Origin of the sequence: Brevibacillus ruminantium, from assembly GCF_023746555.1 — a bacterium.
Taxonomy (GTDB): domain Bacteria; phylum Bacillota; class Bacilli; order Brevibacillales; family Brevibacillaceae; genus Brevibacillus; species Brevibacillus ruminantium.
The window spans coordinates 2,833,162-3,063,847 of record NZ_CP098755.1 but is presented as its reverse complement, the minus strand read 5'-3'; the positions used below and the strand labels follow the sequence as shown (position 1 = coordinate 3,063,847).

General features: G+C 49.8%; 225 protein-coding genes, 3 tRNA genes and 3 riboswitches (2 of these 231 running past the window's edge). Of the genes, 183 read left to right on the top strand and 45 right to left on the bottom strand.

The genetic code is table 11. From position 1 onward, the window contains the following. From trpA to NDK47_RS15000, 16 genes are all read left to right on the top strand, one after another. Positions 1-115, top strand: partial view of a tryptophan synthase subunit alpha gene (gene trpA / locus NDK47_RS15075; RefSeq protein WP_251870582.1) — the 3' end only. 704 nt of this gene lie to the left of the window's left edge; only the last 115 of its 819 coding nucleotides appear in the window; the start codon falls outside the window, past its left edge; its stop codon occupies positions 113-115. A 27-nt stretch (positions 116-142) separates the two neighbouring features. Continuing rightward, on the top strand, positions 143-1,237 hold the full coding sequence (gene hisC, locus NDK47_RS15070; RefSeq protein ID WP_251870581.1) for a histidinol-phosphate transaminase: 1,095 nt from the start codon (positions 143-145) through the stop codon (positions 1,235-1,237). A 69-nt stretch (positions 1,238-1,306) separates the two neighbouring features. After that, the gene (locus tag NDK47_RS15065; RefSeq protein ID WP_251870580.1) at positions 1,307-2,407 is read left to right on the top strand and encodes a prephenate dehydrogenase; all 1,101 of its coding nucleotides are present in this window, start codon (positions 1,307-1,309) and stop codon (positions 2,405-2,407) included. 108 nt (positions 2,408-2,515) lie between these two features. After that, entirely contained in the window at positions 2,516-3,802 is a 1,287-nt protein-coding gene (gene aroA / locus NDK47_RS15060; RefSeq protein ID WP_251870579.1) for a 3-phosphoshikimate 1-carboxyvinyltransferase, read from the top strand. Positions 3,803-4,149: 347 nt separating this feature from the next. Then, positions 4,150-5,271, top strand: a complete 1,122-nt coding sequence (locus NDK47_RS15055; protein WP_251870578.1) for an amidohydrolase family protein — start codon at positions 4,150-4,152, stop codon at positions 5,269-5,271. Positions 5,272-5,416: 145 nt separating this feature from the next. Next, entirely contained in the window at positions 5,417-6,007 is a 591-nt protein-coding gene (locus NDK47_RS15050) for an RNA polymerase sigma factor (protein ID WP_251870577.1), read from the top strand. Further along, entirely contained in the window at positions 6,004-6,651 is a 648-nt protein-coding gene (locus tag NDK47_RS15045) for a zf-HC2 domain-containing protein (protein WP_251870576.1), read from the top strand. The genes NDK47_RS15050 and NDK47_RS15045 overlap by 4 nt, the downstream gene beginning before the upstream one ends. Before the next feature lie 115 nt (positions 6,652-6,766). Then, positions 6,767-7,705 carry a tetratricopeptide repeat protein gene (locus tag NDK47_RS15040; RefSeq protein WP_251870575.1) on the top strand — a complete coding sequence of 313 codons (939 nt, stop codon included), beginning with the start codon at positions 6,767-6,769 and terminating at the stop codon, positions 7,703-7,705. Positions 7,706-7,809: 104 nt separating this feature from the next. Then, positions 7,810-8,928 (top strand): hypothetical protein, encoded by a 1,119-nt coding sequence (locus NDK47_RS15035; protein ID WP_251870574.1) that lies wholly within the window; start codon positions 7,810-7,812, stop codon positions 8,926-8,928. 9 nt (positions 8,929-8,937) lie between these two features. Next, positions 8,938-9,153 (top strand): IDEAL domain-containing protein, encoded by a 216-nt coding sequence (locus NDK47_RS15030; protein WP_251870573.1) that lies wholly within the window; start codon positions 8,938-8,940, stop codon positions 9,151-9,153. 84 nt (positions 9,154-9,237) lie between these two features. Further along, positions 9,238-9,645, top strand: a complete 408-nt coding sequence (locus NDK47_RS15025) for a DUF2487 family protein (RefSeq protein ID WP_251870572.1) — start codon at positions 9,238-9,240, stop codon at positions 9,643-9,645. 229 nt (positions 9,646-9,874) lie between these two features. After that, positions 9,875-10,393: a QcrA and Rieske domain-containing protein gene (locus NDK47_RS15020; protein ID WP_251870571.1), complete on the top strand. Its 519-nt coding sequence runs from the start codon at positions 9,875-9,877 to the stop codon at positions 10,391-10,393. Between the two features lies 1 nt (position 10,394). Further along, a complete protein-coding gene (gene qcrB, locus NDK47_RS15015) occupies positions 10,395-11,066 on the top strand; it encodes a menaquinol-cytochrome c reductase cytochrome b subunit (RefSeq protein WP_198826369.1) in 672 nt (223 codons plus the stop codon). 29 nt (positions 11,067-11,095) lie between these two features. Continuing rightward, on the top strand, positions 11,096-11,884 hold the full coding sequence (locus NDK47_RS15010) for a menaquinol-cytochrome c reductase cytochrome b/c subunit (RefSeq protein ID WP_251870570.1): 789 nt from the start codon (positions 11,096-11,098) through the stop codon (positions 11,882-11,884). A 74-nt stretch (positions 11,885-11,958) separates the two neighbouring features. Next, on the top strand, positions 11,959-12,564 hold the full coding sequence (locus NDK47_RS15005) for a DUF1405 domain-containing protein (RefSeq protein ID WP_251870569.1): 606 nt from the start codon (positions 11,959-11,961) through the stop codon (positions 12,562-12,564). Between the two features lie 49 nt (positions 12,565-12,613). Continuing rightward, positions 12,614-13,429 carry a sporulation protein YpjB gene (locus tag NDK47_RS15000; protein WP_251870568.1) on the top strand — a complete coding sequence of 272 codons (816 nt, stop codon included), beginning with the start codon at positions 12,614-12,616 and terminating at the stop codon, positions 13,427-13,429. Positions 13,430-13,513: 84 nt separating this feature from the next. On the opposite strand, the gene NDK47_RS14995 is transcribed toward NDK47_RS15000, so the two are convergent. Further along, positions 13,514-14,371, bottom strand: a complete 858-nt coding sequence (locus NDK47_RS14995; protein WP_251870567.1) for a YitT family protein — start codon at positions 14,369-14,371, stop codon at positions 13,514-13,516. 209 nt (positions 14,372-14,580) lie between these two features. Between NDK47_RS14995 and NDK47_RS14990 the strand changes: the two genes are divergently transcribed. The 30 genes from NDK47_RS14990 (at position 14,581) to pepF (ending at position 48,354) form a co-directional block, all read left to right on the top strand. Next, a complete protein-coding gene (locus tag NDK47_RS14990) occupies positions 14,581-14,928 on the top strand; it encodes a nucleotide pyrophosphohydrolase (protein WP_251870566.1) in 348 nt (115 codons plus the stop codon). Continuing rightward, positions 14,921-15,673 carry a 4-hydroxy-tetrahydrodipicolinate reductase gene (gene dapB / locus NDK47_RS14985; protein WP_251870565.1) on the top strand — a complete coding sequence of 251 codons (753 nt, stop codon included), beginning with the start codon at positions 14,921-14,923 and terminating at the stop codon, positions 15,671-15,673. The genes NDK47_RS14990 and dapB overlap by 8 nt, the downstream gene beginning before the upstream one ends. A gap of 57 nt (positions 15,674-15,730) precedes the next feature. Beyond that, on the top strand, positions 15,731-16,132 hold the full coding sequence (locus NDK47_RS14980; protein WP_251870564.1) for a methylglyoxal synthase: 402 nt from the start codon (positions 15,731-15,733) through the stop codon (positions 16,130-16,132). Positions 16,133-16,138: 6 nt separating this feature from the next. Continuing rightward, the gene (gene bshB1 / locus NDK47_RS14975) at positions 16,139-16,834 is read left to right on the top strand and encodes a bacillithiol biosynthesis deacetylase BshB1 (RefSeq protein WP_251870563.1); all 696 of its coding nucleotides are present in this window, start codon (positions 16,139-16,141) and stop codon (positions 16,832-16,834) included. An 18-nt stretch (positions 16,835-16,852) separates the two neighbouring features. After that, entirely contained in the window at positions 16,853-17,974 is a 1,122-nt protein-coding gene (gene bshA, locus NDK47_RS14970; RefSeq protein ID WP_251870562.1) for an N-acetyl-alpha-D-glucosaminyl L-malate synthase BshA, read from the top strand. A gap of 138 nt (positions 17,975-18,112) precedes the next feature. Beyond that, entirely contained in the window at positions 18,113-19,336 is a 1,224-nt protein-coding gene (locus tag NDK47_RS14965) for a CCA tRNA nucleotidyltransferase (RefSeq protein WP_251870561.1), read from the top strand. Beyond that, complete coding sequence (locus NDK47_RS14960) at positions 19,326-20,309, top strand: biotin--[acetyl-CoA-carboxylase] ligase (protein WP_251870560.1); 984 nt, start codon at positions 19,326-19,328, stop codon at positions 20,307-20,309. Before NDK47_RS14965 ends, NDK47_RS14960 begins: the two co-directional genes overlap by 11 nt. 286 nt (positions 20,310-20,595) lie before the next feature. Next, positions 20,596-21,459 (top strand): 3-methyl-2-oxobutanoate hydroxymethyltransferase, encoded by an 864-nt coding sequence (gene panB / locus NDK47_RS14955; RefSeq protein ID WP_251870559.1) that lies wholly within the window; start codon positions 20,596-20,598, stop codon positions 21,457-21,459. Then, positions 21,456-22,316 (top strand): pantoate--beta-alanine ligase, encoded by an 861-nt coding sequence (gene panC, locus NDK47_RS14950; RefSeq protein WP_251870558.1) that lies wholly within the window; start codon positions 21,456-21,458, stop codon positions 22,314-22,316. Before panB ends, panC begins: the two co-directional genes overlap by 4 nt. 25 nt (positions 22,317-22,341) lie before the next feature. After that, the gene (gene panD, locus NDK47_RS14945; protein ID WP_251870557.1) at positions 22,342-22,725 is read left to right on the top strand and encodes an aspartate 1-decarboxylase; all 384 of its coding nucleotides are present in this window, start codon (positions 22,342-22,344) and stop codon (positions 22,723-22,725) included. A gap of 75 nt (positions 22,726-22,800) precedes the next feature. Beyond that, the gene (locus NDK47_RS14940) at positions 22,801-24,354 is read left to right on the top strand and encodes a tetratricopeptide repeat protein (protein WP_251870556.1); all 1,554 of its coding nucleotides are present in this window, start codon (positions 22,801-22,803) and stop codon (positions 24,352-24,354) included. A 90-nt stretch (positions 24,355-24,444) separates the two neighbouring features. Then, complete coding sequence (dinG, locus tag NDK47_RS14935; RefSeq protein WP_251870555.1) at positions 24,445-27,375, top strand: ATP-dependent DNA helicase DinG; 2,931 nt, start codon at positions 24,445-24,447, stop codon at positions 27,373-27,375. Between the two features lie 41 nt (positions 27,376-27,416). After that, entirely contained in the window at positions 27,417-28,316 is a 900-nt protein-coding gene (locus NDK47_RS14930) for a ComEC/Rec2 family competence protein (RefSeq protein WP_251870554.1), read from the top strand. Positions 28,317-28,333: 17 nt separating this feature from the next. Continuing rightward, a complete protein-coding gene (locus NDK47_RS14925; protein ID WP_251870553.1) occupies positions 28,334-28,957 on the top strand; it encodes a redox-sensing transcriptional repressor Rex in 624 nt (207 codons plus the stop codon). A gap of 19 nt (positions 28,958-28,976) precedes the next feature. After that, a complete protein-coding gene (locus tag NDK47_RS14920) occupies positions 28,977-30,278 on the top strand; it encodes an amidohydrolase (RefSeq protein WP_251870552.1) in 1,302 nt (433 codons plus the stop codon). Between the two features lie 378 nt (positions 30,279-30,656). Further along, a complete protein-coding gene (locus NDK47_RS14915; RefSeq protein ID WP_251870551.1) occupies positions 30,657-31,349 on the top strand; it encodes a hypothetical protein in 693 nt (230 codons plus the stop codon). A gap of 27 nt (positions 31,350-31,376) precedes the next feature. Then, positions 31,377-31,853 carry a cell wall elongation regulator TseB-like domain-containing protein gene (locus NDK47_RS14910; protein WP_251870550.1) on the top strand — a complete coding sequence of 159 codons (477 nt, stop codon included), beginning with the start codon at positions 31,377-31,379 and terminating at the stop codon, positions 31,851-31,853. Between the two features lie 142 nt (positions 31,854-31,995). After that, positions 31,996-32,523 (top strand): hypothetical protein, encoded by a 528-nt coding sequence (locus NDK47_RS14905; protein ID WP_251870549.1) that lies wholly within the window; start codon positions 31,996-31,998, stop codon positions 32,521-32,523. After that, positions 32,516-34,027 carry an AAA family ATPase gene (locus NDK47_RS14900; RefSeq protein ID WP_251870548.1) on the top strand — a complete coding sequence of 504 codons (1,512 nt, stop codon included), beginning with the start codon at positions 32,516-32,518 and terminating at the stop codon, positions 34,025-34,027. Before NDK47_RS14905 ends, NDK47_RS14900 begins: the two co-directional genes overlap by 8 nt. Positions 34,028-34,292: 265 nt before the next feature. Continuing rightward, positions 34,293-37,124, top strand: coding sequence for a WIAG-tail domain (locus tag NDK47_RS14895; RefSeq protein WP_251870547.1), 2,832 nt, complete (start codon positions 34,293-34,295; stop codon positions 37,122-37,124). Between the two features lie 209 nt (positions 37,125-37,333). After that, positions 37,334-38,623, top strand: a complete 1,290-nt coding sequence (gene asnS, locus NDK47_RS14890) for an asparagine--tRNA ligase (protein ID WP_251870546.1) — start codon at positions 37,334-37,336, stop codon at positions 38,621-38,623. 146 nt (positions 38,624-38,769) lie between these two features. Continuing rightward, complete coding sequence (locus NDK47_RS14885; protein ID WP_251870545.1) at positions 38,770-39,465, top strand: DnaD domain protein; 696 nt, start codon at positions 38,770-38,772, stop codon at positions 39,463-39,465. Positions 39,466-39,608: 143 nt separating this feature from the next. Further along, complete coding sequence (locus NDK47_RS14880) at positions 39,609-39,941, top strand: hypothetical protein (RefSeq protein WP_251870544.1); 333 nt, start codon at positions 39,609-39,611, stop codon at positions 39,939-39,941. Next, positions 39,922-41,106 carry a glycosyltransferase family 4 protein gene (locus NDK47_RS14875; RefSeq protein WP_251870543.1) on the top strand — a complete coding sequence of 395 codons (1,185 nt, stop codon included), beginning with the start codon at positions 39,922-39,924 and terminating at the stop codon, positions 41,104-41,106. The genes NDK47_RS14880 and NDK47_RS14875 overlap by 20 nt, the downstream gene beginning before the upstream one ends. Before the next feature lie 118 nt (positions 41,107-41,224). Beyond that, positions 41,225-42,271, top strand: coding sequence for a glucose-1-phosphate thymidylyltransferase (locus tag NDK47_RS14870; RefSeq protein ID WP_251870542.1), 1,047 nt, complete (start codon positions 41,225-41,227; stop codon positions 42,269-42,271). After that, positions 42,268-43,077: a glycosyltransferase family 2 protein gene (locus NDK47_RS14865; protein WP_251876180.1), complete on the top strand. Its 810-nt coding sequence runs from the start codon at positions 42,268-42,270 to the stop codon at positions 43,075-43,077. Before NDK47_RS14870 ends, NDK47_RS14865 begins: the two co-directional genes overlap by 4 nt. Next, complete coding sequence (locus NDK47_RS14860; protein ID WP_251870541.1) at positions 43,074-44,027, top strand: NAD-dependent epimerase/dehydratase family protein; 954 nt, start codon at positions 43,074-43,076, stop codon at positions 44,025-44,027. The genes NDK47_RS14865 and NDK47_RS14860 overlap by 4 nt, the downstream gene beginning before the upstream one ends. 22 nt (positions 44,028-44,049) lie before the next feature. Further along, positions 44,050-45,126 (top strand): glycosyltransferase, encoded by a 1,077-nt coding sequence (locus tag NDK47_RS14855; protein WP_251870540.1) that lies wholly within the window; start codon positions 44,050-44,052, stop codon positions 45,124-45,126. 9 nt (positions 45,127-45,135) lie between these two features. Beyond that, a complete protein-coding gene (locus tag NDK47_RS14850) occupies positions 45,136-46,422 on the top strand; it encodes a UDP-glucose dehydrogenase family protein (protein WP_251870539.1) in 1,287 nt (428 codons plus the stop codon). Positions 46,423-46,542: 120 nt separating this feature from the next. Beyond that, positions 46,543-48,354 carry an oligoendopeptidase F gene (gene pepF / locus NDK47_RS14845; protein ID WP_251870538.1) on the top strand — a complete coding sequence of 604 codons (1,812 nt, stop codon included), beginning with the start codon at positions 46,543-46,545 and terminating at the stop codon, positions 48,352-48,354. Between the two features lie 111 nt (positions 48,355-48,465). Here pepF and NDK47_RS14840 read toward each other — a convergent pair whose 3' ends face one another. Further along, complete coding sequence (locus NDK47_RS14840) at positions 48,466-49,056, bottom strand: TetR/AcrR family transcriptional regulator (RefSeq protein WP_251870537.1); 591 nt, start codon at positions 49,054-49,056, stop codon at positions 48,466-48,468. A 284-nt stretch (positions 49,057-49,340) separates the two neighbouring features. On the opposite strand from NDK47_RS14840, the gene NDK47_RS14835 reads away from it, so the two are divergent. From NDK47_RS14835 to NDK47_RS14815, 5 genes are all read left to right on the top strand, one after another. Further along, complete coding sequence (locus NDK47_RS14835) at positions 49,341-50,564, top strand: efflux RND transporter periplasmic adaptor subunit (RefSeq protein WP_251870536.1); 1,224 nt, start codon at positions 49,341-49,343, stop codon at positions 50,562-50,564. 2 nt (positions 50,565-50,566) lie between these two features. Next, entirely contained in the window at positions 50,567-53,650 is a 3,084-nt protein-coding gene (locus NDK47_RS14830; RefSeq protein WP_251870535.1) for an efflux RND transporter permease subunit, read from the top strand. Between the two features lie 233 nt (positions 53,651-53,883). Then, the gene (locus NDK47_RS14825) at positions 53,884-54,672 is read left to right on the top strand and encodes an SDR family oxidoreductase (protein WP_251870534.1); all 789 of its coding nucleotides are present in this window, start codon (positions 53,884-53,886) and stop codon (positions 54,670-54,672) included. 84 nt (positions 54,673-54,756) lie between these two features. Further along, on the top strand, positions 54,757-55,230 hold the full coding sequence (locus NDK47_RS14820; RefSeq protein WP_251870533.1) for a hypothetical protein: 474 nt from the start codon (positions 54,757-54,759) through the stop codon (positions 55,228-55,230). Positions 55,231-55,389: 159 nt separating this feature from the next. Continuing rightward, positions 55,390-57,048: an AMP-binding protein gene (locus NDK47_RS14815; protein ID WP_251870532.1), complete on the top strand. Its 1,659-nt coding sequence runs from the start codon at positions 55,390-55,392 to the stop codon at positions 57,046-57,048. A 128-nt stretch (positions 57,049-57,176) separates the two neighbouring features. On the opposite strand, the gene leuD is transcribed toward NDK47_RS14815, so the two are convergent. Both leuD and leuC read right to left on the bottom strand, forming a co-directional pair. After that, on the bottom strand, positions 57,177-57,767 hold the full coding sequence (leuD, locus tag NDK47_RS14810) for a 3-isopropylmalate dehydratase small subunit (protein ID WP_251870531.1): 591 nt from the start codon (positions 57,765-57,767) through the stop codon (positions 57,177-57,179). Continuing rightward, positions 57,764-59,194: a 3-isopropylmalate dehydratase large subunit gene (leuC, locus tag NDK47_RS14805; RefSeq protein WP_251870530.1), complete on the bottom strand. Its 1,431-nt coding sequence runs from the start codon at positions 59,192-59,194 to the stop codon at positions 57,764-57,766. The genes leuD and leuC overlap by 4 nt, the downstream gene beginning before the upstream one ends. Before the next feature lie 113 nt (positions 59,195-59,307). Here leuC and NDK47_RS14800 point away from each other — a divergent pair, with 113 nt between their 5' ends. The 5 genes from NDK47_RS14800 to NDK47_RS14780 all read left to right on the top strand — a co-directional run bounded on the left by NDK47_RS14800 (position 59,308) and on the right by NDK47_RS14780 (position 63,344). Then, entirely contained in the window at positions 59,308-60,195 is an 888-nt protein-coding gene (locus tag NDK47_RS14800) for a LysR family transcriptional regulator (RefSeq protein ID WP_251870529.1), read from the top strand. Between the two features lie 57 nt (positions 60,196-60,252). Further along, positions 60,253-60,600, top strand: coding sequence for a thioredoxin family protein (locus NDK47_RS14795; protein ID WP_251870528.1), 348 nt, complete (start codon positions 60,253-60,255; stop codon positions 60,598-60,600). A gap of 44 nt (positions 60,601-60,644) precedes the next feature. Then, the gene (locus tag NDK47_RS14790; protein ID WP_251870527.1) at positions 60,645-61,574 is read left to right on the top strand and encodes an RluA family pseudouridine synthase; all 930 of its coding nucleotides are present in this window, start codon (positions 60,645-60,647) and stop codon (positions 61,572-61,574) included. A gap of 37 nt (positions 61,575-61,611) precedes the next feature. After that, positions 61,612-62,721 (top strand): YheC/YheD family endospore coat-associated protein, encoded by a 1,110-nt coding sequence (locus tag NDK47_RS14785; RefSeq protein WP_251870526.1) that lies wholly within the window; start codon positions 61,612-61,614, stop codon positions 62,719-62,721. Positions 62,722-62,894: 173 nt separating this feature from the next. Further along, the gene (locus NDK47_RS14780; protein ID WP_251870525.1) at positions 62,895-63,344 is read left to right on the top strand and encodes a hypothetical protein; all 450 of its coding nucleotides are present in this window, start codon (positions 62,895-62,897) and stop codon (positions 63,342-63,344) included. Positions 63,345-63,453: 109 nt separating this feature from the next. Here NDK47_RS14780 and NDK47_RS14775 read toward each other — a convergent pair whose 3' ends face one another. Together NDK47_RS14775 and trhO are read right to left on the bottom strand one after the other, a co-directional pair. Then, on the bottom strand, positions 63,454-64,899 hold the full coding sequence (locus NDK47_RS14775; RefSeq protein ID WP_251870524.1) for an amidase family protein: 1,446 nt from the start codon (positions 64,897-64,899) through the stop codon (positions 63,454-63,456). A 236-nt stretch (positions 64,900-65,135) separates the two neighbouring features. Continuing rightward, positions 65,136-66,077 (bottom strand): oxygen-dependent tRNA uridine(34) hydroxylase TrhO, encoded by a 942-nt coding sequence (trhO, locus tag NDK47_RS14770; protein WP_251870523.1) that lies wholly within the window; start codon positions 66,075-66,077, stop codon positions 65,136-65,138. A 219-nt stretch (positions 66,078-66,296) separates the two neighbouring features. Between trhO and NDK47_RS14765 the strand changes: the two genes are divergently transcribed. After that, positions 66,297-66,911, top strand: coding sequence for a hypothetical protein (locus tag NDK47_RS14765; RefSeq protein WP_251870522.1), 615 nt, complete (start codon positions 66,297-66,299; stop codon positions 66,909-66,911). A 119-nt stretch (positions 66,912-67,030) separates the two neighbouring features. Here the strand turns inward: NDK47_RS14765 and NDK47_RS14760 are convergent, their stop codons facing one another. From NDK47_RS14760 to NDK47_RS14745, 4 genes are read right to left on the bottom strand one after another with little or no spacing between them, the layout of a single operon-like run. Next, a complete protein-coding gene (locus NDK47_RS14760) occupies positions 67,031-67,717 on the bottom strand; it encodes an iron-containing redox enzyme family protein (RefSeq protein WP_251870521.1) in 687 nt (228 codons plus the stop codon). 9 nt (positions 67,718-67,726) lie between these two features. Next, on the bottom strand, positions 67,727-68,731 hold the full coding sequence (locus NDK47_RS14755; RefSeq protein WP_251870520.1) for a hypothetical protein: 1,005 nt from the start codon (positions 68,729-68,731) through the stop codon (positions 67,727-67,729). Continuing rightward, positions 68,728-69,801, bottom strand: a complete 1,074-nt coding sequence (locus NDK47_RS14750) for a DUF3419 family protein (protein ID WP_251870519.1) — start codon at positions 69,799-69,801, stop codon at positions 68,728-68,730. The genes NDK47_RS14755 and NDK47_RS14750 overlap by 4 nt, the downstream gene beginning before the upstream one ends. Then, positions 69,794-70,543, bottom strand: coding sequence for a hypothetical protein (locus NDK47_RS14745; RefSeq protein WP_251870518.1), 750 nt, complete (start codon positions 70,541-70,543; stop codon positions 69,794-69,796). Before NDK47_RS14745 ends, NDK47_RS14750 begins: the two co-directional genes overlap by 8 nt. A 312-nt stretch (positions 70,544-70,855) precedes the next feature. On the opposite strand from NDK47_RS14745, the gene NDK47_RS14740 reads away from it, so the two are divergent. The 3 genes from NDK47_RS14740 (at position 70,856) to dut (ending at position 74,786) form a co-directional block, all read left to right on the top strand. After that, complete coding sequence (locus NDK47_RS14740; protein ID WP_251870517.1) at positions 70,856-73,105, top strand: ribonucleoside-diphosphate reductase subunit alpha; 2,250 nt, start codon at positions 70,856-70,858, stop codon at positions 73,103-73,105. Positions 73,106-73,174: 69 nt separating this feature from the next. After that, a complete protein-coding gene (locus NDK47_RS14735; RefSeq protein WP_251870516.1) occupies positions 73,175-74,206 on the top strand; it encodes a ribonucleotide-diphosphate reductase subunit beta in 1,032 nt (343 codons plus the stop codon). 43 nt (positions 74,207-74,249) lie between these two features. Next, a complete protein-coding gene (gene dut / locus NDK47_RS14730; protein ID WP_251870515.1) occupies positions 74,250-74,786 on the top strand; it encodes a dUTP diphosphatase in 537 nt (178 codons plus the stop codon). Between the two features lie 100 nt (positions 74,787-74,886). On the opposite strand, the gene NDK47_RS14725 is transcribed toward dut, so the two are convergent. Beyond that, a complete protein-coding gene (locus NDK47_RS14725) occupies positions 74,887-75,189 on the bottom strand; it encodes a DUF3846 domain-containing protein (RefSeq protein WP_251870514.1) in 303 nt (100 codons plus the stop codon). Positions 75,190-75,447: 258 nt separating this feature from the next. Between NDK47_RS14725 and NDK47_RS14720 the strand changes: the two genes are divergently transcribed. The 5 genes from NDK47_RS14720 to NDK47_RS14700 all read left to right on the top strand — a co-directional run bounded on the left by NDK47_RS14720 (position 75,448) and on the right by NDK47_RS14700 (position 81,325). Continuing rightward, complete coding sequence (locus NDK47_RS14720; RefSeq protein WP_251870513.1) at positions 75,448-76,509, top strand: sulfate ABC transporter substrate-binding protein; 1,062 nt, start codon at positions 75,448-75,450, stop codon at positions 76,507-76,509. A gap of 38 nt (positions 76,510-76,547) precedes the next feature. Next, the gene (cysT, locus tag NDK47_RS14715) at positions 76,548-77,384 is read left to right on the top strand and encodes a sulfate ABC transporter permease subunit CysT (RefSeq protein ID WP_251870512.1); all 837 of its coding nucleotides are present in this window, start codon (positions 76,548-76,550) and stop codon (positions 77,382-77,384) included. A gap of 77 nt (positions 77,385-77,461) precedes the next feature. Next, on the top strand, positions 77,462-78,262 hold the full coding sequence (cysW, locus tag NDK47_RS14710; protein WP_407653444.1) for a sulfate ABC transporter permease subunit CysW: 801 nt from the start codon (positions 77,462-77,464) through the stop codon (positions 78,260-78,262). Then, on the top strand, positions 78,259-79,335 hold the full coding sequence (locus tag NDK47_RS14705; RefSeq protein WP_251870510.1) for a sulfate/molybdate ABC transporter ATP-binding protein: 1,077 nt from the start codon (positions 78,259-78,261) through the stop codon (positions 79,333-79,335). The genes cysW and NDK47_RS14705 overlap by 4 nt, the downstream gene beginning before the upstream one ends. 376 nt (positions 79,336-79,711) lie before the next feature. Then, entirely contained in the window at positions 79,712-81,325 is a 1,614-nt protein-coding gene (locus NDK47_RS14700) for an ABC-F family ATP-binding cassette domain-containing protein (protein WP_251870509.1), read from the top strand. Positions 81,326-81,401: 76 nt separating this feature from the next. Here NDK47_RS14700 and NDK47_RS14695 read toward each other — a convergent pair whose 3' ends face one another. Continuing rightward, positions 81,402-83,030 carry a PucR family transcriptional regulator gene (locus tag NDK47_RS14695; protein ID WP_251870508.1) on the bottom strand — a complete coding sequence of 543 codons (1,629 nt, stop codon included), beginning with the start codon at positions 83,028-83,030 and terminating at the stop codon, positions 81,402-81,404. A gap of 161 nt (positions 83,031-83,191) precedes the next feature. Between NDK47_RS14695 and NDK47_RS14690 the strand changes: the two genes are divergently transcribed. The 26 genes from NDK47_RS14690 (at position 83,192) to NDK47_RS14565 (ending at position 111,548) form a co-directional block, all read left to right on the top strand. Beyond that, a complete protein-coding gene (locus tag NDK47_RS14690) occupies positions 83,192-83,392 on the top strand; it encodes a DUF3311 domain-containing protein (RefSeq protein ID WP_251870507.1) in 201 nt (66 codons plus the stop codon). Then, positions 83,389-84,885: a sodium:solute symporter family protein gene (locus NDK47_RS14685; RefSeq protein ID WP_251870506.1), complete on the top strand. Its 1,497-nt coding sequence runs from the start codon at positions 83,389-83,391 to the stop codon at positions 84,883-84,885. Before NDK47_RS14690 ends, NDK47_RS14685 begins: the two co-directional genes overlap by 4 nt. An 18-nt stretch (positions 84,886-84,903) precedes the next feature. Further along, entirely contained in the window at positions 84,904-86,517 is a 1,614-nt protein-coding gene (locus NDK47_RS14680; RefSeq protein WP_251870505.1) for an amidohydrolase, read from the top strand. 19 nt (positions 86,518-86,536) lie between these two features. Then, a complete protein-coding gene (locus NDK47_RS14675) occupies positions 86,537-87,793 on the top strand; it encodes a M20 family metallo-hydrolase (RefSeq protein ID WP_251870504.1) in 1,257 nt (418 codons plus the stop codon). Positions 87,794-87,967: 174 nt separating this feature from the next. Continuing rightward, entirely contained in the window at positions 87,968-88,825 is an 858-nt protein-coding gene (locus NDK47_RS14670) for a carbon-nitrogen hydrolase family protein (RefSeq protein ID WP_251870503.1), read from the top strand. 17 nt (positions 88,826-88,842) lie between these two features. Further along, positions 88,843-89,535 (top strand): GNAT family N-acetyltransferase, encoded by a 693-nt coding sequence (locus tag NDK47_RS14665; RefSeq protein WP_251870502.1) that lies wholly within the window; start codon positions 88,843-88,845, stop codon positions 89,533-89,535. 29 nt (positions 89,536-89,564) lie between these two features. Further along, a complete protein-coding gene (locus tag NDK47_RS14660) occupies positions 89,565-90,236 on the top strand; it encodes a GNAT family N-acetyltransferase (RefSeq protein ID WP_251870501.1) in 672 nt (223 codons plus the stop codon). 124 nt (positions 90,237-90,360) lie between these two features. Further along, positions 90,361-91,308, top strand: coding sequence for a peptide-methionine (S)-S-oxide reductase MsrA (msrA, locus tag NDK47_RS14655; RefSeq protein ID WP_251870500.1), 948 nt, complete (start codon positions 90,361-90,363; stop codon positions 91,306-91,308). A 101-nt stretch (positions 91,309-91,409) separates the two neighbouring features. Further along, complete coding sequence (locus tag NDK47_RS14650) at positions 91,410-91,661, top strand: hypothetical protein (RefSeq protein WP_251870499.1); 252 nt, start codon at positions 91,410-91,412, stop codon at positions 91,659-91,661. Further along, positions 91,658-92,971, top strand: coding sequence for a sigma-54 interaction domain-containing protein (locus NDK47_RS14645; protein WP_251870498.1), 1,314 nt, complete (start codon positions 91,658-91,660; stop codon positions 92,969-92,971). Before NDK47_RS14650 ends, NDK47_RS14645 begins: the two co-directional genes overlap by 4 nt. Positions 92,972-93,130: 159 nt before the next feature. Next, a complete protein-coding gene (locus NDK47_RS14640; protein WP_251870497.1) occupies positions 93,131-94,207 on the top strand; it encodes a tartrate dehydrogenase in 1,077 nt (358 codons plus the stop codon). Between the two features lie 3 nt (positions 94,208-94,210). Beyond that, entirely contained in the window at positions 94,211-95,656 is a 1,446-nt protein-coding gene (locus tag NDK47_RS14635) for an aldehyde dehydrogenase family protein (protein ID WP_407653301.1), read from the top strand. A gap of 13 nt (positions 95,657-95,669) precedes the next feature. Continuing rightward, on the top strand, positions 95,670-96,428 hold the full coding sequence (locus NDK47_RS14630; RefSeq protein ID WP_251870496.1) for an SDR family NAD(P)-dependent oxidoreductase: 759 nt from the start codon (positions 95,670-95,672) through the stop codon (positions 96,426-96,428). A gap of 20 nt (positions 96,429-96,448) precedes the next feature. After that, the gene (locus tag NDK47_RS14625; protein WP_251870495.1) at positions 96,449-97,318 is read left to right on the top strand and encodes an energy-coupling factor transporter ATPase; all 870 of its coding nucleotides are present in this window, start codon (positions 96,449-96,451) and stop codon (positions 97,316-97,318) included. Beyond that, complete coding sequence (locus NDK47_RS14620; protein ID WP_251870494.1) at positions 97,315-98,175, top strand: energy-coupling factor transporter ATPase; 861 nt, start codon at positions 97,315-97,317, stop codon at positions 98,173-98,175. Before NDK47_RS14625 ends, NDK47_RS14620 begins: the two co-directional genes overlap by 4 nt. A 15-nt stretch (positions 98,176-98,190) precedes the next feature. After that, positions 98,191-99,027, top strand: a complete 837-nt coding sequence (locus NDK47_RS14615) for an energy-coupling factor transporter transmembrane component T family protein (protein ID WP_251870493.1) — start codon at positions 98,191-98,193, stop codon at positions 99,025-99,027. Between the two features lie 61 nt (positions 99,028-99,088). Further along, the gene (locus NDK47_RS14610) at positions 99,089-99,646 is read left to right on the top strand and encodes an ECF transporter S component (protein WP_251870492.1); all 558 of its coding nucleotides are present in this window, start codon (positions 99,089-99,091) and stop codon (positions 99,644-99,646) included. Beyond that, complete coding sequence (locus tag NDK47_RS14605) at positions 99,647-100,606, top strand: P1 family peptidase (protein WP_251870491.1); 960 nt, start codon at positions 99,647-99,649, stop codon at positions 100,604-100,606. A gap of 19 nt (positions 100,607-100,625) precedes the next feature. Beyond that, positions 100,626-101,846, top strand: a complete 1,221-nt coding sequence (locus tag NDK47_RS14600; protein WP_251870490.1) for a M20 family metallopeptidase — start codon at positions 100,626-100,628, stop codon at positions 101,844-101,846. A 165-nt stretch (positions 101,847-102,011) separates the two neighbouring features. Further along, positions 102,012-103,793 carry a M3 family oligoendopeptidase gene (locus NDK47_RS14595; protein ID WP_322112060.1) on the top strand — a complete coding sequence of 594 codons (1,782 nt, stop codon included), beginning with the start codon at positions 102,012-102,014 and terminating at the stop codon, positions 103,791-103,793. Positions 103,794-103,910: 117 nt separating this feature from the next. Further along, complete coding sequence (locus NDK47_RS14590) at positions 103,911-104,150, top strand: hypothetical protein (protein WP_251870489.1); 240 nt, start codon at positions 103,911-103,913, stop codon at positions 104,148-104,150. Between the two features lie 326 nt (positions 104,151-104,476). Next, the gene (locus NDK47_RS14585; RefSeq protein WP_251870488.1) at positions 104,477-106,696 is read left to right on the top strand and encodes a hypothetical protein; all 2,220 of its coding nucleotides are present in this window, start codon (positions 104,477-104,479) and stop codon (positions 106,694-106,696) included. Positions 106,697-106,725: 29 nt separating this feature from the next. Beyond that, positions 106,726-107,886, top strand: a complete 1,161-nt coding sequence (locus NDK47_RS14580) for a HEAT repeat domain-containing protein (RefSeq protein ID WP_251870487.1) — start codon at positions 106,726-106,728, stop codon at positions 107,884-107,886. 16 nt (positions 107,887-107,902) lie between these two features. Beyond that, entirely contained in the window at positions 107,903-109,321 is a 1,419-nt protein-coding gene (locus NDK47_RS14575; protein ID WP_251870486.1) for a glycosyltransferase family 2 protein, read from the top strand. Positions 109,322-109,339: 18 nt separating this feature from the next. Then, positions 109,340-110,164, top strand: a complete 825-nt coding sequence (locus NDK47_RS14570) for a response regulator (protein ID WP_251870485.1) — start codon at positions 109,340-109,342, stop codon at positions 110,162-110,164. A 25-nt stretch (positions 110,165-110,189) separates the two neighbouring features. Further along, positions 110,190-111,548: a nucleotide sugar dehydrogenase gene (locus NDK47_RS14565; protein ID WP_251870484.1), complete on the top strand. Its 1,359-nt coding sequence runs from the start codon at positions 110,190-110,192 to the stop codon at positions 111,546-111,548. Positions 111,549-111,582: 34 nt separating this feature from the next. Here the strand turns inward: NDK47_RS14565 and NDK47_RS14560 are convergent, their stop codons facing one another. Next, the gene (locus NDK47_RS14560) at positions 111,583-111,960 is read right to left on the bottom strand and encodes a hypothetical protein (RefSeq protein ID WP_251870483.1); all 378 of its coding nucleotides are present in this window, start codon (positions 111,958-111,960) and stop codon (positions 111,583-111,585) included. A 96-nt stretch (positions 111,961-112,056) separates the two neighbouring features. Between NDK47_RS14560 and NDK47_RS14555 the strand changes: the two genes are divergently transcribed. Next, entirely contained in the window at positions 112,057-113,988 is a 1,932-nt protein-coding gene (locus NDK47_RS14555) for a heavy metal translocating P-type ATPase (RefSeq protein WP_251870482.1), read from the top strand. Positions 113,989-114,051: 63 nt separating this feature from the next. Here NDK47_RS14555 and NDK47_RS14550 read toward each other — a convergent pair whose 3' ends face one another. Beyond that, positions 114,052-114,966, bottom strand: a complete 915-nt coding sequence (locus NDK47_RS14550; RefSeq protein ID WP_251870481.1) for a C40 family peptidase — start codon at positions 114,964-114,966, stop codon at positions 114,052-114,054. Between the two features lie 179 nt (positions 114,967-115,145). Between NDK47_RS14550 and NDK47_RS14545 the strand changes: the two genes are divergently transcribed. From NDK47_RS14545 to NDK47_RS14535, 3 genes are all read left to right on the top strand, one after another. Then, positions 115,146-115,222 (top strand) — tRNA-Asp (locus NDK47_RS14545). 84 nt (positions 115,223-115,306) lie between these two features. Continuing rightward, positions 115,307-115,382: transfer RNA gene (locus NDK47_RS14540), tRNA-Thr, on the top strand. Positions 115,383-115,397: 15 nt separating this feature from the next. Continuing rightward, positions 115,398-115,484: transfer RNA gene (locus NDK47_RS14535), tRNA-Leu, on the top strand. Positions 115,485-115,667: 183 nt separating this feature from the next. Here the strand turns inward: NDK47_RS14535 and NDK47_RS14530 are convergent. Continuing rightward, positions 115,668-115,985, bottom strand: a complete 318-nt coding sequence (locus NDK47_RS14530) for a hypothetical protein (protein WP_251870480.1) — start codon at positions 115,983-115,985, stop codon at positions 115,668-115,670. A 177-nt stretch (positions 115,986-116,162) separates the two neighbouring features. Here NDK47_RS14530 and NDK47_RS14525 point away from each other — a divergent pair, with 177 nt between their 5' ends. After that, on the top strand, positions 116,163-116,681 hold the full coding sequence (locus NDK47_RS14525) for a GrpB family protein (protein ID WP_251870479.1): 519 nt from the start codon (positions 116,163-116,165) through the stop codon (positions 116,679-116,681). Between the two features lie 65 nt (positions 116,682-116,746). On the opposite strand, the gene NDK47_RS14520 is transcribed toward NDK47_RS14525, so the two are convergent. Beyond that, positions 116,747-117,628, bottom strand: a complete 882-nt coding sequence (locus tag NDK47_RS14520; RefSeq protein WP_251870478.1) for a LysR family transcriptional regulator — start codon at positions 117,626-117,628, stop codon at positions 116,747-116,749. 122 nt (positions 117,629-117,750) lie between these two features. Between NDK47_RS14520 and NDK47_RS14515 the strand changes: the two genes are divergently transcribed. The 12 genes from NDK47_RS14515 to NDK47_RS14460 all read left to right on the top strand — a co-directional run bounded on the left by NDK47_RS14515 (position 117,751) and on the right by NDK47_RS14460 (position 127,865). Beyond that, a complete protein-coding gene (locus NDK47_RS14515; RefSeq protein ID WP_251870477.1) occupies positions 117,751-118,170 on the top strand; it encodes an SgcJ/EcaC family oxidoreductase in 420 nt (139 codons plus the stop codon). A gap of 271 nt (positions 118,171-118,441) precedes the next feature. Further along, entirely contained in the window at positions 118,442-119,068 is a 627-nt protein-coding gene (locus NDK47_RS14510) for a DsbA family oxidoreductase (protein WP_251870476.1), read from the top strand. A 393-nt stretch (positions 119,069-119,461) separates the two neighbouring features. Next, a complete protein-coding gene (locus NDK47_RS14505) occupies positions 119,462-119,977 on the top strand; it encodes a TetR/AcrR family transcriptional regulator (RefSeq protein ID WP_322112059.1) in 516 nt (171 codons plus the stop codon). Further along, on the top strand, positions 119,974-120,402 hold the full coding sequence (locus NDK47_RS14500) for a DUF5367 family protein (protein WP_251870474.1): 429 nt from the start codon (positions 119,974-119,976) through the stop codon (positions 120,400-120,402). Before NDK47_RS14505 ends, NDK47_RS14500 begins: the two co-directional genes overlap by 4 nt. 57 nt (positions 120,403-120,459) lie before the next feature. Next, positions 120,460-121,314 carry an aminoglycoside 6-adenylyltransferase gene (gene ant(6), locus NDK47_RS14495; protein WP_251870473.1) on the top strand — a complete coding sequence of 285 codons (855 nt, stop codon included), beginning with the start codon at positions 120,460-120,462 and terminating at the stop codon, positions 121,312-121,314. Between the two features lie 85 nt (positions 121,315-121,399). Next, complete coding sequence (locus NDK47_RS14490) at positions 121,400-121,918, top strand: hypothetical protein (RefSeq protein WP_251870472.1); 519 nt, start codon at positions 121,400-121,402, stop codon at positions 121,916-121,918. 85 nt (positions 121,919-122,003) lie between these two features. Further along, positions 122,004-122,630 (top strand): fumarylacetoacetate hydrolase family protein, encoded by a 627-nt coding sequence (locus NDK47_RS14485; RefSeq protein ID WP_251870471.1) that lies wholly within the window; start codon positions 122,004-122,006, stop codon positions 122,628-122,630. A 260-nt stretch (positions 122,631-122,890) separates the two neighbouring features. Beyond that, positions 122,891-123,805 carry a C40 family peptidase gene (locus NDK47_RS14480; RefSeq protein WP_251870470.1) on the top strand — a complete coding sequence of 305 codons (915 nt, stop codon included), beginning with the start codon at positions 122,891-122,893 and terminating at the stop codon, positions 123,803-123,805. A 176-nt stretch (positions 123,806-123,981) separates the two neighbouring features. Then, positions 123,982-124,518: a TlpA family protein disulfide reductase gene (locus NDK47_RS14475; protein ID WP_251870469.1), complete on the top strand. Its 537-nt coding sequence runs from the start codon at positions 123,982-123,984 to the stop codon at positions 124,516-124,518. Continuing rightward, positions 124,518-125,240: a hypothetical protein gene (locus NDK47_RS14470; RefSeq protein ID WP_251870468.1), complete on the top strand. Its 723-nt coding sequence runs from the start codon at positions 124,518-124,520 to the stop codon at positions 125,238-125,240. Before NDK47_RS14475 ends, NDK47_RS14470 begins: the two co-directional genes overlap by 1 nt. Before the next feature lie 97 nt (positions 125,241-125,337). Continuing rightward, positions 125,338-126,918, top strand: a complete 1,581-nt coding sequence (locus NDK47_RS14465; RefSeq protein ID WP_251870467.1) for an acetate--CoA ligase — start codon at positions 125,338-125,340, stop codon at positions 126,916-126,918. 137 nt (positions 126,919-127,055) lie between these two features. Further along, entirely contained in the window at positions 127,056-127,865 is an 810-nt protein-coding gene (locus tag NDK47_RS14460) for a transglycosylase domain-containing protein (protein WP_251870466.1), read from the top strand. 148 nt (positions 127,866-128,013) lie between these two features. Here NDK47_RS14460 and xerS read toward each other — a convergent pair whose 3' ends face one another. Continuing rightward, complete coding sequence (gene xerS / locus NDK47_RS14455; RefSeq protein WP_251870465.1) at positions 128,014-129,126, bottom strand: tyrosine recombinase XerS; 1,113 nt, start codon at positions 129,124-129,126, stop codon at positions 128,014-128,016. A 237-nt stretch (positions 129,127-129,363) separates the two neighbouring features. On the opposite strand from xerS, the gene NDK47_RS14450 reads away from it, so the two are divergent. From NDK47_RS14450 to NDK47_RS14435, 4 genes are all read left to right on the top strand, one after another. Continuing rightward, positions 129,364-130,251, top strand: a complete 888-nt coding sequence (locus NDK47_RS14450; protein WP_251870464.1) for a hypothetical protein — start codon at positions 129,364-129,366, stop codon at positions 130,249-130,251. A 118-nt stretch (positions 130,252-130,369) separates the two neighbouring features. After that, positions 130,370-130,744, top strand: coding sequence for a (2Fe-2S) ferredoxin domain-containing protein (locus NDK47_RS14445; RefSeq protein WP_251870463.1), 375 nt, complete (start codon positions 130,370-130,372; stop codon positions 130,742-130,744). A 443-nt stretch (positions 130,745-131,187) separates the two neighbouring features. Next, positions 131,188-132,381: a glycine C-acetyltransferase gene (locus NDK47_RS14440; RefSeq protein WP_251870462.1), complete on the top strand. Its 1,194-nt coding sequence runs from the start codon at positions 131,188-131,190 to the stop codon at positions 132,379-132,381. Then, positions 132,378-133,340 (top strand): L-threonine 3-dehydrogenase, encoded by a 963-nt coding sequence (locus NDK47_RS14435; RefSeq protein ID WP_251870461.1) that lies wholly within the window; start codon positions 132,378-132,380, stop codon positions 133,338-133,340. The genes NDK47_RS14440 and NDK47_RS14435 overlap by 4 nt, the downstream gene beginning before the upstream one ends. Before the next feature lie 64 nt (positions 133,341-133,404). On the opposite strand, the gene NDK47_RS14430 is transcribed toward NDK47_RS14435, so the two are convergent. Then, on the bottom strand, positions 133,405-135,003 hold the full coding sequence (locus NDK47_RS14430; RefSeq protein ID WP_251870460.1) for an S-layer homology domain-containing protein: 1,599 nt from the start codon (positions 135,001-135,003) through the stop codon (positions 133,405-133,407). A 223-nt stretch (positions 135,004-135,226) separates the two neighbouring features. Here NDK47_RS14430 and NDK47_RS14425 point away from each other — a divergent pair, with 223 nt between their 5' ends. Further along, a complete protein-coding gene (locus NDK47_RS14425) occupies positions 135,227-136,216 on the top strand; it encodes a YpdA family putative bacillithiol disulfide reductase (protein WP_251876174.1) in 990 nt (329 codons plus the stop codon). Between the two features lie 91 nt (positions 136,217-136,307). On the opposite strand, the gene NDK47_RS14420 is transcribed toward NDK47_RS14425, so the two are convergent. Then, positions 136,308-136,646 (bottom strand): histidine triad nucleotide-binding protein, encoded by a 339-nt coding sequence (locus NDK47_RS14420; RefSeq protein WP_251870459.1) that lies wholly within the window; start codon positions 136,644-136,646, stop codon positions 136,308-136,310. Positions 136,647-137,036: 390 nt separating this feature from the next. Here NDK47_RS14420 and fdhF point away from each other — a divergent pair, with 390 nt between their 5' ends. The 3 genes from fdhF to NDK47_RS14405 are packed head-to-tail and all read left to right on the top strand — an operon-like array spanning position 137,037 to position 140,884. Then, on the top strand, positions 137,037-139,994 hold the full coding sequence (fdhF, locus tag NDK47_RS14415) for a formate dehydrogenase subunit alpha (protein WP_251870458.1): 2,958 nt from the start codon (positions 137,037-137,039) through the stop codon (positions 139,992-139,994). Then, positions 139,994-140,473 (top strand): helical membrane plugin domain-containing protein, encoded by a 480-nt coding sequence (locus NDK47_RS14410; RefSeq protein ID WP_251870457.1) that lies wholly within the window; start codon positions 139,994-139,996, stop codon positions 140,471-140,473. The genes fdhF and NDK47_RS14410 overlap by 1 nt, the downstream gene beginning before the upstream one ends. Before the next feature lie 33 nt (positions 140,474-140,506). Beyond that, entirely contained in the window at positions 140,507-140,884 is a 378-nt protein-coding gene (locus NDK47_RS14405) for a Na-translocating system protein MpsC family protein (RefSeq protein WP_251870456.1), read from the top strand. A 56-nt stretch (positions 140,885-140,940) separates the two neighbouring features. On the opposite strand, the gene NDK47_RS14400 is transcribed toward NDK47_RS14405, so the two are convergent. Further along, on the bottom strand, positions 140,941-141,186 hold the full coding sequence (locus NDK47_RS14400; RefSeq protein ID WP_251876172.1) for an acyl-CoA thioester hydrolase/BAAT C-terminal domain-containing protein: 246 nt from the start codon (positions 141,184-141,186) through the stop codon (positions 140,941-140,943). Positions 141,187-141,390: 204 nt separating this feature from the next. On the opposite strand from NDK47_RS14400, the gene NDK47_RS14395 reads away from it, so the two are divergent. From NDK47_RS14395 to cobU, 26 genes are all read left to right on the top strand, one after another. Then, positions 141,391-141,969 carry a TVP38/TMEM64 family protein gene (locus NDK47_RS14395; protein WP_251870455.1) on the top strand — a complete coding sequence of 193 codons (579 nt, stop codon included), beginning with the start codon at positions 141,391-141,393 and terminating at the stop codon, positions 141,967-141,969. Positions 141,970-142,041: 72 nt separating this feature from the next. Beyond that, entirely contained in the window at positions 142,042-142,440 is a 399-nt protein-coding gene (locus NDK47_RS14390) for an FAS1-like dehydratase domain-containing protein (protein ID WP_251870454.1), read from the top strand. Positions 142,441-142,458: 18 nt separating this feature from the next. Then, positions 142,459-142,842, top strand: coding sequence for a MaoC/PaaZ C-terminal domain-containing protein (locus NDK47_RS14385; protein ID WP_251870453.1), 384 nt, complete (start codon positions 142,459-142,461; stop codon positions 142,840-142,842). A gap of 396 nt (positions 142,843-143,238) precedes the next feature. Then, positions 143,239-143,709, top strand: coding sequence for an SRPBCC family protein (locus NDK47_RS14380; RefSeq protein ID WP_251876170.1), 471 nt, complete (start codon positions 143,239-143,241; stop codon positions 143,707-143,709). Positions 143,710-143,735: 26 nt separating this feature from the next. Next, a complete protein-coding gene (locus NDK47_RS14375) occupies positions 143,736-144,263 on the top strand; it encodes a (2Fe-2S)-binding protein (protein ID WP_251870452.1) in 528 nt (175 codons plus the stop codon). Next, positions 144,264-146,612 (top strand): xanthine dehydrogenase family protein molybdopterin-binding subunit, encoded by a 2,349-nt coding sequence (locus tag NDK47_RS14370; protein ID WP_251870451.1) that lies wholly within the window; start codon positions 144,264-144,266, stop codon positions 146,610-146,612. It begins immediately after the preceding gene. Then, the gene (locus tag NDK47_RS14365; RefSeq protein WP_251870450.1) at positions 146,609-147,481 is read left to right on the top strand and encodes an FAD binding domain-containing protein; all 873 of its coding nucleotides are present in this window, start codon (positions 146,609-146,611) and stop codon (positions 147,479-147,481) included. The genes NDK47_RS14370 and NDK47_RS14365 overlap by 4 nt, the downstream gene beginning before the upstream one ends. Next, positions 147,478-147,759, top strand: a complete 282-nt coding sequence (locus tag NDK47_RS14360) for an AAA family ATPase (protein ID WP_251870449.1) — start codon at positions 147,478-147,480, stop codon at positions 147,757-147,759. The genes NDK47_RS14365 and NDK47_RS14360 overlap by 4 nt, the downstream gene beginning before the upstream one ends. After that, a complete protein-coding gene (locus NDK47_RS14355) occupies positions 147,759-147,944 on the top strand; it encodes a hypothetical protein (RefSeq protein WP_251870448.1) in 186 nt (61 codons plus the stop codon). The genes NDK47_RS14360 and NDK47_RS14355 overlap by 1 nt, the downstream gene beginning before the upstream one ends. Before the next feature lie 221 nt (positions 147,945-148,165). Further along, positions 148,166-148,654 (top strand): VWA domain-containing protein, encoded by a 489-nt coding sequence (locus NDK47_RS14350; RefSeq protein ID WP_251870447.1) that lies wholly within the window; start codon positions 148,166-148,168, stop codon positions 148,652-148,654. 4 nt (positions 148,655-148,658) lie between these two features. Continuing rightward, positions 148,659-149,876 (top strand): XdhC family protein, encoded by a 1,218-nt coding sequence (locus NDK47_RS14345; protein WP_251870446.1) that lies wholly within the window; start codon positions 148,659-148,661, stop codon positions 149,874-149,876. A 17-nt stretch (positions 149,877-149,893) separates the two neighbouring features. Next, positions 149,894-150,589, top strand: coding sequence for a nucleotidyltransferase family protein (locus tag NDK47_RS14340; RefSeq protein WP_251870445.1), 696 nt, complete (start codon positions 149,894-149,896; stop codon positions 150,587-150,589). Between the two features lie 36 nt (positions 150,590-150,625). Further along, the gene (locus NDK47_RS14335) at positions 150,626-151,513 is read left to right on the top strand and encodes a 5-oxoprolinase subunit B family protein (protein WP_251870444.1); all 888 of its coding nucleotides are present in this window, start codon (positions 150,626-150,628) and stop codon (positions 151,511-151,513) included. Beyond that, positions 151,506-152,480, top strand: coding sequence for a 5-oxoprolinase subunit C family protein (locus NDK47_RS14330; protein ID WP_251870443.1), 975 nt, complete (start codon positions 151,506-151,508; stop codon positions 152,478-152,480). The genes NDK47_RS14335 and NDK47_RS14330 overlap by 8 nt, the downstream gene beginning before the upstream one ends. Before the next feature lie 24 nt (positions 152,481-152,504). After that, complete coding sequence (locus tag NDK47_RS14325) at positions 152,505-152,759, top strand: acetyl-CoA carboxylase (protein WP_251870442.1); 255 nt, start codon at positions 152,505-152,507, stop codon at positions 152,757-152,759. 60 nt (positions 152,760-152,819) lie between these two features. Beyond that, positions 152,820-153,587, top strand: a complete 768-nt coding sequence (locus tag NDK47_RS14320) for a LamB/YcsF family protein (RefSeq protein WP_251870441.1) — start codon at positions 152,820-152,822, stop codon at positions 153,585-153,587. Between the two features lie 191 nt (positions 153,588-153,778). Beyond that, on the top strand, positions 153,779-155,515 hold the full coding sequence (locus NDK47_RS14315) for a sigma 54-interacting transcriptional regulator (RefSeq protein ID WP_251870440.1): 1,737 nt from the start codon (positions 153,779-153,781) through the stop codon (positions 155,513-155,515). A gap of 14 nt (positions 155,516-155,529) precedes the next feature. Continuing rightward, the gene (locus tag NDK47_RS14310; RefSeq protein WP_251870439.1) at positions 155,530-155,802 is read left to right on the top strand and encodes a carboxyltransferase domain-containing protein; all 273 of its coding nucleotides are present in this window, start codon (positions 155,530-155,532) and stop codon (positions 155,800-155,802) included. Further along, a complete protein-coding gene (locus NDK47_RS14305) occupies positions 155,769-155,903 on the top strand; it encodes a hypothetical protein (protein ID WP_322112103.1) in 135 nt (44 codons plus the stop codon). The genes NDK47_RS14310 and NDK47_RS14305 overlap by 34 nt, the downstream gene beginning before the upstream one ends. Positions 155,904-156,027: 124 nt before the next feature. Next, positions 156,028-156,435 (top strand): response regulator, encoded by a 408-nt coding sequence (locus tag NDK47_RS14300; RefSeq protein WP_251870438.1) that lies wholly within the window; start codon positions 156,028-156,030, stop codon positions 156,433-156,435. Positions 156,436-156,568: 133 nt separating this feature from the next. Further along, positions 156,569-157,930: an ethanolamine ammonia-lyase subunit EutB gene (locus tag NDK47_RS14295; RefSeq protein ID WP_251870437.1), complete on the top strand. Its 1,362-nt coding sequence runs from the start codon at positions 156,569-156,571 to the stop codon at positions 157,928-157,930. Between the two features lie 15 nt (positions 157,931-157,945). Beyond that, the gene (eutC, locus tag NDK47_RS14290; protein ID WP_251870436.1) at positions 157,946-158,827 is read left to right on the top strand and encodes an ethanolamine ammonia-lyase subunit EutC; all 882 of its coding nucleotides are present in this window, start codon (positions 157,946-157,948) and stop codon (positions 158,825-158,827) included. A 214-nt stretch (positions 158,828-159,041) separates the two neighbouring features. Then, positions 159,042-160,043: an ABC transporter substrate-binding protein gene (locus NDK47_RS14285; protein ID WP_251870435.1), complete on the top strand. Its 1,002-nt coding sequence runs from the start codon at positions 159,042-159,044 to the stop codon at positions 160,041-160,043. A gap of 1 nt (position 160,044) precedes the next feature. After that, the gene (locus tag NDK47_RS14280; RefSeq protein WP_251870434.1) at positions 160,045-161,082 is read left to right on the top strand and encodes a FecCD family ABC transporter permease; all 1,038 of its coding nucleotides are present in this window, start codon (positions 160,045-160,047) and stop codon (positions 161,080-161,082) included. A 5-nt stretch (positions 161,083-161,087) separates the two neighbouring features. Continuing rightward, positions 161,088-161,867, top strand: coding sequence for an ABC transporter ATP-binding protein (locus NDK47_RS14275; protein WP_251870433.1), 780 nt, complete (start codon positions 161,088-161,090; stop codon positions 161,865-161,867). A gap of 44 nt (positions 161,868-161,911) precedes the next feature. Then, complete coding sequence (cobU, locus tag NDK47_RS14270) at positions 161,912-162,484, top strand: bifunctional adenosylcobinamide kinase/adenosylcobinamide-phosphate guanylyltransferase (protein WP_251870432.1); 573 nt, start codon at positions 161,912-161,914, stop codon at positions 162,482-162,484. 43 nt (positions 162,485-162,527) lie between these two features. Here the strand turns inward: cobU and NDK47_RS14265 are convergent, their stop codons facing one another. Next, the gene (locus NDK47_RS14265) at positions 162,528-162,686 is read right to left on the bottom strand and encodes a cold-inducible protein YdjO-related protein (protein ID WP_251876167.1); all 159 of its coding nucleotides are present in this window, start codon (positions 162,684-162,686) and stop codon (positions 162,528-162,530) included. Between the two features lie 184 nt (positions 162,687-162,870). Between NDK47_RS14265 and NDK47_RS14260 the strand changes: the two genes are divergently transcribed. From NDK47_RS14260 to NDK47_RS27840, 3 genes are all read left to right on the top strand, one after another. After that, the gene (locus NDK47_RS14260) at positions 162,871-163,008 is read left to right on the top strand and encodes a hypothetical protein (RefSeq protein ID WP_251870431.1); all 138 of its coding nucleotides are present in this window, start codon (positions 162,871-162,873) and stop codon (positions 163,006-163,008) included. Between the two features lie 197 nt (positions 163,009-163,205). Next, a complete protein-coding gene (locus tag NDK47_RS14255; RefSeq protein ID WP_251870430.1) occupies positions 163,206-163,367 on the top strand; it encodes a hypothetical protein in 162 nt (53 codons plus the stop codon). Continuing rightward, positions 163,337-163,465 (top strand): hypothetical protein, encoded by a 129-nt coding sequence (locus NDK47_RS27840; RefSeq protein WP_407653443.1) that lies wholly within the window; start codon positions 163,337-163,339, stop codon positions 163,463-163,465. Before NDK47_RS14255 ends, NDK47_RS27840 begins: the two co-directional genes overlap by 31 nt. 833 nt (positions 163,466-164,298) lie before the next feature. Here the strand turns inward: NDK47_RS27840 and NDK47_RS14250 are convergent. Continuing rightward, on the bottom strand, positions 164,299-164,652 hold the full coding sequence (locus NDK47_RS14250) for a glycosyltransferase (RefSeq protein WP_251870429.1): 354 nt from the start codon (positions 164,650-164,652) through the stop codon (positions 164,299-164,301). Between the two features lie 44 nt (positions 164,653-164,696). Next, complete coding sequence (locus NDK47_RS14245; RefSeq protein WP_251870428.1) at positions 164,697-166,451, bottom strand: phospho-sugar mutase; 1,755 nt, start codon at positions 166,449-166,451, stop codon at positions 164,697-164,699. A gap of 247 nt (positions 166,452-166,698) precedes the next feature. On the opposite strand from NDK47_RS14245, the gene NDK47_RS14240 reads away from it, so the two are divergent. The 4 genes from NDK47_RS14240 (at position 166,699) to NDK47_RS14225 (ending at position 171,538) form a co-directional block, all read left to right on the top strand. Continuing rightward, positions 166,699-168,075, top strand: coding sequence for a sugar phosphate nucleotidyltransferase (locus tag NDK47_RS14240; RefSeq protein WP_251870427.1), 1,377 nt, complete (start codon positions 166,699-166,701; stop codon positions 168,073-168,075). 197 nt (positions 168,076-168,272) lie between these two features. Continuing rightward, complete coding sequence (locus tag NDK47_RS14235; RefSeq protein WP_251870426.1) at positions 168,273-170,009, top strand: amidohydrolase; 1,737 nt, start codon at positions 168,273-168,275, stop codon at positions 170,007-170,009. A 171-nt stretch (positions 170,010-170,180) separates the two neighbouring features. Further along, entirely contained in the window at positions 170,181-170,795 is a 615-nt protein-coding gene (locus tag NDK47_RS14230) for a superoxide dismutase (RefSeq protein ID WP_251870425.1), read from the top strand. A gap of 92 nt (positions 170,796-170,887) precedes the next feature. Continuing rightward, positions 170,888-171,538, top strand: a complete 651-nt coding sequence (locus NDK47_RS14225; protein WP_251870424.1) for a helix-turn-helix transcriptional regulator — start codon at positions 170,888-170,890, stop codon at positions 171,536-171,538. 183 nt (positions 171,539-171,721) lie between these two features. Here the strand turns inward: NDK47_RS14225 and NDK47_RS14220 are convergent, their stop codons facing one another. The 3 genes from NDK47_RS14220 to NDK47_RS14210 form a co-directional block, all read right to left on the bottom strand. After that, the gene (locus NDK47_RS14220) at positions 171,722-172,951 is read right to left on the bottom strand and encodes an MFS transporter (RefSeq protein WP_251870423.1); all 1,230 of its coding nucleotides are present in this window, start codon (positions 172,949-172,951) and stop codon (positions 171,722-171,724) included. Positions 172,952-173,293: 342 nt separating this feature from the next. Next, positions 173,294-173,986, bottom strand: coding sequence for a response regulator transcription factor (locus NDK47_RS14215; RefSeq protein ID WP_251870422.1), 693 nt, complete (start codon positions 173,984-173,986; stop codon positions 173,294-173,296). Between the two features lie 12 nt (positions 173,987-173,998). Beyond that, positions 173,999-175,183: a sensor histidine kinase gene (locus tag NDK47_RS14210; protein WP_251870421.1), complete on the bottom strand. Its 1,185-nt coding sequence runs from the start codon at positions 175,181-175,183 to the stop codon at positions 173,999-174,001. A 434-nt stretch (positions 175,184-175,617) separates the two neighbouring features. Between NDK47_RS14210 and NDK47_RS14205 the strand changes: the two genes are divergently transcribed. Next, complete coding sequence (locus NDK47_RS14205) at positions 175,618-178,746, top strand: efflux RND transporter permease subunit (RefSeq protein ID WP_251870420.1); 3,129 nt, start codon at positions 175,618-175,620, stop codon at positions 178,744-178,746. A gap of 28 nt (positions 178,747-178,774) precedes the next feature. Continuing rightward, entirely contained in the window at positions 178,775-180,013 is a 1,239-nt protein-coding gene (locus tag NDK47_RS14200; protein ID WP_251870419.1) for an efflux RND transporter periplasmic adaptor subunit, read from the top strand. An 87-nt stretch (positions 180,014-180,100) separates the two neighbouring features. On the opposite strand, the gene NDK47_RS14195 is transcribed toward NDK47_RS14200, so the two are convergent. The 5 genes from NDK47_RS14195 to NDK47_RS14175 form a co-directional block, all read right to left on the bottom strand. Further along, the gene (locus NDK47_RS14195; protein WP_251876165.1) at positions 180,101-181,300 is read right to left on the bottom strand and encodes a chromate transporter; all 1,200 of its coding nucleotides are present in this window, start codon (positions 181,298-181,300) and stop codon (positions 180,101-180,103) included. 89 nt (positions 181,301-181,389) lie between these two features. Further along, the gene (locus NDK47_RS14190; protein ID WP_251870418.1) at positions 181,390-182,601 is read right to left on the bottom strand and encodes a multidrug effflux MFS transporter; all 1,212 of its coding nucleotides are present in this window, start codon (positions 182,599-182,601) and stop codon (positions 181,390-181,392) included. A gap of 65 nt (positions 182,602-182,666) precedes the next feature. Continuing rightward, the gene (locus NDK47_RS14185; protein ID WP_251870417.1) at positions 182,667-183,284 is read right to left on the bottom strand and encodes an NAD(P)H-dependent oxidoreductase; all 618 of its coding nucleotides are present in this window, start codon (positions 183,282-183,284) and stop codon (positions 182,667-182,669) included. A 12-nt stretch (positions 183,285-183,296) separates the two neighbouring features. Next, the gene (locus NDK47_RS14180) at positions 183,297-183,758 is read right to left on the bottom strand and encodes a hypothetical protein (protein ID WP_251870416.1); all 462 of its coding nucleotides are present in this window, start codon (positions 183,756-183,758) and stop codon (positions 183,297-183,299) included. 65 nt (positions 183,759-183,823) lie between these two features. Then, complete coding sequence (locus tag NDK47_RS14175) at positions 183,824-184,390, bottom strand: TetR/AcrR family transcriptional regulator (protein ID WP_251870415.1); 567 nt, start codon at positions 184,388-184,390, stop codon at positions 183,824-183,826. A 193-nt stretch (positions 184,391-184,583) separates the two neighbouring features. Here NDK47_RS14175 and NDK47_RS14170 point away from each other — a divergent pair, with 193 nt between their 5' ends. After that, positions 184,584-185,291 (top strand): hypothetical protein, encoded by a 708-nt coding sequence (locus NDK47_RS14170; protein ID WP_251870414.1) that lies wholly within the window; start codon positions 184,584-184,586, stop codon positions 185,289-185,291. Positions 185,292-185,404: 113 nt separating this feature from the next. On the opposite strand, the gene NDK47_RS14165 is transcribed toward NDK47_RS14170, so the two are convergent. The 3 genes from NDK47_RS14165 to mqnC all read right to left on the bottom strand — a co-directional run bounded on the left by NDK47_RS14165 (position 185,405) and on the right by mqnC (position 188,145). Beyond that, positions 185,405-186,493, bottom strand: coding sequence for a nitric oxide synthase oxygenase (locus NDK47_RS14165; RefSeq protein ID WP_256481589.1), 1,089 nt, complete (start codon positions 186,491-186,493; stop codon positions 185,405-185,407). A gap of 205 nt (positions 186,494-186,698) precedes the next feature. Then, entirely contained in the window at positions 186,699-186,998 is a 300-nt protein-coding gene (locus NDK47_RS14160) for a hypothetical protein (protein ID WP_251870413.1), read from the bottom strand. Positions 186,999-187,011: 13 nt separating this feature from the next. After that, positions 187,012-188,145 (bottom strand): cyclic dehypoxanthinyl futalosine synthase, encoded by a 1,134-nt coding sequence (gene mqnC, locus NDK47_RS14155; protein WP_251870412.1) that lies wholly within the window; start codon positions 188,143-188,145, stop codon positions 187,012-187,014. A gap of 252 nt (positions 188,146-188,397) precedes the next feature. On the opposite strand from mqnC, the gene NDK47_RS14150 reads away from it, so the two are divergent. From NDK47_RS14150 to NDK47_RS14115, 8 genes are all read left to right on the top strand, one after another. Next, complete coding sequence (locus tag NDK47_RS14150) at positions 188,398-189,264, top strand: YitT family protein (RefSeq protein ID WP_407653442.1); 867 nt, start codon at positions 188,398-188,400, stop codon at positions 189,262-189,264. A gap of 56 nt (positions 189,265-189,320) precedes the next feature. Beyond that, positions 189,321-189,971: a GntR family transcriptional regulator gene (locus tag NDK47_RS14145; RefSeq protein ID WP_251870411.1), complete on the top strand. Its 651-nt coding sequence runs from the start codon at positions 189,321-189,323 to the stop codon at positions 189,969-189,971. A 176-nt stretch (positions 189,972-190,147) separates the two neighbouring features. Next, a complete protein-coding gene (locus NDK47_RS14140; RefSeq protein WP_251870410.1) occupies positions 190,148-191,491 on the top strand; it encodes a serine hydroxymethyltransferase in 1,344 nt (447 codons plus the stop codon). Positions 191,492-191,825: 334 nt separating this feature from the next. Continuing rightward, positions 191,826-193,442 (top strand): ABC transporter substrate-binding protein, encoded by a 1,617-nt coding sequence (locus NDK47_RS14135; protein ID WP_251870409.1) that lies wholly within the window; start codon positions 191,826-191,828, stop codon positions 193,440-193,442. Between the two features lie 40 nt (positions 193,443-193,482). Beyond that, entirely contained in the window at positions 193,483-194,445 is a 963-nt protein-coding gene (locus tag NDK47_RS14130; protein WP_251870408.1) for an ABC transporter permease, read from the top strand. Further along, positions 194,442-195,290, top strand: a complete 849-nt coding sequence (locus NDK47_RS14125; protein ID WP_407653298.1) for an ABC transporter permease — start codon at positions 194,442-194,444, stop codon at positions 195,288-195,290. Before NDK47_RS14130 ends, NDK47_RS14125 begins: the two co-directional genes overlap by 4 nt. An 18-nt stretch (positions 195,291-195,308) precedes the next feature. Continuing rightward, on the top strand, positions 195,309-196,232 hold the full coding sequence (locus tag NDK47_RS14120) for an ABC transporter ATP-binding protein (RefSeq protein WP_251870407.1): 924 nt from the start codon (positions 195,309-195,311) through the stop codon (positions 196,230-196,232). Then, a complete protein-coding gene (locus NDK47_RS14115; protein ID WP_251870406.1) occupies positions 196,222-196,827 on the top strand; it encodes an ABC transporter ATP-binding protein in 606 nt (201 codons plus the stop codon). Before NDK47_RS14120 ends, NDK47_RS14115 begins: the two co-directional genes overlap by 11 nt. Here the strand turns inward: NDK47_RS14115 and nikR are convergent. Further along, positions 196,820-197,233 carry a nickel-responsive transcriptional regulator NikR gene (gene nikR / locus NDK47_RS14110; RefSeq protein ID WP_251870405.1) on the bottom strand — a complete coding sequence of 138 codons (414 nt, stop codon included), beginning with the start codon at positions 197,231-197,233 and terminating at the stop codon, positions 196,820-196,822. The genes NDK47_RS14115 and nikR overlap by 8 nt on opposite strands. Positions 197,234-197,468: 235 nt before the next feature. Between nikR and NDK47_RS14105 the strand changes: the two genes are divergently transcribed. Then, positions 197,469-198,566 carry a threonine aldolase family protein gene (locus NDK47_RS14105; RefSeq protein ID WP_251870404.1) on the top strand — a complete coding sequence of 366 codons (1,098 nt, stop codon included), beginning with the start codon at positions 197,469-197,471 and terminating at the stop codon, positions 198,564-198,566. A gap of 194 nt (positions 198,567-198,760) precedes the next feature. On the opposite strand, the gene NDK47_RS14100 is transcribed toward NDK47_RS14105, so the two are convergent. The 3 genes from NDK47_RS14100 to NDK47_RS14090 are packed head-to-tail and all read right to left on the bottom strand — an operon-like array spanning position 198,761 to position 203,395. After that, positions 198,761-198,931 carry a hypothetical protein gene (locus NDK47_RS14100; protein ID WP_251870403.1) on the bottom strand — a complete coding sequence of 57 codons (171 nt, stop codon included), beginning with the start codon at positions 198,929-198,931 and terminating at the stop codon, positions 198,761-198,763. A gap of 10 nt (positions 198,932-198,941) precedes the next feature. Beyond that, positions 198,942-201,794 (bottom strand): DEAD/DEAH box helicase, encoded by a 2,853-nt coding sequence (locus NDK47_RS14095; protein ID WP_251870402.1) that lies wholly within the window; start codon positions 201,792-201,794, stop codon positions 198,942-198,944. Then, a complete protein-coding gene (locus NDK47_RS14090) occupies positions 201,791-203,395 on the bottom strand; it encodes an SWIM zinc finger family protein (RefSeq protein ID WP_251870401.1) in 1,605 nt (534 codons plus the stop codon). Before NDK47_RS14090 ends, NDK47_RS14095 begins: the two co-directional genes overlap by 4 nt. A gap of 182 nt (positions 203,396-203,577) precedes the next feature. On the opposite strand from NDK47_RS14090, the gene infC reads away from it, so the two are divergent. Further along, positions 203,578-204,063, top strand: a complete 486-nt coding sequence (gene infC, locus NDK47_RS14085; protein ID WP_251870400.1) for a translation initiation factor IF-3 — start codon at positions 203,578-203,580, stop codon at positions 204,061-204,063. Between the two features lie 212 nt (positions 204,064-204,275). Beyond that, positions 204,276-206,600 carry an S-layer homology domain-containing protein gene (locus NDK47_RS14080; protein WP_251870399.1) on the top strand — a complete coding sequence of 775 codons (2,325 nt, stop codon included), beginning with the start codon at positions 204,276-204,278 and terminating at the stop codon, positions 206,598-206,600. 68 nt (positions 206,601-206,668) lie between these two features. On the opposite strand, the gene NDK47_RS14075 is transcribed toward NDK47_RS14080, so the two are convergent. Further along, entirely contained in the window at positions 206,669-206,983 is a 315-nt protein-coding gene (locus tag NDK47_RS14075) for a DoxX family protein (RefSeq protein ID WP_407653440.1), read from the bottom strand. 397 nt (positions 206,984-207,380) lie between these two features. On the opposite strand from NDK47_RS14075, the gene NDK47_RS14070 reads away from it, so the two are divergent. From NDK47_RS14070 to NDK47_RS14050, 5 genes are all read left to right on the top strand, one after another. After that, positions 207,381-208,295 carry an aldo/keto reductase gene (locus NDK47_RS14070; RefSeq protein ID WP_251870397.1) on the top strand — a complete coding sequence of 305 codons (915 nt, stop codon included), beginning with the start codon at positions 207,381-207,383 and terminating at the stop codon, positions 208,293-208,295. Positions 208,296-208,310: 15 nt separating this feature from the next. Then, positions 208,311-208,511, top strand: a complete 201-nt coding sequence (locus NDK47_RS14065) for a hypothetical protein (protein ID WP_251870396.1) — start codon at positions 208,311-208,313, stop codon at positions 208,509-208,511. A 215-nt stretch (positions 208,512-208,726) separates the two neighbouring features. Beyond that, positions 208,727-209,197 (top strand): IS200/IS605 family transposase, encoded by a 471-nt coding sequence (gene tnpA, locus NDK47_RS14060; RefSeq protein ID WP_251870395.1) that lies wholly within the window; start codon positions 208,727-208,729, stop codon positions 209,195-209,197. 341 nt (positions 209,198-209,538) lie between these two features. Continuing rightward, positions 209,539-209,737: riboswitch (cobalamin riboswitch) on the top strand. 157 nt (positions 209,738-209,894) lie between these two features. Further along, the gene (metE, locus tag NDK47_RS14055) at positions 209,895-212,189 is read left to right on the top strand and encodes a 5-methyltetrahydropteroyltriglutamate--homocysteine S-methyltransferase (protein ID WP_251870394.1); all 2,295 of its coding nucleotides are present in this window, start codon (positions 209,895-209,897) and stop codon (positions 212,187-212,189) included. Positions 212,190-212,511: 322 nt separating this feature from the next. Then, a complete protein-coding gene (locus NDK47_RS14050) occupies positions 212,512-212,871 on the top strand; it encodes a Lin0512 family protein (protein ID WP_251876157.1) in 360 nt (119 codons plus the stop codon). Between the two features lie 80 nt (positions 212,872-212,951). On the opposite strand, the gene NDK47_RS14045 is transcribed toward NDK47_RS14050, so the two are convergent. Next, entirely contained in the window at positions 212,952-213,158 is a 207-nt protein-coding gene (locus tag NDK47_RS14045) for a CDGSH iron-sulfur domain-containing protein (protein ID WP_251870393.1), read from the bottom strand. Between the two features lie 140 nt (positions 213,159-213,298). Between NDK47_RS14045 and NDK47_RS14040 the strand changes: the two genes are divergently transcribed. Continuing rightward, positions 213,299-213,775, top strand: coding sequence for a hypothetical protein (locus NDK47_RS14040; RefSeq protein ID WP_251870392.1), 477 nt, complete (start codon positions 213,299-213,301; stop codon positions 213,773-213,775). 82 nt (positions 213,776-213,857) lie between these two features. Then, a protein-coding gene (locus NDK47_RS14035; protein ID WP_251870391.1) for an IS3 family transposase occupies positions 213,858-215,206 on the top strand; the annotation gives its coding sequence in 2 pieces (ribosomal slippage) (positions 213,858-214,302 and positions 214,302-215,206; 1,350 coding nt in all). 10 nt (positions 215,207-215,216) lie between these two features. Here NDK47_RS14035 and NDK47_RS14030 read toward each other — a convergent pair. Both NDK47_RS14030 and NDK47_RS14025 read right to left on the bottom strand, forming a co-directional pair. Further along, positions 215,217-216,641, bottom strand: a complete 1,425-nt coding sequence (locus NDK47_RS14030; protein WP_251870390.1) for a sensor histidine kinase — start codon at positions 216,639-216,641, stop codon at positions 215,217-215,219. 24 nt (positions 216,642-216,665) lie between these two features. Beyond that, on the bottom strand, positions 216,666-217,352 hold the full coding sequence (locus NDK47_RS14025) for a response regulator transcription factor (RefSeq protein ID WP_251870389.1): 687 nt from the start codon (positions 217,350-217,352) through the stop codon (positions 216,666-216,668). 157 nt (positions 217,353-217,509) lie between these two features. Between NDK47_RS14025 and NDK47_RS14020 the strand changes: the two genes are divergently transcribed. From NDK47_RS14020 to NDK47_RS13990, 7 genes are all read left to right on the top strand, one after another. After that, on the top strand, positions 217,510-218,376 hold the full coding sequence (locus NDK47_RS14020) for a C40 family peptidase (protein WP_251870388.1): 867 nt from the start codon (positions 217,510-217,512) through the stop codon (positions 218,374-218,376). Positions 218,377-218,579: 203 nt separating this feature from the next. Further along, entirely contained in the window at positions 218,580-218,894 is a 315-nt protein-coding gene (locus tag NDK47_RS14015; RefSeq protein WP_251870387.1) for a DUF485 domain-containing protein, read from the top strand. A 2-nt stretch (positions 218,895-218,896) separates the two neighbouring features. After that, positions 218,897-220,432 carry a solute symporter family protein gene (locus NDK47_RS14010; RefSeq protein WP_251870386.1) on the top strand — a complete coding sequence of 512 codons (1,536 nt, stop codon included), beginning with the start codon at positions 218,897-218,899 and terminating at the stop codon, positions 220,430-220,432. Positions 220,433-220,577: 145 nt separating this feature from the next. After that, positions 220,578-221,492 carry a YIEGIA family protein gene (locus NDK47_RS14005; RefSeq protein WP_251870385.1) on the top strand — a complete coding sequence of 305 codons (915 nt, stop codon included), beginning with the start codon at positions 220,578-220,580 and terminating at the stop codon, positions 221,490-221,492. Continuing rightward, a complete protein-coding gene (locus tag NDK47_RS14000; protein ID WP_251870384.1) occupies positions 221,492-221,680 on the top strand; it encodes a capping complex subunit for YIEGIA in 189 nt (62 codons plus the stop codon). The genes NDK47_RS14005 and NDK47_RS14000 overlap by 1 nt, the downstream gene beginning before the upstream one ends. A gap of 192 nt (positions 221,681-221,872) precedes the next feature. Next, a complete protein-coding gene (locus NDK47_RS13995) occupies positions 221,873-222,133 on the top strand; it encodes a metal-sensitive transcriptional regulator (protein ID WP_251870383.1) in 261 nt (86 codons plus the stop codon). A 396-nt stretch (positions 222,134-222,529) separates the two neighbouring features. Beyond that, on the top strand, positions 222,530-223,813 hold the full coding sequence (locus tag NDK47_RS13990) for an MFS transporter (RefSeq protein ID WP_251870382.1): 1,284 nt from the start codon (positions 222,530-222,532) through the stop codon (positions 223,811-223,813). 496 nt (positions 223,814-224,309) lie between these two features. On the opposite strand, the gene ytaF is transcribed toward NDK47_RS13990, so the two are convergent. Next, on the bottom strand, positions 224,310-224,942 hold the full coding sequence (gene ytaF / locus NDK47_RS13985) for a sporulation membrane protein YtaF (protein WP_251870381.1): 633 nt from the start codon (positions 224,940-224,942) through the stop codon (positions 224,310-224,312). Between the two features lie 133 nt (positions 224,943-225,075). Between ytaF and NDK47_RS13980 the strand changes: the two genes are divergently transcribed. Both NDK47_RS13980 and NDK47_RS13975 read left to right on the top strand, forming a co-directional pair. Continuing rightward, positions 225,076-225,747, top strand: coding sequence for a DUF1232 domain-containing protein (locus NDK47_RS13980; protein ID WP_251870380.1), 672 nt, complete (start codon positions 225,076-225,078; stop codon positions 225,745-225,747). A 157-nt stretch (positions 225,748-225,904) separates the two neighbouring features. Beyond that, a complete protein-coding gene (locus NDK47_RS13975; RefSeq protein ID WP_251870379.1) occupies positions 225,905-226,420 on the top strand; it encodes a GNAT family N-acetyltransferase in 516 nt (171 codons plus the stop codon). A gap of 43 nt (positions 226,421-226,463) precedes the next feature. Here the strand turns inward: NDK47_RS13975 and NDK47_RS13970 are convergent, their stop codons facing one another. Continuing rightward, the gene (locus tag NDK47_RS13970; protein WP_251870378.1) at positions 226,464-227,102 is read right to left on the bottom strand and encodes an O-methyltransferase; all 639 of its coding nucleotides are present in this window, start codon (positions 227,100-227,102) and stop codon (positions 226,464-226,466) included. Then, complete coding sequence (locus tag NDK47_RS13965; protein ID WP_251870377.1) at positions 227,086-227,475, bottom strand: hypothetical protein; 390 nt, start codon at positions 227,473-227,475, stop codon at positions 227,086-227,088. Before NDK47_RS13965 ends, NDK47_RS13970 begins: the two co-directional genes overlap by 17 nt. A 230-nt stretch (positions 227,476-227,705) precedes the next feature. Between NDK47_RS13965 and NDK47_RS13960 the strand changes: the two genes are divergently transcribed. From NDK47_RS13960 to NDK47_RS13945, 4 genes are all read left to right on the top strand, one after another. Beyond that, positions 227,706-228,275 (top strand): TetR/AcrR family transcriptional regulator, encoded by a 570-nt coding sequence (locus NDK47_RS13960; RefSeq protein WP_251870376.1) that lies wholly within the window; start codon positions 227,706-227,708, stop codon positions 228,273-228,275. A gap of 69 nt (positions 228,276-228,344) precedes the next feature. Then, on the top strand, positions 228,345-228,752 hold the full coding sequence (locus NDK47_RS13955; protein ID WP_251876155.1) for a DUF5360 family protein: 408 nt from the start codon (positions 228,345-228,347) through the stop codon (positions 228,750-228,752). A 113-nt stretch (positions 228,753-228,865) separates the two neighbouring features. Beyond that, a riboswitch (glycine riboswitch) is annotated at positions 228,866-228,974 on the top strand. A gap of 2 nt (positions 228,975-228,976) precedes the next feature. Further along, a riboswitch (glycine riboswitch) is annotated at positions 228,977-229,052 on the top strand. 144 nt (positions 229,053-229,196) lie between these two features. Further along, entirely contained in the window at positions 229,197-230,063 is an 867-nt protein-coding gene (purU, locus tag NDK47_RS13950) for a formyltetrahydrofolate deformylase (protein ID WP_251870375.1), read from the top strand. Between the two features lie 207 nt (positions 230,064-230,270). Continuing rightward, a protein-coding gene (locus NDK47_RS13945; RefSeq protein WP_251870374.1) for a hypothetical protein crosses the window boundary here: on the top strand, positions 230,271-230,686 show its 5' portion. 115 nt of this gene lie beyond the right edge of the window; only the first 416 of its 531 coding nucleotides appear in the window; its start codon is at positions 230,271-230,273; the stop codon falls past the right edge of the window.

Here is a 230,686-nt window from a genome sequence, read left to right as displayed (position 1 = left end):
GATCGTGCAGGAAATCGAACGGCAGGGTGAACTCTTGGCTGACCCGGCGCAGGTTGGCGAGGGTGTCAAAAGAATAAAAACCTTTGTACAACAGCTGACGAGTGCGCTACAATAAGGGGAAAAAGTCTGGAGTGAAACGTGGATGCAACCGAAGCAGCGTATTCTCAGCGCACCGGTGTATCAACCGGGTAAGCCGATCGAAGATGTGAAGCGAGAGTTCGGCTTGACAGAAGTCATCAAGCTGGCGTCCAACGAAAACCCGCTTGGCTGTTCGCCCAAGGCGAAAGAAGCGATTCAGGCTCAGTTGGACTCGCTCGCCCTGTATCCCGATGGTGCCAGTCTACAGCTTCGTTGGGACTTGGCAGATTTTCACGGAGTGAAACCGGAGCAGCTCATTTTTGGAAATGGATCTGACGAAATTATCCTGATGATCTCCCGGGCTTATCTCGAAGCGGGCACCAATACGGTGATGGCGACGCCGTCTTTTTCACAATACCGTTCCAATGCAATGGTAGAAGGAGCCGAACTGATCGAGGTTCCGCTGAAAAACGGTGTCCATGATCTGGAAGCCATGGCGACAGCGATCAATGAACAGACCCGTGTCGTCTGGGTATGCAATCCGAATAACCCTTCTGGAACGATCGTGAAAGCGGCTGAGCTGGAAGCGTTTTTGCAAAAGGTGCCAAAAGATGTGCTGGTGGTTATGGACGAGGCCTATTACGAATACGTGGTGGATGAGGACTATCCGCAGACGATTCCGATGCTGGGCCAGTATCCAAACCTGATCATTTTGCGCACTTTTTCCAAAATTTACGGTCTGGCTACCATGCGTGTCGGGTATGGGATTGCTACAGAAGAAGTGATCAACCATCTGGATCACGTCCGTGAGCCGTTTAATACGGGTTCACTTGGTCAGGCGGCTGCTCGTGCGGCCTTGCAGGATCAGGAATTTGTGCAGAAGTGCTCCAAACACAATCGCGAAGGCTTGAAGCAGTTGACAGATCGCTTTGACGAGTGGGGGCTGTCGTATTATCCTTCGCAAACCAACTTTATTCTGGTCAATCTCAACCTGGATTCCGACGAAGTATTCACCAAGCTTTTGCAGCAGGGAATCATCGTTCGCTCAGGCAAAGCGCTCGGCTTTCCCGGCTATCAGCGAATCACCGTAGGGACAAAAGAGCAGAATGAAAAAGTATTGCAGGCATTGGGCAATATTCTGGTTGCAGCTAGAAAATAATGGAGAAGATGCCGGTTCTCAAAACCGGCATTTTTGTCTAGTCAGATACAGAGAGGATAGACTGTGGAGATGAAAACCACCATCGCAATAATCGGAGTAGGCTTGATCGGCGGTTCCATCGCGCTGGCACTTCGGCAGAACCCCCAGGTACGCATCGTCGGTTTTGACGTCCGTCAGGATTGCCTTGACAAAGCCCTGACGCTCGGGGTCCTGCATGCGGGAACGACCGATCTGCAAACGGCAGTGAGAGAAGCGAACGTCATCATCGTATCCGCGCCAGTGGAACAAATCTACAAAACATTGGATCGGTTGACGACCTTGTCGCTGCAACCCGGCGTGATCATCACGGATGTCGGAAGCACGAAATCAGGGATCGTTCGGTATGCGCAGGAGAGAATGCCGCGGGAGGTAACCTTCATCGGAGGACATCCGATGGCTGGATCACATAAATCAGGTGTCGAAGCAGCATCGGATCGTCTGTTTGAAAATGCGTATTACGTTTTGACACCAACGGAAGAGACCGAAGAAGATCAAGTGGAAAGACTCGCCAGCCTGCTTTCTTTGACGCGGGCTCATGTTGTCCGCATGAATCCGGATGAACATGACCAGGTAGTTGGTTCCGTCAGCCATTTCCCGCATATTCTGGCATCGGCTTTGGTCAATCTTGTCGCCAGTTACGATGACGGCAACGCCTGGCACCATCGTTTAGCAGCAGGGGGCTTCCGCGACATTACGCGTATTGCATCGAGCAATCCGAGAATGTGGCGAGACGTGCTACTGAATAACCGCGATCATCTGCTCAAGATCGCGGAGGACTGGTCTGCGGCGTTAAACAACGTCGTCGAATTGATCGAAGAGCGGGATGCAGATCGAATCGAAGAATTTTTCCAGACTGCACGGGACTTCCGGGAAGGGCTGCCGGAACGGAAAAAAGGTGCACTACCGCCCCTGTATGATTTATACCTGGATATTCCCGACCATCCTGGTGAAATTGGACGCATCACGACACTCATCGGGGCCAAGGAAATCAACATTACCGATATCCAGATTCGGGAGACGCGTGAAGATACGCTGGGGGTGCTTCGTATCACGTTTCGCAGTCAAAATGACCTGGAAAAGGGCGAAGAACTTCTTCATTACTTTGGGTACAAGGTATACCGAAGAGAGTAGTTTATCCATACGATCGCGCTTTTGGACATAGACGCTTTGCTGTGCGACCATATGATAAAGAGAAAGGAACAAATCATAAATACAGGTGAAGAAAAGGGGAGTGAAACCGTGCTTCGCGTTCAACAAGCTATTCAGATAAACGGAGTGGTCCGGGTTCCGGGGGATAAGTCCATTTCACATCGCGCCGTCATGTTTGGTGCGTTGGCAGAAGGGACGACGACTATCGAAGGATTTTTGACAGGAGCGGACTGTTTAAGCACGATCAGTTGTTTCCGCCGCATGGGCATCGAAATTTCCCAAGAAGGGGAACACGTAACGGTTCACGGCAAAGGTTGGTACGGGTTGCAGGAACCTATGCAGCATCTCGATGTCGGTAATTCCGGCACGACCATTCGGTTGATGTCGGGAATTTTGGCAACCCAGCCCTTTCACAGTGTGATGGAAGGGGATGAATCCATCGCAAAAAGACCGATGCGCAGGGTGATCGGCCCGCTTCGCGAGATGGGCGCTAAAATTGATGGAAGAAAAGATGGGGAGTATACACCGCTTTCTATTCGCGGGGGCGGACTGAAAGGCATCTCCTACCAGTCCCCGGTTGCCAGTGCTCAAATTAAATCGGCGATTTTGCTTGCCGGTTTGCAGGCTTCAGGTGTGACCAGTGTATCGGAGCCGCATCTTTCTCGCGATCATACGGAGCGAATGCTGGCAGCTTTTGGCGTGAAGCTGGTGCGTGATGGCCTCACTGTATCTGTCGAAGGGGGTCAATCGCTGAAAGGAAGAGCGATTCAGGTCCCTGGCGATATTTCTTCGGCTGCTTACATGATTGCGGCTGTGATGATGGTTCCAGGAAGTTCTCTCCTGATCGAAAACGTAGGGATCAATCCAAGCCGCACAGGCATACTTGATGTTGTCAAGCAGATGGGGGGACAAATCGAACTCCTGAATGAGCGAATCGTAAATGAAGAGCCAATCGCTGATCTGAAAGTTACGTATTCAGAACTAAACGGCGTAGAAATCGGCGGCGAAATCATTCCACGGTTAATTGATGAAATTCCGGTTATCGCTGTCATGGCAACCCAAGCCAAAGGGCGTACGGTGATCCGCGATGCGGAGGAGCTGAAAGTAAAAGAAACAGACCGGATCGCCACAGTAGTCAGTGAGCTGACCAAGCTGGGCGCGAAGATAACCCCTACAGATGACGGCATGATTATTGAAGGGCCAACGCCGCTGACAGGCGCAGTGATTGACAGCCTGGGTGATCATCGGATCGGGATGGCGATGGCGATTGCGGGACTGGCGGCAAAAGGGGAGACTATCGTAGAGAACGATGAGGCAATTCTCGTTTCTTTTCCGGGTTTCCCAGAGGTATTAAAACGCATCAGTACAGTCAAATAAGCGAGACAAGCCCGCTGAAAATGCGGGTTTTTTCATGCTTTCCACTATAATTATTTCTGGATAAAAAATGTTTGACAAGCGCTTACATTCAGATATAATAAAAGTACAGTATGGTTTCTCTCCACTCCTATCCAATATAAAACAGCACGAGTGTGCTGCCGCCGTTTGAATGCGCTTACATCAACGGCGGTTTTTTTTATTCATTTTTCCCCTTCTGTCATATATCCTCGCCTGTTCATAATCCTCGTGTAAAAACGTGTCTACAAGCTGCGTGTACATTTTTTCCGCGCTCGCGCATATGCTCGTACTGGAAGAGGGTCCATCTATGGATGGAGGAGGGACGGGCTATGACGACGGAAGAAATCGTTATCCGAAATGGTACGATTGTGACAGCCAGTGGCGTGTTTGAACGTGATATTTGGGTGCAAGACGGGGTTATCAGACGGATAGCGAAAGATCGTTTGGGAGCAAGCAGGATCTGTAAAAGTGAAGGCAAAGAATGGGATGCAAGCGGGATGTACATCGTGCCCGGTTTTCTGACTTTGCCTGGCAAAAGCCCTTCGCCACAAAGAAAGCTTCCCGACTATTTAGAGACGGTTCGTAAGCTGGTCCGTTTTGGGTATACCAGCATGTCAGAAATCCAGCCGATCGATCCCTGGAAAAATGCTGCCCAACGACGATATCAAACAGTCATTCATTATAACAGCTTGATTGACTATACATTCGTGGCGGAAGTCCCGGCATCGATGATGAATAAACGGATCACCCTGCAGCTGTGCGCCGAGGGCTATCGCATCATCCGTGTAGTGATTCGCAAGCTGGAAGACTTTACAAGAATAGATTGGGAAACGATTTCGCCGTTTCTAACGTCTTATAGGGTGCTGTTGATTTTACACGTGCCGGCGAATGCCGGTTTTTCAAAAGAAGAAAAGCAACGAATATCAGGTTTATGGCTGGATCGCTGCCGTTACTGGCAGATTCGCACTTGGGTAAAGACCGAGAGTGAACTCGCCGCGGAAGAAACACAGAGCTTTTATCATCTGTATCAATTAGATGGACTCTCTTGTGATTTGGCGCTTCGTTCTATGATCCATACGCCGCTCAGAGGTCTATCTGTTATGGCAGCGCTTGACCGGGTGCAGGTGGATGCGCGACGTTTGCGTGGCCGGGAAGAGGAAGTGCTGCGCGCCCTTGTAAAACTCTGTTCGACAAATATGGCAAAAGCACTTGGGCTTTATCCCCAGAAGGGAAGCATCACACCTGGTGCCGATGCAGACCTCGTATTCATCAAAAAAGAACAGTGGTTGACAAAATTTGATCTTTCCACTATTCTCAAATTTAGCGAATTTCTTCTTCCAACTTCTGTTATGTCGAACGGAAAGTGGATTTTACAAGACGATACATTTGCATCTACGATAGGGATGGGACGTTGGCTTCGGGACATCAAACCCTACAGATTTGTGATCTAACCCCACTCTTGGGGGTTTTTGCGTAAAAGATTTTGTTTCTTTACAAGGAAATGTTTTCATCGTTCCCGCAACTTTTTACATCCCCGGCAGTCTAAACTTACAAAGACTGCGGAGGGATCGGAATCGCAAGGAGGTAATCCTGGAAATGACCGATTCCCAGTTAATCCGCGAAATCAAAGAGGGAAATCTTGAATGCTATGCGGAGTTGATACGTCGCTATGAGCGGAAAATCCTCGCATTTGTCACCCATTTGCTGCGTCAGGCTAATCTGGAGCACGTTGCGGAGGACATTTGCCAGGAGACCTTTTACAAGGCGTACAAGAGCATTCATTCATTTCGTGATGTAGAAGCGACCTTCTCTACCTGGCTCTACACCATTGCCAGAAATTCGGTTCTCAGCGAGCTGCGCAAAAGCCGAAATTCTGACGTGTATCTCGAAGATACCCTGCAGGTTCCTCTGGCTTCGTATGAGCGTTTGCCTGAGCAAGTCCTGCTGCGCAATGAGCGAGAGCATCTTGTTCGTCAGGCGATTAACAATTTGCCTGAAAAACAGCGCTCAGCCCTGATTTTACGGGAGTATGAACAAATGGACTACAATGAGATCGCCACCATTCTTGATCTGACGGTCAGTTCGGTGAAATCTCTCTTGTTTCGAGCGCGGCAGAGCATCAAGTCTCAGCTGGAAGTCTACATCCTCGAACCTCATTTGGATGAAGCTGAAGGGATGAATCGATGATGAAATGTGAAGAAGTACAAGATAGAATGCCGGATTATGCGGACGGTTTGTTGCCTGATATCACCAGGCGGCGAATGGATCACCATTTGGCAAGCTGTTCCAGCTGCCGTTCCGATTACTCACTGTGGCAGGATAGCAGCAACTGGATGGAAACGGACAAAGAACAGTATCATTCCATCACACCGACCAGGTCGATCGTCGACGCGGTGATGGCACGCATCCTTTCTGAGGAGAAGTGGGCGATTCCGATTGGGCGAAAAGTCTTTGCGGTCACCGCAAGAATGCGCAGAATCGGGGCCAGCGCTGCTGTTATTTTAATGATGCTTTGCACGTTTACCCTGTATGTTAACTCTACAAACGCCGAACAAGCCAATTCGCTCTTGATTGGAAACGAGGTATTGGCCATGGGCAAACATGCCCAAGTGGTGACATCGTCGACCCAGTCTGAAGACGGCACCTATATCGTAGAGCCTCAGCCCCTTGTGTCAGAAGGGCAACCGCTTGCCTCTGCAACGGCATCGATTATTCCGATGGAGGGTAAAGCGGGAGAACAAGATCACGATGAACCCAACTACGGAATGGTTCTGAGTCTATTTGGCATTTTGGTCACGGTTTTGACCATGAGCTGGTTTACTCGGGCATAATGTATTATCCTGAATAGGAAAGAATGGGATCAGGAAGACCGTCTACGGACGGTCTTTTGCGGCTCTTCGTAAATGAGGACAATGGCAAGGCGAAGATACATATGAGGTGAACGATATGACCAAACAATGGCTGTACGTAATTGATGAGGCAATCAAACGGATCGAAAACGATGAACTAGAGCTGGGCTTGCAGGCCTTAAAAAAGGTGCAGGAGCACGGAAGGGAGCTTCCCGAAGTCATGCTGTACCTGGCAGAGGTGTGGTATCGTTTTGGCCATTTGAACGAAGCCGAGCAATTATTGCAAGATATTTTGCGACGCAACTCTGATCTGGAGCCTTCCCTGAGACAGGAGTGTCAACTGCTTTTGGCTGAAATTGCTCTCGACGGAAACGATTTTGACACAGCCCAGACCATCTTGTACGAGTTGGTGGAAACAGGCGAGGAAAATCTCCGCCTGGATTTATTGTTAACGGATCTCTATGCGATGCAGGGGCTTGATGAGGTCGCCATCAAGTACTTGGAACAAGCGCGGAAAAAGGACCCCAAAAACAAGGAAATTCTGACAGCGCTGGGCAACATGTATTTTCAGATCGGAAAAGATGACGAAGCGATGCAAGCTCTCGATGAAGCAGGCGAGCAAAGTGTCGATCTGATTTTATCCAAAGCGCGGGTATTGGCTCAAAATGGGGAGTTTGAACAGGCGTATCACCTGTTTCAACACGCGCTGGAGCAGCAGCAGAGTGCTGAAATTTTCTACGGCTGCGCCATGATGGCATTCCATACGGGCAAGCTCGAAGAGGCTCAATCATTTGTAGGCAGCTTATTGGCTTTGGATGAAGAGTACGTGGCGGGATATCCTTTGTCAGCCGATATCTATTTGTCACAAGGAAAGACAGAGAAAGCAATAGAAGCGCTTGAGCAATACGTCGAGCTGTCCGGTTTTGATCTGGACCAGATCCGCAGACTGGTTGCGCTGTTGACACAGGCGGGGCGCTATGACGATGTAAAAACGTATCAAAAATTGCTGGATGACTGGAATACCGAAGAAGAATAGAGTCAGGGGATGGGAAGTCACAATCGTGGCTTCCTGTTTATTTTGCCGGAATCTGGCAAGAATGGTGGGTAACAAAAACCTTCGACCAAGGAAGGGATGCCCAGATGAACTTGGCTGAGATCATGGTCTACACCGACATCCGGCAACTCCATCAGATGGCCAATCACTACGGTTGCGAGTGCAATCCAAATTCAAAAAACGAATTAATTACTTCGCTTTTGTCCAATTTGCGCCATAGGGAGATTATCGCACGGGAAATGGAGCAGCTGTCTTCTGAGGAATCGCATTTTTTCCTGCTCCTGTTTCTGGACAAACGTACAGAAATGTCTCTGGAAGATCTGTTGGCGAAAGCAGGGGTTGCGCTGGAAGCGAGGAAGGAGCGCAAGCAAGAAGAAGCGAGAAAATTTATCGCTCAAGCCATGAAGCGAGGCTGGATTTTTCCTGCAAAAACAAGAGCTGTCGGTCAATATCAGGTTCCCCAGGACATACGGGAGCCGCTGCTTTCGGCATGGCTCAGAAAATGGCAAGCAGAGGCGAAGCCCTTTTTGTCCGAACCAGAGGCGTATCGGGACGAGGGGACAGCACTCGTCGATGATATCATGCAATTTTTGCAATTTCTGCAGAGAGAGCCAGTTCCGCTTACGGCAGACGGCGGGATGTACAAGCGTTACCAGCAGCAGCTATTTCAATTTTTGCAGGTAAAAGAAGAACCGTTGTTGCCCCAGAAATGGCGCTTTGGTTATGGACTTCACTTCGATCTGTATCCGGACAGGTTTTCACTGATTTACGACTTTTGCTATTACCAGCGGTGGATTGAGGAAGTCCCCGGACAGGTCAGCCTTTCGGATGAGGGCGGGGAACGGCTTGCCCAATCTTATAGCGATGCTCTGTACCATGAGGTCATTCGTTTTTGGATCAGTCTGTACAAACGGGCCATACCCAACCTGCCGATGCTTGTTCAGCTCATCCCGATGATGGCGGCAAACGGCTGGGTCAGTCAGTCTGAGCTTATTAGAAGTCTGCAGCCGTGGATTCGCGCTTTTTACTACGATGAACCCCATAGTGTTCTGGTCAATCGCATTTTAAAAATGATGGTGCATCTCGGTCTGATTCGGGTGGGGCAGGTGGACGAAGGAGAGTGGATCTACTCGGGAACCTACGCCAGCCAGTCGTGGCTCCGAAAATATAACGGCTTTACAGAAACCACCATTTTATTGAAGTGAGGGATGTGCATGGAATGGCCCAATTTTTACTCCAACACCTATGGAAGCAACAATCAACAGGTATCAGGATTGCTTTCGGAAATGCTTATTGACGAGCAGGTGCGGCTCTATCGTAAACGAACCTTGTATCAGGAAATTGATGTTGCCCTGGCTGAAAAAAATAAGGAACGTTTTTTGGAATTGACAACGGAATTGCGCGAGATTATGGCCTACGAGGAGGCATAACCCAAGCGCGGGATGAGGAATTGCCTGCTGCGCAGATTTCGTGATACGCTAGTTTCCGATATCATAGGAAAAGAGGAGACTGCGATGCAATGGAACGTGCAGGAAATGGAAAAATGGGAGGAGCTACGTCCCTTTGTGGACACTGCGCTGCTCCCTCTTTATTTGTATCGGCCCGAGCTGGAGGTACAGGAACATGTGCTGCGTATGACCTATTTGATGAATCTGGCTGCTTCCATTGAGCAAAAGCTGAAAGGGAGGGTCCTTTTGTTCCCGGTCTGTTACAAATTCGCAAGTGAACCGGGAGTCCAAGGCCTTCCAGATGGGTTTGTCCATCGCATCTGCCTTCATTTTCAAGGGGATCAGATCAGTGAAAAGCAGCAAAATGTGCATCATTTGACAGTGGGCGATGAGGAGCTCGACTCTGCTCTGCGATTTGATGTAACCGTCGATATTTTGGCGAAAGAAATCATTCGAATCTGGCAGGCGAAATAGGGGCGATAGCCCTTGTTTTTTTGGGAGAGACTATAAAAATCAACGAGGCAGCTGCCATTTTTGACAAAATGGTAACAATCTCATCTACTGGAGGGATTGCCATGCGGCACGTCCCTTGGACATTCTTGACATCTTTTTAGGGGTTAGCTATGATTGGGATTGACCTAGTGTATATGTATGTAAAAAGCCATCGTTGTGCGATTCTACAGGATAAGGAGGGAAAATAGAGATGGGCGACAAACAAGAAATTTCCAGACGAACATTTCTAAACTACGCACTCATGGGAACTGGCGGGTTCCTTGCTGCGGGTATGATCACACCTATGATCCGTTTTGCGGTCGACCCCTTGCTCAAGGGCCATGCGGGTGGAGATACAGTAGCTGTTGGCAGCGTGGATGAATTTGGTCCCGAGCCGAAGCGAGTTGAATTTAAGGTACATACCAAGGACGGTTGGTATGAAGCCGATTCGACCTTGTCTGCATGGGTGACAAAGAACGACAAAGGCGAAATTCTCGCACTGTCACCAATTTGTAAGCACTTGGGGTGCACCGTAAACTGGAATGACCCATCTGGTAAGCCAAACGAGTATTTCTGCCCGTGCCACCTTGGACGCTATAACATTGAAGGGGCACACATCCTGAACACTCCGCCGACTGCATCCCTCGACGAATACGAGACAGAGGTAAAAGACGGCAAGCTCTATCTGGGCAAACTGAAACCAAATCTACGTCCGGGGGTGAGTGACTAACATGATGCAAAAAATGTATGACTGGGTAGACGAGCGATTAAACATCACTCCGATGTGGCGGGACTTGGCAGACCATGAAGTTCCCGAGCACGTAAACCCTGCTCACCATTTCTCTGCCTTTGTGTACTGCTTTGGCGGACTGACATTCTTTATTACAGTCATTCAAATCCTGTCTGGTATGTTCCTGACTATGTACTACGTACCAGATATCATCAACGCGTATGAGTCTGTGAAATACCTGCAAAACGAAGTAGCCTTCGGGGTTATCGTCCGTGGTATGCATCACTGGGGAGCCAGCTTGGTTATCGTCATGATGTTCCTACATACGTTGCGTGTATTCTTTACTGGCGCATACAAAAAACCGCGTGAATTGAACTGGGTAGTAGGCGTACTGATTTTCTTCGTCATGCTCGGTCTCGGATTTACCGGTTATCTGCTTCCTTGGGATAACACCGCTTACTTCGCGACCAAGGTAGGCTTGGAGATTGCCAACTCCGTGCCGCTGATTGGACCTTACGCAAAAACACTGTTGACAGGTGGAGACATCGTAGGTGCAACCACACTGTCCCGCTTCTTTGCAATCCACGTGTTCTTCCTGCCGGGCGCACTGCTTGGACTTCTGGGAGCTCACTTTGTTATGATTCGCGCTCAAGGTATTTCCGGACCACTATAAGAGTTTTCGAAACCTAAGGAGGGAATAGCATGGCTAAACACGATAAAGATGCTACCTTCGTCGGAGACTCTCGGATATCGGCGAAGCGTATTCCTAACATTTCTCCATCCTACTCCGACTTTCCGGGAAAAACAGAGCCTTTCTGGCCGAACTTCCTGCTGAAAGAATGGATGGTGGCAGCAGTTTGTCTGGTTGGTTTTTTGGTTCTGACGGTATCTCATCCGTCGCCATTGACTGATATGGCAAACCCGAACGATACCTCGTTCGTTCCATTGCCTGACTGGTACTTCCTGTTCCTCTACCAAATGCTCAAATATCCTTGGGCTGCAGGGGATTGGGTGGTCTTGGGCACCGTGATCATTCCGGGTATTGCCTTTGGTTCTCTGATGCTTGCTCCATGGCTTGACACTGGCAAAGAACGCCGTCCGTCTCGCCGCCCGGTTGCAACAGGCCTGATGCTGACTGCATTGGTCGGTATCTTTTACCTGACATGGGCAGCAGACCATGAGCATTCTCTGAAGCATAGTGCCAGCAAAGGTGGAAGCGGCGGTGGCGGTAACCAAGCAGCTGCTCCGGCGCCGGCAGACTCTGGCTTTAAAGCAGATGCTGTCTGGACTGCACAAGCAAGCTGCAAGAGCTGCCACGGTAATAACATGGAAGGCGGCATGGGGCCGAATCTGCAGAAGATCGGAAGCGATCTGGATGCTGCACAGATTGCTGAAATCATTAAGAACGGTAAAGGAAATATGCCAGGCGGTATGATTAAGGATGAAGCAGAAATCCAAAAAGTGGCTGAATACCTGGCATCCTTGAAATAAGCAAAATGGGAAAAAGCTGACTGACGTTCGGTCAGCTTTTTCTTTAGAGGCGAATAAAGCGGGAGACGATTTTCATGAGCTTGTTATGGGAGTGGTTTGTGCAGTCGCTGGGAAAGAGATGGTTTCTCTGGACCCTGTTTGTCGTCAATCTGCTTGGAACCATATATGGATTCATCTGGTATGGCAATCAGCTCGCAGAAACACCGGCATATCTTCGTGTGTTTGTTCCGGACAGTCCGACAGGCAGTGGTTTGTTTACCTTAGTGTTGCTCACCTATTTGATGGGGCGCCACATTCCTGTATTGGAAGCTCTTGCGGGCATCACCAATTTTAAATACGGTGTTTGGGCTGTGGGAATTATCCTCGCCGGTTGGATGATGGGGAATCCCATTCGCTGGACGGATGTCATGCTTTTGGTTTCCCATACAGGAATGGCTGCCGAATCTGTGCTGTATGCCCGTTTCTACAAATTGAGCTGGTTGCCGGTAGGAATTACCGCACTTTGGACGCTGAACAACGATTTTCTTGATTACGTGATGAACACGCATCCGTGGCTGCCAAGCGTTCTGGACCCCTATACGGGTATCATCGGTTTTTGCACGGTGCTGCTCAGCATCATATCGATCGCGGTGATTTGGTATACCAACATGAGATTCGGCAGTGAAATAAACAAGGTCTAATCATCTCCTCCTTTCCATAGGTTGTACTAAGGGAAGGAGGGTTTTTGTGTTGAAAAAAAACATCCGGTTTTTGCTGTTCTTCCTGGTCTTTGGCCTAATGCTCTCCTGGCCGATTCACGCTTTGGTGACGAAACTTGCCCGGCCGGCAGAGGAGCAGCAGCTAGCCGAGCTGGATGAAATAGCCCACCGGTTATGGATGGCTGCCCAAAAGGGAGATCTCGAACAGTCACAACAACAAATCCAGATACTGGCTGAACGATTCCCGCATCAAAAACTGCCGAATACCATCAGGATCGAGAGTCTTAATGCGGTCACCCAGTCCATCTTGGCTGCTCGAAACAATCTGAACAGCAAGGCGATAAACGATCAACAGCTCTTGTGGCACGCGACTCGCGTACGTGTCGTTGTGGATGCGCTGACACACGATCATCAGCCGATGTGGCGTGGGTATTACCAGTCCTTTTCCAATCAGCTTCAGGATTTGCTGAAGTCAGCAGTCGAGCGTGATTATCCCCATTTCCGCGAACAATTTGAAGAAAACTCTCGCTTGTATCTGGTGATCCGACCGGCCATGACGATTCATCTGCCCGAGAGTGAACTGAGGAAGCTGGATACGGCATACGATGCGATTTCCAAGGAGATCAGAAACAGCAAAATTGAATGGAACCACGTACGCAGCCAGTTGCGCGAGCTGTATGCAAACACCCAGTCCGTCTTTATTGGGGAAGACAGAAGCGCTATCGCCTACCTGATTATGCAGGATTCGCCCGTAGGCATGATGATCAGTATCATGACAGCCGTTATTGTTACCCTCGGATACGTGGCCTGGAAAAAGTATAAGGGACAATTCCGCCCGATTACCTGAGGCAGGTCCCGTAAACCAAAAACACCTCCTCGAACTCCATGAGAGATCGGGAGGTGTTTTCTTGTACTTTCGGAAAGTTGTCGTCTATGTGCGAAGCGGCTGTTTGTTTTCGTCGAATGTAAAGCCTTCGCCCAAAACCTCATGGACGTCGTTGACGATGACAAAAGCATGGGGATCAATCTCTTGCACGATTGTCTTGAATCGCATCACTTCGTTTCGACTGACTACGACGTAGACCACTTGTTTGTCAGCTCCGGAAAATGCTCCTTTTCCGGCCAGGAGCGTCACGCCGCGACCCAGCTCCAGAATTTGTTTGGCGATATCTTCGGCATGATCGGAAATGATGGTGAGTGCTTTTCCAGCGTAGGCGCCTTCCTGAAAGAAGTCAATCACACGAGCGGCCACGAACACGGCGACAAGGGTGTACATGGCACTTTCAATATTCAAGTAAAAGAGGGATGCGCCAATCACCAGCATATCTCCGAGAAAAAGTGTGCGCCCCATGCTGACGCCCATATACTTTTGCAGCAAACGGGCGATGATGTCCACTCCGCCGGTCGTTCCATCATAACGGAAGATTATCCCCAGACCAACACCAACAGCGACGCCGGCAAACAGGGAAGCAAGCAGACGGTCCTGCATCGGCATGGGGTAAAAACCTTCAAACAAGGAGAGGAATATGGAAAGAAAGACGGTTCCCAAAATGGTGTAAATAAACGAAATGCGCCCCAAAACCTTCCAACCCAGGATGAACAGTGGGATATTCAGCGCAAAAAAGACGATACCTTGGTCAATGTCGGGAAACAGCAGCTTGATCAAAATGCTGATTCCGGTTATGCCGCCTTCTGCCAGGTTGTTGGGGATATTAAAGGCGTTGATGCCGAATCCCATGATGGCAGTGCCGATGATGATGGCCAGAATGCTTTTCAAGCGTAGCTTCATAATTTACTCTCCCCTTACTGGCGAAACCGCGTAAAAGTCACATGGTAACTGGTCTGATTCGTTGCTCAGATGTATACGACTGCCATTATAATGGAAGGCAGTTGGAAATGTCCATATGCCCGCAAAACGACATTTGAGATTTGGCAAACGCCATTAGATCGGTTACGATAAAGAGAATGACAAAACTAGGCTAGCAAAGGAGTGTCCCGATGAATCAGCGCAAAACGCTGGAGCAGATCCAGCAGGAAGTAGATCAATACATATCGCAGTATAAAGAGGGTTACTTTTCTCCACTGGCGATGATGGCTCGGATGAGCGAAGAAGTGGGCGAGCTGGCACGAGAGATTAATCATTATTACGGGGAGAAGCCAAAGAAAAAGGATGAAGATGCAAAAACCGTCGAGGAAGAATTGGGCGACGTATTCTTCATTGTTCTTTGCTTCGCGAATTCCCTCGGGATCGACTTGCAAGAAGCGTTTGATCGTATTATGCACAAGTTCAACACCCGCGATAAAGATCGCTGGACAAGAATAGAGGAGACAAATGAGCATGAATAGACAGATAAGAGTGACCGTTGCGGGAGCAGCGGGACGAATGGGACAAGAAGTGGTGAAAATGTTGGCGGAGGACGAAACGCTGGTTTTCACCGGTCCTTTGGATACGAGAGTGAGCGACGCGGAAATTGATCAGCAGCTCAGGGAGATGAAACCGGATGTGCTGGTTGATTTCACGACTCCACATACTGTTTACCGTCATATGGAAATTTGTTTGCGCCACAATATCAGGCCCGTCGTAGGTACGACCGGTTTAAGTTCGGAGCAGTTGCAGGATCTGACTGACCGTTATCGGGAAGCAGGTCTCGGTGCTATTATCGCCCCGAATTTTGCGATCGGAGCGATTTTGTGTATGAAATTCGCGGCGATGGCAGCGAAATACATGCCCCATGTGGAGATCATCGAGCTTCACCATGACCGAAAGCTGGATGCTCCCAGCGGTACGGCTCTCAAGACTGCAGAAATGATTACTGCTGTGCGGGAGAAGCATAAGCAGGGTCATCCGGATGAAAAAGAAACCATTCCAGGCGCACGCGGAGCGGATTTCGATGGTTTCCGCATTCACAGTGTCCGACTGCCGGGAATGGTAGCGCACCAGGAAGTCTTGTTCGGGGCGACAGGTCAAACACTTTCGATCCGGCATGATTCCATTAACCGGGAGTCGTTTATGCCGGGCGTCAATATGGCGATCAAAGCGGTGATGAATCTGAATGCATTGCTGTATGGTCTGGAGCATTTGATTGATTAGTTCACACAAGGTATTAAACAGTTGTTTAATTCGATGGACAGCAAGGGAGAGGTTTGCTTGAAAATTGCACTTATTGCCCATGACCGCATGAAGGAAGAAATTGTGCAACTGGCAATGGCCTATGAAAACATCTTTCACGAGCATGAACTGTTCGCAACAGGAACGACAGGTCAGAAGATCATGGATGCGACTTCGCTTTCGGTCACCCGTTTTCTTTCGGGGCCATTGGGAGGAGACCAGCAGATCGGAGCGATGATTGCACGCAACGAAATGGATTTGATCATTTTCCTGCGTGATCCGTTGACAGCTCAGCCGCATGAGCCGGATATTATCGCACTGCTCAGACTTTGCGATGTCCATAAAATCCCGTTTGCCACAAATCTGGGAACTGCCGAGGTGCTGCTGAAGGCATTGGAGCGCGGGGAACTGAATTGGCGGGAAGTCGTGCACGAGGAGTGAGCGATGATGAAAGAATTAGACATCTTGGCGATTGGCGCACATCCTGATGATGTGGAGATCGGAGCAGCAGGTACGCTGCTCCTTGCTTCCAAGCGGGGCGAGAAAGTAGGCATTCTTGATTTGACCTATGCCGAGCTTTCTTCCAACGGTACAGTGGAGCGGAGGCAAGAAGAAGCGGCGGCTGCCGATCAAATACTGGGCAGCACAGCACGCTACAACTTCGGATTTCCTGACAGAGGATTGGAAAAGGTGAGGGAGGATGCAATCAGTCGCGTTGTTGACCTGATTCGCGAAACGCGGCCGCGGGTCGTTCTCGCACCCTACTGGCAAGACCGCCACCCTGATCATGAGAGTGTCAGCCGAATTGTGCGAGAGGCTGTATTTTCGTCCGGGATTCGCAAGTACTCCGCAAATTTGTCCCTGCCTGCGTATCGTCCGTCCAAACTTCTGTATTACTTTATCAATTCAACCGTGAAGCCGGATGTGGTTGTCGACATTACAGATGTCTACGAGGGCAAGATGAATGTCCTGCGCTGTTATCGAAGCCAGTTTGAACAAGAGGCAGACAGCGTTGCAACCCCGTTGAATAACGGATATCTAGAATCGGTTACCTATCGTGAGCGGTTATTCGGACAAGAATCTGGCGTTATGTATGCCGAGGGATTTGTTTCTGCTGTACCCTATGTCCTGGACCGTTTGTAAAAAGAGGTGAATTTCCCTATGAAAATCGGCATTACTTGCTATCCGTCACTGGGGGGCTCGGGCGTTGTAGCGACAGAGCTGGGAAAACTGTTGGCGGAGCGTGGGCATCAGGTACATTTCATAACGTCAAGTATGCCGTTTCGCCTCAGCAAGTTTCATCCCAACATTTTTTATCATGAAGTGGAGGTCAGTCATTACGACGTCTTCAAATATCCGCCGTATGACCTGACGCTGGCCAATCGGATGGCTCAGGTAGCCAAAAACGAAAAGCTGGATCTGTTGCATGTCCATTATGCTGTGCCCCACGCCTTATGTGCGTATCTGGCAAAACAAATGGTCGGCGATCACCTGAAAATTGTTACAACCTTGCACGGGACAGATATCACTGTACTAGGCTACGATTCCAGCCTCAGCAGCCTGATTCAGTTTGGCATCGAAAGAAGTGATCTGGTTACGGCTGTTTCACAGGATCTGATTCGGCAAACGAAGGAACTGCTGCATGTCGAAAAGGAAATCGTCCCTGTATACAATTTTGTAGACAAAAGACGCTATTATCCAAAAGAAGTAAGTGAGATCAAGCGGATGTTCGCTCCGAACGGCGAAAAAATCATCATGCATATCTCCAATTTCCGTCCAGTCAAACGAGCGCAGGATGTGGTCGACGTCTTTGAGCGCGTCCGAGGGCAGATGCCAGTCAAGCTTCTTCTGATTGGTGAAGGTCCTGATCTCAGCATGGTTCGTGAAAAAATTGCGGAGAAGGGGTTGGAGGGAGACGTTCATTTTCTCGGAAAACAAGAGGATGTGGCTGAGGTCATTTCGATGGCGGACGTCATGCTACTTCCCTCCGAAAAAGAGAGCTTTGGCCTTGTTGCCCTGGAAGCTATGGCTTGTGGCGTCCCTGTCGTCGCATCCGTAGCCGGAGGACTGCCTGAGGTTGTGCTGGATGAGGTGTGCGGCTTTTTGCGGCCGATCGGCGATGTAGAGGGCATGGCAGATAAGACGCTGCTCTTGCTGCGAGATGAAGAGCTGTATGACCGCTTCTCGCGGAGCAGTATCGAGCGTTCCTGTGAAACCTTTTGCCATGAGAAGATTACGAGCGAGTACGAAGCGCTTTACAATGATCTTCTCCAGAAATCATGATAAATACGGAATTCAAGAGCGGTGGGAACCGCTTTTTGTCAATTGAAAGAGCTTTGCAAGCATGATGGACAATCCCATCAAGAATTTCATCAACAACGCCTCCTTTATGCGCAGGCGGACGGAATCGGAGTGTCGTGCGTGGGAAAGAGTTTGGCTGAAAACATCCTGAAAACGCTGGAGGAAAGCGGGTATGAGGCTTATTTTGTCGGTGGCTGCGTCCGCGACTGGCTGCTCAATAGACCGGTGCATGATATAGATATATGCACAAATGCCCATCCTGGCGACGTGATGCGCCTATTTCCCCAACATGTGCCCACCGGGCTGAAGCATGGAACGGTTTCCGTGAAAGAAGGCGGGAGTCTTTTTGAAGTGACTACCTATCGGACAGAAGGCGAGTACGAAGATTTTCGCAGGCCGAAGGAAGTCAACTTCGTCTCGGAGCTGCAGCTTGATCTGGAGCGCAGAGATTTCACCATGAATGCGATGGCGATGGATCGATATGGAGTGCTCGTGGACCCGTTTCATGGTTTGAGTGATCTGAAGAACGGGCTTATTCGCGCTGTTGGCCATCCTGAACAGCGATTTCGCGAGGATGCGCTTCGTATCTTGCGGGCGGTTCGGTTTGCAGCCCAGCTCAACTTTCGTATTGAAGAGAAGACTTTGGCTGCGATGAAAGGGACAGCGGAGCTGCTCCAACATATTGCGATTGAGAGAATCCGCGAAGAATTGCAAAAAATGCTGGAAAGCCCTGCGCCCGCCGTCGGGACTGCGTTGATCGTCGAGACTGCAGCCCTTCAGGCATGGCCGCGTTTACAAACACTCTTTGCAAAAGCCAAGGGCCAATCCGACCGTCTTGCCGCGCTACCGAATTTACCTCATAAATGGGCTTTGCTGATGTATGCGGCTGGTTTTCTCTACGAGGAAGCCAGACAGGCATGCCTGGAGTTGAAGCTGTCCAAGCGGGACAAAGAATTGATCTGTGCCCTCGTGCAGACGCTGGCAGACATTCACCCGAAATGGGATGTGCCGCAAAATATCGATTGGCAATCCCACCTGCTGGAGAGAGGCTGGCAGTTTTGCACGGAGTTAAACGCTCTTCTCCAGGCATGCTGGAAAAACAAGCCGGATAGAGATATAGCCAATGCTCTTATGCAAATCTATGAACAAATGCCAGTCAAATCCGTTCAGGAGCTGGCGCTAAACGGACATGATCTGTATACACAGCTGAGCAAAAAGCCCGGGCAGTGGGTTCACGATCTGCTGCAGCATTTGTGGGAGCAAACGGCGTTTTATCAGTTGCCCAATACGCCGGAGGCATTGCTTGAGGAAGCGAGGAAAGAGGTTGCCCGACATGAACATTAAAGAAGAGATTATCAAGGCTTTCCATCGCAAACCAGGGGAGTTTATCTCTGGAGAAGAGCTGAGCCAGAGCTGTGGCTGCTCCAGAACAGCGATTTGGAAGCATATTGAGGAACTGCGAAAAGACGGATATGAAGTGGAGGCCGTGCGCAAGTCAGGCTACCGACTGCTTGCCGCACCCGATCGACTGTCTGCAGAAGAGGTTCGTGCGGGCTTGGGGACGTATCGGATCGGGCAGAAGGTGCTGGCGCACGACAGCGTCATCTCCACGCAGCCACTGGCCCATGAGGCGGCAAGCAAAGGAGCGCCGGAAGGGACACTCGTCATCACAGAACAGCAGACAGGGGGCAGGGGGCGTCTGGGACGGCCTTGGCACTCGCCGAAGGGCTCCGGCATCTGGATGAGTCTCATCATTCGCCCGGAGATTCCGCTGTCAAAAACACCACAGATGACATTATTGACCGCAGTCGTCTTGGCAAAAACGATTTGGGAAGAGACGGGTGTTGGGCCCAAGATCAAGTGGCCCAATGATATTTTTATCGGGGATAAAAAGGTGAGCGGCGTGCTAACCGAGCTGAACGCGGAATCTGATCGGGTTAATTATCTGGTCATCGGTATAGGGATCAACGCCAATATGACCAGCGAAGACATCCCGCCAGAGTTGTCGGCCATCGCCACCTCCCTGCGGATCGAATCCGGCAAGCCACTCAAACGAATCCCGTTTATCCAGCGCTTTTGCGAGAATTTTGAAGCCGAATATGATCATTATCTGCGAGAGGGCTTTGAGCGTGTAAAGATGGAGTGGGAGCAGCATTCCTATACGATTGGCCGATGGATCACGGTCAGTACCATCCAGCAAACACTGGAAGGCAAGGCAATCGGGCTGGACGAAGAGGGTGTTTTGATCCTGGAAGACACTACCGGCAAGCGGCACAAGGTATACTCCGCCGATGTCAATTATCGTGCAAATTCCTAATTTTTCTGGTATACTCCATGGGGTGGAGGCTGTATCGGTTTTCCGAACGGCACTCTTGTTTTTTAGAGCAACCCAGCATGGAGTTTTTTCTTTTCATTCTTGTGCAATGCTATGGACAACAATCTGCTCAGAGCCTGTGTGGACCGAGACAGAAGGAATCCTATGACACACACGTATCGTGTTACGTTTCTTTTGTGTGGACAACCTTCTCCCTATTTCGGCGAGAAGGTTTTTTTGTTTCCGTACGGGTCACATGGGAAAGGGCGCATGTAGAGGTGGGAGAGAGATGGCAAACAACCTGGCGCCGATCACGACAGCGGATCTGCGCGCAAAAAAACATGCGGGCGAACCTATCGCCATGATTACAGCCTATGATTATCCTTCAGCCAAGCTTGCCGAGGAAGCAGGGGCCGACATGATCCTCGTGGGAGATTCACTGGGTATGGTTGTACTTGGGTATGACTCGACCTTGCCTGTCACGATGGCGGATATGCTGCACCATTCCAAGGCCGTTACGAGGGCAGCCAACAGAACCTTTGTGGTAACTGATCTCCCTTTTCTCAGCTATCACGGAACAGTGGAGGAAGGCGTGAAAAACGCTGGCCGACTCCTGCAAGAAGGGCTGGCGAAAGCAGTCAAGATGGAGGGCGGCAAAGAACTGGCCCCTCTTGTCACACGCTGTGTGCAGGCAGGTATCCCCGTCATGGGTCATATCGGCTTGACTCCGCAGGCTGTTCATCAACTGGGCGGTTTCAAAGTGCAAGGCCGCGATGTTGAAGCGGCGCGTCGATTGATGGAAGAGGCAGAGGTACTACAGGAGGCAGGGATTTTCTCGCTGGTGCTGGAATGCGTTCCCGAGGAGGTGGCAGCTCTCATCTCGTCGCGTCTGGACATTCCCGTGATCGGGATCGGCGCAGGACCTGCCTGTGATGGACAAGTTTTGGTATTCCACGATCTGGTCGGCTATGCTTCTTCGATACAGCCAAAATTTGTGAAACGCTATACAGATATTGGCGGCTCCATAAAAGACGCGATCAGCACCTATGTTTCAGATGTGAAAGAGCGCCGTTTTCCTGGACCGGAACACGTTTTTCATGCTAAAGAAGAGGTCATTTCCCAGTTGTACGGGGGAGGAGAACAACCATCATGATGAAAACACTGCAGCAAGTAGAAACGATCGGGGAACTTCGCCGCGAATTGAAAGCAGCGCGAATCCAAGGTAAGCGGATCGGGTTTGTTCCTACCATGGGCTACCTGCATGAGGGGCATCTGAGTTTGGTTGAGCAGGCAAAACAGACCTGCGACCTGATCGTCATGAGCATTTTTGTCAACCCGCTGCAATTTGGTCCAAACGAGGATTTTGAGCGCTATCCGCGGGATTTGGAGCGGGACAGCAGGATGGCAGCCACGGCCGGTGTGGACTTGCTGTTTACCCCTAGCGTGGAAGAAATGTATCCCACTGCGGTAAAAACGAATATCACGGTATCCGGTGTTTCGGAACCGCTGTGCGGACGCTCACGTCCCGGTCATTTTGATGGCGTTGCGACCGTCGTTATGAAGCTGTTTCAAATCGTTCAGCCCGATTTTGCCTTTTTTGGCCAAAAGGATGCGCAGCAGGTAGCAGTGATTGAGCAAATGGTGCGTGATCTTTCGGTGCCAGTAGAAATCATTCCTTGCCCGATTGTACGAGAATCGGACGGGTTAGCCATGAGTTCCCGAAATGTATACCTCGCTCCCGAAGAACGGAAACAGGCGACCGTCCTGCACCGCAGTCTCAGACGTGCGAAGGAGCTGCTCGGCGATGGCAAATTACCAGCGGAGATACGCGCTGAGATGGTGCAAATGATCCAGCAGGAGCCGCTGGCTGATATTGATTATATTGAGATACTAACATATCCTGATCTGACCCCGCTGGATTCAGTGTCGTCCGGTCAAAAACTTGTGATCGCTCTGGCTGTACGCTTTGGCCGTACCAGGCTGATTGACAACCTCATCACCACGCTATGAGTCAAAGAAAAAGGGGGATTCCATCGTGCTGCGTACGATGATGAAAGCAAAAATTCACCGGGCTACTGTCACAGAAGCCAATTTGAATTATGTCGGGAGCATCACCATTGACAAGAATCTCATGGAGGCTCTCGATATTTTACCCAATGAAAAAGTACAGATCGTCAACAATAATAATGGGGCCCGGCTGGAAACTTATGTGATTGAAGGAGAGCCAGGAAGTGGCGTTATTTGTCTCAATGGGGCCGCAGCCCGACTGGTGCAGCCAGGAGATATCGTGATCATCATTTCCTATGCATTGATGAGTGACGAAGAGGCGCGCCGTCACAAGCCCCGTGTAGCGATCATGGACGAACATAATCAGATCGCACAGCTTTTGACCGAAGAAATTCATGCAACTGTTTTGTAATTGAAGCGAACTGCATAGAGGCACACCCCTTGTGAGACAATGAGACTACACACGCCTCACAGGGGGTGGCTTTTTTTGAAGCTGGAAGATTGGTTTCACACGTTGCAAGTAAAAGCAGAAACGATTGAAAGACAATGGCCGGACGCATCTGAGCATGAAAAGCTCCAGCTAGCCGATCAGCTTTTCCAACTGCGGAAAGTGAGTGATCGGCTCGTAGACTTGTGGCTGCAATTCGAGGAAAAACTGTCGTATGCGATTCGTCAGATCAAAAAGATGGAAGGCCAGGAAGAACCACAAGCGGACAACCTGCAAGAATTCGTCTACCAGGACATGAAAGACACGGAACCCAAAGTACCCACAACTCAGCAGGAAGAGACAGCAACTGCCTACAAAGAACCGGAAGCAGCTCTTGCCGGCGAGGCTTCAACGGGGGGACAGGCAACCGCCACCACAGGGACGGCGGCGACCATGAAAAAGGACTCGCAGCTTGAATTGCATCGTGAATACGAACATATGTTCAGGAAGGGAGAAGGCTTTTACCATCTCCGCATGTATCAGGATGCCAAAACCTGTTTTCAGGAGCTAGTTCAAGCGTCGCCAGACTGGGAAAGCGGCCGTTTGTACTACGGATACAGCCTGCTGTTTTGCGGGGAAAAGGAAGGGGCTATGCGCGAGTTTCGGTTGTTGAGCAGATCGGCGAGCTCGCCTTCCATCACTGCGATCAGCTACAATGCCATCGGTTGCATCCTCGCTGAGGAAAGCCAATGGCTGGAGGCTGCCCAGGCATTCAAAGAAGCCGTAGCAGTCCTGCCTAAACACCGTGATGCCTGGTTTAATCTGGCTCTATGCTATCTGAATGATGGGGATGTACACGAGGCGCTCGATGCCGTAGAAAAAGTGCTGGATGAGTCTGACCAGGACTGGGAAGCCCAAATGCTGTGGCTCCGCGCACTAAGAGCGTTGCAGTCGCGTGACTCTTCAGCAGAACGCGAGGCACCTGCGGGACTCAGTTTGCCCAATCGCAACCTGGACAGTGAAACCCTTCGAGAAATGGCGTCTTTGTATGAATCATTGGGGAACTATCACCGTGCTCAGGTATGCTATCACTTTTTGACCGACCGTCTTCCAAAGGAAGGCTGGACGTGGCATGGTTTAGCCTGGAACACTTGGCTGATTGCCGGTACCAGACGTGCGCTCACCTTGATGAAGAAAGCGATCAGTCTCGCGCCGAATCAGCTTGATTTCCAATTTAGCTACGGCTGGATGCTCCTTTTTGACGGAAAGGTGGACGAGGCATTCGCTGTATTTCGCGCCATCTTGTTAAGGGAACGGGACCACAGACTGGCACAATCCGGCATGATCACGGCTTACGAGTGGATGGGCGAAATCCAGGCGGCCAAGAAGCTGGCAAAGCCGTTTATCGAGGACGCGGACACCTTTGTCCGATCGCTTGGCTGTTATCACCTGGGACGAATTTCGATGGCAGAAGAAAATTGGCGGTTGGCAGAACAGTATTTCCGCAGAGTGCTGCCACATAGCGATCACTTCCGGGAAATACCGTTTTATCTGCAAATGTGTGCGAACAAGCTGGGAGAACCGCTCTCGGAAAGTGAACTCTTCCACACGTGAGCAGTTGAGAGCAGGAAATTTCCCGGTCTTTGCCGAAATGTAGGGGAGCGGATATTCTGAAAGGCCGCGAACGTACGAGGTGACCAGAGATTGAATCGTTTCATCGTAGTAGACTTCGAAACCACGGGGAGCCACCCGAGACAGGGAGACAGTATCATCCAGATTGGTGCTGTCACCATCGATGAGGGAGTTGTTACCGGATCTTTTTCCACCCTGATCAATCCGGGCCAGGCTATCCCCCCATTTATTCAACAATTGACCGGCATAACCGACGAGATGGTTGCAGATGCCCCGACATTGGAGGATATCCTGCCGAAATTCCTGCCGATGCTTGAGGGACGCACATTCGTCGCGCATAATGCCAGCTTTGATTTGCAATTCTTGCAAGATGCCCTGCTAAGCCAGGGCTATTATACGTTTGACGGATATGTATTGGACACCGTGGAGCTGTCCCGTTTTCTCCTGCCGATGCAAGGCAGCTACCGGCTCGGAGAGTTGGCAGACGACCTGCAAATCGAGCATGATCGTCCACACCAGGCAGACAGTGATGCGATCGCAACCGCCCAGCTCTTTTTGCATTTGCTCCACATTTTGGAGGAGCTTCCGATGGTCACAATCCAGCGGCTGCAGATGCTGGTTTCTTCCTTTCGATCTGATTTATCAGAGCTCCTCCGCTTTATGGAGCTGCAAAAATTAGCCTCTTTGGACGAGTTTGCTGCAAAAATGGCGCCAGAGAGCGCCGAGGAACAACCGCAAACCCAGTCCGGTGCCGAAAAATGGGATGTGTACAGGCAGTTGGCTCTGCGCAAAAAGCCAGAGCGTCTCAAAGCTTCCTTGAAAAGAGGGGGGCCGAATCTCCTCCCATTTGACGACATGATAGAGCAAATGATTGCCGAGAGGGCTGCTATTGCCCAAAATCTGCCGGGCTATCAACGGAGAGAAGCGCAGGAGTCCATGATGCGGGCTGTCTATCAAACGATGGCGACAAGCAGGCATCTCCTGGTTGAAGCAGGGACCGGAACAGGGAAATCACTGGGGTATTTGCTTCCGGCGATTCTTTGGGCCAAGCAACAGGGTGAGCCCGTCATCATCAGCACCAATACGATTCAATTGCAAGAGCAGTTGTTTCATAAGGAAATTCCCGCGCTGAAACAGTCTTTGCCTTTCTCCTTTCGCGCCGCGACACTAAAAGGGAGGGGGAATTACCTCTGCCTGAGAAAATTTGAACAGACGCTGGAGGAGCCAACGGAAGGAAGCAGTCAGGAGCTGTTGATGGTCAAAGGGCAGATGGTGACCTGGCTGACCCAGACGGAGACGGGCGATGTAGAAGAGTTAAGCATGCCTTCAGCAGGGCAGCTTTATTGGCAGCAAGTAAAAAGTGATACGGATTCGTGCTTGCATCGGAAATGTCCGTGGTTTAGTCGCTGTTTTTATTTTCAAGCCAGGGAGAGAGCGGGCACGGCTGATTTGCTGATCGTCAACCATGCGCTTCTGGTGACCGATTTACAAGCGGAACATCGTATCCTTCCCGCCCACGACGTCGTGATCATCGATGAGGCCCACCATCTGGAAAATGCGGCTACTCATCACATGGGCAAGCAGTTTTCGACTGCCGGGCTCCTGTTTTTGCTCGATCGGGCCAATCCCGAAGCCGGCAGCTATGTGGAGCGATTTGCCCATGCGCTGCACAGTTGGATGCAGCAAGAGTCGGGTAGTAGTGAAGCGTCTTTTGCCTCCAACCTGGAAAAGATGAGTCATGAGTATGTGAAGCTGAAGGATCCAGCGATGCAGTTAACGCAGCTTCTTTACCAATGGGCGTCTGATCGCGGAGAAGAAACCTCCGATACAGGAAGAGATACTGTCCGTTACCGCATCAGTCATTTTTCCGGCAAGCACGAGAAGATACGCAAAACGGCCCAGAAGCTGATTGAACATATGTCGCTCTATGGAGCCGGCTTGGATATGCTTGTAAGATCCACACCGCCAGGAGAAAAGGTCCCCTATGAAGTAAGCAGTCTGTTTACGGATGTCAGCGGTTTGTTGAACGAATGGCAAACGGCGATGGAAATGCTGCACTTCTTTTTGCTGGAGCCAACTGATGAGTATATGTGCTGGATGGAGATTGAATCCAGAACACCGAAAAAACAGGTCTTTTTTTATGCGGCTCCTCTTCACGTTGCCCAAAACCTGGCTGAACCGCTGTTTGAAGAGAAGAAAAGTGTCGTGCTTACTTCTGCTACACTGACGGTGAAAGACAGCTTCACCTACATCATGGAGCGAATGGGGCTGGATCGGCTCCCGGAGGATCGTGTCCAAACACTTCAGTTGCCTTCGGTGTTTGATTACGAAAAGCAGGGGCTTCTGTTGATTCCCTCGGGTCTTCCGACTCTGGGTAAGGAAAGTGAGCAAGAATATCTCCATGCCGTCATCCAGGGATGTATCGACACGGTACGGGCAGCAGGAGGAAGAACGATGATTCTCTTTACGTCGTACTCGATGCTTAGGCAGGTTTATCAGGGGATGAAGGAGCAATTGAGCGATGAGCCGTTTACACTTCTCGGCCACGGCATCGACAGCAATAACCGGACCAAGCTGGTGCGTATGTTCCAATCGCTAGAACATGCGGTGTTGCTCGGGACCAGCAGCTTTTGGGAAGGGGTCGACATTCCCGGGGATGCACTGAGCTGTCTGGTAATCGTTCGCCTTCCGTTTACGCCGCCCAATCATCCCGTGTATCAAGCACGTGCAGAGGAACTGAAGGAGCACGGGAAAAATGCATTTATGTCTCTCGCCCTTCCTCAGGCGGTGATTCAGTTCAAACAAGGCGTGGGCAGACTGATTCGTCACCAGGATGATCGCGGTGTAGTCATCGTCCTTGACACGCGTATTGTCGAATCTCGTTACGGGCGTTCCTTCTTAAAATCACTGCCCCCATTTGACGTTCATACGGGCTCTTGGTTAACTCTGCGGGAAATGATCGTTCCGTTTCTCGGGGGCATGCAATCCCTGCCTGACTCATAAAATGAAGCAATAGTCTCTCAGGGATCTAGGTGATAAAATAAATGCTGTGGAAAGCGGGAAGAGCTTGGCTGTTGGTCATCGCTGTCATGTTTCTCATGATACCCGGCTGCTCGATCGACGACCACTTGCAACAAACGGTTAAGGTTGAAGATCCGTTCGCAAGTGAAGATGAACGTAACTTCGTTGGACTTGTCATCTCTTATCTGGAATTGCCACATGGGGAAGCTACGTTGATTCGATTGCCGGGTGGCAAGCACATGCTGGTGGACACTGGTAGTGCCGAAGATTGGCCCCAATTGTACAACGCTTTAACCGAACGGAAAATTACGCGGCTGGAGTATGTCGTGCTGACCAATGATCTACCCGAGCATATCGGCGGATTCGCTTTTTTGGCGGAACGTTTCCTCATAGAGAAAATCATGGTGCCTGCTCTGATTGAACTGCCAATCCGCAAATTCGCGCCCGTCAAAAAGGATCAGAAGCTTCTTCCGGTCGTCGAGGGGGAGCAGATCAAGCTGGATGAAGAAGTAGTGCTGGAAGTGCTTCATCCGGGTGAACCGCTTTTTCTCTCTCCTCAGGACAATTCATTGGTCTTTCAATTGCGACAGGGTGAGCTACCTTTTTTATTTGTCAGCAGTATCAGTGAAAAGGCGGAAGAAAAGTTGTTGCAAAAGCAGAAGGATCGCCTGAAAGCAGCAGTGCTGAAGGTGGCTGACCAAGGAAGCAATCAGGCAAGCTCCCAGCCTTTCCTGAGCAGGGTAGACCCTCAGGTTGCTGTTATCTTGACAGGCAAATCGAGATCTGAAATCAGGGAGGGTCAGGAAGAGGTTCTGGAGCGTCTCGGCGAGTCTTGGGCGGAAACCTATATTACAAGTCAGGACGGAACCATAACGATTCTCTCCAACGGGAAGGATTACCGCATCTTGAAAAGAAAAAAATAAAGGAGGATCGACCGTACGTGGCCAAAAGTGAAAAGATTTCGGAAGCCGTAGTTCGTCGCTTGCCGATTTATCTCCGCTATCTCAGCTATCTGCAGCAAGTGGGCGTGACGACGGTGTCCTCCCAGCAGATGGGAAAAAATCTGGATGTAAATCCCGCACAAATCAGAAAGGATCTGTCTTCTTTCGGTGATTTTGGGAAAAAAGGCATTGGGTATGATGTGAATTATCTGGTGGAAAAAATACGCCAGATCCTAAAGTTGAGTGAAGAAATTCGTGTAGCCCTGGTTGGTGCCGGTCATCTCGGACATGCAATAAGCAATTATAATGCACATGTTGAGGATTACATGAGGATCGCCGCTATTTTTGACAATGACCCGGAGAAATGCGGAAAAATGCTAGCGGGCATCAAGATCCAGCCTCTGGAAGAATTGAAACAGACGGTTAATCAGCAAAACATACGTTTGGCCATTATCACAGTCCCGGCTGCGGCGGCGCAATCCGTCGCCAACCTCCTGATTGAAGCAGGGATTGAAGGGATTTTGAATTTTGCCCCAACAACGATTCGCACAGAGCATGATGTCCGGATTCACTACGCCGATGTGACGTCGAGCTTGCAAAGCCTTGCTTATTATCTTACATAACAGAACGGAGTGGAAATCGATGCAGAAAAAAACCATCCTCACCCATGCAACAGTCATTACAGCAAATGATCAAAACGAAGTGATCCAAGACGGTGCTGTCGGCTATGAAGGCAGTGTCATTACCTATGTAGGGCCGACGCCTGAGGATGTTTCCGGATACGACGAAGTGATCGACCTGAAAGGAGACTACCTGCTTCCAGGCTTGATCAATACACATGGTCACGTCGGGATGTCGCTTCTCCGTGGCTATGCTGATGATTTGCCGTTGCAGCAATGGCTGGAGGACAAAATGTGGCCATTGGAAGCCCAGTTCACGTCAGAGCATGTGAAATGGGGTACATACATTTCCCTGATCGAAATGATTCGGACGGGAACTACCACTTTTGTCGACATGTACGACCATATGGATGAGGTAGCAAAAGCGGTAGATGCATCGGGGATGAGAGCCCGTCTTTGCCGAGGCATGATTGGACTTTGCTCAGAGGAGGAACGTCAGGCAAAACTGCATGATGCCGTTGCTTTTGCGCATGATTGGCACAACCAAGCGAACGGTCGGATCACCGTCATGATGGCTCCGCATGCTCCATATACCTGCCCGCCATCCTTTATCAGCCAAATCGTGGAAAAGGCAGAGGAGCTTGACCTGCCTATTCATATACACATGTCGGAGACCGAGTGGGAAGTAGGGCAAAATGTCCAGGATTACGGTGTTCGTCCTGTAGCCCACCTTGAAAACCTGGGGGTATTTAACCGTCCCACATTGCTGGCCCATGCGGTTCATCTCACGGATGAAGAAATCGATGTATTGGCAAACTATCATGTAAAGGTATCCCATAATGTCGTCAGCAACCTGAAGCTGGCCAGTGGAGTGGCTCCTGTTCCAAAAATGCTTGCCAAAGGCATCCGCGTATCGCTCGGTACGGACAGCAGCGCCAGCAACAACAATTTGAATCTCTTTGAAGAATTGAAGCTGGCCGCCATTCTTCATAAAGGCGTTAACCATGATCCCGTCGCCGTTCCGGCAGAAGAAGCCCTGCGGATGGCTACCCGCTATGGTGCAGACGGTGTGTTCCAGCCGGAGGCACTCGGTTCCATCGAAACGGGCAAACAAGCTGACCTGATCGTGTTAAACAGCCGCCAAGCGCATTTTCATCCTGCTCATAACCCTGTATCGCATGTGGTTTACGCTGCCAATGGCCGCGATGTCACTGATACGATTGTGGCAGGGACGTTCGTCATGCGCAAAGGTGAGCTTTTGACTGTTGACGAAGAGCGTGTGATTTTCGAAGCCAATCGGATGTTTCAGATGCTGAAGCGATAAGGAAAAGGCTCCTGCCATTCATGACAGGAGAAAGGGTTGTGTAGGTGTAGGTAGAGGGATTTTGATTGACCACCATGCCGACTTATTTTCGCCATACTTCCATCAGGGAGGTATGTCGAAATTCCAGTGTGGATGAGTGAGACGATGCTCTTAGAGGTGACGATAATGCTGCCCAGGAGACGCGATAATCCTGCAGCATCGACCCTAAGAGGTCAGGAGATGTCGATTGGTTAGACAGCTTCACGCGCTCACCTCCTCGGGGTGTATCTGTAGTATGGCCTCGGGCTGCACTCATATGTTTAGCAAGTTTTCCGTCCCGTTCTAAAACCTTCCCATCTTTCATACGCATAAGGAAAATGGGGACAGGGGTGAAGGGACTTGTATATAAAGCCCAAACAACTCTGGTGGTTGCCGACATTTTTTCTCGTCCTGTTTACCTTGGGAGCTCTGCTCGGCCACCTCCATAATCGCCTGGAGATTCGCGAAGCAAAAGTGATCGCACCCGCCGACAGGGAGAAGGCCGATCGGGCAATGATTGCTTCTTTATTAAATCAGGTGATGGCTGACAAAGAACGCTCTTTCTCTATATTTTTGAAAAACGATGAATTGAAGGGGACCTATAAGGGAGAGAATTTTCACGTAACCGGTGAGATCGCCGGTCATCGTTTTGAGCTTCAGCGTGAAGATGAGCAGGTCCAAGTCGCAATCGACGGTGAGACCCAAGATCACCAAGGCTTGCCCTATTCCCTTTACACGCCGCATCAGCACGCAGCGATCTTAAAGGACAAACTGGAGCGCGTTTCGCTGCTCCCCGTAGCGGACAGCTCTGGTCAAGGGTGGCAAGGGTATCGCCTGTCCGTACCCGCGACAGAGATTACCGACCTGTTATCGCTGTGGCTGGGTCCATCCTTTCCTATACAGGACAAGACACCGAGGCTGGCAAAGCAAATTGCAGTCGAATACCAAATATGGTACGATGGACCGACGCGTGAATTGCGGCAACTCGAAATCTATTTGCAAATGCAAACAGCAGCCGGATTGAAGCAGGATCAGCTTTCATTCCGACTGTGATGTGAGGGAGAAAAAGGAGTTTTACCTGTGTATTTGAGGATAACGACAATAGTGCTAGCTGCTTTGCTGCTGATCGTCCTGGGTTCTGCCTATCATCTAAGTGCCACAGTATTGGGGAAACAGGCTGATTTTGAAAACAAGGTGAGAAACTGGGTCCAGGAACGGACGACAATTACCGAGATCGATTCGATTGACGAGTATCGAGGTAAACAATCGTATGCGGTGGTTATCGGGAAAAACCGCGCAGGAACAAAGGTCATTGCTTGGCTGACAGAAGACACGATTGCTTTTGATACCATGGAGAGAATGGTAACCCGGGAAAGTGTCGAAGCATCGGTGAAACAAGGGTTCCCGACCGGTAAAATCCTTCACCTCGTTCCGGGAATGGATGAGAATTCCCGTTTTTGGGAAGTGACCCTGAAAAATGCGGATGGCCGATTCCACTACATTCATTACGATTTATACACAGGTGCCGTTCTCACTTCATACCTGGTTTCCCCCTAACAGACCTGAAAAAGCCTTTCCAACCGGAAGGGCTTTTTCATTTCCATCCAACAACTGTAAGCAAAAATTGATATACGATTATGCTATACTGAAACCGTTGACAAAAGAGACAGACACGCTCGAATAGTTGGGGGGAGAAGCTGTGCAATTGCGAAAAAATGCCATCGCCCTTTCATTGCTCGCCACGCTGATTCTCTTGTTCGGCGGTTGGTTTTTATACCAAAAACTGGAGGTAGAACAACCGATTCGCGATCAGGTCGGACAAATGCAATCGGCTGATCTCGTGCAATTGAATGTGGGCAAAGATCATATACAGATAGATTTGAAAGTAACCAATCCAGAGCTGTTCCCGCTGGAGTATAAACAACTGCTTCAACAGGCAAAACAGCTCACGCGTGATATGCCGATTGAGGTAACGTTGAACAATCAGTCGAAAGAACTGGAGCAAGTCTGGATGAACGGGTTGTTTTCGTTTACAGAAGCGGTAGATTTACATCAGTACAGCCGGATTCCGGAGATGGTCAGTCAATGGAAAACGACCTACAAACTGGATGAGGCCATCGCACAGATGGATGCGGATCATGTATACGTGTACTTGAAGCGCGGCACAAATGATTATTATGCAATCGTTCCGCGTACGTCAGATAGTGAGGTGATTGCCCGTGGGTAAAGAAGTCGTGATCGGGGTCATCCCTGCCGTTCTGGTGTTTCTGTGGTTTTTGGGAATCAATATCGTCCCTTTTCTTGTCTTTGCCGTTGTGCTGACCGCTCTTTTCTTTTTTGTCAGCAGACAGGGACAGGGCAATTTCTCCCTGGGAGGAAAGGGGAAGCAATCGAAGCATCTGGTACCGCAATCGACCGTGCAGTTTGCTGAAATTGGCGGTCAGGAGAGAGCGAAAAACGAATTGAAGGAAGCTCTCGACTTCCTCAAGCATAAGGATCAAATCGAGCAGTACGGCATTCGTCCGTTGAAAGGAGTGCTGCTCACGGGCCCGCCGGGAACAGGGAAAACACTGATGGCAAAAGCGGCAGCAAATTATACCAATTCTGCTTTTGTCGCGGCTTCCGGCTCCCAATTTGTAGAAATGTACGTGGGGGTAGGGGCTCAGCGTGTCCGTGATTTGTTTAAAGAAGTAAAAGCATTGGCAGAAAAAAACGGACAAGACAGCGGGATTATTTTTATTGATGAAATCGACGTCGTCGGTGGAAAGCGTGACGGACAGCAGCAGCGCGAGTACGATCAGACACTGAACCAGCTGTTGACCGAGATGGATGGCATCGGAACAAGCGTGAAGCCTCGGATTCTGATCATTGCGGCAACCAACCGCAAGGATATGTTGGACCCGGCCCTTCTTCGTCCAGGCCGTTTTGACCGTCACATCAGTGTCGATTTGCCGGACAAAACAGCTCGTGAACAAATCCTGGTCATCCATACGGCGAACAAGCCACTGGCATCTGACGTTTCGCTGGAGCAGGTGGCACAGGAAACCTTCGGATTTTCCGGAGCCCAGTTGGAGAGCGTTGCAAACGAGGCAGCGATTTACGCGATGCGAGATCAGTCCGAGAAGATCGAAGCCCGTCACTTTGCCTATGCGGTAGACAAAGTGATGCTCGGTGAAAAGGTAGACCGGGAAGCTTCTGGTGAAGAGAAAAAGCGTGTCGCCATGCACGAGCTCGGTCATGCGATCATCAGTGAACTTGTGCGTCCCGGTTCTGTCTCTCAGGTTACTCTGAGCCCGCGTGGCAAAGCATTGGGGTACGTCCGTCAAAATCCGATGGAAGACCGTTATCTCTACACGAAAGACGCTCTGGAAAAGCAGATTATGGTTTGTCTGGGTGGAGCTGTTTCCGAGGAGATTTACTACGGCGGCCGCAGCACCGGTTCGAAGAACGATTTTGAGCAAGCGCTGAACATGGCCCAAGAAATCGTTCAAAGCGGAATGTCCCGTCTAGGCATCGTCCACATGGGCTACGTAGCCAAAGAGCGGATTCACGATGAGGTAAACCATTTGCTTGAAGAGCTTTTGGACCGGACGAGGACGCTTTTGAAAAAATGCGATACTGTGTTCCAAGAAGGCTTGCGGACATTGATGGAAGAGGAAGTGCTCCAAGGGGATGCTTTCCGCGGTCTGCTGACCTCCCATATAAAATCTGGTGAAGAGCTTGCGGTATAACGCAGGCTCTTTTTTATACTTTCGGAATGCACTTAATTTCGCTAATGCATTAAATGGTGAAAGTATAAGAAAAACTAAGGCTTTCGCTATTTTACTTGGCGATAAGCCAAGTTTTTCTAATGCAGTAACACGCTGACAATACCTAGCTTTCTGCTTGGCGAAGCTTATCTCGTAGAATATTTTTGCACGTAGATAGTGCCCAAAAAGTCTCATCTTGAATATTCTGAATGAGGACATGGACGATTTCAGGAGGGAAAAGGATACCATGGCAAAGGTGAACCGTCGGAAAGTGAGTAAAAATCTGGTGAAGAAGTCGGAGAGGCTGGATATTCCTTTGCTGCAAGGCGAAATGGATGTGGACTGGCTGGAAGACCTGGAGTCAGACCAAGAAGTGGCAAACGGAAAAGAGCGGCCGATGCCGGCATCAGTACCAAATGTCGTGAGGGAGACATTTGAAGTGGAACAGCCTCAGCCTCTGCAGAAGTTTCCGAGAACCAATGTCAATTCGAACCAAACCACTTTTTCCAAAATCATCAAAGAACGCCGTCAGGAAAAAGATCATTCCATCGTATATACGGATGATTTGATCGACCAGGCAGTAACCACGGAGAAGATCGCCAATCGTGCCATCGACTCGTCAAAAATCAAGACAGGAGCGATCGACACCAATTTGATCAAGGATTACGCCGTTGACAGCTCCAAGCTGGCGGAACGATCGGTTACATCCGGCAAGATTGCGCCAGAAGCCATACAAACCTATCACATTGGCAAAAGTATCATCACAAGTGAGATGATTCAGGATCGAGCCCTGACAGCTGATAAAATTCAAAATGGCAGCATTACCAGCGACAAACTAGCCGATAAAACGATTGATTCGATCAAGTTTGCGGATGGGGCCGTCCAAACAAAGCATATCCAGGAACAGGCGATTACAAGTGAGCTGATCCAGGATCAGGCCATCACCTCGGAAAAAATCAAAATGGGCACGATTCAGACAGTCAATTTGGCCAATCATAGCATTAACTCAGTGAAACTGGAGGATTACGCGGTAACGAATGAAAAGATCAGAGATGGAGCGGTCACCAGCAGCAAAATCGACGAAGAGTCGATCGAATCCTATCACATCAAGCGCAACGCTATCCTCCATGAGCATCTGGCTGAAAGAGCCGTTGATTCACTCAACCTGATGCCAGGCAGCATTTCCAATCAGCATCTCTCCTCCTTTTCTGTCCAATCCCAGCACCTAGCCCCCGAGTCGGTTACAGGTCAAAAAGTCTCCCCTTACGCAATTACCACCGAACATCTCGATGACGGAAGTATTACCGCTGAAAAATTAGCCAAAGAATCTGTAGGAAGCGTACACCTGCAACCAGGGGTGATTCAGTCTATTCATCTTCAGGACAACAGTGTTCATCACAAGAAGCTGGGTGATAACCAGGTTACGACGAGCAAGCTGGCGGATCATGCTGTCACTGCGGACAAAATTGCTCCACACTCCGTACACAGCCGACATTTACTGGAAGAATCCGTCGATAGCAAACATCTGGTCAAAGGATCAATAACAGGTGAAAAGCTGGCTCGTGGTGCCATCGACTCCGCCCATCTGAATGAAAGACTGATCAGCAATATTCACCTCAAAGACCAAATTATTCAGACCAATAATTTGGCCGATCATGTCATCACCACTTCCAAACTGGCCGCTGAATCCATTTCAACCGACAAAATAACCGAGTTGAGCATCACAACATCGAAAATCGCGGAAGGTGCGATTACCTCATCGAAGCTTGCCAGTGAATCAGTCAAAACGAGACATCTGTCCAAAAATATCGTGACGAGTGAGAAACTCACTGACAAGGTAATACAATCCAAACATCTCCAGTCGGAAATTATTCATACCGATCATTTGCAGAGTCTCTCTATTACCTCGGATAAGCTGGCAACAGGCAGTGTTACCCGCGACAAAATTACCCCTCGCAGTATAGATCGGTCTCATCTTGATTTGCAATCGGTTACGAGTGAACATTTGCAAAAGCAATCAATAGGTGAAGAGCATATTAAGGCGGGGGCAATCACCTCCGAACATATTCAGCCCATGTCCATCCAAAGCAAACATATTGGCGCCGAAACGGTGGGAACCCAACATCTAGCCCCGCAATCTGTTACATCGGTGCAGATCAAAGAAGATGCAGTAACTTCACGCCAGCTTGCAGATCGCAGCATTACCAGCGAAAAAATGAGTTTGTTTTCTGTCACTACTGATCATATAGCGGATCGAGCCATCACTCGTGACAAGATCGCGACAGGAACGATTCGCGGAGAGCATCTCCTGGATAGCTCGATCGGAAGCTGGCATTTGGCCGAGCGAAGTATAGCGACCAGACATTTGCAGGCGGGAAGCGTCAAAAGTGAGCAGATCGCGCCGAGTGCTATCACAGGTGAGCATTTGGAAGCGGGTGCCATTAATGCATTTCATATAGAAGATGGTGCTATCACCACGGATCTTCTGGAAGACGGAGCTGTAACCCCGGAAAAGCTGGCTTTTCAACCGGTCGAGTCAAGCCGGGAAGAAGGCGCAACCGTACAGCAATACGGTTTTCAGTCGTTCCAATTGTCGGCCAGCAAGAAATCTGTGGATGTAACGATCAGGCTGGACGTCCCCTTTGCGAATACGGACTATGCACTGGTGGCGATGACCAATCGAATCGGTTGTCAGGTCGCATTCAAGATAGGCAACCCGTCAACTGCTATCGTGACCGTCTACCGTAATCGCTCCGGCCAAGAACAGAAAGGCATGATCCAGTGGATTGCGATTGGAGAACGGGGATTTGAAGAGGGGGCAGGAAACGAAGAGTGGATAGGTGAGACACTGGATGATGAGAATGTCTTGCAGGCTGCCGAAGAGGACCAGGAGCTGGATCACAACGACAGTGCACCAGAGTGTGAAGAGGGGGACGAATCGGTGGATGTAAATTTGCAGGAGGAGGGTGATCCAATAGATACTGAAGAAGGTGAAAACGAAAGTGAAAATGAAAGTGAAAATGAAAGTGAACCTGCTGAAGCCGTAAACGCGGACGATGACGAGCAGGAAAAAGATTGAGAAAAAACGAAAACGAACGAATTGATGAAAAGGCCTCGCTTCTATGAGCAGGGCCTTTTTTGAATGGAAAATTAGTTACCATAAAATTATTATGGTATACTATTTTGCTTAGTCTTTCATTGAATTCAGCTACGCTGGATAGTATAATGAAATCGGTATCACTATCGAGGATATTGTTGTGTAGTGGCAAAATGGAGGGAAATAAGCCAATGATGACAACCATTGCCCAGGTCGGGCAGCATGTTGGACAAGAAGTACGTTTGGGCTGTTGGCTGTTTAACAAGCGCAGCAGTGGAAAAATACAATTCTTGCAGCTCCGTGACGGCTCTGGATTCATTCAGGGCGTCGTCGTTAAGGCAGAAGTTCCGGAAGCGGTATGGGAAGCAGCCTCCCAGTTAACGCAAGAAAGCTCTGTATACATAAACGGAATTGTTCGCGCGGATGACCGTGCACCAAGTGGATATGAATTGACTGTAACCGGTATCGAAATTATCCAAATTTCGCATGATTACCCGATTTCGCTGAAGGAACACGGAGTGGATTTCCTGATGGATCACCGCCACTTGTGGCTGAGAAGTCCCCGTCAGCGTGCGGTAATGGCGATTCGTTCGGAAGTCATCCGTGCCGTCAATGAGTATTTTCACCAAAACGGTTTTTACAAGGTTGATCCACCGATCTTGACCCCAACCTCGGCAGAAGGGACGACCAATCTCTTTCATACGAAGTATTTTGATGAGGATGCGTACCTTTCCCAGTCGGGTCAATTGTACATGGAAGCAGCCGCAATGGCGTTGGGACGGGTGTATTCGTTTGGGCCAACCTTCCGTGCTGAAAAATCAAAGACGCGTCGTCACTTGATTGAGTTCTGGATGATCGAGCCGGAGATGGCATTTGTCGACCATGAAGAAAATCTGCGCATCCAGGAAGAATTTGTTTCCCATGTGGTGCAAAGCGTTTTGAAAAATTGTCAGCGTGAACTGAAGACACTGGACCGCGATACGTCCAAACTGCAAAATGTGGTTGCTCCATTCCCGCGGATTTCCTATGATGATGCGATCAAACTACTCCAAGAAAAAGGCAGTGAAATCAAATGGGGGGATGATTTTGGAGCCCCCGATGAGACGTTGATCGCGGAACACTACGACAAGCCTGTCTTCATCACAAAATACCCGACTGAGATCAAGGCATTTTACATGAAGCCGGACCCTGATCGTCCAGAAGTGGTCATGTGCGCGGATCTGATCGCTCCAGAAGGCTATGGAGAAATCATTGGCGGAAGCCAGCGGATAGACGATCCTGCCCTGCTGGAACAACGTTTTCAGGAGCATGAGCTCTCCGAAGAAGCATATCAATGGTATTTGGACCTGCGCAAATACGGAACCGTGCCGCACTCCGGATTTGGTCTTGGTCTTGAACGCACGATCGCTTGGATTTGCGGTCTGGATCACGTTCGCGAGACGATTCCATTCCCTCGCATGCTCTACCGTCTTTACCCGTAAGCTGGCGGTTTGCTCTCTTGCATCAAGCCGTGTCATTTTACAGTTTGAAACACCCTGCTGCCGGAGGGCGGCAGGGTATTTACGTTCTTTCATCAATCCGAACAGCACGCCACCTTGCAATTATGGCGATGAGGTGAAAAAGTCTCATGGAAACACAACTATTACAGGTATTGCAAGAAGGAGCAACTTCCATTTCCAACCTGTTGTTGAAAAAATATAAACAGACATCCCTGACGGATGAAGAAATGATACTGATTATCCATATTTTATCATTTCAACAGGAAGGAAATCGCTTTCCGACGATTCAGGAGCTGCAAGACAGGATGTCAATGTCTCCTGTTAAACTGATCCAAACCTTGCAAAAATTGATTAAAGAAGAATGGATCAGTATTGACGAGTATATTGATCCGGAAACGGGCATGCGCCATGAGCTGTACAATTTAACTCCGCTCTACCGAAAGCTCTACCAAAGCTGGCGCGAACAGCAAAATGCTACGCGGATGATTGATCCGATGGTTGAGCCATATGCCGAACTGGCCAGTGCCATTGAGACTGAGTCCGTTGGATTGTACACCCGTTTTGAACAAGTATTTGGGCGGCCACTTTCACCCTTTGAAATAGAAACCATCCATATCTGGACTGAGCAAGACGGTTATCAGGATGAATTGATTCTGACTGCTTTACGGGAAGCGGCTACAGTCGGAAAGCTGCACATTCGATACATCGACCGTATCTTGTTGGAATGGCAAAAGCAGCAGATAACCAGTGTAGAGGAAGCACGTCATTACAGCCTTCGTTTCAGGAGAAATATGCCAGCCAGTGATCAGCGACAACCACTTTGAGGATTTCCACGAAGTGGTTTTTTCTTTTCCCTCTGCTCAAGTACCTATTAAGTTTTTCGTTCATACGATAAAAGGAGAGAGCAATCGGTACTTTGACGTGAAAACAGGATTTCAAGGTCTGAATGGTTGGGAGGTCGCGTGACGTGGACAAACGGAAAAAAGGAGAAGGCAGCCACTGGATTACACCGATACCAGGCTTGTTTTCGGGAGAAATTATGGTGGAGGAAGCGGTAGAACGTGTCACTTCAATCAAAAGGGAAGAGGTCGTGATGACAACAGACGGTGCACAGTGGAGACTGCGAGCAGAAGAAATGCAACAAGAGTTGGCAGCACTAAAAGAAAAAGTTACAAGATGGGAGGAACAATTCAAGGCCCTCCAGGACGAACAGAAACGTGAAAGGGAATACCTGTATCAAGTGGTTCTCTCCTTGAAACAGGAATGGGAGAGAGAACGCAGTGAAAATCGCGATCATTAGTCCGGGCCCCTTTTCTGTTCCACCTGTAAAAGGGAGCTCAGTTGAGCACGATATCGATGAAGTAAGCAAAATGTTCGGGCCCGGTCATGAGGTAACCATCTACACGCGGACTTGTAAAAGCTATCCCCGATCTAGTACGGATGAAGGGCGGCGCATGGTTCGTTTTGACTATAAGGGTCCAAGACCCTATTTGAAAAAAATAAGCGCCCATTTGAAAAAACTGCACCCGGATGTCATTCTGGTTGAAAATCGCCCCAATTTTGTCCCAATCCTACGTAAGGGACTCCCTAAAGTGCCGATTTTCGTCAACATGCATTCGCATGTGTATGCGGACGAATGGTTTATCAGCCCCGAAAACATGAGAAAAATTGGACGGATGGCCGATGGATTCCTGACGAACAGTGAATATCTGCGCAGTCATTATATCCAAAAGCATAAAATTGCTCCCGATAAAGTGCACGCGGTCCATTTAGGTGTTGATGTTTCCCCATACCAGATGGCTAAATTTAATGATTCGGTTACAAATGTGAAGAAGAAGCTAGGACTTCGCTCAGATGATCGTGTCATGCTCTATGCAGGCAGGCTGATCAAGGCGAAAGGTGTGCACGTCCTGTTAAAAGCATTTCGCAAGGTAAGCAAGCAGGATGCCAAAGCGCGACTTGTCATTGTCGGGGGAACAGGTTACGGGAGCAATCGAATGACTCCGTATATCCGTCATTTGAAGAACTTGGCGAAACCACTTGGGAAAAAGGTGAAATTTATAAATTTTATTCCGAGTAAAGAAATGCCGCTCTATTATCAAATTGGAGATGTAGTCGTTACGCCATCTGTCTGGCAAGAGCCGTTTTGCAGGGTGAATCTGGAGGCGATGGCATCGAGCAAGCCGGTGATCACGACGCCTAAAGGAGGAATCAGAGAGGTCGTAAAAGATGGAGAAACCGGATATATTATTCCGCTCATTGAATGGCAAAAAAAGCTGCCGGTCATTTGGGACCAGCTTTGGAGCGTTCCTCATTTACGCAGTCAGTTAGGAAAGCAGGCTTTCATGCGGGCGAAACGATTTTCTTGGTATGCGACTGCGCAAGGGTATTTACAGGTGTTCGAAAAGGCACTGGAAAAACGATTCAAGGTTCCATCCGTTCCGTTAAAGGCAGCGAGCTTCTAAACAAATTGAGAATAGGTGGGTGCCTTTTCTACCCCGGTTGTGGACTTCTGCCCTGTCCAGTTCAGACGGAGCGCATACCTTAAAAGTATTGAGAAGCACAACTGGGGAGTGATATTTTGTGAAAGGGTTAATCCTATGCGCTGGACGCGGTACGAGACTGCACCCTTTTTCTTATTCGCAACCCAAAACGCTCCTCCCTGTGGCAAATCAACCGGTTCTTCTCCACTGTATCCGCAAACTGCTTGAAGTGAATGTCAAAGATATCGGCATCATGATACATCCTTCCCAAAACCAAATACCTGAATATCTGGGGGATGGTAGTCAATACGGGGCTACCATTCGCTATATCCGGCAGGAATCGCTGTTGGGAATCGCCCACGCGGTAAAAATCGCACAACCGTTTCTGCAAAATGAACCTTTTCTCCTTTTGCTTGGAGACAACCTGGTAATGGATTCGCTCTCGGATCTGATTCACGTCTTCAGCCAGAGTCAGCCCGATGGTATCGTTATGCTCAGTGAGGTAGAGAAACCGCAGGACTACGGGATTGCAGAGGTTTACGAAGGGCGTTTACTCTCCGTGGCTGAAAAACCTGTACAACCAAAAAGCAACCTTGCAGTAATCGGGGTGTATCTGTTCACCAACAGGATTTTTGAAGCGATCACTTCACTGCAACCATCTTCTCGCGGTGAGTACGAAATCACAGACGCGATTCAGGCTATGATTGAACGCGGATGTGTCATTGCCCATTCAACTGCTCACGGGAAATACAGTGATGTTGGTAGGATTGACCGTTGGCTTGAGGCAAATCAGTGGATGCTCATTCAGGAGTTGGGAAACGATTTTTCCATAGGAAAAGGAAGTGTCATAAAAGATTGTAAAATCATAGGTCCTGTGTTAATTGGAGAGGGCTGTCACTTGGAAAATTGTCGGGTGGGTCCGTATGTTTCCATCCAGGATGGCGTCCAGCTATCGAATTGTACCCATATTGAGAATAGCATCCTGTTAGAAAACTGCAGATTGCAGGATATCGATTGGAAGCTGCAAAACAGTGTCTTTGGGCGTTCCTCTACGGTTAAAGGGGATGCAGGAAAACGAACAGGTGTGCTGATCGTAAGCGACAAATCCTCGATTCATTTCCCGGCAAGAGGAGGTGATGGTTTCTGAGCACCCCTCTGTTTACGGTAGTCATCCCTACGTATAACCGTGCGGAGTATATTCGCAAAGCCATTGACAGTGTCATGAATCAGAGCTGCAAGGATTGGAAGCTGCTGATTATCGATGATGCGTCAACCGACAAGACCCGAAACAAGGTGGACCGCTATCTGTTTCATCCCCATATCCAATACTATTGTATGGAACAAAACTCGGGTATCTCCGCAGTAATGAACAGGGCGTTGTCACTGGTGGATACTCCCTATCTGATCCAACTCGATTCGGATGACTGGCTCCCCAAGAAAGCTCTCGCCATATTGAAAAAAAGTATCAAGAAAGACAAGAGAAGAAAAATCTCCCTGTTTTACGGCAATATAAAGGTATGGCGAATACAGAAAGGAAAATACGTCCGCCCTTTTTTGATTAAACACAGACAGTTTCACACGAAATATCAATTTCTCACATACAATTACTGGATGGTAGCTCCCCGTTGCTATCTCGTTTCTGCTTTGCGGAATGTAGGGGGCTGGGATACCACGGACAAATATCAGGGCAGAATCATGGAGGACAGGAGGATCATCCTCCGTTTGATTGAACGTTATCCAGTCAAATGGATTAACAAAAAACTGTACAACCGCACCAAACACAAAGGCCAGTTAACAGACAACAAGATGAAACAAAAGCGAAATGAGCTGCGAAGACAAACATTTGACTACTATCTGAAGCGGTGGGGCAATGAATACAAGGCCGTCTACGTCTACCAAAACGGGTACCTGATTATCAAAAAATTGAAGAAAAGGGGGAGGAGAAAGCAGTGACGAGAAAAGCCTTGATCACAGGCTGTGCGGGTTTTATCGGCTCTCATCTGACCCAGCGTCTGCTGCGGGAAGGGCTGCATGTCATCGGGGTTGACGGCTTTCTCGATAACTATGACGTTGCCTTAAAGCTGCGCAATCTCTCGCTGATCGGCAACCATCCCCTGTTCATTTTTCATTCCTCCATGCTTTCGGAAAGACGTTGGGAACAGTGGCTGGAGGAGGTGGATCTGGTTTTCCACCTGGCTGCCCTGCCCGGCGTCCGAACCAGCTGGGGAAAGGCGTTTTCTGATTACGTCATCCATAACCTGATTGCCACACAATCACTCCTGGATGCCTGCACGCAAATCAAGCGCTCTCCCAAGATCATTGTTTCTTCATCTTCCTCTGTTTACGGAACCATGAAAGAAGGGTTGACAGGGGAACAATCGCCAAAGCATCCCATCTCCCCCTATGGCGTTACAAAGGCAGCTATGGAAGATATTTGTCGCGTCTACGTAGAGACGTTCCACCTGCCTGTGGTGATTCTGCGCTACTTTACTGTTTACGGTCCGAGACAGCGACCAGACATGGCGTTTCAGCAGTTTTTTCGGCAGATCCATCGGGGTGAATCCGTCACGCTTTACGGGGACGGCCAGCAAAGCCGTGATTTTACTTATGTTAGTGATGCGACCGAAGCAAATCTGCTCGCAGCCAAATACGGGGAACCGGGTGATGTGTTTAATATCGGAGGAGAGCGGGAGATCAAGCTGCTGGAAGTGCTGGAGCTGATGGGCGAGCTGACCGCGCATACGCCAAAACTCGTACACGCCCCCCCAGTTCCCGGAGATTCCCGGCGCACCTGCGCTGACATCAGTCTGGCAAGATCAAAACTGGGTTATCAGCCGCAGGTGAAGCTGGAAGAGGGACTGCGCTTGCAGTGGGAAGAGATTCGCGCCCAGTTGAAAGCATAACGGTAACAGGGGAGGCTTTCGCATGAAACAAGTTCTTGTTTACCGCCGCAAGTTTCTCCCGAAAAGTGAGACGTTTATCTATGAGCAATTACTTGGACACCAGCGGGTAAAAACAGCTGTCCTGACGAGACAAAAGCCTATTAACACCACACAGTTCCCCTTTTCTCCAGTGTATGTGCGCAAACGTTTCAAGGGTTTGACGAGCTGGTTGAAAAAGCAGAATTTCAACTGCCTGCACGCCAGATTTGGACCGGCAGGGGTGGAGCTGCTGCCCTATGCACGGGAGGCAAAGCTGCCTCTGATTACGTCCTTTCACGGTTTTGATGTGACCAAACGTGTCCGCGAAAGCAGCGTATACCGTCGCCAATTAAAAAAGCTGTTTCAACAGGGAAAAGCATTTACCGTCGTCAGCAATCATATGAAAAAGCGCTTGGTCAAACTGGGGTGTCCCGAAGGAAAGATAACACTGATTCGTTCCGGAATTGACCTGCGCAAATTTCCCATGCTTCCCCAGCAGGCTGTGAATGATGACTCATTTCGGCTGTTGAGTGTAGGCCGATTGACTGAAAAAAAAGGCATGGATACATTGATCAAGGCATTTGCAAAGGTGAGGCGCGAATATCCGCACGCAAAGCTGACCATCGTGGGAGAGGGCGAAGAGGAGAAGAAGCTGCGGCAACTGATCAAAAAGCACAGGCTCACCTCCAGCGTCAAGCTGCGTGGTGCCATGCCGCATCGCGAAGTTCAGCGGGAGCTTGCCGAATGTCATCTTTTTGCCATTGCCTGCAAAACGGCCAAAAACGGCAATCAAGAGGGCATTCCCAATGTATTGATGGAGGCCATGGCGAGCGGTCGCCCTGTGGTCTCTACCTATCATGCCGGAATCCCCGAGCTAATCGAACATGGTGTGACCGGATATCTCGTCCCGGAAAAATCGCCAGGCAAATTGGCTGCCATGATAAAACGGGTGTTGAAGGAGAGAGAGAAGTGGCCGGCAGTAACTGCACGGGCACGCGCAAAGGTGGAGAGCAACCACGATATCGAGAAACAGCGTGCCAGATTGGAAGCTCTGTACATCCGCGTGATGACAAAACGATGAGGTGAAGGGATGAACGTAGCCGTAATCGGAACGGGATATGTCGGATTGACGACGGCTGTCTCTCTTGCCCTGCATGGACATCAGGTGGTTGGGATTGATGTAGACCGGGAGAAAGTAACGCGTTTGCAGCAAAAAAAATCACCGATCTACGAACCTGGTCTTGAGGATGCTTTGGGACAGGTCATCGATCAGGGAAGATTGCGTTTTGACCATACTGTAAACGGAGCTGCTGAGGCAACCGTTCTCTTTATCTGTGTAGGTACACCGGAAGCAGACGACGGATCAGCCGACCTTCGCTTTTTGCATGCAGCGGCAGAGGATGTGCGCAACCTGTATGGGCAAAAGCCGGGAAAACGTGCCGTCGTGATCAAGAGCACCGTGCCGGTAGGAACCGGGGATCGTATAGCGGAGCAACTGAAAGCGTGCACAGAGGTGCATCTTGTATCCAATCCCGAATTTCTGCGGGAGGGGAGTGCATTATCAGATTCACTCCATCCATCGAGGATCGTTGTCGGAGCGGATTCACCCGAAGCTTTTGAGATGATGGATCAGCTGTACGCAAATGTGTCCGGACACTGGGTGAAAACGACGAGAGCTAATGCTGAACTGATTAAATACGCTTCCAATGCGTTTCTGGCCACGCGCATCTCTTTTATGAACGAGCTTGCCCGCCTGAGCGCTGTCCTCGGTACCGACATCGACGTGATCTCCCGCGGTATGGGTCTGGACAGTCGCATCGGGCCGGAATTTTTACGAGCAGGATTGGGGTATGGCGGCTCTTGCTTCCCTAAGGACACGGCAGCTCTTTTGCAAGTAGCAAAGGAAAAGGGCGTGGATTTGAATATTTTGCAGCAGGTTCGTGAAGTGAATCGGACACAGCCCGCCTGGTATGTGCAGTTGATCCGGGACAAATTGCAGGGGCTGCGTGAAAAGCGGATTGCCATACTTGGCCTTTCCTTTAAACCGGAAACGGACGATATTCGGGAAGCCAGGTCTTTGTCGGTAATCGGCCATTTCCTTCAGGAAGGAGCATTCCTGTCGGCATTTGACCCGGTGGCCGCTGATGCGGTCGCCCGTCTGTATCCTCAGGTCCGCTTCGAAACAGATGTCTATGAGACCCTAAGGGGGGCGGATGCAGCGGTATTGGTTACAGAGTGGAAAGCCTGCATCCAGATCGATTGGTCAAAAGCAAAAGCGCTGATGGCGAGGCCGATGTTGTTCGATGGCAGAAATGTCTGGCCTGCTGATCTTGTCCGGCAACATGGATTTGTCTATACAGGGGTAGGAAGAAGCTGACTCGTCAAAAGGGCTGAGTCGGCTTTTTTCTGCATAAGAATTTGAACAAGGAGTGAGAATACGCTAGGATACTCTTATGGATTGGATTTCCACCTACTTGTGATCGAGGAGTGAGTGACAATGAATAAAAGCAAAACCTTGCCAAAACGAAGTGAAGTGCCTGCTGAATTCAAATGGCGCCTGGAAGACATGTATGCAAGCGACAGTGATTGGGAAAAGGATGTTGAAAAGGTAAAACAGCTCGTCGAACAAGTAGCGGGTAAAAAAGGACAGCTCACGGCTTCGGGAGAACAGCTGCTGGAAGCGCTGCAGCTTCAAGATGAGCTGCTGAAAACGCTCGATCAGGTCTTTGTCTACGCCCGGATGCGCCGCGACGAAGACAACGTAAACAGCAAGTACCAAGCCCTGACCGACCGTGCCACTTCCCTCAGCACGCAGGTATACGGAGCGATCTCCTATATCCAGCCGGAGATTCTGGAAATACCGGAGGAAAAATTGGCGAAATGGCTCGAAGAGGTAAAAGGCTTGCAGCATTATCGAATCCTTTTGGATGAAATCACCCGTTTCAAGCCTCATACGCTTTCAGCTGAGGAAGAAGCGATACTCGCTAACGTCAGCGAGATTGCCTCTGCTCCCTCCAAAATTTTTGGCATGCTGAACAATGCGGACCTGAAGTTCCCGATGATACAGGACGAGTCGGGAGAACAAGTGGAGCTGACAAAAGGGCGTTATGTCCAGTTCATGGAAAGCAAGGATCGCCGCGTTCGAAAGGAAGCCTTTGAGGCGCTCTATTCTACATATGGGAAAAATCGCAATACGATTGCGGCCTCCCTCACTTCTTCGGTCAAATCTGACGTGTTTTATGCCAGCACCCGCAAGTATCCGTCGGCACTTTATGCAGCCCTGTTCGCGGATAATGTGGATTTGTCTGTCTATGACAACCTGATCTCGACCATCCATGAACATCTCCCGTTGATGCATCGCTACATCGCGCTGCGGAAGAAAATGCTCGCCGTAGACGAACTGCATATGTATGACCTGTATGTTCCTATTGTGCCTGAAGTAGAGGTGAACGTACCGTATGACGAGGCGGTCGCTACCATCAAGGAAGCGCTGAAACCGCTGGGTGAAGAATACGGCAGCGTCTTAAACGAAGGATTTTCCAACGGATGGATAGACGTATATGAAAATGAAGGCAAGACGAGCGGGGCCTATTCATGGGGTGCGTATACCTCACATCCGTATGTGCTGATGAACTATCAGGACAATGTAAACAACATGTTTACGCTGGCACATGAAATGGGGCACGCCTTGCACAGCTACTACTCTCATAAAGAGCAGCCCTACACCTACGCAGATTACAAAATCTTTGTAGCCGAAGTGGCTTCTACGTTGAACGAATCACTGCTGATGCATCATCTTCTGAAAACCACAACGGACAAAAAGCAGCGGATGTACCTGATCAACTACTATCTCGAGCAGTTCCGCGGCACGGTATTCCGTCAAACCATGTTTGCAGAATTTGAGAAGATCATCCACGCCAAGACGGAGCAGGGAGAACCCCTGACAGCAGACAGTCTGAGCGAGATTTACCGGGAGCTGAATCTGAATTACCACGGACCTGATATGGTGGTAGACCAGGAGATCGATTTGGAATGGGCACGTATTCCTCATTTCTACCGCAATTTCTACGTCTACAAGTACGCCACCGGTTTCTCGGCAGCAACGTCGCTGGCCAAACAGATTTTGGAGGAAGGGCAGCCGGCCGTAGAACGCTATCTGAACTTCCTGAAGAGCGGAAGCTCCGATTACCCATTGGAATTGCTCAAAAAAGCGGGAGTGGACATGACCTCGCCTGAGCCGATTCGTGAAGGGTTGGCTGTGTTTGAGGAGATGCTGGCGGAGATGGAAAAGCTGGTCGAAGAAGTCTAATCAAATCAAAAGGTAAAAACTCTTTCACATGATGTTAAAAAGCCAGGGTTACGCGCCCTGGCTTTTTGTGTGCTAGTCCTTTATGCCGTGCTCCCAATATGCACGTCGCTTTCACGGACTCAGTATTTTTCTCATCAGTGTCGCAAAATCAACGTCCTGGAACGAGGCATCCCCGACAGGGAGAAAAGAGCGCATGCGCAGCCCCAGCGCGATTAATACGAACAGTTCTCCCATCTTTTGTGTATCTACATCGGCAGGGATTACGCCGTGATCTTGACCAGCCTTGATCCATTGGCGGGAGAAAAAAACGGATTGATTGTAAAACTGTTTTAATACCTCGTCGATTTCGGGACGGCCTGTCTTTGACAAGAGATAGACCAGTATTTGATTAATCTCATTTCGCGGGTTATTCAAGAGAGGCAGCCCTTTGGTCAACTCTCCCAAAGGACCTTCCAGCTCTTTTTTGGACTGCTTGACCCGATTTTGGAATCGCTGATCAATGTCCTCCAGGCTCTCCTGAAGTACCCATGCGTAAATCTCATCTTTGCTTTTCACATAATGAAATATAGCCCCTTTGGAGAGCCCGGAGCGATCCATGATATCTTTCATTGTGACAGAGTCACAGCCTTTTTCTCGAATCAGTTCCTTGGTGGTTGTCAGCAGGAGCTGGATCGTTTGCTGACGACGTTCTTCTTGTTTCAATGGAATGCCTCCCAGGTGGTTGCTTACAAACAGTATATATACAAACTGTCGGTTTGTAAATAATGTGAGAGCGCTTTATTTCGCACCGTGGAACAAATTAGAAATTTTTTCTCAAAAGCGGTAATTTTGTGTTCTCCTAATCCGTAATCACAGATATGGAATAAGGGGATCATGCCCTCCGTCCCGAGACGGAGAAGAAGTTCCAACCCCTGACTGTTTTGAAAAGGTTGGTAAAACTGGCACAATACCCTTGGGAATGATTGTTACGATTTGGAGGAATCTTAGTGAAAAAACATGCATCGATTTTACTAGCTTTGGTTGTGCTTACAACTGCTGGTTGTGGCCCAGCACCGGAGCAACCCCAGGCACAAGAAGAAACAAAAGCAAAAGTGGTGGAAGTCTTCAAGGTGCAAAAAAATCAAGCTCCGGTATTACTGACCGCTACCGGGCTGGTTCAGGCCAATCGGGAAGCCTCCTTGCAATTTGGCACATCCGGTAAAGTGTCCTCCATCTCTGTGGGAAAAGGCGATAAAGTGTCCCAGGGACAGCTGCTGGCAAGCCTCGATATCCAGCATTACCAAAGCGAAATCGCGGCGGCCGCGGGCCAAGTTGAGGAAGCGACGGCCCGTAAAGCAAAAACGCTGAAAGGCGCTTCGGCCGAAACGATTCAGAAACAGCAATTGCAAGTTCAAAGCGCTCAGCAGGATCTGGACAAAGCAAATGAGGATCTGCTTACGGGAGAAAAGCTCTTCGCTGGCGGGGCCATTTCCCAAAGCGAGCTGGATGACCGCCGCAGAGCAAAGGACCAAGCGGCAATTAAATTGCGGGACCATAAATTGGCGTTGGATGAGTTGACGCGCGGAGCAGAACCAGAAGATGTAGCCATGGCCAACGCTTCCATCAAGCAGGCAGCCGGACAAGTGGAGCGGGCCAAGAAGAGCCTGAATGATACGAAGATCACCGCACCATTCTCGGGTACGATTGTCGATGTATCCAAGCAAGTAGGCGAGCTTGCATCACCTGGTGAACAGATCGTACACATCGTCGATCTGGCAGAAGTAAAAATCACTTTGGATGTGAGCAACGATCTGATTAACCAGTTTCAAGAGCGGGCAAAAGTGGAGGTCGTCGGGGAAGACGGTAAGAAATACGAGGGAACAATAACGTTTGTGTCGCCTGTCGTCGACAAGCAGACCGGAAAATACCGGATCGAAGTGACAACAGCCAACACCGAAGGACAGTGGAGAGGCGGCATGGTGGCAACTGTAGAACTCCCGCGTAAGGTAAATGGCTTGCTCGTACCGCTGGAAAGTGTGGGTGTCTCCCAGGGCGAACATTATGTGATGGCTGTGGTAGATGGACTGACGGTGAAGCGTCCGGTCAAAACCGGCCAGATGGTAGGCGATCAAATCGAGGTCATCAGCGGACTTTCTGAAGGAGATCAACTTTTGCGCTCCGGGATTACCTTCTACGTTGAAGGGCAAAAAGTGGAGGCGAAAGGGGAATAATTATGGAAAAACTCATTCTCTTTCTGCTGAAGCGGCGCCTTATCGTCTATCTTGTCACCTTTCTGATCGTGGTCGCCGGCCTTGGCTCGTTATTTAGTTTCAACATCGAGCTGGTGCCAAAAACAAATTTGCCAATCCTTTCCGTGCAAATCTCGGGCGGCTCGCTTCCTCCAGAAGAGATGGAAGAGAAGATAACGAAAAAGGTAGAGCAGGAAATCAAGTCATTGTCTGGCATCAAGGAACACTCCTCGACGACAAGTACCGGTTCTGTCCACCTCACGATCACTGCGGTAGAGGGAAAGGGAGAGCAGGTTAAACAAGATGTTCAGAATGCGATTAACCGGTTACGCAATAATTTTCCTAAAAGCATTGATACCGTAAATGTTACCCAAATGAACCTCGGCGATGAGGAAATGATCGATTACGCGTTGGTGGGAGCAGATCCCAAAGCCATGCTCAGTATGGCCAAAACCGCGATCAAGGACCGCATTGAAGAGGTGCCAGGTGTAAAGGAAGTATCGGTCTCGGATCGAAGCTTCGAAAATAAAATTGCCATCACCCTTCGTCCTGAGCGATTGACAGCTTACCATACTACGCCGTCCGCTGTAATTGACCAGCTCCAGGTAACGAATTGGAAGCAAGCGGTCGGGACCCTGGAAAACATCGGTTTTGATACCGTTGTGATGATCGACAACTCATACACCACCGTCCAGGAAATCAGTCAACTCCCGATTGATACTCCAGAGGGAACGGTCAGCTTGGATCAGCTGGCACAGATCGAAGATTATCGGGGTATCGTAAAGGATTCCGTTGCTTTGACGGATGGGGATGTATTTGTTCACATCAGCGTCAAGCGTGCCAGTGGCAGTGATCTGATTACAACCCAGAAAAAAGTGGAAGAGGTTGCTCATCAGATCAATGCAGAGGCAAACGGTCAGTATCAGATGAAGGTCATGTTTGAGGCCGTCTCCTTTATCGAACACGCAGTCAGCAATCTGAGCAGAGACGTTATCATCGGTGCCATCCTGGCTATTTTGATCCTGATGGTGTTTCTGCGAAATTGGCGGGTGACATTGGTAATTGCTACGACACTGCCGTTGTCAGCGATGATTACCTTTATTGCCATGAAGGCTGGCGGTTACAATATCGACATGATCAGCTTGCTTTCCCTTAGCTTGTCAGTCGGTCTGATCGTTGACGCGGCGATCGTAGTTCTGGAGAGTATCTATCATTTCCGGGAAAAAGGGGAGCAATTGACTCAGGCGATTGTCAAGGGAACTCGTGAGGTCATGACGCCAGTATTTACCTCGCAGTTGACCATCATCGTGGTATTCCTGCCCTTGATCCTTGCAGATTTTGAAGACTGGCTGAAGCCGGTTCTGGGCGCCATCGCCTTTACCGTCACCGCTGCAATTACGGCGTCGACAATTGCTGCGTTCTTCTTCGTGCCCGTTTTTTCAGACCGATTTTTGAAAAACGACAAGAAGGTAACGTTGGAGGGAGAAGCCAAAGAAGGTGCGATTGTCCGGGCGTTTACCGGTCTGTTGAAAAAAGCGCTAAAGCATCGCGTCAAAACGATCATGGTTGCCATCGGGCTTCTGGTCGGTTCCTTCTTCCTGATGCCTTTTATGAAGATGGGTCAAGGGATCAATCCAAACGAGAATCTCGTCTATGCGGTGATCAAGATGCCTGCGGGCTCTACCCTGGAGAACACCAAGCGGGCAGCCTTGCAAGCAGAGGATTCGCTGCGTGAATTAACAGAAGTAAAAGATGTCTTCTTTTTTGCAGGCAAGGAGCAAGCTGAGTTGTTCCTCATGCTGAAAGGCAAAAAGGAAAGAGTGCGCGGAAAAGATGAGATGACGATGGAGATCAATAATCGCCTGCAATCAGTCCAGGGCGTTGAGAGTGTCACCATGTCATTTGGCAGTCAGGGTGGGAATGCCCCTGTTCAGCTGGATATCACCGGTGATGATATGGAAAAAATGCGTCTGATTGCCGGAGATGTAGAAGGAATGCTGGAGACCATTCCGGGACTGACGAATATCCGCAACGACTATAAAGAAGGAAAAGAAAAAATCACCCTGATTCCTAAACAGGAAGCATTGTCCCGGATGCAGGTGGATCATCGTTCGCTCCTGCAGCAAATCAGTACGATGATCGGTGAACAGCCTGTCACAACGATTTCCACGGACGGGATTGAAGTCAATGTCGTAGCACAGATGCCTGAAAATTGGCTGAAGCACCCGGAACAATTGCAGCAAATCATGATTCAGTCCAAAACAGGATCGCAGGTTCCGCTATCGGATCTGGTGGAATGGAAATACAGCAAATCTCCTGTCACGATCAAGCATGTGAAGGGAGAAAAAATCGTAACCGTTTCGGCAGAGCTACTCGGCACGGACCTTGGCACCGCAGGACGTTTGGTAGGAGAAAAATTGCCGCAGCTCGCTGTACCTGCCGGCTATAAAGTGGAGATTGCCGGTAAACTGAAGGAACAAAGTACAACGATGATGCAGGGCCTTTTCGTCTTCCTCGGTGTCGTGGTGCTGATTTACGTGATCATGGTCGCACAGTTTGGAAGACTGTCCCAGCCGTTTATCATCATGCTGACGATTCCCATGGCTTTGGTAGGGGTTGTGCTTGGATTCGTTCTGACACAGCGTGTATTTGGAGAGATGGCGATGATCGGGATGATCATGCTTGTCGGGATCGTGGTATCTAACGCCATTCTCTTGATCGACAGAATCAATTTGCTGAGAAACAGAGGCATGGACTTGGGAGAAGCAATCGTCCAAGGCACCAAAGACAGGGTCCGTCCTGTGATCATGACCAAGCTGACAGCTATTCTTGGCATGCTGCCAATGGGGCTTGCAGTCGCAGAAGGCTCTGATTTGGAAGCGCCGCTAGCCACGGCCGTTATCGCCGGTTTGATTTTCCATACGATCGTAACGCTGGTGCTGGTTCCGGTCCTGTACTCTTTATTCGAGACTTCCAAAGCTAAACGCCTGGCAAAGAAAGAAGCCAAAGCCGCAAAGCGCCTCCAAAAAAGGCTGGAAAAAGCAGAGATCCGGGCATCAGATGTATAAGTGAACGCAAGTAAAGGTATTATGGAAGTTGTACACGAGTGATTGTTGGTTCATTCGCATTAAAGAAGGAGAGAAGTAGGTGGTCACCATTGCTTCTCTCTTTTTTTTTGCTAAAGCGTAATCAAAACGTGATGCAAATGTGCTCACCTACTAGGCGGCTGTCAGATATTTCTGTAGAATGGAGGCAACTATGTGCAATTTGTCCGTTTTTAGGCGGGAAGGAGAATGGATACATGGATTTACATTTGCAGGGAAAAACAGCGATCATCCTCGCATCGACGAAAGGCTTAGGCAAAGCAACTGCCGTGTCCTTGGCCCAGGAGGGCGCTAGTGTCACGGTCTGCGGCCGGGATGAAGCAGCACTGGCAGCCGTTCATGAAGAAATTTTGCAGACCACAGGTAAAGAGCCGCTTGCACTTGTAACCGATGTGACAAAACCGGAAGACATCGCGCGGCTGGTAGAGGAGACCGTTGCCCGTTTTGGCGGTGTGGATATTCTTGTCAATAATGCAGGTGGTCCTCCTGCGGGTACTTTTGATCAGCTGACAGACGAGCAATGGATAGCGGCATTTGAACTGGGCTTGCTCAGTTTTGTCCGCTCGATCCGCGCTGTTTTACCTCATATGCGAAAGCAGAAATTCGGACGAATCGTCAATTTCGCTTCCTCTTCTTTTAAACAGCCGCTGGAAAATCTGATTCTCTCGAATACCTTTCGCACGGGCATCGTCGGACTTGCGAAAAGCTTGGCGACGGAGCTTGGTCCAGACGGTATCCTCATCAACACGATCGGGCCCGGACGGATTGCCACAGACCGCGTTGCTTTTCTGGACCAGATGCGGGCCAATTCTCTGCAAATCGCTGCAGAAGAAGTGAAACGGAGTACGGAAGCTACGATTCCTCTCGGCAGATATGGTGAGCCCGAAGAATTCGCAAGGATCGCGACATTCCTCGCATCCCCTGCCAATAGTTATGTGACAGGACAGGCTTTTCTGGTGGACGGAGGATTCGTGAAAGCAATCTGATAAAAGTTTCGCTTCTATCTCTCTTTCCTTCCGCGTATGCATGTACTAATAGGTGACAAGCATTTGCGAAAGGGAGAGTAGAATATGAAGGTTGTAATCGTCAGTTTGCGAAATCTGATTTTGGGCGGCATCGTCCTGTTGATCGTGCTCGTCGCCGGTATTTTCCTGCTGGTGAAGGACCCGCTCAATGTATCCGACTCCTACCGACAGCATGACCCCAGTGTCCCTGCTTCGGCCTTGCCGATGATGAAGCCTGCAGACAAAGAGAAGCCCTCACTCAATATGGATGTGAAGGTGGAAGGCAACACGGCGGAGATATCCTTACTCACACAGAATTTTCAATTCGTGGCTGACAACGGTGAGTTGGAAATGCAGCCGATCTATGGAGAAGGCCATGCCCACCTGTACCTGAACGGTGAACCAAAGGGAATGATCTACCAGCCGGACTTTTTGCTGAAAAAACTGCCCAAAGGTGAACATGAGCTTCGTGTGGAGCTGAACTACAGCAATCATTTGCCTTACAAGATCGAGGCGGTGCAGAAATTCGTAGTCGAATGATCAGGCGTTCCGGCCAGGGACGCTTTTCTTTTTTGATCGTGCTGCAATGATAGCGAAGACACCAGGTGATCGGATGTAAAAGAAGGAATAAGCTGGGAAGAGGGCGAATCAAAAACAAATGAGACAGAATAGTCAGAAATAATCAATGGAGGGTTGTGCATGCTGCGTTCGATCACGATTGGCGATTTGTTGGATGAAACGGCGGGTCGATTTCCTGAGCGAGAAGCAGTCGTCTACAAAGAGCGGGGGATCCGCTACTCTTTTGCGGAGTTTCAGACGATTTGCAATCAAGCAGCGCGAGGGTTTTTGTCGTTGGGAATCAATCCTGGGGAGAACATTGCCATCTGGGCTACCAATGTGCCAGAATGGGTGATCAGTCAATTTTCCACAGCAAAAATGGGCGGTGTTTTGGTCACGGTGAACACCAGCTATCGCGTACATGAGCTGGAGTACTTGCTGCGACAGTCTGAATCCACGACACTGCTGTTGATTGACTCCTACCGTGATGCCAGTTACCTGGAAATGATCAGAGAAATCTGTCCGGAGCTGGATGCGTGTGAGCCTGGTCAGCTGCGATCGGAGCGCTTGCCGCATTTGCGAAATGTCATTTTCCTCGGGGAAGAGAGACAGCCAGGCATGTTCCTGTGGAGTGATCTTTTGGAGAGGGGAGCCCAGGTCTCTGATGAAGAAAGGATCAGGCGCCAACAATCACTTCATCCCGATGACGTCATCAATATGCAGTATACATCAGGGACGACCGGGTTTCCCAAAGGGGTCATGCTCTCGCACAACAATATTGTAAACAACGCGATCAAAGTGGCCGAATGTCAACGGCTGAATGAAACAGATCGGGTCTGTATTCCAGTGCCCTTTTTTCATTGCTTTGGCTGTGTCATGGGCACACTTGCCTGTGTTGCGACAGGAGCTACGATGGTTCCGGTCATCTCATTTGATCCGGAAATCGTACTGGATGCGGTAGAGGCAGAGCGCTGCACAGCTTTGTACGGGGTACCGACGATGTTCATCGCTGAGCTGAACCATGCTTCTTTTGCCGGACGGGACTTAACCTCCCTGCGGACAGGGATCATGGCCGGTTCACCATGTCCCATCGAAGTGATGAAAAATGTCGTGGAGAAAATGGGCATCCGGCAAATCACCATCGCTTATGGACAAACGGAGTCTTCCCCCGTGATTACACAAACCAGACCCGACGATTCCATCGAACGGCGCGTGACGACGGTTGGGCGAGCACATGACGGGGTAGAGGTGAAAATCATCGATCCAGCTACTGGTGATACCCTTCCCGCAGGTGTTCAAGGCGAGCTTTGCACACGCGGATATCTGGTGATGAAAGGGTATTACAACATGCCGGAACAGACCGCAAGAGTCATTGATCATGAAGGGTGGCTGCATACCGGTGATCTGGCGATGGTTGATGAAGAAGGGTTTTTCCGCATTACAGGCAGGCTGAAGGATATGATTATTCGCGGTGGAGAAAATATTTACCCGCGGGAAATCGAAGAGTTTCTCTATACACATCCACAGGTGCTGGACGTACAGGTGGTCGGGGTCCCGGATGCAAAGTACGGGGAACAAGTGCTGGCCTGCATCAAGGTTAAGCCGGGGGAGGAGCTGACGGAACAAGACATTCTCACCTACTGCGAGGGCAAGATCGCCCGCTATAAAGTCCCTCGGTTTATCCAGTTCGTGACTGAGTACCCGATGACTGCCTCCGGCAAAATCCAGAAGTTCAAGCTGCGTGAACAAGCGATCGAGCGTTTTGGTCTGGAGACCGGGAAAGATTTTACCACGGCTTGAGAAAAGGGGAGGGCTGTTCTATAGCTCTTTACTTTCCTGCTTGACTCTTCTATGATGATGGCATGAGATAAACCGAAAAAAGCGAAGGCACGGAAATCCCATGCCTTCGCACTGTTTTTTATCGCAGTTTACGCGCGTTGTTTTGCTTCGTAAGCGGCAATCTTGTCTTCGTATTGCAACGTAATGCCGATGTCGTCCAGCCCGTTCAGCAGGCAATAGCGGCGGTAGGAGTCCACCTCAAAAGGATAGGAGAGGCCGTTCTTGTCTGTGACTACTTGCTGCTGCAAGTCAATCGTCAGTTCATAGTTCTCTTGGCCCTCTGCCCGGGAAAAGAGCTCTTGTACTTGCTCTTCACTCAATTTGATAGGGAGAATTCCATTTTTAAAGCAGTTGTTGTAAAAAATATCGGCAAACGATGGAGCGATCACCACGCGGAAGCCATAATCGAGCAAAGCCCAAGGGGCATGTTCCCGCGAGGAGCCGCAGCCAAAGTTGTTGCGAGCCAGAAGCACAGTGGAGCCGGCATATTTCGGTTGATTGAGGATAAAGGAGTCAATCTTTTGACCGTCAGCCGTAAAGCGCCACTCGTAAAAAAGAAATTGACCAAAGCCAGTGCGCTCGATACGCTTCAAAAACTGTTTCGGGATGATCGCGTCTGTGTCCACATTAACGCGGTCCAAGGGTGCTACGAGTCCAGTGTGAATGACAAACGGGTTCATTGAAATACCTCCTTGTTCACGCCTTCATGCTTCCATTCGCGTACATCTACAAAATGGCCGGCAATCGCTGCGGCAGCGGCCATCTCAGGGCTGACGAGATGCGTGCGTCCACCGCGTCCCTGACGTCCCTCAAAGTTGCGGTTGGAGGTAGAGGCGCAGCGTTCGCCTTCTTGCAAGATATCCGGGTTCATGGCAAGGCACATGGAGCAGCCAGATTCACGCCATTCGAAGCCGGCTTCCTGGAAAATCAGATGGAGGCCTTCTTCTTCAGCACGCTGTTTCACTGTTTGAGAACCAGGAACGACCATAGCGTGCACGTGGGCAGCAACTTTACGGCCTTTTGCTACCTCTGCGGCACTGCGCAGGTCTTCGATTCTTCCGTTTGTACAAGAGCCGATAAAGACGCGGTCAATTTTGATGTCGCTCATCGGTGTACCCGGAGTGAGACCCATGTAGGCCAGAGCATCTTGAGCAGCTTTGCGCTGAGCGGTCGTTTCAAAGGAATCCGGGTGTGGAACCGTGCTTGTAATGTCGGTACCCATACCAGGGCTTGTGCCCCAGGTTACTTGCGGTGCGATCTCGCTGGCTTGAATTTCTACACAGTGATCATACGCAGCGCCAGGGTCTGTGCAAAGTTGCTTCCATTGCTCGACGGCGGCGAGGAAATCTTCACCCTGCGGTACAAAGCGTTTGCCTTGGAGGTAGGCGAAGGTGGTCTCATCCGGTGCGATCAAACCAGCGCGTGCACCCGCTTCGATCGACATGTTACATACGGTCATACGTTCTTCCATCGTCAGCTTGCGGATTGCATCACCGGTGTATTCAATTACGTAGCCCGTCGCAAAATCGGTTCCGTATTTGGCGATGATGGCCAGGATCAGGTCTTTGGCGCCTACGCCGAAAGGAAGATCGCCGACGACGCGTACTTCCAGCGTTTTCGGTTTGGATTGTTGCAGACATTGCGTAGCCAGCACATGTTCAACCTCGCTGGTTCCGATACCGAAGGCCAGGGCCCCGAATGCACCGTGTGTAGACGTGTGGCTGTCTCCGCATACGATCGTTTTGCCTGGATGGGTCAGACCCAGTTCCGGTCCGATGACGTGCACGATTCCCTGATCCGGGCTGTTCAGGTCGGCGAGTGTAATGCCGAACTCCTCACAGTTGGTGGTCAGTGTTTCCATCTGCTGACGGGAGATCGGGTCTTTTACGTTAAAGCGGTCCGCAGTCGGAACATTGTGATCCATCGTAGCAAAAGTCAGATCAGGGCGGCGAACCCTGCGTCCGGCGAGACGAAGACCTTCAAATGCCTGTGGCGATGTTACTTCGTGAACGAGGTGCAAATCAATGTAGAGAAGACTTGGTTTACCTGCCTCCTCGTGAATGACGTGGGCATCCCAAATTTTTTCAAACATAGTGCGAGGTTTCATAGGGTAATCCTCCTTCGTACAAAACTCTTATCAAGGTTGTATCATGGCAATGAAAATAGTTCAAAGATATAATTATTATCAAAGGGATAGTTTTTGCCTATTGGGAGGTCTTCATGGAATTACGTCAGATTAGATACGTGCTCGCAGTCGCAGAAGAACGGAGCTTTTCCCGTGCTGCAGGACGTTTGCATCTGGCTCAGCCATCGCTGAGTCAGCAGATAGCCAAACTGGAAAAAATATTGGGTGTGAACCTGTTTCATCGCCTTCCCCAGCATGTCGAACTGACTGATGCCGGACAGCGCTTTGTCCAGGTAGCCCAGACACTGGTCGACATGGCCGAAGGCTTGGAGAGGGAAATGCGGTCGTATGCAGTAGGCGAAAGCGGCAAGCTTCTGGTAGGGAGCCTACCCATTACGGGAGCGTATGTGCTTCCGCGCGTGATTCCTGACTTTACCCGACAATTTCCGGGTGTTGAGCTGCAGCTGGTCGAAGAGACCTCCAGCCACCTTGAGCATATGCTGGTGCGCGGAAAAATTGACATCAGCCTGTTGACGATGCCGATCACAGATCATACGTTGGAAACCATACCGGCCATCCATGAGGAGATCTATTTGGCAGTGCCGCCGCAGCATCCGCTGGCTGAAAAAGAGGAAGTCAGTTTGGAGGAGCTGGCAGGACAGCCATTTATTCTGTTAAAAGAGGGCCAAGGATTTCGCACGATTTCGCTTCGGCTTTGTGAGGAAGCAGGTTTTCGCCCGCGGATTGTGTTTGAGAGCAGCAATATCCAGACCATCCAGTCCCTTGTAGCGGCAGGGATGGGATGTTCCTTTGCCCCGCGGATGATATCACTCGCACCAGGGACCACCGAGCCGCCTGTCTATGTCCGTTTGTCAAACAGACCGTTTCGGACGCTGGTCGTAGCCTATCGAAAGGATCGTCCCCTGTCGAAGCCGGCGGAGGCTTTTGTCCAATGCCTGGTGGCGCAAAAAAATCATTTCTAACCAAATCTTTGGCTGTGCTACACTGATTACATCGAAAAAACAGGAGGCGTACTGGTCATGAGAGAAATCAAGACTGAAGCAGAATTCAACGAGATGATTGGGCAAGATAAACCCGTTGTGGTGAAATTTTTTACAGATTGGTGCCCGGACTGCCATCGCATCGACCCGTTCATGCCGGCAGTCGAAGAGTCGTACAAAGAAAAGATTGATATGATCGCGATTAACCGCGATACGTTGCCGGAGCTTTCCCAGCAGCTTGATGTGTTTGGGATTCCCAGCTTTATTGCTTTTGCTAAAGGGAAAGAACTGATCCGCTTTGTCAGCAAGCTCGGCAAAAGCCGGGATGAGATTGAACATTTTCTCGACCGTACAATCCAGATCAGTGAAAGCTTGGAGCAAGCGTAAGCTCATCGAGAACATGAATGCATGCATGTAGGAGATCATCTTTCATGATACCAATGACGAAACAGGGAGAGTGGCTGATCGGAACGATTCCGGATGAGGTTCATGACGTGCCGATCGGCCATCTTCTCAGAGAAGTGTGGAAATGGCCCAAAAAACAGGTTCATCTGCTGTTCCAGGAAAAAGGATTGCTGCTGGACGAAAGCCCGATCGCACAGCATGTGAAGGTAAGGGAAGGGCAAGAACTCAGGGCAAGACTCTGTCCGCCTGAGCCCCTTGGTGTCGAGCCTGCCTTTGGCGGTCTCGAAGTTTTGTACGAAGACGACCATCTCCTCGTTGTGAACAAGCCGGCCGGAGTACTGCTGCATCCGACGGAAAAGCATCATCAAGGGACACTCGATCACCTCGTTGCAGGGTATTTTCAGCAAACCGGTCTGCAGGCGCGTGTACGCCATGTTCACCGGCTGGATCAAGAAACCTCGGGTGCGGTCATGTATGCCAAACACCCGTTGGCCTCTGCACGGCTGGACGAGTTTTTGCGTGAGCGGAAGATCAAGCGATGCTATGTCGCGTACGTGCATGGCAAGCTCACACAAAGCAGCGGAAAAATTGCCGAGCCGATCGGCAAGGATCGTTCACATCCAAATCGCAGACGTGTGACCCCAGGTGGCGATCACGCTGTCACCCATTTTCATGTGACACAGCATTTTCACCACGCGACCAAGCTGGAGTGTGAGCTTGAAACAGGGAGAACGCACCAAATCCGGGTACACCTTAGTTATCTAGGCTATCCCCTGATTGGCGACGTCCTCTATGGGGGCAAGGCTGAACTTTTGAACAGGCAAGCGCTGCACGCATTTGCGCTTCGGTTTGTTCATCCGTTTGACGAAGAGCCGCGGGAGGTTTTCGCACCGCTGCCTCCAGATCTGCGAAAACTGGAAACCGTACTTATGAATCGCCAATCGAAGAGAAGCTGAATAAACTGCCAGGGAAGCAAGCAGAGAGGGTGGTAGGATGAAACGACCCATCATCGGCATACTGACCTGGCGGGAGGGCAGAAAATTTGCCGAGCCTGTCTATTTCCGCAAAATGATCCAGGCCGGGGATGAACTCGGCTGTACCGTATTTTTGTTCTCACCAGCGGATGTATTGGCAAACGGCAAGCAGGTGCGCGGCTTTCTTCCGACGAAAAAGGGGTGGCAACCGCGCATGTTTCCGCGTCCCGATGCAGTGATTGACCGCTATCGGTATTCTCCGGGTCCGGCATTTAAGCAGTACGTGGCTTTTCGCAAAGCCAGCGATTTTCTCTACGCCAATAATCGTCTGGCGAATAAATGGAAAGTGCACGAGGTGCTGTGGAAAGATACCAAGATGCACCCCTGGCTGCCGGAAACCGTGCTTTACAATCAGGTCAATTTGGAACGCATGCTGCGGCGCCACGCCATGATTTATGTGAAACCGGTTAATGGTACAGGGGGACGGAATATCCTCTCCGTAGAAAAGAAGATGAATGGCTATCAGCTTCTCGGCAGGGATGCACAACGATCACGTGTGTCCACACAGCTCGGACAGCTTGCATCTGTTCAAAACAAAGTGAAGAAATGGGCAACACGCGACAGATATATTGTCCAGCAAGGCCTTCATTTGGACTTGGTGCCGGATCGGGCCGTGGACATGCGCCTGTTGATTCAAAAAGACGGAGAAGGGCAATGGAGGATAACCGGAGCTGGGATGCGTGTCGGCGGAGCCAAGAGTGCGACCTCCAATCTCCACGGCGGTGGCAAAGCAGTCCTCGCCCGGACCTTTTTGACCCGTCATTTTGGTGAACAACGAACCGCGGCGATTCTCGCAGATTGTGAGCGTCTTGCCTTTCAAACGGTGGAAACCATTGAAAATCATTTTGGTCGCATGATGGAGATGGGGCTGGATATCGGGATCGATGTCGAGGGAAATGCCTGGCTGATCGAGGTCAATCCGAAGCCGGGCAGGGAAATTTTCCGCGAAATGGGGCAGAGCCGGCAGTATAAGGAAGCGATACAACGCCCCATTCAGTACGCCATGTTTCTGGCAGGATTCCCTTTTGCCCCAAAAACGGCAGGAACAACAGACAAGGCGGCGCGGTGATGGCGCCGTTTTTGTTTTTCTGTAAAGAAAATTAATTAGCTATCTGTAAGACTTTTTGTAACATATGATCAGGTTCATCCGTATTTCATTAGTGAAGTGGACGGTATGTATGATCAAACAGGGTTAGGACATGCACCCTTTTGGACAGAATGGAAATGAAGGAGTTGATGGACGTGGAGCAACTGATCCATCTGGCAACAGATTACTGGCCGATTGTCATCGGAGCAATTGTGCTGATCATTATTCTACAGTTAATTGTGAAGAGTTTGTTTCGGATTGTTTCCGTGTTTGTCGTCATCGCGATCGTCCTGGTGCTTGTTTTTCAATTTTCACCGGAACAGGTGATCGACATGGGGCGCTCCGCTGTTCAGACCACGCAGGATGCCCTGGAGAGCACGGTGGTTCCCTTGGTGGAAAAAGAGCTGAAAGATGCAACCATTACGTTTCATGACGATGGCAGCTATGAGATGAAGAGCAAGAGTCTTCGCATAACCGGAAAAAAAGGGGACAGCAAGGCATCCATTCACTATGGAGAGAACAATTGGGATGTGGATGTGAGTATCCTGGGGCAGCTGTTTCAGGATAAGCTAAACAAGGCAGAATCGGATTCAAACGCAATGTAAACACGTTTGTAAACCATATCAGGCCAGCACAACAAGACAGGAGGGCAAGAAGGGACGAGCTGTACTGATGCTCATCCTTCTTGCCCTGTTTCTTTTTCTTCTCGGTTGATCAAACCAGAAGCGGTGGTCTTCGGAGCAAGCTGGCTTGTTCATAAGCGTATCCAATCCGGATGAGCTGAGGCTCGCTGAATGCCCTTCCGGTAAACATGATCCCGAACGGCTTGCCAGAGGGCTCATAGCCGGCTGGAACCGTAATCGAGGGATAGCCAGCCTTGGCCCCTACGACTTCTCCGAAATCGTGAGGAAAGAGCACGCAGTCTAGCTGATGGTCATGAAAGAGTGCATCCAATCCCTCTGTTCGCGAGAGAGTTAGATCCCGCAGTCGACTCGCGAGATAATCAGGTTCGGTCAACGAACCGCTCAACCCCTCAGAGCGCTCCAGGATGTCCTGGCCGTAGCGAAGTGCTTCCTCTGCATGCTCTTTGTTCCAGGCGATCACGTCCTTGAGCGTCCGCAGCGGGAAAGATGCTGGCAGGCTGGACAGATAAGCATTTACACCTGATTTGAACTCGTGGAACAGGACCGTGGGATCGTCGATACTGTCATCAAACGGAAAAGAAATGTCGTGTACCAGCATCGCTCCCTGGGCCTCCAGGATTGTGAGAGCAGCTTGATAGAGAAGCTGTTGATCCTCACTCATATCGTTTCCGGCAAAGGATCGGACTACCCCGATGCGAGCTCCGCGAAGTCCGTTTTTATTCAGAAAAGGTGTATAGTCATAATGAGAGAGTCCTTGGCTGGCACGGGTCGCCGGATCGTGCTCGTCCACGCCCGTCATCGTCCCCAGCAGAATCGCAGCGTCTTCTACCGTACGGGCCATAGGGCCAGGCGTGTCCTGACTGACCGCGATCGGAATGATTCCGCTCCGGCTGATCAGCCCGACCGTCGGCTTGATCCCAACTAAAGAATGGTTGGCTGCGGGATTTAGAATAGAGCCGGAGGTTTCCGTTCCTACAGCGGCCGCTGTAAAACCCGCAGCCACTGCGGCGCCGGAGCCAGAACTGGAGCCTCCGCAATCAAAAAGTCCGGGAGCATATGGATTGCGCACTTGACCACCACGGGAGCTGTAGCCGTTTGGCATGTCATGCGACATAAAGTTTGCCCATTCCGTCATGTTGGTCTTGCCCAGAAGAATGGCTCCCGCCTGCCGCAGTTTTTCAACCAAATATGCGTCACGAGCCGCGTAGGAGTCTGCGAGGGCGAGAGAACCTGCGGTTGTGTGCATCTGATCGGCAGTAGCGATATTGTCTTTGATGAGAATCGGGATGCCGTGCAGCGGGCCGCGTTCTCCGCGGATACGCCTTTCCCGATCCAGCGCGTCTGCCAATTGCAGGGCTTGCGGGTTCAGCTCAGAAATCGCGTGGAGAGAAGCGCCTTGCTTTTCATGCTCTTGAATACGCTGCAGGTAACCAAGGACAAGCTCCCGGCTTGTCAGTTCGCCGGATCGCAGCGCTTTTTGCAAGTCGCGTATGCTGGTTTCCCATAACGGGTTCATTTTGGTTCCTCCTTTTATGATGATGAGTACATAAATTGACGTGAAGGATGAGTGCAAGTCCAACGCGACTGCTGACTCTCGGGCAGATAGGCCTTTTTCTCCTGCAATAGGTTTTCGAGAGACAGAGGTAGAAACCCTTTCTCCTGGGAAGCACTCTTTGTCAGGGCAGAAAAAAGAGACTGATCGCAGCATGTCGATCAGTCTCTTCCTACGTATACGCAAGAATTACGCGGGCTTTATTCCTTTGCGCCTGCTGGTTGCAGGTCGGCGTTTTCTTCTTCTACATAGCGGTTACGCGGATGCTCGCGGCATTCATCGGAGCAGGAGCGTTTGTACTTCTTCTCACACTCCGTGCAGCAGAAATGCTGCTTGTTGCAGAAGGGGTTCGCGCAGTTCAGATAGCGATCCTCCGGCTTTCCGCAATAGTAGCATGTGCTCACGACAACATCTTCGTCCGTGTGGTTGATCTTGACGGAAATCCGTTCGTCAAACACGTAGCATTTGCCATCCCACAGGCGGCCCTGTACTTCAGGGTCTTTCCCGTACGTCACGATACCGCCGTGCAATTGATACACATCTTCAAAGCCTTCTTTCAATAGAATCCCGGACAGTTTTTCGCAGCGAATCCCGCCCGTACAGTAGGTGAGTACCTTTTTGTCCTTGAATTGACTCAGATTTTCCCGAATCCACTCGGGGAATTCGCGGGAAGACTCAACCCCTGGGCGAATCGCTCCCCGGAAGTGACCCAGATCGTATTCGTAGTCGTTCCGGCCGTCGATGACAATGACATCATGTTGTTGCAGCATATTGTAAAACTCTTTGGGGTTCAGGTATTTTCCGGTCAGCTCGGTCGGATGGAAATCATCCTCCAGGCGCCAAGTCACCAATTCTTTTTTCGCGCGGACGAACATTTTCTTAAACGCATGTTCGTCAGACTCATCTATTTTAAACCAGATATCCGCGAAGCGCGGGTCTTTTCGGACGAACTCCATGTAAGCGTCGGTCTGTTCCACGGTTCCGGAGACAGTTCCGTTCAATCCCTCGGGGGCGACGATAATGCGTCCTTTCAGCCCGAGTTCCTTGCAGAATTGGAGATGCTCAGCCGCATACTCCTCGTAGTTGTCGAGATGGACATACTTGTAGTAAAGCAGAATGCGATACGGTTTTTGTACTTGCAAGGTACAATTCACCCTTTCCAGCCTATTTGATTTTAGCGGTGCATCCGTGATTATAGCACAGGTAAAAAGATTTTGCTGAAAAAAAGGCTGGATGGAAATGATATTTTTTTGACAATCTTTATTCCGGGGCAGGACGACGGTATAATATAGCAAAATAAGGAACAGAAGGTTTGGATTTGGTATTTATAGTAGAGGGAGTAATGAAAAGGGGTAGAGGGAATGAGAGGAAACGACTCAAGAAGAAAAACCGAGCAAAGTGCGGCACGAAGACATGCTGAGCAAAGCGATGGTCAAAGACAACGCCGGTCAGGAAAGCCCATTCTGTGGGCATTGGCGATCATTCTCGTGATGGTGCTGGGCAATGTCACATTATCATGGGCCAAGTCAAAGCAGGAAGCATCGACGGACCCGCTCATCCAGATCGCCGCTCAGTATCTAACGGAGAAAGGGTATGTGATCGAAAAATCTGAGGGCTTAGTTCACTCCTATACGCTGACTGGGGAAGAGTTGGCGTCACACCAAAGCGTGACTTGGGCCTTGCAGCAGGTAAAGCCCGATATCTACCTGGGGAAAGAGATTCTTTTCTACAAATTTATCGTCAGCAATCATCCGCTCGATCTGGAATCTAAGACGGATGAATATGAGAAGACCGATATCGTTGTGATGCTAAACGGCGAAGAGGTCATAGGCGGCACGTCGATGCCTCATTCCGAAGAACTATTGTATGGCGGCCCATACAGTCTGGAGGGAAAAACACTGGAGGAAGTGACCGGTCTTGCTTTTCAAGCATGGAGAGAGCAGTGGGAGAGTCGGTACGGAAAAAAAGAAAATTGACAGGCTGAGGTTCGGGATATTAGTGGAGCAGAAGAAAAAGGTGGCTGATAACGGCCACCTTTCTTGCTGATTCCCTTTGTAAATCGATCATCCTGTTATTGGCTCCGGTTTTGCTCCGTTTATGCCAACGTATCCAAATGATGCAAGATGTCCGTATAAAGACGCGTGTGATAGTACATCCCCAGCTGCAGCCCGCGCTCGACAAGCAGCTTGTTTTTGCCCTCGTAGACGCGGGAGGCGACCTCATAAATTTCATTGGCATGCGTGACATCCAGCACTTCATGATCGGTAAAATGGGCGAGGTCTGGTTTGCCGCCGTATTCCGCTGTGGCATAAGCACCCACCAGTGGGGAGACACGGGCCACAATTTCTTCGATGACGCCCAGTGCGCCAAGGCCTTCCGGATAGGGATGATGCAGGCACAGGTCGATCAAAGCGCGGTTATAGGCGATAACTCCGATACAGGGGGAGCTTTGCTGAAGCTCATCTTTAGTGACACCGATCCCGTGCAGAAACAGTTTATAGGTTTCTAAATGAACATGCGCCACGTCCATTCTGCCATGCTCTTCAAACAGATTTTCAACCAGCGGCATGCGGAGTCGATAATCGGGGATATTGGTAACAATCGCTGACAGGAAGCGCGGAAAATGTTCGACGACGTGATAGGTTTGCAGCGCTGCTTCTTTGGCCTGTGCTGCTGTCAGCTGATTCTGGCGCAGCGCTTGAAAAAGCGGGTGATTTTCAACTTTTGTCTGAGTGAAAAGCTCGTGGACGAGCTGCTTGATTTGGCGATAGGATTCGGTCATGTTTTCCTCCTACATTAAAGTAAGTTCATGTGCCAAAAGCGTGAGGCCGCGCGGCACCGATCCGTAGACATACGTGGATGACCCCAGCTTGATCGCCAAGGGATGGCGATACGGTGCAGCCTCCTGCTGAGACAAGCCCGCAAAACCATAGGAGTACTGCTGATGGTAACGACGTGACAGGTAGGCGAAAAAGGCGGGACGTCGATCCTTTTGGTTCACACTGGCATAATGAGCGAGGTACACGTGATGAAATTCTTCGCCAGTCTCGGGTAAACGGGCAGCCTGGCGCAGTCGAAACGGTGCATGCAGCACTCGCAGCGGAAAGGGGAGCGAACGGGAGACGATCAGTTTGCGAACCGCGGTTTGGTCGACCACTTTCGTGACAGCTTCGATTTGGCCCCCTCGCCTAAACCCGAGAAACGGGCCACTCTGATCCAGATAACGATCCCGATCAGCGTAGGCAAAATCACGGTGCACAGCCCAATTTTGATAATACAGCCAAGCGTCTTCCGGTAAAATTTCCTCCACGCTCTTCCAATCTCCTGACAGAGGCATGAAAAGCGGCATGCCCAGATGAACCGTTTGCCCGGCGGAAACTGCCTCGGGAAACAATCTTTCTCCGCGCACGAGGGAGGATTGATGCTGGTTGCTGTCCCAGACGATGCCATACACCCATTCCTGCTTCTGTTTGAGCTGGTCAACCACCTCACTCACCAGCCGATAATAGGCCCGCGTGTGTGTGAATTGAGGATGAAGGCGAAAATCATGTAGGTAAATGGACGGAACTTTCTCACCATGGATAAAGCGAAACATTTGGGTCGTCCCCAGACAACCGATCAAACGCTTTTTACGCCATAATCCGTAATAGGTGGACTCCCCCCAGCTTTTTCCCAACGCGAAAAAATCTGGTGAACGATCTACCCGGAACAGGTCATTCCCCGTATCGGAGGTCGCTGCCAGCTCAAGCAGGGCGTCGTTGTCTTCTTCTCCCAACAGCTTTACCTCGTAATTCACGACAACACCCCGACCGTAATCTGGCGATACATCATGGAGCTCTCCAGCGCTGTCATCTCGGCAGAGAGCTGCTCGTCTACAGAAAAAGAGGCGGACCATTCTTTCGAGAGCGGTGGAGAAGCCAGCATGTTCCGGTACAAAAGAACGGCTGAGGCTGCTTTGGCATGGAGAAGGGCATGTCCGATCTCTTCCTGCTGCTGGTGTGTTGCCCAATCAAAAACATTGGAGAGGAAAAAAGCATCGATCTGGTCCAGACGTGGCAGCGCCTCCTGCAGAGTGGAGGGGATGATGTGCAATTTGTCCAGATTTCGTCTTGCTTCCTCATAACCGGCTTCACTTAGATAGTGAGGAGTTCCCTCGGGTTGATCCAGAAGATAGGATGAGAACAAAAACTGGGTAAAAAAGTAGTTTTGCGCAAGCAGGCGTGTATGCAATTCTCTCTGAAACATGGATTCGAAGAAGGTTCCAAAATCATTTTCACGTGCTTGTGCGAACATGAAAGCCGGGAAAAACTGCAGATGAGTGGTCTTGCTCAGCAGGATTTTTACTGCTGTTCGCCAAGCATCGCTTTGCAAGTAGTTCTGTGAAAAAGATACCTGCTGCGCAATGGAGGTGCATGACAAAAGTTCATTCCATAACTCGTCGGCGATCACATTCTTCCGAAGGTTGCTGCCGATAAATCGGTAAAAGCGCTCGGTGACACCGCATTGATTTACACCGGCAGCGAGAAGCTCCGGATGGGCATCCCAATAGGCTCGGGCATAGGTTGGAAGCAGTGGCGCGAGTCTTTGATACGTTACGAGTCGGTCAGCTCCCTCGCTTTCTCCGATAAAGGCGAGAAACTCATCACGGCTCAAGTGAGCCATCGCCGCTTTTTTACACTCGATCAGAGCAGCCTGAGCGGGATTCTGGTCGATCGCATAAACCAACTCCACATCATCCTGCAACAAGGACAGAGAGGTGCATCCTCCCGACCCAATGGTAACAATCCGGCGTGGGCGAAACTGTCTAAGCAATGTTCGTTCTACACGGCTGTCCTCTCGTATTTGGGAAAAATAGATTTCAGGCACCCGGAATTCCCTCCTTAAACTTTTGCAGCATATAACGGCGAAATCTGGACCAGTGCTTCAGCATAAACAGGCCTCGATAGAGGTCGTGACGTATTCGTCTCCTCTGCTCGATTGTGGGCGGACAGGAGAGCAACAGAATTTGACTTGCCCCGTTCTCCAGGTAGATTCCCCTGGAGCGAAGCCAACAGAGAACCGTCTGCGGACCGCTTCCTTGTTTGTACAGCGTATGACGGCTGTAGCTGGACAGGGTATGAGGCTGAAAATGTTCAATATGTCCCAAGTGACTCGCGAAAATGCTGGCCACCTGCTGGGTGCACGAGGGAATGCTTTTCTCCTGAAGTGCGGGATAAGAAGTCCGGCGAAATAGGGTTTTAAAGATCAACAACAATGAGGGGTTCTGCAGCTCCGCCATGAGATGAAAGGCCTGCTTGGGATACTGACTCAAAAGCATGTCAAAATACTGCAGAAACATCGGCAGATAGGCTTTTCTCACCGAGAATAGCGGTCCCAAATATATGTAATCTTCATCATTTTGCGAAAAAGAATGAATGAGTTGAAATGCAGCAAGGCCTGTCTCGTCAAAAGCCATCAACATTTCCGGATAAGCTTTGAATTTTTCGCCAAGATACGCACAGAGATCCTGTAATTCAGCATGGGGCAAAGATTGTCTGGCCACCTGTTCGCAGGCCTGAACCTCTTCCTTTGTCAGTAGGGAGACGGCTCGAATCGTCGTATGGTGCATAGCGATGAGGTCCTTTCCAGCAAGTTGGAAAACTACCTTGTTATTGTATTATCTCCCATATCCAAACACAAGTTTGAAAGAAATAAGTCTCTTGACCCGTTTTCTTTTTCCTGGACTTGTGGTAATTACACGCAGTTGGATTCGGAATCAATATATAGTAGTGTGATTGTCGAAAAATTTAATCTCTTGCTAGATGTAGTGGTGTCTAGTACACTGAAATAAAGTTTTCGACTTAAAATCTACCAAATATAGATCCCGTCATTATACCCAGACTGCTAGAGATGATATGCGGGGAGACGAAGGAGTTGCAGTATGAACGCTGTTAGTACGATTCAAATTTGGAAACGAAACGGGGAGCCGGAAGAGCTGCGCATTGACAAGCTGAAAAAAGTCATCGGCTATGCGTGCAAGGATTATCCGGCATGCGATCCCCTGGAGCTGGAGATGGATGCCTGCATCCAGTTTCGCGATGGCATGACCACCAAGGAAATTCAGCGTATCGTCATGCAGACCGCTGTGGAAAAAACCAGTGTGGAAACGCCGGAATGGCAGTTTGTTGCGGCAAGGCTGCTGGCATACGATTTGTACAAGGATGCCGCTATCAACCGTGGTTATCGCGGACACTTTGGCTATGGCGATTTTACCGCGCTCGTACATACATTGACGGAAAAAGGGCTGTACGGTACTTATCTGACAGAGGTTTATAGCGATGCCGACTTGGCCGAATTACAAGCCTATATCAAACCGGAGCGCGATGAGCTGTTCAATTACGCAGGACTGCGCTTGCTTGCAGACCGCTACATGATCAAAAACTTTGACAAAGGTGTCATGGAGCTTCCGCAGGAGCGTTTTATGGTCATTGCCATGCATTTGGCCATGAAAGAACAGGACAAGCTGAAGCACGCCAAGGATTTTTATGACGTGCTCTCCAAGCTTGAGTTGACCGTTGCCACTCCGACACTGGCAAACGCGGGCACACCACATCATCAGCTTTCCTCTTGCTTCATCGACACCGTGGACGACTCTTTGACGGGCATTATGAATACCGCAGCGGCGACTTCAATGGTCTCCAAGTTCGGCGGCGGTGTAGGGATTTACCTGGGCAAAGTGCGCAGTCGCGGCTCATCTATCCGCGGCCATAAGGGTGCCTCTGGAGGAATTGTTCCCTGGACAAGGCTGTATAACCAGATCGCCATCAGCGTCGATCAGCTTGGTACGCGGGCAGGGGCTTTTGCCATCTATCTGGATGTATGGCATGCCGATATCCTTGATTTTCTCCTGTTGAAAACTAACAACGGCGATGATCGGATGAAGGCTCATGATATTTTCCCGGGCGTTTGCATTCCCGACCTGTTTATGCAGCGTGTAAAGGAACGCGGCAACTGGTATTTGTTTGATCCGCATGAAGTGCGTGAGGTCATGGGCTTCTCACTGGAAGATTCCTACGGTGAAGAGTTTGAACGCCGCTATGAGCTTTGTGTACAGGAAGAAAAACTGTCAATCAAGACAGAAATCCCTGCCATCGAGATTATGAAGCGGATCATGGCCAGTGCTTTTGAGACCGGTACTCCCTTTCTCTTTTTCCGCGATACGGTGAATCGGGCCAATCCCAACAAGCACGAAGGAATGATTTACTCGTCCAACCTGTGCACGGAAATCATGCAAAACATGAGCCCGACTGTCTTCATCAGTGAGGAGCTGGAGGATGGAGAGGTCGTATACCGCTACCGTCCCGGTGATTTTGTGGTGTGCAACCTGTCCTCGCTTAACCTGGGAAGGGTCCGCTCGTATGAGGATATCGCCCGTATCGTCCCGATCCAGATGCGGATGCTGGACAATGTGATCGATCTGAATTATTATCCGGTAAAGCAGGCTGAAGCGACGAATCAAAAATATCGTGCAGTTGGCTTGGGGACAAGCGGATACCACCAATACCTCGCGCAAAATGGGATCAAATGGGAGAGCGAGGAGCACGTAGAAGAGGCGGATAAGCTGTACGAGGAGATTTCCTACCACGCGATCAAGGCATCGATGGAGCTGGCACGCGAAAAAGGAACGTACCGCATGTTTCCCGGCAGTGAGTGGGAGACTGGCGAGTATTTTGACAGACGTCATTACACCAGCGACCGCTGGGCTGCGCTGAAAGAGGAAGTTGCGCGTCATGGGATGCGCAATGCCTGGACATTCGCCGTGGCACCAACGGGGACAACAAGTCTGATCGCCGGTTCTACGGCCTCCACGGACCCTGTCTACGCCAAGTATTTTGTGGAGGAAAAACGCAGCGGCAATATCCCGCAAACAGCTCCCAATCTGAATGAAAAGACGTTCTTTTTCTACAAGGAAGCGCATCGCATCGATCAAAACTGGTCGATCCGGGCAGCGGGTGCCAGACAGCGGCATATTGACCAGGCGCAATCCTTCAACCTGTACATCACCCCACATATCTCGGCTCCGGATTTTCTCAATCTGTACATCCAGGCCTGGGAAAACGGGTTAAAGACGATCTATTACGTGCGAAACCAGTCTGTAGAGGTAGAAGACTGCGTAAGCTGCTCAGCTTAAAGATTCAACAAAATGCTTCCCCGGTCTGTCAGGCCGGGGACGTTACTTGCTCAAGGAGTGTGATCGGCAGTGCAATTGGAAAAAAAGCGTTTATTCAATGAAGACGGACAGCGCGGGACACAGCGGATGATCGGCGGAAATACAACCAATCTGCGGGAGTGGAACCGGATCAAGTATCCGTGGGCGGCCAAACTCTATCGGACGATGCTCAACAATTTCTGGATTCCCGAGGAAGTGCCGCTTGCTAATGATGCCAAGCAGTTTGACTCGCTTTCACCGGCTGAGCGGAGAGCCTTTGATAAAACGATCTCGTTTCTCAACTTTCTCGACTCACTGCAGTCTGTCAATCTGCCCAATATCTCGGATTATGTAACTGCGCCGGAGGTTTGCTCCCTTTTGAATATCCAAACCTTTCAGGAGGAGATTCACGCCCAGTCTTACAGCTATGTGCTGGATTCCGTCTGCTCGCCGCAAACGCGCGATAGTATCTACGACGAATGGCGCAACGATGAGCATTTGATGGAGCGGAACAAATTTATTGCCGACCTCTATCAACAGTTCGTCGACAATCCGAACGATATCAATTTTCTCAAAACGGTCATTGCCAACTACTTGTTGGAATCTCTCTATTTTTACTCGGGATTCTCTTTCTTTTACACGCTGGCTCGCCAAGGAAAGATGACCGGAACCGCTACCATGATCAAATATATTCAAAGGGACGAGCTGACCCATGTGGTCTTGTTCCAAAACATGTTCCGCGAGCTGCGGGCGGAAAACCCGGAGATCTTTACGCCCGAGCTGCTGGAAGAGCTGAGAGGCATGTTCCATACGGCTGCTACTCATGAAATTCGCTGGGGACAATATGTCACGAACAACGAAATTCTCGGCATTAACAACGATATCCTGGAGCGCTATATCAAATATCTGGCGAACCAGCGCCTGAAGGCACTTGATCTGGAAATCCTGTATCCCGACCATACGGAGCATCCGATGAAGTGGGTAGACAGCTTTGCCAATCTGAATCAGACCAAGACAGACTTTTTTGAGCAAAAAGTGACCAACTACACCAAATCGAGCGGGTTGAATCTGGGCGATTTGTAAGAACAAGCACATGCCCAGCTTGATGAAGAAGGAGAGACAAACCATGACAATAACCATCAACAAGCGGCTGGAGGCTCCCGTAAAAATCAAACGGCTTCATGCAGACGCCGTCATTCCCAAATACGCGCGCGCTTTTGATGCCGGCTTCGACCTGGTTGCAGTAGAGGATGTGATTATCCGCCCCGGAGAGACGGCGAAAATTCCGACCGGACTCGCCTTTGCCCTGCCGGAAGGATATGAGCTGCAGGTGCGCCCTCGCTCAGGCATCAGTGCCAAATCAAAGCTGCGGATCAGCAACGCTCCCGGAACCGTGGACGCCGGCTACCGCGGAGAAATTTGCATTCTGATGGACAATATCCGCCAGGTGGCAGGTGAGGATGGACAGCGCTGTCTGGATGTTAACGACAAGGAAGTAGAGGCAGGGTGTGAAGTAGACCGTCATGCTTACCTGGTGCGAAAAGGGGACCGGATCGCACAGGGGGTTCTGGCTGTCGTCCCCATTGCTGTTTTTGAGGAAGTGGACGAGCTGGATGAAACCGAAAGAGGCACAGGTGGATTTGGCAGCAGCGGTGTGCAATAAGGTTTCGACAAAGGAAAATAGCGTAAACCACAGAAAAAACGCGGATTCATGCTCCGCGTTTTTTACTTTTCGCTTTTACTTAACGCTATGTATAAAGAATTTATAGCTGCGACGCCAGGTACTGGTTTACTTTTTCCATATCCGCTTCCGTTAGGGAGGTTCCATTCGCAAGGACAAAGACACAAGGTCCGTAAACCCAGTCCCGATATCCGTCTGTTGTGATCGGAAAATTATTGGCTTCGATTCCCCTGAGCTCTTCGTTGACCAGCAAAGAAATACCATCGAGGCGGTCATCTGTTAAAAGCTCATAATCTCCCCCGACCAGCTCCTTCACATCATCAATATTGTTGACCTGTAAAGCAAAAGCCTCTTCATGAGGACGCTTGACCATCACGGTAATCACAAACGATCACTCCTTCTTTCTGTCATCCTCATCATAAACCAAATAACACCGAGAAGCGATAGCGCACGAAAAGTTAAATTTTTTCCGCGAATCAATGAACAGCACCCAGATAAAAGACATACGGTAAATGGGCGGGTTTTTCCAGAAAATGATCTGAGTGATGGGAGGGAAATCGTCTGGCGTAAGTGACAAAACAGACGGTATACATGACTTGAAAAATCCGATTAAAATACTTTGAATTGGAGAGGGAATATCCAGATGAATCGACGTCATCCGTTTCGTTGGCCAGTGTTTTTCCATCTGCTGTCTGTCATCCTGTCCCTTAGCTTGATTGGATGCTCGGCAAGCTCAGGGAATCCCCAATCAGGCGAACCCAAGGCTACAGTGGAACTGCTCAATGTCTCCTACGATCCTACCCGGGAATTGTACCACGAGATCAACCAGCGATTTGCAGCGTACTGGAAGCAACAAACGGGGCAAATCGTCACGATTAAACAATCGCATGGGGGATCGGGAAAACAGTCCCGTTCCGTGATTGACGGATTGGAAGCCGATGTGGTTACACTTGCGCTGGCTTACGATATCGATGCAATCGCTGAACGAGGATATCTGCCCAAAGAGTGGCAGAGTCGATTGCCTGACAACAGCGCACCGTATACATCCACCATCGTTTTCCTGGTCAGAAAAGGCAACCCCAAACACATTCAGGATTGGGATGACCTTATCCGGGAAGACGTAGCCGTCATTACCCCCAATCCGAAAACATCAGGAGGGGCCAGGTGGAATTACCTGGCGGCCTGGGGTTACGCCTTGAAAGCCAACAACGGCGATGAAACCAAAGCACAGGATTACGTGAATCGCTTGTTTAAAAACGTTCCCGTTCTGGATTCGGGAGCGCGCGGCGCGACCACCACATTTGTGGAAAGAGGGATCGGCGATGTATTGATTGCGTGGGAAAACGAGGCATATCTGGCGATCAATGAACTGGGCAAGGAGAAGTTTGATCTGGTCAATCCCTCGATAAGCATTCTCGCGGAGCCGCCAGTAACGATTGTAGACAAAAACGTCGACAAGCATCAGACAAGAGAAATCGCAACGGAGTACCTGAAGTTCCTCTACACGAAGGAAGCTCAAGAGATTGCTGCCGCTCATTACTACCGCCCGCGGTCTGAAGAAGTCAGAGCTGCTCTTGCGTCGCCCTTCCCCAAAATTGAACTCTTTACAATTCAAGAGGTCTTTGGCGGCTGGGACAAGGCACAACAAGTGCATTTTTCTGATGGGGGTATATTTGATCAGATCTATCAGCCCGCAAAGAAGTAAAACAGACGCAAGATTGAAAATCTTTGGGGGTGCCAACCATGCGAAAACGAATCAGTTCGAGAGGGATCTTGCCAGGCTTTGGACTCACCATGGGGTACGCCCTGATCTACCTCAGTCTGCTTGTCTTAATTCCGTTGTCGATCCTCTTTCTGAAGACATCCAATATGAGCTGGGAGCAGCTTTGGATGACAGTCACGGACCAGCGTGTATTGGTTTCCTTTCGAGTCAGCTTTTTAACTGCCTTCTGTGCAGCATGTGTAAATGCCGTTTTTGGTGTTTTAGTTGCTTGGGTTTTGGAGCGGTATCAGTTCCCCGGAAAACGGATCATTGACGGCATTGTCGACCTGCCTTTTGCTTTGCCTACAGCCGTTGCCGGTATCGCGCTTGCTTCTATCTATTCGGAGAACGGCTGGATTGGCCAGATATTCGCTAGCTGGGGCATCAAAATCGCGTACACCCCGATCGGCATATTCATCGCGTTGACCTTTATCGGCCTGCCCTTTGTCGTGCGAACGGTACAGCCTGTGCTGCAAGATTGGGATCGGCAGATTGAAGAGGCTGCTCGAACACTTGGCGCAACCCGCCTGCAGACGTTTTTGCGCGTCATTGTCCCGTATTTGCTGCCTGCCATCATGACAGGTTTTGCGCTGGCCTTTGCACGGGCACTTGGGGAATATGGTTCGGTGGTCTTTATTTCCGGCAATATGCCGCTGCAAACCGAAATTGTACCATTGTTGATCATGACGAAGCTCGAGCAGTTTGATTATTTGGGGGCTACTGCGATCGCTTCGGTCATGCTAATCGCATCCTTTCTCATGCTGCTTCTGATCAATTTCCTGCAGTGGAAGACGAATAAATTTGATGCTGCGCGCTAGGGAGGGGAGAAAGGGTGACAGACAAAAGCGAACCAGCTTACATTCGCTGGCTATTGATTGGTATCTCGCTGCTGTTTATGGGTCTGTTCCTGATCGTACCGTTGATTTCTGTTTTTTCCGCCGCCTTCAGCGAGGGAGTCGACTTGTTTGCCCGTGCCGTGACGGAGGAAGAAACACTGTCGGCGATCAGACTGACCTTGCTGACGGCAGTCATCAGCGTGCCGGCCAATGTCATCTTTGGCGTGGCAGCAGCCTGGGCCATCGCGAAGTTCTCATTCCGGGGAAAAAATGTGCTGTTGACACTGATCGACCTTCCATTTGCCGTCTCACCCGTTATTTCCGGACTGATCTTTGTTCTTCTCTTTGGCAGTCAGGGAATACTTGGACCGTGGCTGGAAGCTCATGACATCAAGATCATTTTTGCGGTACCGGGGATTATTCTGGCAACCACCTTTGTAACGTTTCCCTTTGTGGCAAGAGAATTGATTCCGGTTATGGAAGCGCAAGGAAAAGATGAGGAAGAAGCGGCTGTTTCTCTTGGTGCGAGTGGCTGGCAAACATTTTTGAAAATAACACTTCCCAATATCAAGTGGGGTCTGTTGTACGGAGTTATTCTGTGCAATGCCAGAGCAATGGGGGAATTTGGAGCAGTATCCGTTGTCTCGGGTCACATTCGCGGAATGACAAACACACTGCCGTTGCATGTGGAAATTTTATATAATGAATATCAATTCGTTGCTGCGTTTGCAGTCGCTACCTTGCTGGGGATGCTGGCGCTGGTAACGTTGATCTTAAAAAGTGTGATTGAGTGGAAATCCGAACATCAGGAGCGAGAGGACATAGCGGTGTCAGAAGTCATCGGGGAGGCTCGCGCATGAGTATCGAAATCAAAGGAATCAGCAAGTCATACGGAACCTTTCAAGCTTTGCGGGATGTGGAGCTGGAGATTCCTACCGGGGAACTGGTCGCTTTGCTTGGACCATCCGGCTCGGGAAAAACAACCCTGTTGCGGCTGATCGCAGGGCTGGAGGGAGCCGATCAGGGGCAAGTCTTTTTCAACGGGGAAGACAATACGGATCGTGATGTTCGAGAGCGGGGCGTGGGCTTTGTCTTTCAGCACTATGCTTTGTTCCGGCATATGAATATTTTTGAAAACATCGCCTTTGGCTTGAAAGTCCGTCCGCGCAAGGTGAGGCTTGGCAAAGCGGAAATCAGAGAAAAGGTATCCGCTCTTCTCAGGCTGGTACAGCTGGATGGGCTGGCCCATCGCTACCCTTCCCAATTGTCCGGGGGGCAGCGGCAACGCGTTGCGCTTGCACGGGCATTAGCTGTGGAACCCAAATTTCTCTTGCTGGATGAACCCTTTGGGGCACTGGATGCAAAGGTTCGTCAAGAGCTTCGTCGCTGGCTGCGCCGGTTGCATGAGAAGCTGGGTTTGACGATTGTCTTCGTCACCCACGATCAGGAGGAAGCATTGGAGCTGGCGGATCGGGTCGTCGTCATGAACGAAGGAAGAGTCGAACAAGTTGGCTCACCCCAGGAGGTATACAGCAATCCGGCCAATCCGTTTGTCTACAGTTTTTTGGGCCGGGTCAACTTTTTCAGGGGACGAGTGGACAATGGCAAGGTAAAGCTGGGGGAAGCAGAGTTTGACGTGGACTGGGCGGCGGAAACGAACAACCAGCCGGCGGTTGGTTATGTCCGGCCTCATGATGTAGAGGTAAGCCGCTCGCCGAAAAACCCGCGGTCGGTCTTATCTGAGCTTTGCTACATCTACGATTTGGGATCAGTCATCCGCTTGGAGCTGAGGCGTAAGGATACAGGCGAAATACTGGAAGCGGAGGTGAGCCGCCACCGTTTTGCCGAGCTGGCGCCGCGTCCCGCAGATACGTTGTACGTGACCCTGCAGCATGTTGCTTTTTATATTAATGGCCAATTGATCCGGGGGTAGGTTCTGCAAGTAAATATTGGTCATCGTTTGCTGAGAAGGAGCCGGTCGCACGAGATGCAGACCGGCTTTTTGCTTGACATTTACTCTCCACGCTGTTTGGAACGGGTTTGCTCTTTGCTCAGCGTATTGGAGGCTTTGGTTTGCGAAGGATTTTCCTTGTTGCCCATTTCATTTTTTACACCGTTTTTCTTGGACATGTCGATTGCTCCTTTTCCGTATGCTCGTTGGGACCACCCATAGCTTTCCCGTACACAATTCTTTCTATCAGGTGGATAGACAAAGGGAGAAGTGCACATGGAAAGTGCGATATTTTTGCGAAAGTTCCCGATTTCTGATATGATTAATGATTGAATGATTGGTAAAGGCAGGTATAGCGATGATAAGTACTCAGAATGTGACTTTGCGCTATGGTAAACGCGCATTGTTTGAAGATGTAACCATTAAGTTTACGCCTGGTAACTGTTATGGGTTAATCGGTGCGAACGGCGCCGGTAAGTCGACCTTTGTGAAAATCCTCTCCGGTGAAATCGAGCCCACTAGCGGCCAGGTATCGGTTACTCCTGGGGAGCGGATCGCTGTATTGAAGCAAAACCACTTTGAATTCGATGAATTTGAAGTTCTCAAAACAGTGATTATGGGCCACAAGCGTCTCTATGAAATCATGGAAGAAAAGAATGCCCTGTACATGAAGGAAGACTTTTCCGAGGCAGACGGTATGAGAGCCTCCCAGCTTGAAGGGGAGTTCGAAGAGCTCAACGGCTGGATGGCAGAGGCCGACGCTGCCGAGCTGTTGATTGGGCTGGGAATTCCGGTTGATATGCATGACAAGCAGATGAAAGATCTGTCCGGTAATGAAAAGGTACGGGTATTGCTGGCGCAAGCGCTGTTCGGCAACCCACACGTCCTGCTTCTGGATGAGCCGACCAACCACCTGGACATTGAATCCATCCGCTGGTTGGAAAACTTCCTGGCAGATTATGAAAATACGGTCATCGTCGTATCTCACGACCGTCACTTCCTGAACAAGGTATGTACGCATATCGCCGATATCGACTTTGGCAAAATCCAGCTGTACGTCGGGAACTATGATTTCTGGTACGAATCCAGCCAACTGGCGCTGAAACTGGCGCGGGAGCAAAACAAGAAAAAAGAAGAGAAGATTAAAGAGCTGCAGGAGTTTATCGCCCGCTTTAGTGCGAATGCATCCAAGTCCAAGCAGGCGACCTCGCGGAAAAAACTGTTGGATAAAATTTCGCTCGAGGATATCCGCCCGTCCAGCCGCCGTTATCCGTACATCAATTTCAAACCGGAGCGGGAAGCGGGCAAAAATTTGCTCCTGATCGAAGGTTTGAGTAAAACGCTTGAGGGCGAAAAGCTGTTTGAAAACCTCAATCTGACCATTAACAAAGGGGATAAGGTAGCGTTTGTCGGACCGAATGAGCTGGCAAAAACAACCCTGTTCCGCGTCTTGATGGGAGAGATTGAAGCGGACAGCGGCAGCTTCGAATGGGGAGTCACTACCTCACAAGCATATTTCCCGAAAGACAACTCCGAGTACTTCAGCACAGATCTCTCTCTGGTCGATTGGCTGCGTCAATACTCCAAAGAGCAGGACGAGACCTTTATTCGCAGTTATTTGGGACGGATGCTCTTCTCCGGGGATGAATCCCTGAAGAAAGCGAACGTTCTGTCCGGTGGCGAAAAAGTGCGTTGCATGCTTGCCAAAATGATGCTCGCACAAGCCAATGTCCTGATCATGGATGAGCCGACAAACCACTTGGACCTGGAATCGATCACCGCATTGAACAACGGCTTGATCGAATTTGATGGAACGCTGTTATTTGTCTCTCATGACCATCAGTTTGTGCAGACGATTGCCAACCGGATTATCGAGATTACACCAAAAGGCATCATCGACAAGATGATTACCTATGATGAATACCTGGAAAGCGAAGAAATACAGCGGCTGCGTGAGGAACACTACGCATAAAAACGGTCGCACACAAAAAATCCTCTGGTCTGAAACAAGGACCAGGGGATTTTTTTATGTGAGGAAGCAGTTCAAACTATACGCGAATGGCATGGCTCGTCAGCGCAATGCGAAACAAGAGTTGTGCTTGTCCATTTTCCGGCTGCAATCCAGTCAAATCGCTGATGACCTGCAATCTGTACTTGACGGTATTTTTATGAACAAACAGCTTCGCTGCAGCATCCGCATGATTGCCATCACAGGCCAGAAAAGTCCGGAGCGTCTCAACGAGCTGACCGCTTTTCTCCTGGTCGTAGCGAATAAGTTCACCCAAACACTCCTCGGTGATCAAGCGTGCCTCCTCTTCGGGACGTTCGGCGAAGAGAACACGCTCTAAACCCAGAGCAGAGAAGTGACGAATGGACAAAAGAGGAGAGGGTGTTGTCACTGTTCCACACGGGTCAGCTTGTCTGGCTGCACGACAACTGATCACGGCTTCCCGATAGCTTGTAGCCACCCCGGACAAGCCGGGATGAAAGCGGCCGATGCCGATGCACATGGGCTGCGTCCTCGCCTTTTCCATAAGCGTGGGAAGGCTGGAAAGCTGCTTTGTAGCTGAAGACGGTGCATGCGTCTGAACGGGGAAAAGTAGCACGATTCTGTTTTCCCGGTCCAGACCGCACAAAATCGGGTGTTCCGCTTTTTCCCAGTGGGTGCGCAAAACGTTCAATAAGGATTCATACGCACGCCAGGCCAATAAGTCACTCTCTGATTCAGCCCGATGCTTCATAACAGCAGCTACATAATGCTCTCCCAGCTTCCAGCCGACTTCATCTGCTTTGCGGATGAGAAGCTCAGGTTCTGCATTTTTCTCTGTGACCAGTAGATGCAGAAAATCATTGCGAAACCGCTGGTAGGCAGCCAGAACGGTATAGTGACGCTCAATCTCCAGGGTGAGCAGAGCAGCTGCTTGTTCCAGTGCGACCTTTTCCCAAGAGTGAAGCTTCCGGGCCATCTCCCATAAGACAATCGCTCCTTCTCTGTTGTGATGATGTGTAAGCCAGCGTACCGCATGTTTTTGATGATAGCGAATCAGCCCATGATCTCCTGGAGCCGACGAGCGGCTTGCCCATAAATCTTCAAAAGGGAGAGGAGGCTCAAAGGGCATAGGGATGTGCAGGTTCCATTTCAGTGTGCTGGAGAAAATGCTGACTGGTGTTTGCAGTACCTCATGCAGGAGCGCGGCCAGCTTTTCCACGCTGCCCCCACTGGTTAGATGACGGTGAAACGATTCATAGATGGCGTGCGTTCGGTCCAGCTCTTCCCGCTGCTTGGCGTTGATGTAATGGGCAATCGGGATGATGATGTCAGACCAGGCTTTGTCCATCGGGAAAGAGAGAATCGGCATCTGCTTTTGATTCGCGTAGTGGATGACACTAAATGGGAGCTCGTCGATGTACCTTCCCAGCTTAATGGCAAATCCGGGAGTACCAATCTCGCACAGCTCTTCAATCAGCTGAATCAGTCTCTCTTCTGAGGTTTCCTTATCACAGACAAACGGATAGCCGGTTGTCAGCACGAATTCCCCCTCGTGAAGCCATCTGTGACCGTCTGGCGAATCGAACGAAGTGACCGCGATCAGCTCTTTGTCTAAAAAGGCTTCTCCCGCCAGAACAGCATCGGTACCCCAGCCTGTCACAGTCATAAGTTCGCGTACGGTGATCAATGAAAGCCCTCCCATCTGGTTTTGGTAAATGGAACAAAGATTCTGATTAATTTCTGGAAATGGTGACAAAGGAAAAGATTGAATCTTTCGATAATAGTACCATACATGTCCCACGGGTCAGCCGACAAGAGGGACAAAGTACGATGATTGGAGGGAAGTGAATGAAAGCGAAGGACTGGTTGGGGTTTGTGCCGTTTATCGGAATGCTCGGAGGTGTGCCATTTGTAAACCGGGTAGAGCCGTATGTGTTGGGCATGCCTTTTGTCCTCTTCTGGATTGTCCTATGGGTAATTATCACCTCTGGCATCATGGCTGTTGTCAATAGGCTTGACCCGGCCAATCGAGAGGAGGAGAGGGGATGAACATTGCACTGGTGATCATTTTTGTATTCCTCTTATCTTCGCTCTTTTTCGGCATTCGTGCCCAAAAAGGAAAAGACATGAACATGGAGCAATGGACCGTCGGTGGCCGCGGCTTTGGCACCATCTTTATCTTTCTGCTGGTGGCCGGCGAAATCTACACGACCTTTACCTTCTTGGGAGGGAGCGGTTGGGCCTATTCCAAAGGGGCTCCTTCTTATTACGTCCTCGCCTACATTTCACTGGCGTATGCTCTCTCTTATTGGCTGCTCCCGCCGATCTGGCGCTACGCCAAACGACATAAGCTGGTCTCACAGTCCGATTTTTTTGTCAGCAAATACAAAAGCCCTGTGCTCGGGATTCTGGTTTCCGCCGTCGGGGTTTTGGCGATCATCCCCTATCTGGTGCTTCAGTTTAAGGGCCTGGGGATTATTGTTTCGGAAGCATCCTACGGCAGTATCTCGCCGGCTGCTGCGGTCTGGATCGGGGTAATTGCTGTCACCGCCTATGTCATGATTTCAGGGATTCATGGATCTGCCTGGACGGCCGTGATCAAAGACATCATGATTTTCTTCGTGGTCTTGTTTCTCGGACTTTACTTGCCCTTCCATTACTACGGAGGGATTCAGCCGATGTTCGAAGCTGTTCACGCAGCCAATCCCGATTTCCTGACCTTTCCCAAAGAGGGGATGAGCATTTCCTGGTTTATTTCCACCGTACTACTGACCGTGATGGGATTTTATATGTGGCCGCATACCTTTGGCTCGGTGTTTTCTGCGAAAAGCGCATCGGTATTCAAGAAAAATACGGTAATTCTGCCTCTCTACACCCTGATGCTGCTGTTCGTTTTTTTCGTCGGGTTCACCGCGATCCTGCAGGTACCCGGACTGAAAGGGGCGGACGGGGATTTGTCGCTGCTCCGGCTTTCTATCCAAACCTTTGATCCGTGGATAGTCGGGCTGATCGGTGCTGCGGGTTTACTCACTGCGCTGGTGCCAGGGTCCATGCTGTTGATGACGGCGGCCACCTTGCTGTCCAAAAACGTCATTCAGGTGTTGATTCCGTCTGCGACGGACAAGCAGCTGCCGCGAATCGCGAAGGGGCTGGTACCGGTACTGTCGCTGATTTCTCTCTACTATACATTAAACGGAGGAGATACCCTCGTCACCCTGCTGTTAATGGGGTACAGCCTGGTTACCCAGCTGTTTCCGGCGCTGTTATTCTCCGTTCCCGCCCGGCCGCTGGTAAACAAATATGGCGCCTTTGCAGGTATCGCCAGCGGTGTTCTGACAGTCGCCTATGTCACGATCGCCCAAGTGAGTGTTGGCACGCTTTTTCCATCGCTGCCAGCCGTCATCAAAGATTTGAACGTCGGCATCATCGCTTTGTTTATCAATGTGGTGATGATGTTTGCCGTTCATCTGATCACCCAGCAATTGTTTGCCGGTAAAGAAGAGAGCATGCCCAGTGAAGAAGCACACCAACCCGTCTCATGACGCAAAGGAGGATGCAGCATGGCTGATGTTGTTTTTTTGAATGGACAGGTGATTACCGTCGATCCGCAAGACCAGATCGTAGAGGCAGTGGCCATACGCGGCAATCGCATTGTGGCAACAGGCAGAAATGAAGAAGTAAAGCAGTGGATCAGGGCAAGTACACAGGTGTATGACCTGAAGGGGAAAAGCTTGCTGCCCGGATTCAATGACGCTCATCTGCACATCACCATCTACGGGACCAACAAAATGGGCGTGGATTGCAAGGCGCGCGGAATCGATTCCATCGAATCGCTGCTTGCTGCGCTGAAGGAGCAAGCGGCACGAACTCCAGCAGGTGAGTGGGTGCGGGCCAACGGGTTTCACGAGGACAACATGCGCGAAAAACGCTTTCCGACACTTCAGGAGCTGGAGCAGGTATCTGGTGAACATCCCGTCTTTGTCATGCGGACTTGTGCCCATCATTCGATCGTCAACCGTCAAGCGCTGCAGCGTGCGGGGTTCGATGAAAGCACCCCCGATCCTCGCGGCGGCAGACTGCAGCGAGATGAACAGGGCAATCTGACTGGTCTGCTCATTGAAACCGCACATATGCAGATGTTTGAGGCGGCAGCATTCACGGAGGACGAGTACCTGGAGGGCCTTCGGCTGGCTGCCAAAGATTTTATCGCCTCCGGGATTACGAGTGTGCATGATGCGGGGGGATACGGTCCGGCGAATTTGCGGGCCATGCAGAAGGCCGTCCAGTCAGGCGATGTGAAGGTGCGTATCTATGCCATGATCGGGGCCCTGAACGAATCGGAGAGCTTCGTCCGCACCATGCTGGATGCCGGGATTGTCACGGGCCTCGGCGATGAGAGATTTCGGATCGGGCCTGCCAAGGTATTTGTAGACGGAGCCAGCGCAGCCGCCACGATGGCGATGCGAGAACCGTATACAAGCAAGCCGGGGGATCGCGGGATTCTCTACTTTTCCCCGGACGAGTTGAATAGAATTTTGGGAGAGGCGCATGAAAAAGGGTTTCAGCTAACGGCACATGCCCAGGGTGATCAGGCCATTGAGATGCTGCTTGACTGTTTTGAAGAAGCCCTGAAAAAGCATCCCCGAGACAATCATCGCCACCGGATCGAGCATGCAGGCGTTTCGGCGCCTGATCTGGTCGAGCGGATCGCAAAGCTGGGCGTGATTCCCACTCCCAATCCCGCTTTCCTGTACGAATTTGGGGACAGCTATCTGCATCATCTGGGTGAGCGGGCCGAGCATATGTATCCAGTGGGCGATTTCGTTCGCGCGGGTGTCCTGGCGGCTGGCGCATCGGATTGTCCTGTGACTGCGTATTCTCCTCTGCTCGGCATCCACGCGGCTGTCAATCGAACAACAAAAAGCGGGGCCATTGTGGGGACTCGGCAAGGCGTCAGCGTTTTGCATGCGATTCGCATGTTCACCCTGCATGGTGCGTATGCCAGCTTTGAAGAGGAGCAGAAAGGCAGTATCGAAGTCGGAAAGCTCGCGGACCTGGTTGTGCTCAATGGACGCATCCTCGATACGCCAGTAGAAGAGATCAAAGAGATGCAGGTGGAGCTGACGATGATTGACGGAGAAATCCTTTTTACCAGCCAGCAAGTGAAGATGTAGGAAAGGGAGGTCGTATGTGATGGATGTCCAGACAAGACCGCTCCACATCAATCAGGAGCGATTAAAAGAAAGAATCGAGGCCCTCGCGCAAATTGGAAAGATCGGAGAAACCGGCGTCTGCCGTTTGGCCTTGAGTCCCGAGGATCGCGCAGGTGTGGAATTGGTAAAAGGCTGGATGGAGGAAGCCGGTCTGTCGGCTCGTATCGACCAATTCGGCAATTTGATCGGACGGCTGGAAGCAGAGAATTCTAGCGCACCCGTGCTCATGCTGGGTTCGCATATTGATTCCCAGCCATATGGAGGACGCTTTGATGGGGTGATCGGTGTTCTCGGAGCGCTCGAGGCTGTTCAAACCTTGCAGGAAAAAGGGGGGCGTCCCAAGCAGCCGATCGAGGTGATCGCCTTTTGTGATGAGGAAGGAAGCCGCTTTCAGAAAGGCTTGTTCGGTTCTCGTGGCATTTTGAATCAACTGGAGGAAGGGGAGCTTGAGCGGACGGACAAAAACGGCATCACCCGCAGACAGGCATTGCTGGACTTCGGCTGTGATCCAGAGCGTTTGCACGAGTCCGTCTACTCGGAGGGAGCAATCGGAGCGTTTCTGGAGCTTCATATCGAGCAGGGGCCTGTTCTGGACCAAAGGGAGGAACCGATTGGAATCGTCAGCGGTATCTCGGGGCCGCTCTGGTGGACAGTCGAATTCATCGGATTTGCCGGCCACGCTGGTTCTGTACCTATGCCGATGAGAAAAGATGCGCTCGTCGGTGCAGCCAAGGTGATTACCGCCCTCAATGAACTGGCGAAAGCCGATCCGCAGGCCCCTACGGTAGGGACGGTTGGCCATCTGCAGGTATTTCCAGATTCACGCAACATCATTCCGGAGAGGGTTCGCTTTTCGATTGATTTGCGTGATATCGACCTGGAGCGCCGCAATGAAAGAGAGCGGGCGCTTCGCACAGTGATCGAGCAGGCTGCCCAGGAAAACGGGCTTTCATATACGATTACCGAAGATACCAATAGCGAGCCGCGATATTGCGCCGATTGGATCAAAGCGATCATGAGGGAAGAGAGCGGCGCGCTGGGATTAAATCCTCCCGAGTTGATGAGCGGCCCCTTCCATGATGCGCTAGCACTTTCCTATGTGTGCGATTACGGGATGATTTTTGTTCGCTGCAAGGATGGAATCAGCCACAACCCACAGGAGTTTTCCACATATGAAGATATTGCACTGGGCACGGAACTTCTCTATCGTACGCTTTTGCGAATGGGCACCAAATGACCCCGTTTTCCCAGGTACTGCAAAAACGGCCTTTCCCATCAGGGTGAGGCCGTTCGCTGTTGCTGATGCTTGCACCTAAGGTGTGAATGATACAAGACTTTCCCCCAATAATTTGCTATGATTTACTGTACATCTGATTCAACCAGTGAATCGTTTTCTCAGGAGGTTTCCCCTATGAAAATGCGCGTATCCGCTGTGCAGTATCATCTGCACACGATCCATAGTTTTGATGAATTCGCCCGTCAGGTAGAGCATTACGTCAAACTGGCGGAAGAATACGAGACAGAGTTTTTGCTCTTTCCGGAGCTGTTCACGACGCAGCTCATGTCCATTGGGGATGAACAGGGCAATCCGCTGACGATCAACGATCTTCCTTCCTTTACGGAGTCCTACCTCAATCTCTTTACGACATTGGCTCAGCGTCATCAGATGCACATCATCGGCGGGACACATATTATCGAAGATCAGGGCCGCTTGTATAATACCGCATTTTTATTCTATCCGGACGGACGTGTTGCCCAGCAGCGGAAGATCCATATTACCCCGTGGGAAATCAAAGGCTGGAATATGGGTGCTGGGGACGACCTGCAAATCTTTGAAACCGAGAAAGGAAAAATAGCGTTGATCATTTGCTATGACATCGAGTTTCCCGAGCTGGTGCGGATGGCAAAGGCACGCGGGGCAGATGTCATCTTCTGTCCGTCCTGCACAGATGATCGTCACGCCTTTCACCGGGTGCGTTATACCAGCCACGCGCGCACCATCGAGAACCAGGTGTATGTCGTGCTGACGGGAACGGTCGGATCGCTGCCGACGGTCGATTTTATGCGTGCCAACACCGGTCAGGCTGCGGTTTTGACGCCCAACGATATTCCTTTCCCGCCACGCGGTGTCCTGGTCGAAGGCGAAATGAACAACGATATGCTGGTCACAGCCGACCTGGACCTGCAACTGCTCTATGAAGTCAGGGAAAAAGGTTCGGTCACGACCTGGCGCGACCGCAGAATCGATTTGTATCCCGATTGGAAATAATGACAGGGGGTGCATTCGTGTATCGGAAAGAATTATTTGTCTTTCATCAAGACAAGACTGCAAAAGCAGTAATTCGCAACTACACGCGAGAGGATTTTGCGGAACTGATTCGCATCCAGCAGGAGAGCTTTCCACCACCCTTTCCCTCGGAGCTGTGGTGGAACGAGGAACAACTGACCAATCACGTGACCCTGTTCCCTGAGGGAGCGATTTGCATAGAGGTAGAAGGTGTTCTCGCAGGATCGATGACAAGTCTTCTGGTTCAGTTTGACCCTGATCACCCCGATCACAAATGGGAGGAAGTAACGGACTCGGGCTACATCCGCAACCATGATCCAGCAGGCAACACCCTGTATGTCGTGGATATTTGCATCCGGCCTTCATATCGCAAATGGCGACTGGGCGCCAGCATGATGCAAGCGATGTATGAGCTGGTGGTTCACAACGGGTGGGAGCGTCTGCTCGGAGGCGGAAGAATGCCAGGCTACGGACAGTATGCAAAGGAAATGTCGGCGGAAGCATACCTGGAAAAGGTAGTGACCGGTGAACTGAAGGACCCGGTGATCAGCTTCCTGATGCGCTGTGGTCGCACACCGGTGAAAGTGGTGCCGGGCTATCTGGAGGACGAGGAGTCCTGCAATTATGCCGCACTGATGGAGTGGAAAAATCCGTTTCGCTCCCATTCGGGCAGAGAAACAGAAACAAACTAAAAAGAGAAAGAATTGGGGAGGAAACATCCATGCAATACATTCGCATTCAAAATATCAACGATCCTTTGTTCAAACAGATGCACCAATTGATGCAAGAGGTTTTTCCGCCGGAAGAAGTACTCGATTTCGACCTCTGGAAAGAGCCTTTGGAAGACCCGGGTATCCGCGTGTTCGTAGCCGTTCACGAAGGAAAAGTCGTAGGGACTACAGAATATCGCTATTATCCTGACATGAATGTAGCGATGACAGACTTTACGATTATTGGTCAGGAGGGTCTGGGGATCGGGCGTTTTCTCGCGCGCGAGCGTCAAAAAGACTTGCTTAGCTTGGCTGCCCAGAACGGAAAAGAACTCTACGGCATGTTTGCAGAAATTTACGATCCGTATCGCGTGGAGGAGCATGCCTTTGGCGGGATCAAGCCGATGGACCCATTCGTACGCCGGGAGGTCCTTTCGCATCTGGGCTATAAACGCATCGATTTTCCGTACGTTCATCCGTCCTGGCAAAACGATGGCGAAGCGGTGTCAGGACTCGACCTTTGCTTTATGCCGTCGAACGAACAGCAGGATGAGCTGGAAGCGGCGCTGGTCAAAACCTTTTTGACCCGCTATTACGCCGTACTCCCGCAAAAGCCACAGGCTTGGGTAGAGATGGTCGACGGATTGTCCAACCGAGACAAGCTGGCTCTTCTTCCGATTTAACGCAAGAGACCAAATCCGGGCTATTGATCTGTTTACATGAAACAGGGCAATAGCCCCGCCTTCCTTTTCGTAAGGTGGACAGGGACGATTGGAATAGAAGAATAGAGGGGTGGAGAGAAAGAATATGCTGGAAAAAGCAACGTTCGCAGGTGGATGCTTCTGGTGCATGGTGAAGCCTTTTGACGATCTGCCCGGCATTCACCAGGTCGTATCCGGTTATACCGGTGGTGTTACGGAAAACCCTACCTATGAAGAGGTTTGCAGTGATGAGACGGGCCATCGTGAAGCTGTACAAATTACCTTTGACCCGCAAATTTTTCCCTATGAGAAGTTGCTGAGCCTGTTCTGGATGAACATTGATCCGACAGATGCAGGAGGCCAGTTTCACGATCGCGGAGAACATTATAAGACAGCGATTTACTATCACACAGAGGAACAGAGAAGGCTGGCGGAGAAATCCAAACAGGAGCTGGAAGAGAGCGGCCGATTCCAAGAGCCGATCGTCACCGAAATCCTGCCGGCCAAGCCGTTTTATCCGGCGGAAGAAGGACATCAAGCGTATTACAAGAAGAATCCGTTCCACTACAATCGCTATTACGAAGGCTCGGGCCGCAAGCAATTTACAGAAGAGGCATGGCGTGTCAGGAAAGATCCGGAAGAGTTGAGAAAGAGTTTATCTCCTATCCAGTATGAGGTTACCCAAAATAATGCAACGGAACGTCCCTTTACGGGTGAGTATAACGCCAATAACCGGGAGGGCATTTACGTGGATATCGTTTCGGGGGAGCCTCTTTTCAGCTCGCAGGACAAATACGATGCCGGTTGTGGCTGGCCCAGCTTTACCAAGCCTTTGCACAAGCATCACATGAATGAGGTGCTGGATACGAGCCATGGGATGATCCGGACCGAAGTGAGAAGCAAATACGCAGATTCACATCTGGGCCATGTCTTTAACGACGGTCCTGGCCCGAGCGGCTTGCGCTACTGTATCAACTCGGCTGCTCTTCGCTTCATCCCGAAAGAAGAGTTGGAAGCGGAAGGGTACGGAGAGTATCTTCATTTGTTCAGGTAGGTTGGCCCATGTATGAGACACTCCTGTGAGCGATCACGTTCACGGGAGTTGCCCCTGTCAGGGGCGGGCTGTCTAGTCGGTCCGGTAAAGGGGAGAAAGCCGTGAAAACTCAAATGTGGACGTTCAGCATTCTCTGCTTGGCGGTTATTTTTCACCTGCTGACGATGAGCGGATGGGTGGTGTCTTCACTGACACAGCCGTTGCAGTTGGCTACGCTGATGCTCATGCTGACAGCTATCACGCTGCTGCGGAAGAAAAAAAGAAAGCGGAAACGAGCGTCGCGAACACGAAAACCGGCAGCAGAAGTGAATCAACTGCTGGAGCGAGCAGAGGGAGGGGACTCGGCCAGGTGAAAAACAACCCTCTGATTCAAGCGATTTTCGATGCATCCCACGATGGAATCATTGCCGTTGATCAGGGCTCCACTGTGATCTGGGTGAACAAGAATGCTCTGGAAATTCTTGGGTTGCCGGCAGATATTGTCGGCGAGAAGATTACCCGCTACATTCCCCAATCCGATATGCTGCGTATCCTGGCCACAGGGAAGCGGGAGATCGGCGACATTGCAACCGTGCTCAATCGCCAAATCATCATCAACCGATTGCCGATTGTAATCGACGGACAGACGGTTGGTGCCGTCAGCACCTTCAAGGAAATTACCGATATCCAAAAAATGGAGATGAGGATTCGCAAGCAAAGCATGGAAAGCGGACTGGAGGCAAAGTACAGGCTGGAGGATATCGTTGGCGAATCGAGTGCGATCCGAGAAGTGAAGGAATTAGCTGATACTTTTGGACGAACGGATGCCACGGTTCTTATCCTGGGTGAGACGGGAACAGGAAAAGAGCTGTTTGCTCAAGGCATGCATCACTGCAGTCCACGCTCCGCAGGTCCGTTTATTGCGGTAAACTGCGCAGCACTGCCGGGGAATCTTCTGGAAAGCGAACTGTTTGGCTATGAGGAAGGAGCGTTTACGGGCGCACGAAAAGGAGGAAAGGCCGGTCTGTTTGAACTGGCTCACGGAGGCACGCTTTTTCTGGATGAAATCGGGGAATTGTCTCTGCCGATCCAAGCCTTACTGCTGCGTGTATTACAGGAGAAAAAGGTCAGACGGATCGGAGGCGAGCGCATCGTACCGGTGGATGTAAGGATTCTCGCTGCAACCAACCGCGATTTGGAGCAGTTGATCCGTGAAAATTCTTTTCGTTCCGACCTCTACTACCGGCTCAATGTTCTAACACTAGAGTTGCCCCCGCTTCGCAGCAGGCTGGAGGACATCCCGGCATTAATCTGGTCGATTGCTCATGAAATCGCCGAACGGGGTGACCGGACGATCGAGCACGTTTGCGAATCTGTGATGGAGTTGTTCACGCAGTATGATTGGCCGGGCAATGTACGTGAATTGCGCAATGTAGTGGAACGAATGATTTTACTCAGCAAGACTTCCCGACTTGAGCGGAGTGATGCGGCTTTTTTTGAAAAGAAATTGCAGAATCTTCGAAATACGAACCTTTCCTCTCCGGCAATGTTAGACGAAGCGGAGTTGATTGTGCAGGTGTTGCAGCAGACGCGAGGGAATCGAGCCGAGGCGGCGAAGCGTTTGGGGATCGATCGAACAACGCTGTGGCGAAAAATGAAAAAGTACGGAGATAAACAGACGTAGGCAAAGCTTTGTTGCGTTTGCAACGCTACGTGCAACAGATGCAACGACAAGAATCCGCCTGACCACAAGTAGATGACTGAATATTTCAAACATATCATCTGGCATACCTTTTGCATGAGGTTTACCTGTATAAAACTACATTGCAAAGGAGTCGCTTGGATGAAACATTTCTCTGCTGCGGTGATTCCGGGAGATGGCATCGGACCTGAAGTGATGGATGAAGGGTTGTCTCTGCTGGAAACAATCTGCGAGATTCACGGCGGCATCTCTTTTCAGACCGAAATCCTCCCCTGGAATTGCAGGTACTACCAGGAACACGGCCGTATGATGCCCGTGGATGGACTGGAGAAGCTCCAACCGTTTGATGTCATATTGCTTGGGGCGATCGGTGCGCCCGATGTTCCCGATCACATTTCCGTGTGGGAGCTGATTTTGCCGATCCGCAGAAGCTTTCACCAGTACGTCAATCTTCGTCCGATCAAACTCCTGCGAGGTTTGGAAAGTCCGCTTCGCTACAAGGGGCATGCCGACCTGGATTTCGTGGTCGTCCGTGAAAATACGGAGGGTGAGTATTCCAACATGGGAGGAAGATTGCATGCAGGGACTCCCTACGAGCTCGCCGTTCAAAACAATGTATTCACCCGCTTTGGGATCGAACGCATCGTCCGGTTTTCCTATGAGCTTGCGATGGCGACCGGAAAGAGGAGACTGACAGCAGCCACTAAATCAAACGGAATCAACCATTCGATGCCCTTTTGGGATGAAATCGTCAATGAGATCAGTCAGGAATACCTGGAGATCCAGACGCAGCTCACCCATATCGACGCGCTGGCTGCCTTCTTCATCAGCCGCCCGGAAAATTTTGATGTCGTCGTAGCGAGCAATCTGTTCGGTGATATCCTGACCGACCTGGGTGCTGCTGCCGTCGGCGGCTTGGGCTTGGCACCTTCAGGCAATATCAATCCGGATAAAACGTATCCGTCCATGTTTGAACCCATACATGGCTCCGCGCCTGATATTGCGGGAAAAGGCATCGCCAATCCGATCGCGACAATCTGGAGCATCAGCATGATGCTGGATCATCTGGGAGAAAGGGAGCTTGGCAAGCTGATTCTGGAAAGTATTGAAGGCGTGCTTGTAGAGGGGAAGATTCGAACCCCTGATATTGGGGGCAGGGCCACGACGCGGGAGATGGGCGAAGCCATCCGCGAGCAGATGTACAGAAGAGGAGGATGACAGATGGAAAGCGCAAGCATACACCTTCAGCACTATCGCCTGTATATCAACGGAGAATGGATCGAAACCGAAGAAACCATTCCGGTTACGCACAAGTACACGGGGAACGTCATTGCCACCATCGCCAAAGCAAGCAGGCAGCATGTGGAGGATGCTGTCACACACGCTTTGCAGACGTTTCGTACCAGCACGCTCACTCCGTCCGAGCGAAGCGATATCCTGCTCAGAGCCAGCCAGATCGCAGCGGAGCGGCGAGCAGAACTGGAGCTGTCGCTTGTCCGCGAGGTTGGAAAAACCCGCAAGGATGCTCGCGGAGAGTTGGATCGGGTGATCAATACCCTGCGAATTTCAGCGGAGGAGGCGAAGCGGATCTCGGGAGAAATGGTACCGCTTGCCGCGACACCCGGCTCGGAGAACAGGCTCGGATTTGCCATTCGGGTGCCCAAGGGCGTGATTGGGGCGATCACTCCGTTTAATTACCCCTTGCTGCTCAGCACACATAAAGTGGGGCCAGCCCTTGCAGCAGGCAATACCATTGTCCTGAAACCAGCGACCACCACCCCGATTGCGTCGTTTTTGCTGGTGGAAATCCTGGAGCAGGCTGGTCTGCCCAAAGGCCATGTTAATATCGTGACCGGCTCAGGCAGTCAGGTGGGGGACTGGATGCTCGATGATCCCCGGATCGCTATGTACACCTTTACCGGCTCAGCGGAGGTAGGGACGTATATCAAGCAGCGGAGCGGACTTCGTCCCGTCGCTTTGGAGCTGGGAAACAATTCCCCCAATATCGTGCATGAGGATGCTGACCTTGCGCTGGCTGCCAAGTTGATTGCACAGCGCAGCTTTCACAATGCGGGTCAGGCTTGCATCGCCGTGCAGCGTATCTTCGTAGCAGAGTCGGTTCTGGATCGCTTTACAGATATATACCTCGAGGAAGTGCGTGCTTTGCAGGTGGGGGACCCGGAACACCCCGATACAGACGTTGGACCGATGATCAGTGAAGCCGAAGCCATTCGCGCTGAACAGTGGGTCCAGGAAGCTGTGGGGCAAGGAGCAGAGCTGCTGCATGGAGGGAAGCGGGAGGGAGCGGTGCTGCATCCCACTGTGCTGACCGCAACGACACCGGAGATGAAAGTAAATTGTCTGGAGGTCTTTGCTCCCGTCGTTACGATCATTCCGTACCATTCGATTGAAGAAGCGTTTGCTGCAGCAAATGATTCTGCCTACGGCCTGCAGGCAGGCATTTTTACCAATGACCTCAATCTGGCCATGCGAGCAGCCAAAACTCTGGAGTACGGCGGTGTGATTATCAATGATGTGTCCACGTACCGAAATGATGTCATGCCGTACGGAGGCATTAAAAATAGCGGACTGGGCAAAGAGGGTCCGCATTATGCGATCGAAGAGATGACCGATCTGCGGATGGTCGTCATGAATCTGAAGCCGTAAAGGAGGAAAACGGATGTTGCTGAAAGGAAAAACAGCATTGGTCACCGGCGGCGGCTCAGGAATGGGAAAGGCAATCAGCAAGCTGTTTAACAAAGAGGGAGCACAAGTAGCCATCGTCGATTTGAACCAAGAGGCGGCCGAGTGGACCGCAAAGGAATGCGGCACGGCTGTATTGCCCATTCAAGCCAATGTGGCTGCAGAAGAAGAAGTGGAGCGGGCTGTCAATCAAACTGTAAAGCATTTTGGCGGGGTGGATATCGTTGTCAACAGTGCCGGCGTGCCGATGGCATTTACGCCAGTTGAAGAAGTGTCGATCGAGCAATGGCAGCGCACGATGGAGGTGAATTGCACGTCGATTTTTCTCACCGCCAAATACACGGTACCGTTTATGAAACAAAAAAACAGCGGGGCGATTCTCAATATTTGCTCCATCGCAGGGGTGAGGGCGCGACCCGGGCTTAACGCCTACTGCGCCTCGAAAGGAGCGGCGATCATGCTGACCAAAGCACTGGCAATCGAACTGGCTCCATACCGGATTCGCGTCAACGGCATCAACCCCGGTCCTGCAGATACACCGATGCTCAGCAAATTTTTGCACGGGGATGAAGAGCAAATCCAGCGGGATACCAAGGAAATCTTTCTGAGCAGCGTGCCGTTGGGATCGCTGATCCAGCCCGAGGACATAGCAGAGGCAGCACTTTATTTGTGCAGCGATCAGGCCAAAATCGTGACGGGCGAGATTGTCAATGTGGATGGCGGGCGCGGAATCTGACGGATCAAGGAGGGGACGGCATGGCGAAAGAAGCAATCATACGCGTGGAGCAGGTCGCATTTTCCTATCAGATGAACCAGGAACAGGTCATCCCAGTTTTGCATGACGTCTCGTTAGAGGTTTATTCTGGAGAGTATCTAGCTATCATCGGACACAATGGTTCAGGAAAATCAACACTTTCCAAGCATCTGAACGGGATTTTGACTCCACAGCAGGGCGATGTCTGGGTAAATGGGATCAACACGAGGGAAAAAGCACGTATCTACGAAATACGCAGTCAGGTCGGGATGGTCTTTCAGCACCCGGACAATCAAATTGTGGCAACCATCGTTGAGGATGATGTGGCATTTGGCCTGGAAAACCTCGGGGTGCCAGCCGCAGAGATGAATGAGCGGGTGAACTTTGCTCTGGAAGCAGTGGGGATGAGCGAATTTCGGCACAGACCGCCGCATCACCTGTCAGGGGGGCAGAAGCAGCGTGTAGCGATCGCAGGAATCTTGGCGATGAAGCCGCAATGCCTGGTCCTGGACGAAGCGACAAGCATGCTGGACAGCTATGGAAGACAAGAAATTCTTTCCGTCGTCCGCAAGCTCCATCAGGAAGGCATGACGATTGTGACCGTGACTCATCACATGTCAGAGGTAGCGGAGGCTGACCGTGTTTTGGTTATGGAGGGAGGGCAAATCGTCATGGAAGGGACGCCTCGTGAGATTTTTGCCCAGCAGGAGCGCTTGCATGAGCTTCATCTGGATGTTCCGGATGCGAGCAGAATTGCCGGCCTCGTGCATGCGAAGAACCCAGCGTTTTCTTCAGCAATTATCCATAATCAGGAGATTATTGACGAAGTGAAACGATTGCACCTCAGAAGAGCGGAGGCGAGCGGGACATGAAACAACCGATCTTGATTACGGAGAATCTGTCGCATGTCTATATGAAAGGAACGCCACTGGAGCATCGAGCTTTGGATGAGGTCAGTATCCAAATTGAAGAAGGCGAGTGTATCGCCATCATCGGCCACACCGGCTCCGGAAAATCTACCCTGATCCAGCATTTCAACGGCCTGATCCGGCCGCAATCAGGCACGGTAATCGTAAACGGAAAGAATGTCTCAGACCCCAAGCTGGACGTAAAAGCCCTGCGCCGAGAGGTAGGGCTTGTCTTTCAAAATCCCGAGGATCAGATCTTTGAAAAACTGGTTGGCGATGATGTTGCCTACGGCCCTTTCAAGATGAAACTGCCTCTGGAGGAAGTGCGGCGACGTGTTGAGTGGGCGATGGAATTGGTCGGGCTCTCGTTTCAGGAGATGAAAGACCGGCCGACCTTTGCCCTGAGCGGCGGCCAAAAACGGAAGGTGGCATTAGCTGGGGTCTTGTCGCTGCAGCCGAAGGTTCTCGTTCTGGATGAGCCGACAGCCGGCCTTGATCCTCGCTCTCGCAATGAACTGCTGGAGCGGATCAAACGTCTGAACACGCAGGAGGGGCTGACGGTTATTTTCGTCTCCCACAACATGGAGGAGGTCGCCCATCTGGCTGATCGCGTCTACGTGATGGGACAAGGAAAAGCTGTCTGCGAAGGCACACCCCGTTCCATCTTTGGCAATCAAGAATTACTGCGCGCCCATCATATCGGAACCCCCCAGAGCGTCGATATTTTGTATCGGCTGAGACAAGAGGGCTACCTCGTCAATCCTGGTGCATACGCCGTGGAAGAGGCAGCAGATGAGATCGTCAAACTGATTGGGCGATGAAAGGAGGGAGCAGACATGTCAGCAGAATTCGAATTGACGAGAAATATTACAATTGGCCAGTATCTGCCTACCGGGTCCGTTATTCATCGGCTGGACCCCCGTTATAAGCTCGCTGCCTTTGTCATCATGATTCTCGCCATCGCCATTTGCAATACCTACCTGGGCAATCTGTTCGCGCTTCTGGTTTGCCTTTTGATGTTTAACCTGTCCCGCATCCCGCTCCACTACGGGATATCGGGCGTAAAGCCGGCCGTGCCATTTATTATTATTTTGGCGATTATGCAATTGCTTTTTTACGGGGAGATTGCCAACGGCGGCACAATCTATTTTCAATACGGTTTCGTGACGATTTCCAGTGAAGTGATCAGACTGGTCGTCGTTTCTGCCATGAGATTTGTCGAGGTCATCTTCCTCTCCAGTGTGCTGACGCTGAGCACCTCTACAACTGAGCTGACGCACGGAATGGAGCGGCTTTTGGGACCTTTGGAAAAAGTAAAATTTCCTGTACATGCCTTTGCTTTAATCATTACCATCGCGATTCGTTTTGTGCCCACCTTTGCCATGGAGATGGAGAAGATGATGAAAGCCCAGGCTTCCCGGGGTGCTGAATTTGGCACGGGGCAATGGTGGAGGATCGTCAAACGCACCAAGGATATGTTCCCTATTATTGTTCCGCTCTTTAACGTCGCTTTGTCACGGGCCGAAGACCTCATTCTCGCCATGGAAGCCAGATGCTATACGCCAGGTGCCGCACGCACTCGCTATACGAACTATCGGGCGGCCGCAAAAGACTTTATGGCGATCGGGGTCAGTATCGTGCTCTCCGCTGTCATGCTGGTCATACCGTGGTAGTTTGCCTGGGAATTTTCCCTCACCGGGGATTCCAATACAAGCAAATAAAGGAGGAAGAAGCATGGAAAAAGGGTTGACCGTACGCAAGATCGTCATTGCAGGTGTGCTTGGAGCCATCGCTATTTTGCTGGGAGTGACGCGGCTCGGCTTTATCCCGGTCCCGACAGCGGCAGGCAATGCAACGATCATGCATATCCCGGCAGTTATCGGCGGGATTATGGAGGGCTGGGGCGTAGGTTTGATCATTGGCCTTATTTTTGGTGTCTCATCATTTTTAAATGCAACCGTCCCCCTCTTCAAAGATCCGCTGGTCGCAATCCTTCCCCGTCTGTTTATCGGGATTACGGCCTATTTTACCTACGTCGGCTTGCGCCGGTTCAATGAGTACACGGCCATTGGAGTTGCCGGTTTTATCGGTTCGATGACGAATACGATCCTGGTTCTCTTCATGGCGGTGGTGCGGGGGTATATGCCAGCCGGAGTAGCGGCATCGGTTGCGGTCATGAGCGGGATACCGGAAGCGATCGTATCCGTCATCGTCACACTGGCGGTTGTCGTTGCCTGGAAAAAAATCGGTTCATCAGGCAAGCAAAAATCAAAGATTTCTGGAGGTTTGTAAATGTCCGGCACGATTACAGATGTACCTGGCCTTTTAGTCGGCCATGCAGAAGATACGGATGCTTTGACAGGTTGCACGGTGATCGTGCTGGAGAAGCCTGCCGTTTGCGGTGTGGATGTCCGGGGCTCAGCTCCGGGCACCCGCGAAACGGATTTGCTCGATCCCGTCAACATGGTGGACAGCGTTCATGCTATATGTTTGTCGGGCGGCAGTGCTTATGGTCTGGATGCCGCCAGCGGAGTGATGGAGTATCTGGAGGAAAAGGGCATGGGACTCGATGTTGGTTTCGGAATCGTGCCGATTGTCCCGGCAGCCGTTCTATTTGATCTATCCGTTGGCAATCCCCGTGTTCGCCCTTCGCGGGAAATGGGCTACAGGGCGGCTTCGCAGGCTAGCAGCGAGCAAGTTCCTGAAGGCAACGTCGGTGCCGGGACAGGGGCCTCTGTAGGAAAGCTGAATGGTTTTTCGCAAGCGATGAAAAGCGGGATCGGCTCTTCCTCGCGCAAACTGCCAAATGGCTTAGTCATTGGCGCGGTCGTTGCGGTAAATGCCGTCGGACATGTAAAAGATCCCGAGACTGGAGAAATTCTCGCGGGACCGCGCAACGAGGCCGGTGCGATTGTAGACAGTATTGAGCTGATGCAAAAGCATGCTTTCAGTCTGACCCCGCCGGGAACCAATACCACGATTGGGGTCGTTGCCAGCAATGCAGTTATAACCAAGGCGGAAGCGAAGAAAATTGCCCAGATGGCCCATAACGGATTGGCGCAGACGATTTGGCCGATTCACACGATGTTTGACGGCGATACCCTTTTTGCGCTGGGAACAGGTCAGGTAGCAGCCTCCGTCGATTTGATCGGCACTCTCTCAGCTGAGGTTTTGGCCGAGGCCGTTGTTCGTGCTGTCCGTGCAGCCAAACCGGCAGGAGGTCTTCCCGCACATGAGAGCATAAGCAAATAAAGCGGAGAGGAGCGTTATCATGTTTAATCAGGTCATATCCCATGTCGATGAAAAAGAGGTCGTGCGCTTGACTCAGGAATTGGTGCGAATCCCGAGTGTGTATCGACCGGGGCAAGCAGATGGTAATGAAGAACGCGTCGCACAATTCGTGGCTGATTACCTGCGGCAGATGGGTCTGCAGGTTTTCTACGAGGAAGTCGTGCCGGGACGACCCAATGTTATTGCCTTTTACGACTCTGGCCGTCCGGGCAAAACGCTCCTCTTTGAAGCACATACAGATGTTGTTACCGAGGGCGATCGGGATGCCTGGAGCTACGATCCTTTTGGCGGGCAAATATCGGGAAATCGCATTTACGGTCGGGGTTCCTGTGATACAAAAGGGAATCTGGCTGCGGCAATCTGTGCAGTGAAAGCGATTCAACGAGCTGATATTCCTTTTTATGGTAAAATTCTTCTGTGCATTCCCTGCGACGAAGAGGGGATGATGATCGGGATCAAAGATTTTATCCGCAGGGGATGGGCCAAAGGGGTAGACGCGGCGATTATTTGCGAGCCGGAGGAAAACCAGCTTTGTGTCACCCAAAAAGGGGCGATGCGCGCGATCCTGCGCAGCTATGGGAAAATGGCTCATGGCGCTATGCCGCTTACAGGAATCAATCCTAACACGCGAATGGCCCGGGCAATCGTCGCCCTGGAGGAGCTGGAAAGAAAGGAAATGGCTCGGTTGGGTAACCATCCTATGTTGGGGTGGCCCAGTATTACCCCGACGATCCTGCAAGCGCCGGTCAAAGGAGAAGCACAGATTAACGTCGTTCCCGATCAGTGTATGACGACACTGGACATTCGGACGGTGCCAGGACAGGATCATCAGACATTGCAACAGGAAATGAACGAGATTTTGGAGCGCCTGTCGCGTGAGGACGAACATTTTAAAGCAACGCTGGAGATAATCGAGGAACGGCCGTGGACGCTGACGCCCATGGATGCGGAGATTGTCACCGCTGTTTCTGATGCCTATCGGGACCTGACAGGGAAGGAGCCGATTTACAATGGAGTCCCGGGAGCAACAGACGGTACATTCTTGCACCAAGCGGGAATTCCGATCTTGACCACGGGAGCGGGGGATCGCCATATCCCGCACCATGCCGATGAGTATGTGGACATTGACCAATTGGTCGAATCCACCCAATTATTTGCTTCCTCTGCTTTGCTCTTCCTGGCACAGCCCGTACGTGCCTGACGGTGCAAATGTGCCAGCATGTGAAGCCCTGCTTGTAGCCCAGGCAGGGCTTTAAAAATTTTTAGAAATGAATAACCATTTTTCACTGATAAAACTTGCTCTTACCATAAGTTTTTTTTTACAATGAGGAAATAGGGTTTACCATCTTGAAGGGAGCGTGTCCGCGTGGATATGCGTTGGAGTTTAGACGTCCTGTATACGTCTTTCGAATCACCGGAACTACAGCAAGACTGGGAAAAGCTGTCCCAACTCATGAACGAATTGCAGGAGTGGACCAAGAAAAACCTGAAAACGGATACGGATCCTGTTCAAAAAATGGAAGCGTACATAACAAAATTGACGACCATCCTTCAAATCCAATCCCGTCTTTACAGCTATGCGGAACTGACGGCGAGCGTTGATGCGAAAAATGAAAAAGCACTGCAATTGGTTGAGCGCATCCAGGATCAGGCTGTTGAACTGGTTGAGCCTGGTGTTCTCTTTCAGAAATGGCTGGGCGGAATTAAGGAATTGGACCGCTGTATCGAACAATCCCCGCTTTTGGAGACACATCGTTATTTTCTGACGGAAACCGCTGAGAAAAGCAAATACCTGCTAAGCGAAAAAGAAGAAATCATTTTGGCCAAAATGAAAAATACGGGTTCCAATGCCTGGGCTAAGCTGCAGGAAATGCTGACCTCAACTCTGCTGGTTGATATCACGGTTGATGGGGAAGCAAAACAACTGCCGCTGCCGGTCGTACGCAATATGGCGTATGAAAAGGATGAGCAAACAAGGAAAAACGCCTATGAGGCAGAGCTCGCTGCCTACAATAAAATTGCCGAGTCATCTGCTGCCAGCCTGAACGGAATCAAGGGTGAAGTCATCACCATTTCCAAGCTGCGCGGCTATGATTCTCCTTTGGACAAGACACTAAAAGACTCGCGGATGGATCAGGAAACCCTGGATGCCATGCTGACAGCTATGCGTGAAAGCCTGCCTGCTTTCCACAAGTTTTATCAGGCAAAAGCCAAGCTGCTGGGTCATGACAACGGACTTCCTTTTTATGATTTGTTTGCGCCGGTAGGTGAGGCCGACATGCGCTTTACTTATCAGGAGGCACGTGATTTTATCGTGAACCATTTTGGCAGCTTTAGTCAGAGACTGGCTGATTATGCCGCTCGCGCATTTGACAATCGTTGGATCGATGCTGAGACCAGAGAAGGAAAGCGCGGTGGGGCTTTCTGCTACAATCTGCATGTCGTCAAAGAGAGCCGGATTATGTCCAATTTCACGGGAAGCTACAACGATGTCAGCACGTTGGCCCATGAGCTGGGTCATGGCTATCACGGAGAATGTCTGGTGAACGAAGCTTTCCTGAACAGCGATTATCCGATGCCAATCGCGGAGACGGCCTCCATTTTCTGCGAAACCATTATTGCCAAGGCAGCACTGGAGCAGGCTTCCGAGGAAGAAGCTTTTGCTATCCTGGAAAACGATCTTTCCGGTGCCGGACAGGTGATCGTGGATATTTACAGCCGTTTCCTGTTTGAGTCAGAGCTGTTCAAACGCCGCGAACAGGGCTCTTTGTCTGTAAACGAGCTGAAAGCCATCATGCTGCAAGCTCAAAAGGATGCCTACGGCAATGGGCTTGATCACAACGTGCTTCATCCGTATATGTGGGTGTGCAAGCCGCATTATTACTACGCAGATGCAAACTTTTACAACTTCCCGTACGCTTTTGGCCTCTTGTTTGCCAAAGGATTGTACGCGGAATACCTAAAACGCGGTGAGTCCTTTGTCCAGCAGTACGACGAGCTTCTGGCCGTTACCGGCAAGGAAAAAATCGCAGATGTGGCCGCCATCATGGATGTAGATGTGCGCTCGGTAGACTTCTGGCGCGGTTCTCTGCAACTGATTGCCAAGGATATCGAACAGTTCGTCAAACTGGCAGCAGCCCGCAGCTAAATCAGCGATATTGAAAAGAATCCGGTCATCTGATCGGGTTCTTTTTGCATAGGGAAGATGAAGCCTGGGAATCCTGACAGCATAGGAATCATCAAAGAAATTCATTGAGGTGATACTGTGTTGAACGGAATGCAATTGTTGGATCTAATGCGTGAGACCGAGAACAAGATGCTGCACCTTCATAAAGCCATTGATCGTGTCAGTACTGAGCCAGAGTTTAAGGAATCTGTCAGCGTTTTGACAGAGGTGGTCCAAGACTACCAGGGGCAACTGGATAAAATGAAGCATGCGCTCCGCAATGTAGAGGTAGGCCAGCAACAGCATGCCCAATCACAGCAAAACAACACCTATCAATAAGATGAGGATGCCTTCCTATCGTCCAGGGAGGGCTTTTTTTATTGGGAGCAACCTACCATTTTTTTAAAGGGACGAGGAACCATTTTTGCTTCTTTTCTGGTGTAGACAGTACGAAAATATGACGATCTGGCAGAAGAGGTTGCAGGACTCGGAACTGAAAATGATGGGAATTTGGGTAGAAAACTGTCGCAACATTACATTTGCATGACAAACAGGAAAGCAGCCAGTCAGGAGCAGGCGACTATGGAGGGTGGCGATAATCTTGCTTATAATGACCGACAAGCGCAACAACTGATTGTCATCACATGAAGAATGGAGCAGTCGATATGGGGAAGACAAGGATTCGCAAGCGGATCGGATGGCTCTTTCTCACCATGTTCATCGGTATCCTGTGCGGATATGTATTCTGGGGATATCCGACATCCGCTCAGGTAGAGTCACAACAAACACAGGAAGGAAGCAGCCTCAAATTCCGAACGGAACAAGATCAGATACAAATCTTTCAGGATGGCAAATGGAAGCCCTACTTTGTCAAAGGAATGAATATGGGTGCTTCGCTTCCCGGGCATTATCCAGGAGAGCTCCCGATCCAGAAGGAGGACTATCTGCGCTGGTTTGGGATGATTCACGAACTGGGCGCCAGAGCGATTCGTATCTATACAATCCACCAACCCGTTTTTTATGAAGCACTGGTGGAGTTCAACAGAAAGCATCACGACGATCCCCTCTATTTTATGCAGGGCATCTGGTCTCCAGAGGAAGCGTTGATTGAAAAAAAAGACGCCTTTCTTCCCGAGATTCGAACAGAGTTTCGCAATGAAATCGAAGCAGCAGTCGGAGCCGTATACGGTGACATTACGATCCCTGAAAAAGCTGGAAAAGCAAGCGGGACGTATCGAGTGAATGCGGGGCCATATCTGTTGGCGTGGCACGTCGGCACGGAGTGGGACCCCGAGATGGTTAAAAAGACAAATGACATACGCAGCGGTGAACCGCGTTACGAGGGAGAACATTTTCACGCAAAAGCTCAGGCCACTCCGTTCGAGTCTTGGCTCGCTGAAATGCTCGACTATACGGCTGAGCTGGAATCGCGTCACGGCTGGCAGCATCCGGTGACCTTTACCAACTGGGTGACTACCGACCCCTTGCACCATCCGGGTGAACCGATGATCCACGAAGATATGGTCAGTGTCGATCCCCTGCATATTGAACCGGTCAAATGGGATGCCGGATACTTCGCTGCCTATCACGTGTATCCGTACTACCCTGACCTTTTCCGGTATGATGAGACCCTGCAAAACATACGCAACCAAAAAGGCGAAGTGGATACCTACAAAGCGTATCTGCGAAAGCTGAAGCAGCATCATACGGACATACCTGTCATGGTCACTGAATTTGGTGTTCCGTCTTCTGTCGGCGCGGCGCATCTGGGACCGTTGGGCCGCAATCAGGGCGGACATGATGAAAGGGAGCAAGGGCGCATCAACGCAGACCTTCTTCACGAAATCCATGAAGAGGGTTACGCCGGGGCGGTTCTTTTTACCTGGCAGGATGAATGGTTCAAGCGTACCTGGAATACCATGCGATACGAAATGCCAGAAGACAGCCGGGCCAATTGGAAGAATGAACTGACCAATGAATCCTTCTTTGGCTTGCTGGCCATGGATGCCGGATTGGAGAATGTACTCACTATCGATGGGGAGACAGAAGATTGGGACAAGTTAAAAAGTGAGGAGAAAACACGCGTGAAAGGAGGTTTGTCCGGGGTAAGGGACATCTGGATGACCCATGATGAAGCGTATGTCTATTTCCTGCTTCAGCTTGATGAGCCGTTGCGACCCGAACAAGAAAATCTGCTCCTGGGCATCGATACATTGCCTGGAGGGAACAAGGCCGCTCGAGAACTGCCAGGGCTTCAGTTGGATGAAGGACTGGAGGTGCTGATTCGTTTGGGAGAAAGCAAGGAGAGTGAGGTGAAAATCGCCTCTAATTACGATTTCCACAAGCGATTGTATGGAAAACGCTATGGAATGCTTCCTTACTCAGTCGAAGAGCAGAAGGATAACTCCGGGCTGTTTCTTCCCTGGAAGCTTGCTGTCAGCCTGGAGATGAGTCCGCCTGATACGAAAGGAACACATCCTTTTGAGGAAATCAGCGTTGGGCAGATGAAGAGGGGAACCACCGAGCCCGGACAGCCGGGTTACAGTTCGCAGGCGAATTGGGAGAGCAAAGGTGAATGGGTAGAGCTTCGCGTCCCCTGGATGCTGCTGGGTTTCACGGACCCAAGCACGAGACAGGTGCTAAGTTATCCGGATCAGGACCCTGCGCTAAAATCAACTCAATCAGAGGGGATTCGTGTCCTGGCCATGCTTCAGGATAAAGCAACCGGAAAAATTAAAGGTGTTTCGGAAAACCAGGTGATCAGTCTATCAGCAGGGGATCGTTATACATGGCCAGCATGGAGTCTGCCAAAGTATACCGAACGAAAAAAGGAGAGCTATTCGATCTATCAGAAAGCATTGGAGTCCATACCTGCATACCATTAGCCAAGAGAAGGAGAGGAGTGCAGTAGAGAATGTTTCAGCATCATATCGAAGTAGCTTACCTGTTTCTCATGGTTGCATCGGGATTGATTGTGGCGGGAATTCTTTTCCTGCTTTTCCTGAAGTACAGGCAGAACTATTACGCTAAAGAGAAGCAGCGGTTGAGCTTGAAGTATCAAGAATATATGAGCTATGTCCTGGCGCATCTGGATGCCCAGCAGCCTTTGGAGCTGCCGGTAGGGGAGCTGGGGAAGCTGGAGCTGCTGGTACTGGGTGAAAAGCTGATGGAAATTGCCGAGCGCGTAAAAGGAAAGCATCGGCTGCAACTGGCGGCGCTCTTTGAAAAGCTGGGTCTGCCAGAAATCGAGTTGAATCGACTTAAGCAAGCACCCGGCCCTCTTCGCAGCCATGCTGCTTACAAATTAGGAGCAATGGGCTATGAAAAAGCGACACCGGAATTGTTCGCGGCGCTAAAAGCGGAAAAGGATGAGGCAGGCCGCTATATCATCGCGAGAGCCATTGCCCGTTGTACCCGCAATGTTGCAGATCTGCGACAAATGATCCAGCAAATGATCGAGCAGTCCGCGGATTCTCCCCGCTTGCTGGCTGAGGTGTTGGCCGATTCTCCGCTCGATCTCCAGCCGCTGCTGCGCGAGTGGATCAACAGCGAGGATACGCGGTTGGTGCTGATTGCCTTGGCTTGTTTGCCAACGACTTTGGATGAGCGCATGATGGATAGCCTGTGGAAGGGGCTTGACTCAAATGAGAAGGAAGTCAGGATTCAATCGGCAAAGCTGCTGCTTGGCTGTGAGGGACTTCATTCCGAGCAAATCCATGCACTTCTGACAAACCCCGATTGGGAAATCCGTGCATTGGTCGTAAAAGCGCTGGGAAGCTGGAAGGATGAAAGCAGCGTACCGACACTGCTTGCCGCGATCAATGATCAGCACTGGTGGGTGAAATACCATGCTGCCCGGAGTCTGGTCCGGGTCGGAGATGAGGGATTTCGCGCATTGTGCGAGCTGGCTTCACGGACGACGCATCAGGAAACCGTCGATCTGGCCATGCAACAGATTCAAGAAGCACTGCGGGAGGATAAGCTCACAAGCAAGAAAAGCGTTGCAAGAACAGACAACAGGCTGACCATCTATGACGCTTATTTCAACCGACAGGGTGAGCGTGTCATTTCATGATGGGAGAGGAGGAGCTATGCGAGATCTGCTATTGGGATACGGAATGTTTGCGATGTATTACGTATTTGTGGTGAATTCGATCTACCTGATTATCAACATCTTTTCCCACATCAATATCTACACAATTTTGAAGCGTTCGCGATTTTCCCGCTTTCAATCGCTTGCGGGCTCAGAGAGGGTACCGCCCGTCTCGATTTTGGTTCCAGCTTTCAATGAAGAACTGACGATCATCGAAAACGTTCGTTCCCTTTTGGCTTTGCATTATCCGCAATATGAAGTGATCGTGATCAATGATGGTTCGCGAGATGACACGCTGGGTGTCCTGATCAGGGAGTTTGGGCTGGAACTGCAAGCACATATCTCGACAAGAAACGTGGTTCCAGCCACGCCAAGTAATGGCATCTATCACAATCCGCAATATCCGCAGCTTTTTGTGATCGACAAGAAAAATGGCGGAAAAGCGGATTCGCTAAACGCAGGAATCAACCTCTCGCACTATCCATTGATCGCATCGATTGATGCCGACTCACTACTGGAGCGGGACGCTTTGATCAGGATGGCCCAGGTATACATGGAAAATCCGGAGGAAACGATCGCAATCGGCGGGAATGTACGCATCGCCAACGGCTGTAAAATTGAAGATGGGATCGTCAAAGAGGTGAATCTGCCCAAGAAGCTCTTGCCGATGTTCCAAACGATTGAGTACATGAAAGCCTTTTTGGGAGGGCGAATCGGCTGGAGCTCTATCAATGGTCTGATTATCGTTTCCGGTGCCTTCGGTCTTTTCCGCAAGGATTGTGTCGTCGCGGTCGGCGGCTATCGGGAAGGCTACCCCGGAGAAGATATGAACATCATTATTAAACTGCACAAGTACATGCTGGAGTGTAAAAAGAAGTACCGGATCGCATTTTGTCCGGATGCTGTCTGCTGGACACAGGCTCCTGATACGTTTCATATTTTGGGCAGCCAAAGGAAGCGTTGGGGGCGAGGCAATCTGAAAAACATGATTGAGTATCGGCACATGCTTTTCAATCCCAAATACAAGATCATGGGACTTCTGACCATGCCGTACAACGTATTGTTTGAAACACTGAATCCTTATTTCAAATTAACCGGTTTTTTCGCGTTGCTGGGCTACAGCTACTTTGATATGACATACGCACATGTCGTGCTGATTTTCATGGCCATCAATCTGGTCTATGGCTATTTGCTGACAGTCAGCGGGATTGTGTTGGAGGAAATTTCCTTCCGCCGCTATACCAAAGTCAGTGACCTGATGAAACTGCTTGGTTACGGGTTCCTGATGTTCTTTGGATATTATCAGCTGGGGGCGATTTGGCGGGTACTGGGACATATCGATTTCCTTCGCAACAACAATACCTGGGGAGTCATGACCAGACAAAGCTGGAAGGTGGAGACGCGTCAAACCTCTTAAGAGAAAGGGATGAGTACAATGAAACAAAACACGAAAACGCGGGAGCAAGCCAGCAAGCTAAACGGAGAGTTGGCCTACTTTTGCCGCTATTATGAAGCCAGTAATCTGACCTGCGGCATGATTGCCGCCCGATGCCGGCAAAGAGGGGATGATGGATGGGAAAAATTGAAAAAGTTTGTGGAAGCTGAAAGGCCAGGGATTGCTGTACAAGTCTTTTACGAAGAAGAAGACAAACGGCTGCTGATATTGATGGAAGACATGAATCTTGCAAATACTCATCATTTGGCATTAACGATCAAAGAGTATTTGCAAAAACAGGAGCAATTGGCGGGAAGTGTTGGCGTAGGGTCCTATCCGGAAAGCGGTAATGCCATTCAGGGTATTTTAGCGGAAATGACCGCTCGACTGACACAGACGCTGCCGTACCATTCCGGGATACAGGTCATCATGCAGCAAGAGCAAAAATGGGAACGTCCACCCCGGCTGCTGCTGGTTGAACATGACCCTGTAGTTCAGCAAATCTTGGCAGTCCGCCTGGCCAGAAATGGCTACGAAATTTATCTCGCCCAGGACGGAAAGGAGGGGAAGCAGAAAATTCAACAGATTCAGCCTGATCTGGTCATTACGGAGCTTACCCTGCCCGTGATGAATGGGTACCAACTGATTGATTGGGTACAAGAGCAGCACGAACAAGCAGATCCTTGCAAAATTGTGGTATTGACAGACAGACGTTTGGAGGAGGATATGTCACAGTGCTTCCAAAAAGGGGTGGCGGACTTTTTGACCAAGCCGTTTTCTCCCGTCGAACTGGACTGGCGAATCAAGCGCTTGCTCGTCTCGTAGATACAAACAACCGGAGGGATGCCAGATGGACAGATATACTGCACTGAAGCAAAAAATCGAGGCAAAAACTGCAAGAGTAGGAGTCATCGGTCTTGGCTATGTAGGGCTTCCGCTCGCAATCGAAATGGCCCAAAGCGGACTCACAGTCTTTGGAATTGACCTGGACATACAGAAAGTAGAAATCTTGCAGCGGGGAGAATCTTACATACGAGATGTACCAAGTGAGCCAGTGGAGCAGTTAGTTCGAGACGGGAAGTTTATCCCGACGACGGATTATCGGGTTCTCAAAGAACTGGATGCAATCAGCATTTGTGTGCCGACGCCGCTCAGTGAAAACCAGGACCCTGACACCTCCTATATCTCTCGCGTCGTCGATCAAATCAAACACTATATTGAAAACGGTCCGCTGATTACGCTGGAAAGTACAACGTATCCCGGCACGACAGAGGAATTGATTCAGCGAGAGCTGGAGCGAATGGGGTACCAGGTGGGACAAGACTTTTTCCTCTGCTTTTCACCAGAGAGGGTTGATCCGGGGAATCATCTCTTTTCTACCAACAATACGCCCAAGGTGATCGGCGGAACGACGGAAAAATGCCTGGAACTCGGAGTGCTTTTATACGGCCATTTTATCAATCAGATTGTCCCGGTTTCTTCGACCAAGGTCGCGGAAATGTCCAAGCTGCTGGAAAATACCTTCCGCAGTATCAACATCGCGTTTATCAACGAAATGGCCTTGATGTGCGAGCGCATGGACATCGATGTGTGGGAAGTAATCAAGGCGTCAGCTACCAAACCCTTTGGTTTCATGCCCTTCTATCCCGGCCCCGGAATCGGTGGACACTGCATCCCGTTAGATCCGATGTATTTATCATGGAAAGCCAAGGGCTACCGGTTCTTCAGCAAATTTATTGATTTGGCTCAATCCATCAACAACAGCATGCCGGATCATGTGGTTTACAAGACATCTGTCATTTTGAATATGTACGCAAAATCGATTCGCAATTCGCGTGTCCTGCTGCTCGGCATGTCGTATAAGCCGGATATTGATGATTTGCGCGAGTCACCATCGCTTCAGGTTTACGAGCTATTTAAGGAAGCGGGAGCGTTGGTGGACTACTACGACCCGTACGCAAAATCTTTCAAGGATGAGAGCGGGCGAGAGATACAGAGTGTGGCCTATGACGCAAAAGCATGGAGAAATTATGACTGCATGGTGTTGCTCACCAATCACAGCATGTTTAACTACCGGGCTTTAGCGGAGCTTGGCGTAGCGATTCTCGATACACGCAATGCGTTTGACGGCATCCAGGCACCGCATGTGTACAAGCTGGGCAATGCAATCAAACACAGGAACTTCTCAGAGGCATCATTGGCGATCTAACAGAAAAAAGGTCTTCCAGCACCTACTGCACCGATCAGGCAGAAGGGTTTGGAAGACCTTTTCTTTCTCGTGGATAAGCCTTATTTTCATTTTCGCGGACAAAAGTTTGGCGAATGAGGCGATCATTGTCCATGGATATGAAGATGCAAAAAGCCCCGATGGCTATAAGAACAAAGGTAAGGATCGGAAAGATAAGGGACATCAAACCAAGCTCCTTCGCAAATTTATAATAATGATAATCGTTATCAAGAGAATTATACAATACCAGATATGTGTGGTCAATGCAGAAAAGCAGAAAAATCGAAAAAACATGAGAAATGGGATTTACTTTGCACAGGGATAAGATTATAATCATTTTAAAAGAGTTTCCTTTACGCAAAATATATGCACTTGCCCAAATAATGATCATCATTCTCAATTCATGCTATTCCCTCTTCGGGGAATAGCATGAAGCCTTTTAAGGGCAATAACAACGATATTCATTATCAGGAAGTAGGGGGGATGGCTTGTGAATCAATCACTTGCAACGGAACAAACAAAATCGGTATCAAGAACGGAAAGTAAAAAGAAGAAGAGTGCCCGGCAATGGATCGCGCGATATGCGGAAGGGCTGGCAGCACTGATTAGCGGTGTATTTCTCGCAGCAGCCTGGACCATCGAGAATGCCAGCCATACTCTGTCGATCTGGCTCTATGTGTTGGCGTTCGCAATTGGCGGATTTGCAAAAGCGAAAGAAGGCTTTCTGACGCTTACCAAGGAAAAAGATCTGGATGTCAATTTGCTGATGATCGTGGCGGCGATTGGAGCAGCATCCATCGGTTACTGGGCAGAAGGCGCGGTTCTGATCTTTATTTTCTCACTGAGTGGAGCATTGGAAGCCTTCACGATGGAGAGAAGTTCTCGGGACATATCGGCGCTCATGGAGCTGAAGCCGGAAAAAGCAATTCTTTATCGGGATGGGAAAGAGCGTCTGGTCACCATCGAAGAACTGCAACTGGGCGACCTGATTTTGGTAAAGCCAGGTGAACGTATTCCAGCAGATGGTGTCGTGAAAGATGGGTATTCTTCCGTGAATCAAGCGTCTATTACAGGAGAGAGTGTCCCGGTAGACAAAGTGCTTGGCGACGACGTTTATGCGGGAACTTTAAACGGGCAAGGGGCCTTGTTTATCGAAGTGACGAAAACAAGTGAATCTACGTTATTTTCGAAAATCATCCGTCTCGTGCAAGAAGCGCAAAGCGAGATGCCCAAATCTCAGCGCTACATGGAGCGATTCCAACGAATTTATGCAAGAGTGATCATCGCCGCGACGCTTGTTTTGATCCTTGTTCCGCATTATGCATTGGGCTGGACTTGGGATGAGGCATTGTATAAAGCAATGGTATTCCTGGTTGTGGCTTCCCCTTGTGCGCTGGTGGCATCGATTATGCCGGCGATGCTCTCCGCAATTTCCAACTGCGCCCGCAAAGGATTGCTGTTTAAGGGAGGCGCGCATTTGGAAAAATTGGCTGAGGTCAAGGTTGTCGCTTTTGACAAAACGGGTACTCTGACTTATGGACGACCAGAAGTTACCGATATGATTGCTTATCAGGATTTGGATGAGTCCAAGCTCCTGTTCGTCGCAGCCACTGTCGAGAAGCTCTCGACTCATCCGATTGCCAAAGCCATTGTTCAAAAAGCAGGGGAAGAATCCTTGTCACTGGGTTACCCGGCGGATTTCCAGTCATACGCCGGCTGGGGTGTAGAGGGTACCATCCATGGTGAAGTATGGCGGGTCGGAAAGCCGGGAACCGGTGAGAATTTTGGGGGACATGAACAGGCTCGAAATGACCTGGAGCGATTAAAGCGCGAAGGAAAAACCGTTGTTTCCATCCATAATGAGAAGGGGATCGCGGGGATCATTGCTTTGCAGGACAGCGTGAGGCCAGAGGTCAAGCAAATGATTACGCATTTGAAAAAATTGGGGATACAGGTTGCGATGCTCACGGGTGATCAGCAGGCGACAGCGGACGCTATAGCGAAAGAGGCGGGCATTGACCTCGTTTACGCGGAGCTGTTGCCAGAAGACAAGGTAAAGATCGTCAAAAAGCTGAGAACCGATATTGGCAGTGTGGCTATGGTCGGTGACGGGATCAACGACGCACCGGCACTGGCAACGGCTTCCGTAGGTATCGCCATGGGGGCAGCCGGAAGTGATGCCGCTCTGGAAACGTCTGATCTGGTGCTGATGAATGATGACCTCAAACGGATCGAGGATGGGATCGTTCTGGGAAGACGGATGAAGAAAATTATTGTCCAGAACATGGTGTTTGCAGCACTTGTCATCGCCGTGCTGATGATCTCCAACTTTGCTGCGGGAATACCGCTGCCACTGGGAGTTGTCGGACATGAGGGAAGCACGATCTTGGTGATTTTAAACGGCTTGCGACTCTTGAGGTAAAATAAAAAGGGGAGGGTGGTCTGAATTAAGACCGATCCTCCCCATGTTTTTTACAATGAATCTTTACTCAGCAAAGTATCGCTTTACACCGTAAAACGGGTACAGCTTGTGCATATTTGCGACCTTTTCATACCGAACGTCATCGCCATTGGCGTGGACGATCATCCCCTCACCCAGATAGATGGCAACGTGAGAGACACGCCCTTTGCGAAGGGCATCGTAAAAGATGAGATCGCCAGGCATCGCTTCTTCCAAAGAGACAGCTCGTCCACCCAGAAATTGTTCTTCTGAAGTGCGTGGCAGTTTGATGCCAAGCTCTTGGAAAACATAGGAAGTGAAGCCGCTGCAATCAAATCCGCTCGTAGTGGTACCGCCCAATATGTACGGTGTTTTTAAAAGAGGCTCGATAATACGTTGCAGCTTTTTGTTGGAAAAAGACACGTTCGAAGGCGAACCTGACGACTCTGTCGAGGCAGACGCATCTCCCAAGAAAGAGGTGGATACAAAGGCTTCCTCCTGCCCAAAGGAGATCCTGCTCCATTCTGCCCCCTGCTCCCGGATTTCTACCAACGTTCCCATTGGGAGCTTTCCGATGATTTCGGCATCCATCGAGGCAGCTTTCCGCACATTGACGACGTCACCGGTTATTCGCGCTCTTTGACCGGACTGAACAGCGGTCGGCTGATCGGAAGAGAGAATGTCCGCTGGAGGCTCGAGTGCAGCTGCAGGATGGTCAGCAGCTGCATATACAGGTGCCGTTACACCCGCTGGGAGTGACAACTGTTGTCCAACAGACAGGCGATCGGTAGACAATTGGTTTACACTCATTAATTCCTGCACAGTGGTTTGATGTGCACGGGCAATTTTCATCAGCGTATCTCCGGCTTCCACCACATAAACAGGGGAGGATGCATACGCAGTAAGTGGCATGAGTGTGAAAAAGGAGAGAATGGTAAGGATTCTTGTCGTTTGCTTCATGGAGGTCGTCTCCTTTCTACTAATTTCCGCATTTGACTACATTAAATTGTAGCGAAAAATGATTGGTAAATCTATGAAAATTTTTTAAAAAGATTTTAGATAAAGTCCTTGTATTCTTTTTTTATACATGCTATATTACAAGAGTCGCCGCGAGAGACAAGCGGGAGACGACAAAACATGGAGCTGTGGTGAAGTTGGAGTTCACGCCGGTCTGTCACACCGGAGGTCGCGGGTTCGAGTCCCGTCAGCTCCGCCATTTCTAAAGAAGTCATGGGCCTCTCACCCGTAAACGGGATCACCCTCGTAGAAGGTTCATGGAGAATTGCCCAATTCATCATTTGCCGGTGTAGCTCAATTGGTAGAGCACCTGACTTGTAATCAGGGGGTTGTGGGTTCAAGTCCTATCGCCGGCACCACTCACATCATATTTTGCGGTCGTGGCGGAATTGGCAGACGCGCTAGATTCAGGTTCTAGTGGTGGCAACACCGTGGAGGTTCAAGTCCTCTCGACCGCACCATACCTAAATAAACGAGCTCTTGAATTTGTCTATGTGGCAATTCAGGAGCTTTTTGCATACTCTTTGAGGCGTCCATGAGAAAAGCCTCAAGCGTCGAGACTCGATTCTTGAGGCTTCTGTATACCGGTTTTTCGTCAGGCATGCTGATTCGTAATATTTCTTCTTATACGATAATACGAAAAGCTACGCATGAGAAGTAAGCGGCAATCGAAATAGTTTTCCTCTATCTATTACGGATGGGCGAATAAACAACGTATCATCTGTCCCCGTAATCAAAGCTGACTGGATGTTCGGATTGTCGCTGTCAGGTACAAAGTAAAAATGAACGACCTCCGTCTTCTCAGAAATCATATGACTGACAACTGCCTCCACATTGATTTTCCGTTTACTCACGATATCAAAAACATGCAACTGATTCTCTTTTTGCTCAAAGAGAAGAATCACATCCTCAACTTGGTCGTAGTAGATGGCATCACGAAAAACGAGAATAAAGTAAAACATCAACAAATGCTCATGATCCTTTACACCAAATGCTCATGATCCTTTACACCAAATGCTGACGATACAGGGATTCTTTCAGTCGCAAACTCCTTCATGAGCGCAAAGTCTTCCTGATTGTCGACATCTAGCTTGCGCGAATGCCCAAATCAAGATCGCAAAGAATGAGGAGGTATCGTTATGAATATCACAGTCGTGGAATATGACCCAAATTGGCCAATCGAGTATCAAAAAGAAGAACAGGCAATCAAGGAAATGCTTCAAGATGAACTCGTGAACTGTTTTCACATTGGCAGTACTTCGGTTCCGGATTTGAAAGCAAAACCGATCATTGACATTCTGCTTGTCGCAAGTGACATCAGTAAATTAGATACATATGCTGCGCAATTTGAAAATCTTGGTTATGAAGTCATGGGCGAATTTGGGATTACAGGAAGGCGATATTACCGTAAAGGCGGAGATCATCGCACGCATCACATTCATGCATTCCAGTACGATCATATTCAAGAAATTGAAAGGCACCTCGCGTTCAGGGATTATCTTCGCCAAAATCCGAATGTTTGCAAGGAATACGGAGAATTAAAAAGCAAACTGGCTGAACAATTTCCAACGGACATAGACAGCTATGGTGACGGGAAAGATGACTTTGTCAAAAAAGTAGAAAAAGAAGCCCTCAAATGGCATTGGACGGTTCGCTGAATCGACCGTACTCTCATGCAGCAATGGGGAGAGGAGAGGGCCCCTGAGGTACAGAAAGAGAATGACTAACTTGTCCTAGGCTTGCAGAAAAATTCCGTTGCGAACTCCAAGAATTTTCTGGCTGCTACAGATAAATATCGTGATTCAAGCCAAATGAACCTATAATGACGTTTTGTACTGTGGTCATGAATCTTTAATAAAGTGAGTGGAGAGTCAGCGTTTCGTCCGCACTCACCAACAAGAGCGACACCAACCCCGGCCCGGACAAGACTCGCAATAGCAGAAGGCTCGTTTACCCTGCATATATAATTAGGATGAATTCCAGCCTCTCCAAAAAAGATATCGTTCAGCGGTTGATAAAATTGCCCCTCATTGTAACCAATGAAAGCTTCAGTTGCAGCTTCTGCCAAAGAGATGCTCTGTCGGTCTGAATATCGATGGTTAGGAGGGACAGCAAGGTATACTTCTTCCTCCAAGACATGGGTGGAGCACACTCCAGCATTTTGTGTAGGTAATGCTGTGAGACATATGTCCACTTCTCCACTCAGCAGAAGAGGCTCCAGTTCCATCATAGAAACTTGGGTTATTCGGAAAGCGGTTTTCGGGTATTGGGATAGAAAGTCGGCTAATGGCCTAGACAGGAGTTCGACGCTCGTGACCGCTAAGTGTACACTGCCTGAATACAACCCCGAAAGTTCTTCAATTTCTTTCCTTCCATCTTCCAATGCGTTTAGAGCAATTTCTACCTTTCGAAGGAACACTTTCCCAAACGTGTTTAATCTTATGTTTCTCCCCTGTCGGTCAAAGAGGGGGATACCAAGATCTTCCTCAAGACGAGCAATTATTTTGCTTAATGAAGGTTGAGTAATTTGCAGTTCTTCGGCTGCTTTGGTCATATGTTGAATTCTTGCGATAGTACGAAAGTAATACAAATGCGAAGTATCCATGATTCCCTCCATTTATATACGATTTGGCATGATACTCATGAAAATGATGTATTAGATATTATTGATAATATGTTATAGTATCAGATTTAACAATGAAGAGAGCAATTAAGGGAGGAATTACTGTGGTATATAAAGAAGAGGGATCATTGGAGCAAGATCGCGAGCTTATCAAACATGTAGTTAGTCAAATGGAGGCGGCGTTTAATCGGCACGATGCAGATGCGCTGGACAGTCATTTCACACAAAACGCCACTTGGGTGAATGTAATGGGTGAAAAGTTGTCAGGTTGGAATGAAATAAATAAAGTGCACAAACTCGTTTTAACAGGCCCTTTAAGTAATTCTTATAGCAAATATACTGTTGACAGCATCTCGTTCATTAATTCCAATGTAGCTGTTGTTCATGTCCGTCAGTATTCAACAACTTCTGATGGTATACGAATCGACGGAGGGCAAGAAAGCATTGCTATCTACGTAATGGTCAAGGAAACGAAAGTTTGGAGACTAGCAGCGGGACAAAACACCCTTCTAAAATCCGTCTAACTAGATATTGTGAGTTCTGCTAACTAGGAACGATAATTTAATGCTCATTGGCGCTTTGCAGCAGGCAGTCATTGAGCATTTCTTTGTTTGTTAGAGAGACGAATTATGGATTTAGTATGAGGCTGATAAGTTCAAATTGGGATTTAGTACTTATACTTTTAAAGAGTAAGCCCTGCAACGCAAGTTGTAACTTACGAAAAAATATTTACTTACATAAGTAGTGATGATGGGATACAATAAACCTAACTCGATGGAAATGAGGTTTTCAGAGATGATCATTGAAATTTTTCAGGACACGATCTGTCCTTGGTGCCGCATCGGCAAAAAGCATCTATTTGACGCGCTAAAACAGTGGAATGGTGAAGCTGTGGAGATACGCTACCGCGCCTTTCAGTTGAATCCGGATACGCCGAAAGAGGGGGTTCCGTTCCTGGAATATATGTCGTCCATGAAAGGAGGACCGGATGCAGCCAAGCAGATGGTCCAGCATGCGGCCAACGCAGGGGCGGCATCGGGAGTGCCCTTTCAGTTTGAGAAAGTAACCATGTGGCCAAATACGCTTGCTTCTCACCAACTGATCAAGCTGGCTCCTCCCGAAAAGCAGACAGAAGTCGTCGATGCCGTGTACCGCGCCTATTTTGAAGAGGGGAAAGACATCGGTCAAGCAGAGGTGCTTTTGTCGATTGCTTCTGCGCTTGGGATGGATCAAAATGAAACGAAACAACGCCTGGAAAAAGGCGAAGGTCTTGAGGAAATCGAGGCTGATCTTCAATACGCGCAAGAATTGGAAATTACCGGCGTTCCCTTTTTTGTGATCGACAGGAAGCTGGCTCTTTCCGGTGCCCATCCAGTTGAAAATTTTCTTAAGGCATTTCAGCAAGTGACCGAGGCTTCCTAACGTACCACTCGCTTTTGCTTCTTTAGGCGATGAGGCCGTCCAACCGGGAAAAACATCATGCAGGATATCTGAAGGACGTGAATGCAAAGCTCTTGCAGTTCATGTCTTTTTTGTACTTTCGGAAGGTTTAATTTCGCTAACACGATAAATGATGAAAGTATAAGTAAAACGAAGGCTTTCGCTATTTGACTAGGCGATAAGCGATAAGCCAAAGTTTTTCTAATTTCATAAGAAATCGGGATTGAAACATCTCTTCCCCTTTGGTAGAATTTACCTCATTAGAAGTTAGTTAGTTGAATAACTAAGAAGGGCGGTGGTGGAATGGCGAAACCAAATGTCATTCATAAAGGAGATTTGCTCAAATTCGCGAAGCAATGTCTGGTGGAGAAAGGTATGGATCAGTTTACGTTGCGAGGAGTTGCTGAGACGGCAGGCGTGACCCAAGGCACGGTGTATTACCACTTTCGAACCAAAGAACAGTTGTTGCTAAGCATTGTTCAGGACATTTGCGAAAGCTCTTGGGACGAAATATCCAAACAGAACGAACGACAGATTAGACAGGCTTTAGATTCTGCAAAAAGTCGCTGTTCCTACGATTCATTTTTTCATAGGCTGTTTTACACAATGGTAGCTTCAAGTTTTCACAATGATAAAATCAGAGGGCAACTGGGAGAAGTGATTTCCGCGGAAAATAAGCATTTGTCTGAGAAGCTATCGAAGTTATGGACAGAATCACCGGTAGAAGGGGTTTCCCTTACCACCTGGGGTATCCTCTTCAATGCTATTTTTGACGGATTGGCTCTTCAGGCATTATTGCAGAAGGATTTTCCCGTAGAAAAAACATACGAAGAGCTGGAACAGGTTTTGATTGCGCTTGGTCATTTGCGTGTACAGGAGGGCGGACAATGAAAAAATACTTGCTTCCATCGATCTGGGGTTTGTTCGTCTGGATTCTTGCAACCCTCTTTTTCATACTTTTTGGCAATAAAGTCCTCTATCCTCCAGGTACACATGAGTTCACGATCAGTCTTATTTTATTGGTTGCCTGCACGGGCGTTGTTTTGTGGCTTGTCACTACTGCTTATCTCATCTTCGATAAAACAGATCACGCTTCATTAAAGTTCGGTATCATTGGCACCATCATCGGTTTAACGTTGGATACCTTTTCTATATCGTATCACTCGTTCATTTTCCCTGCTTTAGATGAATCGCAGGTTATTTCCTTCACAGCCTGGATGGCAATCGCATACGCCCTATACTTGGTCATACCGATCATGATGGACCAGAACAGGCGAAAAAAAAACTACCGTCTAAATGTGACGAATAAATGTTAGCCTTCGTCATCATTTTCATGCTCCAAAACAAAAAAATAGGAACGGAGGACTACTGTATTGAGAAGTGAACAGGAAATGATGAATATGCTTGTAGATTTTGCCAGGAATGATGACAGGATCCGATTGGTAACGTTGGAAGGGTCTCGTACAAACAAAAATATTCTCCCTGATCGATTCCAGGATTATGATATTTCTTACTTTGTCACAGATCTTGATTCTTTTAAGGAAGATGATCAGTGGCTTACTGTTTTTGGAAATCGTGTTATGATGCAAAAACCCGAGGATATGGAACTTTTTCCGTCAGAATTAGGCAGTTGGTTTTCGTATTTAATCATTTTTGAGGATGGTAATAAATTAGACCTAACTCTTATTCCAATGAACGAGGTTGAGGATTATTTTACCCAAAGTGACGGATTAGTTGAGATCTTGCTCGATAAGGACACCCGAATCAAAAATGAAGTCATCGCAAACGATCGGCAGTATTGGATAAAAAGGCCAAATGAAAGAGAGTTTGATGATTGTTGCAATGAGTTCTGGATGGTTTCAACTTACGTCGTAAAAGGATTGGCGAGAAAAGAAATACTTTTTGCCATCGACCATTTAAACGAGATTGCAAGACCTAATTTATTAAGAATGATGGCTTGGCAAATCGGATCAGAACATGGATACACCTTCAGTGTGGGGAAGAACTATAAGTTTATCGATCGTTACCTTCCCAATGAAGATTGGGAAGATTTACTATCAACCTATTCTGAGAATGGGTATCAAGAAATGTGGAAGTCTTTATTTAGGTGTTATGAGTTATTTAGAAAATACTCAAAGGCTGTGGCGGAAAGTCTCGGATATCAGTATCCAGATTACGATGAAGCTATAACGAAGTATACGGAAAATATTTATCGCTCATTGTCTTGATCGATGTGAATGGACCGCCTTCATATTGGGGCCGTTTTGAACTCCTTGTCATCCGAACATACTGGTGGGTAAGGAGGGAATGAGTATGTACGTTGTCACGAGGAAAGAAGTGACGGGAGGCGGAACCATTGTCAATGTGTTGGGAGAACAGATTGAGAGCGATTCGTCTGGCGCTTTTCTCTTGCCTGGACGCCTGATTGCAGCCCTGAAGCCCAGTGATTTGCCGGTAAATCTGCGCTTTACCCTGCAGGATAGCCTCCCATGCGGCGTCCGCTTTTATCAGGAGGATTACGTTGTCTTTGAAAAAGAGGCAAGGGCACCCGTTTTCCAAATTGAAGTGACGTCCACGTATCAACCGGATGACTGGGATGGGCTGTTCCCGTTAGCCGATACGTTGTCTGCTCGCTTTCATCATCTTCAATCATTCAAAGAGGTAGAAGTGACTGCGGCACATTTGGATGAGACCGCTTCTGTTCTAACTTACCAGTTTCGCTGGGAGGAACAGGAGGACTGTGATTTGGAAAACATGCTTCTCTCTATCTGGGAGATCATCAGTAAACTGGAGGAGCAGGGAAACGCCCGTCTCTGGCACAAGGGGAAGTAAATCGTCACAGACAGATCCATCTATTCTCTTGCGGATGTTCAATGGTATAGTGAAAGAATCATGTAGACATTGGGAGGAGAGCAGAATGGAAGGAATCCGAAATATTTACTGCGTTGGCCGCAACTATAAGCTTCATGCGGAAGAGCTGGGAAATGCCGTACCAACCGCGCCGATGCTGTTTGGCAAACCGACGCACGCCCTGGCAGTAGCAGATGGACGTGAGATCGTACTGCCGGGTGATCGGGGGGAGCTGCATTATGAAACAGAGCTTGTCATTCATATCGCCCGCCCGTATTCCCCTGAGGCGAGCTTGGAGGAAATGGTCGATCACATTGCTGTAGGCATCGATTTTACGCTGCGCGATGTACAGAGTGAGCTGAAGAAAAAAGGCTATCCCTGGTTGCTCGCAAAAGGTTTTCCGAATTCGGCCGTTGTCACCTCATTCCGTCCATTCCCTGGTTTGCAGGCTTGCCAGGAAACGGACTTTTCCCTACAGAAAAACGGCGAGCAGGTCCAACGTGGCAATATTCGTGATGTGATTTTTGATTTGATGACGATCATTCGTTTTACCGGTGAACACTTTGGGCTCGGTCAGGGCGATCTGATTTTTACAGGAACACCTGATGGGGTGGGTGCGACGAAAAATGGGGATCATTTTGGCCTGTTTTTTGGGAAAGAAAAATGGGGAGAGTTTACAGCAAAATTATCTTGAGAACGCTTGGAGAAAGCCATCTTCTGACACAATCTAGCAGAAGATGGTTATTTACTTTCACTTGCCTCCAGCCTTCATTTTATCTGGGCACTATGAACTAAGGAGTAGAATTTCCAAGCAAAACCTTTGTTTTTTTGGTAGGGCCATATTACCAAAAAACGCATTGGAAAATTTTACGGTCTTATCCTCCTGTTTCCTCCTGCGGTAACCTGTGCATGTACCCAAGATTGGGATCACAACATGACAAGGAGGAAAAGAGAGTGACGAAAAGAGATTGGGTGATGAAATCGACTATCGCCGTCATGCTGAGTACGTCCCTGTTAATGGGTGGTCAAGTAGGACAAGCGGCCGCTTATTCGCAAGATTCAGGAAAATCCGAACGGATCGTGAGCCTGACCAAATCACTGGTTGGGAAAGATTACAAATTTGGTGCCGAGGGCCCTAGTCGTTTCGGTTCGGCTGGTTTAGCCACCTATGTCTACAATCAGGCAGGCGTAAAAATCAGTGACACGATTTCGAAGCTGTATCAAGGAGGAACCAAAGTTAGCCGCACAAATGTAAAAGCAGGCGACTTGGTGTTCTTCTCTTCGAATGGAAAAGGCTCCCCATCTTTTATGGGTGTTTATGTAGGCAATGACCAATTTATCTATTCTTCACAAGGTGAGAGCAAGGTGGTTGTGAAAAAGTACTCTGCCTATGAGAAGAAATTTCTCGGTGCAAGACGCTATCTGTCCGAAACGAGCAACTCAAATACAACGAAGCCCAACACCTCGACGGCTGCGACCAAACTTGCCAATCAGGTGATCAAAAACGGTGAAAAGTACTTGAAAACCCCGTACAAATTTGGATCCAGCAAAACAACAACCAAGACATTTGACTGCTCTTCATTTACGCAGCGTGTGTTTAAAGAAGCAGGGATCGAGCTGCCGCGTGATTCTCGTCAGCAATCCACTGTAGGGAAAACGGTTTCTCTGAAAAACCTGAAAAAGGGCGATTTGGTGTTCATGAAGGCATCTCCGACTGCCAAATCTGATCGCATTACGCATGTCGCGATCTATGCCGGAGATGGCAAAATTTTACACACTTACGGAAGTCCAGGGGTTACATACTCAACATTTTTTAATACCAACTGGGAACGTCGCGTAGTAAAAGTACAACGTGTGATTCCGGAATAAACCATTTACACTTTTCTGCTTACCAATAATGATAGCAGGCTCTCATGCAATGCGCGTGAGAGTCTGTTTCGTTCTTTCTGATAAATAGGACGAAGGTCAGGGACATTTGTTACACTCCTGACGTTGACAAATGGTGGTAAGACCTTCATCGTTGCAGGTGGAGGTGTTTCGCAGCGATGAATTTCCGCTATCCGCTGGTTATTGCAATCGTCTTGTTGGCGACTTATTTGGTAATGGGCCCAAAAATTCAGAAGCAAACATTGGACACGCCGCAAACAAAACCGCAGGTCCACTTTCAGGCACCAGTGTTTCAAGGAAAAACATTAGAAGGGGAAGACATCGCGCTTGGGGATTATCCGGGGAAGCCCATCTTTCTCAATTTCTGGGCGAGCTGGTGCCCTCCCTGTAAGGCCGAAATGCCGGATTTGATTTCGTTACATGAGCGCTATGAAAAGCAGGTCGCCTTTATTGGCATCAATACCACGTTTAATGACTCGGAGGAGGCTGCCCGAGACTTTGCGTCCTTGTATGAGATGCAGTATCCGATTGTGGTCGATCCGCAGGCGGAGATTAGCAAAGCGTATCAAATTATCGCCATGCCGACGAGCTTTATTCTGGATGACACAGGGAGGATCGTCTTTAAAAAAATCGGTCCGTTAACGATAGAAGAGTTTGAAAGAGCTGTGAAACCCCTGTTGAAGGAGGGGTCCTGATGCTGGAGCCAGGCAGTACGCTGTCTGTAGGTCCTTTGCAACTACCTGTCCAGCTGCTCACTTTCGCCGTCGCTGTCCTGCTCTTTTCCTTTTGGATCAAGCGTGTGGATTCAGAGAAGGAAAGCGTCTCTGCTTTTTTGCAGGCGGGAGGAAATGCCCTTGTAGTGGCCTTGCTCGTGTACAAGCTGTGGCCTGTGCTTGAGGCAGGAACGGATTTATTGGTCAATCCGACGCGACTTCTCTTTTACAATGGCGGCGCATACGGGTTGGAGGCTGCTGCTGTGGCAGGAACACTCATGTTCCTCGCACAGGGCATCAGAGGAAAATGGTTGGATCTAAAGACAATCGAATGGTTGCTTGCGCTGTGCGCATTTCTTGGCGCCGCTTATTCTGTTCTGGTCAAAGGATATGGTCCTGCTGTTGAGGCATGGGGGTGGGAGCAAGACGGGCGTCACTATCTCCCGCTAAATCTATGGGAGGCGCTGCTGATGCTTTCCGTTCTGATGATACTCTCGTTTCCCCGGATGCGCCAAAAGGCTTCCACAAGAGAACGGGTAGGTGTCCTGCTGCTTGGGCTTGGTCTGTGGGTGATTCTGCATTTCACGCTTTCAGTAGGAGAAACAGGCGTGACAGGCTGGATGTCCTACCGGGAGGAAGCGGGACTTGCTGCCGTCTATCTGGGAGCGTGGCTCGTGCTGAAAAAGAGGACTGTCTCTGCATAGTTATGGAAGCGAGTGAATATCCATCATTTCTGAAAAAGGGAAAATTGAAAAAACGGAGAATCTTCCTACTATACCTGAAGGAAATGGGGGATTGTGCATGCAGCTTCAATTGCCGGAGCATTATAATTTTGCCGCTCAGGTGGATCAATGGGCAGATCGTGACGCGAGTCGCCGGGCTGTCTGGGAAGTGAATGCAGATGGTTCAGAGCGGATACTTACCTACGACGAACTGAGAAAGTATTCCAATCGGGTCGCAAGTGGCCTTCAGTCTCTGGGCCTTGAACGTGGAGATAAGGTACTTGTGCTTGTTCCTAGGGGGATCGAGGCCTACGCCATTTATCTAGGGCTGATGAAGCTGGGCGCGGTCGTGATGCCGGGATCGGAGATGCTGCGTACCAAGGACATTGAATACCGTGTCAATCATGCCCAGGCAAAAGCAATCATCGGCTTTGATGGAATCAGAGCAGAAGTGGATCAGATCCGTGAGCTTTGCCCGTCTCTGGAACGCTATATCACAATCGGCTCCAGCTTTGAAGGCTGGATTGCCCTGTCTGAGCTTTTGACAGATCAGTCCGACACTTTTGCTTGTGTACAGACGAAGTCAGATGAGCTTGCCTTTCTTTCCTATACATCGGGCACCACAGGAGGGCCCAAAGGTGTCATGCATGTCCACGGGTGGCCATTCGCGCATCTGGCTGTTGCCGCAAAGCTGTGGCTGGATGTGCAGGAAGGCGATCTCGTATGGGCGACGGCGGGCCCAGGCTGGGCGAAGTGGGTGTGGAGTCCGTTCGTTTCTACCCTGGGGATGGGGGCGACGGCTTTCGTCTACAAAGGGCGCTTTGACCCGGAGTCCTACCTGACTCTTTTGCAACGCTACCCGATCACTGTTCTTTGCGCGACACCAACAGAGTACCGCTTGATGGCCAAAGCGCCGGATCTGGAGAACTATTCTTTGCAAGCCTTGCGCAGTGCCTGTTCGGCAGGCGAGCCTTTGAACAGAGAAGTGATTGACACCTTCCGCAGAGTATTTGCTCTCACTGTGCGTGACGGATACGGGCAAACGGAAAACACGCTATTGGTGGGCACCTTTGTGGGGATGGAGCCGAAACCGGGTTCCATGGGCAGACCTTCTCCAGTCGTTCGCGTGGCGATTATCGATGAAGAAGGGGTTGAGGTGCCGCAGGGAGAGGTTGGGGACATCGCGATTGATCGAGAGATGCTTGCCCTGTTTCGCGGGTACCTGAATGATCCGGAACGGACAGCCAAAGCGTACCGGGGGAATTGGTACGTGACCGGTGACCAAGGGCGTATGGACGAGGAAGGATACATCTGGTTTGAAGGACGATCCGATGACATCATCATTTCCGGGGGCTATACGATTGGCCCATTTGAGGTGGAGGATGCACTGGTGAAACATGCGGCAGTCGCAGAATGCGCTGCGGTCGCCAGCCCAGACCCCGAGCGCGGACATGTGGTAAAAGCCTACGTCGTACTGAAGCAGGGAATTCAGCCCTCTGCTGAGTTGGTGAGTGAGTTGCAAGAGCATGTCAAGACGCTGACGGCGCCGTATAAATATCCAAGGAAAGTGGAGTTCGTCTCAGAGCTTCCCAAGACGACTTCAGGGAAAATTCGCCGCATTGAGCTTCGTCAACAGGAAAAACATCAATCCCATTCCTAACAGATCGCCCGGCGCTTAGGCCGGGCTTGTTTTTTCAAACATTACGATTTTGTAAGCTGGCTGTAAGTGGATTCGATAGGAATACACCCTCAATCTCCTTATAATGAAGAGAGAAATAAAAACAGGGGTGATCCTGTATGAGTCATATACTTGTTCCCATCGATGAAGGAAAATTGCTCCGGTCCGCAGAAACAGTTTCAGCCAGCAGGAAGCCGATTCCCTGGAAAAATTGGGTTGTGGCGCTTTCCGTTTCGATCATTTGTCTTACTTATCTTCTCCCGTTCGCAATGGCTGCGGCTGGGAGCATGTGGATCGATGATGCCAAACTTACAGGCCTTAGAAAACAGACACCTTCCTATATTACGATCGATCAGATGCCGGCTCATCTCTGGAAGGCATTTGTGGCGATTGAAGACCATCGCTTTATGCAGCATGATGGAGTAGATCCGGCGGCTCTCGTGCGTGCCGTATGGATCGACCTGCACGCAGGCTCCTACCAGCAGGGCGGCAGTACCATCACCATGCAGCTAGCGCGCAATCTATTTTTGACACAGGACAAAACGATGTGGCGAAAAGTAAAAGAGATGGCCATTGCGATGGAACTGGAGAAGCGGTATACGAAGATGGAGCTATTGGAGATGTATCTGAACGTGATTTATTTCGGTCACGGTCAATATGGAATCGGGAAAGCCGCACAGTTTTATTTCGAAAAAGGACAGAAGCAGGGGGTAGAGGGGCTCACCATCGGAGAATCGGCCATTTTGGCTTCTCTGCCTAAAGCGCCTGAGTCCTATTCGCCGATCAGGCATTGGGAAAAAGCAAAATACAGACAGCATGTCGTACTGGAGAGGATGACCGAGCTTCACATCATTTCTGAGGAAGAGAAAGAGCAAGCGTTGATGGAAACGATTCGGCTGCAAGCAAATAATGCTCCAGCAGCTTCTTGACAGGCAGAGGCTCCACCTACTATCAGGTGGAGCCTCTGTACTTTGGAATGGCTGTCATCCTTTTGTCAATCGAGCCGCCGAACTGCCATAAGGAGGGGAAGCCCCATCCAAACAATCTTTAGCGGTTATATCCAGTACTTCGATTCTATCAGGTGGTACGATTAACTGCTTTGCTCAATGCATCCTCCAGTACATGGGCATACTGCATTGTCGTCTCTATCTTGGAGTGCCCTAATTGTGCCTGGAGCTGGTGGGCGTCCGGATTGAGGCGCAAGAATTGGGTTGCAAAGCTATGTCTCAGCTTGTGAACCGATAAATCGGGGATGCCAAAGGCTTGGGCATATTTTTTCACCAGCTTTTGAATGGTTCGTACCTCGATGCGGTGTCCATATGGTTTCGTCGGAGATACCGCCAAAAAAACAGCTTGTTCTGATTCGGAAGGCTGATAGGTATGACGCACGGCCAAATAACGCTGCAGGTAGGCTTTTCCCCAATCACTGAAAAATGGAGCATCCTCTTTCTTTCCTTTGCGTATCATCCGAAGCTGATTTTTTTCCAGGACCACGTCGGACAGGTCCAGATTGACGATTTCCGATACGCGAAAACCGCCGGACAGGATCAGTGCAATCAGCGCAGTATCGCGATCGCGGTTTTGTTCGTGGTATTGCCGTTTTTTGGTTGTGTCGCAGTGAGCGAGGTAGCCGGTTTGAACAAAATCCACGAACTGATGAATCTGTTCATCAATCAGGATTTTCGAACGGATCGCGTGTGCGCGAGCCAAAGGGGTCGCTTCCTCTGCTTCCAGTTCAATCTTGGCCATGACATTGCGCGTCAAATACGACTCGCCATGTTCGTCCTCAGCCAGCGCGGACAAATAGGTAAACAGCGATTTGAGACTGGAGATTTTGCGCTGGATGGTTCGATCACTGTACTCTCTCGTCGCGCTTCGTGTTGGCTTTTGCAAAAGTCCCGTTCGCTCAAACAAGTGGGATTCTTGCAGATACAAGATATAGCTCTCAACCGTTTCTTTTTTTAGATCATTTAAAGTCTCCAGCGGAATCTCTTTGATCTCTCTGGCTGGCGTCAATCCCTCGGCGATCAGCCATTTGAAGAAAAAAGAAAAGTCACGCAGGTACCCCAAAAGTGTCGAAGGCGAATTTTTTTTACTTTTTTTATGTTCAACAAACTTTTCTACGTACCAGGGAAATGTGGGAACAAGCTGAAGCAATTGGATGGAATCGCGTTTTTTGATGACAGACATCCGTTCATCCTCCTCATATGTACAAAGTGCTTTGTCAGAATAGAATCGAACATACATTCTACCATAAATGATTGAAAAGAGGAATGTTTGTTCGATATCTATTGATCCTCTACGGAAAACCTCTGTCCTTGCTCGGGAACGATTTACTATAATAAGGGAGAAGCATTCGCTATCGACAACCGCAAGCAAACAGACAGAAAGAGAAAGAAAGTTCCTCGGGAGATAAGGAGAGAGTTTGTGAATACAGAGCTCCGGCGATTACTGGAAGAAGATCAGAAGGATTTGCGAGAGATGAATCCGAGCCGAGTAGAAAGGGACCGCGCTCGGCGAGAACGAGTCAGAAAGATCGAAGTTGAGGGCGGATTGAGGGATGCAGAAGATTTTCTGTTCGCTGCTGTTATTTTTCAGCACGGAGAAGAGCTGCCGGATTGGCTGCAGGCTTATCACTGGGCAAAAAGAGCAGTGGACATGGGCTGTACAGAGGCCAAATGGCTGGCTGCGGCTGCGCTTGACCGGTGGCTGCTTTTCCAAGGGAAGCCGATCAAATATGGCTGCCAGTTTTTGCTGTTTGGCGGTGTGTACAGGCTTCCCCCTGTTGATGATACGAGCGATGAGGAACGTATGGCCTGGGGTGTTTCAACTCTGGCTGAGAGGCTGGCTTTACGGGACATTCAGGGATTACCTATTCGGAAAAGAGTAGCGGCAGGTTCTGCATCTGTGGAAGGCTGGCAAATCGATGTCATCGTGCTCGAAAGACATCTTGCCCATAACCCTCCGATCAAGGGGACGATAGCTGGCTATGACAAAGAGGACAGACCCGTCTGGCAAAATTCATACGGATGGAACTGGATCGAAAACAGCGAGGGGCTTGTTGTGACCTGCTGGTTGCCCATCCCCCATGCTCCGGTGATCGCACATATCGTAGCAGACGCTGAAAAGCTGTACCTGCAAGCGGATCGCTTCAAAGGACTGCCCGTCATTTGGGTAGAAGTGGATCAAAACTATACGCTGTACGTGGAGAACAAGGGGAAAATCTGGGCCATTTCTGGAAAAGCCAGGGGTGAGATTGAGCAAGTTTGCACGTATATTCTGGACGGATCGTATAATAGCCCTGGGCCAAAATAATTGCCTTGGCCCAAAGTGCAGCTTTCCGCGATTATCGGCATCTTTTTTGTTAAAATGTAAATTTGAGACAAAAATCTTCTATCTACGTATGTTGGGAAAGGAGAGGAGGAACACACCGATGGCAACATGGAATCTATCCCGTACACAGCGTCACGTCATTCTTTGCAACGGCGGCAGTTGTACACGGGCGGGCGCAGAAGAAGTCACCAAAGCAATCCGCTCAGCAATTAAGGAGACCGGGATTGACGATCTGGTACATACGACGAAAACGCTGTGCAACGGTCGTTGTGAAGATTCTTGCGTCGTTATTGTATACCCTGACGCAATCTGGTATCGAAAAATGACTCCCGAGCTTGCAGAGGAGTTGGTTGAAAAGCATTTGGTACAGGGAGAGCCTCTGAAATCCCATGTTTCTCACCAGCTCGGCCCCCATGGTTTTGAAAGGGCGGCTGAGGCCCCTGAAGGCATGTTTAAATCAGAGAGAAGGGCTTAGTCATACGTCAAGTGTTTTTGACCTGTGTCGCAGGTGATCCGAGCATTGTGGATCGCCTGCGGCTTTTTTTTGCAGCGATTATCGCGATTACGCTTGCATCTGGCACTAACGTCTAAAACGGACATTCAACTGCCGAGCCTCCCCGTTCTCAAAGCAAGTGAATGAAGTCTGCAACAGTGTGAGAGGGCATGGCTAATTCTCCTGAAAAAGGGGAGCGTAAACAGTGAGGAATGCAAAAGATACCGTTTACATTCATGTCTATGTCATATGGACGTTTTGGGATAATGATGATATGATGAATAAACAAAGGTTGTTAAATAAGGGTTTGCAGCTTGATGTATGTACATACCAAGAGGACACTTGTATTCGTTGAATGTATTCTTTCGTCGTTGTACGCAAGTTTCGGGGGTATTTCATTATTCATTACGTTGGGAGGTTTTTTTATGGGAAGCAAAGCATTGGAACATTTTTTGGAAGAAAATCTGGCTGACCTCAAAAGCAAAGGTTTATATAACGTGATTGACCCGCTGCAAAGTGCAAACGGTCCGATCATCACCATTTCAGGGAAACAATTGATCAATCTCTCTTCCAACAACTATTTGGGCCTGGCGACGGACCGACGCCTGATCGAAGCGGCAGTCAAAGCTGCTGAAAAGTACGGGGTAGGCGCAGGCGCAGTGCGGACGATTAACGGCACACTGGAGTTGCATATTCAGCTCGAAGAAAAGCTCGCCGCCTTCAAACACACGGAAGCTGCCATCGCCTATCAATCCGGCTTCAACTGCAACATGGCTGCGATCTCTGCCGTGATGGATAAAGATGATGCCATCCTTTCTGATGAGTTGAATCATGCCTCAATCATCGACGGTTGCCGTCTTTCCCGGGCTCAGATTATTCGTTTCAATCACTCGGATATCGAGGATCTGCGGGCAAAAGCCAAGGAAGCGACGCAGTCAGGCAAATATAAGAAAGTTATGGTGATCACGGACGGCGTGTTTTCCATGGATGGCGACATCGCCAAGCTTCCGGAAATTGTAGAGGTTGCCGAAGAATTTGACCTGATCACCTATGTTGACGATGCACATGGTTCTGGCGTGCTGGGGAAAGGGGCCGGTACGGTCAAGCATTTTGGCCTCTCTGACAAAATTGACTTCCAGATCGGCACCTTGTCCAAGGCAATCGGGGTTGTCGGCGGTTATGTCGCTGGCCGCCAAAACTTGATCGATTGGTTGAAAGTACGCAGCAGACCGTTTTTATTCTCTACTTCATTGACCCCTGCGGATGTGGCCGCCAGCATGACAGCTATCGATATTTTGCAAAGCAGTACGGAATTGCATGACCGTCTGTGGGAAAACGGCAACTATCTGAAAAAAGGTCTAAAAGCGCTCGGTTTTGACATTGGAAAGAGTGAAACGCCAATTACTCCTTGCGTGATCGGGGACGAGCAAAAGACACAAGAATTCAGCAAACGCCTGTACGACGCCGGTGTATATGCCAAAGCGATTGTATTCCCGACAGTGCCGCGCGGAACAGGCCGCGTGCGCAATATGCCGACAGCCGCACATACAAAAGAAATGCTTGATGAAGCATTACACATCTACGAAAAAGTGGGCAAAGAAATGGGGATTCTTTCATGAAGAGGATTTTAATCACGGGTGCTTTGGGCCAGATCGGTTCCGAGCTGACTGCAAAACTGCGTGAAGTGTACGGCGCTGATCAGGTAATTGCGACGGATATCAGAAAGCCGGAGGACCATCAAACGGTGCAATCAGGTCCTTTTGAAGTGCTCGATGTCACCGATGCAAAAGCGATGTTTGACATCGCGAAAAAGCATCAGGTCGATACCTTCATGCATTTGGCAGCGTTGTTATCTGCAACGGCAGAGGCAAAGCCACTTTTGGCCTGGAATTTGAATATGGGTGGCTTGGTCAACGCCTTGGAGGTATCCCGTGAGCTGGGCTGTCAGTTTTTTACACCCAGTTCGATTGGAGCGTTTGGTCCGACGACGCCGAAGGATCATACACCGCAGGACACGATCCAGCGTCCAACTACCATGTACGGTGTCAACAAGGTTTCCGGCGAACTGCTGTGTGATTACTACTTCCATAAGTTCGGTGTGGATACGAGGGGAGTGCGTTTCCCTGGATTGATTTCCTACGTCACTCCTCCCGGCGGAGGTACAACAGATTACGCGGTGGATATTTATTACCAAGCAATCCAAGAGGGAAGCTACACGTCCTATATTGCAAAGGGAACCTATATGGACATGATGTACATGCCGGACGCTTTGCAAGCCATTATCAGCCTGATGGAGGCCGATCCAGCCAAATTGAAGCATCGCAACGCCTTCAATGTAACCGCCATGAGCATTGAACCGGAGGATGTCGCCAGAGCCATCCAAAAGCATATTCCATCCTTTGTAATGAAATACGATGTGGACCCGGTTCGCCAGGCGATTGCTGACAGTTGGCCCAATGCCATCGATGCCACCGCAGCCCGTGAGGAATGGGGGTTTGCAGCCAAGTATGACCTGGAAAAGATGACCGCTGACATGCTCGCGAAGCTGAAAGGCAAGCTGCTGCAAAAAATCAGCTAACGGGCGATTTTCAAGTGACGTCAATAAAAAAACAAGCCTGCATTCAGGCTTGTTTTTTTGTGGTTCAAAGTGCTTTCCATTTTTGCAGGGTGTAGACATTGGAGATGACATTCCACACTTCCGGCAGGGACTCACCCACGTACCAGTAAGCAAATCCGGCAATCGGCTGGTGCAAGCTGGCACTCATTTTGGCACCGAGTGAACGACTCTCTTCCATCCAGATTTGATGAGAAGCCCCGTTCTTTTGATAGCTTGCTTGATACTGCGAAACGCCAGGGTCCCATGTCGGACTCGTCCTGTTTTGGGAAAGGAACTGAAACGACTCTAAGACAAGGAGATCCTGTGATTGCCATGTGCCGTTGGTCTTGTACCAGTCTCTGGTGTAGAGCGGAAGTCCGACGATAAATTTGTTGGCAGGAATACGTGACAACAACTGATTTGATATTCTGTTCAACCAGGGAAGAGAAGAGACGGATCCGGCGGTGGACCCTCCTTCCCAGTGTTCTTCATAACCCATGAGTACGACGTAATCCGCGTACTTGCCGAGATTTGCGTAGTCATAGGCTGCACTCCAATCTGATTGCGTGTCGGGGGGCACATCAACCGATACCTTTTTCCCTTTGGCATGCAAGACGTCCGTCATTTCTTTGATAAAGGCGGTGAAAGCATCGCGGTCACCAGGGAGAATATTTTCGAAATCGATGTTAATGCCATCCAGTTGATACTTGTCAGACAGCTCGACCAGCCTTTGGATGATGCGGGTCCGATTGGCTTGGCTGGAGAGCGCCTGATTCGTCGCTTTGGCATCAAACCTGTTTCCAAACAACGGCCACACTTGTCGTCCATTCTGTTGAGCCCACTGAACGAGTGAGGCTTCCGCATAATCGACGACGGTACCATCTGGTTGCAGGTAAAACCAGCGAGGTGAAAGTGTATTGATCGGCGAATCCTTCACCACTCGAATGAATTCATCTGTCGTCGATTGATACTGCCATCCTAAAATAATGGGTGTTTTGGCTTTTGCCTGTGACTGGTCCATTTTGGTTTTCAGGCGATTGAGAAGGACCGCTGTTTCCTCGCGTGACAAGAATGCATTCGGACGAAAATACCCTTGATACCCCACGAGGATTTTTTCGTGGACCGCTTCTTGTACATAGGGCAGTGCCCATGCTGCCACCTGGTATCGGTCATTCAGGGAAACCTGAGCAGATTGGCTGAGCTCCCCTTTCAGGGCCCGCATCAGCAAGGTTGCCGCTTCCTGTCGTGTGATCGTCCGGTTGGGAGAAAATGTCTTTGCAGATGTACCATTGGCAATCCCTAGCGTCACTGCAGCCTGCACAGAACCGTATGCCCAGGAGCTTTTCGGCACATCGAGATAGGCTGGTATTTGACTGTTTACTGACTTCAATCCCCAGGTGCGGGTCAACATGGCGACAAACTCGGCCCGCGTGACAGCTTGCTTTGGATGATAGTAGCCTTGGGCATCCCCCAGCACGATTCCGGCTTTGGAAAGGGCAAGAATATCCTCTCGCGCGTAGCTGGAGGAGATGTCCTTGAATGAGATGGTTTGGTTAGCCGAAGCGGAGACTCCCAGTGAAAGGGTGAACAGGGTCATGATCCAAAATAGACACGTAATCAGGATATGTATGCGTTTTGTATACATGGCTCTTCTCTTTCTTTCTGTAATTTTGCAATGTCTCTTTTAGTGTAAAGAAATGAAAATACGCTTTCATTCATCACTTTCTGGAAATAGTACAGAGAAGAGCCGTTGCATACACCTGCGGGAGTGTCATTATGTAGAATCGGGTATGTTATGATGAGAGGGGAAAAACAGAAAGAGTATTTGCTGAAAAGAGAGACAAGTAATGGGAGGATGGAAGGGAACCATGGAACAAGTCATCATCATCGGGGCAGGACCTTGTGGACTTGCCGCCGCTGTCGAATTGAAAAAACGGGGGATTGACCCGCTGCTCATTGAAAAAGGAACGCTGGTCAACTCCATTTATCGCTATCCGACCTTTATGATTTTTCATAGTACACCGGATCGTCTCGAGATTGGCGACATTCCCTTTTCCACGCCAAATGAAAAGCCGACGAGGATTGAGGCGTTACAGTATTACCGGTTGGTCGCTTCCCGCAACCGGCTGCGTATACAGCTGTATGAGTCCGTCTATCACGTAGAAAAGGAAGCGGAAGGATTTCTGATCAGAACCACGGATCGTTTTCAGGAAACTCATGAATATCGGTGTAAAAATCTGGTGATGGCCACTGGGTACTTTGACAATCCCAATCGACTGAATGTACCAGGAGAGAATCTGGAAAAGGTCTCTTCCTTTTTTACGGAAGCGCATCCCTATGCAGGTATGAAGGTAGCATTGATCGGAGGCAACAACTCTGCCGTGGATGCAGCAATGGATTTGGAAAGAGCAGGGGCAGATGTAACGGTAATTTGCCGCAAGCCGGAGCTGTCTGATCGAGTCAAAGCCTGGACCCGGCCAATTTTTGAAAGCCTTGCCGAAAAAGGACGCATCCATGTCCTGTATTCCGCAGAGGTGCAGGAAATCAGAGAGAAGGAAGTGCTCGTCCGGGTAGATGGTGAAACGAAGACGCTGGAGAATGATTTTGTGTTTTCACTGATTGGCTTTCGACCAGACCGGGCGATGCTCCAAGCACTCGGCGCCAAAACCAATCCGCAAACCGGAGAGCCCGTACATGACTCGTCGACAATGGAAACAAACGTACCCGGTTTGTATATCGCCGGGGTCATCGCATCCGGAGAGCATGCCAATGCGATCTTCATCGAAAATGGACGGGATCATGGCAAATTGATTGCTGACGGCATCGCAAAACGGCTATCGACAAAGAGCAGCGACTAGAGAGTACGGAAAATTGATGATTGAAACGGAAAAAGACAATGATGCGTCCGTAGTAGTCGCATACACTGTCTTTTTCCTTTTTCTACCTATGTTACATCTTCCACTCCAGTTGTCGACCGCCGATCAAGTGATAATGGATGTGAAAGACGGTTTGCTGTCCGTGAGCGCCCGTATTGGTGATGACGCGGAATCCGGATTCCTCTACGCCAAGCTCAGCCGCTACTTTTTGCAGAGAGAGGTGCAAATGACCGATCAGTTCTTTGTCCTCCGGCTGAATCTCCAAAAGAGAGGCAATATGCTTCTTGGGGATCGTGAGTACGTGTACAGGCGCGATCGGGTTGATGTCGTGAAACGCAATGACGTGTTCATCTTCATATACCTTTTTTGCAGGTATATCACCGTTTACAATTTTACAAAAAATACAATCCATAAGAGGTTTCCTTCCTTTCTATTTGCTCAACCATCACTATTTCGGCATCTTGAATCAATTTCCTTTCTCCAGATTGCCCAGTTTGTGAGAAAGAAAGACATCAGCCATCGATTGAGGCCACTATTATCGGTGCGAAAGACAGAATCTAGGCTGCCAATGTAAGGGTTTTCTCTTGCAAAATCCCCTTGTTTGATTATAATGGGGGAGGGAAGTTCATCGATGTTGCGGGAATATTTTCATTCCTGGCACATTCTGACTTTCTGCTGACAGATGGTTGGATTGATAACTGGTATGAGACATGCTAAGTGTTAACCCGCCATAAAACGACTTGGGCAAACCTGTGTTTGTACAAGTTGCTTTATGGTGGGTTTTTTATATGGAGGAGGAGCCATGGAACAGAAAAAAGTGCGTTTTCGATTGAACGGAACAGAACATGTGGCGACAGAGGGAACCCGTATTCTCGATTACATGCTGGAGAAAGAGATTGAGCATCCGCATATCTGCTACTCCCCAGTGCTGGGACCGATTCAGACCTGTGATACCTGTATGTGTGAAATTGACGGTCAGATCATGCGCGCCTGCTCGACGACGATTGCTGAAGGAATGGAGATTCTGAGCGCCTCCGAGAGAGCCCGTGCGGCTCAGTCCGAAGCGATGGATCGCGTGCTGGAAAACCATATGCTGTATTGCACGGTATGCGACAATAACAACGGAAACTGCCGTGTCCACAATACGACGGAGCTGCTGCAGGTAGAGCATCAGAGCCGGCCTTTCCGGGAAAAAGGCTATGAAGTAGATATGTCGCATCCCTTTTACCGTTATGACCCGAACCAGTGCATTCTCTGCGGCCGCTGTGTAGAGGTATGCCAGGATTTGCAAGTCAACGAGACGCTGACAATTGACTGGGAGCGCGAAATGCCGCGCGTCATCTGGGATGACAACCGCTCGATCAACAATTCATCCTGTGTATCCTGCGGCCAGTGTGTGACAGTTTGTCCGTGTAACGCATTGATGGAAAAATCCATGCTGGGCGAGGCCGGCTTCATGACGTCGATGAGCCAGGACCTGATGACGCCTATGGTCGATCTGGTGAAAGCAGTTGAGCCGGGGTATAGCAGCATTCTCGCGGTATCGGAGATTGAGGCCGCCATGCGTGACACGCGGATCAAGAAAACCAAGACAGTATGTACTTTCTGCGGGGTAGGCTGCTCGTTTGAAGTGTGGACAAAGGATCGTAAAATCTTGAAAATTGAGCCGTCGGAAAACGCTCCTGTGAACAGCGTCTCCACATGTGTGAAAGGAAAATTCGGCTGGGACTTCATCAATAGCGACCAGCGCCTGACCACGCCGCTGATTCGCAGAGGCGATGAGTTTGTACCGGCAACCTGGGACGAGGCTCTGACTTACATGACAGAGCGCATGTCGCAGATTAAACAGCAATACGGCGGCAATGCGCTCGGCTTCGTAAGCTCCTCCAAAACAACCAATGAGGAAGCGTACCTCATGCAAAAACTGGCCCGTCAGGTGTTTGAGACAAATAACGTGGACAACTGCTCGCGCTATTGCCAGTCTCCTGCTTCGGACGGCTTGATGTCTACCGTAGGCTTTGGGGCAGACTCCGGTACGATCAAGGACATCGCTTCCGCAGGTCTGGTGATCATCGTAGGCGCCAACCCGACGGAGGGTCACCCGGTACTGGCTACGCGTGTGAAACGGGCTAAAAAACTGTTTGGCCAAAAGCTGATCGTCTCCGATTTGCGCAAGCACGAGATGGCAGAACGTTCCGATTTGTATATCCATCCACGCCAGGGAACGGACTTTGTCTGGCTATCGGCAGTGGCGAAATACATCATCGACCAGGGCTGGCATGATGAAGCCTTTATCAAAGCGCGTACAAATCACTATGAAGATTTCGTAGCGTTGCTGGAGAAATACACGTTGGAATACGCTGAAGAAATTACCGGCATTCCACAGGAACAAATGATTCAGGCAGCTAAAATGATCCATGAGGCAGACGGTACTTGTGTGCTCTGGGGCATGGGTGTAACGCAGAACGTGGGCGGTTCCCATACCTCCGCTGCGATCTCCAACCTGCTGCTCGTCACAGGTAACTTTGGGCGTCCCGGAGCAGGTGCCTATCCGCTGCGCGGCCACAACAACGTGCAGGGCGCGTGTGATATGGGTGCGCTGCCAAACTGGTTCCCTGGCTATCAAAGCATTGCAGATGACAGCATCCGGTCCAAATTTGAAGCAGCTTATGGTGTATCGATTTCGCCAAAAGCGGGCTATACCAATATTCAGATGCTGGAGGCCGTGGGCAGAGGCGAGCTGAAAGCCATGTACCTGATGGGAGAAGACATGGCTTGGATCGATTCCAATGCCAATCATGTGCAAGACATGCTGAGTCAGCTTGAGTTTTTCGTGGTACAGGACGTATTCTTCACCAAAACCGCCCAATTTGCTGACGTCATTCTCCCGGCAGCGCCATCGCTGGAGAAGGATGGTACGTTTGTCAATACAGAACGCCGTATCCAACGACTTTACAAAGCATTGGAACCGCTGGGTGAATCCAAGCCGGATTGGGAGATCATCACAGATGTGGCGAGAAGAATGGGCTTTGAGTGGGGCTATCAGCATCCAAGCGAAATCATGGACGAAATCGCTGCGCTCAGCCCGGTCTTTTCCGGTGTTTCCTACAAACGCCTCGAGGGTTGGGACAGCCTGGTTTGGCCGGTATTGCCGGATGGCACCGATGAACCGCTTCTGTATCTGGAGCGCTTCAACTTTGCCGACGGACGTGCCCGCTTCTCTCTGGTAGACTATGTTCCGCCAGTCGAATATCCGGCAGAATTCGATTTGGTCGTCAACAACGGCCGTTTGCTGGAGCACTTCCATGAGGGCAACATGACGAACAAATCAAAAGGGATTCAGTATAAAGTACCAGAGGTATTTGTTGAGGTTCCACCGGCACTTGCTGCTGAGCGCGGAGTACAGGACGGTTCGCTGGTCAGACTGGTGTCACCGTATGGCGCGATCAAGCTCCGTGCTGTCGTCACAGATCGTGTACAGGGGAAAGAGCTGTATGTGCCGATGAACTCTGTCAGCCATGAAAATGCGATCAACATCCTCACCGGCAATGCGGTCGACGTGCGTACCCAAACACCGGCGTACAAGCAGACCAAGGTACGGATGGAGGTACTGGAGGCAACAGGGAAGAACCCGCTCCCGCTGTACAATCCACGCTATGCGAAACGCAATCCGCAGCTTGGTGTACAGGTGGAAAGAAAATGGAATCGTTCCGATTATGTTGCGATCGCAGATGTGAATCAGCCAGGAGGGGTGAAATAATGGCAAAGCCGACTACCAAGATCGCTCAGCCTGTACTGACCGAAGAGGAAAAGCGTACAAAAGCACTGGATGAGGTGCTTGGCGACACAGCAGCCAGCGCAGACGGGATTCGGGAGACGCTGAGGCTGCTTCAGGAGCTGCATGAGAGCGGGATTCTCAGTGCCGTACTTTCCCTCGTACAGGCGAAGGAAGAAGTCGCCAAAATCGCAGTGGGACAACTCTTGCGTCCGTCTTTGACTAACTCCATTAACAATGCCATGGCAGCAGCGGAAGGACTTTCCGAGATTGAGCCGGAAATGACCAAGAAGCTCGTGGGAAGCCTGGCGGAGGGATTGAAACAGGCCGAAGAAGGACTGCGTCAGGACCAAAAGATCGGGGTGTTTGATTTGTTCAAGGCCCTGCAGGACCCCGACATCAACCGCGCCATCGGATTTAGTCTCAATTTGCTCAAAGGGATGGGGCAGGGTCTCAAAAAATAAAGAAACACTAGCGAAATTGCGTGGTGAATGCCTGTGTCCAGAGCGTTGGAGCATCAATTCAGTAAGCTGATCCGTGAAATTCGCAAGGAGTACATCGGCAATGGCCCGGAAATGATTCGAACGCGTTTCCTTGGTTCTTGGGCGATTATCGAGATGAAGGGCAATCTGACTGAGGTTGAAAAATGGATGATCGACTCCCAGGAGGGAAGGCGAATCATCCAGGAAACCCGTACGAAGATGGTCAAAGAAATCTATAAAAACGACGAGGTTGTCCGCAAGCTGGAGAATCTCGTAGGCGCGAAGCTGATTACGCTTTTCAGCGATATTGACATGGATGCAGACTTGGCCATCACCGTCTATGTATTTGACCGCAAAATTGAATCAGCAAATCAGAAGCGATTGCCATCGTAATTACCTCTACGTATTGGTTGTCTGCTTTTGCTGAAAGGAAGCGCCACCCTTTGCATCTAGTTATGCGAAGGGTGGCTTTTTTTGCTTGCAGACGGGTCGGGCGAGATTTTCTGTAGAAAATCGAGAATGCGGTCCCAGGAGTGTGCAGATGCATATGCATATGCATTCGTCGCTGGTGTACCACCATTCATTCGGATATGCGTAGTTGGAATGTATGGATAACGAATCCCATGTCCGCATTTTTCGTATGTATAATGGAGGCACTCATAAGGAAAGTCGTGACGGGCCAATCGTCCCTCCATTCGCTGGCAGTGGAAGCGGGCCGACACCTGTGATCGTCGGCTGTCCATGGATATCGATTCATGGTAGGATGTAAACGCAACGGCCTTCCTCAAGCATGTGTGAATTTGACATAGAATTCAGCGAAAATATTACATATTTTGGTAGTTTAGCAGGGAATACGATAGAAAACGTGAAGTAAATAGAGATTGAGGGGGACCCTCTACATGAATGTGTCAGATTTGGTTGTCACGACAGCAGAATGGATTCGCTCTTGGGGCATCTTTGCGATTATCGCCAGTTTGCTTATTAATGTGTTGATCAGCGTGGCAGGCGTATTGCCGTCATTGTTTCTCTCGGCTGCCAATGCCGTTGTGTTTGGTTTATGGGGAGGTTTTCTCATTTCACTCACTGGTGAAATTTTGGGGGCAGTCGTCTCCTTTTTGCTCTATCGCTGGGGGATTTCCCGTTCGGAGAAGCTGCAGAAGGTGGGCGAAACTCGCTTGCTCCGAAGACTTGCCGAGATGTCTCGGGCACGCCGTTTGCTCACACTGATCCTGCTCCGAGTGAACCCGCTGATTCCCTCTGGCGTCGTAAACGTCGGTGCATCCTTTTCCAAAATTCCCTTCGCTGACTTTTTTCTGGCTACGGTAATAGGCAAAACGCCCTCACTCGTCATGGAAACATTCATCGGACATGATCTGGTTTTTCTTGCGGAAAACAAACTGCGATTGCTGATCGCGATTTTGCTGGCAGCTTCCGTTTTCCTCTTGTTTAAATGGACGGAAAAAAAGGAAGTGGCATAACGGATTTGGAGTTGGGGTTGCCAGCCCCTTACAAGTGATACCGTTGAAGGATAGTAGAAGGAGGAAAAATTCATGACCGAATCGCGAACAGGAATCCGGTTTGAACCGTTTACGTTCACCATTGAAGCAGGAAAGGTAAAAGAATTTGCCCAGGCTATCGGGGATCCCAATCCTGTCTACCAAACGGGCAGCCGCGTCCCGCCCACATTTGCAACAGTCATTGAATTTTGGGGGAGCCAGGTTCCACTGGAGCAGGCCCTGCGACTTGATATGAAAAAGGTGCTTCATGCCAGCCAAGAGTACGAGTATCTGGGCACCTTGGCTGTTGGCGATCAGATTACTTGCTATGGAGAGGTTACGAAAGCCTATACAAAAGCAGGGATGAATTTTGTCGTGGTGGAACAAAAGTATCAGAACGAGCGAGGCGAAGTGGTGTTGATCAGCCGCTCGACCATTATTGAAAGAGGCTGAAGGGACGGTGATCAAATAATGCAGATCGGTAAAGTATTTCCGCCAGTGGACAAAGGCGAGATCACGCATACGCAATTGGTACGCTATGCAGGTGCTTCGGGGGACTTTAACCCGATCCATACGGTTGCTTCCTTTGCAGAACAAGCTGGTTTGGACGGGGTCATTGCACACGGCATGCTGATCAAGGGGTTTATCGGCCAGGCCATCGAAAGCTGGTGCGGGCCGGATCAGTTGCTTCGCTTCTCTACACGTTTTCGAGCGATGACGAGACCGGGGGAACGAATCGTCGTCACCGGAAAAGTGGTCAATGAGACAGAAGAAACGTGGCTGTGCGAAGCAGAAGCAACCAATGAACATGGGGAGGTCAAGGCGAGCACCTCTTTTGCTGTTCGAAAATCTTGAGTAGGCTGCAAAACAAAACCGTCATGACCGTATTCTCCTCTCATCGGGACAAATTGGTGAATACAAACGGTCACCTTCTCTTTTACGAAAAATGACATGACGTTTCTAACACAAAAAAGGCAGAATCCCCGACGCTGGCAGACAGAAATACTGCGAGCGTTTTTTGCCATCTCTGTTTTTGCCTTTCTCCTGCGCTTATGGCGAGGCTGTGAAAAGGCTTCGTCAGCAAGAGTCTTTCAAAAATGAAAGAACATCATGCAAAAGTGAAAGAGTTTCTCTTTCGTCACAATAATTTTCATACTATTCAGACAAAAAACAGACTGGCATGATACTTGCGACTAGGTAGGGTAAAAAAAGACCTGCTCATTTTTTAAAGAGCAGCAGAGTAACTTGAGGATGAAAGGGGAGGAGCTTCTGAAAATCGAGTACACACATCAATTCCGCTTGCCTCTGGAGGCCGTCTGGAATGGAATGCAGGACGAGGAGGTGCTACGAAAGGCGATCCCAGGCTGTCAAACCTTTTCTCACATCCAAGAGAATTTATACCATGCGGAGATGGGGATTAGCGTGGGACCGGTAAAAGGATTGTTTACCTGCCAAGTGAGGCAAGAGGATCAGCAGGAACCGGCCTTTTATCGTCTGGTGGTCAAAGGAAAAGGAGGTCCTGGCGAAATTGACGCTGTTGCAGAGATGAAATTGGCTGCCGCAGGCGAGGGGACCGAGCTTCAATGTACGGCAGAAGTCCAGGTGACCGGTTTGCTGGCTTCAGTGGGACAGCGTGTGATGAACGGAGTCGCCAAGCTGGTCATCGGGCAGTTTTTTAAGGCAGCAGAGAAAGAAATGGGGCAAATGTTTTCTCACTCGTAAGGAACGAATGATGAGGAGGTGTCTCAATGTACAGAAGATGCAACATTTCAGTGACCGTAAACGACGTGGAAAGACAAGCGGAGATTGAACCGCGCATGCTTCTGGTTCATTTTCTGCGTGAAACCTTAAATTTGACCGGAACGCATATCGGCTGCGACACCAGCCAATGCGGAGCCTGTACGGTACTCGTAAACGGGGAAGCGGTGAAGTCCTGTACCATGCTGGCTGTTCAGGCAGACGGGTCCAGGATCACGACTGTGGAAGGACTGGGCGAGCCTAAGCGCCTGCATCCCATCCAGCAGGGCTTCTGGGAAAAGCATGGGCTGCAGTGCGGTTTTTGTACGCCGGGTGTCCTGATGGCGATGGTCGGTCTGTTGCGGGAAAATGCTTCTCCTACAGAGGCGGAAGTGCGGGAAGCCTTGGAGGGGGTCATCTGCCGCTGCACAGGTTATCAGTTCATCGTGGATGCGGTGATGTATGCGGCAAGTGAGATGGCCAAAACAGCCCATGCTGTCGCCGAATCCCATTCAGTACCGATCGGGGAGGGAGAATAGATGGCCAAGATGATCGGAGCGCCAGTCAAACGAAAGGAAGATACGCGTCTTCTAACCGGGAACGGCATGTTTACGGATGACATGAAATTGCCGGGAATGCTTCATGCTGCCTTTCTGCGCAGTCCGTTTGCGCATGCACGCATCAAAGGCATTGACACCGACAAGGCCAAACAGCATCCAGGCGTCGCAGCAGTTTTTACGGCTGCAGACTTGTTCGGAAAAGTAAGGCCAGTGCCCACCATGTGGTATGTCCCTGGTGCCGATTTAAAGGCAAAGGACAGAAGTCCGCTGGCAACGGAAAAAGTACTGTACGCAGGTGAGGCAGTCGCGGTTGTGATCGCTGAAGATCGTTACATAGCCAGGGATGCGCTCGATTTGATTTCCGTGGACTATGAGGAGCTGCCATCCGTGACGCATCAGGAAAAGGCTCTTGCCGAAGGGGCACCGCTGCTTCACGAAGACGTTCCACAAAACCTCGCCTTGCTTTGGAAGGCCGGCGAGATCCCGGATGAAGTGTTTGCTCAGGCGGAGGTAGTGGTCAAACAACGCCTGTACAACCAGCGAGTCATTCCCAACCCGATGGAAACCAGGGCTGCAGTGGCTCAGTATAATCCGGGCGGCGGCGAATTGACAATCTGGTGTACCTCGCAAAACCCGCATATCCACCGGATGATCTACTCGGACGTGCTTGGTGTACCAGAAAGCAAATTGCGTATCGTGGCACCTGATGTCGGCGGCGGCTTCGGAGCAAAGATTGCCACGTATACGGAGGAAGCAGTCGTCGGCCATGCCGCACGTGAGCTGAAGCGCCCTGTGAAATGGGTAGAAGAACGCCGAGAGCATTTCCTGGCGACAACACATGCCAGAGATGAAGTGATCGAGGTGGAGCTCGCCGGCAATAAAGATGGGACGTTTACAGCCATTCGGGTCAAAAACACGGCAAATTTGGGCGCCTATCTTTCTACCTTCGGTGCGGGCTGCCCCACGATTGACTTTGGATTAATGGTTACCGGAGCCTACCAGATTCCCCAGGCAGAGGTTGTTACGTACGGCGTCTACACCAATACGACGCCGACAGACGCCTACCGCGGAGCAGGAAAGCCGGAAGCGACTTTTCAAATTGAGCGAATGGTGGATCTTTTTGCGCGGAAGGTTGGCATGGACCCGCTCGAAGTTCGGAAAAAGAATCTCATTCCGACAGAACTCTTTCCTTACACGACAGCCATGGGGCTGCTCTATGACAGCGGTCACTATGAGCTGACTCTGGAAAAGGCTTTGGAAACGGCCGGGTATGAAGCACTGCGGAAGGAGCAGGAGGAGCTGCGTGCCCAAGGAAGACTGCTTGGCATCGGTATCTCTACTTATGTAGAGCTATGTGGCTTCGGCCCTTCCAAAGTGGCGGGTGCGATCGGGTTTCAAGGAGGCGTGTGGGAAAACAGTACCGTGCGTGTTCATCCGAGTGGCAAAGTCTCGGTCTACACAGGCACATCACCGCACGGACAAGGAACAGCGACCTCATTTTCACAGATCGTGGCCGATAAACTGGGCATACCGATTGAAGATATTGAGCTGGTCCACGGAGATACACAGAGTATTTCCATGGGCTGGGGAACATACGGGTCGCGGGCAACGGCAGTAGGCGGGGCAGCCGTAGCGATTGCCGCTGATCGCGTCGTGGCAAAGGCGAAACGAATTGCGGCCCATGAGTTGGAGGTGGCCGCGGAGGATCTGGAGTTTGCCGAGGGGGTTTTCTCGGTGAAAGGAGTTCCCGGAAGGACGAAGACTTTCCAGGAAATTGCGCGTTCTGCCAACTTTGCCTGGAATCTCCCGGATGATGTGGAGCCTTCTCTGGAAGCACAGTCTTTCTTTGATCCGACCAACTTCGTCTACCCATTCGGGGCGCATATTTGCGTGGTGGAGATTGATAAAGATACAGGGGAAGTCATGCTGAAGCGCTATATCGCTGTGGATGACGTCGGCCGGGTGATCAATCCGCTTTTGGCAGAAGGCCAGGTGCACGGCGGGGTTGCCCAGGGAGTCGGGCAGGCGTTATGGGAAGGTGCCGTATACAGCGACAACGGCCAACTGCTCTCCGGTACTTTTATGGACTATGCCATGCCAAAGGCTCGCTTTTTCCCGAAAATTGAATGGCAGTATACCGAGACCCCCTCTCCGGTCAACCCACTGGGTGCAAAGGGAATCGGAGAGACGGGCACGACGGCAGCGCCACCCGCAGTGGTCAATGCGGTTATGGATGCACTCCAGCCATTTGGCGTCGAGGATCTCGACATGCCGCTCACACCGGAAAAAGTATGGAAGGCGATGCAGGACAGGAGGGAAGGCGTATGATACCAAGCTCGTTTGGCTACGTAAAGGCGGATACGGTCGAGGATGCCATTCGTTTGTTGCAAGAGAGCAATGGTGAGGGCAAGCTGCTCGCTGGTGGACACAGTCTGATCCCGCTGATGAAATTTCGGCTGACTTCGCCGGGTACGTTGATTGATATCAGCAGGATTGATGAGCTTCGCGGCATTCGCAAGGACGGTAATCGGCTGGTGGTCGGGGCGTTGACGACCCATCATCAGGTGCAGAGGGACCCGCTGATCCTGGAGCATCTCCCGGTGCTGGCCGATGCTGCCAGAGTGATCGGTGATTTGCAGGTCAGACATCGGGGCACGGTCGGGGGAAATTTGGCGCATGCCGATCCAGCAGCCGATTTGCCTGGTGTCGCACTGGCGCTGGAAGCCATGCTGGAAGTTTGCGGAGAAGCTGGCAAGGAACTGATCGACTTGGACGGCTTTTTCCTCGGCCCGCTTGTCTCCGCACTTCCGGATAACAGCATGTTGACCTCCGTTTCTTTTCTGATCCCTCCGCCCGAAGTAAAAAGCGTCTATCTGAAATACGCTCATCCGGCTTCCGGGTATGCCGTCGTCGGGGTATGTGCCCTGGTCGGATTAGATGCGGATGGCGTGATCAATTACGCACGGATCGGTATAAACGGGGTAGGAGATATTCCCTATCGTGCATTGGGCGCGGAGAGTCATCTTCTTGGCAATGTGCCATCGGAAGCGCTGATCAAGGAAGCGGCAGCTTTGGCGCCAAACGAAGGAGAAATGGGAAGTGACCTGTTTGCATCAGCTGAATATCGTGAACATCTTTGCCGTATCTATACAGAACGGGCATTGATTCAGCTCTTGCTTCCGGAAGGAGCAGCATGAGCAAGCATCAGCCTGCGTTAGAGAAAATGGAGCGAGATTTCTACCAGCATCAATACGTCGCTGATCAATCGCTCACCATGGCGCTCCATCTCGTCCTCAAGCTGGAAAAACCGCTGCTCGTAGAAGGGCCTGCCGGGGTGGGCAAAACAGAGATCGCCAAGACATTGGCCCGCATTTTGGACACGCGGTTGATCCGGCTCCAATGCTACGAGGGTATCGATAGCCAAGCATCGTCCTTACGTGATCCTCACCTCCAATCGGACACGAGAATTGAGTGATGCGCTGCGACGCCGCTGCCTGTACCAATGGGTGCCGTTTTCCCGATTTTGAAAAGGAAACGGCGATCATCCAGGTAAAAGTGCCGGAAATCGATACGCAGCTCGCTCACCAGATTGCCCACACGCTGCAGCGTTTGCGAACGTTGGAGCTGCGAAAAGTTCCTGGCGTCGCGGATCGTTCCTGACCCCTCCGGTTTGATGAAAGAGGCAGCACGGCAACTGATTTTTGCTTGCAGGCTGAGGCGAAAGCGAACGTGCGAATCCAGGGATCGCGGAGCTCTGTTGCACTTTCGGCACCCCATTCGAAAAGCCATCCAAACGGGTGGGGAGCCTTTTTCACTCGTCTGGAAAAAAAAGGAGGCCGAAAGAGGCCCGATTTCTTCTCTTTTGTGATGGCAGCCGTTCCATGAGTGGTTTTGCCGACAGCTTTTTGCTGTTTGCCGCTGCTGTATCGGCTTGTGTTCACGGAACGAAGGTCTTTCTCTTTTCCACGCATTTGAGAAGAATCAGTGGTGCTTTCCACCATGGAAAAGCTGGCAATCAACCGGTGATCATAGCTGATGCGACGCAGTGGGGTGGCGGGATGCGGATTGGTGAGTCCCTCTGTACGTTTGTTCAACAATACGGTGATCGCTTGCTGCGGGAAAATACTGTGGTACTGATCGCAAGCGACGGTCTGGATACGGGAGATCCGGGCAGGCTTCAGCAGGCAATGGAAATCATCGCAGCCCGGACTGATCTTCTTATCTGGCTGAATCCCTTGCTTGACATCGCCGGCTATGAACCGTCCGCAATCGGCATGAAAACGGCTCTTCCCTATATCGGTCTGTTTACTTCGGAAAATCAACCTGTCTCCTATCGCAAATTGGCTGAGAGGGTTCGTCTTTGGAGGTGATATGTTGAAAGACCACCTGGTGTTCAATCATTTACGAGAAGTTGCGGCAACACAAAGACAATACGCTTTGGCAACGGTTGTTCGTGTCAAGGGCTCCGCATACCGGCGCGAGGGCGCCAAGATGCTGATCGACGAGGAAGGAACGTATACTGGCATGATCTCTGGCGGCTGCCTGGAAGCGGATGTCGCGGAGGTAGCCAAAGAAGTGATGACGAAGGGACGCCCGAGGCTGAAAACCTACGTCATGGATGAGGAATTGGTTTGGGGACTGGGTCTTGGTTGTCCCGGCACGGTTGAGCTTTTGATTGAACCGCTGACCCCGGAACTCGTCCGCTGGTGGCAGACAGGAGATGGCGGGCAAAGTAATGAAAAGGCAACCGATTACGAAGAAGGTTTGGATGCGTTTCAAGCCTTTGTACGTGCGGTTTCTAGGGAGCAAGCCTGTCTGCTGTTTTCACGCCTTGACCTTAATATCGATCCGCATGCCGCATCACCTCGCCGTCTGTTCCTGTCCGAGTGCGGGGATATGGCAGGGAGTCTTGGTGATTCCGCTCTTGACATGCAGGCATTGGCCAAAGCAAAGGAAGTGTTCCAACAGCAAAATCCGAAACCGGGTACGATCTGTTTTTCTCAGATTGACGGGGAAGAGGCTGCAATCTTTGTCGATCTTTACATCCCTCCGATTGAACTGGTTATTTTCGGAGCTGGTCATGATGCCTTACCGCTGGCCCAGGCAAGTGTGTCGATGGGCTTTCGTACGACTGTTGTGGACCCGCGACCCGGCTATAACACGGCGGAACGGTTTCCAGGGACGATCCGGATACTTACCGATGATAAACAGCAATTTGCACCGCTAAAAATCGGGAACCGCAGCTATGTGGTGATCATGAACCATCATCTGGAACGGGATCAGGAAGCGCTCCGCTTTTGCTTGCAGACGGATGCACCGTATATCGGTGTTCTCGGTCCACGGACGCGCTGTCAGCGCATGCTGGACGCAATCAGGGAGGAGTCGGCTTCCCTGCCTTCGGCCCCGTTCCTTCGCCTGCACAATCCGGTTGGGTTGGACATCGGAGCGGACTCCCCGGAAGAAATTGCACTTAGCATTATTGCGGAGGTAGTGGCTGTTCGAAATGGTCATACGGGTCACTTTTTGCGCGGCAAGGAACGAATTCATCAGTCGCTTCGTACTCATTCCGATTTGCTGAAGAAGCGAGCGTAGAAGTGGGGGGAGTCACGGTGACAATCCGATTGGATGCGATCATTCTGGCAGCTGGCACAGCTTCGCGGATGGGACGCACCAAACAATTGCTCCCACTGGCAGGGAAGCTGCTTCTGGAGCATGTTATTTCGCAAGTGAGGCGCTTCCCTTTTTCCAGGATTCATACCGTCATCGGTCATGACGCCCACCTGATCCAGGAACAAATCTACGTCGATGACAGGCGATTTCAATGGCTTCTGAACCCTGAATTTAAGGAGGGACTCGGCACCTCTTTACGGAAGGGACTGCAAGAAGTCATAGAGGGAATAGAGCAAAGGGAAGCACAAAGTTCTGTGCAAGGAGCCGTTGAAGCACAGTTGCAAGCAAATCGGAAACCCGAATGGCTTGGAGCGGCAGCGATGGTGTTTCTCGCGGACCTTCCTTTTATTCAGGAGAACACGATTTCCCAGATCATCGCACGTGGCCTGGAGCAAACACAAAAGGACAGAAGACCTTTTCTGATCCATCCCTGTTACCAAGACACATCGGGTCATCCGGTGTTTTGGGGCAATCTTCAGGCGGATGTGATCAAGCAGATAGCCGGGGATCGCGGAGGAGGCGGCATGCGCGACGTTCTCCGCATGTCTGTAACCGTCCAAGACCCGGGCATCTGTACCGACATCGATACGCCAGAGGCATATGAACGGGCCATTCGCTTGGCCGAATCCCGGTAAACCGGTGAGGTTAAGAGTCTCGGAGGTGAGAAGGAAATGATTCACACGCAGGTGCGTTATGAATACGGAGGAGATGAATTTGTCTTCGTCCAGCTTTCTGAAGAGATGAGCCTGGAGTCCAATTTTAAAGGAATGGCCATCACCCGGGAATTAAAGGAGCGAAACCTTCCGGGAATTGTGGATATCTGTCCTTCCAATGCTTCCTATATGGTGCGGATTGATCCGGAAGTACTTCATCCGGATGAGCTGATCCAGGTGCTCCAGGAGATCGAGCAGCAGGTGGCGGGGCTTGATCAGATTACGATTTCGTCACGACTGGTTGATGTGCCGGTGCTCTTTGAGGACCCCTGGACGCATGAAGCGGTCATGCGCTTTCGAGATCGGCATCAGGACCCGGGATCGACCGATTTGGAATATTCCGCCCGCGTCAATGGTTATGAGAGCAAAGAAGCTTTTATCGACGCGATCACCAGTTCGCCTTTTCTCGTCTCGATGATTGGCTTTGTCCCCGGGTTGCCCTGGTGCTTCCAGATGGTCGCCCGTGAAAAGCAAATTGAAGTACCCAAATACGTTCGTCCCCGGACCTTTACGCCAGAGCGAACTTTCGGCTTCGGAGGTGCTTTTGCCGTCATTTATCCCGTTCAGGGGGCAGGTGGTTACCAGATGTACGGAATCGCACCGGCACCCATCTACCAGAAGGAGCAGACGCTTCCCGATTTTCAGGACTCCATCGTGTTTCCGAAGCAGGGGGATATCTTCCGCTACCGTAGCGTGACTCGCGACGAATACGATGAGATCCGCAGGCAGGTAGAGGACGGAACCTTCGTCTACCGGAAAAAGGATTTCTCTTTTACGCCCAAGGAAGTATTGGAAGACCCCGATTCGTTCTCGGAGATGGTGCTGAGGAGGTTGTACCATGATTAAGGTGATCAAGCCAGGCTTGCAAACAACCGTCCAGGATCAGGGGCGTGTCGGCATGTATGAAATCGGCATGCCGCCGTCAGGAGCGATGGACAAATTTTCCTTTACCGTGGCTAATTTGCTGGCAGGCAATCAACCAAATGCCGCTGTACTGGAGATTACTTACATGGGACCAGCCCTCCAGTTTGAAAAAGCGATGAAGATCAGCCTGACAGGAGGCAACATCCCCCCGAAAATAAACGGCCAGGCAGTGCCGATGTGGGAGACCCTGCAGGTTCAGGAAGGCGATACGCTGACCTTTGACTTTGTTCAATCAGGGGCAAGAACCTACCTCGCCGTTGAGGGCGGCATCGATGTCCCGGTCGTGATGAATTCGCGATCCACTTACACCTTGATCGGCATCGGCGGGTATCAAGGCAGAGCGCTGGCTGAGGGTGACGTATTGGCGGTAGGGGAGATGAAGCAAAAAGATGTGCCGGTTGGAACAAAAATCGATCCCGCTCTGATCCCCATCTACGAAAAGACCCATGAAATTCGCGTGGTCGTTGGCCTTTGCAGTTATCGGTTGACAGAGGAAAGCCTGTCCACTTTTCTGGAGAGTGAATGGACAGTCACGCCGGAGGCAAACCGGATTGGGTATCGGCATAAAGGGGAGCGCTTGAAGTTTGTCGATCGAGAGCAGCCCTTTGGAGCGGGAAGCAACCCGTCCAATGTGACCGACCTGGGCTATCCGATCGGTTCCATTCAAGTGCCAGATGGTGTAGAGCCGATTGTTCTTTTACATGATGCAGTAACGGGTGGCGGTTATGCTACGATTGCCACTGTGATTAGTACTGATTTAAATCGGATGGCGCAGATCAAAACGAATGAAAAAGTCCGCTTTCGGGCTGTATCCCTGTCGGAAGCACTGGAAGCCAGGCAGCAGTTAAAGCAGCAGCTGCAACAAATAGCAGACAACATGGCCATGTAATCCATTTGATTGAGGAGGACGACGATGAGCGAGAGAAAAGCGATTCTTTCTCCACTTCCGGGAGTCTTTTACCGAAAGCCAAGTCCCGAATTGCCTGCTTACGCCCAAGAAGGAGACGTGATCAAAGCGGGTCAAGTCCTCGGGTTGATCGAGGTTATGAAAAACTTCTATGAAATCAAGGCGGAAGAAGATATCATCATCGAGCAATTCATGGTAGATAACGAATCTATCGTCGATGCCGGGCAAGAGCTTGTACTCGTAAAAAATCAAGCTTCCTGAGCAAGCGAAACCAGTCCTGGGATAAACGAGAATGAATTGCAAAGGAAGGAGGGATTTCGCTTGTACAAGGTGGACCTCAATTGCGATATGGGGGAAAGCTTTGGCTTCTATCAATTGGGAAATGATGAAGAGATGATGCAATACATCTCCTCTGCCAATATTGCATGTGGCTTCCACGCGGGTGATCCCCATGTCATGAGAAAAACCGTAGAGTTGGCAAAAGCGTACGGCGTCGGGATCGGTGCGCATCCTGGATTTCCGGATTTGCTCGGTTTTGGGCGAAGGCATATGCGGTGCACTCCCGATGAAATACGCGACTATATCCTGTATCAAATTGGAGCGCTGCGCGAATTTGCAGCCTGGTCAGGGACAAAGCTGCAACACTGTAAGCCTCACGGGGCTTTGTTCATGATGGCGATGGAGGATGAGCAAATCGCCTGCGCTATTCTGGAGGGGTTATCCGCTCTGTCAAATGAGCTGATCGTCTTCGCATTGAATGGTTCCGCATTTGAAGAAGCAGGGCGAAAAATGGGAATGCCCATCGCCCGGGAGGTATATGCCGATCGGGAGCATACAGCTGATGGTTCCATCGTCATGACGCGCAAGGGACCCATCATCACAGACAAAGGGGAAATGGCGAAGCGAGTCGTCCGGATGGTGACAAAGGGACGTGTGCGAACACCAGACGGGGAAGATGCCCACATCTTTGCCGATACGATTTGCATCCATGGAGATACACCGGGAGCTGTCGAGCTGGTAAAAGAGATTCGTTCCGCTTTCGAACAGGCTTCCATTACGGTAACGCCGGTCCGGGAAATCCTGACGTGATCGGATGTGAATTTCTGAATAAGAGGAAGAGGCGCTGATCGTGCAACACGCGATCAGCTTTTTCATTTTCTTATCTTTCAATTTGGAAACACATTTCAAAAGTGAAAGAAGAGAAGGACTGTGATAAGATACAAAGAAATAAAATATCAGGAAGTTAAAATAAATCAAAATAATTGTCCGGAGGGGTAACTTTGCTGTTCTGGAAGGATGTTTTACAAACAGTTTCCATCCCCATACCGAAAGACAGTTCCTTGCTGTTTGCCCTGCAGTCAATGGAAGAACAAAAGGTAGACCTGCTCTTCGTCTGTGACGAGCTAGGTGAAATCGTCGGTTACGTCGATAAGGAATCTGTGTTGAAACAGCTTCAGCAGCAGGAGCATCTCGATCACCGGATTGCCTATCGGGTCGATATCGTGAAAGTGCCGGAGCAGGGAGAAATCTCTTTCTATCACAATATCTCTGTCGTGCTGGGAGTGAATGAACAGGGGATGATTACCGGCTATTCCACGACCAAAGACACGAAGAACAGACTGGATCGTTTTCAGTTGCAGCAGTTTAACGAGGATTTAAAAGCGGTTTACTCCTCCGCAAGCGAACAAATTACGGTCGTCGATCAGCACGGCACAATTATTCGCGTGGCCGGCCTTTTTTTGAAAGGCTTTTGGCAGGAAGAAAAGGCGGAGCAGTTGATCGGCAAAAATCTGTATGACATGGAAAAGGAGAGGCAGTTTTCGCCCAATGTGGCAGAACTATGCCTCACGCAGAAAAAGCGTGTATCACTAATCCAGGAGTCCAAGAGCGGCAGAAAAGTATGGTCAGTCGCAACGCCCGTTTTTCACGGCGACAAAATCGAAAAGGTAGTCATCCTCTCTGAGGATATTACGGGCATACATGAGCTGCGTGCTGAGCTGGAGCTGGCTCGAAAGGAATCCAACGAGTACAAAAAGGAGCTGGATCAGCTTTTGACACAGAACAAAGGCGATCGGCGCAAGCTCATCTTTCGCTCGCATGTCATGGAGCGCCTGGTTGATGAATGTAAGCATATTGCCAAGGTTGATTCGACCGTGCTTTTGTCGGGTGAGTCGGGCGTAGGCAAGGAAGTTTTTGCCCGAGCCATCCATGAATACAGTCACCGAAGAAATGAGCCGTTTATCCGCGTTAATTGCGGAGCCATCCCGGAGACGCTGATGGAAAGCGAACTTTTTGGCTATGAAAAAGGAGCCTTTACCGGTGCCGATCAGAGGGGGAAGCCCGGCTTGTTTGAGTTGGCTCACAAGGGAAGTATCTTTTTGGACGAGGTCACAGAGCTTCCGTACAATATGCAAGTCAAGCTGCTCAGGGTCCTGCAAGAACGGGAGATTATGCGCGTGGGTGGTACTCGAACGATTTCTGTGGACGTTCGGGTCATCGCTGCGACCAACCAAAATATTCATGAACTGGTTCGCAAACAGTTATTTCGCGAGGACCTGTATTATCGCCTGAATGTCATCCCGATCCAGATCCCGCCGCTGCGCCAAAGAGTGCTCGATATTATTCCACTAACGGTTCATTTTTTGCAGGTGTACAACCGGATGTACAAGCTGGACAAAACCCTCACCAAAGAGGCGTTCCATGTCCTGGAGGGGTATCACTGGCCCGGGAACGTGAGAGAATTGCAAAACTTGATCGAAAGACTCGTGGTGACGACGAGAGGGGAGTATATCGGGGCTCGTGTTGTATTGGCCCAATTATACGGCGAGAGACAGCAAAGCATCGATAACATGCCAATCATCCGGGAGATTATGCCGTTGAAGGAAGCGGTTGAGAAAGTCGAAGAGCAGTTGATCAGTCTGGCCCTGCAAAAATATGGAACTGCCGCAAAAGCAGCCGAGATTCTGGGGGTCAGCCCGGCTACGCTGAGCAGGAGGATGCACAAACTTCTTTTCTAAAGGGGGAACAGCCTATGTTCATGCTGCCGGAGACCCGCTTTGATTTTGGCAGAGATGAATACATATTTGCAGAAATCTCCCGGGATATGAGCGAAGAGAGCAACTTCAAATCGCTGGCGATCACCTCTAAACTGAGAAAGCGGCAGATACCTGGCATCCTGGACATCTGTCCATCCAACTCTTCGTACCTGATTCGCTTCGATCCTAAAGTAATCACGGCAGGGATGCAACTACGGGCGGCGGATTTGTTACGATTGTTACGGCGATTCATGCTGATCTGGATTTGATTGCTCAGTCTCTTCCGCATACAAAAACCCGGTTTGTTTCGGTTACGGTGGACCAGGCAATTGAAGCGCGGATGCAAAAGAAAGGTGCAGGCCGTACATGATTTACTTCGATCGTAAACCAAATCATACTACTGGCGAATGATCAGAATTATCTGTATAATGGAAGTGATCCGATCGATGTGGAGCAGGAATGTACCTTCCATCTCAGATAAAGGGGGAGGAGAATTGCGTCAGCGCTACAAAATACTGGTCATCGACGATGAGCCGATCACCCGGATGGATATCCGGGAAATGCTGCAGGAAGAAGGATACGACGTTGTGGCGGAAGGCAAAAACGGTAAAGAAGCGATTGAATTGACGCAAAAGTGGAAGCCCAATCTCATCATTATGGATGTAAAAATGCCGGTGATGGACGGTTTGAAAGCATCGAGGATCATTCGAAATACTTCGAATTCAGCTGTTTTGCTCTTAACAGCCTACAGCGCAGGGGAAATGATCGCGGAAGCAGAGTGTGCAGGCGTCTGTGCCTATCTGGTCAAACCGGTATCGGAAGAGGAATTGCTCCCGGCCGTGGAGCGGGTCATCAATCGTCACAGAGAGGCGGAGTTCAACACCGTCTCCCCTTTGATCTAAAGTAAATATAGCGGAAAAAGCGATGACGCTTTGAAATGGGACGACTCTGGGTTGTCCTGATTCGAGGCGTCTTCTTTTTTGCAATAATCCACGAAAAACGGGTTCCTTGTCACTCAGGATGGGAGGCTTTGCGATGAAATTGTCATGTGTGATCCGAAAGCAGCATTACCAGTTCTCGTCAATCAGAGAAGTGCTGGCAAAGGCTAGTGAAGAAAAATCTGGGGATCGGATGAGCCGATTGGGTGCCGAATCAGCGTTGGAGAGAATGGCGGCCAAGGTCGTCCTCAGTGAAATGAAGCTGGCGGACATCTATGAAAATCCGGTCATTCCGTATGAACAGGATGAGGTAACGCGAATCATCTACGATGACCTCAATACGTTTATCTACAAAGAGATCAAAGATTGGACTGTTGGCGAGCTGCGCGATTACATCCTGTCACGCAAGGCGGGAATGCCCGAATTGACGAGACTTGGTCGGGGGCTGACCAGCGAAATGATTTCTGCAGTGGCAAAGCTGATGTCGAGCATCGATCTGGTGATGGCGTCTCAAAAGATCAGACACCAGGCGTATTGCAATACACTGATCGGCGAACCGGGAAGACTTGCTTTTCGCTGTCAGCCTAATCACCCGATTGATGATCCGGAAGGCATCCTGGCTTCCATCAAGGAAGGACTGTCATATGGTTCCGGGGACGCGGTAATCGGAATCAATCCGAACAATGATTCTGTTGAAAGTGTAACCAAGCTGCTTGTCATGAGTCATGAGCTGATGCAGCGCTGGCAAATCCCGACCCAAAACTGTGTGCTGGCCCATATCACGACACAGATGCAGGCGCTGCGAAACGGCGCTCCTGTCGCATTGATGTTCCAAAGCCTCGCCGGAACACAAAAAGCAAATGAGGCTTTTGGTGTGTCCAAAGAGATATTGGATGAGGGGATGGGGTTGATGCTGAGCCAGGGTACCGCTGCCGGTCCCAACGTCATGTATTTCGAGACTGGCCAGGGCTCTGAGGTATCGCTGGAATCTCATGAAGCTGTAGACATGCAGACATTGGAAGCCAGGACCTACGGGTTTTGCAGGCATTGGAAGCCGTTTATGGTGAATAATGTGTCCGGTTTTATCGGACCGGAGACGCTATATGACGGAAGGCAAATGATCCGCGCCGATCTCGAAGACCTGTTCATGGGAAAACTGCATGGTTTGCCGATGGGCATCGCTCCGACGTATACCAATCATATGCACGCCGATCAGAATGATCAAGAAATCGCGGGGATGCTGACGGCTTTGGCCGGCGCAAATTTTTACATGGGAGTGCCCGGCGGAGATGATGTCATGCTCAGCTATCAGGACACCAGCTATCACGATGATGCCAGTCTGCGGGAAATCCTCGGACTGCGGCCTTTGCGTGAGTTTGAACGCTGGTTGGAAAAGATGGGGATCATGGAAAATGGCCGGCTGACTGAATATGCCGGGGATTTGAGTATTTTTGATTAGAGGGAGGCGATGATAGTGAGAGAACAAGAGCTGGATGAACTGGTGAATCGGGTCTGGGTAGAGCTGCTCAAACAAAACCCTGCTTTGGACATCAGAAAAGAACAAGCTATAGCTGATCTTGCTGGTGGTGCCAGTGAGCTGATCCATTTTCCCGAACAAAAGCGGATGGGAGTAGAGCAGCCCAAAAACAGAGAGGCTCTGGAACGGGCAATGGCTCGCACACCTGCGCGGATTGGCATCGGGAGGGCAGGGACGCGCATGAAGACTCAAAGCTACCTGCAGTTCCGTATCGATCAGGCAGCAGCTCATGATGCTGTCATGAAGGATATCAGCCCGGCTTTTCTCACGAAGATGGGGTTGCCAGTGCTGCAGACCAGGTCCCAAGACATGCAGGAGTATTTGATGGATCTGGAATCAGGCCGCAAGCTCTGTGACGAGTCCGCCCGCTGGCTGGAGCAGCACGGGGACAAGCAGAGAGATGTACAAATCGTCATTTCGGATGGACTTAGCACGTCGGCGATTGAAGCCAATATTCCGGATTTGCTTCCATCCCTCCAGCAAGGGCTTGCTCTTCGGAACATTAGTTCGGGTAAGCCGGTATTTGTGCGCCGCGGAAGGGTGTGGGTCCAGGATCACATCGCTTCTATCGTCAAATGCAAAGTGGTCATCTCTTTGATTGGAGAAAGGCCGGGGCTTGCAACAGCGGAGAGCCTGAGTGCCTATATGATTTACCAGCCAAATGCTCAAACCGTGGAGTCAGATCGAACCGTGATTTCCAATATTCATCGCGGGGGTACTCCACCCATTGAAGCAGGAGCGTACCTAGCCGATCTGCTGGCGGAAATCCTGCATTGCAAGGCCAGTGGAGTGAACTACGCCAAACTGCGTTCTCGATAAAACACTGCACGGCTATCATCTTCACAATTACCCTACAGCTCGGCTATTGGCACAGGAGAACGTCCTGTGCAAGCGCTTCTTTTTTCTCCCTCGCAATGATATAATGGGAGGCATCCCAAATCGGTGGGCCCTGTGTCTTCATTCGGAGGCAAAGGGTCTTTTCGTTACGTTTTGCGGTTCCGTGCATTCTTTTTTAGAAGGGAAGAATATTACTATGAAACGCTTCAAGTTTCTCTTACTCTCGTTGCTCACAGCAGTTAGCCTCGCAGGCTGTGGCGGCGTTGGAAACACAAATCAGAACAGTCAGGCACCTGTAACAGATGAATTGAGCGGCGGAGCTTCTGCAACACAGCCGGCTGATAAGAGTGAAAAAGCAACCACGTATCCAATCACGATAAAAGATGCGACGGGTCAAGACATTACGTTTACCCAGGCGCCAGAGAAGATCGTCTCCGCATCACCAGCCGAGACAGAAATTTTGTTTGCCTTGGGGCTTGGAGATAAAGTGGTGGGGGTCTCAGATTATGACGATTATCCGGAAGAAGCCAAGACCAAGCCAAAGGTAGGGGGCGTTCTTTCGCCAAATGAGGAAGCCATCCTCTCACAAAGCCCCGATCTGGTAATTGGCGGGATTTCCATGAAAAAAGAGGTCGTCGCGAAGCTGCGTTCTCTGGATCTCAAGGTTGTCACAGTTCGACCTAAGGTCGTGCAGGATGTCATGGAAGACATCTTGCTAATCGGGCAGATTACAGACCGGCAGGTACAGGCGGAAGAACTGGTTTCCCGTATGAAAGAGGATATCCGCAAGGTGACAGAAGCAGTGCAATCCCTAAAACCAGAAGAAAAGAAAAAGGTTTATTTGGAGTTTTCAGCGGGATGGACTGTGGGAAAAGGAGAGTTCTTGGACGAGTTGATCAATTTGGCGGGCGGCATCAACATTGCTGCTGACACAGAAGGCTGGAATCCGATTAGTGAGGAAAAAATCCTGAAAGAAGATCCGGACGTGATTCTCTACGCAAAAGGCTTTACGGATGAAAAAACGGGAGAGACTTTGGAACAGACGATTCGCAAACGAAATGGATGGGACAAAATGAAAGCGATTCGGGAAAATCAGGTGGCAGGTTTGGATCACAATGTGCTTTCTCGTCCGGGACCTCGTATCACAGAAGGATTGTATGAGATGGCAAAAGCTATCTATCCGGATCGGTTGAAATAAAATGAAAAGGCGCTTGATACTCTTTGGAGGAGCCGGGCTTACACTCCTCTTCCTGTCTGTGGGGCTGAGTCTTTCCCTCGGATCTGCAGAGTTGCCGATTTGGCAGGTATGGAGCATTCTGCTACACCAACTGCCTGGTTTGGAAAGGCTGGTTCCGGTCCAATGGCCGGAGTCAGCTGAACAAATTGTCATGAAAGTGCGCTTTCCCCGGGTTCTGCTCGCCGTTTTGGTAGGCGGCTGTCTCGCGCTGGCAGGAGCGGGATTTCAGGGAATTCTGCGCAATCCGTTGGCAGACCCTTACACCTTAGGGGTTGCTTCTGGCTCGGCTGTTGGCGCATCCCTGCTGATCCTCTTCGGCTTTCAGTACGCATTTTTTGGACAATGGACCATCCCTTTCGCGGCTTTTGCCACGGGCTTGATCAGCTTATGGATGGTCATACGATTGGCCAACAACAACGGAAAAATACATATCGAGACCTTGATCTTGTCGGGCGTCGTGGCGCAGGCATTTCTCGGGTCCATTGTCTCGTTGCTGGTATCTCTGTCCGATCAGGTCGTCAATGAGATCGTCTTCTGGCTGATGGGCAGTTTGGCCTACCGCGGGTGGTCTTTTACGATGGTACTGGTTCCCTGTTTGCTGGCTGGATTTCTGATTTTGCTGGGGTATAGCCGTTCACTGAATGTATTCGCATTGGGTGAGCGGCAAGCTGCACATTTGGGTATCCAGGTGGATCGAACCAAAATCGCGGTTCTCAGTGTCTCCACATTGCTCACGGCTGTTGCCGTTTCCGTTTCCGGAATCATCGGTTTTGTCGGACTGGTTGTTCCTCATCTTGTTCGGCTGATGGCTGGTCCGGACTATCGGGTGCTGCTGCCAATGTCTGTTTTGTACGGGGGCATTTATGTGCTGTGGGCAGATACGCTTTCACGAACCTTGCTCAGTCCGACGGAAATCCCGCTTGGCGTCGTGACAGCTTTTCTGGGAACGCCATTTTTCGCCTATTTATTAAAGAAAAAACAGCGGGCAGGCAAGGGGTGAGCGTCATGATACAGGTGTCTGATCTATGGAAATCATATGGCGGACAACCGGTTTTGCAGCGTCTCCATTTTGAGGTAAAAAAAGGGGAGTTTTTCGGGATCATCGGTCCAAACGGAAGCGGAAAATCAACGCTTTTGAAACTGCTCTCCGCCATTGAAAGTCCCGATTCCGGGAATATCTATTTGGACGGAAAGCCTGCTGTCCGCATTAAACCAAAGGAATTGGCCACCTGGCTCGCCGTTCTTCAGCAAGAAACGCTTCCTCCTGTCGGGTTTACGGTTAGGGAAGTTGTTGAGATGGGAAGATTTCCTTATCAAAACTGGCTCGGAACAGAAAAAGATGACGCAGGTGCCGTTATTGATGAAATTTTGTCAACACTGGGTCTAAACGCATTACAGGATCGCACCCTTGACAAACTGAGCGGCGGAGAGAAACAACGCGTTGCACTGGCCAAGGTGATGGCTCAGCAGCCGCGCTTGTTACTCCTCGATGAACCAACGACGTTTCTCGATATCGGCTATCAGATTCAACTGCTGGATGCCGTTCACAGATGGCAGCGATCTGAAAACAATACCGTCGTCGCTGTCCTGCATGATCTCAACCTGGCTTCACTCTATTGTGACCGCATTCTGCTGTTGGATCAGGGACGACAGATGGGTGTGGGACTGCCGAGGCAGATTCTCCAGGCGGAGATGATTGACAAGGTATACGGAGTAACGCCGATTGTACTGGAGCATCCCGTTCATCACTTGCCGCAGATCATGCTGCAATCGCGTCGAGAGTAGGGAGAGTGGCTGGATCGCTTGAACCTTGAAAGGAGGCGGCTTGCGTGATTGCTCTCATCACCGGTGGCGTTCGGAGCGGAAAAAGCAGGTTTGCCACCCGTTATGCTGCTCATCTCGGCCAACAGGGGATTTTCGTCGCCACGGCGGTTCCTTTTGATGATGAAATGACGGAACGTGTCCGATGCCATCAAAGGGAACGTGAACAGTCAGCCTTTTACTGGAAAAACGTGGAGAAGCCGTATGACTTGTCCGAGTTTTTTCATGTATGGCGAAGGGATTCCGAACATAATGCAAAACAAACGGTAGTTTTGGTCGATTGCTTGACGGTGTGGCTGTCGAATTGGCTGCTTCGCTACGAAAACGACCAGCCAAGCCAAAATGTCACGAAAAAGATCGATGAACTGGTGGGCGCCATTCAGGATTTCCCTGGTACGCTCCTGCTCGTCACCAATGAAGTGGGCTACGGGCTGGTGCCGGAATACGCGTTGGGCAGGTATTTTCGCGATCTGGCAGGTATCTTGAATCAGCGAATGGCCACGATTAGCGATCAGGTATTTCTGGTCACTGCCGGAATACCGCTGGAAGTGAAAAGCAAAGCGTACCAAATCGGAGAATAAAGAAGCCAACCTCAGTGATGGAGGTTGGCATTTTTCTTTGCAGTTATCGGAAGACGTTCCAGGTTAGCGGCGGCAGCATTTTCGTGCCTTTTGTCATGGAAGAACTGCAGATCGGGCAGGTCGGTTCCTTTTCAAACGTCAAATTTTCTCTCATCCAGCAGGTACATCCATCGTTGCTGCAGGTCCAAATTGTCGTCTCCATCTCAGGTACTGGTTCCTGATTTCGTTTCGAATACAATGAAAAACACCTCCAGTTGGTTACCGTGCAGGAAGAGCCACTCTTACTAGTTTGTGTGTAAGCTGGATATTCTATGCATCCATTGGGACAAAGGAAGGACGGTTTTCACGGGAACAAAAGAAATTGCATAGACTGTGAAGAAAATTGTATGGCAACGGCTAATTACCCAGCAGTTCACTTCACGCAAGGGGGATTTCAGGTGAAAAAAATCAGGGCGGCCATCATCGGAGTTGGAAACTGCGCTTCTGCCTTGCTGCAAGGGCTTTCTTATTTGCAGATGATGTAAAGGAATATTCGATCATAGTAAAAAAAGGTGAGGTGTTGGACAGTATCTCTCCCCATATGAACGCTTTTCCGGAAGAGCGTCGTTTTCATCTCTCTTCACAAAAAAGTTGCGACGTTGTCAAGGAACTCAAAGACAGCGGTGCTGAGAAGGTTATCAATTTTTTACCGTTCGGAAGCGTATGTGCTACGGAGTTTTACGTGAACGGTGCCTTGGAGGCCGGGGTAGCCTTTATCAATTGCATCTCTGTGTTTATCGCCTCTGATCCGGAGTGGGTGGCCAATTTGAACGGGCGGGACTTCCCATCATCGGCGATGATATCAAATCTCAGTTGGGTGCAACGATCATCCATCGTGTTTTGACACGATTGTGCGAAGAACGGGGGATTCGTCTAAATCGCACGTATCAGTTAAATATTGGCGAAATACGGATTTCCTCAATAAAGATTGTCTCCCAATAGTGCGGGTATCGTCGTGGATGTCATCCGCTACTGTAAATAGCTTTAGACCGAAGCTTGTCTGGCGTTATCCCCTCTGTAGCAGCCTACGCCGCCATGAAGCATCCCCTCATTCAGTATACGGATCAGGAGGCAAATCGCTTACTGAGTCAATTTATTGAAGATGTATCCCCCCTTTGATGGAGCGAACCTCTCCGCATTCCCGGAGGGGTTTTCTATTACCTTCAGCCATCAGCCGTTTCCGTTTCAGGTAGAGAGTAATACCATGAAAGAGAAGTCCAGTTATACTCGTTCTGGAGCTGAACAAAAGATCAGCTTCCCAGGTACTTTGGGCAGCAGCTCCTGATACTCGTCCGATTTGATCCCCAGACGGGCTTCCTAAAATTTCTCTGACGGGATGTGGAAGATATTGATGTTTGCGGTAATGGACACCGTGATAGCTGCCTTCTTCCGAAGTACTGTAAAAAATGGTTACGTCATGCCGTATGGCCAATATTCTGGTGATCTGGATCAATGCTCCCTGGGAACCTCCGACTCCTTTCGATTCAAGGTGACTGTCATTCCAATCAAAGAGGAATCGTAGTATAAAGCGATCTTCATAGATCCCCCTTTCCCCCAAAATCGGGTTTTACCATATTGTATGTACGAAGCAAGTACGTGTTGACATCAATATTTAGGGGAAGGAAAAATGACTGACAATCCAGACAAAAAGCTTGTTGGTCAGCGTTGTGATTCCGACATGGAACCATTCTTCAATGCTTGCCTTATGTCTAGCGAGCCTCCACGATACGAACACTGATGTGGGTGTATGGGCTGATTGTCATTGATGACAGCAGTCAGGCGGATGAAAGCGAAGAGATAGCCAAACTGGTGCCAAACAAAACAATGAGGTGCAAGATTAGCACCTCATTTATGTTTTTCTCGGGATTTGTTGTACACTTCCAGGGTTCTTTCAATAGAAATTCCACGAGATGCGATACTTGCAACGTGGCGGCCAGCGTTTCCAATTCGGACTTTTGTGCACCATCGCCGGCAAACAAACAGATGAAATCATCTCGTACCTGGCGAAGCAGGGATAAAGCTTCAATTAGATAGCGCTGTCCCTTGTATGGCACCAACCGTGCGGGACAAATGAAAACTAGCATTCCGTCCGGACGGGGATTGGATTGGCATGCATTTGCTTGTGCCAAGATGTTGCTCGTATCTAATCCAAACGGACGGGATAACGGTCAAATCAGGAGTGCAAATCAGCAAGCAAAGGGCGGATAATGTTTTGGACAGCTTGCGTGATCTGCTCAATCTTTCGTTTGCTCTCCGCCAAAGTTGAGCCTTTTACTCCGATATAACATTTGAGCTTGGGCTCAGTCCCCGAAGGTCGCAAGCAAAACCAAGATTCATCTTCGAGAAAATATTTCCGTACGTTTGACCGTGGCAGAGTCAAGGCCCGGCGTTGGCCCTGCAAGAGATCCTGACGTTCCCCCGTCTGGTAATCTTCGATAGCCGTAGTCAGCAGCCCGGCAAAGCTTGTGTACGTTTGATTGCGAAAATGCTCCATTACGGATGAGATACGTTCCATGCCCGCTTTACCTTTTTGCGTGAAAGTCATCAGCATTTCCCGATAATAGCCATGCTTGCGATATAGTTTTTCCAACTGCTGTTTCAGCGTACGTCCCTGCGCTTTGTGAAAGGCGCACATGTCAGCAGCGAGCAAAGCGCTCTGGATGCCGTCCTTATCGCGGATGTGATCGCCAAAAACATATCCGTTGCTTTCTTCCATCCCAAACAGAAAACGATATTCTCCGGTCTGTTGATATTCCGACATCTTTTCACCTATGAATTTGAATCCGGTCAACGTATCGACAGTGGGGATCCCGTATTCACGCGCAATGGCTGTGCACAATTCGGAGGAAACAATCGTCTTCAGGACGACCCCATTCACAGGCAGGATACCGCTTCGTGCCATCGCGGAAAGGATGTAATCAAGCAACAAGGCTCCCAGTTGATTGCCGGTCAATACTTCATAGGTTCCGCTATCGGTCGGTATCGCTGCACCCACTCGGTCCGCATCCGGGTCTGTGGCGAGCAAAAGATCTGCCCCTGCCTCACTTCCGTATTGAATCGCTCGGGAAAAAGACTCGGGGTCTTCCGGATTAAGAACAGGCGCATGACGGAAGTCCGGGTCAGGTGCTGCTTGCTCGGTAACCACGAGAGCGTGAGCAAAGCCAAAGCGCTCTAAACCACGACGCCATATCTCATAGGCTGCACCGTTCAAAGGGGTGTAGACGATGGATGGTTTCTCCGTTACGCTTCCGTATGGCAGGGCACGAGGGCGGAGTGCTTCCAAACAAGAAAAATAGGCCTCGGCTAACTCATCAAACACAGGGAGCAGCAAACCACTTTTCTGAAGCGCATCCTGTGTCATGGTCGGGATAGCAAGCTCATCAATAATCTTGTTCATTTGATGCATCACGTGCGATGCTGTCTCAGGCGTTAGCTGGCAGCCGTCAGCGTCATATAGTTTGCAGCCATTATCAGTCGGCGGGTTATGGCTTGCTGTAATCATGACACCACCCACGGCTTTGAGGTGGCGGATAGCAAAAGAAAGTAGAGGAGTAGGACAGACGCGTTCAAAGAAAAAAACGCGAAACCCATGATTGCCCATTAAACGGGCTGCTTCCCAGGCAAATCTGCTGGATTGATGCCTGGGATCATAGGCAATCACGATGCCTTTTTCTTTCGCGAAGTCCTTGTTTTGCAATAAATACCGCGCGAATCCTTCCATGACCTTTCGAACCGTATACGCATTCATCCGGTTAGGCCCGGGTCCCATCTCTCCACGGATTCCACCAGTCCCAAAATCTATATTTTGGAAAAAGCAGTCTTCCAGCAGCAAATCCCTCTCTTTTAAAACGAGCAACTGCTGACGCATGTCAGCATCCATGTCCGGATGATCTAGCCAATACTGGAACCTTTTACGCCAAGTAAGCATGTAGAAGACCCTCCAGGTTCGTATGAGCGATGCCGCTTTTATTGGACATTGTATGTAAATCTCACTGAGCCGCAACGGCCATTTATCCATAGGAGAGCGGCCAACTGTCATTCCCCTTCGAAACCCTTTGAAACGACAAGTTTCCGCAGAACATCCGGTATATTGATACACGCACTCTCGGGGTTTCACTCATATGGATATTACATCTGACCACACATTGAGTGAAGCCGAAAAGGGGTGCGATTTCATGAGACTTGTCCTGCTCTCTGGAGGATCGGGCAAACGATTGTGGCCGCTTTCCAATGATTCCCGATCAAAACAATTTCTCAAAACGCTCAAAAGCTCTGACAACGAGTGGGAATCAATGCTTCAGCGAGTCTGGAGACAGTTAGGCCAGCAAGGCTTGCAGCGACAAACATACATTTCCTGCAGTCAGTCACATGCCGAAATGATTCACAATCAAATCGGTTATGACGTGACGCTCATTGTAGAGCCGGAGAAGAGGGACACGTTCCCCGCCATTTGTCTGGCTGCTTCTTTCTTTTCTACCAAAATGGGGTTGGATCGAGACGAAGTGATTACTGTGATGCCGGTTGATCCGTTTGTCGATTTGGACTTCTTTGAGTGCGTGCGAAATATGGACGAGGTCCTATATGAATCAGGAGCCGATCTGGCCTTGATAGGCGGTATCCCCACTTATGCCTCTGAGAAATATGGATACATCGTACCGGTTAAACAGATCAATCAGGCGACAGTCTATCAGCGGGTACTCAGATTCAAAGAAAAACCCTCACCCTCTGAAGCGGCACTGCTAATCAAGCAGGGAGCACTTTGGAACTGTGGCATTTTTTCATTTCGTTTAGGTTATCTGCTCGATCTGTTTGAGAAGCGTGGTTGGCCGACGGATTTTGCGGAGCTGTGCAGCGTTTATGATCGATTGCCAAAGATTAGCTTTGATTATGAAGTCGTCGAAAAGGCGCGTTATGTCGTCGTCTTGCCATATGCGGGCAGGTGGTCTGATCTGGGGACCTGGAGCAGCATGACAGCGCACATGGAAACGAAGCTGATCGGCAAAGGGTTCGTCAGCGAAGACTGCAAGGATACTCATCTGATCAATGAGTTGGATATCCCGATTGCCGTGTTGGGAGTATCTGATATGGTAGTAGCAGCCAGTCCCGATGGTATTTTGGTAGCAGACAAAAAAGTAAGTCATCGGATAAAAGATATTCATCACATCGAACAAAGACCGATGTTTGAGGAACGAAGGTGGGGGGCGTATCGAGTATTGGATTACCAAAGAATGGAGGACGGCACAGAATTTTTGACCAAACGGCTTCAGCTCTTGGCGGGTCGAAATCTGAGCTATCAATACCACCTGTTGCGCAGTGAAATCTGGACAGTTGTTGCAGGAAACGGTGAATTTGTCCTTGACGGGAAAAGCATGCGGCTCGGGCCGGGGGACGTGGTCAAAATTAGCGCCGGAGCAAAGCATGGCATCAAGGCCCTTACCGATTTGGAAATCATCGAAGTGCAAATGGGCACAAGGCTGATCGAAGAAGATATTACCAGGCTCTATTTTTCTTGGGATGAGCTGATGCACTCCCTGCAAAAAACGGCGGATTGACTGGTAAGCAATAAGTGTCCTCTTGTTCGGGACGAGAGTGACACTTTTCATACATAAGGAAAGAAGACATTCATGGGATTCATGAAAGTGAGAATTGCCAAACATCGCCACTGTACATTATGATGGATGAGCGATGGAATCCATCTGCATAAATATACATCTGCGTGAGTCAGACAAAAGAGAAATGGAGGAGTAGTATGTTCGCAAAAAAAGCGGCAACCGCCTTGTTGCTCGCTTCGTTACTGGTTCCGTCCATCGGACATGCACAAACGGAGAGCGGAACGAAGTCCGGTGTTCAGTCTGCCGATTTGATCTTACAAAACGGCGCTGTGTACACCGTGGACCGCAACCGCAACTGGGCAGAAGCAGTGGTGATCAAAGGGGACACGATCGTCTTCGTCGGTTCAAACGAGGACGCAAAGGCCTATGCCGGAGCACAAACCAAGGTAGTAGATTTGAAAGGGAAAATGGTGTTGCCGGGCTTTATCGACAGTCATACACATGCAAGCAAAACTACAGGAATGATCTATACGGTCGATTTGTTTGACCTGGAGACGTTGGACAACTACGTCCAAGCTGTAAAAGAGTTTAAAGAGAAGTTCCCGAATGAAAAAGCAATCCAGGGTCGCGGATGGACGAACTCAGTGGCCACAGGGATTGGCCCTCGCAAGGAAACTCTCGATGAAGTAACCAAAGAGATCCCGATCGCGCTTACTTCAGATGACGGCCACTCTCTCTGGGTGAACTCAAAAGCACTGGAAGTGGCAGGGATTACGAAAAGTACAGCCAACCCGGAAGGCGGCTTGATCGAACATGATCCGCAAACCGGTGAACCGTCCGGAACGCTCCGCGAAAAGGCAATGGATCTGGTGTTGAAGAAAATTCCAGCTCTCTCCGTCGAGCAGTATATGAATGGAATTCTCGAGTATCAGAAACTGGCAGCAGAGCGCGGGGTAACGACTGCGCGCGACCCTGACATGCTGCGCTATCCGAATGTACTGGAAGCCTATCGTAAGCTCTCGGAACAAGATAAGCTGAATGTCCGTTTCCGCAATGCTTTTACAGCCGACCCTGATAAAGGGCCAGAGCAGGTCCAGGAATTTATCAAGCTGCGGGAGCAGATCAAGGGGCCTCATTTTCAGGTAAATGCAGTAAAGATATTTATGGACGGTGTCGTAGAAGGTGGTACCGGTTATCTCGAAGAACCTTACATGCACAAACATACGAACGGCCAACTCATTTGGAACCCTGCTGTTTATAACGAGACAGCGGCTGCGCTCGATAAAGCGGGATTCCAGCTGCATGTTCACTCGATTGGGGATGCGGCTACCCGGATTACTCTGGACGGTTTTGAATACGCCGAGAAAAAGAATGGAAAACGGGATGCTCGTCCATCCGTTGTGCATTTGCAATTATTCAATGAAAATGATTTGCAGCGCTTTAAACAATTGGGAGCCGTAGGAATTCCGCAACCATTCTGGTTCATGAAAGAAGCCGGTTTCTATGAAGAGATTGAGGTGCCGTACCTGGGACGTGAACGTGCAGAGCGGGAATACCCGATGAAGAGCATGATCAATGCGGGCATCATTATGGCATCGGGCAGTGACTATATCGTGACACAGGAGTTTAATCCGCTGATTGGTATTCAGCAAGGGATCACTCGGATTGAGGAAGGAAAATCTGATTACCAGGATATTGCCAACCCGATCGAGCGCGCCACGCTCGCTGACATGATCGCTAGCTTTACGATTGACGGTGCTTATTCCACGTATACAGAAGACATTACTGGTTCGATTGAAGCAGGCAAAAAAGCGGATATTGTGGTGCTGGAGAGAAATCTGTTTACCATTCCGGCAGAAGAAATCAACAAAACGCAAATTCTCTGGACCCTTTTCGAAGGAAAAGAAGTGTATCGCAGCGACAGCTTTAAATAAGACGTCGCACCTAATCAAATTGTTCAAAACGAAAGCTGTCTTTCAAGCCTAAGTTGCGCTTGATCGGCAGCTTTTAAATTTTCCCTAGGGAAACTTTTTTGTATATGTACAAATTATTTTCCTTCGTGTAAACTAAAGTTGTAATGATCCAAGATGGGAGGAAAGAAAAGTATGGAACTATTTACGTTGCCAAAACTACATTATGGTTATGATGAGTTGGAACCTCATCTGGACGCGAGAACCATGGAAATTCATCACAGCAAACATCATGCAACCTATGTGGCCAACTTGAACAAGGCGTTGGAAAACCATCCCCAGCTTTACCATGCAACTCTTGAAGAACTGATCGCAAATTTGGACGAGGTCCCTGAAGAAATTCGGATGGCAGTCAGAAATCACGGCGGTGGACACTATTCGCACAGTTTATACTGGTCCGTAATGACTCCAAACGGGGGTGGGAAGCCATCCGGTGATATCGCGAAGGGAATTGAAAAACACTTCGGAAGCTTTGAACAATTGAAGGACGATTTGACCAAAGCGGCAATCAGCCGATTTGGTTCGGGCTGGGGATGGCTTGTTGTGGAAGGAGACAAATTGGAAGTGATGAGTACCCCCAATCAGGATACACCCCTGATGGTAGGGAAAACGCCGATTCTCGTCGTCGATGTCTGGGAGCACGCTTACTATTTACAGTATCAAAACAAGAGACCGGATTTTGTTGCCTCTTGGTGGAATGTTGTCAACTGGGAAGAAGTCAACCGCCGCTACAATGAAGCGACTCGGTAAATGCTTAAACCTTGTAGAAGCGGCGCGCTGCTTTTGCAAGGTTTTTTTATCTGTCTTAAAGCTCTCTCATTTCACAGTAAAGGAGGTTCTTCGTGAATAAACATGCGGCTATTTTTTGGAAACATTCAACCAAGAGAGAAATCTTGCTGATGCTAAAAAAGCGAGGTGCTGTAAGCGCAAGGGATATGGCGGAGCAACTTGGGATTTCTCAATTTGCCGTTCGTCGGCATCTCTATGCTTTGCAGAACGATCATTATATCCAGGCTGATACTCACCGTCAAAAATTTGGAAGACCGAGCAGTGCCTATCATCTAACGAGACGAGCCGAAAACATATTGCCTCATACCTATGGCAAATTAGCCACAGAATTAATCGAGGGAATGGAGGACTTGTTCGGCGATTCATTCGTCACAAGGCTTTTCGAGCGTAGAATGGAAAGAATGAAGAGCAAGTATCGACAGGAAATGGATGGACAAAATTTTGATGAGCGATTGGCAACGTTGGCCGCTCTTCAAAATCAAGAAGGTTTCATGGTTCAGTTCGCAAAAAAACATGATGGCGAATACACGTTTGAAGAAGTAAATTGTCCTGTTTTACAAGTAGCAAAACAATATCGCCTAGCTTGTGATTGCGAGCGCAGGCTGTTTGCTTCTTTACTTGACGCAGATGTTGAACGTACCCGGTGCATAGCAGACGGTGACGAGAAATGCTGTTACCGGATTATAAAAAAACAAGACGAGTGAATAGAACTATGGAGAGAAACGGAACTGATCACCTCTAAAAAACGCTCATAGGTCAAATGTTCCGAAGGTATTCAAAAGAAAACAAAGAAACCAAGACGAAAGATGCCGGCTATCCATCATGAATAGGATGCCGGCATTTTTGGCTTATATTTGGTATATAATCTGATGGCTGGAGAACTCAGCTTACACCACGGATTGCTTCATTTTTTCCCCTGCCGGCTGAGAGCTTTGATGCGGCTGTAAAGAAAATTTCGTTTTCATCCATAGGGCTGCCGCAAGCAAAATCACTCCATTTAGAATGAACACGGTCTTGATCGGAATCCAGCCCCCCAGAAATCCACCCAGAACAGGACCGATCATCGTGGCAAGCTGGGTGGCAGATTGGTTCAGGCTGAAGGCCCTTCCTCTGAAATCGGAATCCGTAACTTTGACAATCAGCGCATTGAGAGCAGGGTAGACGGCTGCGAAGAACAGACCATACAGAAAGCGCAAGATACCAAATCCATATAGATTGGTGAAAAAAATCTGAAGAAGGTTCCCAACAGCTCCGCCCAACAAGCCAAAAAAGAGAATCTTACTATACCCGATTTTATTTCCGAGTGCTCCCCAGCGCGGAGCCGCCAGTACTGTCGCAATCCCGACAGCGGAAAAGATAATGCCGGCACTGAGTGAAGCGTCTTGCTGGCTGGCACCAAGCTGCAGGACGTAGACTGTGATCAGCGGTTCGAGCAGCATGACGGAAATGGTGACAACCATCGCCATGCCCAGCACCTGGACAAACGGACGATTGGCCATCGCGGTACGGATATCCTCGGAGACGTGAGAACGCTCGGCAGACCGGTTCATATTCGTCTCCTTGACGAAAAAGGTGGCGATCAGCGCGGCGATTAGTACCACGAACGCTGAGAAAAGAAAGGCTTCCCGATTTCCCCACAGATGGCTGACAAACCCGCCAATCAAGGGACCCACAATACCGCCTGTCGCTCCAGAAGTGGCCATGATTCCGAGGGCGTACCCAACATTCTTTTCTGGCGTATTGGTAGCCACCAGTGCGATGGAGGCGGGTACAAACCCGGCTAACAGTCCCTGTAAAATACGAAGCAAGAGAAACAGATAGGGGTCTTTGACCAAATAGGTTAAAAAATATAAAACGGCCAAGCTGTAACCCGACCGAATCAACATGGGCTTTCTCCCATATTTGTCCGCAAGGGACCCCCAATAGGGAGAGATCAGCGCGCTGGCCAAAAAAGTGATCCCAAACGAGATCCCGGCCCACGCTTCCAGATGTTCATTTACGCCCAAAGAGCTGTGCAGAAATATGGGGAGAAAGGGAATCGAGATCGAATAAGCGGAACTGCAGAAAAAAACACCGAGCCATAAAACGATTAAATTTCGTTTCCATGAGAAAGTCATGATGAAACACAACCTTTGCTACAAGTCAATAACGTTCACAATATGTTCATCTTACCATTGAAAGACGACTTGGCGTAATCAAGAAAAAACATGATCGTAATTACAAAAGGTGAATAGAGAACAAGCATCAGGTATGCCTCGCAAAGAAAATTCACTGAAACATAAGGGAAAGTCATCCGTATATCTTAAGTGGCGTCTATCGAATACAGCTCTGGAAACACAGAGGTCACATCCCCCGAAGAGAGGGAACCTTTTGAACAGAAAAAAGTCGGGATTCCTGCATGGAGGAACCGCCGACATTTTCTGCCGCTGGTTAAACTGAACGAAAGGCCATCGCTGGTATCACTTTACGAGCTTATGCCGAAGGGCCAGGGCAACCGCTTGCGTGCGGTCTTCTACACCCATTTTTTGTAGAATGCGATGAACATGAGTTTTTACTGTTCCTTCTGAGATAAAGAGATTCTGGGCGATTTGGTCGTTGCGAAACCCATACGCAAGCTGTTGCAAAACATCCAGTTCTCGTTCGGTCAGCTCTTCCAGCAAGATATGGCCTTTTTCCGTCGGTTGCGGATGGTCGCTTTGTTGACTGTGAAGAAGCTCCGCCAAGGCCTTGGCAGCGGTGCCTGTATGAAACAGGACGGCACCCTCAAAAGCGCTGCGGATCAGCTCCAGCATTTCCTGAGAGTCGGCATCCTTCAGCATGTAACCGACAGCACCAGCTCTGATTCCATCGACTACGTAATTTTGAATGTCAAATGTCGTCAGGATCAGCACTTTGATGTGCGGTGCTTGTTTCAGGATTTCGCGAGTGGCCTCGATACCTGTACATTTAGGCATTTGGACGTCCATCAAAATCACATCCGGTTTACAGGAAGCGGCTGCCTCAATCGCTTCCAAACCGTCTGCGGCTTCGCCGACGACTTCCATGTCCGGCTGCATCTGGATCACGTAACCCAGACCCTGTCTGATCATCGTCTGGTCGTCTACGAGCAGCACCTTTATTTTCCTGGGTAAATGTTTATCTTCTGTCACCATTTTTATCCCTTCCTACGCATGATCCTGGTACGGTATAGACACATGGATTTCAAATCCATGAGGAGCAAGTACAGAGTATGTGAAGACACCTTTCAGCTCCGTCACGCGATCTTTCATGCTGGTCAATCCGAAGCCTGGTGTGACCGAGCTTTGATTCGTGAGCCCGCCATTATCTCGGATGGTGAGAATGAAATGTGTATCGCTTTGGGCCACAATGACTTGCAGCTCACTTGCGTCTGAGTGCCGCAGGGTGTTTGTTACCGCTTCCTGCAAAATACGATAAAAGGAAATGGAAATGGATTGGGTAAGGACAAGCTCAGGGTCCTCTGCTATCAGTTCACAGTGCAGCCCAGTATTTTTTTCGGTTTGTGAAAGAAAAGCTCGCAGCGGCGCCAGGCCCAATGAAGTTTGGTCGGTCGCCAATGTATGGACGGAACCTCGAATGTCCTCAAGACTATGCTTCGCGACAAAGAGCATGTTTTGCACAGCTTCTTGCGCATCCTGCGGGCCGTTTTTCAGCATGAACTTCAGGGCGTGCAGCTGAACGATGAGGGAGGTTAGTGAATGCCCCAGTTGATCGTGGAGATCACGGGCAATTCTCGTCCGCTCTTCCAGCACGGCCAGCTGCATCGTGTGAACGGCTGCTTCCTGCAGCTCATCGTGGGCTTCCTTTAACTGAGCCAGCGTTTTTTGTGATTGTTCCAAATGAATCTGGTTTTGATGAAAGGCCTCATATTGCATGCGATAGCCTTTTGCTCCGACAAAGCACCCGACGTAGGTAAGCACAAAAGAAAGGATGTGAGCCCACTCGGTGGAAGGGGAGATGATGATCAAAAACAGACAGATTAACCCCAGACCAGTCCCGTAGATAAGCGCTCTGCGGTCTTCCAAGCGTCCGCCGAGAAAGATCGCAAGCGGGAACATCAAACCGAGGCTTTCTGCACCACCAATGATCCCTTTCAAAATGGTCACCAGTCCGAGCAGGATTGCTGCGAGCTCCACGCGTAAGGGATTCCAAAATCTCTTCGGACTCCAAAACAAAAAAAAGTGACAGAAGAGAATGAGGAGTGAAAAAGCGAATTGCAGGGAGGTTTCATGCATGTAAGAGTTGGGTATCAGAATCAATACGATCAGCGCAAAAAACCAAATGGTAAAGAAGCGCTGTTTGACAACCTCCCAAAATTGCCTAATCAACATCCATTCCCTCCTTTCTGGGAAACACGCTTATTTTCATTCTATCACGGGGTGTCGTCTATCTCCAGATAGACCCGCTTCCACCGAGAATCAACCATCCGGTAGATCACATACGACAAACCTATGTTTACAATATACGATGTGGCTACTTTACCCTTATGAAAATACGTTGTGCGGTTGCCGGTTTGTTAAGGAGGGTAGAAATGGAAAAAGGGATTGTAAAAACTGGGCACTCGTGTTTTACTTGTCAACAGGTTCTCTTCCAGGAACATTTTGACACCATGGAGAGAAGCATGTGACGATATGAAAAAAATGAATCGTACTTGCTCAAAACATCCAGAGCCAAAGCATTATGATCGCGAGGCTTCATCCTCCGTTGAGCAAGGAATATTCGGAGTAAAGACGCTATTTAGCTGATTTGGAAGAGGTGAGTGGAAGTGAACCTGTCTTCGCTGTCGATTAAAAGACCTGTCACAATGATCATGTTGACAGTTGCGCTCCTTATCTTTGGTTTCGTCTCACTTCCGCGCTTGGCTATCGACCTGATGCCGGAGTTGAACATTCCGGTAGCTGTCGTTGTGACCAGTGTGGATGGGGCGTCGCCGAGTGAGGTTGAAAACCTGGTGACAAAACCGCTGGAAAACGCACTGGGGACAGTTGCTGACCTGGACAGCATATCCTCGGTGTCCATGCAGGGTGCCTCACAGGTCATTTTGTTCTTTAATTGGGGTACAGATTTGGACCAAGCTACCCTGAACATGCGTGACAAGGTGGACCAGGTAAGAGGGATGTTGCCTGATTCAGCTCGTGCACCACGCGTACTTAGAATTGACCCGAACAGCCAGCCAATCATGAGCTACGCTTTGACCGGGGTCAACGATGTCAACTATCTGAAAAAGGTGGCTGAAGACGTCATCCAGCCCCGTTTGGAGAGAATTGACGGCGTCGCATCTGCCGCCATCGCAGGTGGACAGGGCCGGGTGATTGATGTCACACTGGATCCGGCGAAGCTGTCTGCTTATGGCTTGACGCTCGAGCAAATCCAGCAGGCGATTGCAAGCAATAACCTGTCGGGAACAGCCGGTTCCGTCCGCGAAGGGGAAGGGAAAATCAACATTCGCGTACAAGGGGAATTTGCGAATGTACAGCAGATTTCCTTGACTCCCATCTCCGTGGGAGCCAATTCGATTCGACTGAAGGACATTGCCCATGTCGAAGATACATTGGAACAGATCACCCAGTTGAACTACGTGAACGGTCAGCCTAGCATCGGTATCTCCATCACGAAGGCTTCTGGCGGGAACACCATCGAAGTCGCCGATTCGGTGAAAAAAGAGATTGAAAAGCTGAAAAAAGATTTGCCTGAAAACGTGGTTGTCACGTCGACCATGGACAACTCGCAGTATATTAAAGACTCGATCTACACCACAGCGGAGCACGCTCTCCTGGGTGGAGGAATCGGGATCATCATGCTGTTCTTCTTCCTTGGCAGTTTCTCATCGATGTTGATCGCCACCATTGTACTGCCGGTATCGATTGTAGCGACGTTCCTCCTGATGTATATGACCGGGCAAACCATCAACCTGATTTCGCTTTCTGGTCTGACACTTGGGCTTGGTTCGTTGATTGACTTTGCCGTCGTTATTTTGGAAAATATTTTCCGACAGCGTGAGCAGGGCAAGAGTATGATGGAAGCCGCGCTCATCGGCTCCAAAGAAGTCGGAAACGCCGTTATGGCATCTGCGCTTGCACAAATTTGCGTATTTTTACCAATTGCAATGACGCAGGGAATTGCCAGAGAATTGTTTGGACCACTCGCTTTGACGGTCGTATACTCTCACATCGCGGCACTGGTATTCTCGCTGCTGCTGGTACCGATGATGAGTTCTCGCATCCTGAAAAAGGTGCCGCATCATGACCATCTGCAAGGGTATCGCGGCGTCAATCCGATCAAATGGTTCAACATTGGCTTCAAACGTGTGGAAAACGGCTACCGCGGCTTGCTGAAATGGTCGCTGGGCCATCGGAAAACGGTAATGACGACGATGATCGTCATGATGGTCGGCTCTTTGGCGCTCGTTCCGATGATTGGTGCTGAGTTTATGCCATCCATGGACGAGGGACAAATCTCCATTTCAATCAAGATGCCAAATGGAACGATGGTAGAAGAGACTGAAAAAGTTGCGAAAGAAATTGAGCAGCTCGCATCCAAGGTACCCGAACTGGATATTCTCACGACGTCGATTGGTAGCAGCGGTTCACCGATTGCCGCCAGTGCGCTGTCAAACCGGGCATCGGTTACACTGAAGCTCGTGGATGTGACGCAGCGCACGCGTTCTTCCAGTGATATTGCGATGGAGATCCAGAAACAGGTAGAGAATATTCCAGGTGCCGATATTACCGTCAGCTCTTCCCAGGGCTTCTCGTCAGGCTCTCCAGTGGAAATCAGCTTGCGCGGTGACGATTTGAACGTTCTGCAAGACATCGGCGGCATTATTAAAGAAGAAATCAAGAGAATTCCAGGTACAGCCAACGTAACAACGAGCATGGAAGAGACGCTGCAAGAGCTGAATGTCTCGGTAGATGCTGAGAAAGCAAGCATGTACGGACTGACAGCAGGTCAGGTTTTGTCCAGTGTACGTACGTCCTTCCAGGGTCAAACGGTGACCAAATACCGTACCGGTGATGATGAAATCGACGTGAAGATCAAGCTGCCCGAAGCGTATCAGGAAGATATCAACTACCTGAAAAACCTTCGCATTGCTGCGCCGGGTGGTGCACAAGTGGCTCTGACTTCAGTCGCTACTATTACCAAAGAAGAAGTGCCAGTCAATATCAACCGTCACAATTTGGCGCGCCAAATCAAAATTACGAGTGATCTCGCAGGACGGGATCTGAATTCCGTCACGAAAGATATACAGGCAAAACTGGCGAAGCTTACGCTGCCTGACGGTTACAAAGTGGATTTTGGCGGACAGTCGGAAGATATGGCTAAATCATTTGCCAGCCTAGGCTTGGCGATCATCCTGTCGGTCGTACTTGTCTACATGGTCATGGCTGGACAGTTTGAGTCTTTCTACTCGCCTTTTATCATCATGTTCTCTGTACCGCCTACAGTAACAGGTGTTCTGATTGGCTTGCTCGTAACGGGAACAACGATCAGCGTATCTGTTTTGATCGGATATATCCTGCTGATCGGTCTTGTCGTGAACAACGCCATCGTTTTGATTGACTATGTAAACCAGTTGCGTGCAAGAGGCTACACCCTGCATGACGCCATTCTCGAAGCAGGCCCAATCCGTCTTCGCCCGATCCTGATGACGTCGATCACTACGATTCTGGCAATTGGACCGCTTGCTTTTGCATCCGGGTCCGGTAGTGAATCACAAGCGCCGATGGCAGTGACGGTTATCTTTGGTCTCAGCTTCTCGACATTGATTACGTTGGTGCTCGTCCCTGTTGTGACAACGATATTTGATGACTTCGGCAGAAAACTTCGCAACAGACGCAACAAACGGAAAGAGAAGAAGAATTCGAAAAAGAGCATTCCTGCCATTGAATCGTAAGGATGTTGGGGATTAGGAGGGGAAGTTGATGAACGTGAAGAAGCAACCAATTATCTTGGCACTGGCAACATTGCTCCTGGTTGCAGGCTGCTCCCAGCCGGATGCAGCTCCGCCTGAACAGCAGCAACAGGAAGAAGCGGCAACTCCCGTTGAATTGGATGTCGTGAAAAAAGGAGTGATCACCTCCGAATCGGGAATCACAGCGAAGCTGGCTCCCAGTGAAGAGGTACAAATCAGTCCCAAAATCAGCGGAAAGATTACATCTCTCCCAGTCAAGCTGGGCCAATCCGTAAAGGCAGGGCAGGTTCTCTTCAAATTGGATGAGCAGGATCTGGCCAATACGGTCGCCCAGCAGGAAGCTGCGTATAAGGTAGCGGCGGCCAGTCTCAAACAATCAGGAAGCAGCACAGACCAAGGGCTCGTACAGGCCGAAAACAGTCTGAAGCAAGCAGAGCAGGCGCTCAATGATGCTAAACTGAATCAACAACGGATGAAACAACTGTTTGATCAGGGGGCCATCTCCCTGCAGCAGCTCGAACAGGCCAATACATCGTTGACTACCGCCCAGACCAGCTATGAAAATGCCAAACAGACGCTTGCATCTTCGCAGGAGAAGACGTCGCTGCAAGTCTCGGAAGCATCCGTGAATCAGGCCGCTGTTGCCCTGCAAAATGCGAGAGAGCAACTGGCCAACGCAGTGGTGACCTCCCCGATCAGCGGTTTTGTCTCCAGTGTGAATGGCGCTGTTGGCCAACTGGCTGGACCGCAAAGCCCGGTGGTGGTTATCGTTAATACAAACCCGCTTGTAGTCAAAGCGAATCTTTCTGAAACAGATATTACGACCGTCAATGTGGGTACTTCTGTGAAAGTGACGATTCCAATCCTCTCGAAAGAGGTAGAAGCGAAAGTAACAGCAGTAAGTCCCGTGATGAACCAGCAGTTGAAGGCGTACCCGATCGAGATCACGATCCCGAACCCTGCGAACGAGCTGAAGGCAGACATGGTGGTTAACGTAACGTTCGACGGCAAGACAGCAGAAGCCGAGCAACATCTGATTGTACCGCGCAAAGCTGTTTTTGACCGCGACGCGAAACACTTTGTCTACCGGGTTGAAGGAGACACAGCGAAGCTGGTAGAAGTGACGACGGGTGACGAAACCAGTGATGTGATTGTGATCACATCCGGTTTGTCCGAAGGCGATCAAATCGTCGTCAAAGGGCAGACCTTGCTGCAGGATGGCAAAAAGGTCTCGGTCATCAATAAGTAAGACCGATAAAAGCGCACAGAAAAAAGCTGTACACCGTAGCTCCTTTGAGTACGGGTACAGCTTTTTCTTTGTTGGTAAGAACGTTGGTCACACCAAGACGAAAAGCAGCCAACCTCCGATTGCCCCAATCATGACCACGATCCACGGAGGAAGCTTCCAGAAAACGAGCAACCCAAACAAAATGCAGGCCCAGGCAAAATCAGCGGGCGACAAAATGCTGCTGGTCCAAATCGGATGATACAAAGCAGCAAGCAAAATCCCGACGACGGCAGCATTGACGCCGGACAAAGCTCCCTGAATGCGGGGGTTTTGACGCAGGCTATCCCAAAACGGCAAAGCGCCCATCACCAGTAAAAAAGCCGGCAGAAAAATCGCCACGGTTGCCACCAGAGCGCCTGACCATCCCGATACGCTGGCACCAATATAGCTGGCAAACGTAAAGAGCGGTCCCGGCACAGCTTGAGCAGCCCCATAACCGGCAAGAAATGCTTCCTGGCTCATCCACCCTGTAGGTACGAATTCGCGCTCCAACAACGGAAGGACGACATGGCCGCCGCCAAAAACCAGGGACCCCGCCCGATAAAACTGCTCGAACATCTGGAGCCACGGCGCCGCAGTAAAGTGCGTCAGTATGGGCAAGACGACCAAAAGCAAAGCGAAAAGCAGCAGACAGATGACAGCCCATCGACGCTTGATGGGGATATGGAAAAGGGAAGGGGTAGAGCTTTGTTCTTCGCGCTTCCAAAAGAATCCCCCAATGACCCCCGCTGCGATAATGAGCAGGACCTGCGTAAAAGCTGTTGGCAAAAGCAGGACCACAGCAGCCGTGCAAAGTGCGAGTGTCGCTCGCAGTCGATCGGCAGCCAGCTTTTGCCCCATACCAAGAACGGCTTGAGCCACGATCGCCACAGCGACGATTTTCAACCCGTGAATCCAGCCCGATTCTGCCAAAGAGTAACCCTGGAGAAAAAAAGCAAACAAGGCCAGCAGGATGACCGAGGGCATCGTAAATCCGATCCAGGCGGCAATTCCTCCCCAAATTCCTCCGCGTATCAGACCGATTCCGATGCCCACTTGACTGCTCGCAGGACCAGGTAGGAATTGGCAGAGGGCCACTAAGTCAGCGTAGCTCGCATCGTCCATCCATTTTCGCCGCCGAACGTATTCGTCATGGAAGTAGCCAAGATGTGCGACTGGTCCGCCAAAAGAAGTAAGACCCAGCTTTGTGGAGACGAGCAAAATCTCCTGAATCTTTTTCATTTGCTTATGCGCTTTCCCCGTATCCATAGGAGTAGGTGTCAAAAAAGTCCCGCCTTTTCCAAAAGATAACCCTTTGCCCCTCTCAGGATGGTGAAAGAGAGAGGGCAAAGGGAGTTTTACTTTTTACGATGAACCATGAAGTAAAAACAGAGGACGGCACCAATATCAGCGAGAGCAATGACGATGCCCATCGGTACCGCTGTTGAACTGCCGCCCAGTCCCACCAGCGGGGCGACCAACCCGCCCGTCACAAAGGAGAGCAACCCGATCAAGGCAGAGGCGCTTCCCGCAGCTTTCGCCTGATTTTGCATCGCGAGAGAAAAAGCAGTCGTACTGACGATTCCCACGCTGGAAACAACGAGGAAGAGTGGGGGCAATACCGCAGCCAGACCTGTTCCCATCAGGATCATTGCGAGCAGGGCTACCCCGCCGCACGCAGCGATCCCCAGCCCGACTTTTAACAGTACCGTTTCCCTTACCTTACCCGCTAATCTTCCCGTGATTTGACCGGCGATGATAATCCCCAGTCCATTGATCGCAAAAAGCAGGCTGAACATTTGGGGAGAAGCGCCGTAGATATTTTGAATGACAAAAGGAGAGCCGGAGATATAAGCAAACATCGCTGCTGTCACAAGCCCTTGAGATAGGGCATACCCCATGAAAATCCGATCCTGGAAGAGTCCGCGAAACGTCAAAAATGTCTGTTTGATGCCGCCTTTTGAACGTCTCTCAACTGGCAATGTCTCCGGCAGCTTCAGCAAGACAGCAAACAGCATGCAAACCCCGATCAGACTAAGCACAAGGAACACGCCACGCCAGGAAGTGTAAGCCAGTAGCTGCCCACCGAAAATAGGGGCGAGGATCGGGGCAGAACCATTGACCAGCATCAAAAGCGAGGTGAATTTGGTCAGCTCGACGCCCTCATATTGATCGCGAACCATGGCGCGGGCAATCACGATCCCGGCAGCACCTGCCAAGCCTTGAATAAAGCGCAGGGCGACAAAGCCCCAGATGGACGGCATCACCGCACACAGCAGAGAAGTCAGGATGTAGACAGCCAGACCGATCAATAACGGCTTGCGTCTTCCTTGGATGTCACTGAGAGGTCCGGCCAGCAACTGACCGATCGACAGTCCCAGCAGGCAAGAAGTCAAGCTTAATTGGACAAGGGAGGTTGTGCTTTTCAGTTCGTCTGCAATCATCGGAAGCGAAGGCAAGTACATGTCAAGCGACAACGGGCCAAATGCAGTCAATGAACCGAGAATCAGCACCATCATGACCCGGCGAGACTTTAACTTTTCTTGGGGCATCGATTTGTAGGTAAGCATAGGGTCACTCATGGTTTTTCATCATACCTTTCTGTCTAAAATGATATCCGCTATTTGCGTTCTAATTACTTGCGAGTCGCGGCGTTCGCTTGCGACTGCCCGTTTTTTAGTTGATAACGCACGCGGGAATAAATCTCATCGAGCCATCGCTTTCGTTTTGCCTCTGAGCTGCTTTTCACACCTGCAAATCGAAAACGTTTTACCTTTTGAATGCCGCAAAATTTTAAGATGCCATCCCGCATCACGATCCACTCGGCATTGCGCCGGATGATTTGGACAAACCATCCCGGGGAGTCGCAGGTGTACATTACCCAGGCAGATTTGGCTTTCAGCAAGCCTTTCGGCAGGGCACCTTCGTAAGTATACGCGATGCCAGAGACAAACACGCGATCAAAAAAACCTTTGAGGATCGCAGGAGGACCGTACCACCAAAGAGGATAGAGAAAAATCATGTGGTCCGCCTCTCGGACGAGATCCTGATATTTTTTCATTACTTTATCACACTTCATTTCTGAACGTTTTTTGTTTTCATTTATCTGGAGGACGGGGTCAAAGTGTTCTTCATACAGATCAATCAGGGTGTACGAATGATTGGAATCCTCCAAGCCACGCTTGACTTGGGCAAGCATGGCGGCGTTTAAGCTGTTGGGGTTGGGATTGGCGTAAATGATCAGGACATGCATGGAGAGCTCCTTTCACTTCGGAAAAATAAGCGCGATCAACGTCAGGATCAAAATGATTTTTGACAAAAGCTCAACCTGCCGATGCCCGGCAATCTGTTCTATGCTGCCCACGGCTGCATGGGCGTTCTCTTCCAGTCTTGTGCGAAGCTGCCGATCTATGGAGAATTTTCGCGCGAATCCCAGAACTACGAGAAGCATGATCGCTACATGGAATAGAGAGCTGGGTGCAGCAGCTGACAGGAAGTAGATGACATTTAGCAAAAGCAAGACTAGGCTTGAATAGAAGGCATAACGATTGTATCTATTCCATGCCTGGATGGAGATCCCCTCTATCAATGAAACGACATCGGGAGTTTTGTCGGATGAAAGGAGGGGCAAAAGCAGCGGGCGAACACAAACTGCCATGATAACGCCACCACCGATGATCAGTCCATAACACAATATTTCCAGCACACGCATCGTCCATTCTAGCATAAAAACGCCTCCTTATTAATATGGGTTGGTCAACCAACCAAATTTATTTCGTAAAAGAAACCCGTCTATCGGGTATCCTTTAGCGACATTGCCATCTTTTCCAAAACTTCATAGGCTTTTTCCAGGTCGAAATCTGGATTCATTAATTTTTGCAGGGCCAAACCATCGAAACAGGCCAGAAGGATGGAGGCCGTCTCTTGGTGCCCGGCAGTTTCGGGTGAAACCGCATGTAAAATGTCGGCGATCCCGTTTCGTCCATTTTCCAGTATGTCATTCACACGCTCCGTCAAGTTGGGATTGCGCAGACCGATTGCAAACAGCTCGTAGCGCAGCCGATACCAATCCGGCTGATGCAGTACGCGCTTGATCGGTTCACGCAGGGCAGCCTTGGATAGCTGCTCGGATGGAACGGTCTGCATCAGGTTCTGCATGTCGCTGGTGTACTGGAGGGATGCTTCCATCAGCAGCTCTGTCAGGATTTCTTCTTTGTTGCGAAAATAGTAGTGGATCAGACCGGGTGTGATCTTTGCTTCAGCAGCAATGTCCTTAATCGATGCTTTTTCATAACCCTTTTCGGCCAGCACTTTGGCAGCTGCCTCGATGATGAGCTGTTTTTTCTCCTGTTTCTTCAAGAATCAATCACCTCATGATAATTTGGTTGGTCGACCAAACAATACTTAAGTTAACACACTGTTTTACCAATTTCAAGGAAAATATTTCTCAATACCTGTCATCATTTTCCGGAAAAGATCGGAACATCTATTGTCAATCATCGTCTGATGAATAGAAGCTGGAAACGAATTCGAATTTGGTAGGGGAGAAGATATGAGGGCAGCTTTTCTTATTTTCTTGGCAGTATTTTCGCTCACCTTGGCTGGTTGCAACCAGGGGTCGGTTGTGCAGGAGCCAGGCCATGGAGCAGACGAAATGGCATTGCATTTCACACCGCTGGAGAAAGTGGATGAACAAGTCGGTGAGCTGTTGACCGAAAACGTCGCAGAAATCTTGCAAGAGACACCTTGGACCGAAGCAGTCTTTTTTATCTATTCAAAACCGAATGACCCGGATCAGGGACTATACGGAGGTGTGCGGATCGGGCAAAAGCAGTACCAGTTCGGTCAAATCGGTTACGGCCGGAACACGGATGCCATCACAATGACCCCCGTTCAAGCTTTTGGTGAAGGCTGGATGAAAGTAGAAGGTTTTCGAGGGGCCAACTACCGGGTTACCTATTATTTGGGGGTAGAAAAGGAGCATCCCTTTGTTTTCCTCTTTGTGGACGGCGGTTCCCGGTATGAAGGGGAGCTTGAGGGCGAACAAGTGATCATCGGCTCTTATGGACTCACGGCCACGTTCTTTTCCTCCATCTATAAACGGGAAGGAAATACTATTGTCTATGCCGATCTCAATCAACAGATAAGCGCCGACAGCGTGCGTTTTACCGATGCACACGAGTGGGAGATACGCAGCCAACCGAACACAGAGGACCGAATCTATACCTACCGGAAGGGAAGACTCGTCCCCGACCATTGAAAACAAAATCATCGTGTACAGGAGAACCAGACAGAAACCGGATGAGGCGGTCTTGCTGTAAAGTCCGAATCATCCGGTTTTGTCATTCCCTGCGCGAGTAAAACCGTCTCGAATCAGTACGGCTTCTCCTGATAGAAAAAGTTGGGGGAGAGCCAGGTGTTATCGTAGGATTTGTGAAAAATATGCGTGGTCGCGGGTGAAACAGGAGGAATCAGCCAGGTCCAGTCTCCGGTAACCCTTCGCCCCGCCTCCTGCTCCTGCTGTTCAAACATTTTAAACTGCTGCGCAGCCGTGTGATGATCCACGATACTGACGCCTGCTTCTTTATAAGAGTGGTGTACAGCCAGGTTCAGCTCAATCAAGGCCTTGTCCTTCCAAAAGCTGGCGTTGGTTGATGTATCCAGCCCCATATAAGCTGCGACTTGCGGAAGCATATGAAAGCGATCCTCGTCAGCAAAGTTGCGGGCGCCAATCTCAGTCTCCATGTACCATCCGTTAAACGGAGCGGCGGTATAGGGAATTCCTCCTACCTCCAGACGCATCTCCGAAATGATCGGAACGGCGTACCAGCGAAGCGAGAGCTCATCAAACCAGCTATAGTGGGGATGAGAAATCGGCACTTCCAGGACATATTCTTTAGGGATCTCAAACAAGGCGGGCGGGCGATCGCCAATTTGAAACACGAGCGGCAAAATTTCAAAGGGCTCCTGCTTGGCTGCCCAGCCCAATTCCAGGCACTTCTTGGTAAAAGGAAGCGAATGCGGGTCGCCAATCACGCCTGTTTCGGTCTCGAAGCCTGCATAGCGGATTAATTGATGGTTCCAAATGCGAATCCGTTCCTGATGGTTGGCAGCTGCTCGAAAAACAGTGATCGCAGGGCGGATTTTTCCACCGTTGGTTGCGTATTCAATATGGCGAAGCAGGGCATCGCGGATTTCTTCCTCGCTTGTCGCTTCTCTGGCATCGAAGAGATGGATGGTATTCCAGAAAAAACGTCCGATACAGCGGTTGCTGTTGCGCCACGCCGCTTTGACTCCATAATGCAATTCTTCAAAAGTATGTGCATAGGAGCCGGTCGACTGGATTTCTTGCTCGATCATGTGCCAGCGGCTTTGCACTACCGCATCGGATTTGCCGAGATAGGCGTAGCATTCCAAAAGAAACGTGCGTGCTTCTTCTCGTAGTCGTATTGTATCTGAAATGGTTCTCACTCCTTGCGAAAAAAGAAACTGTCATAGCCGCGGGCATCGACAAGCGCTACCCGAAGGCTCAAATATAGGATAGCATGCCCACAACCAAGCTCCCATAAAGACCTTGAACGTTGTACGAACTTTTTTGGCCACACAAAAAACAGATCCCTCACAACATTCGGAGGGATCTGTTTTCCATACGAACTCGGGTATTTTGTCAAAGACGAAACCGGCTGATGTGCTCCCAGAGCTCTTCTTTGATGAGAATCTCTTTTTGCCTGGGACCGATCAAATCAAAATGCGGAAAAGGCGGTCTTTGATGAATATACGCCGGATTCAAGCTGTGCTGCTCGCACCAGGCCTTCAGCTTTAGCAGATCGGCACACCCGACTTTTGTAACAGTCGTGACCCCGGGAAACCGGGCATCTAGCCAATAATGCGTCAAAAAGGCGATCTCACCGCGAGTTACCCTTTGTTTCCACTGACTCAACTCTGCTCTGGTGATGCCAAATGCCATGAGGAGTCACCCTTTAGTTTTGCATGACAAAATCGCGGTCTACTTTATCCTGATCGTGGAAAACCCTCAGGATTTCATAGCGTGTGTTGCGCTGCGCCGGAATATTCCCCGTCTCTCGAATCAACCGGAGGATCAGGTCGATATTTACCTTGTGGGTTGTACCCGCAGCAGAGACGACATTTTCCTCGATCATGGTGCTGCCGAAATCATTCACACCGTAGGAGAGAGCCAGTTTGCCGATTTCCGGACCCATCGTGACCCAGGATGCCTGGAGATTGTTGATATTGTCCAGCATAATCCGGTTGATGGCGACGATTTTCAGATATTCTTCCGGTTTGGATTTTTCCACCTTGAGATTGGTATTATCCGGCTGGAAGGGCCAAGCGATAAAGGCAGTAAAGCCCTCTGAAGCATATCCGTTCGCTTTGCATTCATCTTGCGCCTCACGGACGCGAAGCATATGCAAGGCGCGCTCTTCCATGGATTCACCGAAGCCGTACACCATTGTGGCTGTGGTATTCATGCCAATTTTGTGGGCTGCCTTCATGACGTCCATCCAGTCCGTCCAGGAGCCTTTCAAACGGCTGATTTTTCGGCGTGTCCGGTCATCGAGAATCTCGCCGCCTCCGCCTGGCAGGGAGTCAAGTCCGGCATCGCGGAGCTGACGCAGCACTTCTTCCAGCGGCAAGCCGGAAAGCTCTTTCATTTTTTGAATCTCGGCAGGGGAGAAGGAGTGCATAATGATTTGTGGAAAACGCTGCTTGATTTTGCGCAGCAGGTCCAGGTAATACGTGAACGGAAGATCCGGATTGACTCCGCCCTGCATCAGGATTTCGTCGCCGCCTACATCTACGGTTTCCTGAATCTTGGCGAGGATCGTCTCGTCGGGCAGGACATACCCTTCGCTCGATCCTGGCGGCCGGTAAAAGGCACAAAAACGGCAGTAGACGTCACAGACATTGGTGTAATTGATGTTGCGTCCGATGTTGAACGTTACGATTGGTTCAGGGTGACGTTTCTTTTTCAATTCGTTTGCGACATGTCCCATTTTTTCGATTTCATCTGATTCCAAGAGCGTAATGCACTCTTCCAGTCCGATCCGCTCTCCTCGCAGTGCCTTGTCCAGGATACGGTCCACTGTCTGCATTTCGCAAGCCTCCTTTGTCTCAAACAGAGATGAATAAATACGAAAAATCAAATCGATCTATCCTACCATAGAACTTGCTTTTCGTCATCAGAAATCCCTCTGCAAACTCTCCCAGCCACGTGACAGCAGCATGGTAATAGGCGAACCGAATAGAAAGCTGTCCTGAGCAAAGAAAAGCTGTTTCATCGTCAATCAGAAGGAGGGAGTCTGGGCATACTTTACCCAAGGAGGGTGAAGATGGAACCACAGGCGATGAAAGGAAACCGAAAGCGTATGCGGTACCGATCTCTATTCCTGCGACTGATTTTTATTTGCCTGGGAGCCATTCTTGTATCTGTCGCTTTGGAAATCTTTCTGGTACCAAATAACATCATAGACGGAGGCATTACCGGTATCTCCATCATGCTCGCTCATTTGACCGGGATTAAGCTGGGGCTGTACCTGTTTGTTCTCAACCTGCCTTTTCTTGTGATTGGGTATAAGCAAATTGGCAAGACCTTTGCCTTATCGACGTTGATTGGTGTGGCGGTGATGTCGATCGGAACTACGTATTTGATACCCGTTCCCGTATTGACGCATGACCTCCTGCTTTCCGCGGTATTTGGCGGGATTATCCTGGGTATCGGGATCGGCATGGTGATCCGGGCTGGTGGTTCCCTTGATGGCACGGAGATCGTTTCTATTCTGCTCAGCAAAAAGTCTCCCTTCTCCGTCGGCGAGCTTGTCATGATTATCAATATCTTTATCCTGGGAAGTGCCGGCTTTATCTTTGGATGGGACAAAGCCATGTACTCACTGATTGCCTACTATATCGCCTTCAAGATGATTGATATCACCATCGAAGGTTTGGATCAGTCTAAGTCAGTCTGGATTATCAGTGAAGAGTACACCCAGATCGGGGAGGCACTGAGTGCAAGACTGGGCAGGGGCGTGACGTATCTGGAGGGCGAAGGCGGGTATTCCGGCGAGTATAAAAAAGTGATCTTTTGTGTCATTACCCGCTTGGAAGAAGCGAAGCTGAAAACGATCGTAGAAGAGATCGATGACTCCGCCTTTCTGGCGATCGGGAATATCCACGATGTACGCGGAGGACGATTTAAGAAGAAAAATATCCACTAAACAGGAGCGATGGCGAGCATATTGACACGATTTTCAGAGTCCGATATATTGGTTTCATGAAAATCATAAAACCGTTAGAACGCCCCGTTTTGCGAGACCAGATTTATGAATATCTGAAAAAGGCCATCATTACATTGGAGCTGGCGCCTGGGCAGCGCATCAAAGACAGTGATTTGGCTGCGGATTTTGGCGTGAGCCGAACACCTGTCCGGGAAGCGCTGAAAAGACTGGAAGACGAGGGACTGGTTGAATCGGCTCCCGGCTCACTCACCCGGATCAGTCCGATTCATATGCAGGAGGCCAAGCACGCCTTTACCGTGGTTGCCACCCTTCACGCGCTTGCGGCACGGCTCGCTGTTCCTGTGATGTCCGAGCAGGATTGCGCCGATATGGAGGAGAAAAACCGCCAGCTTGCCAAAGCGATGCAGGAAAAAAATATGATTCGTGCGGTTGAAGCAGATGATGCTTTTCACCAGGTCTTCCTGGAGGTTTGCGGGAATCGAGAAATCGACCTTGCCCTCGAACGCATTGTTCCCAAAATTCGGCGCTTGGAATTTGCAAAGTTCAGTTCCCTTGAAGGACTCCGCTCCGTAGAGCAGCATGTTGCGATTATAGAAGCCTGCAAAGCACAGGATGCCGGGAAAGCAGCCCAGCTAACGGAGGAAAATTGGTTAAGCCTTGGCAGAGTACTTACAGCGGAATCATAGGCAGCGATCAGCCTGAAAAGGTTGAGGCTGTCTTTTTTTATCTATTTTTCAGTCATTTCTGAAAATACCTTGACTATGAAAACCAGTATCCGATATATTGGTTTTATAGTGGACGATTAGCCAATACTGTGAGACTTCAAAAACGATCATTGTGATCATGAAAAGAGGGATAACGGATGGCGTCTAACCAATCACCTGCAAAAAACCTTGAAATCCATGATGAAAAAGTGTTGGGGTGGGCAAGAGATCTGCTGGATCAATGCTCCTCTCCCCGAATGATGCAGCAGGAAGTCATCAACGCGGTGGAAAGAAATGCGCTGTGGAGAGGGGAAGAATGCCTCAATCTGCTTGCTCCTGAAGCCCCGACGAGCCCCACGGTACGAAAACTCCTGGCTTCAGAGGTGGGCACTCGTGCCGCAGAAGGTCATATCGGCCCGACAGAACGGTGGTTTGCCGGTACCAAGTACATCGACGAAATTGAGGCTTTGTGCGTAGAGCTGTTAAAACGGGTCTTTCAGTGCAACTATGCTGATCACCGGCTCGTAGCCAGTATGCTCGGAAATATGACGGTGTATGCCGCAATGACCAATCCGGGTGATCACGTCATGACGATCGCACAGCCGTTTGGCGGTCATTCCAGCAATCGAATCGACGGGCCTGCCGGTATAAGGGGGCTGCAAATTCACGACGTTCCGATGGACCCTGTTGAACTGGAAGTAGATCTGGACCAGTTTGCGGAGGCAGCCCGGCGAATCAAGCCTCGTCTCGTGACTCTCGGTGCTTCCATGACCTTGTTTCCTTTCCCCCTAAAGGAAATGGCGGAGATCGTGTCCGAATGGGGCGGGCGGATCTTTTTTGACGGCGCTCATCAGCTCGGGCTGATCGGCGGCGGGCAGTTTCAGGACCCGCTTCGCGAGGGTGCCTGCGTGATCACCGGATCGGCCGGAAAAACATTCAGCGGACCACAGAGCGGGATTATCCTTTGGAATGATCCGGAGCTGGCCAAACCGATTACCGATGCCATATTCCCGGCATTGGCAGCGACCCATCAAGTCAACCGGGTGGCGGCCTTGGCTGCAGCAGCAGCCGAGTTTCTGGCTTACGGGAATGATTACATGGCACAGATTGTCACCAATGCCCAGGCACTGGGGAAAGCACTGGCGGATCGGGGCGTACCCGTTCTGGGGTCACATAAGGGCTTTACCCGTACACATCAGATTATCCTGGACGTGCGAGCATACGGCGGAGGCTTGAAAGTCGCTCAGGAGTTGGCAAAGGCAAATATCATTACCAATAAAAACCTGATTCCCTGCGATAGACCGGAGGACTGGGACTATCCAAGCGGCTTGCGCATCGGCACGACAGAAGTGACCAGGCTGGGTATGAAAGAGGCAGAAATGGAAACAGTCGCAAATCTGATCGTGTCCGTCCTAGAGGGGAAAGAAGAGCCGGAGGAGACGAGAAAACAAGTCATCGAGATGCGCCGCGGGTATCAGAAGATTCACTATTGCTTTGATTAAAAGTTCCGCAATTTTCAGTTGCAGCAAAGGGTAAAATTTTGGTAAAAAGCATTTCCTCCCTGATTGAAGTCTGCCGATCTGGTATCGGAAAGGCTTCTTTTTTCTTTCTTCATCAACAAACTCGATAGATTTTTCCATATCGAGCGAGTGCCCCCTCACTAGAAAAACCCGTACAACTAGCAGGATAAGACGGAAATTTTTATAAACTGTGCATATTTTGGAATCCTTTTGCTATAATCAGTGTTATGAATTTGCTAAATCGTAACACCGAATGGCATAGGCAACTTCGGGGCGAAATGGCAAACAGGCAAACGGGAAAAGAGGTCGAGACAACGTGATCAAAAGACAGATCGGATTTTTGGCAATCGCAGGGGTGCTTCTTTCCAGCGCAATCGTCGGTTGTTCGCAGTCTGCCACGCAAAAGCCAGCCCACACACAGCAGGGCCAGCAGAGTAAAGAGGAGTTGATTTTAGCGATAGGGGGAGAGCCTGATAACGGGTTTGATCCTACGACGGGATGGGGGCGCTACGGATCACCGCTGTTCCAGAGTACGCTGCTCAAAAGAGATGCGGATTTTCAGGTCGTCAATGACCTGGCTACCGGCTACGAGGTGAGTGAGGATCGCCTTGTGTGGACAGTAAAGCTGCGGGATGATGTGAAGTTCTCAGATGGCCAGCCTTTGACTGCCGATGACGTTGTCTATACCTTTGACACAGCAGCGGCAAGCGGCTCCGTGGTTGATTTACATATCGTGGACAAAGTAGAGGCCGTTGATTCTACGACTGTACGTTTTTCCCTGAAAAAACCGCAGTCTACCTTTATCAATTCTCTGATCACGACAGGGATTGTGCCGAAGCATGCTCATAACAAGGATTACGCGGAAAAGCCGATTGGTTCGGGTCCCTACCAGCTGGTGCAATGGGATAAAGGGCAGCAGCTGATCGTCAAAGCAAATCCGGAATACTACGGGAAAAAATCTGCCTTTCAAAAAATTACGTTTTTATTCCTGAACGAGGATGCGGCGTTTGCTGCTGCCAAAGCAGGCAAAGTTGATATGGCTGCAATACCTTCCTCGATGAGCAAGCAAAACGTTCCAGGAATGAGGCTGGAAGCTGCGACAAGTGTGGATAATCGCGGAATTGTGTTTCCGGTGGTAAAAGCCGGAGAAAAAACCAAAGAAGGATATCCCATCGGAAACGATGTAACGGCCGATCCGGCAATTCGCCAAGCTGTTAATATGGCCGTGGATCGGCAAGCACTTGTGCAGGGAATCCTGGAAGGCCATGGTACGCCGGCCTATACCTCCAGCGACAAGCTTCCTTGGTGGAATCCAGATACTGTGATCAAAGATGCAGATCTGGAGGGGGCGAAAAACCTTTTGTCCAGCGCCGGCTGGAAGGACGCGGACGGCGACGGGATTCTCGAAAAAGGCTCGCTGAAAGCCGAATTTTCGCTGCTCTATCCCGCCAGTGATGTGACTCGCCAATCATTGTCCATCGCAGTCGCTGATATGATGAAGCCGCTCGGGCTGAGCATCAAGGCGGAGGGAAAAAGCTGGGATGAGCTCGAATCCTTGATGCATGCCAATCCGGTCATGTTTGGATGGGGCAGTCATGATCCGCAGGAAATGTATCATTTGTACAGCAGTACAACAGCGGGTGTCGGCTATTACAATCCCGGGTACTACTCCAATCCGACGGTAGATGCCTATATGGAGAAGGCTTTGGCTGCGGCTACGGAACAGGAAGCGATGGAGTTCTGGAAAAAAGCGCAGTGGGATGGAGAAAAGGGATTTAGTGCAAAAGGTGACGCTGCCTGGGCATGGCTGGTCAATGTAGACCATGTGTACCTGGTCAACGAGCATCTCGATACCGGGAAACAGAGAATTCATCCGCACGGGCATGGCTGGCCTGTAACGGACAACATCGATGAGTGGATTTGGAATGAGTAGAGGGGTATCCGTCACTTCTGAGAGCCTGGGTTTCTTTCTAATGAAGAAACTCATTCGGGCTGCCTCTTTGATCGCGGCTGTCTGCTTGCTTTCTTTTTTGCTCGTCAAAAGCTCGCCGATTGATCCAGTACAGGCCTATATCGGAGCGGATATGATGCGGATCAGTCCAGAGCAAAGAGAACAAATTGCCCAATACTGGGGCCTGGATAAGCCGGCCTTGGAGCAATTTTTACATTGGGGGCAAGCCGCGGTCACGGGAGATTTGGGAACTTCCATGATTTATCGGAGACCCGTGTTTGAAATCATTCAGGAAAAATTTTTAAGTTCACTCGCGCTGATGCTGGGCGCCTGGATTTCGTCCGGCATACTCGGCTTTTTGCTTGGCGTCTTCGCTGCCATGAAAAGAGCGACTTGGGTTGATCGGCTGATTCGCTGGTATTGCTATACGCTTGCGTCTACCCCGGCTTTTTGGCTAGGTCTGCTCTTGCTGATGATTTTTGCCGTCTGGCTGAATTGGTTTCCTGTCGGGATGGGAGTGCCTGCAGGAGTACTTGCAGAAGATGTGATGCTGGCCGATCGACTGAAGCATTTCATTTTGCCTGCACTCACCCTGAGCATCATCGGAGTGGCTCCTATCGCCCTGCACACCCGGCAAAAACTGATTGATGTGTTGGCAAGCGATTATGTTCTGTTTGCCAGAGCGAGGGGAGAAAAAGGGTTTGTGCTTTTTTGGCGACACGGCTTGCGTAACATCGCACTCCCCGCAATTACGCTGCAATTTGCAGCATTCAGTGAACTGTTTGGCGGCACGGTACTGGCCGAGCAGGTCTTCTCTTACCCCGGACTTGGGCAAGCGACGGTGGAGGCGGGTATTCGCGGAGATGTGCCGCTGCTCCTCGGGCTGGTCCTGTTCAGTTCACTCTTTGTTTTTGCAGGAAATACCATTGCGGATCTGCTTTATCGTATCGTGGACCCGAGAATGAGAGAGGATCGAACCGTATGAGCAACCTGCTACATGTGATGCCACAGTTCAACCGCAGGCAGCGCACTCTCTTTGGAATCAGCTTCGGCTCATGTCTTCTGGCAGCGGTCCTGCTGGGCGCCTGGCTCGTTGGCAGCGATGGACTGGCGACCCAGTTAAGCCAGCGCAATTTGGCTCCCTCTTTCGCACATCCTTTTGGAACAGACTGGCTTGGACGCGATATGCTGACACGCACGCTAAAAGGCATCCGCCTCAGTCTCGGCGTCGGGATGCTGGCAGCTCTCTGCAGTGTGGTGATCGCACTCGTCTTGGGGATGGCCGCCGCCACGATGGGCAGAATGGCAGATCGAGTGGTTACGTGGCTGGTCGATTTATTTATGAGTGTCCCTCATCTGGTGACATTGATCCTGATCGCCTTCACGCTGGGCGGCGGGCTCAAAGGCGTCGTCGTAGGCGTGGCCCTGACCCACTGGCCCAATCTGACCAGGATCATTCGGGCCGAAGTGATGCAGCTTCGCGCTGCGGAGTATGTGCAAATCTCACGTCAACTGGGTAAATCGCGTTGGTGGATTGCGACAAGACATCTTTTGCCGCACTTGATTCCCCAATTGGTCGTCGGTTTGTTGCTTCTGTTTCCTCACGCCATCCTGCATGAATCAGCGGTTACCTTTATCGGCCTGGGGCTGTCACCGCATGAGCCTGCCATCGGGATTATCCTTTCGGAGTCGATGCGTTACCTCTCTACCGGTATGTGGTGGCTGGCCTTCTTTCCGGGGCTGAGCTTGCTTTTGGTTGTACGAATATTTGATGTACTGGGAGAAAATTTGCGCCTGCTGATCGACCCGCGCAGGGCCCATGATTCCTAACAGGAGGTTGGAAGCGATATGTCCATCCTGGAAGTGCAAAATTTGTCAATATCGTTCCAGCAGTATACAAGTGGTTTGAAGCAGAAAACGACCAGGGTGATCTCCAGTCTGGATATTTCTTTGAATGAAGGCGAAATCCTCGCCGTCGTCGGCTCCAGTGGGTCGGGAAAAAGCTTGCTCGCCCATGCCATCCTGGGGATTCTTCCTGATCATGCCATTTTGAGCGGAACCATTACCTATGACGGAGAGCGGCTGACCCCAGCCAGACAGGCGGCTTTACGCGGCAAAGAAATCGCGCTGATTCCCCAGTCCGTAACGTATCTGGACCCGCTGATGCGTGTAGGCGCACAGGTGAGAACAGCTGTTCGCAACGGGGATGCAGCAGAAAAACAGCGAAGAGTTTTTGAACAATACCAGCTCGATCCGGCGGTGGAGAAGCTGTTTCCCTTTCAATTGTCCGGGGGTATGGCACGCAGGGTTCTCGTATCTATGGCCATGGTGAGCGGCGCGCGCGTATTGATTGCGGATGAGCCGACACCCGGTCTTGACCCGGCCGTGATGAAGGAAGCTCTGCGTTATTTCAGAGAATTGGCGGACAGTGGGGCAGCCGTCATGCTGATCACGCATGACATCGATTCTGCCACGCAGATCGCAGATAAAATTGCCGTGTTTTATGCCGGGAGTACGGTGGAGGTAGCACCGGTAAAAGACTTCGAAGAAAGCGGAGAAAGACTGCGGCATCCTTACAGCCGCGCGTTGTGGCGAGCTTTGCCGCAAAATGATTTTGTTCCGATACCGGGGTCCCAGCCAAAGCCCGGCTCACTTCCGGAAGGGTGCACGTTCGCTCCGCGCTGTGAGCATGCGGTAGCCGCTTGTGCATCGGTACAACCGGAGATGAGAGAGCTTCGCGGGGGAATGGTGAGGTGTGTCCATGCAACTTAGCGCACACGAGGTTGGATTTCGCTATGAAAAAAAAGGCTGGCTGTTTCGAAACGTCAGCTTGACGATCTCGGCAGGTGAGGTAGTCGGTTTGCTCGGCCCCAGCGGCTGCGGCAAAACGACGTTCGCCCGTTTGCTTGCAGGCTATGAAAGTCCGCATGAAGGAACTATCTTGCTTGAAGGAAAGCCGCTCGGCAAACGCGGTTATCATCCGGTGCAAATGGTTTTTCAGCATCCGGAAAAAGCCGTAAACGGCCGCTGGCGGATGAGACGCATCCTGGAGGAGGGAGGGCATCCAGGGGATGAGCTCCTCTCCGATCTGGGGATTGAAAAAGAGTGGCTGCATCGATGGCCGCATGAATTGTCGGGTGGTGAGCTTCAACGATTCTCCATCGCTCGTGCGCTCGGACCAGACACCCGCTTTCTGATCGCCGATGAAATGACCACCATGCTCGATGCCATCACCCAAGCACAAATTTGGCAAAGCGTACGGGCCATTGCCCGCAAGCGCGGGATGGGCATCGTCGTCATCAGCCACGAACAGCATCTGGTCCAAAGAATCTGTGAGCGCGTCGTCGATTTTCAGCAGTTTACTTAACAGGGGCTACGGTAAACTTCCCGTATTTGACTCCCTTCATGCTGATCATTTGATCACTGAAGCCACGCAGCTCTTTTGCCTTGCCTTTGACGACAATCAGTTCCAGACAATTATGATGATCGAGATGGAAGTGGGTTGTCGCCAGAATCGCATGATGCATGTCATGCTGGATGGAAGTTAGTTCCTGCATGACATCCGTTTGGTGATGATCGTAAAATAACAAAATGCTGCCCGCCACATCTTGTTCGTCATCTTCCCAGGATTGATTGACGAGCGCATTGCGGACAAGATCACGTACTGCTTCTGAGCGGTTTTCATATCCTTTTTCTTTGATCAGCTCATCAAACTGAGCCAATAAACTTTCATCCATGGAAACGCCAAATCGTCTTAAGGTGGAATCGGACAAAAGAACTCACTCCCACTATATACTTTGCCTCAAAATTCACGCATACTAGGAAAAAGTGTAACATACTTCTGAATCGGCTGGAAACATTCACTGCTTTTGATTTCAGATATCTGCGGAAAAAGGCTCAATCGGTGGACGAGCTGATCTGTTGAAAGAGAGCTTGAAACAGAAGCTTTGCGAATGAAACGTACCGCATGCTCTGCAAACGGTATGGTAAAAAGGGAGAAGATTGGGAATGGCGGAGCAAAAACGATTATCCGAAGCCTATTGGAACACTGCGTACCCTTTGGTTGGACATGGTCAAAGGACGCTTTCGGTCTTGCAAACAGCCCTGCAGGAAAGCAATGGACAACAAGTCAGTGATCTCTACGGAAAAGGAGAGCTGATTGAGAGCTTTCAGCAAAAATTGGCCGACTTTCTGGGAAAGGAGACGGCTGTCTTTTTCCCGAGCGGGACGATGGCCCAGCAAATCGCGCTGCGCATCTGGTGTGATCGAAAAGGGGTGAAGAGGGTTGCTTATCATCCGCTCTGCCATGTTGAGATCCATGAAGAAGACGGACTCAAAGAACTGCACCATATCGAGACGCTGCTTTTGGCAGACACAGATCGATTGATCCGCTTGTCCGATGTGACCAGCATGCGGGAAGAGGTTTCCTGCCTCTTGCTGGAATTACCACAGCGTGAAATTGGCGGAGAACTGCCGGAGTACCAGGAGTTGGAGGCGATTTCCGACTATTGCCGCCAAAAAGGTATCCGTCTGCATCTCGATGGTGCCCGGCTGTTTGAGGTCCTGCCTTATTATAAGAAGTCGGCCGCGGAAATCGCAAAGCTCTTTGACAGCGTATACCTTTCTTTTTACAAAGGAGTCGGAGGTATCGCCGGTGCGATTCTCGCCGGTGAAGAACCATTTATTGAACAAGCGAAAGTGTGGAAACGGCGCTACGGCGGCGACTTGATCAGTCTGTATCCGTATATTGTCACCGCGGATTACTATTTGGAAAAGCGGCTGCCCCATTTCCAGCAGTACTATGAGCAGGCAAAGGAACTGGCTGCCAGCTACAATCGCTGCCAGGGTGTTGAGACGCGGCCAGCAGTACCAGTGTCCAATATGTTTCATGTACACATCAGCCTGCCAAAAGAGAAGCTGGAACCCCTTTTGATTGAGGTCTATGAAGCTGCCGATGTGGGTCTGATTCCTTACGTAAAAGAGAAAAGCGGATCATCCAGCTCCTTTGAAGTCAATGTCGGCGACCAATACGCAGCCGTTCCCAAGGAAAAGCTGGAGAGGGCATTTGATCTCCTGAACGAAAAACTTACGGAAGCCATGAGTTGAACGCTTCCTGAACGGCACATAAAAATCCGGCGAGAGCAGATCTGCCGGATTTTTTGTGTATATGGAGTGTATCGTGCGTGCGGACTTGTGCTAAGCAGCCCTCATCCTTCTACAGACTTGAAGCTTCGAAGCCGTCATCCCGCGTACGGACTTGGGCACAAAAGCCGTCATTCCGAGTGGTAGTTACCAATACTTCATGCGTCTCCAAGTGTTTTTCTCAACGCTTCGTAGAATTGCCGCCATGCTCGGGGCAATTCCGTCTCCTGTTTATCTTTCGAGCGTTTTCCGGCATCCTGCTCAGAGGACTCAGCGATCGGACGATTCGGGTCATCTTCATGTTGCAAGTCCCACTCGAGGTCTTCCATCAGGCGTCACCTATCCTTTCAGCTCAAGCCATTCACGGCGGAGCAAAAACAGTTCGCGCAATTCATCTGTAGACAACTCAGTAATCCAGTTTTCTCCATTTCCTACGATTTGTTGACTGAGTGACTTCTTCCGTTCCATCATCTCATCAATTCGTTCCTCGATAGTCCCCAGCGAAATAAATTTATATACCTGAACATTTCGCTGCTGCCCGATACGATAGGCGCGATCCGTTGCCTGATTCTCAACGGCAGGATTCCACCAGCGATCGATATGGAAAACATGGTTGGCTTCGGTCAGATTCAAGCCGGTTCCTCCTGCGCGCAGGGACAGGATAAAAATGGAGGCGCGCTGCTCAGCCGGGAGGGCGGCATCTTGAAAACGAGCGATCATCTCGTCTCGTTGTTCCTTTGGCGTTGATCCATGCAAATACAGGACTGGGCCAAAACCTTCTCTTTCCAGAACGCGCTGCATCAGTCTACCCATTTCGAGATATTGGGTAAAGATCAGGCTGCGCTCACCTTTCGGCCGAATCTCCTGCAAAAGCTCCAGCAGCCTTGCCAGCTTTGGAGAACGCGTTTTTGCATCGGCCGAACCAGGCCCTTGGTCAACCAATCCCGGATGGTCACACAACTGCTTGAGGCGGGTTAGCGTCGTGAGGATCAAACCGCGCTTTTGCATCGGCGTAGACTGATCCAGTCGGTCAAACATAGATTGGATCAGCGTTTCGTAAAGGGCTCCCTGCTCTGCTGTCAGCGTGACGTATTCATTGACCTCATTCTTTTCCGGGAGATCGAGCTGGATATGTGGATCGATCTTGGTTCGACGCAGCAAGAAAGGCTGGATCAACCGCTGGATTTCGGCGATCATCTGCTGATCCTGATCTCGTTCGATCGGGAGCACATAGCGCTGGGAGAAATCACGCAGACTGCCGAAATAACCGGGATTGAGGAAGTCAAAGATCGACCAAAGCTCTCGTAAACGGTTTTCAATCGGTGTCCCGGTCAATGCGATCCGATGATGAGCTGACAAGCTGCGGATGGCTGTCGATTGTTTGGTTTGCGCGTTTTTGATGTACTGGGCTTCATCCAGACAGATCGTATTCCAGTTTACTCCAGAAAGCTCCTGTTCATCCAGGTGGGAGAGGGAGTAGGAGGTGATCACCACATCCGCGTTCTTTGCCGATCTGAGAAAGTCTCGCTCCTTTTTGCGTTCTGTTCCGTAGTGGATATAGACGGACAAGGTCGGCGCGAAGCGTTCCAGCTCCTTTTGCCAGTTGCCGATGACTGAAGTGGGACAGACGAGCAAAGATGGCCCTGCCTGTGGCTCATCCGCTTTGACCTGGAGCAGATAGGTAATGAACTGAATCGTTTTGCCAAGCCCCATATCATCTGCCAGACAGGCTCCGAGCCCAAAACGGCGCAGAAACAAAAGCCAGGCGGCTCCCTCTTTTTGATAGGCGCGCAAGGTACCGCGAAAGGTTGCCGGTTGCTCGATCAGAGGAATTCGCTTTGTATCCTGCAGTTGAGACATGAATTGAAAGAGATGGCGGCTCAGCTCCACCTCGACGGGAAAGGAAGAAGTGGCCAAGGTCTCTTCATGGGTTGCTCCCTCTGCCTCAAGCGAACTGCTGAGGTGAAGCTTCATGACATCCCGCAGCGTCAGCGCCTGTTTTCCCTTCGTTTTTTTCAAGGTCGCCTGCAATTGCGCAAAAAGGCTGGGCGTCAGCTGCACCCATTGCCCTTGTATCTTCATGAGCCTCTGTTTTTGCTCCAGCAGCTTGCGGAATTCCTCTTCATTCAGCTCGACTGGCCCCAGCGCCAATCTCCACTCGAAATCCATCACCTGACGAATGCCAAAATAGGAGGGGGCAGCTCCGCCGGAGAAGGAGGAAACCTTTACCTTCACCCGCGGTTTTACCCGTTTTACCTGCTCCCACCAGGAGGGCAAGAACACGTGTATGCCTGCCTGAACGAGCTGGAGACTCGTATCGGTCAGGAAGGTCCAGGCCTCCTCCGTAGACAGATGCGACGCGGGAATTCCCGTGCCATCTATTTCTCCAGCCTCCTCTGACAAAAAAGCGGGAAACCAGGGCAGAACCTCCGTGCACTTGCGGATATCATGGCGGAGTCGGTACCGAAAATCATGCCACTCAGCGGGAAAGGACGAAATCACAGACAGGTCGACGATGCGATCAGGTTGGGACTGATCCTGTAAAAGCAGCTTGACTTGCCAGTCTGTTTCTTGCCCCTCCGGCTCAATCAATTGCAAGCAGGTGCGAAAAGGCGTGCGATCTTGAAGGAGTCCGATCGTTTGCAGCCACTCTGCCTCTGTCATCAGCGGTGACATGTCGTTTCCCGTGACGAGCAAAGCGGGGTAATGCCGGAGCAGCTGATTCCAGGCAAGCTTGGCATCACTGCGATTCGATACAGTCTCTTCCAGTGCCGATGAGAGCCAGTGCTCTCCCGCCGACGACAAGGGCTCCTCTGCTTCTGGAAGCCTCCACCCAAAACGCCCTTCCTTCCAGGCATAGAAATTCGGCACCACCCTGCCCGACAGGAGCGCCTCTCTGATCCGCTGCGCCATCGCCTGATAACCGGTCAGCTTTTCACTTAGCGTAAATGAAAGATGCTCCAGCCATTTTGGCCGTGTAAAGAACGTCAACGCTTGGAGCGGGGAGAGAAGAACGCCGCTTTCAGTCTGCTCGATAAACGTACCGTAATACGTCGTCTCATCCCATGCGAAAAGGGCTGTAGCAGCGAGATCGGGGCGGACCCTTTGTCCGCTGGCATCGGTTGCTTCAATCAGGAAGTGACTGTCAGACAACATTTCTCCGGTTAGATACATCTGAGTGACTGCTTTCATGGCTGTAGATTTCCTCTCCTGATCTCTTCCTGAAAAGCGCGCAGGCGGCTATACTTGGCTGCCAAACGGCTCATGAACTGTTCCCAGCGCTCCGTTTGATTCAGCTTGTGATAACTGGCACGTACTTTTTTTAAGCATTTCACCGCTTCCCGGTAGGCTGTGCGATTTCGTTCTTCGATCAAACGATTGATTTCCCGTATCATGAGGGGGAGAAGGAGCTGAGGCTCTTTTTCCTCAATGACTTTTTCCTGTTCGAGTGACAGCTCTGCACCGGGCTGTCCATACGTCATCTGCAGGTCAATCCATTGCTGAAAGTGTCCGTGTTCAAACAGATATCCGGCGTAATCGTGGAAGCTGGCAGGCAGGTACCGTTTCAAACTGATCCCGCACTCATCGGCTCGGTTCAGCTTCGCCATCGCTTCTCTCCAGATGGCGGTGATCAGCCGGTATTCCTGTCCTTCAGAGGTGCCAATCAAGCCTTCCATTCTCTCGATCCAGGCAAGAAGCCGCTGCCATTCCTGATTCCTCGCGAATTTTTTTACATAGGGGAGATAAAAGGCAAGAGGAGGGTGCCAAGACCGCTCCCAAATCTGCAGGGCAACTTCATCTCTTCCATCCAATACGAAGAAATGAGCTCTCATGCATTCAGATTGATTCCGACGGCTGGCAGGGAGAGTCGGTTCAGCGGCCAACTGCGACAGGTCAGCCACTTCCTGTTTGCGCCAAGCTGCTTGCACAAGCAAATCCGACCAGATCAACCGGTATGTCAGCATGCCGTAAAGATCGAAGGCAGCGGTCAGTTTCCAGTCCCGCAGCTTCTCGGCCGTCTGTTCCAGGTAAGAACGCCGCTCTTGCCACAGCGCATCAATGTCCGAATAATACAGAATGCCTTCCAACTGTTCTACGAGTCTCTCAGCCGTTTGAGCCAGTTCCCCGGACCAGATCGCTGAGCGGTACTCTTTGACGAACTCTTGAAGCTTCTGTAGATGAAACAGGCAAGCATGAATCGAGAAAAGCTGCGCCAGGTCATCCGGCCAGTCACGGGTAACTCCCTGCACATTTTCATAGCTGGAGAAGAGTTCGGTAGAAGCGCGAGCCGCCTCCATCGCCTGGGGCAAATTACGGGTCCATCTGTCCAGAAACAGCCACCAATCGCTTACGGTGCTCGTAGCGGGCAACACAGGGCGCCCAGCCTCCATCCCGGAGGAATTTCCATTTCTTTTGACCGTATGTTTATAGGCAGGCACCAAAAGAGACGAAGAAAAGGCCAGGGGGCGCGGTTGGTGCAGACGGCTCATAAATGCTCTGGGATTTTCAAATACACTGTACGCCTGAAAAAACGTAGCCGCGATATGTTTGCAAAAACGGGAATAGGGACAGGAGCAGGTGCTATTGGTAAAGGTACCGAGATCGATGGCAACATGGTAGGTCATGGAGCCTTGCACATCACTGGTCAAACACCCCTGATCCACCTGGACGTTGAACACCATGCCATCCGAAAAATAGCGGTATCCTCGCTCGACGATATGCTCCTCCATGAACACGAGGACTTGTTCACCCAGTGTCTTGACTTGTTCACGAGACAGCGCTTTTTGCAGCATACAGGTACTCCTCCGTGCGAAGTGTCATCCCTCCATTATACCGAAAACCCTGGTAAAATGAAAAACAACCAGCCACTGCGGAACATTTCCGTTCTGCAGCGTACGGATACCTGACGCTTGACGAATCTGGAAAGTGTAAGAAAATGAGAAAGAACCAAAACAACAGAGGATGGTGCAGCAAAATGCTGATGAACGAAAAAATAAAGGCTGCAGAGGTTGAGCTGACGGGCTTGCAGGGCGAAGATCTGGGAATCATCCCGACACGGGACGCACTGAAGATGGCAAAGGAACTGAAGGTCGACCTGATCTGTCTCTCACTCGCAACCAGTCCCCCTCCATGCAAGCTCGTCAGTCGGGCCGAGTACCTGGCAGATCGTGATCAAGAAAAGAAAAAGGAACGAAAAGAAGCAAAAGGAATCAAGGTAAAGGAGATTCGCCTCAGCGCTTTTATCGAAGATCATGACTACGATACCAAAAAAAGACAAGCGGAGCGAATATTACAGGCTGGCGATGCGGTCCAGCTTACGGTTCGGTTGGAGAAAAAGGAAGCGGAGGCGGCAAAGGAATTGGTTCAGCAGCTGGTTAAAGATTTGCGCCATTGTGGCAGACAGGACAAAGGGATTCAGGTGAGCGGAAAACAAGTGATTGCCCATTTGCTTCCTCTGTAGGTGTGAAACGTATATCTCTACATTTTTCTAAACTTCCAACTTTTCCCGTGCAACTTTTCACCTAAATTCAGCGTCATTTAAACACCACCAAAGAAGTGGTCTTGCTGGCATATCCATGACCAAATCAGCCCCACAACTGGAAAAAATGAGCAAAATATCATCCATCATACAGCCAATTCCGAAAAGAGCAAAATGACGTAGGAGGAGTTTCCTTGCAAAACTTCAAAGTACTGAAATCCAAAACGGCAAGAACAGGTTTGGCCGGTGCAGTATTGGCCGGAATGCTGGCTGTAACCAATACGGGACTGGCCGCAAGCTCTTTGCCATTGTCCGATATCGCCCAAAATGCGCAAAAAAACGCCATTTTGAAACTCAATTATGCCGGGGTTTTAAAGGGTTATACCGACGGAACATTCAGACCGGGGCAAGAGGTTACCCGTGCAGAGTTTGCCAAAATCGCGGTGCTGGCCCTGGGCTTTACGGATGAACAGGCTAATATGCTAAAGGGAAAAACCGTATTCAAAGATTTGCCTGCTGATCACTGGGCCACTGGTTACATAAACCTGGCTGTATCCCAGGGAATCATCAAAGGGTATCCTGACGGCACATTTAAACCCAACAACAACGTAAAGGTAGCCGAAGCATTAACCGTCTATGTACAGGGCTTGAAAATTAATGTTCCCGCCTCCACGACCAGCGAATGGTACCATCCTTACCTGTTGGAAGCAAACAAGACCGGCCTCTACGACGCCAAAGAGCAGCCGTTGGCAGCGGCCCGGCGCGATGTGGTTGCCAAGTACACCGACTCCTTTATGGAGACGCCGGTCTACGCCAATGGAGCGTACTACGATAAAAACGGCAACGCAGACGGCACCGTCCAAAAACTTCCTGTCGTCAAAGGAGCAGTTGCCAGCTACAGCAAAGCTGATCAGAAGCTGAAGCTGACCGGACAAAAAACGGAAGTTGAAATTGCCGGGAATGCCCAAGTATACGGCACGATTGTCACAGGTGCCCAAGTTGAGTACATTGTGAAAAATGGGAAGATTTCCTTCCTGAACGTGATCACGTCGGATGCCAATATCGTCGAGGGGATTGTGAAATCATCTCTCAGCTATAAGGAGTTCAAGGCGATTGTCAACGGGAAAGAGGTTGTCCTGGAAGTTGAGAGTGGTGTGACCGTATCTCGTTCCCAGATTGGCCAAAAATTCGTTGCTGTTTTGGATGAGAATGGAAAAGTCATTTCCATTACGATCTCCGACAACGCCGTTTCAGGAATCGTCAAAAAGACCTCAACCGTGAGCGGCACAAAAGCGAAGAGAGAGATTCAGCTGGATGATCAAACCTACGAACTGACTACGAACGCCGCGATTAAGGTGAAAGCTCATCCGCAGGCGAAGGAAGCTACGGGCTCTTTCGCAGACGTAGACAAAGGAGATCTCGTGGAGCTGACCTTGGATGTAGATGGGAAAGCCTCTGCGGTAACCGTAACGAAGCTGAGCACGACGCAAACCATTAAGATTGACACGTATGACAACATCATCCGCTTTGATGGCAAAGATTATGACGTCCTCAAGGATACCAAGCTCTACGTAAATGAGAAGAAAGTGTCCGATCTGGAGGACTTGCTTGACGGCAAGACAGCCGTTCTCACCTTTGACGAAAAAGGCAATTTGATCAAGATTGAGCAAGGTGTCGGCGTGTCGGCAGGCAAATTGGTCTCGAGCACAACGGCCTATGCCGCGGGTAGCCCGGCAACACTGGCAACAATCAAAGTAGACGGGAAGGTCTACGATATTTTGACCACAGCCAAGCTGACTATCGATGGAAGCACGGTATCTGCTACATCCATCAAGGAAGGACAACTCGATGACTATCAAATCATCAGTTGGAAATACAATCTCGGAACCAATAACATCGTTGAGCTGACAGCCGAAAAGCAAACCGTAAAAGGCTATGTAACGGATAAATCCGGGAAAACCATTACCGTAAACGGAAAAGACTACGTCCTGCTCTCTGGCGTCACGATCGAATCCAATGCGGACACGAACGACAAAGAGTATACGTTGGTCTTAAATAACGACGGCAAGGTCAAAGCCGTGACAGGTGCAGAGAAAACGGTGAGCGGTGTGGTGGATACTGTAGAGGTGCGAAAAGAAAACGGCTCCGTGAAATCTGCCAAAGTAGTTGTCGATGGAAAAACCTATACCGTTGAGGATGCTGACGTCATCGACAAGGTGAAACAGTTTGACCTCGTGACACTGACCCTGACTCGCGATGGGGACGTGAAAAAAGCCGCCACCCAAGGAAAACTGGACAAAGAAGGGGTCTCCTTCATTGGCTTTGAAACGCGCGTAAACGGAGACAAATACGTATTCTTCAGCAATGTGTCGACCAGCCTCAAATTGACGAAGGATGCCCAGATCAAGTACTACGACGGTTCGGACCTGAAAGACAGCGCTGTGAAAACAACCGATGACATCGACCTGTGGGTCAATGCCGACGGACAGGTTTATCTGATCGTCGTCAATAAACGATAGGCGAGCAAAGCGATAACGGAATGATTCGAGAAACAGGTGCAGCCCAATACGTGGCTGCACCTGTTTTTTTAGGTGAGAGTCGTTAGATTGCAATAAATCACGAGTACAGAGAAAAGAAGGGTTAACAAAGAAGGAAGTATCGTCATGATCGGTTGCCTGGCACGGAAGAGATGAGCATGGATCGCCCCGAGCATGAGGGGGATAAAGAGTACACCTGCTGCCACTGCCAGGCTTTTGTTCCAGAAGCCTCCGGCCAGGGCGACTGCTCCGATCAGCTCCAGCAGTCCGACGACGGTCATGAACAACAGGGGATATTGATAGTGACTCCAGTGCTCGACTTGAAAAGGAACACGGGCAATCTTGATGAGGCCGCCCGTACCCATGAATACTGCCAGCAGAGCCTGTATGAGCTTCAGGATCAATCGAGACCCTCCTTTTTGAATGGCGTCTTGCCGACATAGACCGACAAGCACGCAAATTTATTAAATTACTTAAAAGTAATGTTACTTGTAAGTATTATTTCAGAGGTACCCTTTTCCAGTCAAGAGACTTTTTTAAATTCATTGTTTTGTAGAATTCAAACGCAAGAGCCGACTGGTAGAAGCTCAGATCCTTCAGGTATACTACTACTGTGGGCTGTCATCCAAACGTGTTTCCCTTTGCATGCAGTCCGCTGATTTGCGGAGAGCGATCGAGAGTATCTTCTTGTATGATAAGGTTTCCTGCCATAATGGCTGCGATCTCCAAACGTTGGAGGAGAATGATAGAGGAGGGGTGTTCGTGAAATATCGTAGACTCGGCAAAACCGAATTGAACGTATCCGTCATTGGTATCGGGACTTGGCAATTTGGAGGAGAGTGGGGTCATGATTTCACTCAGGAAGAAGTCGACCACATTCTGGACAAAGCGAAGGAAATGGGAATCAATCTGATCGACACCGCGGAATGCTATGGCGATCATTTGTCTGAGCAACTGATCGGTGGCTATTTGCGAAAGGATCGCCGCGAAGATTGGGTGGTTGCGACGAAATTCGGTCATCATTTTCATGACAAATTTACGCGGACCAACGACTACAGCGCTGATGATGTTCTGAAGCAGCTGGATGCGTCCCTTCGCGCTTTGCAGACAGATTATATCGATCTGTATCAGTTCCACTCCGGTCCTGACGAAGCCTTTGACAACGATGAGCTTTGGACCATGCTGGACAAACAGATAGCTGCGGGAAAAATCCGTCATCTCGGTCTGTCCATCGCGAAAAACAATCAGGTACACCAAACATCATCAGCTTCAAAGGTAAACGCCAAAACCATTCAGGTCGTCTACAACCGTTTGGATCAAGCGCCGGAAGAGCAAGTGCTCCCCCTTTGCCAGGAGCAAGATCTCGGTGTGCTTGCTCGGGTGCCGCTGGCGAGCGGGTATCTCAGCGGAAAATACAAGCCGGGCACTCAGTTTGGCACCAATGATGTACGGCATAATCACGATCAGGAGCGTGTGCTTTCCTTGCTTCAGCAAGCGGAAGAGATCAAAAGCAAAGAAGTACCTCCAGGAGTTGACATGGCGCAGTGGGCGCTCGCCTGGTGCTTGAAGCATCCAGCAGTCACAGCGGTCATTCCGGGCTGCAAAAGCCCTGCTCAGGTAGAGGCAAATGCAAAAGCTGCGGAACTGGTGTCCGGGGATCACCCTCAAAATATATAGCAAGGCGGTGTTTTTGTGGCGAATATCGATTTGTCACTTTTACCATGGAACGTATTTTGGCTGGGCATCGCGTTTTTTAGCGTTACCGGCGTTCTGTTTTGCTTCGGTTTTCTCCATTTGGTGCAAAAGAAAGTGAAAAGCGGTGTCCTGTTCATGGTCGGGACTGTCCTGAGCGCCTATCTGTTCCTTTCCTATCTGTTTGCCAATCACATATAGCCGAGAAGTGGCTCCAGCTTGAACAGCCCATTGGACGCTCAAACATAACCTTGTGAGGCAAGAAATGCCTGCAGGGTTATTTTTTGTATAAGAAAACCCCCAGTTAGACTGGGGGTTCGGGAAAGCTTATAGCTATGAGTAGTCATCCTTTGAACTCGGTGATAAGATGAGAGCCGGTCTGCCAACCGCTTACACTTATCACAGGAGGACAAAGGATGGACAAGAGCAGTCTAGCACATACCAAATGGAACTGTAAATATCATATCGTATTTGCTCCGAAATACCGAAGACAAGTGATATATGGGAAATTGAGGAGAGAGATAGGGAAAATTTTACGGGAGTTATGCGAACGAAAAGGAGTGGAGATCATTGAAGCGGAAGCTTGCGTGGATCATATTCACATGTTAGTGAGTATTCCGCCTAAGTTAAGCGTGTCCGAGTTCATGGGTTACTTAAAAGGAAAAAGTTCATTGATGATCTTTGATAAGTTTGCAAATATGAAATACCGATATGGAAATCGTCAATTTTGGTGCAGAGGGTACTACGTAGATACAGTAGGAAGAAACAAAAAGGTAATTGAGGAATATATTCGGAACCAATTAGTGGAGGACAAGAACTATGAACAATTAACGATGAAAGAGCTGATCGATCCGTTTACGGGTGAGTCGGTGAAAAAGGGCAGGTAAGGAGCCCCTTTTCAGGGGCTGCCCGAGGCAACACGCGGTTGGCAGACTTTCAGGGCGCCTTTGAGGCGCTTGCTTGTAACATGCCCTTATAGGGCTAATGGAAGCCACCGGCTAAGCCGGTGGTTATGACTCACTTTCAGTCGAGACGATCGTTGACTTGAAACCGAGAAAAGCAACACAGCCGACTATCGATTTCGGGTCGGAACGCATCGCATCGTTAAAAATGATTGAAATTTGTAACCAATTCAATTAAGATAATGGAAATATATACTATTCCTGTGTGGATAGTTTATATTTTTACATCTTGCTCAGTTTATAATTGAGGGCGAGTACATTTATCAATTGAATAACTGGAAACAGGTTCCTTGAGTGAGTAACGTTCAAGGATGAAAAGGGAAGTTCGGTGCAAATCCGACACGGTCCCGCCACTGTAAAAGGGGAGTCAGCGCAGGAAGTCGCCACTGATCCATCAGGATTGGGAAGGCATGCAGCTGATGATGAGCCTTAAGTCAGGAGACCTGCCTGTTTCGACAACACTGCAAGACCTACGGGAGATAGGGAGGTGTTAGATCCACTATGGCAGTAGTGCGTGAAACTTCACTGCTTATTTAGGCATTTCTAACTTTCTTTCTGAACGTTAGAGATGCCTTTTTCTATTGGAGTAACGCAAAGACTATTTGTATGGGGAGGTATTTAGATGAGTATCAAAAGCAGTAACCTGGGATATCCACGTATAGGAGAAAACCGTGAATGGAAAAAGGCTCTGGAAGCATTTTGGGCGGGAACATTAGAAGAATCCAACTTCCTTCAACAGATGGAACAGATTCGACTCCATCACTTACAGAAGCAAAAAGAGAAAGGGATCGATTATATCCCTGTCGGTGATTTTACATGTTACGATCATATGCTGGACACGGCTGTCATGTTTGGCTTGGTCCCAAAACGGTTTCCTTATGAAGGTGGAGTTGTTCCACTTCAGACATACTTTGCTATGGCGCGTGGCAGTCAAGAAGCGATCGCGTGTGAAATGACAAAATGGTTTAACACAAATTATCACTATATTGTTCCAGAGATTGGCGACAGGACTCCGACCTTAACAGAAAACAAGCCCCTTCTTGCTTATCGCGAAGCAAAAGAGAAGCTTGGCATCAAAGGAAAGCCTGTCATCGTCGGCCCATACACGTTTATCAAACTTTCAAAGGGATATGTCCCTGCACAATTACCAGCCCTTATCTTGCAACTCGTCCCGTTGTATCAGCAAATTTTACGGGAGTTAGAGCAAGAAGGGGTGGAATGGGTTCAACTGGATGAGCCGATTTTGGTTTCTTCTCTCAGTAAAGAGGAGATGGAAACCGTGTCATACATTTACAAGCAGCTTCATGAAGCAGCACCCCATCTGAACATTATGCTGCAAACCTATTTTGATTCCGTAGAATTCTACCCCGATGTGATCAACCTTCCCGTTCAGGGTATTGGATTGGATTTTGTTCACGGCATCGGACAGAATCTCCGGTATCTTACAACGTGCGGATTTCCAGAAGATAAAGTACTTGGCATCGGTGTGGTAGACGGTCGAAATATTTGGCGCTCGCACCTCCCTCACAAATGGAAACTTTTGAGAACTATTACGAGCGCTGTTCCGGAGGATCGTGTATGGCTCCAACCTTCCAGCAGTTTACTCCATGTCCCTGTTAGCATCAATCAAGAAACGCAACTTGATCCCCTTGTCAAAGAGGCTTTGGCTTTTGCTGATGAAAAATTGGATGAAATTCAAGTCTTACTCAATGGATTTCGCTCTGGTGAAAACGCGACGATAGAGGAGTTCACCAGAAGTCAAACGGCTTTATCTAATTTGGCGCAGTCTCCAGAAAGAAACCGACTAAAAGTACATGAATCTGTAGCCAATCTGGGACACCAGCATGCTGAGCGTCAGTCACCTTTCGTACAGCGTCGGAAGAAACAACAGCAAGAAAAGAAGCTTCCCTTGCTTCCCACGACGACAATCGGAAGCTTTCCGCAAACCTTGGAAGTTCGACAGGCCAGACAAAAATGGCGAAAGGGCGAGTGGACGACGGAGTTTTACGAAGAATTCATCCAGGAACAAATTGAAAAATGGATCAAGATTCAAGAAGAGATTGGACTCGACGTCTTTGTTCATGGCGAGTTTGAGCGGACCGATATGGTAGAGTTTTTTGGAGAGAAGCTGGCAGGGTTCACCTTTACGAAAAATGGTTGGGTGCAATCGTACGGATCACGTTGTGTGAAACCGCCGATCATTTACGCAGATGTCGAATTTCTTGAGCCAATGACAGTGAAAGAAAGCGAATTTGCTCAATCGCTCACCACAAAACCGGTAAAAGGAATGATTACGGGTCCCGTGACTATCCTCAATTGGTCATTTGTGCGTGACGATATATCAAGAAAACAGGTAGCCTATCAAATTGCACTTGCATTGCGACATGAAGTGGAAGCGCTGGAGGCTGCCGGTATCCAGATGATTCAAGTAGACGAACCAGCCCTGAGGGAGGGTATGCCACTGAAGAAGTCTGCTTGGGAAAATTATTTGAATTGGGCCGTCAAGGCGTTTCGCCTAACCACTTCCTCCGTTCAAGACAACACGCAAATTCATACACATATGTGCTACTGCGAGTTCCACGACTTTATCGATTCGATACGTGATTTAGATGCTGATGTCATTTCCATAGAGACATCTCGAAGTCATGGAGAATTGGTATCTTCGTTTCATGAACATGCCTACGAAAAAGAGATTGGTCTTGGGGTATACGACATCCACAGTTCGCGCATTCCTTCTGTCGAGGAAATCGTCAGTATGATTGAACGCGGTTTGCAAGTGTTAGAACCTGCTCAATTCTGGATTAATCCAGACTGCGGACTCAAAACCCGAGGCAAGGAAGAAACGATTGCTTCCCTGCGAAATATGGTGACTGCTACTCTCATCGTTCGTGATCGTTTGACATCTGCACAACCATGAGCGTATTTAAAACCATCTGCATTCGCATGACCTATGGGAATGATAGAATGACTGAGTATTTTGTATGTCAATGGTGTGGCTATACGGAGGAAAAAGAGATAGCATCTGTTGAGGAAAATGAGATAAGCTATCAGTGTCCTTGCTGCAGTATGGATGAAATCGAAAGTATCTTTCTAGCGCCGCTTTCAATCAAAAGCAGAGTGCAACAGATGGCAACCCTGCGGAGTGATGATCTGCTCCTTTTCTGAGAAAACATGATAAGATGAACATGTAACAATCACCTGAGGCAACGGGTAGGTGCATAAAGAGGAGTGATTTCGTGTTGGAGAAAGTCATGTTTATTGAAATCGGAATGGGTATTGATTTGCACGGTCAAAACGTTACCAAAGCGGCAGTCCGCGCCGTACATAATGCCATCCACCATAACTCGATGCCAGGCTTACGTTCGGTCTTGCCGAATCAAGACATTCATCAAATGAAAGTAAATGTCCGGCTTGCCGTCCCAGCCGACAAGGACAAGCTTGAACTGGATGTTGTCCGTGCTGAATTGCCATACGGGACTGTTACCTTTGAGGTCATCGACGGAGGTATGCTGACGAGCAGTGGCGTGGTCCTTTCAGACAAAGAAGATAAAAATGATTTGGCTTATGTGGTGATCGCTTCTGTCGAGGTAGGCTATTAAGACCAATGGATTGTAAAAGCCCGGTTCAAAGGTAAAGAGCCGGGCTTTTTGCATTGTGAAAAGGAGGAGTGGACTTTCAGCTAGGTAGCGCGCGGTGCACTCTCGAAACCGATTTTTTTATGCGTGCCGTCGCAGAATGGCTTGATCCCTGATTGGCCACAGCGGCAAAGGGAAAACGTCGAGCCGACCTGAAAACGGCCACCCACTGCATCTACCAGATCAACATCACCCGTGACCCTGATTGAGCCGTTGTCGTTGACTTTCATCGTTACTTTTTCATCTGTCATGCTGCTGCCACCCCGCAAGAATAGTTTTGGGAACTAGTATCCCCGTCAGCAAGCGGGATATTCCCCGTTGGTAATCCTCTATTCCACTGTGATATAATGTGTGGATCATTGATAATGAAACTGGATGGTTGGAGGAAGAAATGCTTACTTTTGAGGAAAAGCTGGCTATTATTGAATCGTTCCCGGAACTACATAAGAAGGCGGTATCGCTCGGTCGCTACAACTTTCACTTCGAAGAGAGTGTACATGACAAAAAAATCGTTGTTCATCATCTCCATCCCAATGGCAATGGCTTTGTTTACGCCGGTCATCTGCCGAAAAAAGCGACCGATCCCAAAGGCATGGTCAATATACGGGAGTATGATGCAGATGCACTTCGCAAGATTATCAGAGACTCCATCGACTATCTCTCCCGCAAACCGGAGCCAGCCTCCAGGACGGAAGAAGAGAAAGGAATGGATCAGGAGGTTTGGGTCGGGCCGCATAACCAAACCCTGCTGCTGGCAAATGAAGATGAGCTGTGGAATGTCTACGCAAACGGCAATCTGGAAGAAGCCTTTGAATCTTACAAGGAAGCGGAACGCTATTTGCGCGAAGAAGGTTTTCAACCCAAGTAAAAAATCAGAAAAACGCTCTTTCCTCAGGTGAACTGCACCCCATTTGTTAGACATATCTAACATTTGGAGGTGCAGTTTTTCTATGGCCAAATTTACAGCTGACGATAAATTGTCGGCGGCTCTACGCTATTTAGATGGTACAGAGAGTTATGAATCGATTGCTACGACCCTGGGTACAACAGAAAGCGTCGTTCGAAATTGGGTGAAGCAATACGAGCACAATGGTGTAGAAGCATTTAGAAAATCCTATACAAGCTACTCCGCCCAATTTAAACTAGACGTACTCAATTATATGAATCATTTTGGGACGTCTCCGAATGAAACTGCTGCCATTTTCCAAATCACCTCTCCTGCTTTAATCCGGAAATGGAGAATACAATTTCATTCACTCGGAATAGACGCCCTACAATCGAAGAAAAAGGGGCGTCCAACCATGAAAAAAGAAACTAAAAAGGGGATACCTGTTGAGGGCTCAGTCGAGGCATTACGGGAAGAAGTAGAGCGTTTACGCATGGAGAATGCTTACCTAAAAAAGTTGAATGCCTTAGTTCAAAGCAAGGAAAAATTACAAAGCAAGACAAAGCGCAAGTAGTATTTGAGCTAAGGACAGAATTCCCTGTAAAAGCTTTACTGAAATTCGCTGGCATTCCACGCAGTACCTACTATTACTATGTGAAAATGAACAATCGTCCAGATAAACATGCTGAATTAAAAGCAGTGATTCAGGTCATTTACCATGAACATAAAGGGCGCTACGGGTACCGCCGTATTACGCATGAACTGAGGATTCTGGGGTATCTGGTAAATCATAAAAAAGTTCAGAGATTAATGAACAAGTTAGGTTTAAAAAGCATAGTTCGGATGAAAAAATATCGCTCGTATAAAGGGAAAGTTGGCAAGACAGCACCGAATCTATTGAACCGAGATTTCCATGCAGAAAAGCCAAACGAGAAGTGGGTAACAGATATAACTGAGTTTAAGTTATTTGGTGAAAAGCTCTATTTATCACCAATGTTAGATTTGTATAACGGAGAAATTATCGCTTATACCGTTGATACAAGACCAAGATATTCTCTTGTGTCTAAAATGTTGGAACAAGCATGTCGACGATTAACCGCTACAGACAGATTGATGATTCACTCGGATCAAGGTTGGCATTACCAGATGAACCAATACCGACAGGTATTGAAAGACAATAACATCACCCAGAGCATGTCGCGAAAAGGAAACTGTTATGACAACGCTGTGATGGAGAGTTTCTTTGGAACTTTAAAATCGGAATTCTTATATACGCAAGAGTTTGAAAGTGTGGAACAATTTAAACGAGAGTTAGCAAAATACATCGATTACTATAACAACAAGCGAATCAAGACAAAATTAAAAGGTCTGAGTCCAGTGCAATACCGAACTCAAACCTTGCGCACTGCTTAATAAAAACTGTCTAACTTTTTGGGGTCACTTCACAGGGGGAGAGCGTTTTTGTTTCGGTGCCAGGTTCCTTGGAGTCATCCACCTTTTTTAAGGAAACATGGACACGGACCCCTTTTCCGGGTGAAGGCTCGACCCGAATCATTCCGTTGTGCTCATCGACGATATCTTGCGCAATAGCTAAACCAAGCCCGCTGCCGCCTTTTTTCCGATTTCGGGATTTTTCCACCCGATAAAACCGCTGGAATACAAATGGAATATCCTTCGGCGGTATTCCGACTCCGGTATCCTCGACACAGATGTGAATCCATTCCTCGTCACTGTCAACGGTTACCTTCACCTGTCCCTGCTCCGTATACTTGTACGCATTGTCTAACAGGATATCGAAAAGCTGTCTGATCCGCTCACGATCCATGACCAGCCAGAGATCTTCTTCCCAGTCAAAAAATAGAGAAAGCTTGCGGGAGTAAATAGGCATCCACGCCAGCCTGACCTCTTCGAGCAGAGGCGATAATGGTTGGAGAGAGAAGACGGCCTTTGTCCGTGAAACATCCTGATGCTTGGCCAGTGCGAGCAGGTCGTCAACCAGACGAAACAATCTCTCGCATTCCTGTCGCAAGGCACCCAAGGCTTCTTCCCTGATCTCCGTTTTTTCTTTTCCCCATCTTTGCAACAGGCTTGCATACCCGTCGATGATCATCAAAGGAGTGCGCAGCTCATGGGAAGCATCACTGACGAAATTCTTCTGCATGACCATCGCCTCTTCCACGCGATCAAGCAATTGATTAAACGCTTCGATTAATTCATGGATCTCGTTCTCTACATATTGATGACGGAGTCGCTGGGACAGGCGGCTGGGAGAGATCGAGTGGATCTGTGCAATCAGTTCGTCCAACGGCTTCAGCCCCCAGGTACTCAGCATATACCCTCCTGCGCCAGAGAGCAGAATGGTAAACAGCGAGGAGAAAAAAAGAATGGTGGAGAGGATTTGGAAAAAAGATGCTAACGGCACTGTTTTTTCCATGACCTGCAAGATGAGGGGAGAAGCAGAGAAGGGCAGCATGATGGTTTGCTTGGATTGGAGGATGGTCTCCCCAAAGTCATTCGCATCAACATTCCAGTCTGCCCCGACAGAGGAAGCCAGTTTGTTTCCGGATAGGTCCAGCAGCAAAATGGATTGATTGACATCGGTAAAATTGATAAGCAGTCCGTTCAAATAAGAGGGATCGACGACGGTCTCGTAGCTAATCGTTTGTAAATCAGAAACGATCGCCGACGTTTTTTGGTCAAGCAATCGCTGTTCATGCTGGGTGACGAGCCTGGAGGTACTCCAGAAAACAAACACGGAGAGGAAGAGCAGTAATAAGAGCATGGCCGAAGTAAACAACAAGGTAAGCCGCCACTTTAACGTATTTCGTCGAAAGCCTCTTCGCCACATGTCATGGTTCACCTTTTCAGATTGTCATTCCCGCAGGGTATAACCAATACCCCGGACTGTATGTATCAGTTTGGGGGAACCGGTTTTTTCAATCTTGTTGCGCAAATATCGGATATACACATCCACCACATTTGTATTGCCCATAAAATCAAACCCCCAAACAGATGAGAGAATTTGTTCACGGGACAACGCCTGTCCTTTGTTTTGAATGAGATAGGCAAGCAGGTCATACTCACGGGGGGTCAATTCGATTTCTTCCTCCCCGCGGAATACGCGGCGAGCGGCAGGCTGAATGCACAGATCCCCAACCGTGATATCCGCCGGAGTGGATGGCTCCCGATTTCGCAAAAGCACTCGTATTCGCGCAAACAATTCTTCGATGGCGAAGGGTTTGGTCAAATAATCGTTGGCCCCGCTGTCCAAACCGGTCACAATGTCGGGAACCTCTCCTCTCGCGGTGATCATGATGATCGGGACATCCTTGGCTTCCCGGACTCGGCGGCATACTTCGATGCCAGACAACTCCGGTAGCATGATGTTCAGCAAAATCAAGTCGTACTCCTGTTCGAAAGCTTTTTCCAGACCGGAGACGCCATCATGGACGACATCGATGCGAAAGCCTTCATTCTCAAGCTCCAGTTGCAAATACCGGGCCAAATTCCTTTCGTCCTCGATCAGCAGCACATGCCCTTTGTGTTCCGGGGAACTCATCTGAACCAACTCCTGTTGGGTTGATCGGAAAAAAATCCTACCAACAGTGTTCTCATCAAATTCTAATCAAATTCTACCGGGAATCTTAGTTTTCTACCGTAGAATGAAAAGCGAAGAAAAGCTCAGATCCATTTCCCTACAAGAGGAGGAAAAGATGATGACAAAGCGCAACTGGAAAGGGAAAACAAACACGGTAGTAGCACTTTTGATGGGAACCTCTCTTTTGTTCGGAGGACAAGCCTATGCAGGGGCTGAAGGAGCGCACAAGCACCATTCTCAGCACGATTTTTGGCTTCAAATGATGCAGGAGCAAAAAAATCAGACGATTCAGGGAAATGATGACAATAATCAAGTGACGGCAGATGATCAACATTACGGCGATCAAGGTCAGCAAGCCTGGGACAATCAAAATTTAAGCAACGCAGATACCGCAACATATGGGGATCGTGCTGCAATTTATAGGGGGGAAGCAACACCAGGAGAGAAGATTGATACTTCTGCGTACACCTTCAATCAGTTCGCCCCAAACAATTATCTGTTTGCCGCGAAAAATCAAAATAGCACCATAAATTCTGACCAGCAGTCGTACACCAACAATACCAGCACGCTCTCGGCTCCGGTAAAGAAAAGCGCGTCTTCGTCAAGTCTGGCAGATCAGATTATTGCAAACGGGTTGGCTTATAAAGGGGTTCCCTATAAATTTGGCTCCAGCAAAAATACGACCAGTACATTTGATTGCTCATCATTCACGCAAAGAGTCTTTAAAGAGGCCGGGATCACATTGCCTCGCGACTCGCGCCAGCAATCCCAAGTAGGGAAGAAGGTTTCCAAGGATCAATTGCAAAAAGGCGACCTGGTCTTTTTCCGCAGCTATGGAAGCTCATCGCCCCGCATTACGCACGTAGCGATTTACGCAGGAAACAATACCCTGCTTCATACGTACGGGAAACCGGGTGTGACCACCACGCCATTCCGCGGCACTTCCTGGGAGAAGCGATTTGAAATTGCACGTCGCGTTATCTAGGTATCAAGTGAAAATCATACAGCCTGACTGAGAAGAGGGGGATACTGCCGGTCATCGGATCGGCAGTATTTTTTTTGGCCACTAATGATCTCCTTTAATTCCAAATGTTTGCAATACTTAGTACTTTTAATTATACTTATAGACAAGTGTCTTTCATCAAGTTATTACACCTGATCATATTATCGTTAAGAGGGGTGTTTGCTTTGGATGATTATCAGAAAATCGCGGCATCAGAAGAGTACAGGCAGTTCAAAAAAGCAAAGGTATGGTTTCTTTGGCCGATAGTCTTGTTGTTTGTCTGTTACTACTTGGCCCTTCCTTTGATGGCCGGCTACGCGAAAGGCTTGATGGGACATTTCGTTTTTTCTAATATTACTTTTGGTTATTTATTTGGCATCAGCTATTACTTGGTGGCATGGGCCCTTGCCTTTGTCTATGTCGTCAAAGCACGCAAATTTGATCAGAAGGCGAAAGAGATCGTCAGCAAACATACGAAATACACGAGCAAGGGGGCCTGAGTATGGGTACAGCAAAAATTTTCGGAATCGTTCTTTTTTTGGCAATTATCGCACTAACGATGTACGTTACCTATCTGGCTTCCAAGAAAAACCGGAGTACCGAGGACTTTTACGCGGCTGGACGCACGTTGACTGGCTGGCAGAACGGGCTGGCGATTGCAGGTGACTATCTAAGTGCAGCGTCATTCCTGGGTATTGCAGGACTGGTTGCCCTGAACGGGTACGATGGCTTTATGTACGCGGTTGGGTGGTTGATGGGATATGTTGTCGTTTTATACATCGTTGCCGAACCTCTTCGCAATTCCGGCAAATTTACTTTGGCCGATGCGCTTGCCTATCGCTTGAAGCCGACGCCTGTACGGACGACAACCGCTTTTGTGACGATGGTCGTCACGATGTTTTACATGCTCGCCCAGATGGTGGGTGCTGGTGTCATTATTCAGCTGCTGGTCGGTATTCCCTATGAAGCCTCTGTCCTTATCATTGGCGTGCTCATGATTGTTTATGTTTTATTCGGCGGAATGCTGGCGACCAGTTGGGTCCAGATTATCAAAGCGGTTTTGCTGATGTTCGCTACAATCGCATTGATTCTAATTCTTTTCTTCATGTTTAAATTTAATCCATCCAATCTGTTTGGGGCGGTCATCGAGAAGAACGGGGCCGACTTCCTGACACCTGGAAAACTGTACAAAAATCCAATTGACCTGATTTCACTGGGTATTGCCCTGATCTTGGGTACAGCCGGACTGCCGCACCTGCTGATTCGTTTTTATACGGTTCCCACTGCTCAAGAAGCGCGTAAATCGGTCATTTGGGGTATGATTCTGATCGGAATTTTCTACATCCTGATTGCCTTTGTCGGTTTCGGCGCATCCGTCCTGGTTGGTCCTGACGAGATACGTGCAGCAGACAAAGGCGGAAACATGGCTGCACCGCTCTTGGCTCAGTATTTGGGTGGCGGACCGGGTACGATCGGCGGAGAGATTTTTAAAGCGGCGATTGCGGCAGTCTCCTTCGCGACAATCGTTGCTGTTGTTGCCGGTCTCGTGATTACGGCTGCAGGCGCTTTTGCGCATGACATTTATACAAACGTCTTTAAGCGCGGCGTAGCCGATCCGAAAAAACAGTTTACGATCGCACGGCGTGCAGCACTGGTCATCGGTGGTCTGTCCATCGTGATCGGTATCCTGGGCAAAGGGCAAAACGTGGCCTATCTGGTTGCACTTGCCTTCGCAATCGCTGCAAGCGCCAACTTGCCGGTCATCATTTTCTCCATGTACTGGAAACGGTTTAATACGGCTGGGGCAGTCTCCGGGATGCTGGTCGGAACCATCAGTGCCGTCTCACTGGTTATGCTTGGCCCCAGTGTCATGGGAGAAAATGCCGTGTTCCCACTGGCCAATCCGGGAATCATCAGTGTCCCGCTGGGCTTCCTTACATCAGTCATCGTCTCACTTTTGACCAAGCCGGAGCCAATCGATGGCCGTTACGAAGAGCTTGATGTAAAAGCAAACACTGGCCTGGGTGCAGAGACGTAAAATCATAACAATTAAACAGGGGTTCTTCAGTTGAAGCTGAAGAGCCCCTTTCTACTTGCAGACAGCTTGCGCGTTTCGGGGGTTTGCAATCTTGGCCCAAAGGAAATAATGGGGCTATTCAGCAATGAAATGAAAGAGGGATTGGATGAAGTTTTGGTTTTTGACAGAGCCCGAAACGATCGGAGTCATTATTGGTGTTCTCTTTGGCATTATCTCGCGTCTCATGATGCTCAGAACGGATTATCGGCAATACCCAACCTATCCACACGGGAAAGTGATTCATTTTTCATTGGCAGTGATCGCAGCGGGCTTAGGCGCCATACTCGTACCCGCTTTGCTCAATAAAAACTATACCGCCGTCACATTTCTGACGGTAGCAGCTCAACAGTTTCGCGATGTTCGCAATATGGAGAGACAAAGTCTGGAAAAAGTGGATGAGATGGAGCTTGTACCGAGGGGAACGGCTTATATTGAAGGCATCGCCATGGTCTTCGAAGGCCGAAACTACTTGGTTATATTCAGTTCTTTCGTGGCCGCTTTCTTTGCCATCATTTTTCAATGGTACTGGGGAATTATCACAGGGCTGCTCTCCCTGTTCATCGCCAAGATCTTTCAATCCGGAAAAAATCTCGGGCAAATCGCCGAGATCAGGGAAGCGGTCGTTCGCATGGAAGGTCCGGATCTCTTCGTCGATTCCATCTACATCATGAATGTCGGCTTGCCGAGCAATCAGCAGATCATCCGCGAACATGGACGGGGTCTGATCGTCAAACCGTCGAATAAAAACGTGAGTGTGACGATTGCCAATCTGGGACAACGGCAGGCGATTCTGCATAATCTCTCGACGATTCTCGGGATTTATCGCGACTCTGGGGAACCGGCCTTGGTCCCGATGACTAAACTAAACCTCGACAGCGGAGAGTTGGCGGTCTTTATCTTGCCACAGATAAACGATATAGAGAGCGCCAAACAGGCTTTGCGCCATGTACCGGTGCTGGAAAATGCAGTGCGGATGCCATCTGAATCATCTGCGAATAAAAAAGGAGGGAAGACGCACTAATGGGCAGGATTGTAGGGGCTGTCATTGTGGGTACGGAGCAAATCTCAGGGGGCATACCCATTTTTCATGCGAAGGACCAGGAAGAGCAGCAGCGATTGATTCTTTCACTGGAAAAGATCATGGACGTCATGGCTCATGATTTGAAAAACGGAACATTTATTCTTGTCGATCACAAGCACACTCAGTAAATGCTTTCATCGGGATCGGTCATCTGTATAAATGGTGTGAAACGGGGCAGTCCTCTGCTGAATGTAAACATCGTTCAGCCAAAAGGGCTGCCCTGTTTGAATATATGCCCGCCCTCGGCCTGTTCATAGCTGGTCTCGTGACTTATACTAGGGATACATGTACACGTAATTGGATTGATGGAGGGGTAGTCCATGGAATATACAGATGATGTAAAAAAACGGTTGCGGCGTATTGAAGGTCAGATCAAAGGCATCCTCCGCATGATGGAAGAGGAAAAAGAGTGCAAAGACGTCGTGGCGCAGCTGGCGGCTGTCCGTAACGCAGCAGACCGGGCAATGGCCGTCATCGTTGCAACCAATCTGGAGAAATGCATCATGGATGAACTGGCGAGTGGCGGAGATACTGGAAAAATGGTGAGAGAAGCGGTCGAATTGCTCGTTAAAAGCAGATAATCCTTTGTCGACGCATCATCCTCATGAAAGAGGGGACACTCCACTCCACCACCGGATGCAATCATCTCCTCCGCCTTTCCTTAAATTCGCATTATCTGATCATTGCACGCAAACAGGCGTGAACATCATAACAGGCAACAAGCCCCCTCTTACCTGATAGGAGGGGCTTTGCATTTCAAGTACACTTTACAGACTATTTTGGGTTTCGCTAAAAATCGAAATCCTTTACACTATGTACTATCCGCTGCTCCTGGTGAACGAGGAAAGTACGCGCTTCCTTTTTTTAACTAAAAATGTAATAAAACCGACGGAAGCATCGACCGGGAATCTTTCCAGCCATTTTCATGATCGGCAAAAAGGAGCAGAGAGATCGGCAATCATTGGAGTGATTTGTAGATGGAAACAAGCAGTCACGATCGTAAGAAAAAATCGGGTATCTATTACGGATGGGTGGTCGTCCTCCTGACCTTTGTGACACTGCTGATCTCAGCGGGCATCCGCTCAATGCCAAGCATTCTCATGCTTCCGTTTGAAAAAGAGTTCGGATGGAGCCGCGGGGGCATCTCTAGCGTCATTTCGATCGGGATCTTTTTATACGGATTGGTTGGACCTTTTTCTGCTGCCCTTTTACAAAAATTCGGCATCCGCAGAGTGGTGACCGTCTCTTTGGCCGTCTTGGCGCTCAGTCTTTCGCTGACGCCGCTGATGACTGCCTTGTGGCAATTTGAAATTTTATGGGGGCTGGTGTCTGGTCTCGCTACCGGCATGATGGCAAATGTACTGGGCGTGACCGTCAGCAATGCCTGGTTTGTGGAGCGGAAGGGGCTCGTCGTTGGTTTACTGACCGCAAGTGCAGCTACCGGCCAACTGATTTTCCTTCCCGCCATGGCAAAAATTACGGAGGAGGCTGGCTGGAGAACCTCGATTTTCTCGGCTGTTGCGTTGATTCTCGTCATCCTGGTATGTGTCGCGATCTGGATGAGAAACCATCCCGCTGATGTCGGAGCACCTCCTTATGGGTTAAAAGAAGTAGTGAAGCCGGCAAAGTTTGAAGGAAATATCATTCTCACGCCTTTGCGCGCACTTCGTTCCGCTTTGAAAAACACGACGTTTTGGCTGCTAGCGGGAACGTTCTTTATCTGCGGTTTCTCCACAAATGGTTTGATCGGCACACATCTGATTCCTGCTTGTGGGGACTTTAGCATTCCGGCGGTTACGGCAGCAGGGATCCTCGCCTTGATGGGCATTTTTGATCTCGTCGGGACCACTTTTTCCGGTTGGCTGACCGACCGGTTAGACAGCCGCAAACTGCTGTTCTGGTATTACGGTCTGCGCGGTTTATCCCTGCTCTTTTTGCCCTATGCATTGGAAGCAGGTCCGATGATGCTCACCATCTTTTCCGTTTTTTATGGACTGGATTGGATTGCTACGGTACCACCTACGGTGAAGCTGGCAACCAATGAATTCGGGAAAGAATCGGCCGGCATGATTTTCGGCTGGGTCGTCGTCGCCCATCAGATCGGTGCTTCGGTCGCTACCTATAGTGCCGGTTTGCTGCGGGAATCGCTGGGCACCTATACACTCCCGTTCCTTTCTGCGGGACTGGTGTGCTTCCTGGCTGCCGTCATGGCCCTGCGGATTTCAAAGGCAACGGCGAGCGGCCAACAACAAGTGGCATAAGAAGTGTTAAAAACAAGCATCCGTTTTCCGATCAAGGGAAAGCGTGATGCTTGTTTTGATTGACAAATTCACAATCTTGATTCATATGATTCAATCACTTCTCGTACGATAAAGAAAAGGGCACGTATTTCTTCCAGTGAACTACTCTCCACTTAGGCTAACGCCTTGAAGTAGGAGCTTCTCAAATCCACGACGAAAGTAACCTTTCGTCTCCTCGAGCGTTACTTCGGGTAGTCCCTACCCTAGATGTCCGACGTTTCGGAGTTCTTTTGTTACCTTGGATATTTTACGCATGGAAGGATAAGCTTGGTTTTCGCATTTTGTTTCTCCATGCAACCCCATATATCCAGTTATCAAAGAACATCATAAGTAGATTTTACCAAAGTGTCGGACAACTGAACAGGCAAAAGCCTGTCCTTGTCCAAAGTCGATTCATCCCCCACTTACAACCAAACGCTGTAAGGTTTTAGAAGTGGGAGACTTCTCGACCTATAAGTTAAAAGAAGGTATTCACGGCAATTACCAATAGAATAACGCCACTGATCAACGTACCGAACTGTCCCAAGGTGAAAGAACCGATTCGAACAGATGCAACCTTCCCGCCGAGAGCAACGCCCGCCCACACTGTAATAAAGCTTCCGATTGCGGCTGTGATCGAGACAGCATGGGGTGACAAGCCGATCAAGCCGGCGCTGAGACCGTTCGTTACAGCATTGGCGGCCAGTGCAATCCCCAGTATGCCTGCTTCGCCCAGTCCAATTTCTCCAGACTTGTCGAAATCGACGATCTCCGGATTTTGCAGGATGCCTGAAAGATTTTTGGCTCTTGTGCTGCCCTCAGCCGATGTAGCAGGAACCGGCTTGTTTCGCGGGGCAGCCAGTAAAATAATCCGAATGCCAATCACCGTCAAGATCAAAGCACCTAAAAGCACAGGCAGGATACCGGGGAGTATGGCAGCCAAAATCTGCCCAAAAAAGATCCCAATTTCACTCAGTACCAGACAGATGACGGCCATTAAAAAATTGGCCAAAAAACCAATGCGAATCTTGCGGATCCCGTATGAAATGCCTACACCAAAATTATCGATACTCGATGAAATGGCAAAACCCAAAATGATTAACCAATTCACTCTACAATCACTCCTCCATTCAGTTTCTGTCATTGTATTGAGATTGTTGAAAAAAGTGCCTGTTCACAGAAAAAACTGTTGAGGAAAAATCAACGCGCACTCTGCGTAATTTGTCCAAGGGAGTGGATGATGCATGACTGTAGACAATCAACGTGTCGATTTGGGTCACATCATAAAATCCTTGCTAAAAAAACACTCTCTTTCAATGCGAAAACTAAGTACGTTAACGGGTATCGATACCGCTACCATTTCCCGAATCGTCAACGGAAAGCAACAAGCCAAACTGGATCACCTCAAGCTTTTTGCCACTCATCTAAATGTCCCGCTGTCAAAGCTGCTTCAGGCAGCCGGTTTCGAAGTGGAGTCCTCCAGTGAAGGCGGCGGGACGGAGCTTCATGCTTCGATTGATGCGATCCAGGAGGTTCTCGTCTCATCTAACTTTTTTGACCGCCAATTTACGACGGAGCGTGTAGAGAAGGAGCTGACCCGTTATGAAAAATACGCATTGACGGAAGAGGGCAACCGTCTCATTCACGCAGAATTTGCAGCGAAGGTAGAGCAGGTAAGCGGAGCAGGGCCATTTATTGAGCAGTTGAGAACGATGTATGAGCTGTATACAAAGGCAGGTACGACAGACCATGTACGGGCGCTGCTTGGGAGTGCTTTGCTGTACTTTATTTTGTCGACGGACATCATACCCGATTACATTTTCCCAATCGGATATTTGGATGATGCCATCGCGGTTCAGCTTGTTTTGAACCGGCTTGAACAGTTACAGTCCGCTTCAGCAGAAGGTGTTGAATAACGGCCTGACTTACGTGAAAGAGGAAGGCTGTACACTGCAGGTGTGAGCCTTCCTTGTTTATTCTTCTTGTGCTATCTTACAACTTAATAGACGAAAAATAGAAAGGGGGAATAATTTACGCAATTATTACAAAACGACAGAAAGGAAGTCTACTTCTATGAATAGGAAAACAATCGGTAATGAAAAGGAATATGTCGTGGAGTTTACATATATCACGGGACAAGAAGCACGAGAGATCGAAGTCGTAAAAGAGCTTTTTTTGGAGTATGCACAATCGCTGGAAATCGATCTTTCTTTTCAGGATTTTGACACAGAATTTCAAGCGTTGCCAGGTAAGTATGGGTCACCGGATGGCGCTCTGCTCTTGGCCTTTGTTGATGGACAAGCAGCAGGATGCATCGCCCTTCGCAAGATAGAGGAGGGGATCTGCGAAATGAAGAGATTGTTTGTTCGTGATGGGTATCGCGGTTTTCACATTGGGAAAAGCTTGATTCAGATGATCATGCAGAAAGCCTCGCAGATGGATTACAATTATATGAGACTCGATACACTGCCAACGATGACAAAAGCACAAGATCTCTATCGATCATTTGGGTTTTATGAGATTGAGCCTTATGTATTTAATCCGGTCGAAGGGACCAGATTTATGGAGGTAAACCTAAAAAGCGTTTGATAAGTAGTAAAACGCTTTTTAGGCCATGTTGTGTTTTCAGCGATCATTTCTTTACTTTGGAAAGGGTCAGGCCATCGCCGATGGGAATGAGCAGGGACTCTAACTCAGGGTGATTGGCTACCGTTTTATTAAATTTCCTCATGATTTCGGTATAACGTTTCGGTTGAATACTCTCATCCGCTACACTTCCGCCGGCAAGTACGTTATCGGTGACGATTACAGCTCCTGGCTCCGCCAATCTGATACAATAGTTCAGGTAATTTTCATAGTTTTCCTTGTCAGCATCGATAAAGAAAAAATCAAACCGTCTCTGATCCTTCTCCAGCTTTTCCAGGCTTTGCAAAGCTTCCCCGGTGAGATACGTTACTTGATCGCCAAAGCCCGCTTTCGATAGATTGCTGTAGGCGAGCTGCGCGTATTTCTCATCTAACTCCAGAGAAGTTAATTTTCCTTCGGTCCCGAAACCTCTGGCAAGGCAAATCCCGCTATAGCCCCCGAGAGCCCCGATTTCCAAAACATTTTTTGCTCCTGTAATGGATATCAGCATGGTGAGCAGTTTTCCAGAGGAGGGGGATACCGATATGGAGGGCATTTCGTTTTCTTTGATGGACAAAATGACTTCCTCCAAAAGGGCATCTTGGCATTGAAACACGTTGTCAATATAGCTATTGATTTGTTTCATCAGAATCCATTCCTTTCTCACGAATATGTTGTGTCTCACGATTCGATGCGGATGCATCCGTTTTCTCTTTTTTCTGATAGGGTATTTCGGCGGCTTCATTTTCATGTATTTCAAATAATTGAATAAACTCGTTGATCACCATATCAATCGCTTTTAATTCTCCGACTAATATTTGATGGATCGATTGAAACTCGGGTTCCTCTAACTGTTGCTTAATCGTTGAACGCTTTAGGTTCATATTCTCTAAAAAGGCAATCGCTCTTCCTCGGCGAAAGGTTTTGGGTCCACGCCGTGGTGAAAGACCCTTATCTTCGTCGTGCACACCACGATGATGTCCTTCTTTCAGATCGCCCCTATATTTTCCACCTCTCATGATCACGCCTCCATTTGTATACATTTGTATACGAGTGTACGTGATGCTGATTGTATACAAACGTATACATGATGTCAATCAATGTTAATCAATAGCAAGTCTGTTTTTTCTGAACGGGGACTCCTTGACATAATTTGTCTTTAGGAACTATACTGTTTACGTTGTTGGTACCCAAAATAATATTACAGTACCACCGTTTTCAAAAAATGAACGAAAGGAGAGTCTCCTGCTTGAAGCAACGCATCCAGCAAGCCGTGCTCGAATTAATCGTCGAAAAAGGGGTCAAGTTTACCATGAGCGACCTTGCTTCTCATCTGGGAACCAGTAAGCGAACCATCTATGAGCATTTTGCTTCCAAAGAAGAGATGATCAGCGTCATCGTGGATGAAGCCATCGCCGAAGTACAGGAAACCGAACGGAAAATCTATGAAGATCAGACTTTGACCACCCTTGAAAAGCTGAAAGCAGTTCTCTGTATCGTCCCGAGTGGCCTTCACTTCGGAGATGCCCGCTTGCTTTCTGAGATGAAACGCTACGTCCCCGACGAATGGAAGAAAATCGACAAGCAGATGCAAGAAGAGTGGAAGACGGTCACCGTTATCTTAGAACAAGGTATCGCCAATGGAGAGTTGCGCCCGCTCCCTGTCACCAGTGTGATTCAGATGCTGCGCGGTGCGTCTGCGGCGATTTATGACCCTGATTTTTTGATCCATTCGCCGGAATCGCTGACCAGTGCCTTGGATACAATGGTGGAGGTCCTGCTGAATGGCATGGCCGTTTCCGATTGTACAAAAAAATAGAAAGAACCCTAGGGGAGGAGAATACACTTGAACCCGAAAAGAATAGACGCGCAGAGCCCAGAGCCATCAATGCATATCCTCAAGTGGTTTTTCCTGGTGATCGACATCTCCTTTTTCTTGTATTTCGGATCGACGGCATTGGGGCTTATCCCTGTAGAATACGCCTATTCCGATTATACGAACCCCATCCTGGTCGCCTGGAACTGGTCTTTTTTTCCGTTGGATATGGTGATCTCCCTTTCCGGATTGACGGCTATTTATCTACATCGCATCCAATCTCCAAAATGGAAGCCAGCCGCATTCCTTTCGCTATGCTTGACCTTTTGTTCAGGCTTGATGGCTATCTCCTACTGGGGAATTCGGCTTGAATTTGATTTGACCTGGTGGTTGCCCAATTTGTTCCTGATGCTGTATCCCTTGTTTTTTCTGCCTCGATTTTGGCGTGCTGCCTCAGTGACAGAGGTCCGCGAAGTGTGAGCTTGCTTGATTTGAATAGTTGGATCATCCGGAAGCTTTCTGATTCGCAGTTGACTCTTTGAAAAGGGTATGATTAACTGATTGCAAGTATTTTGAAAACTTCACATAGGCGGACCATTATTGTGGGAGAGCCTAAACGAGAAACAACTGTTTAGCACCGAAGGAGCAAGTCCCAAAAAACCTTGGGATCAATCTCTCAGGTAAACGTACTGCAATAGGACGCACCTCTGGAGAGAGCGAGCAGCCACCAAAGGGGAAGGCTCCCATCGGGAGTAAACTCTCAGGTAAAAAGGACAGGGGAAAGGTAGAGTACATGTACTTTATCTTTCTGCTGTCCTTTTTTGGTGCAGCCAAGGCGGGATCATGGTTGGAGAGCCCACTGCAAGCTAGCTGGAACCGTAATGCCGGGACGTTTTGCGAAAGATCAGAATGGGGGATAAAACAATGAGAAGCAGCAAAGCAACGATTCGTGCCGTTTTACTACTGTCTTGCCCGGAGAGACCAGGCATCATTTCCGATGTCTCCAATTTTCTCGTCAAACACGGAGCGAATATCGTTCAATTTGACCAGCATACCACGGACCCGCAGGATGGTGTCCTGTTTATGCGCATCGAATTTGACCTGGAAGATGACAGGCACTTCGCAAAGCTGAAGGGGAATCTGGCCGCCATGGCTGGTGAATACGGTATGGAGTGGCGTCTCAGCCATGAGAGGCAGACCAAACGCATGGCTATTTTTGTATCCAAAATGGATCACTGCCTTCTCGAGCTTCTATGGCGTTGGAAATCTGGGGAAATTCACGCAGAGATCCCCATGGTGATCAGCAATCACAATGACTTGCGTGAAGCAGTAGAATCGTACGGAATCCCGTATTACCACATTCCTGTATCGGCAGAGACGAAGGAGGAAGCAGAAGCAAAGACCTTGGAGCTGTTGAAAGACAAGGTTGATTTGATCGTCTTGGCCAGGTACATGCAGATTCTATCCCCTGCGTTTATCTCTCACTATCCGGATCAGATTATCAATATCCATCACTCTTTTTTGCCTGCGTTCATCGGCGCCAACCCCTATCGAAAAGCGTTTGAACGTGGTGTGAAGCTGATCGGCGCTACAGCCCATTACGTAACCAACGATCTCGATGAGGGTCCAATCATTGAACAAGATGTGGTGAGAGTCAATCATCGTTATAACGAAGCAGCCTTGAAAATCGCCGGACGACAAGTGGAGAGAAGTGTGCTTGCGCAAGCCGTCGCTTGGCATCTTAAGGATCATGTGCTCGTATACGGAAATAAAACCATTGTATTTGCGTAAGCTTTCACCTTCAAAGCCCCATCAAAATTGCCCCTCGATGTAAACAAACGTTTAAAAATCTCCACCCCCTTCTCAACCTTGGTAGGATTTTTTTTCTAGTCTATTTGAACTACAATATTGAATGAGAATTTTGCAACACGAAAAACCATCGTTGCAGAGGAGAAATTCGCTACCAGAGTACCAGGCAGAAGGGGGATCTCCAATGTTATGAGCTACTATTTTGCCCTATGCTCATCCGAAATGTACCAACAGAAATACCTGGAATTCCTGCTCGAGCATTATCATGAGTTGCATTTGCCATATGCCTTTCCCGAAACCTTTAGCTATCTCGCCAGTCCGGTGTTGATGGGGAAGGGGTGCTTCCTCTGTTTTAACGACGAATATGAGGTGATTGGGGCCTTTGGCTTCATCTTTGGGACTGGTGAGCACGAATACACGGATACAGACATCGTTCAAATTCAGGCCGTCTTCATACTCAAGCACTATCGTAAGTCCTATCTTTTTCTCCATAGCCTGCAGTTTTTTATCCAATACCTTGCCCAACAGCGTGGGGAGGTGCGGGAGATACGTTTTTGGTCACCTGCGGACGAGCCCCTGCGACGACTCTTTGATAAGCTCGCCCA

What these genes read in the sequence shown, in the direction of transcription:
- hisC (WP_251870581.1), top strand. Translation starts at nt 143, where the DNA reads ATGCAACCGAAGCAGCGTATTCTCAGCGCACCGGTGTATCAACCGGGT.
- NDK47_RS15065 (WP_251870580.1), top strand. Translation starts at nt 1,307, where the DNA reads ATGAAAACCACCATCGCAATAATCGGAGTAGGCTTGATCGGCGGTTCC.
- NDK47_RS15055 (WP_251870578.1), top strand. Translation starts at nt 4,150, where the DNA reads ATGACGACGGAAGAAATCGTTATCCGAAATGGTACGATTGTGACAGCC.
- NDK47_RS15050 (WP_251870577.1), top strand. Translation starts at nt 5,417, where the DNA reads ATGACCGATTCCCAGTTAATCCGCGAAATCAAAGAGGGAAATCTTGAA.
- NDK47_RS15045 (WP_251870576.1), top strand. Translation starts at nt 6,004, where the DNA reads ATGATGAAATGTGAAGAAGTACAAGATAGAATGCCGGATTATGCGGAC.
- NDK47_RS15040 (WP_251870575.1), top strand. Translation starts at nt 6,767, where the DNA reads ATGACCAAACAATGGCTGTACGTAATTGATGAGGCAATCAAACGGATC.
- NDK47_RS15035 (WP_251870574.1), top strand. Translation starts at nt 7,810, where the DNA reads ATGAACTTGGCTGAGATCATGGTCTACACCGACATCCGGCAACTCCAT.
- NDK47_RS15030 (WP_251870573.1), top strand. Translation starts at nt 8,938, where the DNA reads ATGGAATGGCCCAATTTTTACTCCAACACCTATGGAAGCAACAATCAA.
- NDK47_RS15025 (WP_251870572.1), top strand. Translation starts at nt 9,238, where the DNA reads ATGCAATGGAACGTGCAGGAAATGGAAAAATGGGAGGAGCTACGTCCC.
- NDK47_RS15020 (WP_251870571.1), top strand. Translation starts at nt 9,875, where the DNA reads ATGGGCGACAAACAAGAAATTTCCAGACGAACATTTCTAAACTACGCA.
- qcrB (WP_198826369.1), top strand. Translation starts at nt 10,395, where the DNA reads ATGATGCAAAAAATGTATGACTGGGTAGACGAGCGATTAAACATCACT.
- NDK47_RS15010 (WP_251870570.1), top strand. Translation starts at nt 11,096, where the DNA reads ATGGCTAAACACGATAAAGATGCTACCTTCGTCGGAGACTCTCGGATA.
- NDK47_RS15005 (WP_251870569.1), top strand. Translation starts at nt 11,959, where the DNA reads ATGAGCTTGTTATGGGAGTGGTTTGTGCAGTCGCTGGGAAAGAGATGG.
- NDK47_RS14995 (WP_251870567.1), bottom strand. Translation starts at nt 14,371, where the DNA reads ATGAAGCTACGCTTGAAAAGCATTCTGGCCATCATCATCGGCACTGCC.
- NDK47_RS14990 (WP_251870566.1), top strand. Translation starts at nt 14,581, where the DNA reads ATGAATCAGCGCAAAACGCTGGAGCAGATCCAGCAGGAAGTAGATCAA.
- dapB (WP_251870565.1), top strand. Translation starts at nt 14,921, where the DNA reads ATGAATAGACAGATAAGAGTGACCGTTGCGGGAGCAGCGGGACGAATG.
- bshB1 (WP_251870563.1), top strand. Translation starts at nt 16,139, where the DNA reads ATGAAAGAATTAGACATCTTGGCGATTGGCGCACATCCTGATGATGTG.
- bshA (WP_251870562.1), top strand. Translation starts at nt 16,853, where the DNA reads ATGAAAATCGGCATTACTTGCTATCCGTCACTGGGGGGCTCGGGCGTT.
- NDK47_RS14960 (WP_251870560.1), top strand. Translation starts at nt 19,326, where the DNA reads ATGAACATTAAAGAAGAGATTATCAAGGCTTTCCATCGCAAACCAGGG.
- panB (WP_251870559.1), top strand. Translation starts at nt 20,596, where the DNA reads ATGGCAAACAACCTGGCGCCGATCACGACAGCGGATCTGCGCGCAAAA.
- panC (WP_251870558.1), top strand. Translation starts at nt 21,456, where the DNA reads ATGATGAAAACACTGCAGCAAGTAGAAACGATCGGGGAACTTCGCCGC.
- NDK47_RS14930 (WP_251870554.1), top strand. Translation starts at nt 27,417, where the DNA reads ATGCTGTGGAAAGCGGGAAGAGCTTGGCTGTTGGTCATCGCTGTCATG.
- NDK47_RS14920 (WP_251870552.1), top strand. Translation starts at nt 28,977, where the DNA reads ATGCAGAAAAAAACCATCCTCACCCATGCAACAGTCATTACAGCAAAT.
- NDK47_RS14895 (WP_251870547.1), top strand. Translation starts at nt 34,293, where the DNA reads ATGGCAAAGGTGAACCGTCGGAAAGTGAGTAAAAATCTGGTGAAGAAG.
- asnS (WP_251870546.1), top strand. Translation starts at nt 37,334, where the DNA reads ATGATGACAACCATTGCCCAGGTCGGGCAGCATGTTGGACAAGAAGTA.
- NDK47_RS14885 (WP_251870545.1), top strand. Translation starts at nt 38,770, where the DNA reads ATGGAAACACAACTATTACAGGTATTGCAAGAAGGAGCAACTTCCATT.
- NDK47_RS14855 (WP_251870540.1), top strand. Translation starts at nt 44,050, where the DNA reads ATGAAACAAGTTCTTGTTTACCGCCGCAAGTTTCTCCCGAAAAGTGAG.
- NDK47_RS14850 (WP_251870539.1), top strand. Translation starts at nt 45,136, where the DNA reads ATGAACGTAGCCGTAATCGGAACGGGATATGTCGGATTGACGACGGCT.
- pepF (WP_251870538.1), top strand. Translation starts at nt 46,543, where the DNA reads ATGAATAAAAGCAAAACCTTGCCAAAACGAAGTGAAGTGCCTGCTGAA.
- NDK47_RS14830 (WP_251870535.1), top strand. Translation starts at nt 50,567, where the DNA reads ATGGAAAAACTCATTCTCTTTCTGCTGAAGCGGCGCCTTATCGTCTAT.
- NDK47_RS14825 (WP_251870534.1), top strand. Translation starts at nt 53,884, where the DNA reads ATGGATTTACATTTGCAGGGAAAAACAGCGATCATCCTCGCATCGACG.
- NDK47_RS14820 (WP_251870533.1), top strand. Translation starts at nt 54,757, where the DNA reads ATGAAGGTTGTAATCGTCAGTTTGCGAAATCTGATTTTGGGCGGCATC.
- NDK47_RS14815 (WP_251870532.1), top strand. Translation starts at nt 55,390, where the DNA reads ATGCTGCGTTCGATCACGATTGGCGATTTGTTGGATGAAACGGCGGGT.
- leuD (WP_251870531.1), bottom strand. Translation starts at nt 57,767, where the DNA reads ATGAACCCGTTTGTCATTCACACTGGACTCGTAGCACCCTTGGACCGC.
- leuC (WP_251870530.1), bottom strand. Translation starts at nt 59,194, where the DNA reads ATGAAACCTCGCACTATGTTTGAAAAAATTTGGGATGCCCACGTCATT.
- NDK47_RS14800 (WP_251870529.1), top strand. Translation starts at nt 59,308, where the DNA reads ATGGAATTACGTCAGATTAGATACGTGCTCGCAGTCGCAGAAGAACGG.
- NDK47_RS14795 (WP_251870528.1), top strand. Translation starts at nt 60,253, where the DNA reads ATGAGAGAAATCAAGACTGAAGCAGAATTCAACGAGATGATTGGGCAA.
- NDK47_RS14790 (WP_251870527.1), top strand. Translation starts at nt 60,645, where the DNA reads ATGATACCAATGACGAAACAGGGAGAGTGGCTGATCGGAACGATTCCG.
- NDK47_RS14785 (WP_251870526.1), top strand. Translation starts at nt 61,612, where the DNA reads ATGAAACGACCCATCATCGGCATACTGACCTGGCGGGAGGGCAGAAAA.
- NDK47_RS14775 (WP_251870524.1), bottom strand. Translation starts at nt 64,899, where the DNA reads ATGAACCCGTTATGGGAAACCAGCATACGCGACTTGCAAAAAGCGCTG.
- NDK47_RS14765 (WP_251870522.1), top strand. Translation starts at nt 66,297, where the DNA reads ATGAGAGGAAACGACTCAAGAAGAAAAACCGAGCAAAGTGCGGCACGA.
- NDK47_RS14760 (WP_251870521.1), bottom strand. Translation starts at nt 67,717, where the DNA reads ATGACCGAATCCTATCGCCAAATCAAGCAGCTCGTCCACGAGCTTTTC.
- NDK47_RS14745 (WP_251870518.1), bottom strand. Translation starts at nt 70,543, where the DNA reads ATGCACCATACGACGATTCGAGCCGTCTCCCTACTGACAAAGGAAGAG.
- NDK47_RS14740 (WP_251870517.1), top strand. Translation starts at nt 70,856, where the DNA reads ATGAACGCTGTTAGTACGATTCAAATTTGGAAACGAAACGGGGAGCCG.
- dut (WP_251870515.1), top strand. Translation starts at nt 74,250, where the DNA reads ATGACAATAACCATCAACAAGCGGCTGGAGGCTCCCGTAAAAATCAAA.
- NDK47_RS14720 (WP_251870513.1), top strand. Translation starts at nt 75,448, where the DNA reads ATGAATCGACGTCATCCGTTTCGTTGGCCAGTGTTTTTCCATCTGCTG.
- cysT (WP_251870512.1), top strand. Translation starts at nt 76,548, where the DNA reads ATGCGAAAACGAATCAGTTCGAGAGGGATCTTGCCAGGCTTTGGACTC.
- cysW (WP_407653444.1), top strand. Translation starts at nt 77,462, where the DNA reads ATGGGTCTGTTCCTGATCGTACCGTTGATTTCTGTTTTTTCCGCCGCC.
- NDK47_RS14705 (WP_251870510.1), top strand. Translation starts at nt 78,259, where the DNA reads ATGAGTATCGAAATCAAAGGAATCAGCAAGTCATACGGAACCTTTCAA.
- NDK47_RS14700 (WP_251870509.1), top strand. Translation starts at nt 79,712, where the DNA reads ATGATAAGTACTCAGAATGTGACTTTGCGCTATGGTAAACGCGCATTG.
- NDK47_RS14690 (WP_251870507.1), top strand. Translation starts at nt 83,192, where the DNA reads ATGAAAGCGAAGGACTGGTTGGGGTTTGTGCCGTTTATCGGAATGCTC.
- NDK47_RS14685 (WP_251870506.1), top strand. Translation starts at nt 83,389, where the DNA reads ATGAACATTGCACTGGTGATCATTTTTGTATTCCTCTTATCTTCGCTC.
- NDK47_RS14680 (WP_251870505.1), top strand. Translation starts at nt 84,904, where the DNA reads ATGGCTGATGTTGTTTTTTTGAATGGACAGGTGATTACCGTCGATCCG.
- NDK47_RS14675 (WP_251870504.1), top strand. Translation starts at nt 86,537, where the DNA reads ATGGATGTCCAGACAAGACCGCTCCACATCAATCAGGAGCGATTAAAA.
- NDK47_RS14670 (WP_251870503.1), top strand. Translation starts at nt 87,968, where the DNA reads ATGAAAATGCGCGTATCCGCTGTGCAGTATCATCTGCACACGATCCAT.
- NDK47_RS14660 (WP_251870501.1), top strand. Translation starts at nt 89,565, where the DNA reads ATGCAATACATTCGCATTCAAAATATCAACGATCCTTTGTTCAAACAG.
- msrA (WP_251870500.1), top strand. Translation starts at nt 90,361, where the DNA reads ATGCTGGAAAAAGCAACGTTCGCAGGTGGATGCTTCTGGTGCATGGTG.
- NDK47_RS14640 (WP_251870497.1), top strand. Translation starts at nt 93,131, where the DNA reads ATGAAACATTTCTCTGCTGCGGTGATTCCGGGAGATGGCATCGGACCT.
- NDK47_RS14635 (WP_407653301.1), top strand. Translation starts at nt 94,211, where the DNA reads ATGGAAAGCGCAAGCATACACCTTCAGCACTATCGCCTGTATATCAAC.
- NDK47_RS14630 (WP_251870496.1), top strand. Translation starts at nt 95,670, where the DNA reads ATGTTGCTGAAAGGAAAAACAGCATTGGTCACCGGCGGCGGCTCAGGA.
- NDK47_RS14625 (WP_251870495.1), top strand. Translation starts at nt 96,449, where the DNA reads ATGGCGAAAGAAGCAATCATACGCGTGGAGCAGGTCGCATTTTCCTAT.
- NDK47_RS14620 (WP_251870494.1), top strand. Translation starts at nt 97,315, where the DNA reads ATGAAACAACCGATCTTGATTACGGAGAATCTGTCGCATGTCTATATG.
- NDK47_RS14615 (WP_251870493.1), top strand. Translation starts at nt 98,191, where the DNA reads ATGTCAGCAGAATTCGAATTGACGAGAAATATTACAATTGGCCAGTAT.
- NDK47_RS14610 (WP_251870492.1), top strand. Translation starts at nt 99,089, where the DNA reads ATGGAAAAAGGGTTGACCGTACGCAAGATCGTCATTGCAGGTGTGCTT.
- NDK47_RS14605 (WP_251870491.1), top strand. Translation starts at nt 99,647, where the DNA reads ATGTCCGGCACGATTACAGATGTACCTGGCCTTTTAGTCGGCCATGCA.
- NDK47_RS14600 (WP_251870490.1), top strand. Translation starts at nt 100,626, where the DNA reads ATGTTTAATCAGGTCATATCCCATGTCGATGAAAAAGAGGTCGTGCGC.
- NDK47_RS14585 (WP_251870488.1), top strand. Translation starts at nt 104,477, where the DNA reads ATGGGGAAGACAAGGATTCGCAAGCGGATCGGATGGCTCTTTCTCACC.
- NDK47_RS14580 (WP_251870487.1), top strand. Translation starts at nt 106,726, where the DNA reads ATGTTTCAGCATCATATCGAAGTAGCTTACCTGTTTCTCATGGTTGCA.
- NDK47_RS14575 (WP_251870486.1), top strand. Translation starts at nt 107,903, where the DNA reads ATGCGAGATCTGCTATTGGGATACGGAATGTTTGCGATGTATTACGTA.
- NDK47_RS14570 (WP_251870485.1), top strand. Translation starts at nt 109,340, where the DNA reads ATGAAACAAAACACGAAAACGCGGGAGCAAGCCAGCAAGCTAAACGGA.
- NDK47_RS14565 (WP_251870484.1), top strand. Translation starts at nt 110,190, where the DNA reads ATGGACAGATATACTGCACTGAAGCAAAAAATCGAGGCAAAAACTGCA.
- NDK47_RS14560 (WP_251870483.1), bottom strand. Translation starts at nt 111,960, where the DNA reads ATGATGATCATTATTTGGGCAAGTGCATATATTTTGCGTAAAGGAAAC.
- NDK47_RS14550 (WP_251870481.1), bottom strand. Translation starts at nt 114,966, where the DNA reads ATGAAGCAAACGACAAGAATCCTTACCATTCTCTCCTTTTTCACACTC.
- NDK47_RS14530 (WP_251870480.1), bottom strand. Translation starts at nt 115,985, where the DNA reads ATGTTTTACTTTATTCTCGTTTTTCGTGATGCCATCTACTACGACCAA.
- NDK47_RS14525 (WP_251870479.1), top strand. Translation starts at nt 116,163, where the DNA reads ATGAATATCACAGTCGTGGAATATGACCCAAATTGGCCAATCGAGTAT.
- NDK47_RS14520 (WP_251870478.1), bottom strand. Translation starts at nt 117,628, where the DNA reads ATGGATACTTCGCATTTGTATTACTTTCGTACTATCGCAAGAATTCAA.
- NDK47_RS14510 (WP_251870476.1), top strand. Translation starts at nt 118,442, where the DNA reads ATGATCATTGAAATTTTTCAGGACACGATCTGTCCTTGGTGCCGCATC.
- NDK47_RS14505 (WP_322112059.1), top strand. Translation starts at nt 119,462, where the DNA reads ATGGATCAGTTTACGTTGCGAGGAGTTGCTGAGACGGCAGGCGTGACC.
- NDK47_RS14500 (WP_251870474.1), top strand. Translation starts at nt 119,974, where the DNA reads ATGAAAAAATACTTGCTTCCATCGATCTGGGGTTTGTTCGTCTGGATT.
- NDK47_RS14490 (WP_251870472.1), top strand. Translation starts at nt 121,400, where the DNA reads ATGTACGTTGTCACGAGGAAAGAAGTGACGGGAGGCGGAACCATTGTC.
- NDK47_RS14485 (WP_251870471.1), top strand. Translation starts at nt 122,004, where the DNA reads ATGGAAGGAATCCGAAATATTTACTGCGTTGGCCGCAACTATAAGCTT.
- NDK47_RS14475 (WP_251870469.1), top strand. Translation starts at nt 123,982, where the DNA reads ATGAATTTCCGCTATCCGCTGGTTATTGCAATCGTCTTGTTGGCGACT.
- NDK47_RS14470 (WP_251870468.1), top strand. Translation starts at nt 124,518, where the DNA reads ATGCTGGAGCCAGGCAGTACGCTGTCTGTAGGTCCTTTGCAACTACCT.
- NDK47_RS14465 (WP_251870467.1), top strand. Translation starts at nt 125,338, where the DNA reads ATGCAGCTTCAATTGCCGGAGCATTATAATTTTGCCGCTCAGGTGGAT.
- NDK47_RS14460 (WP_251870466.1), top strand. Translation starts at nt 127,056, where the DNA reads ATGAGTCATATACTTGTTCCCATCGATGAAGGAAAATTGCTCCGGTCC.
- xerS (WP_251870465.1), bottom strand. Translation starts at nt 129,126, where the DNA reads ATGTCTGTCATCAAAAAACGCGATTCCATCCAATTGCTTCAGCTTGTT.
- NDK47_RS14445 (WP_251870463.1), top strand. Translation starts at nt 130,370, where the DNA reads ATGGCAACATGGAATCTATCCCGTACACAGCGTCACGTCATTCTTTGC.
- NDK47_RS14440 (WP_251870462.1), top strand. Translation starts at nt 131,188, where the DNA reads ATGGGAAGCAAAGCATTGGAACATTTTTTGGAAGAAAATCTGGCTGAC.
- NDK47_RS14435 (WP_251870461.1), top strand. Translation starts at nt 132,378, where the DNA reads ATGAAGAGGATTTTAATCACGGGTGCTTTGGGCCAGATCGGTTCCGAG.
- NDK47_RS14430 (WP_251870460.1), bottom strand. Translation starts at nt 135,003, where the DNA reads ATGTATACAAAACGCATACATATCCTGATTACGTGTCTATTTTGGATC.
- NDK47_RS14425 (WP_251876174.1), top strand. Translation starts at nt 135,227, where the DNA reads ATGGAACAAGTCATCATCATCGGGGCAGGACCTTGTGGACTTGCCGCC.
- NDK47_RS14420 (WP_251870459.1), bottom strand. Translation starts at nt 136,646, where the DNA reads ATGGATTGTATTTTTTGTAAAATTGTAAACGGTGATATACCTGCAAAA.
- fdhF (WP_251870458.1), top strand. Translation starts at nt 137,037, where the DNA reads ATGGAACAGAAAAAAGTGCGTTTTCGATTGAACGGAACAGAACATGTG.
- NDK47_RS14410 (WP_251870457.1), top strand. Translation starts at nt 139,994, where the DNA reads ATGGCAAAGCCGACTACCAAGATCGCTCAGCCTGTACTGACCGAAGAG.
- NDK47_RS14400 (WP_251876172.1), bottom strand. Translation starts at nt 141,186, where the DNA reads ATGGAGGGACGATTGGCCCGTCACGACTTTCCTTATGAGTGCCTCCAT.
- NDK47_RS14395 (WP_251870455.1), top strand. Translation starts at nt 141,391, where the DNA reads ATGAATGTGTCAGATTTGGTTGTCACGACAGCAGAATGGATTCGCTCT.
- NDK47_RS14390 (WP_251870454.1), top strand. Translation starts at nt 142,042, where the DNA reads ATGACCGAATCGCGAACAGGAATCCGGTTTGAACCGTTTACGTTCACC.
- NDK47_RS14385 (WP_251870453.1), top strand. Translation starts at nt 142,459, where the DNA reads ATGCAGATCGGTAAAGTATTTCCGCCAGTGGACAAAGGCGAGATCACG.
- NDK47_RS14380 (WP_251876170.1), top strand. Translation starts at nt 143,239, where the DNA reads ATGAAAGGGGAGGAGCTTCTGAAAATCGAGTACACACATCAATTCCGC.
- NDK47_RS14375 (WP_251870452.1), top strand. Translation starts at nt 143,736, where the DNA reads ATGTACAGAAGATGCAACATTTCAGTGACCGTAAACGACGTGGAAAGA.
- NDK47_RS14370 (WP_251870451.1), top strand. Translation starts at nt 144,264, where the DNA reads ATGGCCAAGATGATCGGAGCGCCAGTCAAACGAAAGGAAGATACGCGT.
- NDK47_RS14365 (WP_251870450.1), top strand. Translation starts at nt 146,609, where the DNA reads ATGATACCAAGCTCGTTTGGCTACGTAAAGGCGGATACGGTCGAGGAT.
- NDK47_RS14360 (WP_251870449.1), top strand. Translation starts at nt 147,478, where the DNA reads ATGAGCAAGCATCAGCCTGCGTTAGAGAAAATGGAGCGAGATTTCTAC.
- NDK47_RS14355 (WP_251870448.1), top strand. Translation starts at nt 147,759, where the DNA reads ATGCGCTGCGACGCCGCTGCCTGTACCAATGGGTGCCGTTTTCCCGAT.
- NDK47_RS14350 (WP_251870447.1), top strand. Translation starts at nt 148,166, where the DNA reads ATGAGTGGTTTTGCCGACAGCTTTTTGCTGTTTGCCGCTGCTGTATCG.
- NDK47_RS14335 (WP_251870444.1), top strand. Translation starts at nt 150,626, where the DNA reads ATGATTCACACGCAGGTGCGTTATGAATACGGAGGAGATGAATTTGTC.
- NDK47_RS14330 (WP_251870443.1), top strand. Translation starts at nt 151,506, where the DNA reads ATGATTAAGGTGATCAAGCCAGGCTTGCAAACAACCGTCCAGGATCAG.
- NDK47_RS14325 (WP_251870442.1), top strand. Translation starts at nt 152,505, where the DNA reads ATGAGCGAGAGAAAAGCGATTCTTTCTCCACTTCCGGGAGTCTTTTAC.
- NDK47_RS14310 (WP_251870439.1), top strand. Translation starts at nt 155,530, where the DNA reads ATGTTCATGCTGCCGGAGACCCGCTTTGATTTTGGCAGAGATGAATAC.
- NDK47_RS14295 (WP_251870437.1), top strand. Translation starts at nt 156,569, where the DNA reads ATGAAATTGTCATGTGTGATCCGAAAGCAGCATTACCAGTTCTCGTCA.
- NDK47_RS14285 (WP_251870435.1), top strand. Translation starts at nt 159,042, where the DNA reads ATGAAACGCTTCAAGTTTCTCTTACTCTCGTTGCTCACAGCAGTTAGC.
- NDK47_RS14280 (WP_251870434.1), top strand. Translation starts at nt 160,045, where the DNA reads ATGAAAAGGCGCTTGATACTCTTTGGAGGAGCCGGGCTTACACTCCTC.
- NDK47_RS14275 (WP_251870433.1), top strand. Translation starts at nt 161,088, where the DNA reads ATGATACAGGTGTCTGATCTATGGAAATCATATGGCGGACAACCGGTT.
- NDK47_RS14265 (WP_251876167.1), bottom strand. Translation starts at nt 162,686, where the DNA reads ATGGAGACGACAATTTGGACCTGCAGCAACGATGGATGTACCTGCTGG.
- NDK47_RS14260 (WP_251870431.1), top strand. Translation starts at nt 162,871, where the DNA reads ATGGCAACGGCTAATTACCCAGCAGTTCACTTCACGCAAGGGGGATTT.
- NDK47_RS14245 (WP_251870428.1), bottom strand. Translation starts at nt 166,451, where the DNA reads ATGCTTACTTGGCGTAAAAGGTTCCAGTATTGGCTAGATCATCCGGAC.
- NDK47_RS14240 (WP_251870427.1), top strand. Translation starts at nt 166,699, where the DNA reads ATGAGACTTGTCCTGCTCTCTGGAGGATCGGGCAAACGATTGTGGCCG.
- NDK47_RS14235 (WP_251870426.1), top strand. Translation starts at nt 168,273, where the DNA reads ATGTTCGCAAAAAAAGCGGCAACCGCCTTGTTGCTCGCTTCGTTACTG.
- NDK47_RS14230 (WP_251870425.1), top strand. Translation starts at nt 170,181, where the DNA reads ATGGAACTATTTACGTTGCCAAAACTACATTATGGTTATGATGAGTTG.
- NDK47_RS14220 (WP_251870423.1), bottom strand. Translation starts at nt 172,951, where the DNA reads ATGACTTTCTCATGGAAACGAAATTTAATCGTTTTATGGCTCGGTGTT.
- NDK47_RS14215 (WP_251870422.1), bottom strand. Translation starts at nt 173,986, where the DNA reads ATGGTGACAGAAGATAAACATTTACCCAGGAAAATAAAGGTGCTGCTC.
- NDK47_RS14210 (WP_251870421.1), bottom strand. Translation starts at nt 175,183, where the DNA reads ATGTTGATTAGGCAATTTTGGGAGGTTGTCAAACAGCGCTTCTTTACC.
- NDK47_RS14200 (WP_251870419.1), top strand. Translation starts at nt 178,775, where the DNA reads ATGAACGTGAAGAAGCAACCAATTATCTTGGCACTGGCAACATTGCTC.
- NDK47_RS14195 (WP_251876165.1), bottom strand. Translation starts at nt 181,300, where the DNA reads ATGGATACGGGGAAAGCGCATAAGCAAATGAAAAAGATTCAGGAGATT.
- NDK47_RS14190 (WP_251870418.1), bottom strand. Translation starts at nt 182,601, where the DNA reads ATGCTTACCTACAAATCGATGCCCCAAGAAAAGTTAAAGTCTCGCCGG.
- NDK47_RS14185 (WP_251870417.1), bottom strand. Translation starts at nt 183,284, where the DNA reads ATGCATGTCCTGATCATTTACGCCAATCCCAACCCCAACAGCTTAAAC.
- NDK47_RS14180 (WP_251870416.1), bottom strand. Translation starts at nt 183,758, where the DNA reads ATGCTAGAATGGACGATGCGTGTGCTGGAAATATTGTGTTATGGACTG.
- NDK47_RS14170 (WP_251870414.1), top strand. Translation starts at nt 184,584, where the DNA reads ATGAGGGCAGCTTTTCTTATTTTCTTGGCAGTATTTTCGCTCACCTTG.
- NDK47_RS14160 (WP_251870413.1), bottom strand. Translation starts at nt 186,998, where the DNA reads ATGGCATTTGGCATCACCAGAGCAGAGTTGAGTCAGTGGAAACAAAGG.
- mqnC (WP_251870412.1), bottom strand. Translation starts at nt 188,145, where the DNA reads ATGCAGACAGTGGACCGTATCCTGGACAAGGCACTGCGAGGAGAGCGG.
- NDK47_RS14150 (WP_407653442.1), top strand. Translation starts at nt 188,398, where the DNA reads ATGAAAGGAAACCGAAAGCGTATGCGGTACCGATCTCTATTCCTGCGA.
- NDK47_RS14145 (WP_251870411.1), top strand. Translation starts at nt 189,321, where the DNA reads ATGAAAATCATAAAACCGTTAGAACGCCCCGTTTTGCGAGACCAGATT.
- NDK47_RS14140 (WP_251870410.1), top strand. Translation starts at nt 190,148, where the DNA reads ATGGCGTCTAACCAATCACCTGCAAAAAACCTTGAAATCCATGATGAA.
- NDK47_RS14130 (WP_251870408.1), top strand. Translation starts at nt 193,483, where the DNA reads ATGAAGAAACTCATTCGGGCTGCCTCTTTGATCGCGGCTGTCTGCTTG.
- NDK47_RS14125 (WP_407653298.1), top strand. Translation starts at nt 194,442, where the DNA reads ATGAGCAACCTGCTACATGTGATGCCACAGTTCAACCGCAGGCAGCGC.
- NDK47_RS14120 (WP_251870407.1), top strand. Translation starts at nt 195,309, where the DNA reads ATGTCCATCCTGGAAGTGCAAAATTTGTCAATATCGTTCCAGCAGTAT.
- NDK47_RS14115 (WP_251870406.1), top strand. Translation starts at nt 196,222, where the DNA reads ATGCAACTTAGCGCACACGAGGTTGGATTTCGCTATGAAAAAAAAGGC.
- NDK47_RS14105 (WP_251870404.1), top strand. Translation starts at nt 197,469, where the DNA reads ATGGCGGAGCAAAAACGATTATCCGAAGCCTATTGGAACACTGCGTAC.
- NDK47_RS14100 (WP_251870403.1), bottom strand. Translation starts at nt 198,931, where the DNA reads ATGGAAGACCTCGAGTGGGACTTGCAACATGAAGATGACCCGAATCGT.
- NDK47_RS14095 (WP_251870402.1), bottom strand. Translation starts at nt 201,794, where the DNA reads ATGAAAGCAGTCACTCAGATGTATCTAACCGGAGAAATGTTGTCTGAC.
- NDK47_RS14090 (WP_251870401.1), bottom strand. Translation starts at nt 203,395, where the DNA reads ATGCTGCAAAAAGCGCTGTCTCGTGAACAAGTCAAGACACTGGGTGAA.
- infC (WP_251870400.1), top strand. Translation starts at nt 203,578, where the DNA reads ATGCTGATGAACGAAAAAATAAAGGCTGCAGAGGTTGAGCTGACGGGC.
- NDK47_RS14075 (WP_407653440.1), bottom strand. Translation starts at nt 206,983, where the DNA reads ATGGGTACGGGCGGCCTCATCAAGATTGCCCGTGTTCCTTTTCAAGTC.
- tnpA (WP_251870395.1), top strand. Translation starts at nt 208,727, where the DNA reads ATGGACAAGAGCAGTCTAGCACATACCAAATGGAACTGTAAATATCAT.
- metE (WP_251870394.1), top strand. Translation starts at nt 209,895, where the DNA reads ATGAGTATCAAAAGCAGTAACCTGGGATATCCACGTATAGGAGAAAAC.
- NDK47_RS14045 (WP_251870393.1), bottom strand. Translation starts at nt 213,158, where the DNA reads ATGACAGATGAAAAAGTAACGATGAAAGTCAACGACAACGGCTCAATC.
- NDK47_RS14040 (WP_251870392.1), top strand. Translation starts at nt 213,299, where the DNA reads ATGCTTACTTTTGAGGAAAAGCTGGCTATTATTGAATCGTTCCCGGAA.
- NDK47_RS14030 (WP_251870390.1), bottom strand. Translation starts at nt 216,641, where the DNA reads ATGTGGCGAAGAGGCTTTCGACGAAATACGTTAAAGTGGCGGCTTACC.
- NDK47_RS14025 (WP_251870389.1), bottom strand. Translation starts at nt 217,352, where the DNA reads ATGAGTTCCCCGGAACACAAAGGGCATGTGCTGCTGATCGAGGACGAA.
- NDK47_RS14020 (WP_251870388.1), top strand. Translation starts at nt 217,510, where the DNA reads ATGACAAAGCGCAACTGGAAAGGGAAAACAAACACGGTAGTAGCACTT.
- NDK47_RS14010 (WP_251870386.1), top strand. Translation starts at nt 218,897, where the DNA reads ATGGGTACAGCAAAAATTTTCGGAATCGTTCTTTTTTTGGCAATTATC.
- NDK47_RS14005 (WP_251870385.1), top strand. Translation starts at nt 220,578, where the DNA reads ATGAAGTTTTGGTTTTTGACAGAGCCCGAAACGATCGGAGTCATTATT.
- NDK47_RS14000 (WP_251870384.1), top strand. Translation starts at nt 221,492, where the DNA reads ATGGGCAGGATTGTAGGGGCTGTCATTGTGGGTACGGAGCAAATCTCA.
- NDK47_RS13995 (WP_251870383.1), top strand. Translation starts at nt 221,873, where the DNA reads ATGGAATATACAGATGATGTAAAAAAACGGTTGCGGCGTATTGAAGGT.
- NDK47_RS13990 (WP_251870382.1), top strand. Translation starts at nt 222,530, where the DNA reads ATGGAAACAAGCAGTCACGATCGTAAGAAAAAATCGGGTATCTATTAC.
- NDK47_RS13980 (WP_251870380.1), top strand. Translation starts at nt 225,076, where the DNA reads ATGACTGTAGACAATCAACGTGTCGATTTGGGTCACATCATAAAATCC.
- NDK47_RS13975 (WP_251870379.1), top strand. Translation starts at nt 225,905, where the DNA reads ATGAATAGGAAAACAATCGGTAATGAAAAGGAATATGTCGTGGAGTTT.
- NDK47_RS13970 (WP_251870378.1), bottom strand. Translation starts at nt 227,102, where the DNA reads ATGAAACAAATCAATAGCTATATTGACAACGTGTTTCAATGCCAAGAT.
- NDK47_RS13965 (WP_251870377.1), bottom strand. Translation starts at nt 227,475, where the DNA reads ATGAGAGGTGGAAAATATAGGGGCGATCTGAAAGAAGGACATCATCGT.
- NDK47_RS13955 (WP_251876155.1), top strand. Translation starts at nt 228,345, where the DNA reads ATGCATATCCTCAAGTGGTTTTTCCTGGTGATCGACATCTCCTTTTTC.
- purU (WP_251870375.1), top strand. Translation starts at nt 229,197, where the DNA reads ATGAGAAGCAGCAAAGCAACGATTCGTGCCGTTTTACTACTGTCTTGC.